Below are 230686 nucleotides of genomic sequence, written 5' to 3'. Positions count from 1 at the left end.
TGGCTTTCTTACTGGCTTCTGCCCCCATGGTAGCAGCGGTTTCATCTGCTCCAATAATACGTCGCTCTTTTATCCCGGTACGGTCAGTGATCCATTCGTCACTGGTGTCCACCATTTGCTCTAAATCTGCGTTTGTACGCACGTCGCTGGGATAATAGCTACCTGTTCCTATAAAGCGTGAATATTTGCTCAAAGCTGCTCCAACAATACCGTTTCTATCTTTGTCTTTATCTTTTCAGGTAAATGCATCTTTGCTTCTTTCATTGCTTGCACGATGGCGTAATAAAAGGCGTCTTTTTGTGCATTTCCGTGACTCTTGATAACAATGCCGCGCAATCCTATCAGACTCGCACCGTTATACTGGTCGGGGTTCACGCTGTTATAGATAGATTTCAGTAATGGGAAGGCAATTTTTGCCAATAATCGGGTATAAAAGTTCTTCTGTGACTGGCGTTTTACTTCGTTTATCACTAACTTAGCCAGCCCTTCGCTCGATTTAAGCGCTACATTTCCAGTAAAACCGTCTGTTACCACTACATCGGCATGATCGGTGAAAATGTCGTCGCCTTCTACATAACCAATATAGTTTATGCCTGGCGCATCTTTAAAAAGCTGGTCGGCAGATTTTACCTGTGCGTTACCTTTAATATCTTCTTCGCCTACGTTCAATAAGGCAACCCGTGGCGATGCTATGCCCGCCACCTCTTGCGCAAGCACTGAGCCCATAACGCCGTATTGGAAAAGAATTTCAGGCGTACAGTTCACGTTTGCGCCTAAATCTAAAAGAAATACGTTATGGTGCCCTGTTGTAGGCATCATATTAATGAGTGCGGGCCTATCAATGCCTGATAAGGTTTTAAGCAAATAGAATGATAAGGTAAGCAGTGCACCGGTATTACCTGCGCTTACGCACGCGTTTGCCTCGCCACTTTCGACAAGTTCAATAACGCGACGCATAGAAGAATCTTTTTTGTTTCGTAGCGCTGACGTTGGCGCTTCGCCCATCTCAACGACTTGTGAGCAATGCACAATAGTAACGCGGTTGCGTTCAGCGTTGGTAAGGGGCTGTATACCTGCTTTGATGGTATCTTCATCACCGCATAACGTGAAGTGCACGTCTGGGTGAAGTTGAATAGCCTTTACGGCTGCGGGAAGGATAACAGGGGGACCATGATCGCCCCCCATGATATCTAACGCGATGGTTAGTTTAGACAAAATGTAGTCGCCGTATTACGCGCCGATTACTTTCTTGCCTTTGTAATAACCGTCAGCGGTCACGTGGTGACGACGGTGAGTTTCGCCCGACGTTGAATCGACAGACAAAGTCGCGCCTGTCAATGCATCGTGTGAGCGACGCATACCGCGCTTAGAACGCGTTTTACGATTTTGTTGTACTGCCATAACTTACTCCTGGTCTCGCTTAAGTTCTTTCAAAACCGCGAAAGGGTTTTGTCGCTCTTGTTCCGGTTCAATCTTTCCAAACGACATATCGTCTTGCTTCACTGTACACTCCGACTCTGCATGAAGGGGCACAATTGGCAAAGATAACAGTAGCTCGTCTTCAAAAATTTGAAGCAGATTAACTTCTCCGTGGTCGTTGACCTCTACCGGTTCGTAAGCCTCGGGAATGATGTCATCGCTTTCCTGTTCGTCTCCCTGCACTGGAGTAAAACAGAATTCCGCTACCACGGGATAATCGAGTTCACCATTACACCTTTGACAGATAAGTGTTACCTGCGTGGCTAAATGGCCGTGAAAGACAGTAAGACCCTGCGCGTCTTTTTCGAACTGTACTTCTGCGTCCACATAGTCATTGCATCGGACAACTGCTTCACTCAATCGTTCCATATCTTTAGACGCAATCACGCCCCGGTAATCGGAACGTTTCATGGCGCTTTTAGTCGGTTCAACCGAATGAGGGAGTTTCACTTTCTGCATAGGGCGCGCATGATATAGGGTCAACCCCTTCCTGTCAAAGCAAAATTGCGTTTTAACCTACAATAAAACGCTGTATGTGGTGCGCAGTGATAATGTAACATTGTACTACTAACTGAAAGTACGCAACATATTGATTTTATGAAAGGAGTAATTGTGGCCTCCCTTGTTCTTGCCTCATCATCGCAATACCGAAAAATGTTGCTCGCCAACATTGGTATTCAGGTAGACACCCACGCACCAGATATTGACGAAACGCCCTTTGCGAACGAAAGCCCTACTGCATTGAGTTTACGTTTAGCCGAACAAAAGGCGCACAAGGTTGCCGCTGAATTAGAAAAGGTAAATAACGACACCATTATTATAGGTAGTGATCAAGTAGCTTTGGTCCAAACCGATGCGGGCCCGCATCTACTTGGCAAGCCTGGCACGTTTGAAAATGCAGTAAACCAGCTAATGGCATGCCAAGGTAAGCAAGTGTCATTTTATACTGCACTTTGCCTTCACCAACCTAGCGCTAGTAAAACGATAACACAGGTAGATGAAACACGCGTTTTCTTTCGCCATAACAGTGAAGCTGCCATTCGCGCCTATGTAGATAAAGAACAACCACTCGATTGCGCCGGCAGTTTTAAAAGCGAAGGTTTGGGTGTATTACTGTTCGATAAAATAGAAAGCCGCGACCCTAACAGTTTAATCGGTCTTCCGATAATGCTGCTAAATGAATTACTGGGCGCACACTTCGATGTGGATTTATTAGCAATGGCTGCACAGTAAGCCACTAATTCTGCAAGAGCAGCGCTATCAAAGCAGTTCTATAAAAACAGCGCTATTTAAGTAGCGCTGTTTCTAGTTCACTTATAGAGTGCACAAGCGCCACAGGTAACAACGCTTCTAAATGAACCTGCGCATGCACACCGTATGACACCCCTATTCTATCCATACCAATCGTTTTCGCCATTTGCATGTCGTAGGTTGTGTCGCCAATCATCACTGCATCTTCTATTTTTACACTAAGTTCATCAAGTAACTGTAGGAGCATGTCGGGCGAAGGCTTTGATTCTGCCTCATCGGCGGTACGTGACGCACTAAAGAAAGGTCCCGTCCCTGTTTGTGCCCACGCTCGATCAAGACCGCGGCGCGCTTTACCTGTCGCAACGGCCAAAGTGCATCCCGCTTCTTTCAAATTGCTAAGTAACTGTTCAACGCCATCAAACAAAGGACACGGCGTTGTATCTCGAGTGACAAATGCCTCTTTATAGGCGGCGACTAAACGTTCGGCTAACTCATCGTCTTTGATATTAAAAAGCTGTTTAATGGCAGGCTTTAAACTTATACCAATAATGTGACCTACTTCATCGTAGGTAGGAACAGGCATATCACACTGCTTTGCAGCAAGCTGCATGCAGCTAACAATTTTTGCCGCCGAATCCATGAGCGTGCCATCCCAATCGAAGATAACTAGTTTGTACTTAGGCAGTGTTTTATCTAACGAAATGAAAGGCTGTGTTTCCACAGCCTGTTTTTTTGAATGCATAACTTACAGCGCTTTAAGTGTATTTGAGAGTGTGTCGTCTAATGGCGCGGTAAATGTTACGCGCTCTTCAGTCGCTGGGTGCAGCAATGAAATACTGCGCGCGTGAAGGAACAGTCTGTTCAGCCCTTTTTGGCGCATTGCCGCGTCGAAATCCGCATCACCGTATTTTGGGTCACAAGCAATAGGATGACCCGCATGCAAACAGTGAACGCGAATTTGGTGGGTTCTACCTGTAATAGGCGACGCTTCAACCAAGGTTGCACCCGCGTATTCCTCTAATATGCGATAGCGAGTTTCTGACGGTTTGCCATCGTCGCTTACACTTACCATGCGCTCACCCGATTGCAGCACATTTTTACGAAGCGCCGCTTTAACTTTAAATCGGGTTTTAGGCCACTCACCTGCAACTAGCGCATTATATCGCTTGTCCATTTTACCGGTGCGAAGCTGCTCATGCATGTGGCGAAGGGCAGAACGTTTTTTAGCAATTAAAATGCAGCCTGATGTGTCACGGTCTAGTCGGTGTACCAATTCCATAAATTTGGCATCGGGACGCAAGGCTCTTAAGCCTTCGATTAAACCAAAACTCAAGCCACTTCCTCCGTGAACAGCCATTCCCGATGGCTTGTTGATAACAAGTATACGGTCGTCCTCGAAAAGGATATGCGACTCTAATGATGCAATTTTATCGAGCTTTGGCGATGGCGCAGGCGCACCTTCCGACACGCGAACCGGTGGAATTCTGATTAAATCGTCGGCTTGTAACTTATATTCAGGCTTAACACGACCTTTATTCACCCGCACTTCACCTTTGCGTAAAATGCGATAAATCATGCTTTTCGGCACACCTTTTAGCTGGGTGCGCAAAAAATTATCGATACGTTGACCAGCCAAGTCGGCTTCAACCGTTACAAAACGTACTTTTTGGGGAGCTTCTTCTTTCATAGAAGCATTATACCCTATTGCAAAGTGCCCAACATACTGAAAGTTACGTTTTACTAAATAATTATTATATCAGCGCTTAGCTAGGACTTAGAAAACCCACCTTTGCGCATACTTTTTATCCAAAGCGCATGTTTTCTGTATTTAACATCTCAATTTATGGGATTTATTCATTCGCTTTCCTTGCTAAAATTTGACTTTTAGTGCGATAATTATCGATGTTTTTAACACGATTAAATTCACGTAAAAAGAAAGGTGTGGAACAGGCATTTCGTTGCCGCACTTTAACAATGTGAAACACAGCGTTATAAAAACAACAACAAGACCGAAAATCAGCACGCATCTGAGTGTGTTGTTTTAACTTGTAAACGATAAAAGCATGGTTTGAGCGTCGGTGACATCAGCAATGATAAGTGTTCGATGAAATAACACATTCATACCGACCCCGCGAGAGAGGCAACGACTACACTGCCGTAAAAAGCGAGGCCATGCTTGCGAACATAAAATAAGTTTGCCGTTTAGCTAACAGAATTAAATGACAATTGAGTGGCAAAAATGATGCCGCTTGAAAAAATGAAATGAGTAATAAGGGCTAGTCGCTCCCGACATCCTTAAAGCAGTGTGAACATGAATGCATCTGTACGATTATACGTGTCAATTCACGATCGTATGGGTTTGCGCTTAAGATAATGGCGCTTGTTTATTCGCGTGAGTGTTTGCCCACCAGGGATAATGCGACGTTACAACAAGGTCCCCGTCCAGCCGTGAGGTTGCGCGGTGAGGGTTTGCACATGTCACTTTAATTTTGTGTCTTAACGGCTGTACGAAAACAGAGTTAGATACAATGAAAAGAATGTTAATTAATGCAACTCAGCAAGAAGAGTTGCGCGTTGCTCTTGTCGATGGGCAACGGTTGTATGATTTAGATATAGAAAGTCCAGGACACGAGCAGAAAAAAGCGAACATCTACAAGGGTAAAATCACCCGTGTCGAACCTAGCTTAGAAGCTGCTTTTGTTGACTACGGCGCAGAGCGTCATGGTTTCCTACCCCTCAAAGAAATTGCCCGCACTTACTTCCCTAAAGGTTACAAATTCGAAGGCCGCCCAAACATCAAAGATGTGATCAAAGAAGGCCAAGAAGTTATTGTTCAAATTGACAAAGAAGAACGCGGTCAAAAAGGCGCTGCATTAACTACATTTTTATCGCTTGCCGGTAGTTACCTTGTGCTTATGCCAAACAACCCGCGCGCAGGCGGAATCTCACGCAGAATCGAAGGCGATGAGCGCACAGAACTTAAAGAGTCACTAAGCAAATTAGACCTTCCTGACGGTATGGGTTTGATTGTTCGTACTGCGGGCGTTGGTAAATCTTACGAAGAACTAGAGTGGGATTTAAAAGTACTGCTCACCCATTGGGAAGCCATTTCAAGCGTTGCTGAAGAGCGTGAAGCGCCTTTCCTAATTCACCAAGAAAGTAACGTAATCGTGCGTGCTATTCGTGACTACCTACGTCGCGATATTGGCGAAATCCTTATTGATAAAACCAGCATTTACGAGCAAGCATTGCAGCACATTCAACTTGTGCGTCCAGACTTTGCCAGTCGCGTAAAGCTTTATCGCGGTGAAGTACCGTTATTTAGCCATTACCAGATCGAAAGCCAAATTGAGTCTGCATTCCAGCGTGAAGTTCGCCTTCCTTCTGGCGGTTCAATTGTTATCGACCCTACAGAAGCACTCACTTCAATTGATATCAACTCTGCCCGTGCCACAAAGGGTGGAGACATTGAAGAGACAGCGCTTAACACAAACTTAGAAGCGGCAGACGAGATTGCCCGTCAATTGCGCCTTCGCGATTTGGGTGGTCTGGTTGTTATTGATTTCATCGATATGACGCCAGTACGTCATCAACGTGAAGTTGAAAACCGCATGAAAGACGCAGTGAGAAGCGACAGAGCACGAGTACAACTAGGTCGTATTTCTCGTTTTGGCCTTCTTGAGATGTCCCGTCAGCGCTTACGCCCGTCTTTAGGTGAGTCTGCACACCACGTGTGCCCTCGCTGTTCTGGTCACGGTACCATTCGCGGCACGGAATCATTGGCTCTGTCTATTCTTCGCATTTTGGAAGAAGAGAGCATTAAAGAAAATACAGGCCAAATTGAAGCACAGTTGCCTGTTCCAGTTGCGACGTATTTACTTAACGAAAAACGTAAGTCTATTCAGCTTCTAGAAAAGCGCCACGGTGTTGACTTGCTACTTATTCCTAATGCGAACCTAGATACACCGCACTACCAGGTATTACGCAGACGTCCAGATGACGTTATATCTGAAGCGAGTTACGACGTAGAGTTAATGCCTGCGGTAGAAGCTGAGACGGAAACAACGACTTCTGCACCGGTTAAGCGCGAAGAGCCAGCACTGAAAGGCCTTGTTGCACCAACGGCTGCACCTGTAGTTGCGCCAAAAGAAGAAACAGCAAAGAAAGCCGACGATGTGCCTTCACTATTTGCCCGATTTGGCAAATGGATTAGTGATTTATTCGGTAGCGAAAGCGAAGAAGAAACCAATAAAGACAAGAAGCCACAGTCTGGTAATAAAAATAGAAACAACCGCAGCCGCAATAATGACGACCGTCGCCGCAAGCCGCGCAACAAGAACAATCGTCGTGGCAATCAGTCTCAAGGTAAAGACCAGAACCGCGATGGTGAGCAACAGGATAATCGCAAACCGCGCGGCGAACAACAACGAGACCAGCGTCAAGATCAAGATGATAAGCGCAATAACAAAGGTCGTAAGCCTCGTAAGGCACAGCAACCACGCGATGAGCAACAAAAGCCTAAGCACGAAAAGCAAGATGGCGAGCAGCAAGAGAACCAAGCGCAGAAGAAGCGTGAAGTTGCTGAACGCAGAAAACGTCGTGACAAGCGCCGCAGCGTCCGTGTGAAGAAAGATGACAACGGGGCAACTACTGTTGAACAAAACGAAGCCCAGGCTGCGCCAGTAGTTAAAGAAGCGCCATCGCAGCACAAAGCTAAAGCTGACGCCAAGCCTAAAGCGCCGAAAGCAGAGTCACCGGTTGAAAACACTGCTGAACAGAAGAAGGATGAGCAAAAGCCAGCAGTCAAAGCCGCGCAAAAGCCAGCGGATAAACCTGCTGAAGCGAAGCCAGTATCGGATGCTGTTAAGGGTGAAGATGACTCATCAGCGGTAACTAGTGATGCCGTTGACGGCACTGATGCAAATACCGACGCTAACAGTGAAGAGCATGGTCAAAAACGTGAAGGCCGTGGCCGTTCACGCCGCTCTCCACGTCACGTTCGTGCGGCTGGTCAACGTCGTAAGAAAGAGTCGCAGCAAGTTGACGATTCAGACACGCAAGCTAAACAGCCTGGTGAGTTGTCACCGCAGCAGCCAGAAGCAGAAGTTGAAGCGACAGCTAAGACAGATGCACCTGTTGTCGAAGAAACACAAGCAAAAGAGCCTGGGCAACTAGCGCCAGCTGAAGAGCAACCTGTTTCTAAGCAAGAGAAAGCAAAACTTGACGTTGAAGCCGTTCAGGACGAACTTCAGTTTGATGCAGAGCCTTCAGCGGGTAAAGAACCTTCAGCGGATGCAGAGCCTGTAGCGAACGATAAACCTTCGGAAGCTGTAGACTCAACTGATGAAGTAACGTCAGCAGACGATAACGCGACAACTGAAGCTAAACCGGCTAAAGAAGCTCAAACTTCAGTGCAAGAAAGCAACGTTGAAGTAACAGCTCCGACAGCACAAGCGGAACCGGCAGTTGAAGCTAAAACAACGCAAGCTGATACGGCGTCAGAAGCTAAAGACGAAGCAACGGCATCGCCAGAGCAAGTTGAAATAAACTTGGCTGACGCACCTGTAGTTGCAGAACCAGAAGCACAGCTGCAAGAAGCGAAAGCAGATACGCCAGCGGCTAAAGAAGAAGCTGAACCAACAGCAGCGCCTTCTTCGAGCCTAGCAGCGAGTGGCAAAGGAAAGCGTGGTGCATCGCACCCTATGGCATTGCCTGCAGCAGTAAACGACGCATTTGTTGATGTAGCGCTTACCGCTAAAGCTGACGACACACGACCTGCACTCGCAGTATCGGGTAAAACTGCAGCGATGTCGCACGTAACGTCACGTGCATCAGCAGTAACAACGCTTCCTCAGTCGGTAGATGACGTTACCGAAGTAGCAGCAGTGGCTGAATAATTTTCAGTCGCTAGTGCGCTACTAGCTAATTGACGTAAAAGCCGCTTTCGAGCGGCTTTTTTGTTTGTTAGTGTACGTTTAACATCGAGTCCGAGTTGAGAATAAAATGTCAGATACGGTAAACCAGCAGTATATAGATTGGTTAAGCCAAGTGTGTAACGCGCATGTATTAGACACACAAATGATTCAACCTCTTTGGAGTGGCTACGGAGCGTGCTTTCGTGCCACTTTGGGCTATCCTAATAATACTTTTTCAAAGAATCACGACGAGAGAAGCCCTTTCCAAGAAAGCCAGTATCACCAAGCTCAACAAAACCCACTTGGCGCGCAACAAGTTGGAGACGAAGCAGCACTAAAAGTAGTCGTGAAATGCGCCACTCCGCCACACAGGCTTTCACACCCTAAAGGCTGGAATGGTGAAGCTAGCCACAACCGTAAGTGCCAATCTTTTAAGGTAGAGAACTGTTTTTATAGCGACGTTCAAGTCCAAACTGATGCGTCGTGCCGTACAGCTAAATGCTTAGGGCACAGCCAACAGGGCGAAGCCTCCCTTCTTGTTATGGAAGACTTAGCACACAGCGGCTATTCTCGCACGGCCTCTTCACTTACCGCTGAGCAATGCATCACTGTTCTAAAATGGCTTGCCAACTTTCATGCACGCTTTGTCAATAAGAGAGATGAATTTGATAGCCGAAGTTTACAATTATGGCCTGAAGGCACTTATTGGCACTTGGCAACCCGTGAAGATGAGTTCAACGCCATGTCGGATGGATTACTAAAGCAACATGCTGTCGATATATCTACCACGTTAGGCAACGCTCACTATCACACTTTGGTGCACGGCGATGCTAAAGTGGCTAACTTTTGTTTTACCGAAGATTTTTCTGACTGTGCAGCTGTCGACTTTCAGTACGTGGGTTATGGCGCAGGCATAAAGGACGTGGCGTATTTTTTGGGCAGTGCCCTATCAACCCAAACCCACATGAAACATCGTGATGCATTGCTCGATAACTACTTTCAAGCGCTCGAAGATGCGCTACACACTCGATTGGCTAACAATGATAGTTCGGCTTGTTTCAAGCGTGCTGATATTGCGCTTATCATTGCTGAATGGAAGTACCTGTACCCCTTCGCCTGCGCTGACTTTTATCGGTTCTTAGCGGGTTGGAGCCCCGAACACTGGAAAATAGATGAAGAGCTCCAATATCAAACAGATATTGCCTTGTCTATTCTTGAGCGCACGGCTTAAACGATTGCGTTTTCATAGTGATCACGACTTTTATGAACGTACTTTTTTTCTCTCTCGCGCCCTTTTTTACGTTCTATTTCTACACCAATTCAGACGACATGTCGCTGGTAGCCCATCTGCTCTGACTTACTATTTTATTGCCGTGAAACTGCACCATTAAATTACATTTAGCGTATATAGTGACAAATAATCATAACGCTGCTGCCAATGTACAAACGTAAACTCTACCTTTTTGGGCTACTTTCCACTTTTATTCTGTTGATTGCTTTAGCCAGTGCAGCCATATCTGCGCATTTAACGCGCACTAACTTAGCGCAAGCTCAACTCGCTCAATCCCTGCTGTCAGAGCACCAGCAGTTATCAAGTATTTCCTACAGGCTTTTCAAACAGCTAACCGATGAGCTAATTTTTGGCAAGAATGCGAACCAAGCGAAAGTGAGAAACAAGCAACAACAAATAGAAAACTCGTTGAACCGTATAAAATCTCTGGAACTTGCTCAACGCGAAGCACTAGGGCTTGAGGCAACACTAGGAAGTGTTGAAGATACCGATGAACTTGAAGCGCTGATTCAAGGCATTGTGGAAGAGTTTAGAGCTATTGCGCTAAGTAATGACAGTACTCCACTTAATCAACAGCAGCGCCTTCAAACATTACTTGAAGTAACTATCGACAACCAGTTTAGGGAGGCCATCAACTCTGCAGTAAACCGCCAAACAGGCGTTGTATCGCGCATTAACGCTAGCATCGAAACGCTAAACAGCAGCATTGTGTGGTTTACTATCAGTTTAGGCCTTATCACCTGTCCTTTCATTCTGCTGGGTTGTTATTGGCTATTCAATGCCCTGTATCAGCCGCTTACAGTTATTCGCACGGGTACCGATGCCATTGCCTCGGGAAACTACCACTATCGATTGCCTGAAACCCTGGATAGCGAATTTACTGACTTGGTCAAAGCACTAAATTCGATGATAGCGCGACTACAAGAACACGAAGACCAGGCTGATGCCCATCGTAAGCACTTAGAGTTTGAAGTGGAGAGCCGAACCCGGGCTTTAAAAGAAGCCAACAATAAACTCACTCAGCTGGACGCAAAGCGCCGACAATTTATGGCTGATGTAAGTCACGAATTGCGCACGCCGTTAACCATTATTCGTGGCGAAGCGCAGGTAACCCTTAGGCAGTCTGCGGCTAGCAACGAGATTTATAAAGAAACGCTAGAAACCATACTTGAGCAAGCCGTGAACTTAAGTAAGTTGGTTGATGATTTGCTGCTGCTAGCGCGTGCCGAGATGCACGAATTTACTGTAGATCTGGTTAAATCTGACTTACATAACCTGCTTACACAAAATATGACGTTATGGCAAAAGCTCACAAAGCCAAGAGACTTAGATCTTAAATGGCTTGCCAATAATGAGGTCCAAGTGCTCATCGACAAAGACAGAATTGTGCAGGTACTGACCATCCTTATCGAAAACGCGCACAAATATTCTTATCCCGATACGCCCATTGTGCTGCGCGTTGAGAGCGAAGGCCCGAATATCAACGTATCGGTCATTGATAGCGGTGAAGGCATTTCTTCAAGTGATTTGCAGCACGTTTTTGAACGCTTCGTTAGGTTAAAGCGCAAAGGCAATGGAATGGGGCTAGGTTTGTCTATCGCTAAAGCGATAGCAGAAGCCCACCACGGTACATTGAGTGCGCATTCCACATTAGGTAAAGGCTCGCAGTTCACGTTGACGCTGCCAGTTTTACAAGACCACGCGACTAGGGCCTGATGACCGTTGCTGTACATTTTTGCAGCGGTCAACAGGCCCCCAATAACAACCGTTAAGTAACTTCGAACGACTAGGATCATAACAACAATGAAAATTCTTATTGCTGATGACGAAGCCCCCTTGCTACGCTTTCTATCACGAGGCTTAAGCGCTGAAGGTTTTGAGTGCATCGAAGAGTCGGCATTACACAACTTAGTCACGCGCATTCGTCATGAAGCCCCTGCTATTATTGTACTTGATCGCATGTTTGGTGATGAAGATAGCGTAGAGCTGCTGCCCGCAATTAAGTCGCTTCCCCATGCCCCTATGGTTTTGTTGCTAACCGCGGTGGACGAAGTACGCGAGCGCGTGAATGGTTTAAAACAAGGCGCGGATGACTATTTGTGCAAGCCATTTGACTTTGACGAACTACTTGCGCGCATAACGGCCTTAAGCCGAAGAGTGACGAATACACCGGTTACCCAATTAGGCCTCACCATCGGACCGTTAAACATCGATGACGAGTCACGTATTGCGACATTGTCTGGGGAAGAGATTTCACTCACCAAACTAGAATACGACATGCTCTACTACTTCGCAGAAAATGCTGAAAAAGTGCTGTCTCGAGAACGCATATTAAGTCGAGTATGGCGAAGTCACAGCGATCCGCAAACTAATGTTGTTGATGTGTATATCAGTAGGCTGCGACAAAAGCTTCACAGCAGTGATGCCATATTTATTGAAACTCTGAGAGGCAACGGCTATCGGTTGACCACCAGAAAATAGTCGTTTCGTCTCATTAGCTATTGCATTCATGTGTTATCCCGCCTAATTTGAACACTCGTTCAGATTTTATAAAGGATAATTATGGCTCGCTCACCTTCTTCATTACTCTCAAGGCTATGTTGCGCAACCGCTGTAGGCATTAGTCTATTGTCATCACCAGTCTTCGCTCAGACAGACACCAGAGGTGCCGCGCAGCCTGATAAGAATACAGCAATGTCTGCACGGGAATTGCGAGCACCAAAGGTTATCTTTTTCGATGTTAATGAGACCTTACTTGACCTCACCGCCATGCGCAGCTCGGTAGGCGAAGCCTTGGGCGGTCGAGATGATTTGTTGCCACTGTGGTTCTCTACTATGCTGCATCATTCACTGGTTGATTCAACGACTGGCCGCTTTCATACCTTTGGAGAAATTGGCGTTGCCTCCTTGCTGATGGTGGCTGAAATTGAAGGTATTGAATTGACCAAAGCGCAAGCGAAAACGGCAATTGTCACGCCATTGCGAAGCCTACCACCCCATCCTGACGTGCGCGATGGCTTACAGGCACTTAAAAACAAGGGTTATAAACTAGTAAGCCTTACCAACTCGTCTAATCAAGGCGTATATACTCAATTTAAGAATGCTGATCTTTTGTCTTATTTCGACGAGCGGCTAAGTGTAGAAGACATTAACTTATATAAGCCCGATACACGCACGTATGAATGGGCTATTGAAAAAACGGGTATAGCAGCAGAAGACGCTATGTTAGTGGCGGCCCACGGTTGGGATATTGCTGGTGCTAAACAGGCAGGCTGGCAAGCCGCGTTCATTGCACGCCCCGGTAAGGTACTTTACCCGTTAGCAATAGCGCCTGACACGGTGGTAAGCGGACTAGATGAATTAGTCTCCCAATTACCCGATGCCAAATAAGCGTTAGGGTTGATGGTATCTAGGTGCACATAAAAGCACAGCCTATCGGTTGGCACGGGTAAACATAATTATTAGGTTAAACGCCTGGGCCATAAAAGGTCATGCCAACCAATATTTCGAGCTAGGCACTGAGCTACGCTGTTGCCGTGCCTGCTCTTTTCATATCGATGTGAGGAATATCGTCTTCCAAGTACATAGTCGAGGTGACTTCAAACCCAAAACCTTCATAAAACCGTTTTAAATACTCTTGCGCGCCAATTTCAATATCACAGCCTGGCCATAACGCCTCACAATGATCAATGGCTTCACGCATAAGTGCTCTGCCCGCCCCTTTACCTCTGAAAGCTTCGCTGGTAGCTACTCGACCGATACTCACCGATGGATAACTAACCCCTTCGCCAAGTAATCGTGCACACGCTACCAATTTGTTATCTTGAAACCCCATTAAATGATGAGTTTTTGGATGGCGGTCTTTTTCGTCAAGCTCCGGATAGGCACAGTTTTGCTCAACGACAAAAACATCGACACGCAGCTTGAGCAAGTCGAAGAGTTGATGATTCGTCAGTTCATTAAATGTAAGTGATTGCCAGGAAACCATGTTGCCTCGATGATTTTTTATTATTAACGTTTGAGTAGCGCCTTTAACAGATCCTGTTAAAGTTATAGATGTCAAAATACAAATTTTAAGATGCCAATTTTAAAATGCTAACTTTAAAATCTCTGCGACGATAACGATTGGTTTAGTGTAACGCAACCCATTTTACTCACAACTTATGCTACAGCCTGAGCACCACACGCGTAGGTCAAGATACTCTGGATTATTCAGGCTCTAGGGTTAAGATACTCGTTGTTCGCCAACCCTGCCTTGACATAGTCAATGAACATTTTAACCTTAGTAAGGTTCTTACGCCCTTCAACACTTACCACCTGTATAGGCAACTTTTTGTCTTCCACATCTTCTAACAAACTTACCAAATCACCACTTCTAAGTGCTTCTGCAACCTGATAGGACATCAACCGAACAACCCCAACGCCTGCAATGGCGGCGTTAATAGCCGCTCTGTTTTGGTTGGATTGAAAACGAGGTGTGAGCTTAATGGCAATAGGTCTGCCGTTTTTGTGATACGTCCATACCGCTGGCTCGTTAAAGCGCGTCGGATAAAGCACACTATGCCGTTTTAAATCTTCTGGCTTTTTTATGGCCGGGCTACTCGCCAAGTAGCTAGGCGCCGCACAGGTTACACGCCGTACGTATCCTACCGTAACACCGTAAAGCGAAGAGTCTTTCGGGTTACCTATACGTATTGCTACATCCATATTGCTATCAATTAGATTCACCACATCGTCGTGAAAATGCCCGTTAACCCTAATGTCGGGATAGTCCTTAAGAAATTGGGATATTATTGGCGTTACATAACGTTCGCCGAACAAAATGGGTGCCGTGATGTTAAGCTCACCTCTGGGCACCAAGTCAATGCCAGACACAGCAGCTTCACTTTGCTCAATATCTGCCAGTATACGTGAAACATGAATAAGGTAATGTTCACCAACCTCACTCAACTTCACTTGCCGCGTTGTGCGATGAAAAAGTCGAGTATTTAACTGTGCCTCTAAATGTGCAATACACCGAGTAACCGCAGGCGCTGACATCGACATCGCGTCTGCAGCTCCTACAAAGCTTCCCGACTTAGCAGCCTCTGCAAACACTCTCATGCACAAAAGCTTGTCCATATTATTTCACTCAATGAAATTATAAATTTCAAAAATAGCTAATTATTAAATAAAAGGAAAGTTCTAGTATCGCTATCAGCTTTTACACGTTTTCGTTCAGGTTAACGTTTTTACACTACAGCCCAATGCCTACAGGAGTTATTTATGAGACCACCGCTTCCCCCCTTTTCACCTGAAACCGCAGCGCAAAAAGTGCGCCTTGCTGAAGACGCATGGAACACCAAAGATGCGGTAAAAGTTGCAGGTGCTTATACCTTTGACTGCCTTTGGCGCAACCGAGCAGAATTTATTGAAGGACGTGCTCAAATAGTGAGTTTTTTGACGAGAAAGTGGAACAAAGAGCTCAACTATAAATTAGTAAAAGAGCTATGGGCATTCAACGCAAACCGCATAGCAGTGCGCTTTGCATACGAGTACAAGGACGATTCTGGTCAATGGTATAGAGCTTACGGTAATGAAAATTGGCAGTTCAACCTTGATGGCCTAATGGAAAAACGTATTGCCAGTATCAACGAACATCCTATTTCAGAAAGTGACCGAAAGTTCACGTGGGATGGTGAACGACGCCCTGACGATTTTCCCACTCTGTCCGAGCTTGAGCTGTAAACAATGTTGATAATAACACCCAACTAACCATTTCTATTGAGAGGATGAATTTATGACAAATCCAACAAGCAATACATTGCCAAAAAGCCCTATTGTTTTGATTCAAAACCCTAAATCTGGCCACTGCCACAAGGTTTCATTGTTTATGGCACTGAATGCCATCCCTTTCACAACCGTTGAGCCTGACATGGCCAAAGGCGAGCACAAGAGTGAACGCTTCAGCTCACTTAACGTGTTTAAACAAGTCCCCGTGATAACAGACGGTGATATCACTTTGGCTGACTCCAATGCCATTCTGGTTTATTTGATCCACGCATACGCAGACAGTGACTATTGGCTCGGAAAAGACGCCAAAGAAAAAGCGCTAATTCAACGCTGGCTATCAGTCTCAGCGGGTGAACTTGCTAAAGGGCCGGCCGCCGCGCGATTAGAATACGTATTTGGAGCAACTATTCATGTGCCCACAGTACTAGCCACCAGCGAGACGTTACTTGCAAACATGGAGGCTCATCTAGAAAACACGGTAAGTGCTTTTTTGGTTGGCGAACACGTTACCGCAGCAGACATCGCTATGTATTCGTATATAGCTCATGCCCCTGAAGGAGGAATATCGTTGTCCAAGTTTCCTCTTATCAATGCCTGGATAAATGCGGTTGAGAGTCTGGATAATTTTGTCCCAATGCCAGCGTCTGACATCGCACCAGCGCGCAATACCAGTCAGCATAGTTAATTGAGGTCGTTATGTCTCTACCTAAGCTATCATCCTTGAACCCAGCGTTTCATCAAGGCGAAATTGCACTGCAAAAAAAGCTGGAAATTGACAGGGAAATCGGTGAGCGAACGAATGGTTTTATCCGTAGCTTTATGCCAGAACAACACAGGCAGTTCTTTACATCCAGTCCGTTCACTGTTTTCGCCTTGGTAGACGAAAAAGGCCACCCTGTAGCCACGCCTGTTTGGGGAGAAGGAGATTTCATAGAAAGTCCCTCTGCTACCCGATTGCGCTTTAGCCTACCAGTAGAAGTTTGGAATATGATGCAACACTCGTTAAATCTCGACGCGACTTCAGGCAGCAAAATTGGAATCGTCGGCATTGAATACGCTACAAGGCGAAGAAATCGGTTGAACGGTACGATAAGTCACGCAACTAATGAAAACCTTACGGTATTGGTAGATCAAAGTTTCGGTAACTGCCCCCAATACATTCACAAACGAACCACAGTCAAAAAACAACGTGCCGTTCAGACTGCCCCAATGAAAAACACAGTAGGTGCCGGTGATTCTACATTTTTTACTTCAACATCGAATGTGCTCACCCCAAGCGCACGCTCGCTAATATCAAGGGCTGAAACGTTTTTTATTGCCTCACGACATAAATCTTTAGGCCATGCAGCGAATGAAGGGCTAGACGTTTCTCACAGGGGGGGCAAAGCAGGCTTTGTTAAAGTGGAAGGGAATTCGTTAATCTTTCCCGATTTTAGCGGTAATAAATTCTTTAATACCTTGGGCAACATCCTACTAGACCCACGCGTCGGTCTGTGTTTTTGGGATAATGAAACAGGTGACCTTCTGTTTATTAAAGCAAAGGCGAGTATCGAATCCCTCGAATCGAATATAACCGCGTTTGAAGGTGCAGAGCGCTTTGTGTCTCTTTCGGTATTCTCGGTAACACATATTTCGGGTGCGTATCCCTACTCCCATGAGATCACAGACATGTCCCCCTATGCACTAAAGACAGGCGACTGGAAATAAGCGGTTAATTGATGAACCCTATCATCTAGTTAGCGTAATCAATTGGAATACCGTAACCAGAATGGTTACGCTGTTTAGACAAAAAGTCTTGGTTAGGTTTTGTAGACAAGGGCAAATGCCCGCGTAGACACAGGGGCAGAACATGAGTGATAAGCGTAACATCAAAACGTACAACAAACCCGCTGGCGGATGGGGGGCACTAAAGAGTGTAACCCAGAGCTGGATCCAAAGCGAAAAGCCACTTAAGAATCTACGAGCCATGCTCAAGACGAACCAAGACAAAGGCTTTGACTGCCCAGGCTGTGCGTGGGGTGAATCACCAGAAAGTGGTTTAGTGAAGTTTTGTGAAAATGGTGCTAAAGCAGTGAACTGGGAGTCTACCGGTCGCTATGTTGACCCAACATTTTTCTCTAAGTATTCGGTCGGCTCACTGAAAAAGCACACCGACTACTGGCTTGAGTCACAAGGGAGACTCACCCACCCTATGCGCTACAATGCTCAAGCAGGCCATTACGAACCAGTATCATGGGACGATGCCTTCGCACTTATTGCCAAACACTTGAAGGGTTTACATTCCCCTCATCAGGCGGAGTTTTATACCTCCGGGCGGGCGAGTAATGAAGCCGCCTATTTATATCAGTTATTCGTGCGCGCATTTGGCACAAATAATTTTCCCGATTGTTCAAATATGTGCCACGAAGCGTCGGGGCAAGGTATGAAACCTACGATAGGCGTGGGCAAAGGCACAGTTACGTTCAATGATTTTGCAAAAGCAGACACCATTTTTGTTATCGGCCAAAATCCGGGAACTAACCACCCTCGCATGCTAGAACCTCTTCGTGAAGCAGTACGAAGAGGGGCGCAAGTGGTATGCTTCAACCCGTTAAAAGAGCGTGGCCTTGAACGATTTCAAAACCCGCAGCATCCCGTTGAAATGCTTACCAATGGCTCTGAGCCAACCAATACCGCCTATTTCAGGCCTGCTCTTGGTGGTGACATGGCGGTTATGCGCGGCATCGCTAAATGGCTGTTAACTTGGGAGCAAGAAGCCAAAGCGAACAATGCTCCTCCCGTATTCGACCACGACTTTATTAACGCACATACCAATGGAATGGACGACTATTTGAGTTCCGTTGAAGCGACGAGCTGGGAGCATATTGAAGCGCAGAGCGGTTTATCAAAAGACGAAATACGTCACGCGGCAACCATGTACAGACGTGGAGAACGGGTGATCATGTGCTGGGCAATGGGGATCACCCAACACAAGCACTCAGTAGCTACGGTTCAGGAAATAGTGAACGTACAACTACTACGAGGAAACGTGGGCAAGCCTGGTGCAGGGCTTTCTCCCGTTCGTGGCCACAGCAATGTGCAGGGGGATAGAACTGTGGGTATTAACGAAGTACCCCCCAAAGCATTGCTTGACGCACTAGAGAACAAGTTTAACTTCGCCGTTCCACGAGAAAGAGGTCACAATACGATTCAAGCTATCCAGGCTATGGAAAGTGGTGAATCCAAAGTTTTCATCGGCTTAGGCGGTAATTTCGCCCAGGCGACGCCAGATACGCCGCGTACTCACGCTGCGCTGTCACAATGCGACTTAACCGTTCATATCGCCACCAAATTAAATCGTTCTCACCTAACCACAGGTAAAGACGCGCTTATATTACCCTGCTTGGGACGTACTGAAATTGACATGCAGGCTAGCGGGCAACAAGGCGTGACTGTGGAAGATACATTTTCTATGGTCCATATTTCTTATGGCCAACTTCCGCCAAGCTCGCCCGAACTTCGCTCTGAACCCGCTATTATTGCTGGTATCGCGAAGGCGACGTTAGGCAACACGCCGGTAGACTGGGACTTCTTAATAAGCGATTACGACAATATTCGTGAGCTCATTGCCGACACCATAGACGGTTTTAAAGACTTTAACACCAAACTCGCTCAACCAGGTGGTTTTCATTTAGGTAATGCAGCAGGTGAGAGACGCTGGTTAACACCATCGGGCAAAGCCGAGTTTGCTGCTAACGCCCTGCCTGATTCACTGTTAAATGCTGACCTCGTTGCGAAAGGTGAAGAGCCGGACCTCATTTTACAAACACTGCGCTCTCATGATCAGTACAACACAACTATTTATGGTATGGATGACCGCTACAGAAACGTGTTTGGCGCGCGGGACGTTCTGTTTGTCAATGAACGTGACATTAAGAAGCTGGGTTTTAACGATGGCGATAAAGTCGACATTACGTCAATGTGGAACGACGGCAAAACACGCCAAGTTAAACAGTTTATGTTGGTGGCTTACGACATCCCGCAAGGTCAAGCAGCAGCATATTACCCCGAAACCAATCCGTTAGTACCACTAGAAAGTTACGGTGATGGCACGTTCACACCAACATCGAAATTTATCGCGATCAAACTTTCGAAATCTGAATCAGATGGCCGAATAGCAGTCTCTGCGGTGTAGGCTTTTCGTTGCTTATCCGGTACTTATCAGTACAGGCCCTTTGTTTCTAACTGGCTCGCTGCGCACTACTTTTCTTGCGGTGCGTAAGCTCTTGGAGGGTCATACTTAGGTACATGGATCAGGGTGAGACCATAACGGCTTGCCCACTTTACTGATAAGGCTGTAGGAGCAGATAGCGTCACTACCAAAGGTAATTTAGCTCTTATCGCTTTTTGAACCAACTCTAAACTGCAGCGGCTTGTGAGCACAACAATACCTTCAGGTTGAAAGAGTTTTTTGGTGGTGATAGCACCAATTAATTTATCAAAAGCATTATGCCTTCCTATATCTTCTCGGCATGCCAGCACATTGCGCTTAGCATCAATGTAGAGCGCTCCATGCACCGCACCGCTCTGCTGAGCTAATGCTTGCGCATTAGATATAAGGCTTCGCAATCCTTTAAACCAGCTCACATCAGGCAAAGGCGATACATCAATAGACGTCAATTGAGGCAAAGCGTTGTCTAATGCCTCAACACCGCAGAGCCCACAGCCCGACGCCCCCGCCAATTGCCGTTTATTTTCCTTTAACTTCCAGAACGCCTGATTGGCAATTTCAACTTCCGCATTGATGTGTTCTTTGTGATGCGTCAATTCAATACCGTAAAGCTGGCGGGGATGTTCAATAATGTCGTTACTTAAACTGAAGCCCACAATGAAATCTTCAATGTCGTTTGGGGTTATCAGCATTACGGCATAATTAATACCGTTATAACTAATGCTTAAAGCGACTTCTTCGGCAAGGGCAAACTTTTGAATATAGGGTGTGGCATCTAAAACTAATGCGTGTTGTTCAGTGTTACTTTTCATGTGGCCAATCACCTGGAGTATTCACATTCAACCACTCTACGCCATCTTCATTGGACATATTTGCGAGACGCTTTTTGTTATCGCTTTCATCTTTACGCGCTATTTTTTTGAGGTCGCCTTCTTTAAGAGAAACTGCATTGAGAATTTCTAAAAATCCTACCACTCGTCTTTTACTTTGCTCAACTAGATAGTTGGCTAAGAGGGCTTTGGTGTCCTGAGTAACGGGTAAATAGAAAGGCAAAAAGCGTTTTTCCACATAACATGCCTTTTCAGCCTCTCGCCCTCGCGAAACTAATATTCTCAAAAGCTCGGGCGTCATCTGCGGCATGTCAACGGGAAGAACAAGTAGTTCACAAGGATTGCCATTGTGATTATCAGATTGAGATAGTGCGTCTAAAACAGCATGTACTCCGCTAAGCGGACCTGCATCTTCAATTCTGTCATTCAAAAAGCCTGGCGCGTTGCGGCTAATTAACACTTTATCACAACTCGCAGACTGTAAAAGTAACGAAGCATTATCGATGAGAGTACGGCCCTTATAACGCATAAGTGCTTTATCTTGCCCCATTCTGCGCGATTGACCACCCGCAAGCACTAAACCGATGAGTGTCGTATTCACTTTACTCACTGCATATGCCCCCTTTATTGAAAATCTCCTCATATCCTTTTAAAAACTCAAAGCATTGCTTGGCAATGGGAGAGCTGGGTTCGCCTTTTCGCATGATAAGCCCTAGAGGCGAAATGGTTTTACCATCGTCAACAGTAACATAGGCGAGCCCTAAATCATCATTGGCCTTTGCGACGTTCGTTGGAAGGATCGTACAACACATCCCCTTTTTCACTGCTTGCAGTAAACAATGAACCGAGTCTGATTCAATAACAGGCTCATTGTTCACGCCCACATTTGCCATGTTTAACGTGATTGACTGCCTAAAGTGCATTGAAGGTGTTAATAACCCAAGTGGCAGTGATGAAAGAGACTGCCAGCTTAGGGTATCTTGCTCAAAGCAGTAATGATTAGGGTGATACAGCAACACCATTGGTGTAGCTTTAAACGGCAAAATATGGAAGTGTTGCGCGCTCATGCCTTCAAGGTAACAAAGACCCAGGTCAAGCTCGTTACGGTGTAGCGCGTTAACGATATACTCACTGCTATGTGTTTGTAAGGAAAACTGTAGTGCACTGTGCTGTTTTGAGAGGGTGTCAATAATGTCGATAGGATCGACACTCGCTAGAGGAACGGCACCAATCCGAAGTCGGCCAACTAAGGCACCTTTGCACGATGCAGCTTCCGCTTGTAATCCGTCACACGCCGCTAAGATATTCCTTGCCCATGCCAAAATTCTTTCACCTTCCGGCGTAAAGCCTTGGAATCTGTGGTTGCGAGCCACCAACTGAATGCCAAGCTCATCTTCTAAATTATGAAGACGTGAAGAAAGCGTGGGTTGTGTAACATTGCACGACTTAGCCGCTTTACCGAAGTGCTGCGTCTCATCTAACGCGACCAGAAACCGGAGCTGACGAATATCCAAAGACCAATACCTTAATCATGATAGATAGCTTCTATCATGATTCTACCAATGGAATTCTTGACTTGTAAGTACATTAAACGCATGTTTTTAGAATAAGCCAAAAATCCCAAAAATATGTGCACATACTGATTGATAAAAACTATCACTCAAGATTATTCGCCCAGCATAGATTTAGCATTTTGTTCTGCGCAAGCGCTTCGACGCTGCTAGACCGACATCGCCTGAAAAATTTGTAGACGACGTGTACTAGCGCCTGTTGACCTTTGATGATGCCTTCTTACAACAAGTCCCATTGAAAATAGAAATAGCCATACCGTTGCGGCTTCACTTACTGCATGAGTAACCGTAGTCAAATAGCCAATATCAGCAAACGACGCTACAGTGGTATCACTTAACGAAATTGGATATGGCCCCAAATACCCTGTCATTAAATCTGATGAACCACCAGGCCAAGGTTCGTCCCAGTGACTGTTGGCAGTGCCGGCTCCTCCCCCCAGTTCTACAGGAATAAATGTGGCGTTTTCAACAAACTCGCGGCGATAAATTTCCAAAGCGTACTCTCCGGTGTAACGCCCTGAACCGCTGACGTAGTTAGATTGGCTGCCCGCAATAAAAAAGTCGGTCGTCCACAATGTTCCAAATCCAATTACATGGGCCATCTCGTGTACGATGACATCAAAAAGCGTACCGCGACTTTCTAAGCTAGCAAGGTCTGCCGTATCAAAACGCATGCGGCCTTTATTTGCATAAACAAAAGTGCTGTCTGGTAGCTGAGTGATACCCGTTGGGCCAGCACTACCCAATATGCCACCCACACCATCAAGTGCAACGCCACTCGCATCTATAACAATATTGTGATTAAACTCGCTTTGAACGCCTATTAGGTAAGACTCCCAATAAGCGATTGCATCATCAAAAGCGCTGGATTGTGAAGGTGTTAAACCACCAAGATCGTTAATAGAAATTTTGAATAGTCCTGCATTTGCTGAAAAAGACACACACAACGACACCACAACACTGAAGAACCACTTAATTGAGACACCCATGGCACCCCTCCAAAACTAAGAAAAAACGTTCGATGCAAATAAAATGAGTAACGTAGGCCTGTTTATCTTTGCTGTATTTCAAAGCTCAACAGGGTAAGGACTAAAAAAACTATAGTAGAGAAAACCGTAAGTAGTTATGAGAAAGATTGCTTGTTAACGGCAAAAGTAAAAATTACTAAAGATCAACGTGTTGAATTTTTTAACAGAGAATGCTTAACGGTAAGTCGTTCGCCATTGGCACAATGACGTATTGGGAGTGGGAGAATTATTGAAACTTTTTTACGTCGACTTTCCCGCTTACCACGCTCTGTGATACAGAGCGCGGCTGCGAGAATGAATTAGAGGGCCTACCAGGTTAAATCATCTGGAATTTCATAATCGGCGTACCAATCATCTTCTTCTTCATCTTTACCGTCGGCTCCGCTCTTATCTAAATCAGCACGGTAAATAACTGAAGCCTCGTCGCGCTGCGCAATTTTGTCAGCAACGGGGGCTGGTACTAGTTCATAAGCGTCATCTAGCAATACAACAGCCAAACGACCTTTTGTCACTTGCTTGTGCATCTCTTCACTCACATACAGACGCTTTACTACGTTGTCGTGTGTAAAGTTAAGTAAGGTTTCGCCATTGCGCGGTTGTTTGTTTACCGTAATAAGCTGCCTTACCTGCGCAATAATTGAGCGCTTCTCTCGCTCCTGCTGTTGAAGCTGGTTTAGCTCGCGTGAGCGCGCTTTTTTCTCTTCAGCTGCTTGTTGAGCAGCAATAGTCGCTTCATCAACGACAGGTTGTTTTTGCTTATTCTTTTGCTTTTGTTTTTTGCGTTTATCTGCACGCGCTTGCTTTGCAGACGCTTTATCGGCCAAACCGGCTTTCAGTAGTTGGTCTTGTAAGGAGGCCATAATTACTCTCTGTTACTCTTTTTCTATTGATACGCTTTGCAGACGCTTACCGTCTTTTAACTACGTAACAAGCCCGAGCAATGTCGGGCTTGTGAATTTCAATTAAAGGTCTATTTTTACCTTTTCCGAATTAAAGGCGTTACTTCTTCTTGGCTTTAGTCGCTGGCTTTTTAGCGGCTTGCTCCTGCCATTTGCCATTGTCGTACCACGCAGACCATCCTGTTGCTTTACCGTTGTCATTCTCAGACATCACGTATTGCTGTTTGGTCTTCCTGCTGTATCGAACTATTGCAGGGTTACCATCAGGGTCTGTTTGTGGCGCATCAGCAAGATAATAGAATTTCGGCGAAATTCTATCTCTAAAGCGAGCAAGTTCTTCCACTTTCGGCGCACGAGTTTCACGCGACTTTGGAAAGTTATGCGCCGCTAAGAAAATTCCCGAAGCGCCATCACGTAGCATAAAGTGCGCGTCAGACTTTTCACACGGAAGCTCAGGTAAATCTACCGGATCTTCTTTTGGCGGCGCAGCTTCACCGTTTCTAAGTAGCTTACGAGTATTCTTACACTCTTCGTTGGTGCAGCCGAAGTATTTACCAAATCGACCGTTTTTAAGCTCCATATCGCTGCCACATTTATCACACTCAATAATGGGGCCGTCATAGCCTTTTATCTTGAATGTGCCTGTTTCAACTAAGGTGCCATCACATGTTGGCGTGTTACCACACACATGAAGTTTACGGGTTTCGTCAACCAAGTAACTGTCCATCGCCGTGCCGCACTTAGGACAACGCTTTTTAGAACGAAGCGCTTCTGTTTCGAGCTCTTCTTCATCGTCCACTTTCACGACTTCGTCACCAGGCGTTAAATTCATGGTGTTTGTGCAGCGCTCTTTCGGCGGTAAATTGTAGCCTGAACAGCCCAAGAATACGCCAGTTGACGCGGTTCTCACGTTCATTTCACGGCCGCATTTATCGCACTCAACACCTGCAGGCACTGCCTGATTCAAGCGCATACCGCCCTCTTCAGGGTCTTTCTCAGCGTTTAACAGTTTTCCGTAGAAGCCGCTGTAAAAGTCGTTGAGCACGTCCTTCCAATCTTTCTTGCCTTCAGCAATATCATCAAGATGCTGCTCCATGTTGGCAGTAAAGTCATAGCTCATTAAATCGTCAAAGTTTTCCATCAGACGATCGTTTACGATTTCGCCCATTTTCTCGGCATAAAAACGCTTGTTCTCTAAGCGCACATAGCCGCGATCTTGAATCGTCGAAATAATACTGGCGTAGGTCGATGGACGACCAATACCGCGTTTTTCAAGCTCTTTTACCAACGAAGCTTCATTAAATCGCGCTACAGGCTTGGTGAAGTGCTGTTTAGGATCAAGCGCTTTTAAGTCAAGCACATCGCCTTTTTGTACATCAGGCAACATGAGCTCTTCTTCGCCTTTTTTACGAAGCTGAGGTTGAACGCGAGTCCAGCCATCGAACTTAAGTACGCGGCCCTTCGCCGTCAGCTCGTAATCACCCGCCGCCACTTTAATAGTGGTTGCATCGTACTTAGCTGGAGTCATTTGACAGGCCACAAACTGGCGCCAAATAAGCTCATAAAGACGCTGTGCATCGCGTTCCATATCGCCTAAACTTGCAGCACTTATGCTCACGTTTGAAGGACGGATCGCTTCGTGCGCCTCTTGCGCACCTTCTTTACTGCCGTAGCGATTTGGCGAATCAGGCAGGTACTTGTCACCAAAATTATCTGAAATGTACGCACGAGCACTGTCCAACGCCTCTTGGCTTAAATTGGTTGAATCCGTACGCATATAGGTGATGTAGCCCGCCTCATAAAGGCGCTGTGCCATCATCATGGTTTTCTTAACACCAAAGCCCAATCGAGTACTTGCCGCTTGTTGTAGCGTTGAGGTAATAAATGGTGCAGAAGGACGACTTTGCGTAGGCTTTGACTCGCGGCTTTCTACCGTGTAGTTAGCCCCTTCTAAGTCAGCAAGCGCTTTATCAGTTTCGGCCTTGTTTTTAGGCTTAAACGCATTGCCCTGGTGCTTTGCTACTAGCATGCGCAGTGCCGCTTTTTGCTGGCTAGTTAAATCTGCGTGTACGTCCCAAAACTCTTCAGGTACAAACGCTTTAATTTCTCGCTCACGCTCTACAACAAGTCTAACCGCTACCGATTGAACTCGCCCTGCTGAGAGGCCTCGCGCAATTTTTTTCCACAGAAGTGGCGATACCATGAAGCCTACAACACGGTCTAGGAATCGACGAGCCTGCTGGGCGTTGACGCGAGAGATATTTAGTTCGCCCGGATCTGAGAACGCATCTTGAATCGCGTTTTTAGTAATTTCGTTAAACACCACTCGCTGGTAAGTTTTGTCTTTTTTACCTAGCAGCTCTTGTAAATGCCATGCAATCGCTTCCCCTTCGCGGTCCAAATCGGTCGCGAGATAGATAGTGTCAGCATCTTTAGCAAGCTTTTTAAGTTCGTTAACGACTTTCTCTTTACCCTGCAGCACTTGATAGTGGGCTTTCCAGTCTTTCTCTGGATCCACACCCATTCTGTCTACAAGCTTCAAATATTCGTGACGGCGAAGATATTCTTGACGCTCTTCTTCGCTTAAAGTTTTGAGTTCTTTAGCCGTTTTTTTAGGCTCTACTTTGCCTAAAGCCTTCGTCGGAAGATCTCGCACGTGGCCAACCGAACTTTTTACGATAAAATTTTTACCGAGATATTTATTTATCGTTTTCGCTTTGGCTGGTGACTCGACTATGACCAGTGATTTTGCCATATAATTGAACTAAACCTATTGATTTTTAATGACTATTTACGTCAAATTCTGAAAATTGGAGCAACCTTGCACTATATATAGGGTACTCGCTCTTTTTTAACATATATCTACAAAGTGAATGGAAAACAAGATCTTCTTCATACTTATTCTTTCCTTTGCTTTAAACACGCGCAAAAACTGTGCAATAAATAAACAGCGCGATTGGCATTGGCCTTAAAAGCCGTATAATGCCAGCCATTCCAACCTAGCCTGACAACATGTTCAGGTGTGAAGAAGTGCATCGTTTGCCCCTGTAAAAGAACGAAAGCGTTGCCGCTGCTATTGAATTAATCGCAGTGCGTATGGAAAAGTAACATATAGGGTCAAGCGCCAAAACTCCAAGAATGAGGGAAAGTATGAAGCAGTTTGAAGTTAACTTTGATGGTCTTGTAGGACCTACCCATAACTATGCCGGTTTGTCGTTTGGCAATGTCGCTTCCCTGAACAACGCAAACGCAAAGAGCAGTCCAAAACAAGCTGCAAAGCAAGGCTTAGCCAAAGCAAAGGCGTTGGCCGATATGGGAATGGTTCAAGGTGTGTTGGCCCCACAAGAGCGTCCTGACATCGCCGCACTGCGCCGTTTAGGCTTTACAGGCTCTGATGCTCGCGTGCTAGAAAGCGCTGCAAAGCAATCTCGCGAGATTTTCCTTGCTTGTTGTTCTGCCAGTAGCATGTGGACTGCAAATGCCGCCACTGTGTCTCCTAGTGCCGATACTGCCGATGGTCGCGTTCACTTTACCCCTGCAAACTTAACCAACAAGTTCCATCGTTCACTAGAGCCTCAGGTTACAGGCAATATCCTGCGTGGTACATTTGCCAATGAAAAGCACTTTGCTCATCACCAGCACCTGCCAGATAACGAGCATTTTGGTGACGAAGGTGCAGCCAACCACACGCGACTTTGCAGCAACTACGGTCAGGCAGGCGTAGAGTTGTTTGTTTATGGTCGTCATGCATTTGATACCAGCAAACCAGCACCGAAAAAATATCCGGCTCGCCAAACGCTAGAAGCATGCCAAGCAGTAGCTCGCTTACACGGTCTAGACGACGATGGCGTAGTTTACATGCAGCAAAACCCAGACGTCATCGACCAGGGCGTATTTCACAACGATGTGATCGCTGTTGGTAACCAAAATGTGTTGTTTTTCCACGAGCAAGCGTTTTATCAAAAAGACGCAGGATTTAAAGAGCTTCAAGCTAAATTCGGTAGCGAACCGCTTCACTTTATCGAAGTGCCGACCGCTGAAGTCTCTGTACAAGACGCAGTAAAAACCTACTTGTTCAATACGCAAATTATAACGCTTCCAAGTGGTGATATGACCATCATCGCGCCAACTGAGTGTGAGGAAAATGAAGCCGTTAAGCGCTATTTAGACAAGCTGGTAACTCTGGGTACGCCCATTAAGTCGGTTAATTATTTTGATGTAAAACAAAGCATGCGTAATGGCGGTGGTCCGGCATGTTTGCGTTTGCGCGTTGCGATGAATGACCAAGAACTTGCCGCAGTTAATCAAAATACGTTAATCAACGATACACAGTTCGCTCGCCTAAACGCTTGGGTCGACAAGCACTATCGCGATGAATTAGGTGAAGATGACTTGCGCGATCCGCAGCTTCTCATTGAATCTCGTACTGCGCTTGATGAGCTTACACAAATCCTTAAAATTGGTTCGGTTTACCCATTCCAACAGGCATAAGTTAAAGCTGATTAAAATTAAGCGAAAAAGAAAGCCGGCTATAAGCCGGCTTTTTTTATTTGTTAAGTATGAACTCTTTATGGTGTGACCAGCGTACACTGATCAGTTACGCCGAATGGATTAGCCGGCGGTGACGCCCCTTCATCCGTCACATCGTCAGCAGAAATACTCAGCGTGTAACGCATTTTCGCACTTGCTTCACTGCCTGTAGACTGCCCAAACACTGAAATGACAGCGTCATACCAGATTGCATAGCTGCGAGGATAACGGTATTCCAATTCCGCGTAGCCATTCTCATCTGTCACCGCTGCACCGTTGGCAAACGCGATGGTCCCAATTAATCCAGGAGTTAACATACCGTCTTCATTGGTATCTTCATCTCTTGGCGTTGTATCCAAAATACCGTTGTCGTTAACGTCTTCGGTTTCACAGTTTTGATTTACTATTGCAACCCATTGAGAAGCATCATCGTCGAATACCCAAAAGCCGGTTCTATACTCACCGCCATTTACGTATTTTACCGGCGCAACTGACGCAGTCAGGTTGACGCCACTAACGGGCTGACCTGCAGAATCTGATACAAACACACCAAAGCGCTTTAGGTAAGAAGTCGATGTGGCTTCTTCAAGCTCATTACCCGTTCCTAGCGAGATATCAAAAGCACGTGCGCCCACTGTTAACACAACCTCGTCGTCAATGGCTGGGTCGTCAGCAACAAACGCAGTAACCACTACCGCGTCTTGAGTCGATACCGAGCCTGAAGTAAAGACGGTGGTCGCTATCCCCTTGCTGTCGGTGGTTGCCTGAGAAGGTGATACAAATCCGGTCGATACGTCAGATACAGAGAAGTTAACTACACTGTTTTTCACTAAGTTTCCATCAACGTCGCGAACAACCGCACTGATGGTACTGGTTTGACCGTCAGGGCCAATGATATCAGGTGATGCATCGGCAATCAGTGTGTGAGGTGTGGTAGCAATAAACTCAATCTGAGTGAGTGCTGAAACCAACACATTCCCACTTCCGTCACTCGCTGATGCAGTGATTGAAGAGATACCAGCATTATTCGCACTGATATCAATACTCGCTTGCCCTTCTGCATCGGTCACTACAGTTGCGTTGCCCGCAATAACACCACGTGACGCGCTAAAGGTAACATTCTGACCTACCACAGGCGTGTTGTCTTGACGCCACTGGACCGTAATAGTTTGAGTCTGCCCTAGCGGCACTTCCTCTGTAGGCAAGTTGACAAAGTTAAATTCGTCTTGCTGAACTTGCACCGTAAAGCTTGTCTCAGCGTTAAGTGCTGCCGCAGTGATAGTATCTTCGCCAGACGTTGATGCAGTGTAAGACACTGTCGCTTGTCCGTTTGCACCCGTATTAACAGTCGTGCTGCTAAGCGTTCCGTTAACCGCACTTAGCACTATGTCTTGGTTGAGAATTGATGTTCCGTCAGAGTCCTGAACACGAATTGTATAATCTACGCTGTCGTTCAAAATAACAGACGATGCACCGTTGATGGTGACTTCTGTACCAGCAATGGTAATTTCAACTGTTTGCGTAAGGCTGCCTGCACCTGCTGTAATGGTGACGGTGCGGTTTGACGCATCGTTTTGAGACGTTAATATTGCGCGCGCTGTACCATCTGCGGCGGTTTCTGGTTGAGTTAATTGAAGTTCAACCCCATCGCCTGATGCGGCAGAGAAACTTACTTCTACCCCTTCCATCAGCACACTTTGTTCATTTTTGACCAGTGCTATCAACTCAACTTCATCACTACCGCTTGAGGCGAGCTGAATGCTGTTAGCATAAAGCTCCAGTGACGCGGGCTCTTCACTTACCGTTGTACTACCCGTAGAGCTGAATGTAGTTGAATCCGCTTCACCCGTTGACAAAGTAGCCGTTACTTCACCATCCCCTGATGCGCTTCCCACCGACATACCGATCGACGCTACGCCTTCAGCATTAGTCAGTGCAGTGGCAGTATCGTTAGAAAACGTCGCTAAATCATCATTGCTCAATGAGAAAGTTAGGAGCAAATCGGCTTGAGGCTCACCCTCAGAATTGGTCACGGTTGCCAGTGCAACCAATGCGTTGCTAGAAGATAAGCTGTTGTCTGCTTCCCCAGCTGCATTTTGTAGGGCTAGCGATACACTTATTGTGGTTGGGTCGGTGCTTGTCACCGCTGTGGCTGAAAACGTAGTAGTTCCCGTTTCGCCGCTACCGAGCGCAGCGGTAATTTCGCCATCTCCAGAAGCCGTGCTGGCATTAAGACGTAATCGGGCTACACCATTTGAATTTGTACGCGCCGTTCCCGTGTCGTTGCCAAACTCGGCTAGTTGTTCGTTGCTTAGCGTAAAGGTTAGTAACGCGTCTGCATGCGGATTGCCATCTTGATCTGACACGGTCGCAACAACAAACAGACTATTGTCTTCAGAAAGGCTGTTGTCGCTTGCTCCACTTTCATTTTCCAGTGTTAAAGCGATTGAATAGGTTGGTGATGTGGTACCGCCGTCTCCGCTTCCGTTGTCCGTGTTATCTCGAGAGACTGATGAACCGCCCCCACCACATGCTGTTAGCATAAATAATGCGCTAATTAGGCTTAGCGTTTTCGCTAATGTCGACATAATTCGTTCCTGAACCTCTTTTATTGACAATTGCGTCGTTTTTTATGTTTAAAAATCAACTGAATCTGGCACACTACGAAAGATTAAAAATATAAAAATGCACAGGGAACATTAATGTCTTCATCTGCACATAAATATAGTTTAACCGCCCGCATCTTTATCGGCATGGCTGCCGGTATCTTGACTGGTGTCTTTCTCCAATTATTGTTTGATGATAGCGGAGATTTTACTTTTTCGATATTCGGTTTAGAGTTCTCAACGTATAACATTCTTGTAGAAGGTATATTTTCCACTCTCGGCCAAATATTTATTGCCAGCTTAAAAATGCTTGTGGTTCCTCTTGTGTTTGTTTCCTTAATTTGCGGAACCAGCACACTGTCTGACCCTAGTAAATTGGGAAGACTTGGCGCAAAGTCAGTCGGACTCTATGTTGTCACAACCGCCATTGCCATAACACTAGCCATGAGTATAGCTTTAGTGGTGTCTCCGGGTGATGGGCTAAATCTAACAACAGAAACTACCTTCCAAGCGAAAGAGGCCCCTAGCCTGTCTGACGTTATCGTTAACATGTTCCCAAGCAACCCAATTAACTCAATGGCACAGGGCAACATGCTACAGATCATTGTGTTTGCCGTACTGTTTGGTATAGCTATGGCGATGACAGGTGATGCGGGCAAGCGTCTTACCGCTATCTTTGAAGATATTAATACGGTAATCATGCGTCTTGTAACCATCATCATGAACTTAGCGCCATACGGCGTGTACGTGTTGATGGCGAAACTCTTCTCCACTATTGGTGGCGAAACAATTCTGAGCCTGGCGAAATATTTCTTCTTAGTATTTGGCGTGTTAATCCTTCACGGCCTGGTAACCTACTCAGTGCTGCTAAAAGCTTTATCGGGATTAAACCCTGTTATCTTGATGAAGAAAATGCGTGACGCTGCGCTATTCGCATTTAGTACCTCAAGCAGTAGCGCTACCTTGCCCGTCACAATGGAAACGGCGAAAAACAAGCTTGGCGTAGGTAACTCGGTATCGTCGTTCACCCTGCCGCTAGGCGCAACAATTAACATGGACGGCACGGCCATAATGCAAGGTGTTGCCACGGTCTTTATTGCCCAGGTTTACGCTGTCGATTTAAGCCTTGGCGACTATATGATGGTAGTACTTACCGCCACCCTTGCTTCTATCGGAACCGCTGGTGTGCCAGGTGTGGGCCTTATCATGCTAGCTATGGTATTGCAGCAAGTGAACCTACCGGTTGAAGGGATCGCACTTATTATCGGTGTAGACAGACTGCTGGATATGACACGCACTGCGGTAAACATTACAGGCGACTGTATGGTGTCGTGCATTGTAGCTAAAAGCGAAGGAGCATTGGACGAAAGCATTTATAACGATCCTAAAGCCGGTTTGAAGCAGGAAGATGTGGACTTCGAACATTTTGAAAAAAATAAATAACGACTACAAAAGCTTCTTTAGCTCGATTTACATATGAGTTTACAGAAGCAGTCGCATACTAAAAAAGGCCAGCATCAATTGCTGGCCTTTTTAGTTAGTTGCGTGCTCCGTTATACCAATCCGCATAGATAATTGCCCACTCAGAAGGCGCTGGCAAGCTTCCTAGCAAAGCGTGGGAATGCAGGAATGGCTGTTCCCTTTCAAATTCCCAGAATGAAGCTAGGAAGCTTGCCAGACCTTCCCGAAGGGCGAGTTTAAAATGTCCGTACTCTTTGTTGTGTCACCTTGATGTAGAACCACTATACCTGCGGTAACACGCCGCGATTACGAACATTTTAACTCTCGCTGAGTGGGTAATGATCTATGCTGACTGGTATTACTTACCCTATTGAGCTTAAAGTTAGTGAAGCGCTGATGAAGGTGATACTTTGGCTGCCTTTTGCGCCGGGTAAATAGTAGCGCCCACACTCAAGAACATAGCAACAACCACGGTTACAACAACGTCTTGCCAATGTAGATCAGATGGTAGGAAATCGATGAAATATATATCGCCTGATAGAATTTCTATGCCTATCGCCACCTCAATAAAGCGAACAATCTCAGAGAGGTTAGGTGCTACCAGTAGCGCTAAAACCACACCTACAGTAATGCCTATAACGCCATTGATAACGCCCTGCAACACAAAGGTATTGCGAATTAAACGATCCGTCGCTCCCATGGTTTTTAATATTGCGATGGCAGCCTGTTTGTCTCTAACTGCCATAACCAGTGATGACACAATGTTAAAACAAGCAACGGCAATGACTAGCGTCAAGGCGATATACACCACAGCTCTAACTAGCTGAATATCGTTATATAAATGGCCCTGGGTAAGTGTCCAGTCAGACATGTAAACACCCTGAGGGTAGCTGTAACCTATATCTCGCATCGTGTCGTAAGCTGAAAATGGGTCGATAAGTGTAAACTGAATTCCTTGTGACTTAGATGAAATACCAATAGCTTCAGACGCTGTTTCCAAGTGCATTAAACCCAGTTGGTTATCGAGTTCGCCGCCAACAGATAGCACTCCAGAAATAGAAAGCGTAATTGAACGTGGGGCTTTGAAGGTTAGATCCTGTGTTGTTTGGGGAATGAGTATTTGAACAATGTCACCAATATTGAGGTCCATGGAAGCGAAAATACCCTTTCCTACAATGAGACCATTTTTCTGCGTCGAAAAACGTTGCCAATCCTCACTTGTGACTCTTTCAGCATATTTGTCTCTAACACTGTTAACCGGAATACCAGTAACGCTAATTGCCTTCAACTCCCCCTTTGACTGCAACATTCCGGTTATCCCTGTGTATGGCGTGACAGAGGCAATACGGCTATCTTGAGACAAACGATAGAGCTGCGCGTCTAAATTTTCTATCCCGCTTTCGCTCTTGCTATATAATTCACCATGAGGAACCACACTCAAAATACGACTTGTAAGCTCTTTTTCAAACCCGTTCATTACGCTCAGCAACACAATTAGTACAAAGCAACCAAGGGCAATCCCAATGGTGGATGACATAGAAATAAAAGAGATGAAACGCTGTTCTGAACGTTTTTTTCTGAAGCGTTGGGCCAATTCAAAGGCGAGCATCTTGGTTCTCCTTGAATAACGTATCGCTCGCTAATCTGCCGTCCTTTATCTTCAGTACCCTGTCCATTTTCCCCGCCAAGGTAATATCATGGGTAACGACAACAAACGCTGTCCCTTTTTTATCACTTAAGCTAGTAAGCAGTTTATAAATTTGCTCACCCGTCGAGTCATCAAGATTTCCTGTAGGTTCGTCGGCCAGTACCACTGATGGCTCGGTAACTAAAGCTCGTGCTATTGCCACACGCTGTCGTTCACCGCCTGACATGGTTGATGGTAAATGGTCGACGCGGTGAGAAAGCCCAACTTCATCTAACATTTCACGAGCCTTGCCGTGGGCCAATTTGGTCGAGAGCCCTCTAATTCTTAGCGGCATTGCTACATTTTCTAACGCTGTGAATTCACCGAGTAAATGATGAAATTGATAGATAAAGCCCATTTCGTCATTGCGAAGCTTTGCTAATGCATTTCCAGATAATTGACCGAGTGATTTTCCATTGAATTCGACTTCACCGCTAGAAGGTTTATCTAACCCTCCAAGAATATGTAAAAGGGTGCTTTTACCTGAGCCGGAGCTACCTAAAATAGCAACATGTTCGCCAGCTTTTATTGAAAGAGAGACATCGTGTAAAACGGGGGTAGCATTACTGCCATCTTGATAGGTTTTATTAATATTGCGGCAAATTAGCACGTCCTGCATGCGAGTATTCTTCTTTAATTTCCAGACGGTGAATGGTAGCGTTAAACACTACCAACACCAACTGAAAAATAACAGCGCTAAAACGTAAATATCAATCTGTATTATTGCGTGCCTTGAACGCTTTTGGCCAGTGCATCCGCAGACTGTGGCTTGCCAAATAACCACCCTTGACCAAAGCCTATGGTTAATCCTTTCAGTTCATTGCATTGATCAATGTTTTCAACCCCTTCTGCAATCAAATCAACATTAAGTCCTTCGGCAATACTCACAATGTGAGGGATGAGTGATGAACAAATGCTGTTATCTTCCATATCCATAACAAAGCTGCGGTCAATTTTAAGGTAATCACAGTTTAGCGTTTTAAGCTGGCTTAAATTTGAATAACCCACTCCAAAGTCGTCAATTGCAAATAAGAAGCCTTTACTCTTCAGTGACTTAATATGCTTCACCGCACTATGAGTGGCGATTTGCTCATCTTCAGTGATCTCTAAAACTAACTTGAAGTTCTTTACGTTCATATCTAGTACAAAGTCTAGGTCCAAACAACCTTCGCGGGTAAAATCGAAGGGGAATAGATTAAACGATACCTTAAAGCCTTCGGGGATCTCTGGATTTTCGTTGAGCTCTCTCATGGCGGTGGTAATCATATCAACCGTAAATTCCCAGGTCATATCCTGCTCTTTTACCTGAGGAATAAATTCGTCAGGGTAAATCGGCCCAAATTCATCCTCAAATCGACTCAATACTTCGCACCCAATGACCTTTCCCGATTCCAAGTTTACAAAAGGTTGGTACAAGCAATAGAACTTATGTTCTTTTAGCCCTTTACTGACGCGAGACTCAAGTGAACGTCGTCGTCTTAAATAGTTAAAGGTAAGCATATGCGTCAACGCTGCTGTCATTAGCATAGCAAACACAAACAACACCAGCTTGCCCATGTGCAAATCTAATACGCGACCGTGATCAGATTTCACTTTTAGGCAGGTATGATTGTAGCGTTCATCACACTGGATAAATTGTAAGGAAAAATAGCCAGTGCGTGCGTCCATGTCATCTTGGCTGAGGGTAGAACCGACAAGGCTAGGATTACCTGCCATATGATAAAACTGATCGCCATTGTAGAACAGCTGCCAATCTTGAGTGTAGCTGTAACCAATTACACTATCCATATCCAATACTGCGTTGTAACGTCCGCGCTGTACTATAGTACCGGTAGCTTGTTTATCGAAAAGCTGAAGAGGAGTATTTATCCAAAAAGCGTCGCCAAGCTGAGTATAAAAATCAGGCTTAACCTCTTTCATGGGCTCTTCTAGAATGCCCAAATAAGTACTGCACAATAGCTCGTTATTTTGATAAAAACCTATCTCTTTTACAAATCGAGAGCGAAACAAGGTTTTTCGCATTTCCGCTAAGTTATCCATTTCACAGGTTTGATACGGAAGCGCATTTAGGTAATCGAGCGTGATCTCAGCATCTCTAAATACTACGCGCACATTATCTAGTATTTCTGTAGCGCGACTCTCTTCTTGTTCTCGAATAAACACAAACATAACGATAGCAAGTAATAGGGTCACACCCACTACGCTTAGCAATGACACCCCAATTGCTTTTAAATTATCAGCAAGAAAGTACTGTTTTTGGTCGCTTTTATTCATAATTTCCGTGTTTTTTTAGCGTGAACGACCTAACTTTAGTACAAATTAAAAAAAAGACACTACGACTTTAGGGCATGTTACTGTTTGTTGGGTGTTTTTTTACTTTATAGAAGACTATTAATCGAAGAGGAATAATGTTTCTAGTGTCACATTGTGCAATTGGGAAATGGAGCAATTTCTTGAATGGCTAACTGACAAGAGGGTAAGAATAAATAAAGTGCGATTGCGAGAACAGCAATTTTAACGACAGAGTAAAAAGAGAACTTTTTGAATGTCCCCAGAAGGGGGAATTATCTAAGAAGAAAAGCTTATCATTAATGGCGGAGCGGACGGGACTCGAACCCGCGACCCCCGGCGTGACAGGCCGGTATTCTAACCAACTGAACTACCGCTCCGCATAATGGGAAGCGCGCTTTATTCGATTAATGGCGGAGCGGACGGGACTCGAACCCGCGACCCCCGGCGTGACAGGCCGGTATTCTAACCAACTGAACTACCGCTCCACATAATCGAGATTGCGCTGTATAACTAAATGGCGGAGCGGACGGGACTCGAACCCGCGACCCCCGGCGTGACAGGCCGGTATTCTAACCAACTGAACTACCGCTCCGAAGACCTTTTAGTTATACCATTGAAAGAGTGGCGGAGCGGACGGGACTCGAACCCGCGACCCCCGGCGTGACAGGCCGGTATTCTAACCAACTGAACTACCGCTCCACATCTTCAATGTTATCAGTGAGTTGACTTGGCTGTTGTTGCCCTGTCCCCTGACTGCGGCGCAGATAATACGTATTCCCCTATGTGGAGTCAACGCTTTTTATTAATAAAATTGTCATCTGCGGTTTGTTTGCCTGTTAAATAGGCATTATGTCGAAATAAAATTCAAACTGAACAAATTAGCGACGCCTTAAACTGAAGCGCTGGTCTCCCTGCTATTCCTTTTCAGCTTTTTCACGCTTTTTGAATAGCCCTAACAGTTTTTTAAACCCCTTAGGTTCAGATTCCATAGTAAGGTCAGCATCGGTGGTTTCTCCCGATGGCTTTGCAGTACTATTTGCTTGCTTAGGCGCAGACGCCTTTTTTCGCATAATAATAATTACAGCAGCAGCGATTACTCCGATGAGCACTATAGACCCATTTACGGCCACCAGAATGAGGGTTAGCGTGCCATCAACGATAGGATCTTTTCCATTGATTAAAGGGTCTTCAACCTCAGGCTCGGCTGGTCCCTCTGCCACAAAACTATATTCAGGGACATCTAATATAAAATCGCGCCCATCCATTGTCGTGCCGTAAGCAGTGAGTTTTACCCTAAAAATTCCTTCTTCGTAGGCGACAATTAAGTGCTCTCGAGGATCCACACCGCCTTCTGTTAGCGAAAAATTCTGCATATCGGAATTAGGAAACTTCACTTTGCCATCGACTAGCAGTGACTCGATGTCGACTAATTCACGGTCTACATCAATGATAATTTTATGATAGCCCTCTCCGCCTCCATCCATTTCAACATCAATAGACACGGGATTTTCATGTAAGACGATAAGTTCGCCTATTTGCTCGCGGGTGTACATTGGTGTGCTTACGCGAAAAATAGGCTTCCATTCACCAGCCGGTATTTTCAAGTTGAACTGGCCAGTAAAAACGCCATCTCCTGGTCGCTCATCCATCCCTCGCCCATCGTCTTTAAATGTCGCTATGCGCTGGTCATTTGTACCAAAGTTGCCGTAGTTAGGGTTATTGGTACTCTTAAACTCAATTTCTAAGTCAACGACATCTCTGAACTGTTTGTTTTCTATAGGCTTGCCGTTGTTGGTTAAATAGGCTGTGGATTTAAGTATTTCGCCTGCAAACAGCACATTCGGTAACGGCTCAGCATGAAGTTCAACATTAGACAAAACCATTACACGGCTTTGCGGTAATACTTGACCTACAGCTTGCCAAGGCCCAGGCACAGGATCTTTGATGGTGATCATGTCAAAGGTATCAGCGTCGTACCACTGCACCTTTTCTTCGTCGACGCGCCCTTGAAATAGCTTTGAACCATCGGGTCTAACCAGCACTACAGGGGCAGAACCGTACTCCCTAAAGAAAACCATGGTGATTTCTTTAACGTTATAGTCAACGCGAAAGCGGTTTTGTAACAGTTGAATGGAGTTGGTGTATTCATCACCAAGTTCTGTAAGAGGAGATGTATCTATTGTTGCGTTGCTTGATTGAGCGTTTTGTACAGCGCTATCAGCAAGCTGCCTTGCAGCGTCGCGCTCGTCTTCTTGCGACTGAGCGCCAGCGCTTAAGTGTATAAACAATGATAAAAAAATTACCCAATAAAACCACACTCTCACGCTACGCTGCTCCTGCATTGTTTGGCTATTTTAGTTCTGTTTGATTATGTTCTGCTAAGACACCTCTTCAGGTTGAGGGCGCCATAAGCATTTGCCTCCTGCCTTTTCAACAATATCCAGGCGAGCCTCATGCTGTGTTATCTCATCGGCGGTAGCTTTAATAACCTTTAATTTATTTGCACTTCGCTGAATCCTGCGAATTGCCGTGGAGTCTGCGTCGCTGCCCGAACTAGATGCCAATTTTAGCTTAGTTTGCCCACCGGTCATCAACAGGTAAACATCTGCCAGGATTTCCGCATCCAGCAAAGCGCCGTGCAGGGTACGATGACTATTGTCTATACCATAACGCTTACACAATGCATCGAGGTTGTTCTTTTGGCCTGGGTGCATTTGGCGAGCAAGAGTAAGTGTATCTAGAACATCGCAAATTTGGTTAGTAATAACGCCTTTGGTAGACGCTTCCATGCCAAACTCGTGATCCATAAACCCAACGTCGAAGGGCGCGTTGTGAATGACTAACTGTGCCCCTTTGATAAAGCTCACAAACTCCTGAGCCACTTGAGAAAAGGTAGGCTTGTCGGCAAGAAATTCATTGGTTATACCGTGGACTTCAATTGCCTCTTGTTCAATGTGACGGCCCGGATTGATGTAAACGTGAAAGTGATTCCCCGTCAATCGGCGGTTAACAACTTCAACACACCCTATTTCGATAATGCGGTGGCCTTCTTTGGGGTCAATACCTGTGGTTTCAGTATCGAGAACAATTTGGCGCATGGAACCTCTACTATAATTACACTTTCATTTTTTGATAGTATATCAACCCCTTCGCAATCCGCTAAGGGAAAAGACAATATAAATTAAGCCAGTTAAATCAAAGGAAACGCTGTGGCTCAAAAGACCATTCATATATACACCGACGGCTCGTGCTTAGGCAACCCTGGACCGGGCGGGTACGGAGCTGTACTGATTTACAAGCAGCATAGAAAAGAGTTGAGCGACGGCTTTGCCCACACAACTAATAACCGTATGGAACTATTAGCCCCTATCGAAGCGCTTAATAGTTTAAACGAACCGTGCAACGTTGAATTAACTACCGACAGCCAGTACGTAAAAAACGGTATTAATCAGTGGATCCATAACTGGCGCAAGAACGGTTGGCGCACGGCAGATAAAAAACCCGTCAAGAACGCAGATTTGTGGAAGCGACTAGATGAAGCGGTAAAAAAGCATCAGGTAAACTGGCATTGGGTAAAAGGCCATTCGGGGCACCCTGAAAATGAGCGCTGTGACGACCTGGCCCGCAATGCGGCAGAAGCCAATCCAACGAAACCCGACGAAGGCTTCGTTGGCAATTAGATAAGCTTACTGCAAAGCTCATTTACCAAGAAAGAACCAACTTGCCCTGCGTATCGTTGTTTTCCAAACGCACGTGGGGTTCGCCGATATCTTCAATGCTATAGTGAGTATCGATATTTACCCTAAGCTCTTTATTCTCAAAAGCGGGCAAGCATACGGTAGTAAAGTCACGAATTAGATCAGCTTTATAATCGTCGCTTCGATTTCTAAGTGTCGTGCCAATAATGGACGCCCTTTTACCTAACAGCATAGCCATATCGAGGTTATCAGCATATCTCCCTGCCAGCATCGCTAAGTAAACCACTTTTCCATCTTGCTTCAGTATTTTAAGGTTACGGTTGAGGTAGTCGCCACCTACCATATCAAGCACCATATCAACCCCTTCAGGCCAGACTTTTTTAAGCACATCATCAAACTGTTGCTGCTTATAATTGATAAGATGCTCTGCGCCATTGCTTTCACACAACGAAAGCTTATCTTGACTTGAAGCCGTTACCGCACTGTGTACGCCCCAATATCGACAAAGTTGCGTGGCAGCCAGCCCTACACCGCTTGCACCGCCATGAATTAACGCCCGTTCAGCCGGCTTTACATGCGCGATTGTGCGCAAACACTGAAATGCCGTAAGAAACACTTCGGCCAAACCCGCGGCTTCAAAAAACGGCATGCCTTTGGGAATGGGCATTAAATGGGCTGGATTAACGATCACTTCAGTGGCATAGCCGCCACCTGCAACCAAACCAAATACTTCGTCACCTTCTTTAAATGCAGTAACGTCACTGGCAACCTCTGACACCACGCCAGCTACCTCTAATCCAAGAATATCGCTCTCGCCTGGTGGAGGTGGGTAATTCCCCTGGCGTTGCAAGGTATCCGCACGATTCACCCCAAACGCTTTTACGTCAACTTTTACTTTCCCTGGTGCTAGCGACAGCCCTTCACATTCCTTTACAACAAGTTCGCTTGGGCCGCATCCTTTTTCAAAATCGACATATCGCATAATTTACATCCAATCCTAGTCTTAAATTTTAATCGTAATTTGGCTACGTACTTTTATATCAAACAGTTTGGGTTTGTTTTGTGTTTATACCAGTCCGGATAGAGCATTTTAACTCTCGCTGAGTGGGTAATTATCTATGCAGATTGGTATTATTAACACAGAACTTACGAAATTGCGTATAATCGCGACCATTCTCATAAGCGAGTAAAATCGCTTAACTCTGTTTCACATTTATTAAATTAGTACGAGAGCCTTCATGTCAGCACAGGTCATATTACAGCCATCCAGAGACAAATCACTTCGCCGCAAACACCCTTGGGTATTCGAAAGCGCTGTGGCTGAACTAAAGGGCCGCGCGCGAGTTGGCGATACGGTAGACGTATTTGACTCTGAAGGCGACTGGTTAGGGCGAGGCGCTTACTCTCCAAATTCAAAAATTCGCGTTCGTATGTGGACATTTAAAAAAGACGAAAGCATTGATAACGGATTTTTCCTACGACGTTTAGAAACTGCACTAGCCCTTCGCAAACGCTTGTTTGACCCAAACAAAACCAACGCGTTTCGCTGGATAGCGTCTGAAAGTGATGGCCTTCCAGGGATCACTATAGACCTATACGACAACGTTGCAGTACTTCAGCTTTTGAGCGCGGGCGGCGAAAAACACAGAGATAAGATAGTGTGGGCAATTACTAAGCTAATGCCTAATGTACACATATACGAGCGAAGCGACGTGGATGTGCGCAAGAAAGAAGGCTTAGAGCCTGTAACTGGTGTACTGCATGGTGAACCACCTATGCAAGTTACAGTAAAAGAAAACGGCATCAACATAGTGGTTGATATCGAGAACGGCCATAAAACCGGTTTTTACCTTGATCAGCGAGACAGTCGCGCGGCGGCTGCACACTACGCGAAAGATGCCGACGTACTCAACTGTTTTAGCTACACAGGTACGTTTTCTTGCTACGCACTTGCTGGCGGTGCTAAATCAGTGACCAACGTTGATGTATCTCAGCCTGCTCTTGATTTGGCTAAGCACCATGTAGCCATCAATGGTTTAGACGAAAACAAAGCCAATTACGTAAACCAAGACGTGTTTAAGGCACTCAGGGAGTATCACGAGCAGGGCAAACAGTTTGATATGGTGATACTCGACCCGCCAAAGTTTGTCGACAGCAAGGCAACATTAAACCGTGCTGCCCGCGGCTATAAAGATATCAATATGTACGGCATACATGCTGTTAAATCTGGTGGACTGCTGCTTACATTTAGTTGCTCTGGCCTTATGCCGGCAGATTTATTCCAGAAAGTTGTGGCAGATGCTGCACTTGATGCAGGTCGTACTATCAAAATTATCGCAAGGCTTAATCAAGCCTCAGATCATCCTATCATTGGCAGCTATCCAGAAGGCTATTACTTGAAAGGTCTAGTGTGTGAAGTCACCGACGACTAGCGATTAAAAAAGCGCCCTTGTTGATGTATAGGGCGCTTAACGAAATCAATTGAGCTAACATTACGTTGTGCGAAAAGCTTACGAAGGTAAATCCATCCCCCTAAGATGCAAAGGTTATCTCATTGTTAGAAAAGCGACTTGATAACTGTTGTGAACTGTCATCTGATTGTTCCTTTACAACACCCTCTTTTTCTTCAACTTTCTTCCACACCATCTCGTGAAAATAAAACGCCACGGTATTAATGGCTGGCTCAACCAACGCTACAGCACCGCCTACTACCACACTTCCTGTCAGTAAGTAGGCAACCGTAAAGGCCACTGAAAAGTGCATCACTGCAAAGGTCATCGTCTTTTTCATAGTCATCGCTCTCTCAAAATATTAAATCAGTTTGCTTTCGCATTAATGAGAATTATTAGCAATTAAGACTGAGAGTTAAAATAGAAAAAACTGAACGGCCTATTCGGTTTAGTATATGAAAGCTGAAAGACTGTTTTCAAACCACAACGGGCTGGTCAACATAGGAGTGTAAAGAAAGAAGCAACACCGCGAGGATGTCATTGCTGTAGACCCTGACGCTTTGTGCTTTTTAGTTAGACACGAAAAGGCGAAGCTTTTACCCCGCCCTAACACATTAGATTAGACTATTTCATCTGAGAAATTTCGACGCCTATAATACAGCTTGACTCGGATTCAGGTTCACAGCGCACAACAGTCGCTAATGCTGCCAAAGATGGGATTTGCGAACTAGATGACTCTATTGCAACACTCACTTGTGTACCCACCTCAATTGAGGGTTCATCGACTTCCAAAGACATACCTGTAGCACTGATATCTCTACACATTGCCTGCATGGTGCGGCTCGACTCATCATCAGTAATTTGCAACTGACAAGGCGAATTTACCATCATCCTGAAAAAATTTCGCTTATCGTCGTATCCCAACATGTCTACTTCTCCTGATTTTTAGCGTTACGCTGACGACTACATCTGATGTTATAGGGCGATGCCGGTAACTTGTCAATCGAACTGTATAATATTTATTCAACAATTATTAAAAGTGTACTTTGGTCTAATTTCGACTACCTTCCCACTTAAATCAACGACTCAGCCGTTTCTGCCCGCTGTTTTGTTTGCGATAACAAATATGTGCCCTCATGCCCTAGCCTAGCTCATTGATGCTACCTTACACCTAACGCCCTTTTTTAAAAGTCAGCAAGGTGCAAAGTAATACGCTTAGCCGAAATCGGGTAAGCCGTCCCAAGCTGCTGCGCAAACAACGAAACCCGTAATTCTTCTATCATCCAGCGCACATCATTAAGAGCTTGAGGTACTTTACCTTTGGGGTATTTGCTGCACGCCTTTTCCCATTCTTTAATCGACTTTTCTACCGTGACCTGATGCATTCTGTCTTTGTTGGGATCAATGGGGAGCTTCTCTAGCCGACGAGCTAAACCTTTAATGTAACGATTCCAATCATCTAATCTGCTCTCGCCAATTTCAGAAACAAAACCAGGAAAAACTAACGATGCCAAGTGGGCTTTACAGTCACCTAGGGCGTTTATCATCGTCAGCGGTACATTACCTTTCATTTGCTTTTGGCACTGGTGCGCAAGGGTAAGCCCCTGCTCCACTTGCGTGGCAATTTCTAACACCCTGTCATTAATGTTTGCACGAGCAATCTCTAAACAGGCTTCAAAATCGGCCTTGCTGCGAATGCCGGTGTTATTGGTTTTGCAGTAATCACTGACGATGGCGTCGATACCCGCAAAAATACAATCATCAATTAGCGCTTTCACTTGTCCAAATGGATTGAAATACAAACCCAGTTTGGCTTTATTGGGTAATTTGCTTTGCAAATAATTAAGGGGCGACGGCATCGCGTTTTTAATCAAGACATTCACGCCTTGCTTATGCAGCACTTGGGCTTTATCCGCTTCTTCAATTAGCGCAATATCTACCTTATCGCCCTTTTGTACCAGAGCCGGGAACGCCTGAACTTCAAACCCGCCAACTTTCTGCACAAAGGTTTCTGGCAAGCTTTCGAAATCCCATTGTTCTATGTTATTTCGCTCTAACTCCGGAGTTGCGGCTTTCTCAAAGGTTTGCTTCACCTGCCCTGCACACTGCTGTTTAAGCGCGTGCAGGTCGTCACCTTTGGCAATATCATCACCGTAGTCATTAACTACCGCGAAGTGCATTTTTAAATGCTTATCAAGCTGTTCTAAATTCCACTCTTCGCTTTCAATAATAACGCCTGTCATTTTGCGTAACTTATCGGTTACAGCTTCAAGCAAAGGCACCGGACGGTTGTTCTTATCTGTTTCACAGATATCAGCAAGGCATGCTTCAGCAAAGTTTGGCGCAGGCACAAAGTTACGACGCAAGCGTTTTGGCAAGGTTTTAATTAACCCCACAATAAGGTCGTGCCTTAGTCCCGGCACCAGCCAATCAAAACCTACGTTATCAACTTGATTAAGCACAGGCAGCGGGATGACAACAGTTACGCCATCGTCTTCAGCGTTAGGTTCGAAGTTATAGCGAAGCGGCAGCGTAATATTGCCTTGGCGCCATACATCAGGAAATGCGTTTGCTACCGATTGCCCAGGCTGCTGACGATATACGTCTTCTTCTTTAAACGTTAAACTGTCGTTGCTTCCGTGTTGCTTAAACCACTTCTTAAACGCCGCATCATTATTGGCTTCAACCGGAATGCGCTTGGCGTAAAAGCTTACCAGTTCTTCATCATCGACTATCAAATCGCGACGACGGGTCTTTTGTTCAAACTCGTCAGCCTGCTCAAGCAGCGCCTGATTTTCCTGTAAGAAGCTGTAATTGAGCTTAGTATTGCCCTCGACTAACGCTTCGCGGATAAATAGCTCGTGGCAAATTGGCGGGTCGATAAGGCTATAAACCTTCGCACGCTTCATCACTATTGGTAGCCCGAACAAGGTTACTTTTTCAAAGGCAATCACCGCACCGCGCTTTTTAGACCAGTGTGGCTCTGAATAGCTTCTTTGCACAACATGCTCGGCCAAAGGCTCTACCCATGCTGGGTCAATTTTTGCCACCATACGAGCAAATAGCTTAGAGGTTTCTACAAGCTCAGCTGCCATTACCCATTTTGGCTGAGACTTTGATAGCCCTGAACCCGGGAAAATAAGAAAGCGCGAATTACGCGAGCCCATATACTCGCGCTCTTTATCTTTAAAGCCCATGTGAGACAGCAAGCCGCTGGCGATGGCTTGGTGAATAGCCTGATAGTCGGCTTCTTGCTTTGAGATGCCAAAGCCCAGCTCAGCAATAGATTTTTTGAGCTGGCTAACAATGTCCTGCCACTCACGCATACGTAAATAGTTGATGAAATTTTGCTTACACCATTTGCGCAATTGGTTTTGGCTGAGTGCGTTTTGTTGCTCTCTAAACGCCACCCACAAGTTGTAAAGACTGATAAAGTCAGAATCTTTATCGTGGTATTCGCTGTGCTTCTCGTCTGCTTGTTGGCGTTTTTCCTGTGGGCGCTCGCGCGGGTCTTGAATTGAAAGTCCCGCTGCAATCACCATGACTTCGCTTAGCGCATTAGTGCGTTCGGCTTCAATCACCATGCGTGCATAGCGAGGGTCGATAGGCAAACGTGCTACTTGACGACCTAACGGAGTAAGCTGCATCTTGCCGCTTTGCTTGGTTTTCCGGTTATCTTTGCCTTTCGCAATAGCTTGAATTTCTTCAAGTAAACGGAAACCGTCGTTGATATTGCGGTTATCAGGCGGCTGAACAAATGGAAACGCAGCGATGTCGCCTAACCCTAAAGCAAGCATTTGCAAAATAACCGACGCTAAGTTGGTTCGTAGGATCTCTGGGTCGGTAAATTCTGGGCGGCCTAAATAGTCATCTTCACTATAAAGACGAATACAAATACCGTCAGACACACGGCCGCATCGCCCCGCACGCTGATTCGCTGACGCTTGAGAGATGGGCTCAATAGGTAAACGCTGTACTTTACTTCTAGCGCTGTAGCGTGAAATACGGGCAAAGCCCGGGTCAATGACGTATTTAATGCCAGGCACCGTAAGCGAGGTCTCTGCCACGTTGGTGGCAAGTACAATGCGTCTGCCGCTGTGAGACTGAAATATGCGGTTTTGCTCTGCCGCCGACAACCTCGCATACAGCGGAACAATTTCAGTGTTGCGATAATGCTGTTTGCTCAAAGCATCTTGGGTGTCGCGTATCTCGCGCTCCCCGCTTAAGAACACTAAGATATCGCCCGGTGCTTCACGCATTAGCTCGTCGACAGCATTTACGATGGCGTCGCTTTGATCAATATCGTCATCACTGTCTTCTGGCGCGTGGTAGCGAATTTCTACCGGATAGGTACGTCCGCTCACTTCGATAATAGGCGCATTATTAAAATGCTTAGAGAATCGCTCTGGGTCGATAGTAGCTGATGTTATGATGAGTTTTAAATCAGGGCGCTTATCTAAAAGCTGACGCAAATAGCCTAACAAAAAGTCGATATTAAGGCTTCGCTCGTGGGCTTCATCGATGATGATAGTATCGTATTGATTTAAAAAGCGGTCTTGCTGCATTTCAGCTAGCAGCATACCGTCGGTCATAAGCTTAACGTAGCTTCGCTCGCTTACCTGATCGCTAAAGCGAATTTTAAAACCCACCTTGTCGCCAAGCGGCGTGTTGAGCTCTTCGGCTATACGGGTGGCTACACTTCGCGCCGCTAATCGTCTTGGCTGGGTGTGGGCTATCATGCCATTTACACCGCGACCTAACTCTAAGCATATCTTAGGTAGCTGCGTAGTTTTACCCGACCCAGTCTCACCCGCAACGATAACCACTTGGTTATTCGCAATCGCTTCTTTAATGTCTTCTTTTTTATCGCTAACCGGCAGCGGTGGGTATTCAACTTTGGGTAGGTTGTTCTTACGCCATTTGCGTTTTTCTATTGATGCATCGATGTCGCCTTCAAGTTTTTCAAACTGCGCTTTTAAGCTTTCTTCGCTAACCGCGCTGTTACGTTTTGAAACTTTGGGATTAACAGCTTTTTTCTCCGCGCCTTTTCCTTCAACACCAGATTTATCATTCACTTTTTGTGCAAGCTGTGTAATGCGGCGCTTCAAGCGAAATTTATCTGCGCTCAGACAATCATCTAGTTTGTTGTAAAGAGGTTTTATAGCAAATGGTGAAGACAAAGTGACATCCTAAAGCGTGTTTCTAATCATCAATAAAATTTGGGCGGTGATCCTAGAAGATACCGCCCTAAAAAGCCAGTGTGTTAAGCGTTACGAGAATTTAAGCGCTTTGGGTTAATTCATCGTCTTGCGGCGTTTTAAAACGGGGAAAACCGAACCAAATGGCCGCCACACCAAACACGAAAATCAGCATGGGATACCAGCAGTACGGTGTAATAGCTAACGGTGAAATACCTACTACGGCCGCGGCACTTAAAAGCTGCGCACCGTAAGGGACTAAACCTTGGAAACTGCACGAAAAGATATCCAAAAGTGATGCGGTACGACGAGGGTCAACACCGTATTTTTCATTTAAGTCTTTAGCAATTGGACCTGCGGTAACAATCGCAATAGTGTTGTTCGCCGTTGTAATGTCCAAAAAGCTAACCAAACCAGCAATACTGAACTCAGCGCCTTTCTTTGACGTGACCTTACGAGTTAAGCGCTCGATTAACCAGGTTATACCGCCGTTAGCGTGCATAAGTGCCACAATGCCGCCTATGGTTATGGCGATCATCGCTAAGTCTTGCATCCAGCCCATCCCTTTTTGGATGCTCTGCATCATTGAAAGTGGCGTAAAGCTTCCTTGTAGCAAGCCTACTACGCAGGCACTGGCAATACCCACTGCAAGTACGCTAATGACGTTAAACCCTGTTAGCGCAAAAGCAATAATGCACAAGTAAGGCACTATGCGCCAAAAATCGTAGCTGCCGCCTTCAACGATGCCAGAAGTATCAACATCTACCATAAGCAGCAACGCCATGGTGACAATGCACGCCGGCACAGCAACCATTAAGTTTGCCTTGAACTTGTCTTTTAGCTGCACGCCTTGCGTACGGGTTGCCGCAATGGTGGTGTCTGAGACAAACGAGAGGTTATCACCAAACATTGCGCCCCCCACTACAATACCCAGCGCCATTTCCACCGGCAGCCCTAAACTTGTGGCAAGACCTGCACCTATGGGCGAGAGCGCGGTAATGGTGCCCATGGACGTGCCCATTGAAAATGATATGAAACAGCAAATCAAAAACAGACCTGGCAATATAAGTGCAGAAGGCACAAATTGAAGTGCCATATTCACCGTGGCATCCCGAGCGCCAATATCTATAGTCACCGCATAAAACGCACCGGCTAACAGGAAAATAAGCACCAAAAGAATAATGTTTTTATCGCCACCGCCTTTGCAAAAGGTTTGTACTTTTTCAGAGAAGCTGACCTTTTTCCCTTTCGGGTTTAAACATAGCCCATAGCCAGCGCTGATAAAAAACGCAACCAAAATAGGCATCGCAGTGATGTCGTTTGTAGTAATGCCGGTTACCACAACAAGGATCACAAAAAGCAAAATAGGCGTTAAACCTAGCGGGTTGGGTGCGATAGAATTTGGTGCAATGTCTTTATTTTCGTGCACAGAAAACTCTCTTTTTGGGTTTTATTGCCTGCTAGCAACAGTTTAAAGGCTACGCGGAAAAGCCACCTGCCGGTTGCGAATGCGTAAGAAAAAGCTTCAACGAAACCATATTTTGACGGTCTTGAACGGTGAAAAGCTAAAGCAGCAAAGGATAAAAGGTTTTTAAAGCATTGAAAAGAAATTTACTTTCCAATAATTAACTCATCTGTACTGTGCCAGACGCTACGATTAGATTTCGAGTTATTACAGGAGTGAAGCTACAACCATTTAGCCGTAGAACGCGACTGCCGCCTAGCTATTTTTCATAGCTGTGTTGCATAAATGTTTGGCATAAGTGTGTGGCATAGCTCTGTTACGTAGAAATATGGACAGGCGCTATCAGTCATTCACGTTAAATTCTAAGCTCGCTAGGGGTTTTACCTGTAAGCCGTTTTACCGTTCGTCGAAAGTTAGGTAAATCGTTAATGCCCATTGCATTGGCCGCCGTCTCGTTACTCACTTTGTGCACCGAAAGAAGTAAAAGTGCATGATTGCGCTGTACTTCCTCGCAGAGCGCGCGATAGCTAGTGCCGTACTCTTTTAGTTTCCGCTTTAGCGTAGCCACACTGACGTTTAAGGTTTCCGCTAATTCAGGTAATCCGATATTTGCTGCCTGTGTGTTGGAGGATGCACAAACATAACGCCTCACAAAATCAGGCAAAGACAAGCGGTTTTGCAATTCAATAGAAGCCCCTTCTTTTGTTTGCGTTGCGCTATTACTAACGACACCTTCCAGAGAAACATGTGATTCAGCAGAACAATCCGACTGAGCTGTTAGCTCCAAAGGTTGGCGTAATACGTCTTTCTCAATGCAAATACTGTTAAAAGCGCGATTAAACGATAACTTAAGCCCAAGGTGGGTTTCGTAATCAGCAATATTTCTTGGTCGACTCTCGGTAAAAGAGAAAGATAAACGAATTCGCTTATTCGCTATACTTTTCATAAGTGCAACAACGCTTGCGAATGCCACTTCAATAGAGAACTGAAGCTGTTTGCTGCTTACCCCTGTAAACTGAGGCACTAACATTATTTGGTCTGCGTTTTCAAAACGCTGAAACTGACAGAGCGGTAGGCTACACCACCGGTATGTTTGGCGTTGAGTCAGCTGTAAAAGTAGCTGCTCTACATTTTCACATGCTTTGAGCGCATCAAGTGGACTAGATAGCCACTGCGAGGCGAAAGCTCCCCCCAGCAAAAAACTAACGTCGCCGCCTCTCGCCTGGCTTTGAACATTCACTAACAGCGATGAATATTGATTTATGCTTAATAGTGATTGGTGTTGCAACGCATCTTCAAAAATTCCTGTACCGCGCAAGAGCTTATTTTTATTCGCGCCACGAGAGAGCGCCACATTAAGAGCTGCCCTCACTAACCAATACCCAACTATTACTTTATCTTGGCTAGACATCACTACATGAGCACTACCAGCACTATCGATGACACCCATGTCCAGCTCATTAGCGTCATCTTTTACAGTGACACCCATGTTAAGCATATCAGCATCGCTTTTTACAGAGACACCCATGCCAAGCGCTTTAGCATCATCTTTTAGAGAGACACCCACCCCAGAAAGACGAGTTGAATGACGGTACTCAGCACCCGCAATTGCTGCTTCGTCCTCAGAGTCTCGTAGTGCGTTTAGTCTTGGTAACATTAAATCCATAAGTTACTCGTTGCAGGCATCTTCATTCATCTTCACCGGTTACCCCTACCAATTACTATCGCCAAATACACTGACCAAACCGGCCTAATTACGCTGCGCTACCATGGGCACGCTCAAGTTCTAAGAGCATGGTGTTAAGCACTGTCGCAAGGCGTTGGTTAGGTAACAAAGTCACTTGAGTACTGCGAGCGGTGGTGTAAATAGCGTTTGCATTTTGGCTGTGTCTAAACGCAAGGTGCTGAATGCTCACTTTGATACCGTTGAGGATAACGTCAGCCTGCATGGGCGAGACGTCAGGTATCAGAATAGCAAACCTATCGCCGGCATAGCGGCACGCTAAATCTTGCTGACGCAAATTCATAATCACCAATTGCGCAATATCGTGCAGATACCTATCGCCTTCTGTATACCCATGTTTTTGGTTGAACAAAGAGAAGTTATTGATATCGATAATGGCGATGACAGCTGACTTGCCAGACTGCTGTAATTTATTAATTTGTGTTTTCCAATACTCTGCGCGGTAAAGCTGAGTGATGGGGTCGATAGCATCGTGATCGCGAAAGTCCCATTCTCTGCGTCGTAATTGCAAGTTTAACGCGCGCTGCTCTAGGTGCCACTGATACAGTGCCGCGGTCATTACTACCATACCCACAGCCGCAGGATAAGACTCAATCATGCTAAGCCAATAAGCCTCTTCAGGATAATGAAAAAACTCATCCAAAAAATCTAAACTAACTGAAAATAGAAAGAAGCCGAGCCCTACCGTGAGAAGGCTCGTTACTTTACCTGGGGGACGGCTGGCAAGCGCAGCTAGCATCCACGCCAAAGTTAAAAAAGCAATGCTTCCCTCTCCCACAATATCGAGGCCTGATATCACGGTGCTTTCTTTTGCATTGCCAAACATAAAAGCTAAACAAACCGCTAACGCCACTACGCAAAATGTAAATGCTAGCCAAAGCTTGTGATGCCTAAATTGTGTTGAATTTGTAAAGGTAAACATAGTGCTCTCTTTGGGAATCTCTTGAATTGGATACATCACGCGTTAGTCCGGCCAGCGCCAGCGTTTATAACAAAACGAGAGTCTTGCCCAAATCTGATGAAACTGTCGAGGGTCAGTTTGGCTCAGCAATGTGACATCTTGATGGCAGCGAACTTTAGGAGCATAAAAAAAGACACACAAACCAAACAAAATCAGTAATTTAAGCAAGGGTCAATTTAGCTCAGCCAATTGCAAATAGGCAACAATTACCGATTGTGTACCGCTTGTTCCATCAAATCGTCATATAACTGTCATGCAGGATTCTTAGGGTACCCATTCACTTACTTAGCACTTATTCAAAACGCCTTTTTACTGCTTAATTAATTGGAAAATAAATGAAAATTAAAACCGCGTACTCTTCTCTAACACTTGCCTGCATAGCGGCAATGGGCCTTAGCGTCGCTACACCTGCTTCAGCTGCTGATGGCGTAATTATCGGTTCAGTAAAAGACGCCGCACAGACGCGCAGCTATACCGGTGCTCAAATTAAGCTTAAAGAATTAGGACTAGTTACTGAAGCAGGCACAGACGGTACATTTCGGTTTCCCTCTATTCCAGAGGGTACTTACACGCTAGAAATTTCTTATCTTGGTGAGGAAACGGTTACGCAAGCGATAAAAGTGACAGACAACGGCATTGCGCGCGCAGCCGTGGAGTTTGGCAGCGGCGATACCATCGATGAGATCTTGGTGCGCGGTCAACGAAGCGGTCAGGCAAGTGCCATAAACCAGCAGCGAACGTCAGATCGTATTTCGTCTATTGTATCCGCAGATGCCATTGGACAATTTCCAGACCAAAATGCTGCTGAGTCGTTACAGCGTTTACCTGGCTTGTCGATTGAGCGAGATCAGGGTGAAGGTCGTTTCGTCGGCATACGCGGTATCGACCCCAACTTGAATAACGTAACCATTAACGGCTTGAATATTCCCTCGCCTGAATCAGGCGTACGTTCAGTAGCCCTTGACGTTATTCCCTCTGAACTCATCCAAACGTTAGAGGTGTCTAAATCGGTAACGCCCGACATGGACGGAGACGCCATTGGTGGTTCAGTCGCGGTGAAAAGCGTGAGTGCGTTTGATAAGGCTCGTGATACCGCGAGCATTACCGTGCAAGCCAGTCAAAATGATTTACGCGATGAAACCAGTCCAAAGCTTTCTGGTACGTTTACCAAGAAGCTTTCCCCTGAATGGGGGGTGGCTGGCGCCATTTCCTACTTTGACCGAGATTTTGGTTCAGACAATGTTGAAAGTAACGGTGACGATGAGCTTGAGCAACGTCACTACACGATCACTCGCGAACGTTTGGGGAGTGCGTTAAATATCGATTTTCGTCCTGACTTCAACAACCAATACTTTCTTCGCACACTTTACAGTGAGTTTTCTGACGACGAATACCGTCAAGGTAATATATTCACGTTCGATGGCGAAGACTCAGAAATAGAAAGAGAAAGTAAAGACCGCTTTGAAAGTCAGAGTATTTTTACTGTGGCGTTAGGTGGTGAACACCAACTAGATACCTGGAAAGCAAACTGGCAGCTTGGTTATGCAAAGTCTGATGAAGACGAGCCAGATGCACTGTATTACGTATTCAAAACCGAAAATGACAGTATCGACGCAGACTTAAATACTATGCGCCCAACCGTGTCACAAAACGCTGATGCCATGGACTTATCAACCTATGAAGTCGATGAGATCAGCTTTGAAGATAACTACACGAAAGATACCGAAACCAGTATTAAATTCGACGCCGCCCGCCCCATCAACCTTGGTGGCTATATCGGTGAGTTAAAAATTGGCTCGAAATACCGAAGCCGAGAAAAAGACCGCGACAGCAGCATCGCTATTTTTGATGGAGAATTCGACGACCTAGACGCTTCGCAATTCGGAGCTGCCAGTCCAGACTACTCTCTTGATGACTTTGGGCCTGGGCTTAATCGAAGTGAAATGCGTAGCTACTTTAACGAAAACCGCGAGAGCTTGGAATTAGACAGCCTAAATTCTGAAGTAGAGTCTCGTGGCGCGACCTATGTGAATGAAGAGGATATTTTTGCCGCTTACATCATGGGCAGCGTAGATATAAATAAACTTCATTTGGTAGCAGGTGTACGCTATGAACGTACTGACTTTTCTACATCGGGTATGCGAGTAGAGCTTGTAGAAAACGAAGAAACCGACGTGGAAGAAGTGGTAAATACGCCATGGGAAGCGGAGCGCGACTACGATCATTGGTTACCCAGTGTAAATGCCAGATACACTGTTTCCGACAAACTTCAGCTTCGCGCTGCCTACACCCAGACTATTTCAAGACCAAAATTTGAAGATGTAGCGGCATTTCAAATCATCGAGAGTAAAACGGAAGAAAATGATGGCGTATTTGTGACCGAACGAGAGGCGGAAGTTGGCAACCCTGACCTTCAGCCTTACGAAGCACAAAACGTTGATTTGTCGATTGAATACTATCCAGGTGACATTGGTGTAGTTTCAGCAGGGCTGTTCTACAAGAATATCGATAACTTCGTTGTGTACGCTGATGTTGCAGGTACAACCGGTTGGGAAGGTTTTGAAGAGGTCATACAGCCAATTAACGGCGACTCTGCCGATTTAACCGGCTTAGAACTTTCTTGGGTGAAAGCTTTCAATAACGGTTTTATTGTTTCCGCCAATGCTACTTTTACCGACTCTGAAGCGACTACCTTCTTAGATGGCGAAAAATTTGAAACCCAGTTACCAAATCAATCAGACCGTATTGGCAACATCACCATTGGGTACGAAGCGAATGACTTCAGTGTACGTCTAGCCACCACCTATAAAAGCGACAATTTCGAAGAGATTGATGGTGACATGCTCAGATTTGAAGACGACCACGTACAGGTTGATTTCATGGCGCGCTACTACATCAACGACAGCATGCAGGTGTATTTCAACGGCATCAACTTAGGTGACGAACCTTTCTACAACTATTTCGATACGCGCAACCAAAACGCGCAGTATGAAGAATACGGCCGCACGTTCGAACTTGGCTTTACTTGGCAGCTTAACTAGGCAGGTATATCGAAAGTTAATTATCGGGTTTGAAGGCCGTAGGTAATTTGGCCTTCGAACTTGCTCTTAATAATCCGTAAGCCATGTTTTAGTCGATGCGCCATGCATGGTTTGATCTCAGTAAGTTTCAGGACAATAACAACAATGACCAATCAGCGTCACACCAAAACAGTTTTTAAAACCACATTTACCACAGCGGCACTTTCAAGCGCACTTTTGACGTTGTTCGGTTGCGCAGCCTCTCACGATTCTAATACCAGCGCAGATACCAGTGCAAATATCAAGTTAGCGCACAGCGAAAGCCAGCTAGTAAAAGCAGAAAGCCAAGGCATCGCATTACCGCTAACAAAGCTAAAAAATGGTTTAGGCCTAACTCTGCACTACCAAACGCACGTCGACCATTCTAACACCAAAAGCGCTTACAAAGACGCTTACAAAGACACCCATACTAACAAAACTAGCAAGGACGCCCGCGCCAACAACAAACATAAAGCTTACGATGACACCCACGCTATCAACATTAATGTTAACGAACATAAGGGTATTTCACTAAGCAACTCTGAAGGAAAAAAACACTTCATTGCGGGACATTACACCTTAGCAAATGCTGAAGTTGTGGAGTCTAATTCAAAACAATGGGTGTCTTTAGTAGTGTTCAATAACAACACCCAGTACATAGAGGTGTATCGCATTAACGCCGCGTCTCTTGAGGTTGGTCAACCGCAAACCCAGTTGACCAATGGTTCTGAAGCCATTTGTGCTACAACATCAAGCGCTGGCGAACTGCAAATTGTTAATATCGATGCGACAGGCACACTGAATCAGTATGAATTTCATGACGGGCGCTTTTTATCGCTTAGAGACTTTGCGATAGGTCCAGGCATTAAAAGTTGCGCGATAAATGCCAATACCGAAACGCTATACCTTGCTGACGAAATTGCCGGTGTGTGGCAATTAGACACCGATATTGAAAGTGAGCTAGCAAAAAACCTTATTTTTCACGATCAAGATGTTGCCATTGAAGGTGTAGCCACCCTATCTTCAACGACGGTAGATGGCGTGGATATCGCTGCCTGGGTGAGTCCGGATGCCAGCGGGGTATGGCTTAAAACGCCATGTCTTACGCAATTTGTCTCGCTAATGAATACTGCGAACGAAAGTAACTCAGCAGATCGCCAGTTGAAAGCAACCAACAAGTCTACTTTTATTCAGCCTGAATTTGTTCACCTGTTGTTAAGTGAAGAAGGCACACACATTTCTTTTGTTGTTGACGATGACGAATCAGGCGACATGTTTACTGCCGAACTTCCCTCAAAACTAAGCGCAGCTTTACTTCATCGACAATGCGGCACCGATTTTAAAGCTACCTCGCCAAAAGAAAATCACATGGAGAAGGCATATACAAATAACAGCGCATCCCAACATGCAAACCTCACTATCAAGGTTAAACCCGATGTTGAAACTGACCCAGTGGAAAATCATGGCGACGCTGCTGACGACCCAGCCATTTGGGTCAACTCGCACAGCGCTTCACAAAGCCGCATAATCGGCACCGACAAAAAAGGCGCATTAAATAGCTATGACTTAGCCGGCAAGCTAGTGCAAAGCCTTCCTGTTGGCAGAGTGAATAACGTTGATGTGGGATACAAGGTATCTGTGGCAGAAACCAAAGCTCAGCAAAGCGATACGCCACTAATCGATATCGCAGTGGCATCAAACCGGTCGAATAACAGTTTGTCTGTCTTTGAAATAGATAAACGCGGTCATATGACTCAACTCGGCCACATAAGCACTACACTCAATGATATATACGGCATGTGTCTGTTTGTGTCAGGCGGAATAGCTCATGTATTTGCTAACGACACCAGTGGTCGCTTCGAACGATATAGCGTGTCTATCGCCCCAGACAAAACTATTGATGGACACTTAACACAGTCCTTTTCACTGCCCTCACAGCCAGAAGGATGTGTAGTGGATACTAAAACAAGCACGGCATACTTAGGTGAGGAAGGTGCTGGGATTTGGGCCTTGGATATTACTTCAAACAGCAATCAGCCTCAGTTCATCGCTGAGATAGAAGCCCCGGTAGAAGCTGATGTAGAAGGTTTGGCTCTGTTTAATGTAGATGCACAAACTTACCTAATCGCATCTAGTCAGGGTAATAACAGCTATGCTATCTATCACGTACACACTGAAAACCCTGAAGTCTTGAAACTTATGGGTCTTGTTCAAATTACGGCAGATAAAGCCACGCAAATTGACGGCGTGTCGGAAACAGATGGGCTTGATGTAACCAACGCTAACTTGGGAGGAAGGTTCGCCGAAGGGCTTTGGGTAGTACAAGATGGAAGAAACGTCATGCCTAGCGAGACCCAAAACTTTAAGCTAGTTGCTGGTGCCTCACTTAAAGATGCGATCAGAAAATTAGCGAGCGCCAAGCGTGAACGCCACTCAGACATGTAACGGATAATTCGAAAAGTAAATAAAAAGAAGGCGTTAAGCAAGTTAACGCCTCGTTTCTGGTATATGTTAAATGCATGGCGCCGCACTAGCTTCAAGCCGTTCTAACCCAGCGCCGCATCTTCATTCATTACGCTACCTGCAGCGCTAAACCCTACCAAGCTAAATAAAAGTGCGTTATCCCAAACAATGTCTAACCCGCGCGCTGGTATCCATCATTCAATTGAACATCAATAGCCCGTAGCACGGCCGTTCGATTAATTGAGCCTAACAGTACCCCATCATCATCAACAATGGGGTAAACTCTCGGCTTTTCCTTTAACAGTAATTGCGCTAATTCTATTACCGACATATAAGGTTTGATAGAAATTACAGGGGTTTTCATGATTTCCCCTACTCTACAAATTTGTTCGCGATAGTAGCTTGACGCGATCATTTGAGCGATACAGTCTTGCTCAGACAAAAAGCCCACCACTCTACCTTTGCTATCGAGTACCGGACCACCACTCTGCCCACTGGCTAACAGCACTTCGACGGCCTGCGCAACGGGCATATCGACATTAAGCTTCACTGGGTGAGTATTCATATAATCACTGACTTGCAACGATTCCATTTTCAATTCTCCAGCCGTGGCGCCTAATGTGACCGATACTGCGACTTAATTGGCGTTACGGCACTTCAATTATTTTTAACCACATGTGAAAGCAATTTTCCCCCACACTTTAAGATTAGACGTTTCGTTGCATACAAGCCAGCACATTTAACATTAAACTAACAAATATTTTTTGGCAGTTAGTCTTTGTAAATTGCCACTTTCACTTTACCATTTATGTCAACGCTAGCGCGGTACATACCCGCAGAATTGAACGGCATAGCGACGTTACCTTTAGCGTCAATAGCAATCACACCGCCATCGCCACCGGCTTTAACTAGTACGTCGTTAACTACAGTGTTCGCAGCGTCGTTTAACGTTAAACCCTGGTACTTCATTCGCGCACAAATATCTGCTGCCACGTTGTATCGAATAAAATATTCACCATGTCCTGTAGCCGATACCGCGCAGCTTTCATTGTCGGCATAGGTACCCGCTCCTATAACAGGCGAGTCTCCAATACGTCCATACCGTTTAGCCGTCATTCCGCCAGTGGATGTTCCCGCGACAATATTGCCCTCTTGGTCCAATACTACGGCTCCAACAGTGCCAAAGCGCTCATTGCCTTGCTGCGAACCGTAACCACTCGAGACTTGCTGCATACGTGCTTTCGCTTTATCTAAAGCCTGCTTGCGAAACTCGGTATCAAAAACAGTGTTGTCTACCTGTTCAAGGCCGTTTTCTTTTGCGTAATCTTCAGCGCCTCTCCCAGAAAGCATAACGTGTGGAGATTCATTCATTACCAATAACGCAGCCTCTATTGGGCTTCTTATTGTTTTCACCCCCGCAACAGCACCTGCATTTTTACTGCCGCCGTGCATTATCGACGCATCAAGCTCGTGCTCACCGTCGAAGGTATATACCGCACCGATGCCAGCATTAAATAACGGCGAGCTTTCAAGAATTTTGATGGTTTCTACTACCGCCACTTCACCTTTTTCGCCTTTCTGCAACAAGGCGTAGCCATGCTGCACCGCTTGGGTTAATACTCTTTTGTAGTCCGCTTCTTTTTCTGGCGTCATCGATGATTTTAAAATGGTTCCTGCACCGCCATGAATAGCGATAGCTACGGGTGTTTTTCCTAATTGTTTGGAATCATCCGCTAATGCTGGAACACTCGTAATGGCAAACGATGCAGCAAGCGCGCCTATTGCATACAGTGCATGTCGAACTTTATTCGGCTGGCGAAAAATACGAGATGGGTTCAAAAGCTTTACTCCTAATAGCTACGTTTTACGTGCGCGCATAATCTGTGAGATGGTTTGAGTACAGATTTCTAGAATCAATTCAACGCGCTCTGTTGATGCGATTTTTACGCGACCTTAGACGTAAGATGACACAATTAGCTTAGGTAGGCTAGGCTACCTCGAGGATCTCTAAGAAAGTATTAAGATCATCGGTGATGGAAGGGAGTAGCGCTTCAGCGTCTTCCCACTTTTTCGCCTTTGACAATTCCCATAAGCTCTCAAAGTCTCGTTGTAACTGTACGGCACCAATATCTGCAGACATACCTTTGAGCTTCAATGAAAGCACCTGAACCTTTTCGAAGTCTCGACTATCAACAGCCTGCTGAAGTAATTTAAGCTTGTCAGGCGCGCTTCTGGAATACAGGTCGCAGACACGAGAAAATAGCGCTTTATCGCCCATTATCCGAGCAATGGCATCGTCTTTTTCCCAACATCCATCAAGCTCCTCTGAATTGTTTTCATCAACTTGAGTTTTACTGACGTTATCAATTTCAGCCTCCTTCTCCGAGCCCTCGCGAGCGGCGATATCATTAGCTATTTTCGCATTCTGTAACGTGGGGGCTATTTCTACTTCAGACTCTTTACTTGACTGAGCCTCTGTTCTTGAATGCGATAGCGTGTCGCAGTCCATTTCTTTTGAGATGGCACTCAACAAACTGTCAACCAGTGGAGGTTCGCTGACAGTGATTCCGGTACCTGACCTCGTATCAGTATCGTTAAGCTCTGCACTTGCTAATGCCGTTATTTGATGTACTAACCATTGTTTCACTTTAGGAATAAGTACATCGGCCATGACAGGCTTTGTCGCAAAGTCGTCCATACCTGCCTCTAAACATTTCTCTTTTTCGCCGAGCATGGCATTGGCTGTCATGGCAATTATAGGCACATCTTTGTGCATCGCTCCTGCCTTACCTTCTCGTATGGCTCGGGTAGCGTCATAACCATTCATATTAGGCATCTGACAATCCATCAATATGCTGTGAATTCTGCGGCCTTTGCTTTCACATTTCGTCAAGAACGCCACAACTTCCTCACCATCGCTGCAGGTAAACAATTTAACAGGTAAACTTTCCAGCACTCCCTTCGCCACCTCGCGATTGATCATATTGTCATCAACTATCAATAAGTTGGCATTATCAATAGACAATTGCTGCTCAGTATCGTCTGCTGCCTCTTCACCGTCTGAGATGTCCTCAGCTTTCCCTTTACCCGATGAGATATCTGACTGGTTTAATGTATATCCCGACAGCGCAGCGTCTAACCCTTGTTGGACAATTGCAAAACTCGACCTGAATAATGGCTTTGGCAAGTAAAGCGGCACAAGGTGATTGAAGTGGAAAGGTGTCCCTTCTAGTTTTTGAAGAATATAAACCACAGGTAACGAACCAGCGTCTTTAGTGGCAGCTTGTGCCTGCCATATATCATCTAGCTCACGAATGAGTGAACTGGCCTCATCCACAATAATGGCATTAAATTGCGTCCAAGGTACTGTTCCTAACTCAGAATGCTTACCTATTACTTGCGGCTCTGCACCGACGTGTAAGGCTAAACAACAGATGTTTTCCTCTAAAGGTGGATAACTTGCAGAAACACCGATTGTGATCCCGTTAAGCAGCATACTTTCGTTTTCCACCGCCATTTTATGCTCGAACGCGCTGTCGTACGTTGTTTCAGGAAGAGTAACGAAAAATGAGAAGGTACTGCCTATGTCCACTTCAGAGTTGAACGTAATGTCTCCTCCCATAAGCTGGCTCAATTGCTTGCAGATAGACAAGCCAAGTCCGGTACCTCCGTATTGGGTAGCAACAGATGCATCAGCCTGCGTAAACGCGGTAAACAGTTTGGGCTGATTTTCTTGAGCTATCCCTACGCCCGTGTCACATACGCTGAAATGAAGCTGTTGTGTCCCCGCATCTACATCACTTAACGATGCTTGTAGCTTTATATGCCCTTCTTCAGTGAATTTAATAGCATTGTTCAATAAATTACTAAGAATTTGGTTGATTCTGTGTGGATCTGAGTTTATTTCCACGGGGGGAAGACCTGTTGTGTCAACAAGAAGCTGTAGTCCTTTAGAAGCTGCTTTAACGGTAAAGACCTTGGCGATAGACTCGATAAGTGCAAGCGGGTCAAAATATTGATTATTAATATCAAGCTTGCCCGCTTCAATTTTAGACAAGTCGAGAACGTCGTTAATCAGCACGCTGAGATTGTTGCAGCTAATTTCCATCATGGAAACAAGCTGTTCAGCTTTCTCATTAAGGGGCTGACGCTTAAGTAGCGCCAACGAGCCAACTACCCCGTTTAACGGTGTTCTCATTTCATGGCTAATATTGGAAATAAAAGAGCTTTTAACACTGCTCGCTTTTCGCGCCTCTTGCGTCGCTTCAACAAGTTCTTTCGTCCTGCTTACCACTTTTTCTTCAAGCTTCAGGTTTACCCTTTCTATCGCGTCTTTTGCCTTGCGTTCGTCGGTCACATCTCTAATTACAACAGCAACGCCTGAAAACTGTGACTGTTCACCCCAAATGGTAGATGCGGTTATAAGTAGCGTGTGCTCTTCTTTTTCGTCATCGGTGTAAGGGGTTGTAAAGGTACTTTGCTTTCCGCCTTTGGTGAGAACCGATTCAAGCCCTAATAGAGAAAGCTCCTCAAATGACGAATAGTGATGATTTAAAATAAGCTGGCTTGGGATCCCAAAAAGTGACTCGGCTGCCATATTCCAACTTTTCACCACGCCAGCAGAATCTACGCTAAAAATCGCATCTTTAGATATAGCGATAATAGCAACGGACTCACCGCGCACCTTAGCCAGCTCAATGTTTTTACTGTTACTTCGGTGTACGAAGAGTAAAACGCTTACAAAAATTAGCGTAACTACCCCAATTACACTGTAAACGCTAATCCTCTTCTCATTGATAAGGGCTGCCACTTCTGACTGAGACAATGCCGTATGAAGAAAAAACGGGGCGGTTTGCTGATTTCCGTTTATCGTAAAAGCACGAGTGACCGTATACAAAGATGAGTTTGTCTGTGCGGTCTGTTTAATTTTAGCCCTGCCTATTTTCGAAGGGCTTTCGAACTCGCTCGCCCAATTCACCATAGGATTTAAATCTCTGGAGAAGGACTTATCACTGTCTGGATGACTGACAAAAAAGCCTTCACTGTCGGTAACAAATAGCAATTGATTGCCGACAAGCGTTTGTTCCATTTGCGACAGTAGAAACTGGGCGTTTACATTCATGATTATAAAACCATAACGCTCACCAGAGCTGCTGAAGATTGGAAGAGAAAGGCGAATAACGCTTTTATAAGGAAACTCGAGCTTCCCATATTCACGATTCAAATTGATTTCTGAAATATAAAACTCGCCCTTATTGCGCTTAACACTCTCTATGAAGTAACTTCTCGCTGCTTTAGGTTGTAAATCGTTGTCCTTAACTACTAAAACACTTCCCCCGTTTCTTTCCACCCGAATAAACTCATTTCCATCCTCATTGGCTTGAATGATCCTTAATTGATCGACTTCTTCGTTATTTTCGATAAAAGCAACGAAAATCGTTTTTAGTCGCTGCTTCCACTGTTCCAACGTCGTACCGTCTTTGGGGTCTAGATTTTCATTTTCAGTCGCGCGGACGATGCCGCTTATAGGTGGTGTCTGATGTAGAAAGTTAAGCGCATTGATATACTTTCTCACCTGAGAGTTTGCAGCATTTTCAGCACTGGCGGCACTCTCTTCTAATGCCGTGAAAGTTTGAGATTCAGCCGTCGCTTTGATATTACTTTCGAACAAACCAACAACAAGTACAACAAGCACTGTTGCAAGTACTAACGCTAAGCCTAAAGTACTCTTAGCTTCACTGATGGATGAACTGGATTTAAGGAACGACAAACAGGCAATATCCGTATAAATTTTGATAACTTAAAGCTAGTCATCATTTTGTTAATGCGCAAGTTTCGCGTGATACATCAAAACGCAAAATACTCAAAAAAAGACAATGATTAACGCGTTTTTTTAAGTCTTGCCGATGGCGAACAAGTAAATCACTGTTCATATTAACGCCAGCATTTGGTATTCAATTTCTCGCGGTGTACACTGCCATCAATATTTCTCTAACATCGCAATAGTGGTTATGCACACACCTACATTTTTGTGGCACGATTTTGAAACCTTTGGCACCAGCCCACAAAAAGATCTCCCCTGCCAATTCGCTGCAGTAAGAACTGATATGGATTTAAATGTGATTGGTAAACCCATAAATATCATGAGCGCCATTGCGAATGATTATTTACCACATCCAGAAGCGTGTTTGGTGACCGGCATAACACCGCAGCAAACCATTCGCGACGGTTCTAACGAAGCTGACTTCGCCGCGCGAATTTATCAGGAAATGTCGACGCCAAATACCTGTAGTGTGGGCTTTAATAGTATCCGATTCGACGATGAAGTCTCCCGCTACCTGTTTTATAGAAACTTTTACGACCCATATTCACGTGAATGGCGAAATGGCAATAGCCGTTGGGATATAATCGATTTAGCGCGAGCGTGCTATGCACTGAGACCCGATGGTATTAATTGGCCACGCCGAGAAGATGGTGCACCAAGCTTTAAACTTGAGGCGTTAACTGCAGCTAATAATATTGGCCACGAAAACGCTCACGATGCTTTGAGTGACGTCTACGCCACAATAGCCCTTGCTAAACTGATAAAAGAAAAGCAGCCTCGCCTTTTCGATTATGCGTTGTCGTTACGCAGTAAACACACGGTGATGCAGCAAATCGATCTCACTAAACCATCGGTATTGCTTCATATCTCGTCTAAACTCCCTGCCTCTCAAGGCTGTTGCACTTGGGTTATGCCTGTGGCTAAGCACCCAACCAACAGCAATGCATTTATCGCTATTGATTTATCGCATGACATTGACAGTTTAATGAATGACACACCAGAAGAGATAAGACAGGCGCTTTATGCCCCGTCAGATACATTTGACGATCCGTTAGAAAGACCAGGACTTAAGCTCATTCACGTCAACCGCTCGCCGTTTATTACCACAGCTAAAGCAATGACAGAAGACAATGCCGCCCGACTAGGACTGGATCGAGAGCGCTGCTTAGACAATTACAAAGTACTTGCCAGTATGCCCGAGCTCGCCACTAAAATCGTAGATGTCTATGACGACGACATTCAAAGTGGTGAACTGGATATAGATCATGCACTATATAGTGGTGGGTTTCTTAATGACGAAGACAGAAGGTGGTGTGAGCGTGTAATTGAAGCACAGCCCGATGATTTAGCCACTCTGAGTGAAAAAACACAGCACGAAGGGCTCAGAAAGCAGCTATTTCGATACCGCGCTAGAAATTATCCTAATACGCTGACCGCAGATGAAATGACCAGGTGGCAGCATCATCGCCAAGCTCGCTTGACTGATTCAGCTTTTCACGGCTCAATCACATTAGAAAACTATATGATGCGGTTAGAATCACTGGCGCATGAACACAGCGACAATCCTGAGAAGCAGGCCATTTTACGCGCACTTTACCAATATGCCGAAAACCTTTGACGGGCGTTTTAGAACGCCTTAAATTAGTAGATGAAAAAAATAGACAGGCCGAGAAAAAGTCAACGTCAAGTAATCGATAGATGCCGCCGATAAAAAGAATACACGTGCGCAAGGGAATAAAGAAGTTATGAATGGCGTAACAATAAGCTTCGACAAATCAAGAACCTACATTAACTTACAGTTGAATCCTTCTGATTTCACGTCAGAAGTTGATAGTAGGGAAATAAGAAAGCAACTAGAGAGCGGTGAAACTAAGCGGCTGTATGTTTCTGAAAAAGCGTTAAAGTCGGCCTGTGATACAGCTAATCATTATTTTAAGACGGGTGATAGCACTGTTGTTCAGGAACGCATTGGCGAGCGCAAAAATGCTGAAATTGAATTTCGCATTCCCGAGGATGGGATGCAGGCGAACCTTGTGCTGACCACACCCTATGGCGGTAAACTTCCCTCATTAAGTACCGTTAAATCTCTAGCAGTAAAAAACAGAATCATTCGTGGCTTAAGCACCAAAACCATTGAATCTATGCTTACCCAAGCAAGGCAGTCTCCTCCAGGCACAGTACTAGAGCAAATTGTCGCGAAAGGCCTACCAGCTAGAAATGGCAAAAACTCAAAATTTATTCCCCTGGTACCAAACGCACTTGAAAGGGTGTTAAAACCCCAGACGGGTGATGGCGAGCGCGTGGACATGCGTAATTTAGGCGAAGTAATTTGCGTTAAAGTGAACACGCCTGTGCTGAGAAGAACCGAGCCAACTCAGGGCCGTTCTGGCTTCGATATCAAAGGGAATAAAATTCCAGCCGTTGCGGGCGAATGGGTTAACTTTAAAATGGGCAGCGGCACCGTGGTGTCCGACAGCGACGCCAATTTATTAATGTCTGCAATTTCTGGTATGCCGAAATACCGAGACCAGATAATGAACATTGACGATACCTTCATTTGTAGCGGCGTGAACGTTGGCTCTGGGCACGTGAATTACGAAGGTGCAGTATTGGTAAACGGCGATGTTACAGAGAAAATGCAAATCAAGGCCGCTGGTGATGTAACCATTAACGGCTTTGTGGAGTCGGCGTATATCGAGTCTGGCGGCGACATCATCATTACCGAAGGCGCGATGGGTAAAGTTAACGATACCCAAGGTGAATTCCAATGCCAACTAGTCGCAGCCGGCAGTATCCACGTTCAACACGGTCAAGGCATTGATATTCAATGTAGCGGTAATATTACTGTTGGTCGTCAGTTGGCGTATAGCCGCCTGCGTTGCGGCGGCGCAGTCATAGTTGGACAAATTGATAAGCCCATGGGAAACCTATTTGCTTGTGACATTATCAGCCAAGATCGCGTTGAAGCTGGCACTTTAGGCGCTGTATCTGGCAGTACGTTGAAAGTTGATTTTAGCCCGGGCTTTAACCAATTGTTAGAGCGCAAAGACTCTTTAGATGAATTGTTGAAGCAAATTCGCGAAAACAATCTTAAACACAAAGAAAAGATTAACCTTATTCAAGGTAAGAAAGTACCTAAAGAGCTTCAACGTAAAGTAGCTGAAGCGTTAGAGCTTTTTAACAATGAGAGCGCATTGCTGGAGTGGCTTGAAAACAAAGCCAACGACGTCAAAGCGGCAAAAGAAAACTACCAGTCTGATATAAAACTTATCGCAAACAAACGTCTTTATCCCGGAGTATCGGCGAAGCTTAATAACCGTAACTGGCGTTCTGAGCGAGAATACGACAGGGCGCAAATTCGTTACGATTCGCACCAATGGCACTACGACCCTTTAATTTGACCTAACTAGTTCACTGAAGTTACTGTGCTACAGTTACGTTGCCATACCCTTGGCGCTTTGACTGGTACAGTGCCTTCATGGTGCGTTCAAACCACTCTGTGAATTCCTCAGACTCCCTGAGCTCAGATAAACCCATGGCCGTTTTAAAGCTCTCGACAAGCGAGTGATGGGTAGAAATGCAGTCTAACAATCTGTCTGCAAGATTTTTAGCTGCTTTTAACTCGGTTTGAGGGCACAAGATAATGAACTGTTCACCGCTAAAACGCGAAACAACATCGACTTCTCGAACGGTATTTAGACAATTCGTTGCCACGGCTTTTAGCGCCTCTTCTTTAGCCGAGGGCTCAATTGAATCTCTGTCATCGCTTACAGGGGTTAGTTCGATAACAATTAACGAAGCCGTAGTGTGAAATCGATGGAAACGTGAGATTTCTTCTTCCGCACGCTGGATCATATGATTGCGGTTATATAGCCCCGTTACCGTGTCGTGAGCAGACAAGAAAGCAAGGGTCTTGTTCTTTTCTAACAAGGTTGCTTGTAACGCACCTATTTCCTCGTTTTTCTGGTTAATAATACGCTTGTAGCCGCTAACGTTTCTATTTCTAAAAGTAAAAAGCAAGAAAACTAAAATGACAATTGCGGTGCTCAAAACCATAACGACATAGTTACGACTATAGCGAACTTGGACATTATTCCACTGCTTATAAATTTCTACCTTTCGCGTTTCTGGGATACGCTCAATGGCAAAGTTAAGCTTGTCCACCAGGTGGCCATAGGTTTTGTTCACACCAAAAGCTAATGAGTCGAAGGGCTCGGCGTAACCAACAATATTGAGGTCTTTCAGCTTCAAATTATTGATGTGCATATTCACGCTCATTAATGAGCCCACCATTACATCAAACTCATCATTCGCCAGCTGCTTTAGCCCTTCTTCTTCAGACTGAATAAGCTTTAAACGTAACCCCGGATAGTGACGTGAAATATATTCAACTTGGCGATAACCCTGAACAATCCCTACTACTCGATTTCCCACTCCAGCATAGCCTTGTATCATTGGCATTCCAGACTTAGCCACCAGCACATTGGGCGCTTCAAAATACGGCACACTAAAGTCGAGGAACTGCTTTCGATAGTCGGAAGTATTTAGCATGGGGATAACTTGGCACTTCCCCTGCTGAACGTACTCTAGGCTCTGTTGCCAGCTCTCAGTGGGCACTAGGGTAAACGTTAACTCAGATATTTCAGCAATAAGCTGCATATATTGGGCAGAAATCCCCACATGGATGCCGTTTCTGATTGCTTCGTAAGGCGCCCAGTTAGGATCTATACAGTACGTTACATTATTAGATTGTTCAGATGCCGCCTTTTGACCAGCTTCTGCTTGTAGGAGCGCGCTAAAACAACTCGCTCCTACAAACAACATGGTACAAAGCAGATATTTTCTTATTTTTTTCAACTGCACACCCAAAACATGTGAAGATATCGATGACAACCGCGAAGTATTAAGCGTAAATTCAAAAATTGCAATTATTTAGCTGATAATCTCGCTTTTCAGCTAGGTAACGCTCTGTCTTTGCTGAAACTCATCGTTTTCATAGCGCATTTCATTCATAATTTCGGTAAGGCTTGCCACCGCTTTTTCAATATCGACGAAGCTTAAATACAGAGGCGCAAAGCCTATTCGCAGAATATTTGGTGCACGGAAATCTGCAATCACCCCCTCAGCGATCCAAGCTTGGCAAATGGCGTAAGCGTGGTCGTGCGCGAAAGCAAGCTGACTACCTCGATTATCGATGCTGGGGCTTACAATGGAAAATTTGTCCAGAAGGCCTGCGCGCTTGGCTTCAGCAATGAAAAATGCCTGTAGCTTTTTGGATTTTTCATCAATAGCTTTAAGTGATACATCTTCAAATACGTCTAATGCCGCATCTAAAATGCTCATTCCAACAATTCCTGGCGTACCGCACAAGTTTTGCTTCACGGAATTGTCGCCAGCGTAATCAGGAGAAAATGAGAAAGGCGAGCTATGCCCCATCCAACCAGACAAAGGTTGTTGATACTGTGCTTGATGTCGTTTAGCGACATAGATAAACGCTGGCGCGCCAGGGCCGCCATTTAGATATTTGTAGGTACAGCCGACTGCAAAGTCCACATTACATGCGTCTAGGCTGACAGGAAATGCTCCAGCACTGTGCGCTAAATCCCACAAAGTTAAAATGCCCTTTTGGTGGGCTTGCTCGGTAATGATTTGCATATCGAGTTTATTGCCACTTCTGAAATTTACCTGTGTCAGCATCAGTACGGCAATATCATCAGTTAGCTGTGATCCAATACATGCTTCGTCAACATAGCGAATACTGTAATCGCTGCCTAGTAAGTCAAGCAGGCCTTGCACCATGTATATGTCGGTAGGAAAATTATCGCGGGTAGTCGCTATTACCTTGCGACTTGGCTGCATTTTTAACGCCGCGCTTAATACTTTAAACAGATTAATAGAAATGGAGTCACAACAAATAACTTGGCCACTTTTAGCGCCAATCAAGCCGCCAATCTTATCACCCACTATTTGAGGTAGATGGATCCACTGATGCTTGTTCCAGCTTGTAATGAGCCCCTTTCCCCACTGTTCACTGACAACTTCGTCAGCTCGCTGTTTAGCTGCCTTAGGCAGAGGCCCTAGCGAATTGCCGTCTAAATAGACCGTATTAGCGGGAAGCGAAAACGCCTGCGCCTTGTCACGGAGTGGATCTTTAATATCAAGTTGTTCAGCTGAAAAAACCTTATTCATCATGTTCACTAATAACCTCAAGTAAAGCATCAAAGGATGTTGATTCAGGGTGAAGCCAATCGAAATGGCCACCATTTTTGATTATTTTTTGGTTGGTTCCAGATAATACAGCGTGGCGCGCTGGCACAATACTATCAGCATCGCCTTGGAGTAGTGTAATTGGCAAACTGCCATGGGTTGGGCTTGGTGTCGCCCTTTGATACGCGGTTGGAACATCTTCAGGCGTTCCATTCATGAATTTCGCTGTAGCCGACTGGCAGCTGTTATGGCCCATGGCATAGGACTGGATGTCCGTAATTGCCGCTAACCCGATAATCCGTTTTATGTTTGCGCGCGATAAGTTCAAGGATGACGAAGAAAGGCGTTGCGCAGCAAGCAAAGCTAAGTGCCCACCAGCAGAATGCCCCGCAATGTAAATGTTAGTGTAGCGCCCTTCGTTCTCTATTCGTTTTAAGGCTGTACTTATTGCTTGTGTCACGTCGTCTAAACTACCGGGCCAGCCACCGCCTTCATCACCTACGCGCCGATACTCTGTTACGTAGACACCCATCCCAAGCTCTGCTAAAGCATGGTACATCCCTTTCGCATGTTCGTAACCGTAGGCATTAAGCCAACACCCACCGTGAATAAATATTAACGCTTTATCAGCATACTTTTCGTTCGTAGACGAACGTCCATGCCAAGTATAAATCGTTTGTAATGGGTCATCGCCGTAGCTGAATTGTTCATCAGCTTCGCTTGTTGGCAAGACACCCAACGCTGAATAAGGTACCTGGCTTATTTTCTTGGGGTAGATAGCTGACGATTCACTGTTGGCATGGGCACTGTTGGCATGGGTGTCATCCGAAGTCTTTTTTTCTTCGTTAGTGTGGGTGTCTTCCGAAACAGCGTTGTTAGAAACATCAACGGTTGATTGAGTTTCGTGAAGCGCAGACAGAGTTAAGTCATCGTGGGTGTCTTCATTACTCGATAAAGAACGTGATTCCTCGTAGTGAGTGCCATTGTTACCGTGGGTGTCTGTGTAAGTCGAGTTTACTGAAAACGATGAGTCAGCTTGGACTTTCGCAACAAGCGTTAAAGTGGATAGCGCAACCGCAAGGGTTATAGAATTGATAACGTTAGTCACTGTCTTCATGCTTTTGTATTTTTCTTTATATTGAACCACAGAGCGAAATCAATGTGATTAGGCTCCGTGATTAAATATTTTACATATTAGCCATCTATAACGGCTTAGAGCATTTCAACGGCAAGCGCTACACCCTCACCACCACCAATACATAAAGATGCGATACCTTTGCGACCACCGCGTTGCTTAAGCGCGTGAATTAGTGTTACCAAAATGCGTGCACCAGAGGCTCCAATTGGGTGACCCAATGCACAAGCGCCGCCTTTTACGTTTACTTTACTTTCATCTAGTCCAAGCTTCTTGACAGCCAACATGGTTACCATGGCGAAGGCTTCGTTAATTTCGAAAAGATCGACTTCTTCTTTCGTCCAACCTGCCTTATCCAGCACTTTTTCCATAGCGCCAACAGGCGCAACGGTGAAGTTTTCAGGTTCAATAGAATTTGTAGCGTGAGCAACCACGCGCGCAAGCGGTGCTAGACCAAGTTCATTTGCTTTGCTTTCGCTCATTACAACCAGTGCCGCTGCACCGTCAGAGATTGAGCTTGAGTTAGCAGCCGTGACCGTACCGTCTTTTTTGAAAGCCGGTCTTAGTGTTGGAATTTTTTCTGGGCGAGCGGAACCTGGGCCTTCATCGGTATCAACAACAGTATCGCCCTTACGAGAAGAAACTGTAACGGGTACTATTTCATCGACGAAAGTTCCGCTGTTTATTGCTTCATGTGCCTTGGAAAGCGAGCTTAGAGCAAACTCATCCATTTCACCGCGAGAAATATTTTCTTCATCAGCAGTATCCTGTGCGAAGCAGCCCATTGCTTTGCCGTCATAGGCATTTTCCAGACCGTCTAACATCATATGGTCAAGCACTTGACCATGACCCATACGATATCCAGTTCTAGCTTTAGGCAACATATATGGCGCATTACTCATGCTTTCCATTCCGCCTGCCACGACTGCTGTCGCACTGCCTGCTTTAATTAAGTCGTGGGCCATCATTACCGCTTTTAAGCCCGACCCGCATACTTTGTTGATAGTTGTCACACCTGCACTTAGCGGAAGCCCCGCCCCCAGTGACGCTTGTCTCGCCGGAGATTGACCAAGACCAGCAGGTAATACACACCCCATGATGACTTCATCAATTACAGAGACATCCATCTCTTCACAGGCTGCTTTAATCGCAACTTCTCCAAGTTTGGTCGCAGCAAGCGAAGACAAATTACCGTTGAAACCACCCATTGGTGTGCGCTTAGCCGCGACAATAACTACTGATTCGTTACTCATAACCGTGCCCTTAAAATTCATTAAAATTATAGAGTTAAGTGAAGAAAGCTACGTAGATGTATACAAAAGTAAACACCCCTAACAGCTACAACGTCTTGCCTTCACCATGAAAAATTGACGTTAGCAAAATGTTACTTTACCTTAACGTAAAATGTAATTAACGTTAACGTAAACCTGTACTAAGTATGTGTCAACCAAACACTACGTTTTAATATAGCGGTATATAAAACCATCTACCTTAAAACGATAGTGCTATTGCAATGACACCCAACCTACTACAGAGAATTTAATTACAAAGACACCCACGTCAAAACAAGGGTGTTAAACAGCGCTGAAATACAAGGTACGTGTAATGAGCAAGTACGACGACGAAACAACATATGCAATAGGCGAACTCGCTCGAGAGTTTGACATTACTCCTCGTTCAATTCGTTTTTACGAAGAACAAGGCCTAATGTCACCGTCAAGAACGGGACAAAATCGCGTTTATCTGAACAAAGATAGAGTGCGCTTAAAGCTGATCTTGCGAGGAAAACGACTAGGATTTTCCCTTGCTGAAGTCAAAACACTGTTCGACATGTACGACACCAACCCCAATTCGGCTATTCAGTTAGAAGCCATGCTCGAAATGACTGAACAGAAAAGAGCGGTGCTTAAACAGCAGCTAGAAGACATCCAGATGTTAATGACTGAACTGGATGATGTTGAAGCACGTTGCCGTGAAGAACTAGCAGAACTCAAACGAGGAAATATCGCATGAACACCTCCTACCCTACTTTAAATTTTGGACTTGGCGAAGACATCGAGATGTTACGTGATCAGGTCTATCAATTTGCACAAAATGAGATTGCTCCTCTTGCTGAACAAGCAGACGCAGACAACCAATTCCCAAACCAATTGTGGACAAAACTTGGTGATATGGGCCTATTGGGTGTTACTGTTTCAGAGCAATATGGTGGCTCTGATATGGGCTACCTTGCGCATACTATCGCAATGGAAGAAGTTAGCCGCGCGTCAGGTGGTATCGGTTTGAGCTATGGCGCGCATTCGAACCTTTGTGTTAACCAGATCTTTAAAAACGGTAATGATGCCCAGCGTGAAAAGTATCTGCCTAAGTTAGTAAGCGGTGAACATATTGGTGCACTGGCAATGAGTGAACCCAATGCAGGTTCAGACGTTGTTAGTATGAAGTTAAAAGCTGAAAAACGCGGCGACAAATACATTCTAAACGGCAACAAGATGTGGATCACAAACGGTCCTGATGCACATACATTTGTTATCTACGCGAAAACCGACCCTAACGCAGGGCCAAGAGGGATCACAGCGTTTATCGTAGAGCGCGATTTCCCTGGCTTTAGCCGCGCACAGAAACTCGACAAACTAGGTATGCGCTCTTCTAATACCTGTGAATTAGTTTTCGAAGATTGCGAAGTACCAGCTGAGAACATTCTTGGCAAAGAAGGCGAAGGTGTTCGCGTACTTATGAGTGGCCTAGATTACGAGCGCCTTGTTTTATCAGGCGGCCCGCTTGGCATTATGCAGTCGTGCATGGATATCGTAGTACCTTACATTCACGACCGTCAGCAGTTTGGTCAATCAATTGGTCAATTCCAGCTAGTACAAGGCAAAGTAGCTGACATGTACACGCAAATGAATGCCGCACGCGCGTATGTCTACACCGTTGCACAATCATGCGATCGCGGTGAAACAACGCGAAAAGATGCTGCTGGCGCTATTCTTTACTCAGCGGAACTGGCAACCAAAATGGCATTAGATGCCATTCAGCTACTTGGTGGTAATGGCTACATCAACGAATACCCGACTGGACGCTTATTACGTGATGCCAAGCTTTATGAAATTGGCGCAGGAACGTCTGAAATTCGCCGAATGCTTATAGGCCGCGAGCTATTTAACGAATCGAAGTAATACGGAGTTCTGGGTGGAAACAAACTTCGTTTGAAACAGGGAAGCTTAGGTATTCCCTGTGTCATAGAAATTAGGAAGACACCCACCCTACTCTATTTAAAGTAGATTTAGAAACGCTGAACTTTATTAATAGGCTAATGAATTGCAAAGACACCCAGCGCAGCGAAAGCGCTTAGCATGGGTGTCTTGCTAATCACCTTGCTAACTAGTGGCTAACGCGACAGCCGTCGCCTAGGCCCAACACAAGGAGGGGTTATGCCCGTTCTTCGCTCAAGTATAAATACTAAATCCGAAACATTTATCGCAAATGCTGAACACATGCAGGCTCAGGTAAATGATCTCCTCGAAAAAATCGAACAAATTTGCCAAGGTGGCGGTGAAAAAGCGGCGGAGCGCCACGTGTCTCGAGGAAAACTTCTACCTCGCGACCGAATCAACGCACTGATTGACCCAGACACGCCCTTTCTGGAAATAGGCCAACTGGCAGCATGGGAAGTCTATGAAGACTATGTACCTTGTGCCGGAGTCGTTGCCGGTATCGGTATTGTTGCAGGTATGGAGTGTATGATTGTAGCTAACGATGCTACTGTAAAAGGCGGGACGTACTACCCCCTTACCGTGAAAAAGCACCTTCGCGCTCAGACTATCGCAGAGCAAAATAACCTACCTTGTATTTACTTAGTGGATTCAGGTGGCGCTAACTTACCCCGTCAAGATGATGTATTCCCAGACAGAGAGCACTTTGGCCGCATCTTTTTTAATCAAGCGAATATGTCTGCTAAGAATATTCCTCAAATTGCGGTAGTAATGGGTTCCTGTACAGCTGGTGGTGCTTATGTTCCCGCCATGGCTGATGAAAGCATTATCGTTAAAGAACAAGCGACTATTTTTCTGGGCGGACCACCGCTTGTTAAAGCTGCAACAGGTGAAGTGGTTACCGCAGAAGAGCTTGGCGGTGGTGACGTTCATACTCGAATTTCGGGCGTTGCCGACCATCTCGCCAACAACGACCACCACGCACTCTCACTAGCGCGTAATGCTGTCTCCAGACTAAACAGAAAGAAGCCAGAATGCCTAGACGTGGCCGAGGTAAAACCTCCACGCTACGACACCAAAGAAATTTACGGCATTGTGCCTGCTGATAGTCGTCAGACATACGATGTAAGAGAAATCATTGCGCGTGTTGTGGATGACTCAGACTTTGATGAGTTCAAACCGCTTTACGGCACAACCTTGGTTTGTGGTTTTGCGCGCATTTTCGGTTTCCCTGTAGGCATTGTGGCTAACAACGGCATACTTTTCGGTGAAAGCGCGCTTAAAGGTGCTCATTTTGTCGAACTATGCGCCATGCGAAAAATCCCTCTCGTATTTTTGCAAAACATCACAGGCTTTATGGTCGGTAAGCAATACGAGCATGGCGGTATCGCAAAACACGGCGCAAAAATGGTAACCGCCGTTGCATGTGCGAATGTGCCAAAGCTCACAGTGCTTATCGGCGGAAGTTTCGGTGCAGGTAACTACGGCATGTGCGGCAGAGCCTATGACCCACGCTTCCTTTTCATGTGGCCAAACGCTCGAATTTCTGTAATGGGTGGTGAACAAGCTGCTGGCGTTCTCGCTCAAGTTAAGCGCGACCAAAAAGAGCGCTCAGGCGAATCATGGTCTGCAGAAGAAGAAAAGGCATTTAAACAACCTGTTATCGATACGTACGAAAAACAAGGACATCCATACTATGCGTCTGCAAGGCTTTGGGATGATGGCGTTATTGACCCAGCGGATACTCGATTAGTGCTTGGCCTATCGCTTTCAGCGGCGCTTAACAAGCCTATCGAAGACACCCAATTTGGCATATTTAGAATGTAGGAGTGCTGGTAATGGAACAATCAGTTATTTACAGCGTAGATGAAAGAAACATTGCCACTGTTACTTTAAACAGAGCTGAAAAACACAATGCCTTTGACGACGAAATGATAAACGAGCTTACTCGCGTTTTTAAAAAAGCGGGTGAAGATAAAAGCGTTAGGGCACTAATCCTAAGAGCTGAAGGCAAAAGTTTCAGTGCCGGGGCCGATCTTAACTGGATGAAAAAAATGGCCAGTTATACCGAAGCACAAAATGAAAGTGATGCACTTGCATTAGCAACCATGCTACAGACGCTTTATAAAATGCCGAAGCCCACAATAGCGAGAGTACAAGGCGCTGCTTTTGGCGGCGCTGTTGGTTTAATTGCATGTTGCGATATTGCTATTGGAAGCAAGCTAAGTAAATTTTGCTTAAGTGAAGTTAAAATTGGCCTTATTCCAGCAACTATCAGCCCTTACGTTGTGGAAGCAATGGGCGCACGAGTATGCCGACGCTACTTCCAGACCGCTGAAGTATTTTCTGCGCGCAGAGCAAGACGACTTGGACTTTTGAGCGAATCAGTAACAGAAGACGAACTCGATAGCACTATCGACAATATTTTATCAAACATACTGAAAAACGGCCCCCAAGCAGTGGCGAAAGCAAAAGACTTAGTGCAATGGGTGTCTACGCAAGAGATTAACGATGCCCTTCTCACACAGACGAGCAAACTTATCGCACAAGTTAGGACATCTGAAGAAGGTCAAGAAGGTTTGTCAGCCTTTTTAGAAAAGCGCAGTGCTTCATGGGTGGAGGTTAAGAATGATAAATAAATTACTAATTGCAAACCGTGGTGAAATTGCATGCCGCGTTATAAAGACAGCCAACGCTCAAGGTATAAAGACGGTAGCCGTTTACTCTGACGCCGACAAAAATGCCCTTCATGTACAAATGGCTGATGAAGCTGTTTATCTAGGGCCATCTCCGTCGAAGGAAAGTTATTTACGAGGCGAGTTGATCATTGAAAAAGCAAAGGAGCTTGGTGTAGACGCTATCCACCCAGGCTACGGCTTTCTCTCAGAAAATGCTGAGTTTGCGAATCTATGCGCCAAAAACAATATTATCTTTGTAGGCCCACCAGCATCTGCAATTGAAGCGATGGGATCTAAGTCAGCCGCTAAACACATTATGGAAAAAGCAGGTGTTCCTTTAGTTCCAGGCTATCACGGCGACGATCAAAGTGAAGCGGTATTGAAAGGCGCTGCCGATGATATGGGCTACCCAGTCCTATTAAAAGCCGCTGCTGGCGGTGGCGGTAAAGGTATGCGCCAAGTTTGGAGTGAAAAAGAGTTTTCTCAAGCATTAAACGCAGCCAAACGTGAATCTATGGCGAGCTTTGGTGACGACCACATGCTGGTTGAAAAGTACCTGACGCGCCCTCGCCATGTTGAAATTCAAGTTTTCTGTGACACTCATGGCAACGGCGTATACCTTTTTGAACGTGATTGTTCAGTTCAACGCCGACACCAAAAGATTATTGAAGAAGCCCCTGCCCCCAATATGTCTCAGTCAGTGAGAGAAAAAATGGGTGAAGCGGCGATACTCGCGGCGAAAGCCATTAACTACGTAGGTGCGGGAACGGTTGAGTTTTTACTTGATGAAGACGATTCATTTTACTTCATGGAAATGAATACACGCTTGCAAGTAGAGCATCCTGTGACAGAAATGATCACCCGTGAGGATTTGGTTCACTGGCAATTAACTATTGCCGAAGGAAAGCCCCTTCCTAAACAACAAAATGAACTCACCTTAACAGGACACGCATTCGAAGCGCGCATTTATGCTGAAGATCCAAACAACGAGTTTCTACCTTCTACCGGCACGCTGCGCCTGTTACGCACACCAAAAGAAAATGACGTAGTTCGCGTTGACACAGGTGTCGTTGAAGGTGATGAGGTAAGCGTTTTTTACGACCCAATGATTGCCAAGCTTGTGGTTTGGGGAGAGAACCGTGAGATAGCGCTCAAACGCCTAATTAGTGCATTGGGTGACTACTATATTGACGGTGTAAGCACAAACATCGACTTCTTAAAGCGTGTCGCTACACACCCTGCGTTCGTTGCCGCTGAGCTTACAACTACGTTTGTGGAGAAACACCATGATTCGTTGTTTAGCGCGACAAGTGAGGATGCAGCTAGCGATGACACCCAAGTAAACATTCCTGTGATGGCATTGCTTTCACTTTTAAATAGAAAAGTTTCTAGAAGCGATAAAACCCCATCTGTGTGGTCAACCGCCGGTGCGTGGCGCGCTAACGCAAATCATACAGAAACTCTCACCTTGCTTTGCAACCAAGAAGAAGTGCATGTTGGGGTCAGACACCAGCGTCACGGAACTGAAGATGCTTGGGAGCTAACTGTTGGAGACAATTCCTATAACGTTAAAGGCAAGCTGGTAGATAGTGCTTTGCAAGCAACGATTAATGGATATAAATCAACATTTACTTTTTCAGATAATGATGGCGTGTTTACACTCTTCAACAAAGACACCCATGCTAAGTTCAGCCTAATCTCAGCATCTCTTGGTGATGATAACGATGATAACGGCGACGCTAATTTCAGTGCCCCGATGAACGGAACCATAGTGGCGCATTTGGTCGAAAAGGGTGTGTTGGTCAAAAAAGGCGAGCCTATACTTGTTATGGAAGCGATGAAAATGGAGCACAGCATCATTGCCCCGCACGATGGTGCAGTGGAAGAATTCTTTTTCAATCCCGGTGAACTAGTTGACGGTGGCGCAACACTGTTGGCGTTCTCCACTAAAGAAGCTGCCGAGGTTTGATGTGATGTTTCCTAAAGAAGTGAGTATTGTTGAAGTAGGTCCTCGGGATGGCCTTCAGAATGAAAAGCTGGCCTTAAGCGCCGAACAAAAGATTGAACTTATTCAACTTCTTTCTAAAACTGGCCTTAACCGTATCGAAGCAGGAAGCTTTGTATCACCCAAATGGGTGCCCCAAATGGCAAACTCGGATGCGGTTTTTAAGGCGCTTAGCCCCGAAGACAAGATTCATTATTCTGCATTGACACCCAACCTTAAGGGCTTGGAAGCAGCCATTGAAGCGGGTGCGAAAGAGGTTGCAGTATTCGGTGCTGCCTCTGAATCCTTTTCACAAAAGAACATTAACTGCTCTATAAGCGAGAGCTTAAAGCGTTTCGAGGCTGTGTTTGACCTGGCAAGCGAAAACAAAATCAAAGTGAGGGGCTACGTTTCGTGCGTAATGGGGTGTCCTTATGAAGGTAAAATTTCACCTAGTGCCGTTACACAGGTGAGTAAGGAACTTATTGACATGGGGTGTTACGAAGTATCCCTTGGCGATACTATCGGCGTAGGTACACCAATGTCTACAAAACTTCTATTAGATGACGTCTTAAATGAGGTTGATGTCAGCAAAGTTGCCGCCCATTTCCATGATACTTATGGACAAGCGCTAGTGAATTTATACACTGCCCTTGGATATGGCATCTCTTCCATTGATTCAGCTGTTGCAGGACTTGGAGGCTGCCCGTATGCCAAAGGCGCAAGTGGGAATGTTGCAACGGAAGACGTCCTATATATGTTGAACGGTATGGGTATATCAACAGGTATAGACATGACGAAATTGTTAAAAGCGTCTTCTTACATTTCAGAACTTTTAGGCCGCTCTCCCGTGTCGAAAGCAGCTAATGCGCTTCTAGCGAAATAAAAAACTGATGGGGGATGCGGTAATACGCTCCCTCTAAGAAAGACACCCACCCTAATTGTGAAGTTTCACTTAAAATCACCGTTTATGTAATGGGTGTCTTTATAAGTTTATAGGCACAAACTCATAAATACATTCTTTCACGCTCAGCAAGTTAGCTTTGCATTGGATGTCTCTTCAAATATTCATTACTTTTCAGCGAAAAGTCTTACGTTGGGTGTCTCTTCTAAAACAAAACAAGTCCATCGGTCAGGTCACAACTGAATATTCACAATGCTAAGGTCACACAATGACTAATTACCTTGCATTTATCTAACATGGCTCAAAGCAGAAAATCCCTCATTAGTTTAAAAGACACACCCTACTATCATTGTATATCTCGCTGCGTGCGCCGTAGCTACTTATGCGGGTACGACCGAAACAATAGAGTTAGTTACGAGCATCGAAAATCGTGGGTAGAACAACGGCTGTTATTTTTGAGCCGGGTATTCGCGATAGATATTTGTGCTTACGCTGTTATGAGTAACCATGTCCATATCGTTTTATGCGTGAATAAAGAGGCAGCGCTCTCATGGTCATTACAAACTGTGTTACATCAATGGCATAAAATGCACAAAGGAACCGTACTCACTCAAAAGTTTATGAAGGGCGAAATCTTGAGCGAAAGTGAGTATGAGACAGTTAAAAGTACTGCTGATGTGTACAGAAAAAGGCTCTACGACATAAGCTGGTTTATGAGAAATTTAAACGAGTATATTGCGAGAAAAGCAAACGAAGAGGACGATTGTACTGGCAGATTTTGGGAAGGTCGCTTCCGTTCACAAGCATTGCTAACAGAAAAAGCTCTACTGTCATGTATGGCATATGTTGACTTAAACCCTATACGCGCAAAGGTCGCAACGGACTTACAAGACTCATATCACACAAGCATTAATAAAAGATTGAACACGAGTATTTCACAAAAAAAGACAATAAAAGGGTTAATGCCATTAAAAAGCCACCAACGATGTAGAAACACTCGCGGCTTAGATTTAACGTTGAATGACTATTGCGATCTTCTTAACCAGTCAATCGAACTGTTGCGCGACACCGATTCGACAGCCGCTCAAACGAGACCCATTCAACATGTAAAACCTCTTGGTGTATGCCAACATCATTGGCATCACATTATCAGTGATTTCGAAAACGTGTTTTCAGTCGCGGCAGGAGACGGTTCATCTATGCGGAAGTTCCAAGCAAATACCAAAAGAAAACGAATGGCCAAAATATCTTCGGCAGCGATATGCTTTGACTAAACCATTCTACTTCTCGTCAGGTAAGATAACAGTAGTGATAATTGCCAGTAACAGCATACCCGCCATAATATAAACCACTGAAAAGGTTAAAACAGGGGTTAATGCAGCGTAAAGTGCACCAAATGCTAATAAAATCATACCTATAGCCGTGTTTGAGAAGCCAACCAGCTCTGTTCTTTCATGGCCTTCTTTAACATCTAAACTATATGTTTTCCGTCCGGTTCTTACGCCAGCATGGGATACCGATAACAAGAAAAACAACAGTGCAGAGGTTACAATCGACGTCGTTTGCAACGTAAGCAAACCGATGCATGAAATTATTGCGAGTAACCCTGAAATTTGAAGGGTTAACTTTGCGCTTTTGTCTGCAATCTTGCCCCAAATTATTGATGATAGAAGAGCAGCAGTTGCTTCGGCTCCTATATAAATTGGAAGCAGCTCTTTTACATCTCCATTTTTTTCTATCATAAAATAAGGCGCAACCAAGGCTGAGTGAACGAAAAGCCCTCTTACCAAAATGAATTTGTAAACCGTGGCGTCGAAGTCAATACTAAACGCTTTCTCCTCTTTATCACCCACATCTACCGTCGTTTTAACAGGCCATACACATATAAGGGTCAAAACAAATGATAAAAGACTTCCGCACAAGACTATCAGCAGTACGTTCGAAGAAAGAGAGCCGTCGTAAATTGCCAAAGGTATAGCGATAACAAGGGTCACCATGCCTGAAACGGTAGATGCAATTCCGATTAGATTACCCCGCTCACCTTTCTTAGCTACGTCAGCCTCCATATCTTTCACGGTAAGAGAGCAGGCAGAGCGACCCAGGCTCAGGAAGACAAGGGAAATAAGTATCAAGGTACCCGCCAAGCCCCCTGAAAATGAGATGACCGCGAGCAGCATACAGGAAACTGAAAGCGTTTGTGTGAGCATACCGACACGCCAAACCAAGTGCCGCTTAGTATGTTTTCGAAGATAAATGCTAATAAGTACTTGAGGCAGAAGCGCGCCCGACTCTCTAATTGGAACCAGCCAGCCTATCATCCAAACTGGTGCGCCAATGCTAATAAGAAGTGCGGTCAAGGTTGTTTTAGCAGAGATCAGAAGGTCGGCTAGTTTATTAAGCGAAAGGCCTGTAATAAGTAAATTTTTTTGTTTCATGGAAGGTAAGCATGCACCGCAATTCGATTGAACATATACGGTGCACTTATTCAGTCAGATCAGAAAGTTATATGCCCTACCCAGCATTTTCAGCGAGTATTTTAAGATTTTCTAGGCCCATTTCGAAATCCGGACCAATCATGCTGTCCATCATCAAAGCAAAATATTTGTTTATAGGGTTATTGTCTACCGAGCCTTCATCTCTCCAGGTTACAAGAGAACCATTTTCTGTGGGCTCAATTTCTACGACGCCCGATGAACCCATGTCAAAATCGGGAAAATATAATCGGTACATCACACGTCTGTTATGCTCTAGTTGCGTAATCTCCATTTCTCCATTTCCCTCGGTTTCACTTAACCACTCGGAACGCATCCCAATAGCCCTATCAGGCCCTGAATAATCAAGTTTCATATCAGGGTCACGCTTGAACCATACGCCCCATTTCTTCCACTCTTTCAAATCAACGACATAGGGATATATTTCTGATGGCTGAGCATCAATATTAATTGTTCTTTCAACGCTGTAATCTTTAGGAATAAAAAAGCTTGTTGCGACAAATAATACGATAACAACACCTACGACCATTAAGAGTTTTTTTAACGCTCCCATCTGAGACTCCATAAAAGAATTGACCCTTCAAATATAACATTTAATTAACATTTGTCACTTAAAGATCTTTCTTGCTCATTTTACTGTTAGATAGACACCCATTCCGTCATGTTTAACGCAGTTGAAAGCAAATTTATACTCAAAATAACTATTATGAGCCTTCTCTTTCGCGTTACCGAGAAAGGACACTCAGCAATAAAACCTTATGATGCATGAAGTAACCACTTCGTTTATCGAGCAAAGTGTAGACTAACTTTCTACAGTTTAAAAATGGGTGTCTACACAGTGACTTGCTTTGATCGAGGGTCTTTTCTGGATGCGCATGATGAAATTGAATTGTGTGTCTCGCTAACTTTTTCATCGTCAAATTTACTAAGTAACTAACTCATAGTAGCGATGGGTGTCATGCTAATACTTTAATTCTAGAAGCCTATTCCAGCTTAATAATAAGAGATAAGGGTGGGTGTCTCTGTAAGGGCGAGAGCCCCCCAACCTACAATTTTTTAAAAACATTTACCATTTCATCACAAAGCATGAAAATCGCGCTGTCATTCTAAATTATCTTGTGTAATATGGATTTAGGTTATCAAGAAAGCCTGTTCAATCAGGCCTATCATGCATAGCGCAGTCAATCGCAACACTTCGTTTTCTTTTTATATTTCTATCGATACACAGTTGTCGCTTTATTACAGGAGTTTATAGGAAATGGCAGATCAAAGTTCTCGTTACATCAGTAACCTTACTCGCGATACATATGCGCTCATCCTCGCGGGTGGTAAAGGTTCTAGACTACACGAGCTCACTAATTGGCGAGCCAAACCGGCACTTTATTTCGGCGGTAAATTTAGAATTATCGATTTCCCGCTATCAAATTGTGTTAATTCAGGTATCCGTCGAATAGGCGTGGTTACCCAATACAAGTCGCATTCTCTTATTCGTCACTTGGTTCGCGGTTGGGGTCATTTCAAAAAAGAACTTGGCGAATCTGTAGAAATCCTACCCGCTTCTCAACGTTTCTCCGACAGTTGGTATGAAGGAACCGCAGACGCGGTCTTCCAAAACATAGATATCATTCGTGATGAGCTTCCAAAATATGTCATGATCCTTTCAGGCGACCACATCTACCGTATGGACTACGGTGATATGTTGGCCAAGCACAAAGAGTCTGGTGCAAAAATGACGGTTTCATGTATGTCAGTGCCCTTGGAAGAAGCCGCGGGTGCGTTTGGCGTTATGTCGGTTGATGAAAACTATCGTATTAACGGATTTGAAGAGAAGCCAGCTAACCCGACTCCACTTCCAAATGACCCAACGCGCTGCTTAGCATCTATGGGCAATTACGTGTTTGATACAGAGTTTTTATTCGAGCAATTACGTGTTGATGCTGAAAATATGGGCTCGCAGCGAGATTTCGGTAAAGACATCATTCCATCAATCATCGCCGACCACCCTGTATACGCTTATCCTTTTGAGAAAAGTGGCGGAGACAACGCCTATTGGCGCGATGTAGGTACTATCGATTCATTTTGGGAAGCCAATATGGAAATGGTTGCTCCTGTACCTCAATTGAACCTGTACGATAGAAAATGGCCCATATGGACATACCAAGAGCAACTGCCACCAGCAAAATTTGTTTGGGAAGACCACGACAGACGTGGAGAAGCGATTAACTCCGTAGTTTCTGGGGGTTGTATAATTTCAGGCTCTACACTTCGTTCATCTATTTGCTTTTCCAATGTACGCGTACATTCCTATGGCCTTATTGAAGACGCCGTAATTCTTCCTGATGTGGAAATTAAACGCCATTGCAAGCTGAAAAAGGTGATTATCGATCGAGGTTGTGTCATTCCTGAAGGAACTACAATTGGTTACGATCACGAGCAAGACAAGGCACGTGGGTTCCGCGTATCTGAAAAAGGCGTGGTACTGGTGACGCGAGAAATGTTAGGTCAACCCGTGGGTGGACTAAGCAAGCCTAGAAAGCACGACTAACTCATTTATCCTAATGTTATGGCGAGATTGATTTTGGCGTTAAAACGCTTAAATCAATCTCCGTAATATTTAATTCGCCTCATTACTCCACTGCGTTAAAGTACGCTCAATAAAGCTCGCTACCTGCTCAGGGTGTTCTAGTGGAAACATATGGCCACCATCGAGCACGCTATGCTCAATAGCATTATGCTTCAGAAGCCGCGAGTACATTTCTGGCTTACACACGTTACTTTTGCTTCCAGTCGCCAATACGGCCGGACACTTAAGCTTTCCTTTATATTTACCCAAATTGTGCGGAACATTGCGAAACAAATCTGCTTCTACTTCTGCACGAAATGTGAGTGAAATATTGTCCCCCTTCAAGGCGGTTACAGATTTCACATAGTCGCGCACGCATCGTTTATCCATATCCCTAAACAATGCTTTGCTGTGAAAGTACGCCACCATATCAGTATTGCTTGGCCAACTGGTATTGCGTGTTTGCGCGAGTTTCGCTGGCGTTAGCTTGTTAATTAACGGCGTGTGTTTCGCGAATTTAAAAAAGTAACTTAACGGGCCGACAACAAGTGGCGGATCGAATAAAATAATGCCTCTGAACAGCTCTGGCGCTTCGCAAGCCGCCATGTAGGTAATTACAGCACCAAATGAATGCCCAATACCATACACGCCTCGCGGATCCTTGTTCTCTTTTTTTATATGCTTGATAAGTTCTTGAACTTGATTGCGCCAGTTACCATTCACAGGAAGCTGAGGATCGTGTCCGAAGCGCTCAACATGAAGACGGTGAAAGTGATCAGGTAACGCTGAAAACATCGCATTATAACTACCTGCCGGAAATCCATTTGCATGGGCAAAATGAAAACTCAACTCTGACGATGTCACCAATACACTCCTTTATACTTAAACAACAAAGGGGCTTTAAATCAGCCCCTTAGCATGAAAGTTCGATAATACTATAAGCCTCTGGCTTCTGCCATTTCCCAATCTTTTACAATCTTCGTGCTCGTCCATAAGAACACGGCAATAGAAAGCGCGTAAGGAACTACTAAGTAGATGAGTGCCTGTCTCAATGCCTCCGTCTCGCCTAAAGATGGCACCAATGCTTGGCTAATAATACCCGTCAGCGTTGGGCCACCGCCCAGAGCAATGATGTTCAATACAAAGAAGAACAACGCTGTCGACATAGCTCTTACGTTTATTGGAGCTAGTGTCTGTGCCATCGCAAAACTTGGGCCTAGGTATGAACCACTGGTGAATAACAACAGCGCCATGAGCCCTACTGATAACCACAAATCTTGCACCTGTAACGATGCATAAAATGCCGGCACACCAATAATAAGTGCGATAGCGGGCAATAACGCATAAGCTTTTTTATTGTGCTTACCCCATCTATCAGCAATATAGCCTCCTAGCCATACACCGAGCGCATAGGCGGTGCCATTGATAATGCCAAAAACGATTAGCAACTGTGTAATATCTAAACCCGCAAAGGCGCGAACGTAGTAATCAATTACCCATGTCGATATGGCATAGTTACCGAATGATCCAAAGGAAATACCCAGTGCCATTCCCCACCACGTCGGAATTTTCAATAGCATCTTGAGGGACGACTTTACACTCGGCTTATTCGCATCATCTGCGCTTGGTAAAGAGACCGTTCTGGCAGGTTCCTTGACCGTGAGCTTAAGCAAAATAGCCAGTAACACCCCTGGAATACCCACGCTGTACATTACCGTTCGCCAGTCGGCAGAACCGCCCTGTAAAAAGAACGCTGATGCAAAAAACGCAAGCATGACGCCAAAAGGAATACCTAAAGAGTATATTGCGAGCGCGCCCGCGCGTTTTTCTTTAGGGAATAAGTCAGAAATAATACTGTGGGACGGTGGACTACCACCCGCTTCACCAATGCCGACACCAATACGTGCTATGGCAAGCTGCATGTAATTGGCAGCTAACCCAGATGCAGCGGTAAATCCACTCCAAAGCGTTAGAGAGATCGCAATGATATTAACGCGGCTGTATCTGTCGGCAAGCCATGCAATTGGGATCCCCATCACGGTATAAAGTAGCGCAAAGTAGATGCCTTTAAGCCACCCAAGTTGGGCGTCATCTAACCCCAAATCGGCTTTGATAAAAGGAGATAAAATCCCAATGATTTGCCTGTCTATAAAGTTAAAGGCATACACCAAGGTTAATATGAATAGAACGTAATTCCGGTAACTTCTAGATGCTCCTGCTTCTGCAGCGGGAATACCTTCAACGTGAGTATGGGCCATAACAGTCCTTTTGAGTGACAATAGCTCAGTCTATGCATTAGGCAAAAAAATAAACAACTAATTGTTACTTATTTGTTAACATAACGAAAATTTCTAACTGAGGCTTTTCGTTCTATAGCGCTTAAGGTACGATGACAAACACTTAACTCATCAGACCAGACAAGCAAATATGACAGTAGATGAATTGCTCAATATTCCTCAATTATCTCAAACTTCGGAAAACACATGGAAAGTTGATGGACTAGTTATTCCTCAGACGTGGGGACAGGGACGAACTGCGTTTGGAGGAATTTCTGCCGGTATGCTTTACACCGCAGTAAAGCAGCAAGTCACTGATAACCGCGTGCTGCGCTCTTTTACCACTAACTTTGTTGGTCCCCTATCTCTTGAAATGCCTTTTTCTATCGAAGTAACGCTACTTAGAACAGGGAAAAATGTCTCTCAGTTCACTGCTCATGCTATTCAAGACGGCAAAAGCTGTGTTTTTTCGCAAGCCTGTTTTGGTGTTGCGCGTCAGTCAGGTATTCAAGTTGAGAATACAGATACACACGACATGCCTCAGCCGAATAAAGCAAAGTTCATCCCGCAAATACCTAAAGTTACGCCTAAATTCTTACGCTATTTTGATTTGGCAATTGAAGATGGCGGCATTCCATTTACGCGCAGAAAAACCAGCCATTATCACGGCTTTATGCGCTTCAAGCAGCCCCCCGAAGCCATCACTGATGCACATATCATTACTATGATCGACGCATGGCCACCTACACTTTTACAAATGATGAAGCTTCCGGCACCAGCCAGTACAGTAAGTTGGAACTTGGAATTTATCCATCCTCACAAGCCGGTAAGCCCGACAGACTGGTTTGCTTATAAAGCTCACACAAGACAAGCTGCAGATGGTTATGGCCATACTGAAGCGACGATTTGGGATAAGGATAATGAAGTGATTGCCATCAGTAGGCAAACCGTAGCGATTTTCGACTGATCGCTACGGCATTTCGAAAAGCACGTTGAAAACGTTACGTTAATACAGCATAAACGCGTTAGGGTTAAACAGGGAAATTACCGAAATACACTGCAGGTTGGTTATATCTAGCGCGTCTTCTAAATCTTCGCGATTAAGCGACAATGCCTCATGCAATTCTGGCTTTAAGTTGTGATAACTCGGGTAGATCTCAGGGTTAACGTTATCGAGTGCCAACACATACGAGAGTTGTAGAATCTTCTCATCTGTAGAAGCAGACTCCTCCTCTTCTTTGTGGATACTGGCAATTGGCGTATAAATAGAGCTTGGAATATCCCACTTTTCAATTAATCTTGCCGATAATTCCGCATACGTGAACCCTAGCACTCCAAATTGAAGTTCAGCAGGACTTACTCTGGTGTTGAATGCCTGACAACGGGTTGCCGACTCAGGCAAAACCGAAACGGTTACCAGCTCGCCTATGTTGTGAAGCAGCCCCGAAACAAAGAGTCGCTCAGGCTCACGAATATTGCGCATATCCGCAAAGTACTTTGCCAGAAGACCGCACGAAACACTTTGCTCCCAAAACTTGTCGAGATCGATACGTTGACCGTCTACATCACTGAATGCTTGGCTTACGCCATAAGCCAGTGCCAAGTCGTAAGTGGAGCGGGTCCCCACTACCTGGATGGCTCTTGTGACGGTGTCTATTTTATTAGGAAAACGATAGAGCGCTGAGTTTGCTACTCTTAGCAATTGCGTTGCCAATGACGGATCGAAAGCAATAATATCGCCGATGTCGTCAATGCTTGAAGCTTCATCATCCATACAAGCTTTAAGTCGAGTTACCGAATCAGGTAAAACAAAGAGGTTTTCCGCTTTCGAAACTAATTCATCTAAATTCATTCGTGCACTCTCTTTCATGCCGCCTTTGTCAATATAGCGTTGAAGGCACCTCCATTCGCCTTGTGTCCATTAAGGTATAGGCACAAAAATGTAGTTGGTCAATAAGTATCAACTAGTAAAAAAGTATGATTTCTTTACTAATCATTAAGTTAACCTGAATCCTTCATAAGCCGTGATACCGCGGGGCTCATTTTCAATTTGAAAATCTTGCTTTACGCTGAACATCAACAATCCACGCAACGCCGCTGATACGCACTACACTCGTGTATTCAGCGCATCTCTGGAAGGCCTGTATTATAGCTTTTTGCCCCTTTTTACATACAAATAATTCTAATACACAGAAAAACTTAGGGTAATTACCTATAAGAATTAGTTTTTCTAAGGAACACTTGCTTTTGTAATGACCAATTCAAATTTATGGTAGTATTTGCATACTATTCACTATGCCCTTGATGGCATAATTCTTAAAGCAAAAGTTGTAATCCATCCATGTTAAATGTCGTTGTTATCGGTTATGTGTGGCCTGAGCCAAATTCTTCGGCCGCGGGCCAAAATATGTTAGCTATTATTAAGCGTTGCTTATCTGCCGATTTCAATGTGACATTTCTGACCGCTGCCACCGATAGCGACCATAAAGAAGACCTTACAGCATTAGGCATTGATGTGCATTCTGTGGCATTGAATTGTAGTTCTTTTAATAGCCAAATAGCGGATATAAAGCCTGACGTTGTTATATTCGACCGCTACATGACAGAAGAGCAATTTTCTTGGCGAGTAAAAGAAGCGTGCCCAGATGCACTTCGAGTTTTAAACACTGAAGATTTGCACAGCCTGCGTCAGGCTAGGCACGAAGCGGTAAAACAGGACAATGATGCTCGCCTTGCTCAGTTAAACAGCGAATTGGCGCAAAGAGAAGTTGCAGCAATACTAAGAAGCGACCTTACATTAGTAATTTCAAAACGAGAAATGGCGCTTTTGACGGAACATTACGGTGTACCTAGAGCGCAGCTCCAATACCACCCTCTTGTTGTAGGAAAAACGCCCCTCGTCACGCTTCCTTTTGAGGAAAGAGCGCACTTTGTTCATATTGGAAACTTTCGCCATGCGCCTAATTGGGACGCGGTCCTGCAACTTAAGCAAAGCATATGGCCTGAGATAAGAAAAGCGCTACCCAAAGCAGAATTGCACATATACGGCGCTTACCCGCCTAAAAAGGCCACCCAACTGCACAATGAAAAACAAGGCTTTTTGGTAAAAGGTTGGGCCGAAAATGTGGAGTCTATAATGTTGAGTGCAAAGGCGCTGATCGCTCCTTTACGATTTGGCGCAGGCATTAAAGGCAAACTAATTGATGCGATGCGCTGCGCTACTCCTAGTATCACCACGTGGATAGGCGCAGAAGGTATCACCTCAACCGGTTCAATCACTGCTAATAGCAATATACAGGAAATCGATGATCCAAAGCAGCTAGCGCAATGGCCTGGTGCGCTTTGTAGCGCGAATACAACTGACGCAGCGGTTATTCAAGACTACGTCAGACAAGCTGTGGCACTTCACAATGATAAGTCTACGTGGGATAGCGCTAGTAACTTAACGGCGACAATACTTAGCTCATTTGAAAGCGAACAGCCAGAAGTGCCGTTAATTGAAAGAATCATTGGTTTAAAACAGTCGCTTAACACGCATAGAAACGGTTTATTTATGCAAAGCTTGTTGTGGCATCAAACACTGACAGCGAGCAAGTACATGAGCCAGTGGATTGAAGCAAAAAACAAATAACGGCAGCCACTAGTTTAGCGGCTAGATGCTCTTTAATTTAGCTATTACAGATTTAATCCCGTTTCCACGGGACTGACTTAAGTAGCGTTCCAGCTGACAGCGAGACAAATATCTCTCAAAGTCGAATTCACTGCGCTGCTGCGGGGTTAACTCGTTTGCTTTTTCTAACAATACTGCAAGCACGCCGCGAATCACTTTGCTAGGCGAGTAAGCCATCAAACTGCCTTGTTCGTCAGAAGTGGCGAGCCATACCGGGCTTTCACACCCTTCTACTTCTGTTTCAGCCAAACGTTTTTCCGCTGGAAGCGGGACAAGCGATTTACCCGCAAGCATCAGTGTACGAGTAAAATCGTCCCACCCTTTCGCGTTAGCCAAAGATGAAGCCAGAGGAAGCAAAGTTTCGAGAGAACTCATGATCTCTATACCTTGCTTAATTTCCGCTAAGCTCTGAGGCTAAGTCATCTGCAGTCATAACTAGGTTTTCAACATCACTCGTGGTGGGGAACATTACTAGCTCAACGCCATTCTTATCAAGGCCTGGCAACCAAGTTTGCATAAACTCATCGAGCGTAATATTCACGCATTGGCCTTCAATTTCGTTTATATCTACAAACTTTTGAGCTAAATCGTGATGCGGGAATACTGGTAGCTGAACGCTTTCACCACCTTCAAACATCACAAAACCTTCACTACCTTGCACCATCCAAATTTCATTTGCTTTTGCAATATAGCTCACTACAAGCTCTTGTCGGTCTTCTGCACTTAGCTTCATCGCTTGCTCGATAACCGCATCACTCAATTTGTCTGCAACTGTTTCTGGAAACACGTTATTTCACCTATCTCAAATTTTGCGGCAAGTATACCTGCCCCAGTAATAGGCGCAATGCAATAAGCGTTAAAAAAGCCCCCTCGGCTAACACACTTACAAAGACACCCATCCATAGCTCTTCTTCATCATCAAAAACATTATTAAGAAGACACCCAAGTTTACCCCTAAATTTACGGGAATCATCTCCCGACTTTCACTCAATCAGCCATTACATTATTAACATTGACATTTTTCGCCCGTTACGAAGACACCCATGATAAAGTTAGAGCAAATCATCCAACGCTGTGAAAGCTTAAACGCAAAGACCTTTACCTCATGCGCAATCTATTTACTGCTCTTAAGCAAGACACCCATGCCAACCACGCTATCTTGGAAAATACCTTTCCCTTCTCGATGTACCACAAAGATAGTGAGTTTAACCATGAGGCCTATCTTGCCATCCTTAACATCATGAGGGTGTTTCACCAAACAACAGCAGAAACCGTAAAACAGGCTGCACTCCAGACCCCTTCCCTTAGCCGCATCGCGTCAATGCTCAATAGCGAAGTTGTTCTACTAGCGCTTAATAATGACACCCACGCGTTGTCGTCCGCAACACTGTCTGCTCAACAACGTTACAATGACACCCATGCCAAGCTCGAACCTACTACAAGAGTAAAAAACAAAGATGAGCCAGTCTTAAACGCCCAGGCTATCGCACAGTTAATTCCTTGCTCTAATTCAACCACCAGCCAGGCTATCGCAGCCATCTATGTATGGTTGGGCTCATCAATGGGCGCCAACATTATTGTTAGGCGGTTAGAAGCCATGACGTTAGATATTCCTACCGAGTATTATCAAGCGATGGCAGGATGTGCCAAAGCATGGGTGTCTTTCAAACAAGAAGTAGAAACACTCTTACCCGAGCTCGGCCTAGATAATGAAAGCTTTGTTAAGAACGCTGTGCAAGACGCAAATGCTTGGTTTGAGTTTTTGATTTCACTCGGCAAACGCACGGCACCAAATGCCACTCCCTACCATGAGGCAAGCGTGTGATTAATGGATGACTAAATTTATGCTAATGACGAGCTTTTATACACAGCGATTTCACCATTAGCTATAAATAAACTTAATCTAGCCAATCGACTGAATGCATTAATATAGTGGCAAAACGTCGTTAAGCGGCCGTGCAGTTTCTGGTAAACTCTAGCCAAATTCGAAGCAACCACTAAAAAAGCATGAAAGTAATCTCATTTAATATAAACGGTATTCGCGCTCGTCTACATCAACTTCAGGCGGTTATCGACGCACACCAACCCGATATTATTGGCTTACAGGAAATTAAAGTTCACAACGAACAGTTTCCGGTAGAAGCCGTTGAGGCCATGGGCTATCACGTTTATTTCCACGGACAAAAGAGCCATTACGGCGTTGCTTTTTTGGCGAAGAAAGAGCCGCTTTCTGTGTCAATGGGTTTCCCAACAGATGACGAAGACGCCCAACGTCGCATGATTATTTTAAAAACCACCGATGATGCTGGCGAGCCCGTTACCGTTCTAAATGGTTACTTCCCTCAGGGCGAAAACGAAAAGCATGAAACCAAGTACCCAGCTAAGCGTAAGTTCTACAAAGACTTAATGACTTATTTAGATGATAACCACACACCAGATGACAACGTAATTGTTATGGGCGATGTCAACATCTCTCATACAGACTTGGACATTGGCATTGGTGAAGATAACCGCAAACGTTGGCTGAAAACTGGAAAATGCAGCTTCTTGCCGGAAGAGCGTGAGTGGTTGAACACAGTAATTGACTGGGGCTTTGAAGATAGTTTTCGAACACTCAACCCAGAGACAAACGACAAGTTTTCATGGTTCGATTACCGCTCAAAAGGATTCAACGATAATCGTGGCCTTCGCATAGATTTGATTTTGGCAACAAAACCGCTTCATGCAAAACTACATGACGCCGGTATTGATTATGAGCTGAGAGGCATCGAAAAGCCGTCTGATCATGCGCCTATTTGGGCTGAGTATAAAGGGTAAACAGTACTAAATACTGCTCCCCGCCATTAACTAAGGAGTAAAAGTGAGTTCACTACAACTGCTAGCATTGCTGATTTACGGTGTATTATTACTCGGTGCGGTCAGGCATGTGGACTTTACTCATTTTGCGAGTAACAAGCAGCAGCAACACCTTATTTTTGGTACTGCTGCTTCGCTTTTCGTTCTCTGGTTGTTTAAAGCAGGCATCTTCGAGGGCCTAGATGTTCATTTTCTAGGCCTTTCAGTTTTGACATTAATGCTCGGCTTTAGAAACGCTATTATTGCATCGTTTATCGCGCTATTAGGCGCAAACGCAGTCGGCTACGGAAGTTGGGAAAACTTTGGCGTTAACGGGCTACTCGGCACCGTTGTACCTATTGGCATAACCTATCTATTTTATATGCTTTCTTTTCACCGTATCCCTCGACAACTTTTCGTGTACATTTTTGTTTGTGCCTTTTTCCCTGCCGCTCTTTCTATTGCATTAAAGACGCTAACGCTCGGCGCATTTTATTACATTGAAGGTACATATACTTGGGACATCATTTTTGACAACTACGTTTTGCTTATACCACTTTTGGTCTTTCCTGAAGCTCTGTTAAACGGTATGGCGATAACGCTTTTAGTGATCTACCAGCCAACGTGGGTTTATACCTTTCACGACAAGTTTTACCTCGATAATTAAGTTCTCTTCAACACAATTACTGTAACTCGTGTAACTCTTCAACTAATGTTTAATAAGCTTTTCCTAATTTCAATCTATTATTAAAGAGTATGGTTGAGTGGTAAAGGCCGAATGTATATACAAACATTTTCGTTGGAGTGTAACGACGCATCTAGTATGGCGTCCGAAATGGATAGGTTATTTAGTGAAAATAAACCTTCTCTCGTTATTGGCTACGGTAATGCCGACTTACCCTTTAACGAGCTTCAACATGGCCTTAGCGCGTTTACCGCGCCTTATTTCATTTCCAGCTCTTGTTTAGGAGCGCTACTTTGCGACGGCAGTACCGTTGACGCGGGGTGCCAGTTAGCGCTTTTTTGTGTGAATGACGATGGTGGAGCCTACGGCGTTGGAAGTGCAGACGCCTCCTGCTACAGCGCCTTTGAAGCTGGCGCCATCGCGTTACAAAATGCGCTAAACAATGCGGGAAGACCTTATGAAAGCCCAGCGTTAATTTGGTGTGCGTTGCCGCCAGGAGAAGAAGAAAGAATACTTGAAGGTTTCGCCAGCATTGTAGGGACTCAAGTTCCTATTTTTGGTGGTTCAATGGCAGACAACACGGTTTCAGGCGACTGGACAACCGTTACAAAAGATGCGTGCGGACCACACACTGTGGTAGTTGCAGTTATGTATCCCTCTACTCCATTAGGGGTGAGTTATAGCTCAGGATACAAGCCAACCGATACCCTATTTAAAGCAACGAAAGCGAAAGGACGCCAACTACAACAGCTTAACAATAGCGGTGCAAGTACCGTTTATAACAAAGCGACCAATAACCTTATCGCTCAACAGCTATATGGCGGTCAAATTTTAGGACTAACATCGTCAGCACCGCTAGGCAGACCAGTAGAATTAGACAACGGTGCGGTGAATTACCTTCTGTGCCACCCCGATTCTGTCGATGAAAGTGGTGCACTACATGTTTTTTCAGAAGTAGAAGAAGGTGAAGAGTTGGTGTTGATGGAAGGTAGCATTTCTAGCCTTACGTCTCGCGCAGAGCGGGTGATAAACAATGCGGTTATGTTGCTACCCGAAAACAGAAAGCCTGTTGGCGTACTAATGATTTACTGCGCAGGATGTCGCTTGATGGTTGGAGACGAAATTAATTTCATGCTGAATTCGCTGCAAGAAAAATTTCCAGCATTACCTATTTGCGGCCCGTTTACTTTTGGCGAGCAAGGGCGCTTTTTAGATGGCAAGAACAGACACGGCAACCTTATGATATCAGCGGTAGTGTTCTCTCAATGAATAAAGATTACGAAAATGTTTTAGAAGATCTAGCGCTAGTTTACCGCCTTAAACAGCAGGCTGAGGCACATAAGAAGGAAAGCGATGCTTTGCTAGAAGGCACTCGTGTATTACTTACCGCAGAGGACGAACAAGACCTTTATAAAAAAATGTTTAGTGTGTTCAAGGGACTGTATAATTATCAAGTTTGCTTTGTTCTTGAGAATGAAAGCGCTGGCAAAATGAGGTGCATTAACAGCACCCATCCACCGCTACTTAACACCGTATGGCAAATCGATGACACACTCTCCCGTGCGGTTAAAAGTGAGCCTATAGCATTATTCAACATTAAGCAGCAAGCGACGTGGCAACGCCACCTATCTTTGTTCGACACGCCCGTCACCTCTGTACTTTATTGTCCATTTAAAGTACATCAGCAACACGCAGTTATTGTGTTTTGCCATCAAGCACTGGGTTATTACACCCAAGAATTTGTCGATATGGCTAACAGATACCGTACCTTTACAGAGCAAATGGCCATGGGGATGCAGGCTAAGTTAATGGCGCTTGAAACGGTGAGGTTGAAAGAAGAAAAAGCCATTGTAGAAAAAAGCCTTATCGATTCAGAAAAAATGGCATCGCTAGGTTTACTTGCCGCTGGTGTTGCCCATGAAATTAATAACCCTGTTGCTTTCATTAATAGCAACATTCACTTTTTACGGAACGTGCTGCCTGCGCTATCGCAAATGCAAGACATCGTCTTACAATTGGCGGCTAGCGCAACCGACGATGAGAGGCTGAAGGTAGCTGAAGCTGCGAAACAGTGGAAGGTTGAAAATAAGATTGATTCATTAAGCGACGAAATTGCAGATATTTGCAGCGAATCAGAGGAAGGCCTAAATAGGGTTACAGACATTATCACCAGTCTTCGCTCTTTTTCCCACGATGCAGATATTCCCGATGATGAAACCGTAAACGTGAACGACTGCATAGCTCATGCCTTGCGATTAGTAAACAGTGAATTGAAGCACCGAATAAAGATTCAACAGCACCTAAGCGATGTGCCTTTAATTAAGGGAAAAACAGGAAAATTAAACCAAGTATTAGTCAATTTATTCGTAAATGCTGCGCAAGCGATGGAAGATGGGGATAAATTAACTATTTCTTCGTTTGAAGAAAAAGATCACACCGTCATAACGGTAAAAGATACGGGCTGCGGTATAGAAAAGCATGCCCTTCAAAAGCTCTTTGAACCGTTTTACACCACCAAACCAACCGGCAAAGGCACTGGATTAGGACTTTATATCTCGTTCTCCATCGTTGAAGCGATGGGGGGAACCATTAGCGTAGAAAGTGAAGTAAACGTGGGCACCACATTTACCCTATCTTTTCCAGCGAAGTTGGAAGATAAAAAAACCGCACAAGAGTGCGGTTTAGATACGTTTAACAGCAACTCCTAGTCGCTTATATCAAGCATTTACTCACTACTTTTTGAACAAAATGTCCATAACGTCAGCCAGCTCGCCTTTGCCTTCACGAATTTCTTCTTCCGACAATCCCGCAATTTCGTGAGGGAAAACCAGCCATTCATCACTTTCGTTAACGTAATAATCTGGCACGATGTCTGTCGTGTTGTTTTGCGGTTTGTACCACGGACATGCAATGCGAATATCTTTAGGCATGTTCAAGCGCATTAGTTTATTAATTTGCTTAATAAGTGCATCTACACTGCGGCCTGAATCGAAAACATCATCAACAATCAACAACTTGTCATCAGCATTCGCGTTTTCTACCAAGTAGTGTAATCCGTGCACACGGATCTCTTTCGATTGTTTGTTTATTCCATAGTAAGACGATGTACGTACTGCGATATGGTCGGTTGATGTATTCTTAAATTCAAAGAATTCTTGAACCGCGATACCAATGGGAGCACCACCACGCCAGATACCAATAATAAAGTCAGGGCGAAAGCCGTCTTCATACACCTTTGCCGCTAGGCGAAAGGAATCCTGTAGAAGCGATTGCGAGGTGATAAAATTCTTGTTCATGACGTCTCACTGGGCAAAATTTAAAAGACCGCGAGTATAGTGAATTTTGCACTAACTTGCACGGTAAATTCAGCGATTTATTCGTTTTGGAGCGCTTGCGACGGTGCAATTTTCATCGCTTTGCGCGCTGGATAAACGCTGGCTAAAACACACAGTAGCAAAGACAGCAAAGCAATGCCTGCAATTTGTACAACGTCCATTTCAATTGGCAGCCCTCTACCGTCTGCCGCTAAGGCTAACGGCGACCCGATAAGGTCCAAAATGTTATTTAATTGGAGCGTAATCACTACGCCTAATACTAGACCAATGCCAGCGCCTTTGATGCCGTTAAACAAGCCGTTTAACACAAAAATCCACATTACTGAACTGGGTAACATACCTTGAGTTTGGAGTACTGCGATATCGCCTTGTTTTTCCGTTACCACCATTACCAGTGCCGAAACGATATTAAATGCCGCTACCGCGATAATAAGCAGCAACATGAGCGTCATCATGTTCTTCTCCATCTTGACGGCATCAAATAGCGGCCCCTGACGCTCACGCCAAGTCTTCATATTATTTACAGAGACACCCACCCTATCGGTGAGCGCGTTAACAACTGCTTGGTAGTTAAAAGCGTCATTTAAAAAGAGTCGAAGCGATTGTTCGCTACCTTTAGGATCTCGCATTAAGCGGTTCACATCCTTAAGGTTCATATACATCACTTTGTCATCCATCTGCGAGCCCATATCGAAGACACCCACCACGGTTACAAGCCGTTGACTTGGCATTCTTCCAAAAGGTGTATACACACTTGCGCCTGCCACCATAACCCGCAATCTGTCTCCAACCCGCGCTTCAAGTTTAATGGCAAGTGAGCGCCCAATAATGGCAGCAAAACTCCCCTCAGTTAAATCGCTAAATCGCCCCTGCTCCATGTGGTTTGCTACCAAAGTGTGCTCAATCATTACTTCAGGTTGAACACCGTGAACCTGAACACCACGCAAGTCCGAGCGAGACTGCACTACTGCTTCAGCTTCCCTGTAAGCCATAGTGGCAACAACGCCTTCGATGGGTGTCTCGCTAATTTCTTTTAAAGTCACTGTCTGCGTTTTTTCTGCAGTTTGCGTGGGTGTCTCTGTAATTGCGTTTTCGTTGGATGTCCTGCTAGGGTTCTCGCTTATGATGGGTGTCTTTGTAACTTCAATATGAGGGACAATGCCTAATATGCGCTGTTTTAGTTGACCTTCTAGGCCGTTCATAACAGACACAACGATAATGAGCGCCATCAACCCCAGTGCAATACCGGCCACTGAAAATCGATTAATAAATGAAACAAAACTGGTTTGGCTTGCTTTGTTAGACTTGGCATAACGATAAGCAATGAATGCAGAAAGAGGATAAAACATAGCGCCTTGCTTTTCAGTAATACGGTAATCTGCCTTATGTTTAGCTATGCTTAATGAATGAGAAATTCAGATAAGTAGCCCAAAGACGAGATGACGGGTTAACCCCAAAATAGTAAAGTGGGTATACTACGTGTGATCGGTATACTACTTATAAGTTACTAACTGCACAAGAATTAGTGGCAGAGGAATGATGTGAGCGAACTTAGCCTAGAACAAAAAAAAGCCCAATTCGATGAATATTTTTCAATCGCACATCGCATAAACGCCAATATGCGCCCGTTAGGTGAAGACGAAGTAGTGCCTGATGAAGAAAACTTAGAGGAGTCGATGCCGTATGCATTTCGCATTGCCAGCGAAATGGCCGCTATTGAAGCGCAAGCAATTCGTCCGCTTCGCAACTTAAGTGACCACGCTGAGTCGCTGGCTGACTACTTAAACCATCAGTCTCGAAAAATTGACTTGATGATGTCGTTCGTTTTGCACCAGCAAGACGAGCCAGAGTTTCGCTTCAAAACCGTAAAGCTCGGTGGTGGCGGTGTGGTCATCGAGTCAAAAGAAGCATTGGATGTGGGCGCCAAAGCGGAACTTAAACTTTTCTTGGATGCCGAAGCTGCAGCAATATTTTGTTTTGGCGAAGTAATTACTTGCGAGCAAGTAGAAGACCGTTACCATATCGCCTTTATTTTTAACACCATTCGAGAGCAAGACCAGGAGCTTTTAGTTCGCGCTAGCTTGCATATTCAAACGCAACAGCTAAGAAAGCGGGCAAAAGAAAAAAAAGCGGGATCTGAATAGACCCTAACATCAGTATATAAGCCGTAAAACTCATCTTGCACTTAAAAAACAGGACGTCATGACAGCCACTTTATTATCGCTTCCATTACCTGCGCCTAAAAAAGAAGCCTCATCACAAGATCACAAACACTGGGGCCAACTTCAAGGCAGCAGTGCCGCACTATGTATCAGCCAAGCACTCAGCCAATACAAAGGCCCTATTGTACTGATTACCGCCGATACTCCGTCGGCAATGAAGCTCGAAAAAGAAATAGCCTTCTTCCTAAGCGATAATGCAAAGCAGACACCTATTACCTTGTTCCCAGATTGGGAAACACTGCCCTACGATTCGTTTTCGCCCCATCAAGACATTGTTTCTCAGCGATTAGAAACCCTGTTCCGCTTTACACAGCAAGGCGAAGGCATATTCATAGTGCCTGTTAACACGTTAATGCAGCGTTTAGCCCCTACCGATTATTTAGCAAAGTATTTGCTTATGCTAAATAAGGGCGACACCTTAGATAGAGATCAGTTCAGACGCAATCTCGAGCAAGCCGGCTACCTGCATGTTAATCAGGTAATGAGCCACAGCGAATTCTCGGTGCGCGGCAGCATCATCGACCTTTTTCCGATGGGAAGCGACCAGCCATTTCGAATAGACTTGTTTGATGACGAAATCGACTCCATTCGCTATTTCGATACTGAAACCCAGCGCTCTGGCGAGGCTGTTAACGAAATTCGCTTGCTTCCAGCACGAGAATTCCCCACAGACAAAGAGGCAATCACGCTTTTCCGCCAGCAGTTTTTAGAAAAGTTCGACGCAAACAATGCATCTGAAAGCGTATTTTCTCAGGTAAGCAAGGGCACCATGCCGAGCGGTGTGGAATATTATCTTCCCCTCTTCTTTGAAAAAACCGCCACGCTTTTTGACTATCTTCACCCTAAAAGCCTGCTATTACTTCACGGTGATGTGCAAGACGCCAGCGAATTTTTCTGGGCCGACGTACAAGAACGTTACGAGCAGTATCGTTATAACTTAGCACGTCCACTGCTTGCACCAGACGAGCTATTTTTACCTATAAATGAGCTATTTGGTGCCATAAAACAGTGGCCTCGTGCATCTCTTTCCAGCAAGGTACTTGAAGAAAAATCAGGTACTAGCAACCTACAGTGTGAAAAGCTTGACGACATCGCGATTAACTCGCAGAAAAAAGTACCTGCTGAAAGACTCATTAAAACGGTAAATCAAGCCACTGACAACGGGGCTAAGGTACTGTTTTGTGCTGAGACCCAAGGTCGCCGAGAGGGTTTGCTAACCGTACTCGCAAAAGCAGGCATCAAACCAAAGATTGTTGATAGCTTTAGCGATTTTATCGCAAGTCACGACAACATTGGCATTACCGTGGGTATGGTTGACAACAGTTTCCGCTGGCAAACCCAGGAAGGCGAACTGTTATTTATTACCGAAACCGAACTATTAGGCCAGAAAGTAAGTCAGCGCCGTCTTCGCGATAAACGCACCGCCACCGACGAAAGCGCCATTATCCGTAATCTTGCCGAACTTTCTATTGGTCAGCCTGTGGTGCACCTCGATCACGGTGTTGGCCGCTATTTGGGTCTTCAAACGTTGGACGCGGGCGGCGTAGCAACTGAATATTTGTGCATCGAGTATGCTAAGCAATCTAAGCTTTACGTGCCTGTGGCCTCGCTTCACTTAATTTCACGCTACACCGGTGGCGACGCCGACAGCGCGCCAGTAAGCGCCTTGGGCTCAGACGCATGGACAAAAGCCAAGCAAAAAGCCGCCGAAAAAGTTCGTGACGTGGCCGCCGAGCTATTAGATGTGTATGCCCGCCGCGCAGCTAAGCCAGGTTTTGCGTATAAAATTAACTGGGACGACTACCAAGCCTTCTCAGACAGCTTCCCCTTTGAAGAAACACCCGACCAAGCCCAAGCTATCGCTGCGGTTATGCACGACATGGGCAGCCCATCGGCTATGGATCGCCTCGTGTGCGGTGACGTAGGTTTCGGTAAAACCGAAGTTGCGATGCGCGCGGCCTTCCTTGCAGCTAATGCTGGTAAACAGGTTGCTATTTTGGTGCCCACTACCCTACTGGCTCAGCAGCATTACGAGAACTTCAAAGACCGTTTCGCGGCATGGCCGTTTGAAATTGAAGTGATGAGCCGTTTTGTAAGCGGTAAAGCGCAAAAATCTGTGGTTGAGCGGATCGGCGAAGGCAAAGTAGATATCGTAGTAGGCACACATAAACTGCTGTCTAGCGATATTAAATATAAAGACTTAGGCCTTGTGATCATCGACGAAGAACATCGCTTTGGCGTGCGTCAAAAAGAGAAACTTAAGTCCTTACGTGCCGATGTAGATATCTTAACGTTAACCGCTACGCCTATTCCTCGTACGCTTAACATGGCGTTATCAGGCATGCGCGACTTATCGATTATTGCCACAGCCCCGGCCCGTCGTTTATCAATTAAGACCTTTGTGCAGCAGCGTAATAAAGCCGTTATTCGCGAAGCCATTATGCGTGAGATACTGCGCGGTGGTCAGGTTTACTTCCTTCACAACGAAGTGGATAGCATTGCGCGAACGGCCGAAGAAATCGCTGAAATCGTTCCTGAAGCCCGTATTGCAGTGGGTCACGGCCAAATGCGCGAGCGTGAACTTGAAGGCGTAATGAGCGACTTCTACCACCAGCGCTACAACGTACTTGTGTGTACTACCATCATTGAAACAGGTATCGACGTACCAAGTGCGAATACCATTATTATGGATAGAGCCGACCATTTAGGTTTAGCGCAGCTGCACCAGCTTCGTGGTCGTGTGGGTCGCTCGCATCATCAAGCGTACGCCTACTTATTAACGCCTCATCCAAAGCGCATGACCAAAGATGCAGTAAAACGTTTAGAAGCAATATCGCAGCTTGAAGATTTAGGTGCAGGTTTTGCGCTTGCTACCCACGATTTAGAAATTCGTGGTGCCGGTGAGCTGCTAGGCGACGATCAATCGGGGCAAATAGCGAGTATTGGTTTCAGTTTGTATATGGATATGCTCGATAAAGCCGTTAACGCGCTTAAAGAAGGCCGAGAGCCATCATTAGACGACGCGACCTCGGGCCATACCGAAGTTGAACTGCGTATTCCAGCCCTATTGCCTGAAGACTATATTGCCGACGTTAACACTCGCCTATCGCTATACAAACGTCTGGCCAGCTGTACGTCCCAAGACGACATTGATGAATTCCAGGTAGAATGTATTGACCGCTTTGGTCTATTGCCAGAGCCAGCTAAAAACTTAATAGAAGTGGCTGAAATTAAACTAAAAGCCCAAGCGTTAGGCATTCTAAAAGTAGACTTGTCGGCCCAAGGCGGTACCATAGAGTTTAAAGAAACCACGAAGGTTAACCCAGGCTATATTATTAGTTTGGTGCAAACCAAACCAAACACCTTTAAGTTTGAAGGAAGCCAAAAACTGCGTTTGGTGAAAAAGACCGAAACAGCTAAAGAGCGCATCGCGTTTATTAGCGATATTATTGCCGATTTTGCAAAGGAGTCGCGGTAACATGAAGTTATCTCGCTGGTGCCCGTTAGTTGCATCAATAAGCGCCGTTCTCTTAACGACAATTTCAACTGCAGCTAACGCCAATGACAACTGGTGGTTCGATGTGGAAGTTATTGCGTTTAAGCGCAACGTGGCACTAACTGAGTTAGAAGAGCAGTTTTCTTTGGCTGACAACTTGTCAGCCCCTCGCGCTCAGGCAGACATCATCAGCGATATCATCTCGCCTGATATAAGCTATCTAAAACAAGGGTTAGCCGTTTGCGGCGCTGATACCTCGGTTAAGTGGCCTAGCAACGGACTTTTGAGCGTGCCCGCAAAAGATGTAGATTTTTTGTCGCTGCCTAAAGATAACAGTGCGCAGTACGGTGACATGTCTTCTAGCCCCTACTCTGAAGAAATGGGCTATGGATATAATGAAACATCTGGTTTAACAGCCAATGAGCCATCTCCTACACCAGACTTAGCGAGTCAGGCACAAAGCGAAACCATTACTGGCGATGAGTATGGCGCTTCTTATTCTTCAACAGACTCCGACTATAGCGATAGCCTTGACTACTCAAATGAGGGGTTCATCACTGACGACGTCACACCCGCTCCTGATGCTGCAACCATCGCCAGCTATTGGACGTATTTCTTCGGCGTAAAAGATTCCTCACCTGTCACGGTGCCTGTATTTAAGTACTGTGAAGAAGCGAAGCCATGGCTTAGCGCTGAGGTAACCACTGCACTGAACGTTGTTGTTCCAGGCGACGACGAACTAAACTCAGGCGTTTCGATAAGCGAGAGCAAGTCTAGAAGCAGCGCGCTTCAACCTGTAATCGTATGGAAGGTGAATCAGCCGGATAATAGGCTACCCGCTCCAGCAAGTTTACCTATTATCATTGAAGGACACGACTGGCCGCTTGCGTCAAAAGCGCATCTGCTTACCAGTAATCAGCAAGCACTGTCTTCAATTTCTCGCCAAATACGTTCTAATCGCGAGCTAGAGCGTTTGTTTCACGCAACCTGGCGTCAGCCAGTTATGTTTGGTAAGAACAAAGCTTTCAACGTGCGTCTTTATGGTGGGCAAAACTACGCGCAGCAGTTTGACTTGAACGGTGATATGCGAGCTCCAAAACACGTTGATAATGTAAACAATGAAACTGACGATTCCGCTCCAGAGTTTGGTTACGGCTCCACCGCCGCTCTTACTGATAATGATGCTTATAAAAACACATCGAGCACAGACGAAAACAGCCTAAGTGGTGTAAGTACTGCTTTTGAAGCTGATAAAACTGCAGCGCATGGCACTGATCAATTTCTTGCTGTTTCAGATATTTTTGCCGATTTGGACCGCCGTTTGTCAAACCCACAGGCTATAGAGTATGGCGCATTTAAAGCGCTTGATACGCCGATTATTGTAGAGCAAGGTGAAGATGACACTACCGACGCTTCGTTAAGAACCCCCATTTGGGAAATTGACGGCACTATCAAAGTATTTCTTAAATATATCAACCGCGTACCTTACCTTCATGTAGATGGCGAGATGTTTTATCGCCAGCCGGTACCAATGAGCTACTTCAGCACTGAAGATGACAGCACTGGTAATGCTGCTAAGCCCCGTCAGGCGACATCAACAGAGTACAAACTGGTTTCAGTTCCGTTAGCTGAACAAAGACGTGTAATCAGTACGCAACTGCATTATTTCGACCACCCGCTGTTTGGTTTTGTAGTACAAATTCGTCGCTACAACCGCCCTGACGTTAGCGAGTGATTTGAGTAAACGCTTACTGTAAGTACTTTGGTTTTAAAAACAAAAAATAATATTTGCGATTGATAGAGAGATTTAGGTTTTTATGAAGATTTACACTCGCACTGGTGATAAGGGCAGCACACAAATTTACGCTGACAAAGCCGTACGTGTAGATAAGGATGATTTAGTAGTACAAAGCTACGGTGATATGGACGAACTCAATAGCCATATCGGACTACTAGCAGCGCATGTTACTGACAAACATAAGCCAATGCTCCAAGACATTCAGCGCAACCTGTTTCAAGCTGGCTTTGCTATTTCAGCAAGCTCAACGCTGACGCAAACTGATATTGAGAACCTAGAAAGCCTTATAGACAATATTACCCGTCAAATGCCGCCTAATACGTCGTTTGTACTGCCTGGCGGAAGTAAGGCTTCTGCGCAAGCTCATGTTTGTCGTGCTGTGTGCCGGCGAGCTGAACGTGCTGTCATTAGCCTATCTAAACATTATGACGTGCCAGAAGTGGTACATGCTTATTTAAATCGCTTAAGCGATTTTCTCTTCACTTTTGCACGATTTATAAACATAGAAGCTGGCGTAGACGAAGTACCAGTTTAAGCGGCCGGCATTAAAATCAGAAAACGAAAAACGGTAGTTATAAAAACTACCGTTCGCTTAAGCGCTTCACCAGCTCAACCCCACTGTCGTATTTATCTTTTAGCCCTGCAGGCATGACACGGTCATAAAGTGCCATAACGCGCTCTTGCTTTTGTAAATCGTTGTTAGACAGGTTAGCAAAGCGCGTTTCCAATCCATCAAGGATAGTCTCAGCCCCTTGCGGATTGTTGCAGGCAAGTACCATGTCGCAACCTGCTTCTAGCGCTGCCTCAGCACGCTCAACGTAACTTCCTGCGACACTTGCGCCGTGCATGGACAAATCATCAGAGAATACTGCACCGCCAAAGCCTAGATCCTGTTTAAGTATATCCTGCAGCCATTTAGTTGAAAAACCCGCAGGCTTATCGCATACCTGATTGTAAATAACATGGGCAGGCATAACGCCATCAAGCAGCGCACGCTCGATGAAGCGTTCAAATACCACCATATCGGTACTGCGTATTTCATCAAATTCGCGTTCGTCGACTGGTAACGCTATATGAGAGTCTGGCGCTACACTGCCATGCCCAGGAAAGTGCTTTCCAATAGCCGGCATATTTACAGCCTTTAAACCTTGGATTAGATGAGCGGCAAGGCGAATAACGTCGTCAGCATTGTCTGAGAATGCCCTGTCACCAACAACTTGCGATACACCATTTATATCAAGCACCGGGGCAAAGCTAAAATCGATATCTAAAGTTTTAAGTTCATAAGCCAATACTAATCCACACGCTTTTGCATATGCTGCACTTTCATCTTGATGCTCTGACTGCCTTAAAATATCGCCCATTGCTGGTATGGCAGTAAAGCCTTCACGAAAACGCTGAACGCGGCCGCCTTCATGATCAACGGCAATCAACACCGGCTGCTTCGCAAAGCGTCTTATATCTTGAACCAGCGCCGAAAGCTGACGCTTGTCGTGATAGTTACGGCTAAATAAAATTACGCCTCCCACCACCGGGTGTGCTAATTTTTCCTTTTCTTCAGGCAAAAGTTCTTCAGCCTGACAGTCCAACATTAGTGGTCCCACAGCACCGCCTTAGTATGTGTCATAAAACATCACTTCAAATTTGCAATTTCTGTAGTTAGGATAGAGAAAAATAGGGAGTTTTACACGTGATAAATTGGTTCAAGTGGTTGGTTTTAAGTGTTTTAACATTACTTTTGTTAACAGCATTAGGCTTGTATACATCGCTTCGTCTTAGTTTACCTGCGCTTGACGGAAACAGTGCCACTTATCACGTGAATGCACCTACTGAGCTAAGCCGTGACGAACTAGGCCATGCTATTATCAATGCTAACGATATTTTCGACGCAGCCTATGCACTAGGTTTTGCCCATGCTCAAGATCGTTTCTTTCAAATGGATTTACAACGCCGTGCCGCATCGGGCAGTTTGTCACAATGGGTGGGGGACATTGCCCTAGATGTTGATAAAAAAGCCCGCTTTCATCAATTTGAGAAACGAGCAAAAGTCGTATTCGATAACCTCCCCTCAAAACAACAAGAACTACTCGTACGCTACGCTCACGGCGTAAATGACGCATTGTCTGAGTATGCGTTGCCACCCTTTGAATACCTAGCTGCAGGCGTTGATATAAAACAATGGCGCCCCACCGACAGTATTCTTGTGATTTACAGTATGTATTTGGATTTACAAGGTAGCCAAGTAGAACTTGATTTAGCAAGAGAGGCATTGCTTTCAACATTTGGGAATGATTTATACAGCTTCATTACTCAGCCGAGTAATTATCAGGCAGCGCTTGATGCCAGCGAGATACCACTGCTTGAAGCACCTATTCCTGACTACCCTGCATCGCTACGCCCAATTACTCATTCACCAGAAGATAGTAACGACGAGAGCCTTGAGCGAGATCCTGAGGACGAATCTGCCCAGAAGCTAAACGATAACGACAATACGGCTATCGCCCGTGCACAATACAACGGTACTGAGCTTCCTGATATCGGTAGCAACAACTGGGCGGTAACCGGGAGTCACACCACGTCAGGCGCAGGCCTTTTAGCGAACGACATGCATTTAGGATTGCGGGTTCCCATCATCTGGTATCGCGCCCAGCTAAACTATCAAGAATCAGGCAGCGATGTGCAAGTAACCGGGGTTTCCCTGCCGGGCATTCCTGGCATAGTTGTAGGCACCAACGGCCATATCGCCTGGGGTTTTACCAATGCAAATTTAGACAATGTAGATTGGATTGAGTTAGACGAAACAACGCCCACAAGCACGGTAACAGAGCGTATTCCTTTACCTGACGATGAACATACATTTGAGTTTGAAGTAAGTTCGTATGGGCCAGTAAAAGAACTTAATGGCAAGCGCTATGCACTAAATTGGGTAGCGCATCATCCGTTTGCCGCCAATTTGAACATTACAAATTTCGGCACCGCCAAAAATATTCAAACAGCAATAAAGATAGGCCAACGCATTGCTATCCCCACGCAAAACCTGGTAATTGTGGATGAAGACGGCAACGCTGTATGGCTTCCTGGTGGCGCGGTGATGGAAAGGCAACAGGCTTCATTCACCGCTATACCAGAGCAAGAAGCAGTGAACATAACACCAAAGCGTGCACTAAAGCTTCCCATGGTTTTAAACCCCGATATGGGAAGAATATGGACTGCGAATGCCAGAGTAATTTCAGCTGATGACTTCAAAATCTGGGGCGACGGTGGTTATGCGCTAGGTGCACGCGGGCAACAAATAAGAGACCGCTTATTTGAAAAGGACACCTTTACGGAGACTGATTTTTACGCCATTCAGTTAGATAATCACGCCCGCTTTCTTATTCCTTGGCAGCACCTTTTATATGGGCTGCTCAACATGCAAGATATCGAATTTAAGCCAGACCTTGCGTATCTAAACACTTGGGACGAATGCGCATGTGAAGATTCGGTTGGCTACACCCTGGTAAAATATTTTAGGCAAGAAGTAGTACAAACCCTTTTTGGAGGCGTGCTTTCAACATTAGACCAACAAGGTGTAAACAGTCGTACACTGTTACGTGGCATTGAACCAGCTGTGTGGCAACTTATTCATAGTCAGCCTGAATCTTGGCTGCCTGCCAATATTGAAAGTTTTGACGAGCTACTTGTAGACGCTTACAGGCGCGCCAAACACAAGTTATTAGACAAGTATTCACCGGTAGAAGCTAATATGGAAACATTAGCTTGGGGCAAAGTGAACGCACTGTCTGTGAAACATCCATTTGCTGATCAAATTCCGCTAGTTGGTAACATGTTAAACATGCAGCTAGTGGAGGGGTTTGGTGATACATACATGCCCGCCGTACAGGCACCTAGCTTCGGCGCCTCTGAGCGATTTTTTGTCAGCCCTGGCCATCTAGAAGATGCCATTTTAACGCTACCTGGCGGACAATCTGGACACCCGCTTTCAGAATTTTACGCGTCTGGATTTAACGACTACGCAACGCACGCTGCTACACCGTTACTCCCCAATGAGCCCATATACAGCCGAACATTTTATAGAAAAGAGGTTGAATGACACCTGCAATCACACTACTTACCAAAAAACGTATCGCGCACACGGTATTAAAGTATGACCACGACGCAAATGCGGCATCTTACGGGCTAGAAGCGGTTGAGAAGCTAAACCTTGACGCGGATACCGTTTTTAAAACTTTGGTAGTGAGTACAGATAACAACAAGCTTGCCGTGGCCGTGGTCCCTGTAAACACCAAACTTAGCGAAAAGAAAATGGCCAAAGCGTTAGGTGTTAAAAAGGTAGAAATGGCGCAAGCAAATGCAGTAATGGTTGCAACAGGCTACGTACTTGGTGGTGTAAGCCCATTAGGGCAGAAAAAGCGGTTAGCGAGCGTCATTCATAAAAGCGCTGAAAATCTGCAAACTATTCATGTAAGCGCCGGAAAACGAGGTTTAGAAGTGGCCCTCGCCCCATCTGATCTAGCTACGCTAACAAATGCTAAGTTTGCAGATATTTCAGTAGATTGAACAAAGATTGAGATAGTGCGTTACTTGGCTACTTACTAGCCTGGGCTAACCATTGCTCACGCGCTTCTTTTAGCGCGGCTTCATCAGGCTGCTCGCTTCCTGAAATAGCTACAGCAATTTGTTGAATGATCGTATCACGCTTTTCAATCAGTGCATCAGTGCGGGGAAACAAGTCTTTGGCTTCCGGATATTGCTCTTTAAGCGTTTCTACCTCTTCCAACGCATAATAGCGCGCTTCAAACGCTTCGTTGTACAGCTGGCGTTTAGCATTGAATACAACGTAATCCTTCGCAGTTTCGGAATTAAGATAATCCATATCTTCAGATGACAGGTTAGCAGCTTGCCCTACCTCACGGGCTTGTGCCATCCAAGAATCTACGACTTCGAGATTTTCATCTTTCACGGCCTGCTTAACCCCTTCCTGCAAATCGCTTGCGTGAAGAATTTCCATTACCGTAATAAGCGGAACTTGGGCTGCGTCTTGGTCTCGTTTGTCTGCATCCAGCGACAGATAAGCAAACCATGAAAACGTAGTAGCAATAATAATAGCAAGAACGACAAGTGCTTTCTTCACACTTTCCTCCAAAGAAATTGCATATGAAAACCAGTGCGACGGCACTGTATAAAAGAAGCAATACAAAAAGAGCGAGAGACCCCGCTCTTTTTCAGTATTGTAACGACCTAAAGATTATTGGTCGACAGGTGCAGAGTTTTCAACTCGGCTTTTCAATTTTTGGCCCGGGCGGAATGTAACCACACGACGTGCTTTAATTGGAATGTCTTCACCGGTTTTTGGATTGCGGCCAGGACGTTCATTTTTATCACGCAGGTCAAAGTTGCCAAAACCTGACAGTTTTACTTGCTCACCAGATTCCAGAGCGCCTTTAATCTCTTCGAAAAAAAGCTCTACCAGATCCTTCGCATCACGCTTGTTAATGCCTAGTTTCTCGAATAGGTGTTCAGCCATCTCGGCTTTGGTCAATGCCATAGTTTACTCTCTTAACGCGGCCCCAAACTCAGATTCCAGACCTTTAACCACAGTATCCACAGCTTGCTGAATTTCAGCTTCTTCCAAGGTTTTATCCGGATCTTGTAAATGAAGTGACAAAGCAAGGCTCTTATAGCCAGGCTCAATTCCCTTGCCTTTGTATTCATCGAACAAGTTTAGAGCAACTAGTTGATTTACGCCAATTTTTTCTATGTAAGAAAGTACATTTCCTACACGCACTTCATCTTTAACCGTAATAGCAATATCACGGCGGTTCGATGGGAAGCGCGATACCGGTACTGCTGACGGTAATTTGCGGTCTGTAATGGCATCTACCACTAGCTCAAACACAAATACACGTCCGTTTACACCGAGCAATTTTGTAAATTGCGGATGTATAGCACCAATATAGCCAACTTCTTCATCATTAAGCAAAATTTTTGCAGTCATACCAGGGTGCAGCGCACTGTGCTGCCCTGTTACGAATTGAAACTCGCCTGATTTACCAGTAAGTGCCAATAACGCTTCTACATCTGCTTTTGCATCGAAGAAATCAACTGGGCTGTCGCCCAAGTCCCAATGCTCTTCGTTACGACGCCCTGCTACTACACCACCAATTACTTGCTGTTGCAATACACCATTTGGCGCATCTTGTTGAGGAATAAAGCGTAATCCGGTTTCAAACATGCGAACACGTTGTTGTTGACGCTTCTGATTATAAGCAGTAGCACCAACTAATCCCGGCCATAAACTTACACGCATTACCGACATATCAGACGAAATAGGATGTGGTAAAACCATGCCCTTTACGTCTGGGAACAAGGCGTTTTGAATTTTGGGGTCAACAAACGAATAAGTAATCGCTTCGTTGTAGCCACGGCTTAGCAGCAATGACTTCATTGTATTCAGAGGCAGCTTAGCTTCTTGCGAAGGTAACATTGCCAAGGTTGCTTTTGGCGCAACGTTTGGAATATTGTTGTAGCCGTAAACACGCGCAATTTCTTCAATCAAATCTTCTTCAATTGAAATGTCGAAACGATAGCTTGGCGCAACTGCTTCCCAGCCTGCTTCGGTTTGCGTTACGTCTAAACCAAGGCGGTTTAGCATTTCGGTTACTTTTGCATCGTCAATGCTAATACCAAGCACGCGAGACAAACGTTCGCGACGAAGTGTAACCGTTGCCTGCTTAGGTAACTTGTCTTCTGCTACCGCTTCAACCACAGGGCCCGCTTCACCACCACAAATTTCAAGTACTAGTGCTGTAGCACGCTCCATCGCTTTACGCTGAAGCTGTGGGTCTACACCTCGCTCATAGCGATGCGACGCATCGGTGTGTAAACCGTACTGACGGGCACGGCCCATAATCGCATCGCGACTAAAGAAAGCACTTTCAAGCAAGATGTCTTGAGTGTCAGCCGTTACTCCAGAGTGAAGACCGCCGAAGATACCCGCCATTGCGAGCGCTTTATTGTCATCAGCAATCACCAAGGTGTTGCTTTGTAGCTTCGCTTCGGTTTCGTCAAGTAGTGTGAGCGTTTCGCCTTCATTAGCCATACGCACGTTAATGTTGCCTTCAATGCTAGCAAGATTAAACGCGTGCATTGGCTGGCCAAGCTCTAGCAATACAAAGTTAGTAACATCTACAATGGGGTCGATGCTGCGAATGCCGCAGCGACGCAGCTTTTCAACTAACCATAGTGGCGATGCAGCTTTAACGTTAACGCCCTTAACCACACGACCTAAATAACGCGGGCATGCGTCATCAGCGCTTAGCGTAATTGATAATTTATCATCAATAGTTGCCTCTACCGCTGCTACTTCAGGTTCGCAAACGTCAAGATTATTTAATACGCCAACTTCACGGGCAATGCCGCGAATACCCAAGCAGTCTGCACGGTTTGGTGTCAGGTCTACTTCGATTGCGTTGTCATCAAGACCAAGATAATCGCGAATGTCTGTGCCAATAGGTGCATCAGCTGGAAGCTCGATAATACCATCGTGGTCGTCGCTAATACCTAGCTCAGAGAAGCTACATAGCATACCGAATGACGGCTCGCCGCGAAGCTTTGCTTTTTTAATTTTAAAATCGCCTGGCAATACAGCGCCAACAACAGCAACTGCTACTTTAATGCCCTGACGGCAGTTAGGCGCACCACAAACGATATCAAGTAGCTCATCGCCACCCACGTTTATTTTAGTTACGCGCAGTTTGTCGGCGTTAGGATGCTGACCGCACTCAACCACTTCACCTACTAGCACGCCTTTAAAATCGCCTGCTACTGGCTCAACACCGTCTACTTCAAGGCCAGCCATGCTCAACTGTTCAGACAGCTCATGTGCCGACAGCGACGGGTTAACCCACTCTCTTAACCATTTTTCACTGAATTTCATGTGTACTCTCTGCCTTAGTTGAACTGCTTAAGGAAACGAAGATCGTTTTCAAAGAACGCGCGCAAGTCGTTAACACCGTAACGAAGCATAGTTAAGCGCTCTACGCCCATGCCAAAGGCAAAACCTGTGTACTCTTCTGGGTCAATACCCACAGCTTTAAGTACATTTGGGTGCACCATGCCGCAGCCCAATACTTCAAGCCACTGACCGTTTTTACCCATTACGTCTACTTCAGCTGACGGCTCAGTAAACGGGAAATAAGACGGACGGAAGCGAATTTCTAGTGACTCTTCAAAGAAGTGATGTAAGAAGTCATGCAAAATACCTTTAAGGTCGGTAAAGCTAACGTTCTTATCAACCATCAAACCTTCCACTTGGTGGAACATCGGCGTGTGTGTTTGATCGTAGTCGTTACGATACACACGTCCTGGCGAGATAATACGCAATGGTGGCTTTTCCGCTTCCATAGTACGAATTTGAACACCAGAGGTTTGCGTACGAAGCATCATGTCTGGGTTGAAATAAAAGGTATCGTGGTCGGCACGCGCTGGGTGATTCGCTGGAATATTCAGCGCGTCGAAGTTGTGAAAACCATCTTCAATTTCAGGGCCAGTCTTAACTGCAAAGCCAAGCTCACCAAAGAAAGATTCGATACGTGCAATCGTGCGGCTAACCGGGTGTAAGTTTCCTGGCTTTTCTGTGCGACCAGGCAAAGTTACATCTACTGCTTCTTCTGCTAGCTTTTTGTTTAGCTCTTCAGTGCGTAAAAACTCACCTTTTGCAGAAATAGCTTGCTGAATAACCTGCTTAGCTTGGTTAATCTTTTGGCCAGCGGCAGGACGTTCTTCGTTAGATAACTTTCCAAGCCCTTTAAGTAAGTCGGTAAGTTTACCTTTCTTACCCATGAATTCGACCCTAACTTGGTCTAATGTGGCTGCATCTTGTGCAGCGTCAATCTGGCTTTGTGCCTGATTGATAATAGCGTCAAGCTCCATGTTTTCCTCAATTTACATGATGACTGCATGGCCAAAGCATAGGAAGAATTATTCTGTGCGCTAAGGCTTGCCTGAAATAAAAGCGGTAGTTTACACGAGTGACTGACATTACCGCTACCCTATATAGCTGATAATGGCGAAATTTTGGAAAACAAAGTACTTTAGCGAACAAAGCAATAAAATTTAATACACTTTATATTTCAATTCCGCTTGTGCACATCGAAATAGATAACTAGACTTTAGTTATCGGTTTTCGAAGACTGTGCGTGACATTCGTCGTATCTCAGCAGTTCTTTAAATAAGCAACTCGAATTTAAATCGTTCCTAGATATCTTCATCCATAAAAAAGGAATTTCTAATGAAAGTCCAAATTGTTTTTTCTACACTATCGAAGGTTTTTTTTGCTATATCTATCTTAGCTTTATTCTGCTCTTGTAGTAACTTCACGCAACAAGCTAAGAATAAAAAAAGTGAACAATTGGGCGAAACGATTCTAACTGCATTAGAAAACCACTCTGATTTAAGCGAATCACAAATAGCGGACATTATTTCTGATATCGCAAAGTCAAATAGTACGAGCAATCTTTCAACAGCTCAAATAAATACATCTATAGTACTTTTTAATGAAGGCCTCCTCTCTTCGGTTGGTAATGGAAACTTCGAGCGGCTGTCGCGCTTGAATAAAGAAAATCAAACGGTTAAAAGCCAAAAAGTTCAAACATTATTCACCCTTTTCCCAGAATACGCTAAATCTATAGCGTCGAATCTTATAAAATACAGCGTTTATAAAGAGGATGAATTACTCGAAGTTGCGTTAAGCAGTAATTTAGATCCATCAATCATGCTTCAAGCTGCTGCAGCTGGAAATTCACCTGATATATTGAGAATTGGCTGGGGGGGCAGCGGCGCTTTTAGCAGTATCGTTGAATATAACGGTGAGATCTATGCATCATCTGACGTTACTGGTGTTTGGAGACACAAACGCCCTCATTGGTATCCCGTTGTTGAAGGGCTCACCAATTACAATATCACAGGCCTTCTTGTTCACAACAATACTCTTCTTGCTGCCACAAAAAAGCAGATACTAAAGCTCGGAGAGAACAATGTTTGGTCGCCTATAGGTTTAGCGATAAATACATACCGAAATACTACGCTTCAACTTTATTCAACTTCAGCAAATGGTACTACCTGCTTTGCAGCACTTGAGGCAAGGCTAGGCTGTATAGATGAGCAAGGCAGTGTATCGAGGAAACATCTTTCGTTAAGCAAGTTAAAAGGTGTTTACTTCAGTGAAGAAGATAACAACTACATCTATGGTTTTAACGATAATAAACTTTACAGAATAGATATATTTGATGGTAGCCATACTCTTGAATATACGTTTTCCAAAAACATTTTACGTATAGCAAAATTAAGTAACGACTCAGAGCCTTTAGTGTTCACTCAAAACGGCATCTACGAATTAGGCTCTTTTGCCAACATCAATATAGAGCTAAATAACAAAAGCATTGTGAACGTTTTAATAGACTCGAGCCCAACTGGTAAGCACTTTGTAGCACTCGGGGGACAGTGGAACGCTACTATTCATGAACTAACTACAGAGCCCTCTGGTTTGTCCATAGGCTCGAAGGTTAATATTGTCTACGACAGGTCACTGCCCTATAGACAATGGCGGAAATCAATGACTAAACCAATTGGTATGCCGCACAATGTAAAAGGCAAAATATGGTTTGGCGATTATTGGGGAATATACGCGTATGATATCAATTCTAATCAGTTTTATGAGAAATCATATGATGCTAGCAATTTTGTAGGCACCGATATTCATATAGCCAACAATACTCTATATATAACCGCTATGGACAACGGCCTAATATCAATGCCGTTAGATAGGCCGAATAAATTCACGCCCATTTTTCCACGAAAATCATCAGACTGGTTGTTAGCTGGCCATGCATGGTCTGTTGACAGTAACGCAGAAGGTGTTTTTGCCACACTCTCGCCTTGGAACTTGTCGCAAGACTATCTACTATCAGCTGATACAGATGACAAGTTTAGAAATGTTCAAAAAATTGACGATTCAAATGCACGACGTGATACAACTACATTTTGGGGGCAAAGCTACTCAAGAAGACTTGTACTTGAAGATGATATTTTTGTATATAAAGACGGTGCCGATAACGGCGGACTATACAAATTAAATTACTCACCACGCGATGACAATAGTGACATTCAAGAAAGTTCTAGCCAAAAGCTTTTTTCTTCAGGAAAAAACCGTGTCTATCGTGCATTTACAAAATATCAGGATTCGCTGGTCTCTTTTCAAATAGATGAGCAAAAGCAGTTGTACTTTCATAATATAAACACTGGGGAACTAACTAAAACAGTCGATGCGCCAGACGGGCTATGGGCATTCAATTTAGAAGTTATAGACAACTCACTTTATTTATTAGGCTCACTAGGTGGTGCTGTTATATATCGATTTAATAGCATTGATGAAACGCTCACGGAAATAGTAAAAGTGCCGTCTGCTTCAGCTTTTCTAACAATCAAAAATGCTCCAGATCACTCGATCACTTTAGCAGGTGCAATTGACTGGAGCGCAGAGCCAAACGGGAAAGTTTTACTACAACATGATAATGAAAATGAGTGGATTGATATAACTTGTATAATGCCGAACCAAAGCGGGGCGGTCGATATTGAGTTCACAGAAGATGGTGAGTACGTGTACATTCTTCAGCAGGTTAGCTCGGTAGTTAGAATAGAGGTTTCAAAGCTACAGAGTTACAAAGGGTGCGCAAACTAACATATTTTAAAAGTTGAGTTTTGATATAAAAATAGTCGTTGAGCTTAATGACGAAAAACACTTTCCACCACGTAAAGTAGTTCGATTATGCTAAAAGATAATAGTAAGATATTCAGTACATGAATATCTGTGTAATGAGATGCTATCTAATGAAATGTATTGCAGAAAAAATTAGCCCTACACAAGCAGAAGAGCAAGCATTAAAAGCAGTAGGTCACGAGCTAAAAAACGATAGTGTTAGCGTGATTTCGTTTATTAATGCCCACGCCTATACAATGGCCAATAATAACAGTAAGTTTAGAGATTGTTTACTAGACGCTAGCATACTGTTCAGAGATGGTATTGGCGCAAAAATACTATTAAAAAAATACGGCAAGCCCGTTGGCTATAACGCTAACGGTACCGATTTAATACCGTTAATCCTAGACCGTTTCAAAGGGAAGTCAGTATGTTTTATCGGAACAGAGTCTCCTTACATAGAGCAAGCCTCATCGAGCTATAAATCAAACGGTCACAATGTTAAAGCTTTTATAGATGGCTTTCAAAGTAACGAAAAAATGTTTGAGTTTGTAGAGGCACATCAACCCGAAATATTAATACTGGGCATGGGTATGCCGAAACAAGAGTACTTTTCAGCATTCCTACAGCACAACTATGAAAAGCCATTGGTTGTAGTGAACGGCGGCGCCATATTTGACTTCATTGCAAATCGTTTTACGCGCGCCCCCTCTATTTTTAGAAAACTTAATTTGGAATGGCTTTATCGTTTAATGAATGAGCCAATTAGATTATTTAATAGATATGCTATAGGTATACCGAAGTTTTTCTGGATATTACGGAAAAATATGAAACAAGAAAGATTAGGTTGATATCAACCTAATCATTCATTGTCCCGCTTCGTTCTCACCCAGTTTTTTTCACGATTTGAAACAAAAGTGCGATAAACACTAAATTTGCTTAGAACAAAAGGAATCAGCCCTTTTAGTTGTGCTGGTGGTAATATTTTTTTCCCATATTTAAACCATACGCAGGCAATTGCTAAAGCAAAAATAGAGATACACAGCCCTATGACTGCAGACCAATAAAAACCGTCGAAAATTGCGGCGATAAACGAGACAACTAATGTAAGAATTGTGAGTATTATCCACATAATAGTTGGGGGAATTGCTGCATCTAATGCCTGAAAAAACAACTTGAAGTTTAGCTGTTTCAAGCCTTGCAGCATCATACTTGGCATTTTCTTTACAACAGATAGATGGCCATGTTCCCAACGCTTTCGTTGGTTTTCGAGCCCTTCATTATTCTCAGGAAATTCACTCGTCACTAAAGCACGGGGAACAAAAGTCACTTCTTCCCCCCCTCGCACTATGTGCAAACCTAGCTCAAGGTCTTCAACGATACTGGAAGATGCTAAAGAGTATTTATTTAAGACTGTCTTTGGAAAAGACATACCAGAACCTTGAAGGTGACAGCTGATTCCTAGCCTTTTTTGGCCTAATGGTCTCACCCAATTCTTTATCAGCCAGGTAAACTCACTGATATTGAGCTTTATGTTGTCTTTATTCGGCGATCTCATTAAATAAAGGGCCTGCGCGACGCAATTTTTAGTTTGTGACACCGTTAGTAACGTATGTAAACTACCTTCACCAAACAAGCAATCAGCATCCATAACAACAACGGTAGCAAACTCAATATCATTTTTGGTTAAGTAATCGACCCCGTATTGCAATGCATGACCCTTACCTACTAATTCTAAATTAGTGCGTTCGATGCAGATAGCTCCAGCATCTCGACTAACAGCAGCCGTACTATCTGAACAATTATCTGCGACAACCAATATCACGTCGCCTTCTTTGACCTCTTTTCTTGCAGACATTATTGTCTTTGCAATACCTAATTCCTCATTATGTGCCGGAATTAGCACCACGCATGGAAGAGTATTGTTCCTGTTGTTTACTTCAACCGAGTTACTGTTTCGAAGACCTAGAAATAGCTGTAAAGAAAGAAAGGCTGATACAAAAGCCACGATAAAGAAAACAATATCTAGTAGGATCATTTATTCTTTTGCTCCAACCAGCACAGCTAACTTTTCAGCTTCTGTCGTTATATTATGTTCTTTCTTCACCGCTTCGAAAGCTCTTTTTCGAACTGCATCTAACTCACTTTGACTCAATTTGGTAAACGCCACTAATGCGTCTTCGAGTGAAGCAACGGAACCAGGAAACACCAAAAAGCCTGTGACCTTATCGACTACAAGCTCTGGTATACCTGCAATAGCCGTACTAATAACAGGCACACCTGTAGCCATAGCCTCCATAATAGCCACGGGTAAACCTTCGGCAAAACTAGGTAACAGCATTGCGTCACTTTTACTGAGTAACTCTTTAATTTCGATGCTATCAACCCAACCCGTTATGGTTACATTTTCTTGCAGATTGTGCTGCTTAATGAAAGACTCTATTTCTGCTCGCATTTCGCCATCACCAGCTAAAGTAAGGTGTGCTTTAAAGCCAGCATTAATAAAGCGAGAAAATGCTTCTAATAAAAGTAATTGCCCTTTTTGCTCACATAAGCGACCAATGCATAAAAAACGGTATTCGTCCCCTTCCCTATTCGAGTTTAAAGTTTGCTCATTAAAGAAGTTATCCTCAAGACCGCAGTGGACAATCCCTACTTTTTGCCAGTCTTCACAATCAGCCCAGCGGAAAAGCTGCGATTTACAATAATTAGTTATCGCTATCACTCTGCTCGCGTATTTTATTTTTTGGTTTAGGTTAAGTGTTAAAGGTTTGTCAAACTCTTCAGGTCCATGAACGGTAAAGCTGTAAGGTACGCCACTAATAATGCTTGTGTACATGGCTACTTCCGCCGGATTAGTACCAAAGTGCGCGTGTATGTGATCTACGTCACTTTCTTTGCAGACTTTCGCAACGTTGCAGCTTTCCACCAAATAAATTAAATGAATTAGCAAGCTCTGCTTCGATGCAGAATGCATTTTAAATAACACCTTTAAAGCTTTAAGAAAGCTCTTTGGATTTTCTATAATTGCACTAAAAACGTGCTTTAATAATTCAAATTTGGGTTGTTTCAACACGTAGTGCGTTTTTTCATACTCTGTGAAATCAACTTTGCTCATGTCGTTCGGATCATCAGAACGCATAGCAACCCTTAAAATTTCTATACCATTCTCTTCATGCGACATTATTTCTCGTCTAATGAAGGTATGGCTTACTTTAGGGTACTGGTTAATAAGATAAAGAATCTTCATTTAAGTAAAGTCCTTTTAACGACTTGAGCGACCTTTCTAAAATGACCACCCTTGAATATTTTAAAAAGTTCGGAAATCCTGATATCGATCTGAGGGTAACCGCTATACATAGTAGCTAACAAATGAGACTCTTCTGAGCGCGTTAATGGCTGAAGTTTATTCATCAATCGATTGAATGCAAAACGAATCTTGTTAGCAGGTTTGCCAGTTATTCTTTCGCCTTCGTGGTTCTGAATTTGGATATAAGAACGAGTGTTTACATTTAAGATATCTCCGTAATGATTAGATAACCGCAACCAAGTATCCCAGTCTTGTAGTGCTGGCATCTGTTCATCGAAGCCACCTACCGCTTTCAAATAAGAAGTTTTGGTGAACACTTGGTTACCAACTACATTACCTTTTCTCAACTTCTGGTAAGTAGCTACTTTGGTATCATAACACGCTACTGGACCACTAATTCTATGCTCTACAACACTATCAAACAGCGCAGAGAATACTTTTTTATTTACTGTATATTCTTGCCATTTCTTAATAAATGTTTCTATTCGCCATGGTTCAAAGTAATCGTCGTCATCTAATCCAGATATAAATTCTCCTTTAGCCATTGAAATTGCTTTATTTCGACCGTAACACGCTCCTTTCGATTTGCCGGTTGTATTGAGAATTGCGGTTAAAATACCTTGCTCATGCATTTCCGTTAGGTACTCTTGACTGCCGTCCGTTGAGCCATCATCAGCTACGATAAGTTCAATTGGAGAGTGGGTTTGATTCAAAACTGAATTAATCGCCCGCTCTAAAAGCTTTCTACGATTATAGGTTGTGATATACACAGTAACTAACAAGTTTTATCCTTAATTCATGTTTTATAATTGTGCAAACTTCTACTCCATATCTTAACAGAGCTTACACAGAGTATTGCAGAAGTTTAACCGCCATCTACTTCTAATGGGGCGAAATAGCTTGATGTTAAAACAACAAATTTATCGAGCAAATACCATGCCTCTAATAACGACTAAAAGTTACTTGGAGTTGAAGCTAGAATAGGATAAAACGATATCGAACGTGACTTTCGCTGACCAGACTACTTCAGCTTGTTCTAATTTACCCTCGACACCGATCAAAAAAAGCCCGCACTAACTTAGTGCAGGCTTTAGTGTTGGTCATCGGCCCCCCGGTTGGAAGCCTCAAACATAACTATCTTTTTCTTCTAAAAAGAAGGAAACCGAATGCAGATAGCATTAATGCACTAGTCATCGGAGCTGAGACTTGAGTGATATTCGACGTATCTGGTGCACCGCTTATACTTAAATTCGTAGGGGTATCAATAGTTTCAAATAACACAGAGCTTACGCCTTGCTCGTCAAAAGTATAGAACACTAAATTATCAATACCAGATAATGCATTGAACACGATATCAATAGACCAAAAAGGGTCGCTCAAACCGCTGAATATAAGACCGTCTGTTTTATCTGCTGCATAGTTAAATAAAACATTAGTACCTGTTGGCATCTCAGCAGAATCGTCTGCAAACGTGACTGCGCCAACCGTGCCAGAGATGTCAAAGTCTGCACTGCCAGCATCGCCACCGAGCCCACCGAAAATTAGAAACAAAGCGGTGTCGGTAGCTGTTTCTGCCATAAATGCCACAACTGAGTTTGCTCGCTCCAAACCAGTATTCGCAGACCAAGTGTTGCCGTTATCGAAATTATAAAACTCTTCAAACGTTGTAGACAATTGCAAAGCATCGGCCTCAAAACCATCTACTGTTATTAGACTAGCAGAAGCCATTGAAGAAGAAAGCAACAATAAACTACCAACTAGAAATTTCATTTTTTTCATTTTTTAATACCTTAATGAAAGTTGTTATTTTGTTCCACCTAACCCTCGTCAAGCAAAATAAATGCCGGATTTTATTCATTCTTTTTATCTTTGTACAACAACGGGTTACATCTCAGACCTAAAGCTTTGCTAATCAAGTGACTTTGTAAAATTAAAAATGTAAAATTTCCTGACAGACAATGGTACTATGATAATCCCTCGCACTGAGCAATTGTTAGTTTTCACTCAATTTATCGGATATAAAAACGGACTCGTCTTCATTGAGAAGCGAACAGTTTCTTTTAGCTAATTTCAAAACTCTTTGTGGCCAGTCTATCTCACTCCATCTAGCTTGCATTTCACTTGGCGTTGGAATTTTAGATTGCCCACTAAAAGAGCTTCCTCCGCCTTGTGTACTCATTTGCGGAGTAGCGTCAAACTTCAGTTCAAACTTTTTGAGAAAGCGTTGCCTGTAGGAATTTTTATTAACTAACCAGTCATCGAATGACCAACAACAATAGCCAGTACCTTCACTTTGACTGTATATCCAATTCAACTTCGAGAAAAAGGGCTCATCTATAGCCATGTCACCACGATCTTTACCTTTCTGAGCTTGGTCAATAGCCCTTTTAAGCCTTGAAGCTACTAAATTAAGAGTGCTGCGTTTAATGACCACCGTTGTTGCCTTATGTGGAAAATAAGGGTCATATTTTCCACGCGGAACATAATCTTCGATTGAAATGATCACATTGCTAGCGTTTGAGATTGCTTGTTTCGATTCAAAAATTAATTTTAAAAAAAACTTTAGTCCATAAAAATTAGCTTCATTGAAAAAAATCGATTTCTCACTTTCAGATACAGATACGCGATCGCCTTTCAACTCTTCAAAAGAAGTTTCGGTTTCTTCGAGTGCATTTAATAACCAGTTAATAAAGGCATGATTACCGCTCCTGCGCATTCCGCAAACAACAAACACTTTTTTGTTTTTGAATTTCCAAGAAACTAGCATGTGTGCTAGTCGCAAAAATAGAACATGAATACTATTCGCAATAAATCGTTTAGAAGTCAATTTCTTCATAAGCTATATGACCTTTCCATTGAATTAGCACTAATCTTACAATGAGAATTTACATATTATGCCACCCATTTTTTATACACAACAGGTGGTAGATAATTCAGTAAACTATTCTGAAATTACCATCGCTGTATCAAATCTTGATACTGGTAATACGACCTCTTTTTTTTAACTATAAAAAATCCAGATACAATAACATACATCAACGCACGCAGTGAGTCCGCTTTCTCCTTACATATTGTCGTATATAAATTCTTCTTAGTGGAATAAAGGCTCTATGTTTTGGGTAGCAATATAAATTTAATGTGTGGAATTTCCGACAGCTATCGTATCATCTTGAATTTTCTATCTGCTCGAATGCTCAAAAAGCACTCAATGTCATTGGCTCATCTATTAAGCAGAAGTAACTTTCTACCAAAACCGCATCTTAGCTTTAAACTCAGTAGAAACGGCATACTAGGCGAAAGAGTAAAGTACATTACAGATAAAGAACTTAAAGGCACTCTATTTATCTGGCAGGGCCCCTTAAATATTCTAACAATCCTTCTTTAAACCTATCCGCTTTTTCGGCGTTGTAATAATCTGTTGTTTTTAAATGCTACAAAGCCCAAAGAAAGGACTAAATTACTTTCTATAACCCTTTTGAAAAATAGTGGTAACGTTAAACTTAACAAAAACGCCACTGTAGCCTTAATGATAGTGAGAACAATGTCCTCATTTTCAAAACTTAATCTTCTATACACAGAGTTATCAATAATACTATGAAATAGTAGAATGTATAAACTTGCAGATCCTAACTTAGAAGGAATGTAGCTAAGCCATGGGCGCATATTTATTATTACAGAAATAGTCAATATCAAATAAATACCACATAAAGCAGCTATCATAGCAAGAAAGGGACTTGTAAAAATACGTGCGTTTAACGAGATATTAGCATTTGTAAATTCACTAATGAAAATAAACAGTAAAAAGCATATAAACGCAAAACAAATATTAGTACTAAATGTGACTATGTATCTTTTAAAAAGCGCCCCTGCTAAAAAAAACGATGATGTCAAAAAGAGGATATCAGCACTAAATGGTAACCCAGGAACAACGAAACTTACGCCGAAAAATGTAAACTCTTTTTCCATGAACATATCAATAGAAACACTACCTAAGACAACAAGCGAAATTATTACAATGAATTGTAGATAAGTTGATAGTTCTTGATAGTACAAACTCTTATGTAAGACGTAGCAAAAAAAGTACACTAAAAACAAGTGAGGTAAAAACCAAAGTGGGACCCAAGACCACCCTAAAGATCGTTCTAGTGTTAAACCGTTACCGTAAGCCACGTAGGCTATGTTGCGTAATAGACTTCCATCATTCAATAAAAAATAGCTACAAAGTAAAGCAATAGTTAAGACAGTAGCGTACGGTTTAAGCAGTGAATCAGCTTTTTGTAGAATAAAAATAGTTGGTTTCAATGAAGTTGAAAAAAAAAGACCTGACAAAAAGAAAAACAATGGCATTCTCACTAACGATAAAGGCTCTGTAATAAAATAAATATAAGGCGCCAATTGACTATGAAGCAATACTACCAGTGTTATAGATATTCCTTTTGCTATATCTATATGTTTAGCTCTATCCGTTCCCATAGTTACAACTTTTAATTTTTTAAAATTTGTCCGATTGTGATTTACGATGCTTGCCTAAATAATAAAGTCTCGTGCACAAAACGTAAATCCTACATAAATCAGAATTAGCGTTTTATTTTATTAAAGGAAATAGTGCGAATAAGTTTCCTAATAAACGCTTTTAGAAACATTAAGCCTCCACTTAAAGATTTAAGCTTTACAACTGACATGAAATACTTCTTTAACCCTTTTGTTTTGCTACTTTCGTAAATTTCATTGCAATAACGAATAATATAGATATCGTGAGATAGCTTCATTTCATTTAATACATTTGGGGTATAATTAAAACGCGTATAACATGATGAGAGCTCAATGTTGTTTCTAAGAGCAGCACAATGGCTCCAAAAATGGAGCTTGAGGTCACCAGATAAATTATTTCCGTGACTTTGTTTAATCACTAAAGGTTCGTTGACAGCAAAAATAGCACCATGCTGCGAGTACCTCAATATAAAATCAAAATCTTCCGAGTGATTGAGTCTTACATTAAAGCCACCAATTTTTAACGCTATTTCACGATTAAAAATTATGGTTGAAGCGGTACCGACAAAGTTTCTCCTTAAAAAGGACAACTGGAAATTTTCTTTCGAAAAGTTATTTACCGTACAAACACTAATATCGCTATACCCTGAAAATGCCCTACAATTCTCAATTTCATTGTCCAAATAATAATCGGAAAAAAGGAAAGCGTCGTAGTTCTCGCACTTTTCATAATACAAAAGCTGCATTTCTATTTTTTCACTTGCCCAAATATCATCAACATCGAGAAATGCGACTAGGTCACCCGAGCTCTTTTGGAGACCTAAATTCCTTGCTGCCGAAACACCTGAATTACATTGCTTGAAAACCTTTATTGGGACTGGAGAAGTTTTACTAATAGCTAGCGATATTGCATAGCTACTATCTCTTGAGCCGTCATCCACTACTATTATTTCGTCGACTTGGCGTGTTTGTCGTAAAATAGAGGTAATAGCGTCATTCAAAAAATCTTCACCGTTGTATACGGGTATGACGACACTCACTGAAATACTCATTCCTTTCCCCATCGTTTCCATTGTATAACTTTTTGAATATTCAACTTAGTAAATTCCTTAGTTAAGAACCTTTTCTCAAAACGCTACCTCTTTTCGTTCCATATTTTTGTTTCAAGCAATAAAATACTACTAACGCCAAACCTCCTTGCATTAGGACAAAAATTGCTACGTTAATATTCTTGTCAGCAACATCTATTTTAGAAGAAAGCCAATAAAGAGAACATAATGCCGTTCCAGTTATTAATACGGGCACTAACAAATTTGCATAATAATAATACAATCTCACTTTAATAACTTTGCTCATTATAAATGGCTGAAATAGCCCCCTAGAAAAAACGAGACTTATAGTCATAGCATACCCAGCTCCCAAAACTCCAAAATATTCAACTAAAGGGTATATTATCGCTAATAAAGTTATAATTTCTAACAAACATAAAACCATCAGTGTTTTATTTTTATCATTGGAAATTAGAAATGAAACGCATGGGCCCTGAACCGTTGCAACGCAGAAACCAATAGCTACCAGCTTCACAACCTCTGAAGTAAATTGAGGAACCTCGCCAAGCCAAGTAATAAGAAACCAATCGCCAACTAAAATTATGTTAAAAAATATAACAGCGGATAACGTTGTAGCACAGATTATACTTATAAAAAACTTACTTATTATAGAGTCGCTTGTCTCATTTGAGATACTACTAAAATATGGAGTCAACAAATAATTAAGAGAAATAGACGCTTGCACATAAACCTCCATCAATCTACCAGCTATTCTAAGCGGGACAATCGCTACCACACCCAAAACAAAACCACTAACAATAATTAATGCATTTTGACGCACGTAATCGTTAACGCTTAGAAAAAAAAGTTTACAACCTCTCTCAGCCACATATGCAAAAGACCTCATAGAGCACATGCTGATGTCTAGATCTTCCAACAGTCCTGATTTTACAGACAGCAAGAAGAGTAGCAATAATTCTAAAAGTGAAGTCATTGCAAAAATAAAAGCAACGACAACAACTGAAGAATCAAATTGTAATGAACCAATAACTAATACGCTTCGAAGAATGTTAATAAAAAGGCGAACACTATTTAAGCGGCCAACTTGAAAGCTACCAGTGAGATAAGCATGAAATACACCGGTTAGGTAAAGAAAAAGAAAATTGCAGCCTATGAGAAGTAAAACTAGAGTAAAAGCTTCTGTGCCTTCAAACTTCAAGCTGTCGTGTTCAACACTGACAGCAACAGCTACTAAAGCAAAGAAAAAAACGGTAAAAATGAGGGCCATAACAACAATAGCCGTAGAGAAGTACGAGACGTTTTTGCTATCACCATTTCTCAAAACAGGTACGAGCTTTGAAACTATAGAACCGAGCCCAAACTCAAAAAGTTTAACATGAGCTAAAATTGCGAATAGTAGGGACCAAGTGCCGAAGTCTGCCTCACCAAAATGTAATAGCATTTCACGAAAGACAATAAGCCCAAGGAGAATCTGCACTATAACATTTAACAAATTATATAGCGCACCTGTTACTAAAACTTTTAACATTTATACCTGCTTTTATCTTTTTCAGCCGATCCAGCTAATTACGTTGTTCTTTCAATTGCATTTGTTTTCGTATTACGTAGCGACCACTTTATACGAATGGAAAACCTTGATTTCATCTAAATAAAATTAAAGAGTTAACTTTATGTAAAAGATTGTTTTCTCTGTAGGACATTTTCTGAATTAATTAACAATGCTAAATTCAAAAATATCTCTAACAGTAATCGTAGTCTTTAATAATGGCAAGTCATTATATTTCTATTTTAGGAAGCTTTTTCAATGATTAGATTTTAACCTAATTTCTCACAGAATTTTAATTTTCTTTCAGTTGGAGAGGAAGTCATCTTCATTTTGGTTTAAAAACGCAGATAGATAATGAGCGTAGCTATCGTCGTTAGCCGAAGTATCCCTACCCTTTACCTTCCAATTAAGCTTAAATATTTTGGTTTCTAAAGTTATTTTCTCAAACTCAACTGGATCAAATTTTTTGTCAAAATTTTTCTGTAAAAAGTAAACATCAGGGTTATTTTTGGCTATAGAGTCTACGTCGACTGATACTCTAGGAATATTTTCATAGGCAATATCAACTAAATAGTCCATCAGAAAATAGTCGACTAAACTATCATATTTACTGTAGTAGCGTTTAAACGCATCTGACAAGAACATGAACAAAGGGTGTGCCTTTTCAGCTCCAATACAAGAGATTGACCACCTACCATTGGACACAAAACGAGTCTGTGTACCGTGTTTTAAGGTAAAGAAGCGTGAGTTCAACTCGTTTTCTAGGTCAGAAGTGATAAACATAGTAGCGTCTAACCATAAACCTCCATAGGTTTTAAGCAGTTCCACTCGCAATACATCAGAAAACTGCTGTATAGGTATAATACCTTCTTTAAATTTCTTTTCGATTACGGGGTGAATTTTCACGAAGTCTTGATAGTTATTTTTATCCACAAAAATAACTTTTCTTTCACGACAATTCATTTCAATTGATTTGAAACAGTGTAAACAAACATCAGGTAATCTATCTTCTCCGTCCCACCAAAAGTACCAAATAGTCGGATTTTCAACAATTTCATTTTGCTGCAGATTATTGTAGTTATCAAAATTAAAATCTAATGAAGAAACTAGTTTATTTTTAATCGCCGTGTGCTTCTTAACTTCTAATACGGATTTTGCATTAGAAGTTTCGCTTACTCTATTACTAATAAATTTCCAGAAAAACACAGGGAGCCCAAAATGCTGTATTCTCCTTAAGATATTCCTAATCACTTTTCATTATCCGTTTCACAAAAATATAAGACAAACTTTTTTAATTCTAACAGTTGTCATCCAAAAAATTACGATTTATTTATCCAATCAATATGGCTAGTAATCTTTTTTTTGACGCGCTTCTCCAACATCGCACAAGTAGCACCTAAAAGTAGCCACAAATACCAACAGTAAGAAAGGTAAAACAAAATATTGTCCGAGTAACAAACAACCATATATGAAGATATTAAAGCCAAAAGCACACTATTCCCTTTGGGGTCTTTCGCAAAGCTTTTTAAATGCTTAAGCAATATTCCAACTAAAAGCACAAGGTAAAAGAATAGCCCCACGAAGCCCATATCAAATGCTATCTGAACATATGCATTATGTGCATCAAACCCATGACTTTCTTCCATCGTGAAGAAATCTAAAAAGTAGTAAGCGAACGTGTTATAACCGTGTCCAAAGAAAATCTTGTTCTGTATGAATTCCCAAGACGAGAGCCATACCACCTTTCTCCATGCATAAGAGTTTAGTTTTTCTCCACCCGAATCCGTCATTTGAGAGTCAGATGCTAAGTCCGCAATTCGGTCTTGGACAAATGGCAAAAACAATGCCAAAACACCGATGCAGCACATCAAGACAACATATTTCCTTTCATACAAGACACCGTATATAAAAAATATGGCGAAAAATGCGACCCATGCGCTGCGCGTCTGCGTGGCAATCAAGCAAATTGCACTTAAAGGTATAAGGGCAGTGCATAACCGGATAAATCTTTTCGAGAAAAAGACTGTGTTGGATTTAATGCTATAAAAAGATACTGCCGCAATTAACACTAGGTAGAATGCATAAATATTTGGGTGACTAAAGGTGCCGTGAAGCCTGAAACCATGCCTTGTCGTACTGGTTTCTGGAAAAGCAAATTGAACAATGGATACTGCGAACGGTATAGAACTCGAGTAAATGATTAATTTTATTATCGATTCAAGATCTTCCCTAGACCGCACGAATGTGTAGGCTAAAGAAAAAATTGCAAAATAGGTAAGAACAGAAACAAATGAGCGAAATGAAGTGACTGGAATAGGTGAAATAACAATAGAAATTAACCCTACCACGAGGAATCCAGCCCAAAGTTTTAGAACGCTTGCCGGTATAGAACCTCTGTTTTGCAGCAGGCCACCAAAAAAGAAGACAATAACCGCAAGATTAAGCAGCGCACCGAAACTGATACCGCCAAAATCCGTCATTTTCAATATAGGATCAAGTGATGCTCTTGTAAGCAATAGCAAGTAGATGACGGGTGAAAATATGTAAAGTGGGCTTTTACGAATGATCATTAGTGAGCACTGTTTTTGATAGTTCCATAGCAGCGTTGATAAACAACTCCATTTTAGCGGTTGCAAAATACAAGTTATGCGAGCGGGATGCAAAACTTTTTGCAAGTTTCGAGCCGTAAGCAAGTTTTAAGCAGTTGAAGCGCTTTCTTATGAAAGTTTATGTAGAGAACTCACCTGTAGTACGCTGTGCAAAAAACATTAGCATTCACCTTTCTGATTGGACGAAGCGCTTCAATTTGGCAGTTTTTGTGTATTTTCAATGCACTTCTTTTTGCTTATCAGTATTATTAACTACAAGAACGTAAAATATAATAAAGTTTTGCACATTATTGAGGCATTTTTATTAAAGCTAGTGTTTATCAAATTCATGCATTTATTCATTTGAAAGGGCTTCATGTATCCCTTGCGTTTGTATGCGCGCTATTTGCCTTATATTTGCTATTTGCACCGGTATTGGTTGCTCAGCAAAGCACAGTATTCACTGAACAAGTTTATTTAAGGATAAGATCTACTTACGGTTCTGAGGCTAGCGAAAACGTTGCTAAATGGCGACAACTGGTTAATGAACTACAAAGTGAAGACCTAGACGAAAAGCTTTACGAAATAAATCGATTTTTTAACCGTTTTGATTTTGTAGACGACCTTGTTCACTGGCAGCAAAAAGATTATTGGGCAACGCCAATTGAATTTATTTCAACCGGTGCCGGCGATTGTGAAGACTACACGATTGCCAAATATTTCTCTTTAATTGAGCTTGGTATTCCAGAACAACAGTTGCGACTAATGTATGTGACTGCGTTAGAATTGCGCCAACCTCACATGGTATTAGCGTATTATGAAACCCCAACCTCTATTCCACTTGTTTTGGATAATATAAACAGGCGTATTTTGCCTGCCAATAAAAGAAGAGATTTGTCGCCTATTTATAGCTTTAACGGTAACGGACTGTGGGCTGCTAAAGCTATGGGCACTGGCCGCAAACTTAGGGGAAGCGGCCCAATGAAAATGTGGGACGACATGGTAGAGCGGCTAGACCGCGTTATGTACGGAGATAAACAAGAATAATGAGACTATCTACCCAATTAAGTTCAAGCTTACTCGTTTTTTTAATACTGGTTTTTGCTGGTTCTTTCATAATAAACGTTAAGCTAACCAGAGAATATGTAAACGAGCAGCTTGCTACCCACGCGCAAGATACCGCAACTTCATTAGGGCTTTCTGTTACGCCCTATTTGGGTGACGCTAACGGCCTGATTGTGGCCGAGACCATGGTAAATGCTATTTTCGACAGAGGGTTCTATCAGTATATTACCATTACTGACATGGAGGGGAACCTACTGATTGAAAGACGTAACCCAGATACTGTCGATACGGTTCCAACCTGGTTTACTGATATTGTAGAAGTTACTCCCCCCGTTGAAAAAACAGAATTAAATGATGGTTGGACGATGGCGGGTGAACTCGCGGTTCAAAGTCACCCAGGCCTTGCCAATGAAACTTTATGGGAAAGCGTAAAACAAAGTGCGTTTATGTTCTTTGCTGCTTTTGTTTTTGCCTATATTGCGTTGCTTTTTATTATTACTGCAATTACAAAACCGCTTCGCATTGTAGTAAACAAAATTGAAGATATTCAAAACCAAAAGTTTTCCCACATTAACTACAAACCGTTTACCAAAGAACTTTCTTTTATAACCCAGGCAGTAAACAGGCTTACTACTTCTGTTGAAGTTATGTTTAAAGAACTAACACAAAAAGCCGAACAGTTCAGAATTCAAGCTTTTGAAGACAGCCTTACTGGTGTGCAAAACAGAAACGCTTTCACACGCCATATGAATGCGCTACTTAGCAAAACTGCCACCTCGGATGAAGGCTATGTCATTTTAATACGCCTTGCACAACTAAACGCTATTAACATGACCTTAGGCGCTCAAGATGGCGATAAGTATGTTACTGGTGTAGCTGAAGAGCTTAAAAATTTCTCATCTAGCATTCAAGAAACATCATTTTTGTTTAGGATATCGGGCGCTGATTTTGTATTGGTGACAGAGTCGATGACTAAGCAAGATTGCGAAGCCCACATAAACGTACTCTGTAGTACCCTAGCACCTTGCAACCCACTTAAAGATGGCAGTAAAGCAGTATGGATTGGTGCTGCGCAGTTTAATGATGAACAGTCTTTTTCTGAAATTATGGAAAATGCCGACAGCGCACTGATGGCTGCGACCAAACAACCTCACGGCTGGCAGTTCGCTTCTGAGCTTTCTCATATTCACAGTAACACAGCGTGGAAAGAGCGATTAAACCAAATTTTAGATCAGCAATACGCCGATATACTTATTCAGCCTGTAATGAACGTTGACCAGAACACGCCCGCTTATTTCGAGGCCTTCGCACGATTTAAAGACAAAGATACTGGCAACCCTATCCCTATGTCGCAATTAATTCCGGCGTCAGAGCGCTTGAACTTAATTCCAGAGGTAGATAAGTTGGTGGTAAGCTTAGTTCTTAATAAACTGGCAAAAGATAAAAGGAATGTTGCAATTAACATCGCAAATGCATCTTTAGCCAGTGGATCGTTTAGGCAATGGCTGTTAGGTTTGCTGAACCAAAATGAAGCGCTGTGCACTTATTTGGTCTTTGAATTAGAAGATTCAGCGTTAATTCACCACAAGAACGATGTAATATCATTTTGTAAAGCGCTAGTTAATTTAGGCTGCAAGATTACGGTTGAACATTTTGGAGACAATCTTGCATCATTAGTTGGGTTAAGGGCTATTCAGCCTCATTTTGTAAAAATTTCCGGCAAACTTACGAAAGATGTTCACTCAGACAAAGATAGTCAGTTATTTGTAAGTAGTTTATTAAGCATTGCTCGCGGGTTAAGCATTAGCATTATTGCTGAACTTGTCGAGAACGAAGCCGAGTCGATTGCACTATCGCAACTACATGTTTCGTATCAGCAGGGCTTTTACTTTGCCAAACCTTCGTTATGGCAGGATTAGTAAGCCTAAAATGAATAGATGTATAACAAAAACGAGATCTTATGCGTTCACTTGTTGTACAATAAAGCCATATGGTGTTAGCAAGAAGCTAACCCGACGTTTTTAATCTAAGGATAAGTTATGCGTAGCAACATTATTTTATCTGTGCTCTTTTGCGTGTTGATTGCTTTTTCAACGGCATCTTTTGCTCAAGAAGGCAGCGTACCCGGTTTGCAAGTTAGAAACCTTTTAGTTACTGAAATTGAAGAGGGTGCATCGGTTGAGCAAGCTGCAAGTGAAGTAAGCCAGACAGTACTTGACGAAGCATTGTTTTTTGATGCGGCGGGTATGGCTTATTTAGGCGGAAATCAAAGTGCTTTTGAATCACTTGTAGGCCTTTTGAATGATAACGCCACGGGGTTTGAGCTTGCTATAGCAGGTTTTACGGCGTTTCCTGAACAGGCTGTGCAGGTTGTTACCATTGCTATATTAATGTTTCCAGAAGACGCTAACGAAATCTACAACATAGCCCTTCAAATGCAGGTTATTAGCGAAGAAGACGCATTATTAGCGGTTATTAATGCTGGCGTAGACCCTAGCACGTTAACAGCAACTGCTGCAGGTGCTGCAGGTAATACGTTTTCTCCGCTAGGTGTAGGTACTGGTGCTGCAGGCGCAGGCGGTGGCGACACAACCATTTCAGCTAACTAGGTTGCTTTAATTTATATTTAAATTCTACGTTAGTTAGTTGTAATTGCTTATGTTTAATTTTCAGAAAACCGAAAAGTTTCTTTTCGGTTTTCTTTTGTTTACCTTGTTCTGGCTGCCTTTGTCACTAGGAGCCAACCGCCCATGGGCATGGGCATTAATGCAAATGTCGTTTTTCTTTATTGGCGGCGTTTTATTACTCATTAACAACTCTTTACTTTCAAAGCTATACGCACAATACAAACTGATGGTAGTTGTATGGTTATTATTTTTGACGTGGCAACTTATCAATATAGTCCCTTTGCCCTTTTCTTTGGTTGAGGCTCTACGCCCCGAACGCGTTAATTTTTTACTCAATGAAAATGGTCAGGGCATGGAAAGTATAAGTTCGCAATGGCTTCCTCTAAGCTTTGATGTGGGCCAAAGCGACGTAATATTCTTTAAATCCCTCGCCTATTCTTTCTTGTTTTTTATAACGCTGACTTTGGTTAATACTGGCAAGCGACTTAGATACATACTGATAGTGATAAGTGCTGCTGGCGTATTTCAGGCTATATATGGTTCGTTAGAAGTATTGTCTGGCTTACAGTATAGCTTGGTGTTTAAGTTACCTGTTTCGCATATCGCAACGGGAAGCTTTGTGTATAAGAACCACTACGCTAATTTTCTTTTGCTATGTTTAAGCGCTGCCATAGGTTACATGATAGCGAGTTTACGTGTTCGAAGCGGTTCTAGCCCTAGAGAGCGATTACGTAGAATAGTGCGTTTTTGGTTAAGCAATAAAGTGCTGTTTCGTATTGGTATTATTATTATGGTTATCGCGTTAGTTATGTCTCGCTCTAGAATGGGTAACAGCGCCTTTTTCATAGCGATGACTGTTACCGCCACACTAGGCTTAATTTACTTTAAACCGCGCCAAAAAAGCTATGTAGTGCTATTTATCAGTATGCTGGTAATCGACATTCTTATTGTTAGTAGCCTTTTTGGACTTAAGCAGGTTCAGCAACGTTTAGAGCAAACAAACCTAACTCAAGAAAGCAGGGATGAAGTTGTTACTGATGCCCTACCCCTTCTTTCGCAATATGGAATTATCGGTACAGGCGGAGGCACCTTTTATACGGTATACCCTCAGGTACAAAGTGAATCTATTCAGCACTTTTACGATCATGCTCACAATGAATACCTTCAGTTTGCTATTGAGTTTGGCGTTGTAGGTGCAGCCATTATAGCCGTGCTTGTATTGCTGTGCGCAAAAAGCGCCTTAAGCGCAATACGACACCGAAGACATCCGCTGCCAAGGGGAGCAGCCTTTGCAACTGTTATGGCAGTTATAGGGATGGCATTACACAGTACGGTAGACTTTCCTCTACAAGCACCAGCAAATACCGCTATATTTATTATACTGTTAGCGCTAGGTGCGTTAAGCCGCGATATACCTATGGGAAGACAAGACAAATAACCAACATTAGTTTTATAACACAAGGGGATTTGTGTGGTATTAAAGATAAAGCGACCGATAAAAGAAGAGCCAAACGTTCAACATATGCTGGAACGTATGCCTAAAAATGTTGCCGATTCTTTTACTGACGACCAACTGTTTCACTTAAACACAGCTCTTGCCGGTCGACGATGGGGCAGCCACAAGGTAGATGTAAGAGGTACTATTGGTTTACTGAGAAGCCGATATTATTTTGTTTTACTGGCAGGACGAGATAAGCGCGACCTATCGCGAACCGAAAGCCGCATAGGCAAACTGGTGATGGCAGCCGTTATTGCTTTATTCTTATGCATATCTTTAGTGTTGGGCTTAGTGCTGTTGTATATTTTAAAGAGCTGGTTGGGTATAAACCTTTTTGAAGGGTTTTCTTTAGGCCTTTGGGATTGGTTGAAAGGAAATACTTAAAAGTTCAGCTCCTAGTTTTGTGAACAATTTAATAAGCCTGTACTTACAGCAAACGTAGATGGTCCAAGCCAACGGCACGCGGGTTCATTAAGATTATTTTCACTTATAAGCTTGAGAATTAATTTTCTACTCAATGGGTTCTTTATACCTAAATCTAAGTGGTGTCTTAGTCGTTTTATAATTTTAGCGTAATGCACTGACCTGTTCATATACATTGTAATACCGAACTTTGCTATGAACCTATGCACTATAGCGTCTTGTGGCCCAACGCTAACCGCGTTATCTAAATACTGATAAAACTGGCTATCTAGCTCGCCAAGCTTCCACTTTACAGAGGCTAACCCTATCCAGCCCCCACTCCAGTTAGGTCTTAGTTTTAAGCTTTTTCTATAGCTAAGCATCGCACTGTGAAGTTCGTTAGGTCCATTATTCGCTTTGGTTGCTGCTTCTAAGTCACTCGCTACGACCGTACTGAAATGTAACCATTCGAAAAGCTGCCCTTGCAATTGATAATAAAGCGCATTGTTTGGTGCTTTATCAATCACCTCTTCAATCTTTGTAAGAGCTTTTTCAACGTCTTTTTCAGAAACTGAAGAAGGAGCGCTATTCCAACCATCCAAACTATTTTTAACGCTATAATAGGTGTTGCTAACAAAAAACTGATTTGCGCTTCCCAAAAAGCTAAATAAAGCTATGGAAGCAATTAAAAAAGTAAGCGCATGATGCCATTTAAGCTTTTCCTTCCAATGTGCGAACGTAATGTCAACTTGCATGCTTTTTCTCCCGCGCTGTTATTACACTAGGAGTTTCCAGAAAAGTTTTTTTTGCATACGTATAATCATAACTCGCGACTACTTCATAGGCAGCTTCCATATCATTGGGTCGTCTGACTAAATCGTGAGTGTCTGACGCCACTACATGAAATGCCCTTTCCTCTAATAACCTAAATGCAAACTCTTCTACTTTATCACCAAAGCGACCGACGAAAGCTCCCGCTGTTGCTTGAAACAAACACCCTTGTTTTTGAAGCCAGTTAAATTTGTGATTTTCGGCAATTAGTTCTCTATTGCGCTCTGGGTGAGCAATTAGTGGCTGAATATTATTGCGCAATAGCCATTTTATTAGCACATCAAGACCTTGTGGGATATGGCTGTGTGGCATTTCAAGAAGGAGTACGTTCTTGCCATCGTATGTACCTAAGAAAGGTAATTCACCTCTTTTGTACCATATAGGAATTAACTCATTTACACGAACTTCAGCCGCAAATGAGAGAGAAAGAGGAATTGACTCTCTTTTAACGTGCTTACTAAAAGAGAGAAAGGCGGCTTCTATTGAGCTCAGAGAGTTGTCAAAATACCCCATATGTATATGAGGAGTGCATACCATATGGCTTATACCACAACTTGCTGCCTGCTGAGCCATTTCAAGGGCAATGTCTAAAGTCCTGGCACCATCATCGATGCCAGGAAGAATGTGACTATGAAGATCTATCAATAATTTTTTTAGCTGCTTTTCTGACTGGTATATCCGTATTGGTCATAAAAGCCGGCGTACCTTTGTGCTACATCTGATTTGCGCAAGTTTACTTGATTCAGTACCACCCCATCAAGACGGTGGCCCACTTGCAGGAATCGCGATAAGCCATTATTGATTACTTTGTCACTTGTACTGTCAGCCCTAACAACGTAAATAACAGAGTCACAGGAGTTTGCTACGATCATAGAGTCGCTTACAGCCTGTGTAGGTGCCGTATCTACCACCACATACTTATACTCAGACTTAAGCTTAGTAATAAGCTCGTCAAAGCCTTTGTCTGCTAATAGCTCTTGCGGATTTGAAGGGATAGTTCCTGCAGAGAGAATATCAATATTTGATTCTTCATCTCGAACCAAACATTCCTCAAAACTATGCGACTTCAATACAAGATTCGCTACACCAGGTTGATAACTAGGAATATTAAACTGTTTGCCTATGCTTGGTCGACGTAAATCAGCATCAATTAATATAGTCTTATCTAGCTGACCCAAAGCAAAAGCTAAGTTAATAGATACAGTGGTCTTCCCCTCTTTGGGAACACTTGATGTAACCAAAATTGCCTGGTTTTCTTTTTCAATGTTCAACAAAGAAAGACTTGTTCGAAGCGTTCTAACCGCTTCGGCAAATTGATGTTTCTTACCATCAAAAAACGTACGAATAGGTAAGTCTGTCTTTTTCTTGTGGGCAAGCCAAGGGATTAAGCCAAGCATACGCTGCCCTAACTTCTTCTCTACATCGTCTACAGACCGAATGCCACTATTAAGCGTTTCCATAACAATGGCAAGCGCGATACCAAAACTTAAACTCAGCACAAAAGCTGCTGCAATAAATAGCTTTTTATTGGGTTTAGAAGGCGTATAGCTCGGTAACGCACTGTCGAGAACCCGAGCGTTGGCCGATTCTAGGCCACCAAGCTCATCAGTTTCTTTTAGTCGAGTAAAAAATGAATCGTAAAGCTGCTGGTTAATATCTACTTCTCGCTCTAGAGCCTTGCGTTTATTATCCAGTTCAGCCAGTGACCTGAACGCAGCTTTAGACGTTTCGACTTCTTTCTGAAGTTGAGCCACTTTTTGTTTCGAAGATTCATACTGAGTCGTGATACTGCTTATTAAATCGGTAATTTGAGTATTTAGCGTATCTCTAATTGCTGTCAATTCAGCATTGGCCGCTATCATTTTAGGATGCTTCGGACCATAGACCTTACTTAACTCACTGACTCTTGTTAATGCTTTACCTTCATCTCTTCTAACGTCCCTTACAGCAGGGTGATTCAAGACTTCAGGTATTCTGGCCACATCTTCAATAGCTTTACTATCTTTGATTTGGTTAAAAATGACACTGTTTAACTTAAGCTCTACTTCCGCTTCAGAAAGCTGAATATTGAGCCTTTCTAGTTCGTCTGACGCAAGACCGACTACACCATCAATATTCACAACCTGATTAGTTTCATAAAACCTTACAAGATTGCGCTCAGCAACATCTAACTTAGTTTTCAAACCATCAATACTGTCAGTAAGAAATGATGTAGCCTTAGCTGTCATATCTAGCTTAGCTTGAAGGTAGTTTTCGATATAAACTTCTGCAATAGTGTTTGCAATAAGCGCAGATAAGGTAGGCTTTTCAGTAGTTACGGATATTCTAACTAACTGAGTACCTTTTAATAACGATACATCTGTAGCACTCATAAGTAGGTGAGTGGCTTTTCGCTTTAACTTAGCGACTTTTTGCTCTTCAGTTAGTTCTACTTTTTCTTTTTGAGGTAGAAATGGAAACATCTCAGCCAAGTCAGAAACGAACGATGTTTCATTTTCCTCGGGCATAAAATCAGCGTTGTCATACAAGGAGAGGCTTTCGACGGTTTTTTCAGCAATTTGACGCGACTTCAATACTTCAAACTGCGTTGCCATATAGTCTTTGCTTTTAGTGTCTATCCCGTATACTTCTTCAATAGACACCACGTTAGCCTTTTCTGCCTCTATTAGCAGAGTTGTAGAAGATGTGTAAAGGGGCGTCATCTTCATTACTAAGATAGCGACTAACACTGTAAAGGCGATAGCCAGAAGTAATATTCTTAAGCTGTAACGTTTAATAATTCCCAGATAGTGCCCTAAGTCAATGAGCTCGTTATTATCTGTATCTTCCGTAATTTTTACTGCCATTTAGTTAGCTCACAAAATAGTTATACTTTAAAAGAAACGCTGGTTTACAGTTACGATATCACCCGGTTGGATCATATCTGTAACCGAGACACTAAATTCAAACTGCTGTCCGTCAGTCTCTCGCACTATTGTTATCTTATCTTTGTTTGCACGTTCAGTATAACCACCAGCAAGCGCCGCTGCTTTGTTAACAGATAGACCTGGTTGGTATGGATAACCGCCGGGGCGTTTTACTTCACCGTCTATAAAAAACGGGCGATACTCAACTATTGAAACGGAAACGGACGGGTTTACTAAGTAATCTCCTAATAAGCCTTCATAAATAAGACTCTCAACTTCAGCAGCGGTCATACCAACTAGCTTTAGTTCCCCAAGAAATGGATAGTTAATCGTGCCAACATCGGGCAAGCGAATTTCCATCGAAAGATCATCTTGCCCGAAAACGCTTATGTTTATTCTGTCGCCAGAGCCAAGCTGGTACTGACTCATACTTAAGTTCCCTTCTTGAGCCCAAGCACAAACACTCCAAAATATGGCTAGAGTAAGGAAAGATATTTTTTTTATATTGCTTATCACAATGTAACCTCAGCTGACACACCGACCACACTTTGGTCGAAATTGATTGCTTCTCTATTACTGTCTCTGTCTTCAATTCTGTAAAACAGTGAAAAGCTTAACCACCTTCTAGCTTCATAATTCAAAGACGCTGCGTAAATAGACAATTTGTCATCTCGATTGGTAAAGTCTTCATCATCAACAATATATTCATTGTTTTCTCTTGCGTACCGCAAGCTACTACTTAAGCGTTCAAGCCATTGGTGTGTCCAAGATAATCTGTAGTTTCTACCGCGGATTAAACTACCCTCACCATTAGTTTCATTAGTATCTGCGGAGGTAGAGAAGTTTACAGTTGAGTATGTAAGTGGTTGCCACTCGATACCTACTTCCCAATCGGTTCCATAAAAATTATCCCGGCTGCTTGCCGCAAAATCTTTTTCTTTATACCCGATTTTTGCATAACCAGAAGTTGCGGCTGTGTTTTCCCACGCAATACCAACCAAAAGACGGTTCTCATTACTCTCTAGAGAGTTTTCAAGCAGATTGTTATCGTAACGTATAAATGAGCGTGTGAAATCGAACACTAATTCAGTAGAGGGGGCAATTTGATAATTGAACTCGGCCCCAATTCTATTGGTCGCCCTGTCTCTAATAAGGTACGCGAATTCATTACGGTCGTAATCTAAAGTGGTTCTGTCTGCTTTAAACACTACTTCACCAGCTGAACTTAAACTTCCGTATGTATATTCAGCGCCGTAGTACATACTTTTATAAGTATCAGGTGTGGTTAAGTCACTCCCGCCACCTAATGAAAACCCCGTACCTCGGTCCTCATGCCCGTCTTCGTATCTTAAAATTGCATTGATTGCATGACGACTGTTTAACTCATAATCGGTAAGTGCTTCAACGAAATGGTCAGTATAGTCATCTGCACTACTTGAAAAGAAAGTACCGCGCTCCAACCGATAACCAAATTGCACCGGGTTTCCGTCAACCTCTGTGGCTGCAATAATTTCAGGTGATAGAATTGAGCGCCAGCTATATATTTTTGCTTGCCCGTCGGTTGCACGAGCAACGTTGTCTACGTAGCTCATGGAAGTGTTAAGAGTAGGTATAATGTCAAATTGCCCTGCTTCAATCCTTCCTTGTTGTTGAGCTGCTACAGAATTGGCAACGCAAATAGCAACCAACGATAGCAATAGCTTGTTCTGATATTTCATTTCCTTTCCCTACTTTCACTTTGCTATTCAAAATAGCTTAGATTTACCTAAATGTTTTTCTAAATAGTATTCAAGCCCAATAAGACACCATAGAGCACTTTTCCCTACCATCGGCATATGGGCGACAATATATTTTTCGCTAAAACGCTTATATAATATTCGATGTAAGGAAGAAGTTTAACTTCTATCTAATTGATTTAGCTTCACCCCAGACATAGCTAGATTCATGCCATAAAAAAACACGCTAGCATCAAATTGTTTCAACTTTATTTTTAATACCAAGTTTCACAGCACTTTGAAGTAATACTAATGATACCAACATTCAAAATACCATAAAGCTTATTTTGTAATAAAATTACAACAGAGGTAATATATACTAATGCTTAATCATATAGTCATAGGTTTGTTCCGCTATTAGAGGCATCATTTCTTTACTGATCCGACTGTATGTAGGCATATACTTTTCTTTTGTAGGCACATTCTTTGCTACAGGAACTATGCTGTTTATCAGTTTGTAACTTTTAGATGCCGTTTGTAGCTAGAACTGGTGAAATTAAAGTAAGCAATTTAACACCTTTTACCTTATCGATTTAGAGACTTTCTCAATGGACAATCAAGCAGAATCTAATAAAGTTCTAAAATCACACCCTGTTGATTCTAACGCCAGTGACGGCCTTGCAGTGCGAAATAAGAGTGGCTTTTCAACACTTTACCGACTTATAGACTTATCATTGGTAACACTACTCTATTACTCGTGCGCCGCATACTTCGAGTCTATTATCGACCCTACTAGTCTGATTCTTTTATTCGTCAACGTGATTTGTTTTCAAATATCCGCTGAAGGTGTTGAGCTTTATCGCTCGTGGCGCGGTCATCGCACACCTGAAATGCTAAGAGCTGCTGCAATAACGTGGGCTCTAAGTATTCTAGGTACCTTAACGATAGGTTACTTTTTTGTTCAAAACATTAATACCCCTCCCCTTGTGGTCTTAGCTTGGTTTGCGACATCGTTTGTCGGCCTGATTGCTTGGCGTTTTGTAATGCGTAAATTCCTATTTCATATAAGAAAAAGCGGAATGAATTCTAGGCGTTCAATTGTTATTGGCGCAACGCACCTTGGAGCAAATGTTGCACTTCAGATACAGCAAAATGAACACCTTGGAATTCGATTTAACGGTTTGTTTGATGATAGAGATACGAGTAGACTTCCTCATGAAATGCAAAATACCGTATTAGGAAACATCGAGCAGGCCATAGAAATGGCTAAACGAAATGAAGTTGATTACATATATATTGCACTGCCTATGAGCGCAGAAAACAGAATCCGCTCAATTTTAGAGCAATGCAGTGACACCACTGCGAACGTTTATGTGGTACCAAACTTCTTTATGTACAATCTTTTGAACGCTCGTTGGCAAACGGTTGGCAACGTGCAGGCGCTTAGTGTTTATGACACACCATTTCAAGGCGCCAGTGATATATTAAAACGTTTTGAAGATATTGTTTTAAGCTCTTTAATATTGATGATGATATCAATACCTATGCTTTGTATTGCTGCAGCAGTAAAGCTTACTTCTAAAGGTCCCGTAATTTTCAAACAAAAGCGTTACGGGTTAGATGGTAAACAAATTACGGTTTACAAATTCCGGTCTATGACTACCCAAGATAATGGTGCAGTTATTAAACAAGCTACTAAAAACGACGCGCGTTTAACCAAGATTGGTGGTTTCTTAAGAAGAACTTCTTTGGATGAACTTCCGCAGTTTATCAATGTTCTACAAGGCCGTATGTCAATCGTTGGACCTAGGCCACACGCGGTCGCTCACAACGAGCAATATCGAAAAATAATCACAGGTTACATGTTACGCCATAAAGTTAAGCCTGGAATAACTGGTTGGGCCCAGGTTAATGGTTTGCGTGGCGAAACCGAAACAGTTAACAAAATGGTTCAGCGTGTAGAATACGACCTAGATTACATTCATAGGTGGTCTGTGTGGTTTGATATCAAAATAGTGTTCATGACAGTTTTCAATGGTTTTAAAAATAAGAATGCTTATTGATAATACTCACAAAGGTTATACAAAAGCGGCAATTTGCCGCTTTTTTTGTGCCCGTAAATATGATTTTTCACCACGCACGCAACCTCTGAATTGAAACTACGATAACAGGTAGCCCACGCGAGATAAGAAAATCTTTTAACAGGCCTGGCCGGCGTTGCTTGTTGGGAAACGCGCTATCGCCTCAGCAATCGTTAACTTATCGGTATGGGTCGTTGCAATTTACTTAATTGCTATGCCCTTGCACTTGGCGATTATTCGCACTTTCTTTCATATAAGATCCTATATAGAATTTTTGCTATACTGCGCCGCTCTATTTCTTAACCTTAAAAGTCATAAAATTGAGATTATTTATTTCCCTAATTCGCAACGCACTTGGTGGCTTTATCGCCTTGCTTGATTTAATTACTCGTGGCACAAAAATCAAACGATTGCCACATAAACAACAGCAAGTCGAAAACGCCGTACAAGGATTAACACTTTATCAATTTTTTGCATGCCCTTTTTGTATTAAAACACGCCGTGCTATGTATAAAATGAATTTACCTATTCGTAAACACAGCATATCGAGTGGGTCTCCGTATCGTGATGAATTAGCACAAGGCGGAGGAAAAGTGAAAGCCCCTTGCCTACGCATACAAACTCCTGAAGAGGACATTTGGCTGTACGAGTCTTCAGAAATTATTAAGTATTTGCAGCAACGCTTTCAGTAAGTTATTCATATTAGCTGCTTAAAGGCGTGCAAAGTCAGCAACAAGTAAACACCATAAATAGAGTGATTTATCTTTACCCCAAATACGAAAAAAGGCGAGCATCCTGCTCGCCTTTTTCCGAAAGAACTTAAACTTAATTAGTTAATAATTAAGCTAATGCGCCTTTAGCCGCTTCGACTAGTGCGCTGAAAGCTGCTTTGTCATGTACTGCGATGTCGGCAAGGATCTTACGATCGATTTCAACAGAGGCTTTCTTCAAACCGTTAATGAAACGGCTGTATGACATACCATTTTGACGAGCAGCAGCGTTAATACGTGCAATCCATAGTTGACGGAATTGACGCTTGCGCTGACGACGGTCACGGTAAGCATATTGACCAGCTTTAGTTACAGCTTGTACCGCTACGCGATATACACGTGAACGTGCGCCGTAATAACCTTTTGCCTGCTTGAGGACTTTTTTGTGACGAGCACGTGCGATAGTGCCGCGTTTTACTCTAGCCATTAATCAGTCTCCTAAGTCTTATACGTAAGGCAACATGCGCTGAACCAATTTGGTATCAGAGTCATGAACCAGTTTTTTGCCACGAAGGTGACGTTTACGCTTAGAGCTCTTCTTAGTCAGAATGTGACGTAAGTGAGACTGTTTGCTTTTAAAGCGGCCAGAACCCGTTTTCTTAAAACGTTTGGCGGCACCGCTTACAGTTTTCATTTTAGGCATTGCTAAAACTCCGCATTGTTTAATATCGGTATTTTTCGTGTTGCAGTCACTTCATACCGGTTAATGTTTAGCAGCAAGGTGTTTAAGGGTGCAGATTCCTTAAAACTTTAGACCGTTACTACTTCTTATTTGGGGCTAGCACCATGATCATCTGACGGCCTTCCACACGGCGTGGGAAAGACTCGCATGTAGCGATATCTTCTAAATCGGTTTTAACGCGGTTTAGTAGATCGATACCGATGTCTTGGTGCGCCATTTCACGACCGCGGAAGCGGATCGTAACTTTGGCTTTATCACCACCTTCAAGAAAGCGACGCAGGTTGCGCAGTTTGACCTGGTAATCGCCTTCATCAGTGCCAGGGCGAAATTTAATCTCCTTGACCTGAATTTGCTTCTGTTTTTTCTTCTGCTCTTTTTGAGCTTTACTTTTTTCGAAGAGGAATTTGCCATAGTCCATAACTTTACAGACTGGCGGCTCGGCATTCGGACTGATTTCTACTAGATCTAGGCCCGCGTCTTCTGCGTTACGAGTAGCTTCTGCTAGAGAAACCACACCAACCTGTTCACCGTCTTTGCCAATTAATCTTACTTCTCTGGCTTTAATCTCATCGTTAATGCGGGCTTTGTCGCCCTGAGCCTTGTTGTTAGCGCCTTTAATGTGCTATTCCTCCAAACATTTAATTCTTTTGTCTGCTTTTGGGAGGTCGGTTGACCCAAAGTAAAACCAAAAGCAGACACCTTAATTGTGCATTATACACAATTTGCTCAACTACTTAATCGTCTTTTCAACAACTTCTTGTTGAGCCATGGCAATAAAGTCTTCCAGGCGCATTTTGCCTAGGTCGTCACCGCGACGAGAGCGTACTGCTACTTCGCCCGCTTCCATTTCTTTATCGCCCACAACTAGCATATACGGAATACGCTTCAAAGTGTGCTCGCGGATTTTAAAGCCGATCTTCTCATTTCGCAAGTCAGACTTTGCTCTAAAACCTAATTCTTGCAGTTTTTTTACACAATCTGAGGCATATTCAGCTTGTTTGTCGGTAATATTCATTACCACTACCTGCTGAGGTGCCAACCAGAGTGGGAAGAAACCTGCAAATTCTTCGGTCAATATTCCAATGAAGCGTTCTAGTGAACCCAAAATAGCGCGGTGAATCATAACCGGCACTTTGCGTTCGCCATCTTCTGCTACATAAGTAGAGCCCAAGCGACCTGGCATTGAGAAATCTAGCTGTACGGTTCCGCACTGCCATGCACGGTCTAAGCAATCGTGCAGTGTAAACTCAATTTTCGGCCCGTAGAACGCACCTTCTCCAGGCTGATAATCGAACTCGATGTCATTAGCTTTAAGTGCATCTGCAAGCGCAGCTTCTGATTTATCCCAAATCTCGTCAGCACCTACGCGCTTTTCTGGGCGAGTAGACAGCTTAACTTTGATATTTTCGAAACCAAACGCAGCGTATGTCTCGTACACCATCTTAATACAGCCACTCACCTCTTCTAGGATCTGTTCTTCAGTACAGAAAATGTGAGCATCGTCTTGCGTAAAGCCACGAACACGCATTAGACCGTGTAGTGCGCCCGATGGTTCGTTACGGTGACAGCAGCCAAACTCAGCCATACGAAGAGGCAGGTCGCGGTACGATTTCAAACCTTGGTTGAAAATCTGTACGTGTCCTGGGCAGTTCATTGGCTTAACGGCATATTCACGCTTTTCAGATTCAGTCGTAAACATGTTTTCAGCGTACTTGTCCCAGTGACCTGATTTTTCCCAAAGCGAGCGGTCCATCATTAATGGGCCTTTAACTTCGTCATAATCGTATTCACGAAGCTTCTTACGCACGTAGCTTTCTAGCTCGGTGTAAATTGACCAACCGTCGTTGTGCCAAAACACCATACCCGGCGCTTCTTCTTGCCAATGGAAAAGGTTAAGTGCTTTACCAATTTTACGGTGGTCGCGCTTTTCAGCTTCTTCTAAGCGCTGTAGGTAAGATTTAAGCTGCTTCTTATCTGCCCACGCAGTACCGTAAATACGCTGAAGCATTTTGTTGTCGCTATCGCCACGCCAGTAAGCACCTGCCACTTTCATCAGTTTGAAGTGATGGCAGAACTTCATGTTTGGCACGTGAGGGCCACGACACATATCTGTGTATTCTTCGTGGTGATACAGTGCTGGACGGTCGTCCTTGCTGATGTTCTCATCAAGAATTTCCATTTTGTAGCTTTCACCGCGCGCTTCAAATGCATCGCGTGCTTCTTGCCAGCTCACTTTGTTCTTAACCACGTCGTAATTAGTTTTAGCCAGTTCAAGCATACGCTTTTCTAGTTTAGCTAAATCTTCCTGGGTTAGGCTTTCTTCCATATCAACATCGTAGTAGAAACCGTTGTCGATAACAGGGCCGATAGCCATTTTGGTGTTAGGCCAAAGTTGTTTGATAGCGTGACCTAACAAGTGCGCGCAACTGTGACGAAGAATTTCTAAACCTTCATCGTCTTTTGCAGTAATAATTTGAAGTTGTGCGTCCGCGTCAATCATATCAACGGCGTCAACTAACTCACCGTTTACTTTTCCTGCAATGGTTGCTTTGGCTAAACCAGGGCCAATATCATTTGCAACATCTAGTACAGAAACAGCGTTATCGAAAGCGCGTTGGCTTCCATCAGGAAGGGTAATTACAGGCATTTTAATTCCTTTACAGTGGTGACGCCTACTCTGCGCCACATGCATATTTTTGAAAATTTAATCGTGCTTTATAGCACTCGAAACTTGCTTTATTTGAAGCGACTAAAGTACAGCATAAAAATACAGCGCATTGGTACTGCAAAACTGTATACGCGTCGAACTTACTGAGTTTTCTCAGTATTAAAGCAAGTTGTGGATTATAACCAGTGTAGGGGCAACTTCAATATCGAAAAGCCTTTATTGGCTAATTTGTGAAGGTTTGATTTCGTTTAGGAAGATTTTGAGTAGGAATTTATGCATTTCACCGTTTTTATCCCATACTTTAGTGTAAGGCGATAAAGGTTGCTGGACTGGCTCTTCGCTGGTGTTCTCGTGTGCCTTAGGAAAGTAGTCACTCAACACTCCAATCGCCTTGAAAAAAGCATTAAAACAAGCAGAGCGTGCAATATGTGGCATTTTATCAGCGAGCATATTTCAGATGAAACCCAGCAGTTTTTTAGCTGCCAAAAAGCCGAACGAGTAAGTGGCGGAGATACACACGAAAGTTACATCATAAAAGATACGACCCATCGTTACTTTGTTAAAACCCGCAAATATGATGATACTCAGCAATTATCTCATGAAGCCGAAGGACTAGCGGCCATCGCTAGCACGCAAACCATTGCTACCCCACGAGTCATTTGCCATGGAATTACAGCCAATGAAACGCCTAATATGGAATATTTGGTACTTTCTCACGTTCGATTTATTGAACCCACTGATAATGACTATTTCATTTTAGGACAGCAACTCGCTGCTCTTCATGCGGTTAACGCCTACACCAGCTATGGATGGCCGCATGACAATTACATTGGTGCCAGTGTACAAACCAATGGAAGAATGGCGTCTTGGGCTGACTTTTTTGCAGAAAAACGGATTGGTAGTATGCTAGAACGCTTGGCATCAATTGGTACATGGAAAAGCGAAGATGGCAATATAGACGATATTATTACTCGAATAAGACATCTCTTGAGCTTACATCAACCCCACCCTTCACTACTTCATGGCGACTTGTGGGCTGGCAATGCAGGCTTTAATAAAAAAGGACCGGTGTTATTTGACCCCGCTGTGTATGTTGGCGATGCGGAAACCGACCTTGCCATGGCCGAATTGTTTGGTGGCTTTCCCCAATCATTCTTTGAGGGTTACCATCAACACACCCCAATTGAAAAAAATTACCGATTAAGAAAACCAATTTACCAGCTTTACCATATTTTAAATCACGGGTTATTATTCGGCGCGCATTACATTACGCAAGCCAAACAAATAATAGATGACATTTACACGCATTGATGTGACAAACAAATTCGCTTGCATTTGTTGCCCATCAGCCGCTTTACCTGCGGATTAAGAAAGAAAGCACCGCAAACTGTAAATAGATATAAGTCGATTTAAAATAGAGAGTAGCTTTTATTATGACAAACTCAGGCCCTGTAGCACTCATTACAGGGGCAGCAAAGCGAATTGGCGCCGCCATGGCGTGTCAGCTTCATAGCGAAGGCTATCGCGTTATTATCCATTATGGGCATTCTAAAGACGAGGCACTTGCACTGGCTGAAAAGCTAAATAGTCAGCGGGAGGACTCTGCTACCTGTCTCCAAGCCAACCTTTGTAATTCAGACGAAGTAAGTGCACTTGGGCAACGAGCGTTAGACATTTGGGGTCAGATAAACGTTTTAGTAAATAATGCTTCTAGTTTTTACCCCACTCCGGTGGGCGAAATTTCAGAAGACGACTGGGTATCTCTGATAGGCAGTAACGTGAAGGGGCCATTGTTTTTGTCACAAGCATTGGCACCAGCATTAGCGGTAAGTAAAGGCTGCATTATCAATATGGTCGACATGCATATCGACCGCCCACTCCCCAAACACAGTGTTTACCTCATTGCTAAATCCGGTCTTGCCTCACTAACCCAATCGTTAGCTATAGACTTAGCCCCCAACGTTCGCGTAAATGGTATTGCGCCAGGGGCAATTTTGTGGCCAGAACGGGAAATGGACGAGGACGAAAAAGACAAACTGATATCGAGTATTCCACTGGGTGAACTAGGTACACCAAATGACATTGCTAAAACATTGTCGTTCTTGGCATCGGCCCCTTACATCACTGGACAAATCATTTATGTCGATGGCGGGCGCGGACTTCATACTGGTGCCTCCGCGTGAATATTTCCCAAGTGAAACCATGGCACCCAAAAGTTTCGCAACTAAGAAACGCTTGCCGCGCTGGTGTCATCAGCGTTGCCATGTTTGCGTTGCTAGGCTGTTTTGGCGGTAGTACCGTAAAGCAAAGCATTAACGATTACGCCGCACGACTCTCGCGTGTACTCGATACGCCCCTCCCCGATTCGTTTAACGATAAGATTACCACCCCGCTTCCCAAACTTGCTGACTCCGCCACGCTTAAACACGCTATTGAGGGCGTGAGTATAAACCTGCGTGAGTTTTATGCGCTGCAAGATTGTGAGTTAGGCACAGTGGTTGCCGAACGCAATACGTCGCTAGGAAAAAGTCAGCTGCCATCACAGCGGCTTGTTTATGAGAGCAAGCTGCTTGATGTACTCAAAAGCTGTGAAGCAGCGCTCACGAAAGAAAACGAGTCTAACCAGAGAAACGCGGCACTGGCAGCAACCATCGCATCGTGGCGTGAACAAAAGATACAAGACTACAGTAAAACGTGGGCAAACCTAGTCCAAGGGAGCCAAGAATTGCGTCTGGCGCTTAATACACCTGAACGTCTTTTCTCAGTTGAAAATAATAGAGATGCACTTTCTAGCGTAAACGCGCTTTATTACATCAACAGCTTAAGTAACAAAGAATTGCTCTTGAGCGATATGTATTCTTCCAATACAGCATCGAGCGATACAGAAACAGAGGCTACGAATGAAAATAATAGTGAGAGTATTATTGAGAGCAGCGAGCTTGAACAACAGTTAAAAATTATACGTTCAGCCAGGTTACCCGCTACACTTTGGCATACACAACAAACCTTAACGCAAAACCTCTCATTGCTTACGAATATGCTTGAAACCGAGCTTGATGCTGTAAGCTGCCCAGAAGGCCGCGCCAGCGACAAAGCAAAAATATTGCGTAATGTATTCTATCTTTTCTTTATTGAGGAAATACAACCTGTAGGAAGTTTGGTAAATCAATACCATTACAAACTAGCGCCATTATGGGAAGACTGGCTTGCGCAGCCGTCGCTGCACGAGGAATTCAAACACTACATCAGGCAACAGTCACAAGACGGATTCAATCAATACAGCAGCGTCATGAAAGCGCATGTCAACTTATGGCAAGGATTCCTTGGTAGATGTAATCTATCGCCCGTCGCGCCTGTTTAATAGCGCGACGAGCAAATCCACCAGCCCAGCTTTTGCTGAACATCTCCTCACCTCTGGCCAGCTTTGCCGAAGCACGTTCAATATGTTCGGTTCCCTTCTAGATTTGAAAAGAGGGCAAATGACACATTCCAATAATCCTTCACATAACAAATGTTAAAGAATATTTTCTCCTGCCTCAGGGTCTCTCGAATTCCGAGCCTGCTCTCGTATTTCATGAGCTTCGGAAGACACATCATCATTAATTTTCGAGTCTTGTGGGCGCGAATTTCCAGCCCCTTTAGCACTTGACCTTTCGTTTCGATTTTCTGTGGCCTCTCCACTATTTTGTTCACTATCAAAACTTTTTACGTTCTTTTGTTCTGTCGTACTTTCACTTAACTCATTTGCTACGTTTTCTGAAGGGTTAGCGCTTGAAGCGCCTTTTTCGGAAGCATGATAAATATGCATACCCTCAGGGAAAATGCGCTCTCTCGCATCATCAGGCATACTGATATTCGCCTCTAAGAAGGCCTGAGTGATTTTACGCATCAGCACCGACGCCATTTTTAGTACACTCGTTTTCTCTACATCCACCCAAAAATAAACCTTGATGTTGTAGGTCGAGGGGCCTAATTCATCGATAAGAATTTGCGGTTCAGGGTCGATTAACACGTTGTCTTGTGCTGACGTAATTTCTTGCGCCATCTGCTGAGCGTGTTGTATATCAGCATCGTAGCCAACGCCAATAACAAACTGACCACGCATTAGCGGGTTGGCCGTAAGGTTTTTGATTATCCCTTTGTAAATAGTCGCGTTAGGTATTTGAATATGGTTGCCGTCAAAATCCACCAGTGTAGTCGCACGTGCCGTAACTTTCTGAATGATGCCGGTGAAATCGTTGATTTGTACGATATCCCCTATTCTAAAGGGGCGTTGAATAGTAAGCAGTAGGCTTGAAATAAAGTTCTCGGCGATGTCGCGAAAGGCGAAACCAAGAATAAGCCCCACCACACCTGTACCACTCACCACCGCGATTGCAAATCCGGTGAGCCCAGCTAAGAACAAAAATAGATAAATACCGAGTAAAATTAAGACTAAACTGACACTTCTTTGAATGACTGAGCGCAGCAGTGGAGATGTGGTCGTACGGGTTAACGGTTTAACTAAAACCTTGGCAATATGCGGCGCTAAAAGGATAAACGCCGCCATGATAACTAAGCCTAGTGCCAACCCCGGTAATCGATAAACAAAGTTCTCCCAAAGCTGAGAGAGTAGCGACTGTGCACTTGATAAACTGCTTATTGCGCCACCTTCGTCACTTTGTTGAAGCAAAGTTTGTATAAAAGGTTCGCTGTCGGTTTGCGAGAAAGAAAGCCCCGCTCGATTATTTAAAATAGAGGGTTGTAATATTTGTTGCGCACTGAACATCACCTCACTCCTTGGCGTTCATGTGTTTCGGTTTTTAATATAAATAACTACGACGCGATAACTAAATAAGATCCCAGCCCGATGGTAAATAAAAAACTGCCCCATATAGCGTGTTCTATAACCACCACGGGCGTCGAGTTAGTTTGCATATACCTATAACCGAAAATGCCACCGCCAATCCAAGAAATGACTACAGCAATCCAGTTACCGTACACTAAGTGGGCTAAACCAAATAAAAAAGTACTTAAGGCCCACCTTGCATATTTCGAAGGCAGTATTCGCTTGTAACGGTGAAAAAAGTACGTTCGAAAAATGATCTCTTGCGGGATGACCGACACTAACGGATAAATCAATAATGTAGCTATCCACATCCATGGCTGGTTCATAGGCCAATGTAGGAACAATTCCGGTTTAAAAAAGTAAACTACCAGCGCCAGTAAGCTCGCCCAAGGCAAAAATAACCTTAGCGTAATTTTTAAATGCGTTCGATAGTCTTCCCAATGCCACAATTTAATGCGTTTAAATTGCTTATCTGCTAACAAGATAGCTAAGCAACAAAGTCCCATAACACCTAAAATAGGCATGAGATAATTTGCAAAATGCTTTATCCAGTAGAGAACGGCAAAGGGAATCACCACAAAGAGCAAGATCAATTCAGACCACAGCTTTGCCACAACTCACCTCTTTCTCTCGATCATGCTAGGTTCGCTGATCGATTCCCCAAACGTTTTTACTAACTAGAATCGATGCTAAACCAACAAGATAATTACCAACCGATGACACTTTTATGAATTTTTACGGTTTATGTCTATGAAAGTGTAGTGCCAATTTGCAAAGCATGAGTGATTAATTAAGTGCTACTTTAGCCCTATGCTTCACTACGCATTCGTAACTCTCTATATAGATAAGGTTTTTTAAGAGCAGTGGAAACTTGTAAGCGTTTTTTAGTAATGAGCAACAACGCTTATTATAGTGATCTACTTCAATAATCGGCTTCGAAAAACCTATTTTAAAGTACGTGAACGCGTTGAACTCAGGTAGTGTTTGTATATCGCACAAAAGTCGTGAAATAATTGCATAAGATGTATAAGGCGATACCAATGACAAAAAATAGCCCTAGCGACGTTTTACAGCAAATTGAAAACCACTATGCCTCTTTGTCCCCTTCGGGCAAGGCTATTGCGCATTATATTCAGCAGAATCCTATCGCAGTATTAAGTCAATCTACGTCTTTAATTGCAGAAAAAACGGGGACGTCAAAGGCCACAGTCAGTCGCTTCTTTCGCCAGCTGGGTTTTGACTCGCATCAGCAAGCTAAAGAGGCGCTTGTTCAGCTACGTGAGCAAGGCGTGCCTGTTGTAAGCCCTTCAAGTGGCGTACTTCAGCATGAGAATGATAGTAAGAATTTGGCCAATACATTTGAAAGCACTTCCTCAGAGGCGTTGACAGATATTGCTAAATTGCTGGCATCAGCAGGCCAGGTCACCTTGATTGGTTTTAGAAACGCCTACCCCATTGCACTTCATTTTAGGCAGCAGCTCAAACAAATTCGTGCGTCGGTCCGTGTGCTTCCCCAGCCCGGTCAAACACTTAGTGAAGATATTATCGACCTAACCGAAAATGATCTTGTCGTACTTTTTGGTTTTCGTCGTAGAACCCGACAATTCAAGTTTGTTTTAAATAGCATTAAACACTGTAAAACCGTATTAATTACCGATCCAACGGGCCAAGGATATCGTCACGATGTCGACCACCTGCTGGTTACCCACATTGGCAGTGACTCGCCTTTTGATAGTTACGCGGCTCCAATGAGCCTGGTTGCATCACTGTGTAACCTTACCTACGAAGTATTAGGAAGCCAGGCCGCAGACCGCGTCGACGCTATTACTGACATCTACATTCAAATGGATGAACTAGAAAGTCCAAAGCGTTAACACTTCCCACAGAACACTTTTTAAGCAATACTATAAAGAGAGCGGATAGCAGAGAATTGTTATTTTGCAAGCGTAAAGGGAACTAAAGCGCTTAAAAATGGGTATAAGTATTAATTCACAACGCTTATTTTGGGTTTTAATGCATAAAAACGTACCTGTTAATTTAATTTCACTGCTAAAAGCGTGTGGTTGGAGTTGATATGGATAAAACGCAAGTAGTCATGGAAGAAGCTAACGGTGTGCTAGACTTTTGGTTTGGAGAACTCTCCCCAGAGCAATGGTTTAAGGAAGATGCAGCACTAGATAAAACGATCACTTCGCGATTTTCAAAATTGCGCGCAGCAGCCATAAAGGGCGAGTTGTGGCCTTGGCGAGCGACGGCTACCGGTCGTCTTGCCGAAATAATTCTTCTCGATCAATTCTCGCGAAATATTCATCGCAATGACAAAGATGCATTCAGTGCAGACAGCATTGCTTTGGTTCTTGCGCAAGAAGCGGTAAGTGTTGAAGCCGACAAGGTACTTACACCGCAGCAGCGCGCGTTTCTGTATATGCCGTTTATGCATAGTGAATCACTCGCAATCCACGACGTCGCATTGGAACTATTTTCACAAGAAGGCCTTGAAAGAGAATTCACCTTTGAAAAGCGCCATCAACAGATTATTGAAATGTTTGGCCGCTACCCCCACCGCAACCGAATTTTAGGGCGCGAGTCGACACCAGAAGAAGTTGCATACCTGAAGCAAAACCCCCAAGGTTTCTAGAAACTTATCTAGTTTTTTATCAATTTACTCAGCGCTTTACCAATTATGTAACTCACAGAAAATAATGTACGTACTAAAATGTCCAATGAAGTAACGTTCGTTTCTCTTGACTTTTCAATGAAACAGTTGTTTCATTAATCTAAAGACGAATAAAGAAACAATAACGAATAAGTAACGCGCTGTGAGCTCTCCTTTTGTACTGAAGCCCTGTGATGCCAAGTTCACACAGGCAATTAAAAACCTAGAAATCGCATTCAGTCTTGACGGTAGTGTTAAAGATGACGCATTTTCGGCGTCAGGAAAAGCGCTGAATCAGGCAAAAAGTCAAAGTAAATTGCCGCTTAGCGGACTAGGTCTGGCAGTAAAAGATTTGTTTCACATTGAAGGATTACCAACCGCAGCAGGAAATCCTGATTGGTTAGCCACACACGCGATTCCGAAAAACACAAATCGTTGCGTAGCAAAGATGCTTCAAGCGGGTGCCGCGTTCAAAGGCAAATCCATCACTGATGAGCTTGCCTACAGTTTACACGGGCAGAATAAGCACTACGAAACACTGGTAAACCCAGTGGCACCAGTTCATATACCTGGTGGTTCTTCGTCAGGTTCAGCGGTGGCCGTTAGCGCGCACCTTGCCGACATAGGGCTTGGCACCGACACCGGCGGCTCTATTCGCGTACCGTCTAGCTATCAAGGGTTATGGGGGCTTCGCACCACGCACGGCGTTGTGGCCTGCGACAATATGGTGGCACTTGCTCCGTCGTTTGATACCGTGGGCTGGATGACACGCGACCTAAACACGCTGACTAGAGTTGCCAATGTCTGCATAGATAGCGCAACACAAAGTGAAATATCAGGTTCGCCTCGATTTGGCATAGCAGCGCATTTATTTGAGCAGGCCGCTCACAAATCGCTGTGCAAAACATGGCTTGCAGCGCTGGCAGATAACAACGACTGTATTGTTTTGTCAGAGACACAGCTAGATTTAAAAACCTTACAAACTGCCGCTACCTTTCGTACCTTACAGGGCAATGAAATATGGCAGCAACATGGCGAATGGATTGAATACACTCAACCCGATATCGCCAAAGATATAATGTTGCGCTTGAATTGGTGTAAAACCATAACAACGCAAGAAGTAGAACAAGCTAAAGCGCAACAATCTGTGGTAATCAATCATTTAAACACGCTGTTTGAAGAAATAGATGTATTGATTATTCCCACGACACCCGGTGTAGCACCTCGATGTGATGCCGATGAAACAACGCTGGCAAATGATAGAAACGCTCTGCTCGCACTCACGGCGATAGCTGGGCTTGCAGGATTACCCCAACTTCATTTGCCGTTGTTTACCCTACACAACGCCCCATGCGGATTATCGCTAGTGGGCAAAAAAGGCAACGATCTTGCACTTCTCGCGTTAGCAAAAAAGCTAACCACTCGCTAAACGTGTAAAGCGCGCCTGTTTTTTTAAGTTGCACTTAAAAAAAGCATTAGCGCCCTATCGCATTCAAGTTGAAACTAGAAAGCGGAAGTAAGACCTAAGCGCCCGTCATTTTGCCTGATTTGGGCTTAAACTGACTGCGCGGTTGCCGAGTTTTTGAAGGAATTAAAAATGAGTGAAAAACCAAATATAGCGTTTACTGCCCCTCACTTTGCGGCATCGCAAGTGGGCTTAAACATATTAGAAAAAGGCGGCACCGCTATTGAAGCTATGGTAGCTGCTGCAGCATCTATCGCGGTTGAATACCCGCACATGAATGGCATGGGCGGTGATGGATTTTGGCTAATCAGTGAACCTGGTAAAAAGCCGATTGGCATTGATGCATCTGGCGTAGCAGCAAAGGGCGCGACACCTTCTTTCTACGAGGGTAGCGATGCCATACCTAGCCGAGGCGGAAAGTCAGCATTAACCATGGCAGGCGCAGTTGCTGGTTGGCAAGCCGCGCTTGAATTAAGTCACAAATGGCAAAGCGGTTTACCGTTAAGCACATTGTTCGATACGGCGATTAGTCAAGCTAACTGGGGGATTGAAGTTACCCAGAGCTTGGTGGATGCCAGCAACAAAACCTTTGAAGAGCTAAGTGCGGATGAAAATTTCGCTCAGTTTTTGATTAAGGGGAAAGCCCTTAAAAAAGGTAAAATTTTAAAGCTAACAAAGCTCTCTGAAACTTTGAAGCATTTAGCAGAAAAAGGGTTAGATGATTTTTATCACGGTGAGTTAGCTTCACAGCTGGCTGAAGACTTAGAAGCCGCCGGCTCCCCTATTCGTCTTGAAGATTTTAACAATTACAAAGCGACAATTGTTGAGCCATTGTCAGTGTCCACCAGCAAAGGCAAGCTTTATAACTTGCCGGCGCCCACACAAGGTGTGGCGTCGCTCATTATTTTAGCCTTGTACGACAAAGTTCAGCATTTAGGCAGCACCGATGCTGACATGGTGCATTTACTTATTGAATGCACGAAACAAGCCTTCATTGCGCGTAACGCGAACGTAACCGACCCATCTCGTACGCCTGTTAGTCTTCAAAGCCTGTTAAGTGACGATGTGCTTGATGAAATGGTGAAGAACATCTCATTAGATAAAGCACTTCCTTGGCCCCATGAAGCCAAGCACGGCGATACTATTTGGATGGGTTGCTGCGATTCTGAAGGCCGAATGGTGAGCTACATACAGTCACTTTACTGGGAGTTCGGCTCGGGCGTAGTGAGCCCGCAAACAGGCATTGTTTGGAACAACCGTGGCACTTCGTTTTCACTCGATCCAAACAGTAACCAATATTTGACCCCAGGCTTGAAACCATTTCACACACTTAACCCCGCTTTCGCTGAGCTTGTTGACGGTCGACGCATGAGTTACGGCACCATGGGTGGTGAAGGTCAGCCTCAAACCCAAGCGGCGCTGTTTGCTCGTCATGTCTACCACGGCCAACCTATCGCCAAAGCTATTTCCCTCGGCCGTTGGCTACTTGGTAGAACCTGGGGCGATCAGAGTCACAACTTAAAAGCAGAGCGTGACTTAGTTGAGTACGTAGGTGAGAGCTTACTGGCACGGGGCCACGATATGGTGACGGTAGATCCTTGCAACGAACTCATGGGTCATGCTGGTGCAATCATTCGCGACACAGAAGGTACAGTGAGTGGCGCAAGCGACCCAAGAAGTGACGGCAAAGCCTACTTTGGACATCGCTAGTTTATTCGCAGTGGCTAAGACGCAGCACTGACAAATAGTTAAACCAACAAACGTTAAAGAGAAAGAAATCACATGCAGTTTTTAATGGATAACCTAACGGTTATATTATCGCTTGCGGGAACAGGCGTGTTCGCAGGCATACTAGCAGGAATGCTTGGCGTAGGTGGAGGCATTGTTATTGTGCCGGTACTGTTTTTCTTGTTCCAAGCCCTTGGTGTGTCCCCTGAGAGCGCAATGGTAATAGCCACGGCCACGTCATTGGCAACCATCGTCCCTACTTCAGTAAGCTCTATTCGTGCTCATCACAGTAAGGGCAATGTAGACTTTGCGTTGCTAAAAGCGTGGGCAGTGTTCATTTTAATTGGCGTGCTTGCCGGAAGCTATGCGGTGACGGCTGTTAACCCGACGTTCCTTACCTTACTGTTTGGCATTATTGCAACCTTGTCTGCCATTAATATGCTTATTGGCAAGAAAGACGCGCTATTTAAAGGGCTACCGGGCCGCGCGGGTCAGTCGATTATGGCAACCTGCATTGGCCTATTTAGTTCTATGGTAGGCATTGGTGGCGGTACGTTAACCGTGCCGACTCTCACATTTTGTAACTACCCAGCACACAAAGCGGTGGGTACCGCTGCTGCAGTCGGTTTAATTATTTCGCTTCCAGCGGCACTCACGCTGCTATTTGTTGGTACCACTCCTGTTGATGCGCCCTTCGCTACGTACGGCTATGTAAACTTGCTGGGGTTTGTCTGCATCGTTCCGCTCACCGTGTTATTTGCGCCTGTCGGTGCAAGCATAGCCAATAAGCTAGACGCTGGCTTACTTAAGAAAATCTTCGCCGTTGTTCTCATCATCACTGGCTTGCGCATGCTAGCGCAAGTGCTTATCTAGGAGTGCCCACATGTCTAAAGAAGCTTCTAACAGAACGTTTGCTCCACTATCCCCGCCGCCTCGCTTGCTAATGGGCCCGGGCCCAATTAACTGCTACCCCCGTGTGTTAAGCGCCATGTCTACCCAGTTAGTAGGTCAATATGACCCTGTAATGACTGGCTACATGAACGAGGTGATGCAACTTTACCGCGATGTTTTCAATACGAAAAACCAGCAAACTTTTTTGGTTGACGGTACGTCGCGCGCTGGAATTGAAGCTGTATTGGTGTCGGCAATAGAGCCAGGCGATAAAGTCCTCGTGCCTATCTTCGGGCGTTTTGGGCATTTGCTTGCTGAAATTGCAGAGCGCGCCGACGCTGAAGTTCACACCATTGAAGTGCCGTGGGGCGAAGTGTTTACGCCTGAACAGATTGAAAAGGCGATAAAAGACGTAAAACCAAAACTGCTTGCCATTGTTCAAGGGGATACGTCCACCACCATGCTGCAACCGCTTGCAGAAATTGGCGCGATTTGTGAAGCAAACGATGTGTTGTTTTACTGCGATGCAACAGCTTCAGTAGGTGGGAACCCGCTAGACGTTGATGCGTGGAAATTAGATGCGGTGTCAGTTGGCCTGCAAAAGTGCTTAGGAGGCCCATCAGGCAGTGCTCCTATTACACTAAGCGACAAGTTTGTTAAAACCGTGCGTACCCGTCACCACGTTGAAGCCGGCATTCGCGATGCTCACCATGAATCCGCGCGTGGCCCTAAAATTCGTTCTAACTACTTCGACTTGCCCATGATCATGGATTATTGGGGCGAGGAGCGACTAAATCACCACACCGAAGCGGCCAGTATGCTCTATTGTGCCCGTGAATGCGCGCGCCTGCATTTAGAAGAAGGCCAGGAGAACGTGATTTCTCGTCACAAAGTAGCGGGCGACGCGATGCTAGCCGGTATTCAGGCCATGGGACTTGAGCCCTTCGGCGATCTGAAACACAAAATGTACAACGTTGTAGGTGTTCATATTCCCGAGGGTGTTCATGGCGAAGAGGTACGCGAAACCTTACTTCTGCGTTTTAACATTGAAATAGGCACTAGTTTTGGTCCGCTAAAAGGAAAAATTTGGCGCATTGGCACTATGGGCTATAACGCCAGAGAAGATGCCGTGTTACATACCCTCCAGTCCCTTGAAACTGTGCTTCGTATGCAAGGGTTTGCGCTACCTGCTGGTAAAGGTGTAGATGCTGCGCTTAGCGTTTATGCTAAGGCTAAAGCGGCGGGAGTCACCAATGGGTGAATTCGCAGAATTTGCTGAATTGGCTACGCAAGTCATGGCAAGGTGCGAAACATTAGGCACCTTAAGCCAGGACCCAGCCTGTTTAGACAGGCGCTATTTGACCGAACAACACAAGCTTGCAAATCAACTCGCCTCAGGGTGGATGATTGAAGCAGGAATGACCACCTGGCAAGACGCCGTTGGCAATATATGGGGGCGCTATACATCAAGCGTGCCCAACGCACCGCGATTAATTCTAGGTAGCCACCTCGACACTGTGCCTAACGGCGGAAAGTACGACGGCATGCTAGGCGTGGTCGCCGCTATTTCGCTGGTCGCTATGTTTGACGGCACGCAAACCAAGTTCCCTTTTCATATCGATATTGTGGGTTTTTGTGATGAAGAAGGCACGCGATTTGGCACCACCCTTTTAGGAAGCCGCGCGCTCACCGGTAAGTGGCAAGAGCAATGGCGTCATTTAAAAGATGAAAATGGCGTGAACTTAGAGCAAGCCATGGCGAACTTCGGCCTTAATTTCGATGCAGTAAACAGTGCCGCTATTTCCCGTACTGACATTTTGGGCTACATAGAGCTTCACATTGAACAAGGCCCTGTTTTAGAACAAAAAAATCTGCCTGTTGGCGTTGTCAGTGCTATTGCAGGTGCAAAACGTTTTAATTTTTCAGTAGAAGGCATGGCGGGTCACGCTGGCACTGTGCCAATGTCTATGCGACGAGATGCATTGTGCGCAAGTGCAGAGATGTTATTGGCTGTAGAGAGCATAAGCTTGCAGCGTCCGGGCGTTGTAGCCACGGTAGGTAAAATTGAAAATGCGCCAAACGGTGTTAACGTCATTTCTGGTCGCACACGTTTTTCTCTCGATATCAGAAGCGAAGATGATGAATTGCGAGATTCTGTATTGGCAGAAATATTGCAAAAGTTTGATGCCATTGCGCATGCAAGACAAATAACGCTAACACGGGAGCAAACCCACAGCGCACCTGCGGTGCATTGCGATAGCCAGCTAAAAGAAGCACTCGTTCGGGGGGTAGAAGAAAGCGGAATTAAGCCAAGAGTCCTTGCCTCGGGTGCAGGTCATGACGCTATGGCCATTGCAGATATTTGCCCTGTGGCCATGTTGTTTACACGTTGTAAGGGCGGAATAAGTCACCACCCTGCAGAATCTATTACTATTGATGACGTGGCCGCAAGTTTGTCAGTACTTTATAAAACCATTAGCAAGCTCAAGCATACGTAGTGGTCAAATCAGTAAAGTTTCAATGAAGGGTTAGTAATGAAAATAACAAGGATTTACAACGATGAAGCAGGCAAAAGTCATTTTGGCGAAGTGGAGATTGCGCTAAAAGACGGCGGTCCCATCGGCATGCTTTCAGAAAAATTTGGAGCCGATAAGATCATTTTTCGCGAAACGCCTGCAGATTATGATTTTAAGTGGCATCCAGCGCCGGCGCGACAACTCCTTTTCATAATTAAAGGGCGTGCTGAATTTACGGTGTCTAACGGTGAACGCCACGTGTTTGGAGCAGGTGACGTACTATTGCTAGAAGACACAGAAGGCGAAGGCCATTGTTCCCGCGCAATGTACAATGAAGTACGCCACTCAATTTTTGTGACGTTAGATGAAGGCGTAGTCCTTTAAAACGACCGTTCGCACTGCTCTGAAAAAATGCGCTAATTTAGCGCATTTTTTTGTTTAGGCACCAAAATGGGGCTTACGAATTGCCTAATTATTTGATCCTGACCCAAATCCACATAAAAAACACTTTAAAACAACAACTTAAAAACACATTACCAAGCAGACCAACTGGTCAATATCTTGCAACCACAGAGCAACTATTGCTAAGAAAAATTGCTCATGTCATTTGTTGTACGAACCCTGTTCATTTTGTCTTTATCCTTTGTTGGTCTTTATTCCGCCGCAAGCCCCTTTCCTACTGAAGAAGACGCAAACAGTTGGTTTAAGCAATATACTCAGTCATTGACCGATTCACAGACCTATCAACTACTTAAACAGTTTCCAAAAGGCGGTGACTTGCACCATCACTTATCAGGCTCGGCGTACGGCAAATGGTGGTATGAGCTAGCAACTAATCAAGCACTAAACGGCGGCTATCAGTACTTCACTAAGATAAATCATAGCGAGTGTGACTCGGCGCCGTTGTTTCATACTATTTCTAACACTACCCACTCTAAACTAACGAAATGTAAGCAAAAGCAATATAAAGCGCTGAATGCCCTAAGTAACAAAGAACAAGAAGCGTTTATCCATAGTGTTGAACTTGATAAGCCAGAAGAAGGTCGAGAGGAGTTTTTTGAGTTTCACTGGCAGCGTTTAAGCGAGCTTACTCAAAACCCCTATATTACAGCGCAGGTTCTGCTTAGAAACATGCAGCTGTATCAACAAGAAAATGTGCGCTATTTAGAAACGCAAATGAACGTTAGGTTTATGAATCGCGCAGATGGGAGCCGCTTTCCCCCTGCTGAAGCGCTCAAAGTTATTACAGACATGCTCGATAGCGAACCAGCGAAAGCTACTGGTGTCACCGTTCGTTTTCAATATGCCTTGGTTCGTTTTACTGACAACATTGAAGCTCAACTAGACTGGATCTTCAAATTCGTAGACGCCAATAGAAAATGGTATGTAGGGATAAATTTGGTTGGCAGGGAGGACGATCCCCGAGGTCAACCCACGCGCTTTTTAGCGCCCATAACGAGACTTAGAGCTCAATATCCAGCCATTCGCCTCTCCTTTCATGCAGGTGAATCTGAGCATGCAGATACCAATATTCGCGACACCTTATTGTTAGGCGCAGAGCGAATAGGCCATGGTATTAATCTGCTAAAAGATCCTTCAACGTATTTGCTCATGCGCCATAACCGCTATTTGATTGAAACCAATTTAATTTCAAACCTAAAGTTAGAATACATCGATGATTTGAGCGCTCATCCCTTTCCTCAACTTTTAAGAACCGGTGTACCCACTGCACTTTCAACCGACGACCGAGGGATGTGGGATGCCACACTCACAGATGAATATTACCTGGCATTTACCCAGTTCAATCTAAGCTGGAGTGAGCTAGTTACATTGAGTCAAAACAGTATCAAGTACAGCTTTTTACAAGACGAGAAAAAAGAGCAACTACTTACTGAGTTAAACCGAGATCTAACACAGTTTTTAGCCTTAATAGCGGAAAACGCTAACCAAATACCTTCTGCAAACAGCAAAGTACAACCTCTAAACAGCAACGTGGAACGCTACAGTGATTTCATCTGCGAGTTTGCCGCCTCGGTCTGCGCCAATGAAGGAAATAACAAGGAAATAACAAGGAAATAACCATGTCTTCAAATCACAGCGAACTACTTTACGATTTACATGATAGTCCGGCATTTCTTCCTTCACTTACCGCGGCATTTCAGCATTTACTTGCAAGCTTTGTCGGTGTCATTACGCCGACTCTTATTGTTACATCAACACTGGGCCTTACTGAATACACGCCTTATCTTATCAGTATGGCCTTGTTTGTAAGCGGCTTAGGCACGGCAATTCAAACAAAGCGTATAGGCCCGGTAGGCAGTGGATTGGTAGCCATCCAAGGTACCAGTTTTGCGTTTATTAGTGCGTTGATACTGGCAGGAAATCAGGTCAAGGCGGATGGAGGAACACCCGAAGATGTCTTGTCTTTGTTGTTTGGATTAACTATGGCGGGTGCCATGGTCGAAGTGGTGTTTAGTCTATTTGTACATAAGCTCAAACGTATCATTACACCATTAACGACAGGAATTGTAATAACCGCTATTGGGCTAAGCTTGATAAACGTAGGCATGACTGATCTTGCAGGCGGCTTTCACGCGGCTGACTTCGCCAGCACAGAAAACTTAGCCGTCGGCCTTGGCGTGTTGCTCATCATTGTTTTCTTGAACGCCTCAACAAATCATTGGCTGCGTTTAAGCGCCATCTTTATTGGTATGGCAATTGGTGCAACCTATGTTGGCATTACAAAAGGATTAGATTTCAGCGGCCTTGCTTCGCTTTCTGTCATAGCGATCCCCACCCCTTTTGCCTTTGGCATTGCATTTGATATCACTCTCTTTTTACCTATCGCGCTCATCTATTTGTTTAGTGCAATAGAAACGGCTGGCGACTTAACCGCAAATAGCCTTTTCTGTAAGCAGCCTGTGAGCGGTCCGATTTATCTTGCAAGGGTGAAAGGCGGGATTTTGGGCGACGGCGTAAATTCGTTACTTGCTGGCATGTTCAACACCTTTCCAAATACTACATTTGGCCAGAATAACGGGGTTATCCAATTAACCGGCATCGCCAGCCGAAAGGTCGGCTTTTTTGTTGCAGCGCTATTCGTTGTTATTGGGTTCTTCCCCATTGTAGGTGGTGTGCTGCAGGCTATTCCCAAACCAGTTCTTGGCGGTGCTACTCTGGTTATGTTTGCCATGGTGGCCGTGGGCGGTTTAAAGCTATTAGCCAGCTACGCACTTGATAGGCGCAGTAGTTTGGTGACAGCGTGTGCGCTAGGTATGGCGATTGGTGTAATGATGGTACCAGAAGCCCTTTCTGAATTGCCTTCATGGCTTGAAAATATCTTACTTTCCCCAGTAACCTCGGCCGGCCTTACCGCCGTCATCCTTGATTTAACCTTACCTGGAAAAAAGCCCCTTGCTTCCCCACACGCTAGTGCACAAAAAATTGAAAGCAGCACTGGCGTTGCTCAGGACAACCCTGCTTACGAGCCTATTCACAACCCAAAGCCAGAAGGTAACCGTAGGGCGCCGAAAGCACTCAATGAAAAAGCCGTTGTAAACCATGAGGTTGTTAAGCACTCAGCTCACTCGACACACATTTTAAGTATAGACGGACAACCGGGCGTAACCTCTGCTCTTTTTAGTGCAAAAGCTCGCTAAAAATCACCTTATAAGTGCATGCATTTATGCGATTGAGTTTATTTACATAAAAATAACAATATAAGAACAACATTATATATTTTTATCCCTATAATTCAGCAACTTAAGAGAAGGTTAAAAGTTGACCAACTGGACAAGTAGTTGGCACTCATCCTGCTAACTCTCTTGCCAATAACAAAACGCATATAAAAATGCGTGAATAGAGCCCTAAAAAGGGGCAACTAAAAATAACGAGGAAACCATGAAAAACACTACATTCAATTTATCTCCTCTAGCAAAAGCTTTTGCAATGACTACCGCGGTCGCGCTATCGTCGCAAGCTTTTGCTCAAGAAGAGACAGAGGTTAAAGAAAAAGACGTTGAAAAAATTCAGGTAACAGGATCCCTTGGGAGCCTTCCTGGCCAAGACGTTGAGTCAGTTTTTGGCTTTGGCAAATCTATTCTCGAAACGCCTCGCTCAGCGTCCACGATTTCTCAAGAGCAAATGGAGCGCTTCAACGTTTCAGACATTGATGAACTCGTCGCATTCGCACCAGGTACATTCACACAGTCGTTCTTCGGTGTTGCAGGCTCTCTGGATGTGCGGGGCACGCCCGGGGAAACTTACTTCCGCGGTGTTAAGCGCTTAGACAACCCAGGTAACTACCCTACGCCTATTGGCGCGTCCAGCCGAATTGACATCGTTCGTGGTCCGGCATCACCTATTTACGGCCCATCTAAAATTGGTGGTTATCTGAACTTTAATCCCAAGTCAGCTCGTGCGTCATCGGGGCAGTATTTAGATGCACCGACGGGCGCGTTGTCTTATACAACGGGGTCGTGGAACAAAAGCATTTTAACTGCAGAAGTTGGCGGACCGACTAGTGTTGCCGGTAAAGAAATGGGCTACTACATATACGGTGAGCTAGAAAACTCTGACAGTTACTACGACAATACCCAGACTGATCAAACCGTACTTCAAGCATCATTTAATATCGATATTACCGATAACCTTCGTTTCGAATTTGGTGGTATGTACCACGACTACGATGGTAACCAAGTGGCCGGCTGGAACCGATTAACTCAGGAGTTAGTTGACGACGGAACCTATATTACAGGTACGGCTCAACCATTAGATACGGACGGCGACGGTCAAATCAGTCACGAAGAATATGCTGAAGTCGCCGACTTGATTTCACCGTTTATTTTCACGCCAGCTGTCCCATTAGATTCGGTTACAGGCGACTTTTTCGATCCTCTAATGGCATTACAAAACCCAGGTACTACGACCTTAAGTGGTAGCCAAACTTTGGTAGCACCTGATGACCAACTTGGTAACGAAGCCATAACGCTTTACTTCGACACCATTTACTACACGGATAATTGGGAAATTCGCAACCAGCTTTTCTATGATGCATACGACAACATAAACGAAAATGCTTATGGCTTCTCACAATTCCATGACAGCTGGGTTATAGAAGACAAACTAATTTTTGCGACAGAATATGAGAACGACGGACTATTAGCGCAATTTCAATTTTCTCCATCTGTACGCTATACCGACTTTGAGCACGGCGATGACTTTACTTACGAGTTCTTTAATCGTCGCGACCTAACCATGCCGTCTTCAGCGCTCGATCGCCGCCTTTTGTCTACCCGCTCGGGTAAAAACTACGACAACTATGACGTAGGTAATTACTTAGACTTAGGCATTGCTGCAATGACCGATTTAACTTGGGACTGGGGTTTAAACTTAGTACTAGGTTTACGATACGACACTATTGATATTGAAAGCACATCGCGCACGGATTTACTTCTGGGTGCTACTGGAGATGAAACACCAGTTTATGCTGAAGAAACCGTAGATGGATGGTCTTGGAACGCTAGTATTTCATATGAATTTGAATTTGGCCTTATTCCTTATATCACTGCAGCAGAGCAAGCTACCCTTGTTGCAGGCCAGGGCGCCGAGATTGGTGTTGGCCAACTTAATCAACCTGGTGGTGGCGGTGCATTCGACACCTCTGAGCTGATGGAATACGGTATTAAAGGTTCTCTCGTTGACGATACACTCTATTTTGCCCTTTCATTCTTTGAGCAAGAGCGTACCGACTTCAATACTCAGAATACGGTCACCAACAACACAACCAATAACGAAGGCACCGAATTTGAACTTCGTTGGGTAGTCAATGAGAACCTTGTTGTTTCTGCTGGCTATACAAATATAGAAGTTATCAACTTAACTGCACTTGCCAATGGAAACCAATTTGGGTTCTTAGGTGCTGACGATTTAGTTGCTCTTGATGATCCTTCGTTAATTTTTGGCGGGAACGTAGTAGGTCTTAACCTTGTTGGTGAAGGAGAAACAAACTCTGACGGACGAAAGGCCGGTATTCCTGAAAATATTTACACGCTGACAGCAACCTATGACTTCCAAAATGGTTATGCTGCCAACGTGAGTATTGTGGATGTGGATGAGGTCGCGTCTGGCTACTCAGCTGCAGTGACACTTCCAGCCTACACGTTAGTCAATGCTGGCTTGTCATATCAGGCGGAAGATTGGTCGTTAAACTTAACCGTTAAAAACTTAACTGACGAGCGTTATTTCCGCTCTAACTTCCCTGATCTATTTGGTAGTCAAATTGTACTACCTGAACTACCGCGTCACTGGAATGCTAAATTTACTTACTCATTCTAAGTTCGCATACTCTTTGAGCGTGGTCGTGCTTCATGTGTAGATTGAACGTTCAACACACGCTCTCAGGCCTGTAAGTTTTTTCGATAAGAAGCCCAGTTTGATTATGCTGGGCTCTTTTTTAGGAGTACTAAATGCACCTTTCTTTTTATCCACTGCTTAAACAAAAACGGTCTGCTTTTTTCAACGCTTTATTTATATTGGCTATGTTTTTGGGTTTCTGTAGCAGTAGTTATTCTGCCAGTGTTAAAGCCAATGACGCTAAGCCGCCAATGAAAGTGAAGGTTGTTGTGGTAAGTATGTTCGAAATTGGCAACGACGAAGGCGACGCGCCTGGTGAATTTCAATTGTGGAAGGCTCGCCAGAAACTCACAACCCAATACCCTTTGCCTCATGGCTTTCACGATATTTACGCCAATCCTGATACAGGTGTAATCGGTATGGTTACGGGAATGGGCATTGCGCGCGCTTCAGCAGCAATAATGGCACTAGGTCTTGATCCTCGCTTTGATTTATCCCAAGCCTATTGGTTGGTCGCAGGGATCGCGGGAGTCGACCCAGCGGATAACACCATTGGAAGTGCAATTTGGACCGATTACGTAGTCGATGGCGACCTAGCACATCAAATTGACGCTAGAGAAATTCCGTCTCAGTGGAGTACGGGTTATTTCCCCCTCTTTACTCATGCGCCTTTTGAAAACGCTGACGCTGTAGACGTAAACAACAGCCCAAATGGCGAGGTGTACGCGCTGAACTTACCGTTAGCAAAGTGGGCCTATTCGTTGACAAAAGACACCAAGCTTTTAAACAACGAAGCGATGGATGCATTGAGAGCCAAGTACACCAACTCAGCTAATGCGAGGGCACTTCCCAATATATCTATGGGTGCGCATTTATCTGCTTCTACCTTTTGGCATGGCGAAAAACTAAATACGTGGGCAAACGATTGGGTGGCATACTGGACGCAGGGCAAAGGAAATTTTGTTACCTCGGGCATGGAAGACTCAGCAACACTTCAAAGCTTGAGCTACTTGGACAATGCAGGGTTAGTCAACAAAGATCGCTTACTTATTCTTAGAACGGCGAGCAATTTTACCATGCAGCCACCATCGTTGAGCGCTGCGGAGAACCTAAAGTTAGAGAGTTCTGGCGATGGATATGCAGCAATGGGAGCCGCTATAGAAGCCGCCTATAATGTCGGTTCGCAGGTTACAGACTATATTGTAACGCATTGGGAAACCGTAAAAGATACGCCCCCTTCAGCGGAATAAACGCACTTTAACCTCTACGCTGTCACTGATTTAGCATTTAGTGCATGGCGCACCTGAAGGGTAACGTCATTTTGTACCACGGGCTTGGCAAGAAAATCGGCCATGCCCGCATTGCTACAATTAGTTTTATCTTCAGGTGTAGTATTTGCCGTTACAGCCACAATACGGCCGTGCTTGGGCAATAAGTTTTCTTGGACAATAATCTTAGTCGCACTTACCCCATCGAGCACTGGCATAGCGCAATCCATAAATATAATGTCGTATTTTTTAGCTCGGGCCATTTGAACGGCTATTTCGCCATTTTCGGCTTCATCTGGAAGGTAATTAAACTTCTCTAGCATGGATGCAAGCACGAAACGGTTTATATCGTTGTCATCAACAACCAAAACGTTAAGAGGAACGCTAAGCAAGTCTGAAGAGAGGACAACGTCACTCTGCTTTTCTTTATCTAAAACTGCCATTTCTACAGGTATAGCAATATCGAAACAGGAGCCTTTCCCTGCGCTTGACCGCACTTCAAGCTCGCCATCCATTTTGCCAACAAGTTGATTGACGATAGACAACCCTAAACCGTTTCCATTTAACTCTTCAGAGGCACTGGCGGTGTCGTTTTGAAATGGTCTAAAAATACGTGACAATATTTCATCACTCATGCCCACACCAGTGTCTTCAATTGACGCAAGTAAGATAGGCACATCGCCTTGGTGCTTTAACGTAACTTGCACCGAAATATACCCTTTCGGCGTAAATTTAACCGCGTTCGATAGTAAATTTGTAATGACTTGACTGATTCGGGCGGCATCTCCGTGAACATAAGTGTTTTCGTCAAAAGACAGCACCGCGTAAAGCCTTACGCCTTTCTCTGCACATTTTGTTTTAAATACATCTAGGATATCCTCAATTAACGAACGCGCACAAAAATCGCTATATTTTAGTGAGAATTCGCCGTTAATGATGGAGGTGTAATCCAAAACATCGTTTATAAGAGACAATAAGCGGTCTGCGCTATGAAGCGCCACATCCGCTTTGCGCATTCGCACATTTTCTTTATTTTCGAACTTGAGCGCCTGCAGCATGCCGGTAATGCCATTAAGCGGCGTCTTTAATTCGTGGCTTATGCGGGATAACAACATGCCACGTTCTTTAGACGCAGCTTCGGCTTCTCTTCTTCTCTCATCCAATTCGAGTCTAAGTTGCACCGACTTGTTTACGTTTTGGCAAGTCCCAAACAAACGAATACACTTTCCGTGCTTCATCTCAGCCATGCCGTGGGTTTCTATCCAAACCGAATTACCTTTGGCGGAGACAAGTTCAAGCGTTGCACTCCACGGTTCACCCGTAGCGACCGTGTGGGAGACAATGCGGTTTATCTCATCTCTATCAAACCCCTCTTTGTAGAAGTTGATAGCTGTTTCTAATGTGGGTACAAAGTCTTCTGAGACTTCGTGAATAAGCCGAGTTTGTGAAGACCAGCTAAGTGCATTAGTGGTCAAATCAACTTCCCATGTGCCTATGTTCGCTACACTTTGTAACTTTTCGTACAACGTGTTTTGATTGGTCTCTGCTTTTTCGAGATGAAACTTATCCAACATCACGCTCAGGCAATCGTCTAACAGCGACAGCTTGTCGAGGTTTACCGACTGTTCCGGGCACGCATTAATAAAGACTAAGCAGACTTGGCTTCCATCTAGGGTATGAACACGGCCTCGAATGTATTTTTCGGCATTAAAATAAGTAGAAAACCATTGTTTAAATGCAGTAGAACACTTAGCGCTGTTTACAGGGAAACAGTTGTCTACAGGCACACAGGTAGAGAAAGAAGGGACCGACTTAAAGTTGGGTGCATACGCCGACGAAGCTTTAACCAATATATTAACTGTCTCTTCGTCCAGCTGTAAAAGTAAACCTTGAAACACGCCAAACGAATCGCAGCCTCGCTGTACCAAACTGGTTAGCGATGCCTTCAACTGGTGTTCCAGTTTCACATTCAAACTCGATTGTTCGTCAAAATAAACCATGGTTCGCTACCCAAGCGTAAAGACCACAAGATTCTTGCCGCCTTGCTCGATTCGTGCACAGCGGCCCCGCATTTATAATGATAGCTTGGGATTTGAATACGGGATATTAAACAATAGGCTAGAAATTCTATTTTTATGATGGGATATTGGGCGGTGGCCTCAGCCCTTGGCTTGGTTTCGCCCTAATTCTTTTGCTTCAAACAGTGAAATGTCAGCGTCTTCTATAAGCGCAGCCACATCGTCTTCAACCACATCCGTAGCTTTCCAAACTGCAAAGCCTGCACTTATTGATACGCGATTTTCTATCCCTTTACCATGTGGAATTCTTGCATTGGCGATAGCCTCAACAAGCTGATGTGCCACTAGCTTTGTGCCCTGATGGTCGATATAGGGGAGGACGACTAAAAACTCTTCGCCGCCAAAGCGAATAACGGCATCTTTCGGCCGTTTAACCGTGTCCGATACAATTTGCGCCACTTTTTGAAGACAAATATCGCCTTCGAGATGCCCGTACGTATCGTTGAAAAGCTTAAAATAATCGATGTCGATCATTATTGCTCCAACCGTACCTTTGTCTCTCGCAACTTGTTTAATGAGTAACGGAATTTCGTTGGTTAAGTACATACGATTGTACAAACCCGTTAGCTGATCGTGAAATGTCATCATTTCAAGGAATTCGGTGCGAAGCTTATTTTGCAGATGTGTTTTGATGCGATGCGTTAACGTAGAAGCGTTAACCGGTTTCATGACAAAGTCTGACGCCCCTACTTCCCAGCACGCATTTTCACTCTCAATATCCATTGTAGATGTAACGAAAATGACGGGGATATGATTCGTTTCAGGCGAGGCTTTTAAAGCGGTACAAACATCTAACCCACTAATGTCTGGCATGTTCATGTCAAGCAGGACTAGGTCAGGAAGGTTTGCCTCGCAGTAGGATATGGCTTCTTCTCCTGACTCGGCTGTAGCACAGGTAAACACCGACTCTAGGATGGATTCAAGCAGCATACGACTCATCGGCTCATCGTCCACAATAAGTACGTTACACTCTGCGTAGGGTTTTATTTCTTTTCGATTCATCGGGTACTTTTATTATTACTACACCAAGGTGACCATTCTCGCTTCCGTTGTTTCTGCTTTTACAATATCAAAGTAATAACAACGCTTTACGCAAGTCTAACACCTTACATCCAAATTTGTATCGAAAAGTCAGCTAGTTTGCTTCCAAGTAGGTATGGTTCGAAAGACAAGGTTATAAAGAAGGTCTATCGATAGCGTTCTGCACGCCGTCTAGTGAACCTCACGCAACTTGGCAATCATCGATGAACTTTGTGAAGAAATCCGCCATCCCCATAGGGCGACACATAAAATACCCCTGCCCTAAGTGACATCCAAGTGCTTTGAGCGCGGCAAAATGAGATTGGGTCTCTATCCCTTCGGCAACAATGGTTAACTCTAAGCTTAATGCTAAATGCACTATTGCCGTTACGATGTCATGTGCCTGCTGTTCTTTATCCATATCAATAACGAAAGAGCGATCTATCTTAAGCACATTCAATGGAAACTGACGCAAATAAGAGAGACTTGAATAGCCCGTACCAAAATCATCCAACGCAATAGTAACGCCCAATGAAGCCAAGTCGTTCAGGATATCTCGGGTTTGCTCAAAGTCATGCATTAGGGCTGATTCTGTTACCTCCAACTCTATAGACGACGCAGCGATACCCGCTTCGTTGATAATTTCAGCAACTTCTTTTGCGAAGCCTGGGTTTGAAAGCTGTTTAGCAGCTACGTTGACCGCCACTTTGAAGTCTTGCCCCAATTCGTTGCATCTAGCGACAAACTCACAGCTTTTTTGCAACACTTGCTTACCTAACTGATGTATTAGCCCAGTCTCTTCTGCCAGCGGGATAAATTCATCGGGTCCAATAACTTTTCCATTTTCGTCGAACATTCTGACTAAGCTTTCCGCACTTAATACTGCGCTATCGTCAAAGTTATATTTTGGCTGTAGGTAAATGGCGAGACTGTCGTTCTCGATAGCATTTCTAAGCTTTATCTCCATCTCCACACGATGATGCATGGCATGCTGCAGGTCTTTTGAAAAGAAACTGAAAGTGTCTTTGCCTTTTGATTTAGAGCGGTACATGGCTGAGTCTGCATGGCGCATCATCTCTTCCGCATTAACAGCATCTTGGGGATAAAGGCTAATTCCAATGCTTAAGCTAAGTTGATGGGCCTTACCGTCTATATCAATGGGCTCTCTGCCCGCCTGCAAACACGCCATAGCAATACTGTCTGCACTGTAGCCCGAACCAATTTCAGTAAGTAAGCAGGCAAACTCATCGCCACCCACGCGGGCGAGCGTAGCGCTTTCTCCAACAACCTTTGCAAGGCGCTTTGCAATAGACGCAATAATATAGTCGCCGACTTGATGCCCCAGGCTGTCATTGAGGTACTTGAAATTGTCGATATCGATTAACAGTAACGCTATGCTTTGCTTAGAGGTAAAACAACGAGTGATAGCCTGAACAACTCTATCGTGCAGCAGAACTCGGTTTGGCAAGCCCGTGAGCTGATCATGATTGGTTAAATGTGTCATCTTCACTGCCATTTCAATGGCTTCTGACACATCTTGGAAAACGATAACCGCGCCAGAAAGCTGGCCATCCTCATCAATAATCGGTGACGCTGTATCTTCTACCCTGAATACTTGATTGTGTCGGCTTACCAGCGTGGCGTTATAAGACATAGCTACCGGACGCATCACTTCTAGTGCGTAAAGAGCGGGGTTTAAAAGACGCTCATTTGTCGAGGCATCTCTTAAATTCATAACCTCATCGATAGGTTTGCCAAGGGCTTCCGTTTCACTATAACCGGTTAACCTTTGCGCTACCGGGTTAATAAACGTTACATCCCCTGCTGCGTTAATTGAAATAACGCCGTCAGCTATAGATTTGAGAGTAATAGCAAGCTGCTTTTTCTCTGCTTCTAATTCGTGATTAACACGAGCAAGCTTCGTTTTTTGGTCCTGAATAGTGAGATGATTTCTAACTCGCATCTGGCACAACCCAATATCAATGGGCTTGGATATAAAGTCTATGGCACCTAACGACAATGCCACATGTTCATTTTCTGGATCGCTATGGGAAGTGACAAAGATTACTGGAATAGCTGCCGTTTCTGGACACGCTTTTAACTGCTTGCAGACCTCAAAGCCAGATAGCTCAGGCATGCTTATATCTAGAACAACCAAATCAGGAAGTTGTGCTTTTATCACCGAAAACGCATTCGCGCTTTGCGAGACCGTAACAACCTTTGCTAGAGATTCTACTGCACTTTCTAATAACAAGAGTGTTGTTGGTTCATCGTCAATGATGACTACTTTCTGTGTCTCATTATCCATGAGAAATTCCACACCATGTAACAAATATCAGAATAAGTATCGCCCGAGATACTTAAAAAAAAATTAGTCTTTAGTCTAGGTTTTGCCGGTTTATGAACCGCACTATGCTAAGCGGCTGAACTTGCTGTTTTTTGTTTAGAACATTTATTGTACACTGGCTTAACGCTTCAATTACGGTGGCACATATGGACACATCTAACTCAAACGATACGCCCACTCGAGAACAATTATGGAACCGCGATGCCGCAATAAGCAGGCTGGGTGGAAATGAGGGGTTATTGAACCGTATTGTTGAAATGTTCCTCGCGCAAATAGAACAAAAACAACAAGCACTTAAAAGTGCAGCGACCGCATTGGATGTTGAAGCTGTTAGATTCAACAGTCATGCTATGAAAGGTGTGTCGGGCGATGTAGGTGCCGATGCCATTCGGGAAAAGGCATCATCTATTGAAAACAAAGCCAAGCAAGACGATTTAAGCGAAATCGTTCAAGACATCACAGAATTAGACAATTTGATTAAGCAAACTATTGCAGTCATGCAATCGTAAAATCACATTAGCTTCTCGCATTAATCGCCAGAAGCTAACTCGACTATCTTCCACTCCTCGCCTTGCTAGGGCCTGTTGACCTTTGTTGTACATTTTTGCAGCGGTCTGTGTGCCATCTAGACAAGGCGAATGTTTGACGGTTTAGTGGTTCTAAATCGAGAACATTCAACGCAGTATAGATGGCACAAAGGCGCTGCCCGAAGGGGTCGTTATGGAAGCCTTTTACTCTTTGTCACAGTCCTTTAACTTAGCCCGCTAGGCTTGCAGGACTGTTTCGCGATTAAAAGGCTTCCATTTAGACCAAAATTCGTACACCAAAAGTCAACAGGCCCTAGGCTGAAAGAACCTTTTCAACAAGCTGGTTTTTCTGCTCCTGCGGCAAAAAACTTGCCTTAAAGCTATTTGCTACCAACGTACGAATTGTTTTTTCGTCAATACCCAGAGACTGGTGCAACGCTTCAAAATTGTCATTTAGGAAGCCACCAAAATACGTAGGATCATCAGAGTTAACCGTGACCAGAAGCCCAGCATCAAGAAGCTGGACAATATTGTGGTCTTTCATATCATTTATCACACACAGCTTGAGGTTACTTAACGGACAAACAGTGAGTGGAATTTGTCTTTCTTTCAAGAGATCCATAAGCGCCTCGTCTTCTTGGCAGCGCACACCGTGATCAATACGATCAACGTCCAATAGCTCGATGGCTTCCCAAATGTAAGATGCCGGTCCTTCTTCTCCAGCATGGGCGACAATTTTAAATCCCAGCGCTTTGGCTTTTTTGAAAACACGTTCGAACTTTGATGGGGGATGCCCAAGTTCGGAACTGTCTAACCCTACCGCCGTAATGTGCTCGTAGTAGGGCTCTGCTGCAGAAAGCGTATCGAAAGCAGCATCTTCAGGCAAATGGCGAAGAAAAGACATGATTAAATAGCTACTGATACCGTATTCATCTTTTGCTTTTTCCATCGCCTTCAAAAAGCCTGGCATGAAAATATCGAAACCTATGTCACGCTCTGTATGGGTTTGCGGATCAAACATAATTTCTGTGTGGACGATATTGTCCTCATGACACCGCGTTAAGTATTCCCACATTAAAGCAAAGAAATCATCCTCATCGCGAAGCACGCCCGCCCCTGCATAATATAAGTCAAGGAAGCTTTGTAGATCTTCAAAGTTATACGCCGCTTCTATCTCTTCCACGCTAGCATAAGGAAGTGATACACTGTGCTTTTCAGCTAGGCGCCACATAAGTTCAGGCGTTAAGCTACCTTCTATATGCAGATGCAGTTCGGCCTTTGGAATGTTTTTAATTATTGATGACAGCGACATGGCCCCTCACTTATTTGCACCACAACAATGCAATGGCATTTAATTGGTGCGTAATAGTTTATCTTTAATGCTATCTGTAAACGAGTTCTATTGCTCATTTAGGTTTTGTTTGCGGTTTTTTTGACTTCATCTATGTTGATTACTAACCGTTTGGCTGGCTTTGTGCTGCCTGGCTAGTGACCTTGAGTCACGCAATGATTAATTAATCATTGTACTGAAAAGTAAGTTAGCACAAAACACACCAACAAGTTGACTAATTGGTCAGTTTATTGCTTTCAACGCACAAAACACACAATGAAATACTAACAGAGAACTCTTGATGTCCAACAACGTAATCGAACGGCTATTTAAGCTGCAGGAACACGGAACAACAGTAAGAACAGAGATCATTGCAGGACTTACTACGTTCGCAGCCATGTCTTATATACTCGTGGTGAACCCAGGTATTCTTGGGTTAAGTGGCATGCCCGTAGAGGGCCTAATTACAGTGACAGCAATAGCGGCGTGTATTGGCACTTTAATGATGGCGCTAATGACTAACTACCCTATTGCGTTGGCACCAGGTATGGGCTTGAACGCCTTTTTCGCGTTTACCATTTGTCTTGGTCGTGAAATTCCATGGGAAGCAGCGCTTGGTATTGTTTTCTGGAACGGCATTCTCTTTTTACTCCTTTCTCTCACCGGAGTTCGAACCAAAATAGCCGAGTCTATACCTCCTTCTCTCAAAATCGGCGTGCAGTGTGGCATAGGTTTGTTCATTGCCTTTATCGGCCTTAAAAATGCGGGGCTGATTGTTGATAATCCTGCAACCTTCGTACAGCTTGGCGACCTTTCTGAGCCAGCAGTAATGTTAGCGCTCATCGGCATTATCTTTACTATCGTTCTTATGGTGAAACGCGTTACTGGCGCTATCTTAATCTCTATCGTAACACTCACCTTAATTGGTGCTTTTATCCCCACTGAAAACGGTACCTTAACTGCAACGCCTTCTGCTGTAGTTGGCATGCCAGAATCTATTTCAAACACCTTTATGGCAATGGACTTTTGGTACCCAATCGATCACCTTGCTGAAACGTGGGACCTCATTTTCGCACTTATGTTTGTGAACATGTTCGATACCATTGGCACCTTAATCGGCGTATCTCGAAAAGCCAATCTACTTACTCCCGAAGGCAAGCTACCGAAAATTGGCTCAGCAATGACAGCCGATGCATCAGCGAGTATTGCTGGCGCATTAGTGGGTACATCTCCAGTAACTAGCTATGTGGAGTCCGCTACGGGCGTATCGGCGGGCGGCAGAACCGGGCTTACCGCAGTAGTGGTTTCTGTCTGCTTCTTACTCTCGCTATTTTTAACACCGCTAATGAAAGTTATCCCGCTAATGGCCACTACGCCAGCGCTATTGATGGTAGGTATTTTAATGATGGAATCGATTCGACAGGTTGATTTCGACGACTTAGGTGCGTTAGCCACTGCTTCTGTTGCACTTATCGCCATGCCGCTCACATTCAGTATTAGCGAAGGCATTGCCCTTGGTTTTATTACTTATGTTGGCATTAAGGTAGGTACGGGAAAATTTAAAGAAGTAACACCGCTCACTTATGCACTGGCGATTGTTTTCTTATTACGATACTTATTGGATTTAAAATAATTCAACGGCGCTTATTGCGTGCCTGTAAGTTAACGCTTTAGATACAAAAAAGGTGGCTTTCAACGCCACCTTTCTTATTAAACTAAGCAAGTGAAAAAGATATACGTTTACTTCAATCCATCGTAAGTGAAAGTAACGGCTTTATCACCCATAAATACAATTTTAACGTGCTTACTGTCTTCATTGCCCCATGTACATGCCATGGTACCCATTGTTTTTCCGCAGTTGTCAGCTGAACCCAGAATTGCTTCAACTTCGTCCTGAGACATACCCATTTCTAATTTATCGTAGTTTTCTTTAGTCAGCTTTGAGCATGCTGTCAGCGCTAGCGCCCCAAGGGCAATAATGGCTAGTTTTGTTTTCATGGTTTTGTCCTTTATTAAGTGAAGGCGATAGCGCTCCATTTGTTTCACTTTCGTCTCTTCACTTTACTGTACTTCAAATATAGTAGGCGTACTGTAAACGCTACGTACGCGGCTTGTCACCACCATCTTTAGGATGAAGCTCCAACCAGTGACGGGCAATTTGCTCTCGTGTCGCTAGCCATACTTTATCATGAGATTTAACGTACTCGATAAAGCGCTTAAGTGCGGCGAGTCGAGCGGGCCGTCCTATTATGCGATTATGAAGGCCGATAGATAGCATCTTAGGCGCTTCTTCTCCTTCTTCATACAACACGTCAAACGCATCTTTTAAGTAGGTGAAAAACTGTTCCCCACTGTTGAAGCCCTGAGGCGTGGCAAAGCGCATATCATTGGTGTCTAATGTGTACGGCACCATTAATAACGGCTTGCTGTAATGGCAGTCGTAGTAAGGTAAGTCGTCAGCATATGAATCGGCGCAATATAAGATATCGTCGCGCTCTGCAATCAACTTCAGCGTATTCGGACTCGTTCTTCCTGTATACCAACCTACAGGTTTACTGCCCGTTAACTGCTCATGAAGAATAATCGCCTCATCAATTTGTTTACGCTCTTGCTCTTCGTCCATGTCTTGATAATGCACCCAGCGCATGGCGTGGCTGGCGATTTCCCAACCTGAATCCATCATGGCTTTTACGGCGTCAGGGTGTCGTTGCATAGCCATAGTGACGCCAAACACAGTAACAGGAATGTCGTATTTATTAAGCAAACGGTGTAAACGCCAAAACCCTGCACGACTGCCGTATTCGTAAATAGACTCCATGCTGAGGTGGCGATCTTTATACGCTTGTGCGCCGATAATTTCCGATAGGAATATTTCCGACGCCTCGTCACCATGAAGCACGCAATTTTCGCCACCTTCCTCGTAATTTAATACGAACTGAATCGCGATTTTTGCGTCGCCCGGCCACTTAGCGTGAGGTACATGTTGACCGTAACCAACCAGATCACGAGGGTAAACAGACTCTGTCATGCTACACCTCGAAGTTTTCTGGCACAGATAACCCACAGCCACCGAGCACGAGTTTTACCACTTGTTTTGTAGCGTCTTCAAAATCTGATTTTGTCATCTTTTTACCGCGTAGACGGGTTATTTGCGCAGAGAAGTCAGCATAGTGCTGGGTACTCGCCCAGATTGTGTAAAGCAAGTATTCACCTTCAACAGGTGGCAGTTTGCCGGCCTTTACCCATCCATCAATAACCGCAAGTCGCCCTTTCATCCAAAGCGCATGCTCTTCATCAAAGTAGCCACTTAAGTTTTGTGCACCATTGATAATTTCCATCGCAAAGATCTTAGAGGCCATTGGATGCGTTCGCGACACTTCCATTTTCTCGGCGATATAATTGGCGAGTACCTCGGCTGGGTCGTCTTCTACTGTGGCTTTATCAAAACGTGAGTTCCACAGCGAGAGGGTTTCTTCTAGTACCGCTACGTAGAGCTCTTGTTTTGTTTTGAAATAATACAAAACGTTAGTCTTAGGAAGTCCTGCTTCATCAGCAATTTTTTGTACTGCTGTGCCTTTGAAGCCAAACTGTGCAAAACATTTTTCAGCGGCTTGGAGTATTTTTCTTCTGTTCATAGCGCCAACGCCAGCGTCAGCACTTTTTACCTTCATCATTATTATTAAAATTCCTTTGCAATCTACTTTGCAAGCGCACGGGCAGTATAAATGCTGCATGCCTTTTCGATAGGTTAGCATTTATTGCCGACGAGTTGCTATGCTCTTATAGATCATACATACCCTATGCAGGGAGTGTTAACCATACTAAAACACGAATTACGCGAATAGTTCAAAACCTTGCACGAATCTTGCCTTAATCTTTATTAACAAATCGACGTAGTGCTTAGCAAAAGAAAAATAGAAAGGTATCACTTCTTTTTTTCCAATCAAATTTGCGCAAAATCATGGCCTTTTAGAACTCGGCCTTTTTTTATAAGCAATAAATTGACCAAATGGTCTACTTTTATTGAAAAAATACAGCTATATTAATGAATACAAGAATGAATAGAACAAGAAGGTGTGAGTATGATTCGCTTTCTAATAAATAACGATGTCGTTGAATTAAATGAAGCGCGGGCCGACCTCACCCTTCTACAATTTATTCGCGAACATCGCAAAAAAACAGGCACAAAAGAAGGCTGTGCAGCAGGAGACTGCGGTGCATGTACCGTAGTACTTGTGGAACCAGCCTCTTCAAATAGCGCTGCAGAACTTAATTATCGAACAGTGAATAGCTGCATCACGCTAATGAGTGCAGTTCATGGGAAGCAGCTTTTATTTGTTGAGCATTTGAACGATGGTAAACACTTACACCCCGTACAGCAGGCGTTAGTTGATCACCATGGTTCTCAGTGTGGCTTTTGCACACCTGGTTTTATCATGTCGATGTTTGCCTTATATCACAGCAATTCAAAACCAAATCGCGACGATGTGCTGCACGCCTTATCAGGCAACTTGTGTCGCTGTACAGGCTACCGCCCTATTATCGATGCTACGATGGCGGTGTGCGAACAAACACCTGATGATCAATTCACTGCACGCCAAGCTGCCACCCTTTCTACATTGCTGTCATTATCTGGTGAGAAACCCACTGGTACGGGCAATATCCATACGCCAACGTCTCGCGAAGAACTGAAGACTCTGATTCAAGCGCATCCAACTGCACAGCTAGTCGCTGGCAGCACGGATTTAAGCCTTCAGTTCACGCAACAGCTAAAAGATGTAGAAACGCTTATCAGTGTGACGCATATTGATGCACTAAAACAATGCACCAAAAGCGAGCATTCTCTTATTCTTGGTGCAGCTGTACCGCTAAATGATGCGGCACCTTTATTACTAAATGCATTTCCGCAAGTGGCTGAGCTTGTTACCCGATTTGCCTCGTTGCCTATCCGCAATCAGGCTACCATTGGCGGTAACGTGGCTAACGCTTCCCCTATTGGTGATATGCCACCGTTACTACTCGCGTTGAATGCCATACTGCATTTAGATAACGGCGAGAGCGTTCGTATGATCCCAATTAGCACATTCTTCACAGGCTATCGCGAGACCATGCTGGCGAAAGATGAATGGATAAGTGCAATAGAAATACCATTGAAACAGCCCAATCAAGCATTAGCTGCATATAAGATATCGAAACGATTTGAAGATGATATTTCTGCAGTATGCGCCGTATTTAATGTCACACTCGACAACGGCAAGGTAGAAGCCATTAGCAGTGGCTTTGGTGGTGTAGCAGCAGTTCCGTCAACCTGCAATGCGTTAGAAAACGTTTTGAAAGGTAAGCAGTTCGCTAGCAACGAATGTTTAACGTTGGGCAAACAAGTCTTATTCGATGCATTTTCACCTATCGATGATGTGCGCGCTACAGCCCAATACCGTAAAACTGTTTTAGCTAACCTGTGGCATCGCTTCTGGTTAGAGAACCAAACAGCAAACCAAATTGAAACACGGGTGGTGCAGCATGCGTAAGTTAATTGATGCCCCTAATCCACTGCAACAAAACGACAAGCAAAGTGTCGTTCACGTATCTAAAAAGCACGAGAGCGCAACACGCCAAGTACAGGGCAGCGCCAACTATGTTGACGATGTTATTGAACCTCAAGACACTCTTTATGCTGCAGTTGGTGTAAGCCAATGCGCAAAAGGTACGATTAACTCGATAAATCTTGACGCTGTTCGCCAAAGTGAAGGCGTTGTAGATGTGGTTACGATTGACGACGTGCCTGGCCATAAAGATATTGGACCTGTATTCGAAGGCGATCCGTTACTTGCTAATGGCGAAATCAAATTCTTCGGTCAGCCTGTATTTGCAGTACTTGCCACTTCGATAAACCTTGCCCGACAAGCTGCGCTAAAAGGGAAAGTAGAGGTGAGTGAAGCCAAACCTATACTTAGTGCCGAAGCTGCCCACCAGCAGCAAACGTTTGTGCGTCCCCTACATCGGTTTGGCCAACACACTGACCGCGTTGAAAGTACATTTGAAAAAGCGATCCACCAAGCACATGGCACGCTTAGTATTGGTGGACAGGAACATATGTACTTAGAAGGACAAGTGAGCCTTGCGATCCCTGATGAAGAAGATCGCATGAAAATCTATACGTCTAGTCAACATCCCAGTGAGGTACAAAAACTCGTTGCCGAAGTGCTAGATGTAAAATTGCACAGTGTAATGGTAGACATGCGACGTATGGGCGGCGGCTTTGGCGGAAAAGAAACGCAAGCCGCGCAATGGGCCTGTATAGCGGCTTTACTGGCATCGCGCAATCAATGTGCGGTTAAGCTTCGCTTACCACGCTTCACCGATATGCATGTTACTGGCAAACGTCACCCGTTCGAAAACGAGTTCGACGTGGCCTTTGACGAGACAGGTAAAATTGAAGCCACCCGCATGACAATCAATGGTATTTGTGGGCACTCGCCTGATTTATCTGACGCCATTGTCGATAGAGCTATGTTCCATGCGGACAACGGTTATTTCTTAGGTGATAGCGACATTGTTGGCCACAGATTGCAAACCAATATGGTATCGCACACCGCTTATCGAGGTTTTGGCGGACCGCAAGGTATGATTATGGCTGAAGCCATGATTGATAAAATTGCCCGTGCTATTGGCAGCGACCCCCTATCGGTAAGAAAACGTAATTTATACGGCCCCACGACAGGTAGTTTTACCCCCTACGGAATGAAGGTAGAACATAACCTTCTGCCCGATATGATTGCCGAGCTAGAAGAAACCGCTCAGTATTGGCAGCGCCGTGAAGCTATTGCAGCGTTTAACCGCGAAAGCCCGGTGATTAAGAAAGGTTTAGCGCTAACGCCTGTTAAGTTTGGCATTTCATTTACCGCGAAGCATTTAAACCAAGCTGGCGCTTTAGTGCACATTTATACTGATGGCAGTATTCAGGTGAACCATGGTGGTACTGAAATGGGCCAAGGGCTTCACACCAAAATAGGCCAAATTGCAGCCAATGAATTTGGACTAGATTTGGATATGATTGAAGTCACTGCCACACGCACTGACAAAGTACCTAACACTTCACCAACAGCTGCTTCAAGCGGCACTGACTTAAACGGAAAAGCCGTACAAAATGCGTGTATTACGCTAAAAGCCCGTTTGGCCGAGTGCTTTGCCAAAAGCTTAGGTCTAGAGGACCGCGCTGGCGACGTGCTATTCATTAATGAGCACGTGGTATTGGATGAGCACAAAATTACCTTTACCGAGCTTGTGCAGCAAGCGTATTTTGCTCGTGTATCCTTGTCTTCAAGCGGTTTCTACAAAACCCCAAAATTACAGTATAACCGCGACACCGGTGAAGGCCGTCCGTTTTTCTATTTTGCCTATGGCGTCTCAATGAGCGAAGTCTCTGTCGATACACTTACCGGTGAATATACGGTAGATAAAGTTAACGTACTCCACGATGTTGGCAACAGCCTTAACCCTGCCATTGATATTGGCCAAATAGAAGGCGCGTTTATTCAAGGTCTGGGTTGGCTTACCACAGAAGACCTTAAATGGAATGAAGCGGGTAAGCTGATAAGTGAAAATATGGCGACCTATAAAATTCCAGCTATTGGCGATACGCCAAAAGAGTTTAATGTGAAGCTGTTTGGTAGAAAGAACGCTGAAGACAGCATTTACCACTCAAAAGCGGTTGGCGAGCCACCATTTATGCTGGCTATTTCAGTGTGGTGCGCCCTTAAAGACGCCATATCTAGCCTATCTGGCTACACAGTTGATCCGCAACTAGATACACCAGCCACACCAGAACGGGTGTTAAATGCAGTAAGTGCTATGCAGCATTCTTCCAGTCGAGGCGGTGTTTTATGACACTCACTGCAGCAAAGTCATCTCGCGCGCCCCAATCATTTCGTGCAACAAACTGGTATGAGGGAATAGCCGAATGCCAAGCGCGTAATGAAGGCTATGTGCTTGTGACTGTGGTTGGCACTGCAGGCTCTACACCTCGTGAACCTGGGAGTAAAATGGTAGTTACCGCTTCACAGAGCATCGATACCATTGGCGGAGGGCACCTTGAGTTTGATGCCATTGCCCGCGCACGAAAGTACCTTGCAAAAGGCGAAGCATGCACTGAACTTCACAGCTACCCGTTAAGCAGTTCTTTAGGACAGTGCTGCGGCGGCGCGGTAAAGGTGCTATTTGACGTGTGTAACGTTCATCAGCAGCACATCGCCATTTTTGGTGCAGGCCATGTTGCAAAAGCACTGGTGCCTATTTTGGCTCAATTGCCTGTACGCATCTCGTGGATAGACAGTCGCGAGGAACTGTTTCCATCGTCTTTGCCAGCCAACGTGCACAAAGTCGTGGAAGAAACACCAGAGAGCGAAGTTAGACACCTTGATGAGAACAGTTGGCTGATTATACTCACCCACGATCATCAATTGGATTATCGCATTACAGAGCAGGCGTTAAAGCAACCTTCCCTCCCCTTTGTTGGGTTAATTGGTTCAGACACCAAAGCAAAGCGCTTTATTACCAAGCTGACTCAACGTGGGTTTGACGACAACGCGCTGGCAAGGCTATTTACGCCAATAGGTAACCGAGATATCCCTGGCAAGCAACCAATTGAAGTTGCCGTTTCTATATCTGCGCAAATTATCGAGCGTCTTCATGTAAAAGAAGTAACGGCAGGCAACAGTAACAAATACAGTGAGAAACCCGTTACAGCTTTTCACAAAGAAAAGGACACCACCAGTGACACTTAAAGAATTAAATACGCTAAGCGCTGAAGAGGCGTCTTCTTGGTTTGAGCAATGCTGCGCGGCGAAAACCTGGATTTATCAAATGGTAAAAGCACGCCCCTACAACGACAAGGACGCACTTGTTAATCAAGCGAAGAGCGCGTGGGCCAAATGCTGTGATGACGACTACCTTGAAGCTTTTACGGCACACCCCATGATTGGTGACGTTGATTCGTTGCGCAAAAAGTTTGCAAATACTAAAGCCATTGCTGCGGGCGAGCAGTCGGGTACAGCCAGCGCGTCCGAAGCCGTTTTACACCAGTTAAAAGAAGCCAATCACGCCTATTTAGACAAGCACGGGTTTATCTTTATTATTTGTGCCACCGGTCTTTCTGCGCAGACTATGTTAGAAGCATTACAAGCTAGGCTACCCAATACCACAAAGCAAGAGATTACCAATGCTGCTGCAGAGCAAATAAAGATAACCCTATTGCGTATTAACAAAGCGCTGGATTAACCCCCGTATTTTCAAAAAAATGGTCAATACGCATTGAATAGTTTTAAGGAAAACAGTATGAATACGCTTTCTAGCCACGTACTCGACACTACATTAGGTAAGCCAGCACAAGGCATTGCCCTTACACTTACACTACCTGACGGTAGCACCCTTTCGGGTGAAACGGATAATGACGGGCGTTTTAACAACTGGGGCGTTGAAGACGGTTTTGCCGCAGGCGTTTATACCCTGCGCTTTCACTGCAAGCCTTACCTTGTAGAAACGCATGGCAAAAGTTTCTACCCACACATTGATATTACATTTGAACTTGATGAGAATGGCGGCCATTATCATGTGCCACTTCTAATCTCTCCATTCGGTTTCAGCAGCTACAGGGGCAGCTAACAAACATGCAGCTTTTTCGTGCAAGCATTGCGCACTTTCCTAACCAAACTACACAGTTCGATAATGACATCGCTATATTCAAAGACGGTGGTTTGTTAGTAGACAATAAAGAAATAAAAGACATTGGCACATTTGAAGAGATAGCAAAGCGCTACCCGGCTGCCACTGTGACAGATTTTTCAGGCAAGTGGATTTTGCCAGGTTTAATAGACAGCCACCTGCATTATCCGCAAACACAGAGCATAGCTCATTATGGCGAGCAGCTGTTGAGCTGGCTTGAAAACTATACGTTTCCCACAGAAATGCAGTTTGCTGACAGTGAACACGCTAAAACCATTGCTAATGTATTTTTACGCCAATTGCTAAAGAACGGTACTACCACAGGTTTTGTTTTTACTACGGTTCATAAAAGCAGTAGCCACGCATTATTTAGTGCAGCAAGCGAAATTGATATGGCAATTGTGGCCGGTAAAGTATGTATGGACAGGAATTGCCCTAGTGCGCTTAATGACTGCGCCGACACAGCACAAGCTGACAGTGCACAATTAATTGAAACTTGGCATAACAAGGGCCGCAACCGCTATGCGCTAACGCCCCGTTTTGCGCCAACCAGTACTGAAGCGCAGCTTGCTGCATTAGGGGAACTTGCCAAGCAGTATCCCGACGTTTTCATTCAAACACACTTGTCTGAGAACTTAGACGAGATTGCATGGGTGAAGAGCTTATTCCCTAAAGCGGACGGCTACTTAGATGTATATGACACCTACAGCCTTGTGCGTGAACGTGCGGTGTTTGGCCATGGCATTCACCTTACGCCTAACGAATGGGCACGCTTAGGCGAAAGCGGCGCAACGGTGGCCTTCTGTCCGACATCTAACCTGTTTTTAGGAAGTGGCCTTTTTGATATGACCGCAGCGCGTGCTAACAAGGTCCATGTGGCCATGGCCACCGATGTGGGTGCAGGCACTACGTTTAACATGTTTAAAACCTACGGCGATGCATACAAGGTTAGTCAATTGCGCAGCGAGCCCATCAGCCCGTTAGAAGGCTTTTATCTTATGACCCAAGGCGCGGCCGTAGCTCATGCGCTTGATCATGAAATAGGCAACTTAAACCCAGGCACCACCGCTGACTTTATCGTTGTTGAGCCTAGGTTTGACGAATTGACACAATTGAGAATAAAAGAAGACGCGGACTTTGACGATGTGTTTTTTGCCTTGAGTATTTTAGGTGATGACCGCGCTATCGACCAAACGTGGATAAGCGGCACCTGCCGCTATAAAAAAGAACATCATTAATAACAGGCTGCTGTAGGGCCTTTGGGCCCTAAATAAGGAGAACAATAATGCCGTGGCTAGATTGGATAAGTTTATTTGTACGTTGGTTCCACGTTGTAGCGGGTGTAGCGTGGATTGGCGCGTCGTTTTACTTCATTTGGTTGGATAACAATCTACGCACGCCACCTAAATGGAAGCAGGATAAAGGTATCAAAGGCGACTTATGGGCTATTCACGGTGGCGGCTTTTATGAGGTCGCAAAATACGCCTATGGCCCAGAGAAAATGCCAGAAACACTGCACTGGTTTAAGTGGGAAGCCTATACCACGTGGTTATCGGGCTTCGCACTACTCATAATTGTTTATTACTTTGGTGCTAGCGCTTATCTTATCGACCCTTCGGTAAACGCCATGTCACCGACCACGGCAATATCTTTAGGTTTAGGGTTAATCTTTGGCGGACTAGGCTTATACGAATTTGCTTGTCGCAGCCCATTGGCAAAATATCCACTTGCCTTCGGTATTGGATTAGTCGCGCTTGTTTGTATTGTCAGCTACCTGTCTACCCAGTGGTTTAGCGGTCGCGGTGCCTATATTCACGTTGGTGCGCTTATTGGCACTATCATGGCAGGGAATGTCTTTTTCAACATCATGCCGAACCAGCGCAAAATGGTAGCAGCTGTAGCCGATAAGAAAGATATTGATCCTACTTGGGGTGCGAGCGCTAAATTGCGTTCGGTACACAATAACTACTTTACGCTGCCTCTGCTGTTTATCATGATTTCAAATCATTACCCCATGACGTATCAACACCCGCAAAATTGGCTGGTACTCATTGCGATAATGGCCGCTGCCGCTTGGATACGTCATTTCTTTAACTTGCGTCATGTAGGCACCACTAAACCTGGTATTTTAGTGTCTGGCGCAGTCGCCATGCTAGCAATCGCCCTATGGGTGTCATGGCCACAGTCGCCATCACATACATCGAATGAAGGACATGAAGATGTGAGCCTTGTCGATGAAGTAGGTAAAAAAGTAACGGCTAACAATGCAGTCGCCCAAGCGAGTTCTGAAGTAAGCAATGAGCGCGTAGTAAGCTTAATTACAACCCATTGTGTGGGTTGCCACTCGCGCACGCCAACCGACGATATCTTTAAAGTCGCGCCTTTAGGCGTAGTATTAGATACATGGGAAGATATTGAAAGGTTTGCGCCACAAGTGGTTCGAAGAACCACTGTGACCAAAGATATGCCATTTTTAAACAAGACAAAAATGACAGACGAAGAGCGTCAGGAAATAGCGCGCTGGTTCGCTCAAAGACAAAAATAGAATGGCGAAAGCGATGTAGATATCGAGTCTCAGGAATAGCTGTCTACATCGCTTTATCAATCGCGGTTAAAACTTGCTGATAACGCTTTTTTCCGTACATTACCTCATCGGCCTTATCTAGCCACTCCTGCACGGTTTCAATCCCTTCGCTCCACTCAACCCAGCCAACACTGAAGCCAATTGGTACTACCTTATTGCCATCTACATTAACTTCAAAGTCGCTTTGGGCAACCCTATTAAAAAAAGCTTCCGTTTCCTTTTCACCCGTGCCATAGAGCAAGATGACAAATTCATCTCCTCCAATACGACCGAATCTATCACTATCACGAAGCAAACCACTCATTCTTTCAGAGAACTCAACAAGCGCCTTGTCTCCTACCTTGTGACCGTATTTATCGTTAATTTCTTTGAATTTGTTTAAGTCTATATAAACAAGCGTTGACGTTTGTTGGCCACGATCCATACGAGAAATTTCGTCACTTAACTGGCTAAATATCTCTCTCCTATTGGCAAGTCCAGTGAGCGAGTCGGTTTTCGACAGGTGCTCTAATTTAGTGACGGCGCTCATCAGAGCTTGCTGCTGTGTTTTCTCTCTTGTTATATCGTCGGCCGTACCTAAAATAAGCGACTGCATTTCACGGTCGTCAAATATCAAGCTTCCGCGATCGTGAAGGTACTTCACTTCGCCTTTCGAGTCGTATATACGATATTGAATATCCCAATTCTGCAAAGGGCGTTGACTGAACAGTTTTAACACCCGTGCTTTATCATCTTCATGTACATGATCAATAAAGCTCATAGGGTTACAGTAAAGTTCGTACTCGTTGCGACCGAATATGTTTAAATAGCCATCGTTAACGTATTGCAGTTTAGACAAGTCTGGCGTCGCCACCCATATAAACGTTCTATCAGAAAATGCGCTAACAATTTTGCTAAACAAGGCATCAACTTGAAAGAGCTCAGACTGGATGCGCTTTTTCTCGTCGATATCTTCCACAATAGAAATAAAATAGTCTGGGTTGCCGCGCTGATCTCTTACTAAAGACACTGTTAACTTCGCCCAAACTTGCTCGCCATCGCGCCTTACATATCGCTTTTCAATCGCATAGTCATCGATATCACCTGCCATCAGGCGCTCTAAGTAACTTAGATCTTCATCAAGATAATCTGGCGCAGTTAATTCTTGAAAGGTTAACGTCGTTAGTTCTTCATCAGAATATCCTAAAAAATCACACAGTCGCTTATTTACACGTATAAAGCTTCCATCCACGCTTACGTGAGCGAGCCCAACAGGACAAAAGTGAAAAGTTTTTTCAAACATAGGGCATCGCCCCGTTCGGTAATTGCATTCCGTCGCCTCAAGAGGTGGCACTCAAAGGATAATGAGCACCCTTTTATACTTTAGTATAAGTCATTATAGATTAACTTTTTTCATTCGCTAAAAAATGCATCTAAGAAAAAGGCTTAGATAGCGTCTAACTGCGACATAGCGGTAAAAGGCATTTGATGGTGGAGATTGCTTTTCACCTGAAAAAAGTTGCTAGTCAGCTTTAAACGCTAACCATTACTCCGTTAGTTGCCTATGTTAGCGTTTTTTCTCAATAGGACAGTAAAATGATCGAGTTTTCAGTCGTAATCTATTCTCAACCAAACCAACAAGATGCACTTTTAGACGCATTGTTACCCTTGGTTAAATCAAGCCGAAAAGAAGTCGGCGCAGTGATGTATGACCTACATGCAAGTGAAGAGGGTGTGTTTGTTATTACGGAGAAATGGCAATCTCAGGATGCCCTTGATGCTCATGAAGCTACTGAACACTTTGTTGGTTTCCAAGAAAAAGCCGGAGAGCTTGTTGAAAAAGTACTTCGATTACCGCTAGTGTCGGTCTAGCGCTTTATAAAGCAAATGCGGTGAGATAAATGCTCACCGCTAGCGGTATTTAATCATTCGTGTGGTTTTCAGACCAGACTCTTAGCTGTTCAAGAATATCTAGCGCTGAGCGCCCAAACTCGGTGAGACTATAAGCAACCGCAATTGGACGAGAGTCGATAACGTTGCGGATCACCATACCGTTGTTTTCCAGCTCTTTAAGGCGCTGATCGACCATCTTCCGGCTGGCGCCGCCAAGCATTCTACACAGGTCGTTAAATCTAACAGGCTCATCTTTGAGATGATAAATAATAGAACCCGTCCACTTTCCACCAATTAGGCGCATTCCACGCTCTATAGCACAAGGCTCTGTACAAGTATTTAGAACGGTTTTTCTACCCTTAGCGTCTGTTTTTATTTCACTTTCCATCTATTTTCCTAAAAAAGCCACCTAGTTACTAAAAGTATACTAATTGTTTGTTTGAACAAGGTAACTAAAATAGACCACATAAGCAAGTTTGGCCTCTAGTATACCTTTAGTTAATTAGTCTAACTCCAATTCGAAAGGTTCATTCGGGCGTCTATGGAGTGAGCGGTTATTAAAGGGAGAGCCAACGCGGCCAGATTTTAATAATTCCAATTAAAACAGGCAAAACAGACCGTTCAAACCAAGTACAGCGCCTTGGCGAGAGCATATTAAACATTAACTTCACGGTGACACAAACCATGATTGAATTTACGTTAAATGGAAAAAGAGTGCAGACAGATGCTGCATCAGATACGCCTCTCGTTTGGGTAATACGCGATGAATTTGGACTAAAAGGTACCAAGTTTGGGTGCGGTGTAGCGATGTGTGGCGCATGCACGGTACATATTGATGGTAACGCTATTCGCTCTTGCTCCTATCCCGTTTCGTTAGCTAAAGATAAGAACGTAAACACTATTGAAAGCTTCAACAACGCGCATCCGCTGCAATCTGCTTGGGTAGAAGAGCAGGTTCCTCAGTGTGGCTATTGCCAGTCTGGCCAAATCATGCAAGCAGCGACATTGCTAGATAGAAATCCAAACCCGAGCGACCAAGATATTGTTAATCACATGAGCACCAATTATTGCCGCTGTATGGCTTACGCGCGCATAAAAAAGGCGATTAAGCGCGCTGCAACGTCTTCTGTTCAATACTTTGATCCAACCGCTTCATCAGAAGGGGAAAACGCATGAGCATGAAAAATATCTCTCAAGAAAAGAAAGACATGATCAACTTATCTCGCCGGTCTTTTATGGTGGGATCAGTGAAAACGTCTTTATTCATGGCATTTGGTGCTGCCGCTATTCCACCCCTGCTGTCGGCGAAAGAAAGTATTGAAGCCAAACAGTTTTCTCCAAATATTTGGTTTGAAATGGATACAGATGGCAACGTTACCGTCAACATAGCCAAAGCGGAAATGGGTCAGCATATCGGCACGCCAATCGCTAGAATCTTGGCTGATGAGCTTGAGTGCGACTGGGAGAAAGTGTCTATAGTGCACGTTGATACAGACCCGAAATGGGGCTACATGGTAACAGGCGGCTCTTGGTCAATTTTCCATACTTACAAGCCAATGTCTCAGGCGGGCGCCGCTGGCCGCATGGTGTTAATTGATGCAGGTGCGAAGCTACTTGGCGTGCCTGCCGATAGTTGTAAGGCAGAAAAAGGCTTTGTTATCTCAGGTAACAAAAAAATTAGCTACGGCGATATCGTAGCGAATGGCAAAGTAGACAAAACATTCAGTGCAGATGAGCTTGCTGAATTGCCAATTAAACCGGGTAAAAAACGCCACCTTATCGGTGTTAACGCAGACTACAAAGCACTCGACATCCCGCCTAAAACTAACGGTACTGCGGTATACGGCATTGATGTGGAAGTGGAAAACATGCTTTATGCACGCCCCATTCTGCCTCCGACTCGTTATGGCAGTACAGTAACAAATGTCGACGACAGTAAGGCTAAGAGTCTACCAGGATATAAAGGTTATAAAGTGCTTACCGATCCGAGCGGTACTATCGAAGGTTGGGTTACTGTATTGGCTACAGACTACCCTACTGCGATAAAAGCTGTTGATTTGGTGAAAGTTAGCTACAACGCCGGTAAAACCGCTAATGTTTCTGAAGCTGATATACAAAAAGAAGGCGAAAGAATTGTACGCGATCGTAAGGAAGGCACCGTTTTTGTAGACGAAGGAAATATAGAGCTGGCGCAAACAAAAGCGGCACAAACCATTGAAGCTTTATACACCACAGCGACTGCCAATCATTTCCAGCTAGAACCACTTAACGCCATTGCTGAATTTAAAGGTGGTAAATGGCATATACATACGGGTAACCAGTGGCAGAGCCTAACACTTCCTACTGTAGCTAAAGCCGCAGAGGTCCCAGAAAGTGATGTGGTCCTTCACCAGTATTATCTTGGCGGTGGCTTTGGGCGACGCCTTTTTGGTGATTGGGTTGTTCCAGCTTTGCTTACAGCTAAAGCTGCTGGCCAGCCAGTCAAACTGGTATTCATGCGCCCGGATGATACATTATTTGATCAACCCCGCTCTGCCTCTACTTCACTGTTTAATGCGTCGTTCGATGAAAATAATCAGTTTTTAGGCATGGAGCATGCGCTAGCGGCAGGCTGGCCAACACTAAAAATGGCACCAGGATTTCTAGCACCAGGAGTAAACGGTGAAGGAAAAGTCGATATGTTCTCGGCATCTGGCGCCGACCATTGGTACACCATGTCTCACCATCGCGCCCGTGCGGTTAACAATAAGGTAGCACAAGATACATTTACGCCAGGTTGGCTGCGTTCGGTAGGTCAAGGTTGGATTGTATGGGGCTTAGAATCATTTATTGACGAAGTGGCAGTGAAAGCCAACAAAGACCCCGTCGACTTCAGACTTGCTATGTTAGATGGTAAAGGTAAACAAGGGGGCAAAGCGCCTGAAAGTGTCGGCGGTGCCACACGACTTGCCAATACGCTTGAAATTCTTAAGAAAAAGACGGCGAATGTTAAACTTGGTGCTGATGAAGGCATTGGCTATAGCGTAAGTGCAGGTCAAGAACGCACTATGCCAGCTTGGCTCGCGACTGCAGCTCATGTTCACGTTAATAAGCGCACTGGAAAGATAACGGTTAAGAAGTTATGGGTTGTGTCTGATGCTGGTATTGTTATTCATCCAGATGGCGCGATGGCACAACTTGAAGGTTCACTGCTGTGGGGACTGAGCTTGGCACTGTTTGAACATAACGAAGTGAAAAACGGTCAGGTTTCAAAAACAAACTTACATACCTACCTTCCTCTACGTATGAACGATGTCCCAGAGATGGATATTGAACTTGTTGAAAGTGAGGAGTTTCCAGTAGGACTGGGTGAACCAGGCGTTATTGGTGTCGCGCCGGCTATCGGCAATGCCGTGTACCAAGCCATTGGTGTACGGCTACGTCATTTGCCCATGCTTGCTCAACACGTTACCGCAGCATTAAAAGCATAAGGGCAGTATGATGAAAATGATAACAGTCCTATTAATTGGTGCTCTCTCATCATTCGTCCTGAGTGGGTGTATTGCAAATAAAAATGACGATAGCGACCATAATAATTTGACCGCTAGCACTTCAAAAGCAGCTAACTCAACACCTGCTTTTGAAGCTTATCAGCAAGATCCTAACCCAACGACAGCATTTAACTACTTGTTCGATGTAGCAACACATCCACGGTGTGTGAACTGTCACGGTGTTATTGAAGATGGCGCTCACCGACCGACAGTGGGCGACAACAGCGTCCCCCACCCTATGAACATTACCTCTGTGAATAACTTGAAAATGGCGGTGCAAGATGGAAAGTTTGTTCAGGTTGGCGAAACGCACCCCGTAAACTGCCGCGGATGTCACCAAGATGAAAATGCGCGTGAACCCGGCAGGCCGCCTGGTGCAGCAAACGACCTTATGCCAGGTTTCGTGTGGCACATGCCGCCTCCTACCATGATTATTGGTAGCGACATGACACCCTCAAAATTATGCAACAATTGGTTAAACCCACGTTTGAACTCTTTTCTTGCTCAACGTGGGGGAAGAGATGACATGAAAACGTTTAAAAAAGAATTTGAGCATCATGTCAGTGATGATCCATTAGTGAGATGGGCATGGAACCCCGGCCCAGGCAGAACACCTGCTCCTGGGACACATGCACAGTTTGCTAAGGCAATGTCGGTTTGGATTAACGGCGGCGCACCTTGCCCGACAGAAAGTTAAGTTAAAAAAGTCTTTGCCAAAAATGAACAGCCCGCGTTTTAAGCGGGCTGTTTAACGAACGAACTAAGGCACAACTTGTTTAGGCGAGATTAGAAATGGTAGTGAGCACTTAATACAAACGATTCTGAACCAGGGTTCGTGTCCCCTAGCCCGCCGTTAGAAATGTGGCCAATTTCAGCTTCTAGCGAAAATGATTCAGAAAAATTGTAGAGTCCGGAAAGTGATGAATAGAATTCAATGGTGTCGCCTAAATTTTCAGATTCATCAACAATGCCCGCGTGAAAGGCAACGCGTACTGAAAAGTCATTGTATTTGTAGACGTCTTTTGCCAACCCCGCAGCGAAATAGTGTTGGCCTTGATCTGCGTTTACCAAGAGAACTGTTGGTCGAATTCCGTAAAATGATTCGAGCGGTTTGTGAACATAAGCCACATGCAATGCGTAACGGTCTGCGTCATCAAACAAGTTCCATACCGCAGCCCCAGCTTTAAGCTCACTTCCTTGCGGCAGGGCTTGAGTAGAAAGAGAAACAAGGGGAGAAAGTAAAGATAATGCAAGTGCGAGTGTTTTTACTGGTGTTTTCATGTTTATACTGTTCTAAGCAAAAGTTAAAAATAGTGTTCCGTCGACGCTTCTATTCGAAGCTGTTTTTATACGTGAGTACATAATGGTAATCAGGTTACTTTTTTCAACCTAATAAATATTGGTAACCTTATAACTTTGAGGAAAAACACATTCTTATTTGCTCTAAACGTACAGATTGAATTAATGAATAACCTAGGGTCTTTTGACCTTTGCCGTGTTTTGCACATCAAAAATCAACGGCTCCTTATAGCTCAACGAGAGCTGGCTGTAGCACTGAGTAGAAATGTATGACTGACGAGAACATCATTGAAAGCAATGTAGAGAGCACCAAGAAAAGTAAGAAAGTACTGGTTCTCTTTGCCCACCCCGCGCAAACCCGTTCAGAAGTAAATGTGCCGCTTTTTCACGAAGCAAAAATGAATAAACACGTTACTGCTGTTGACTTGTATGCAGAGTATCCAGATTTCAATATTGATATTGAGCGGGAGCAGCAGCGTTTAGTTGACCACGATGTCGTTGTTTTTCTGTTTCCACTTTACTGGTATTCCACACCTTCAATCTTAAAAGAATGGCAAGATTTAGTGTTGGAATATGGTTTTGCCTATGGGCATGAAGGCACTGCACTTAAAGATAAATTATTTCTTTGCGCATTAAGTGCAGGCGGTAAGGAAGAAGCCTATCAAACTGATGGCTTTAATCATTACACCATCAGGCAACTGCTCCAGCCTTTAGAGCAAATGGCTCAGATCACGCACATGACCTACATTGCTCCTTTTGCGATCTTTGGCTCTCGTACTGCGCAAGAAGAGCATCGCGTTGCTGAACATAGAGGTAAGTGGACAACCTTGCTAAACAAATTGACCACTAACACCCTGAATCTAGAAAAAGCAAAGCACATCGAGAATCTCGCAGACCTTTGTACGTCGCAAGGAGAGTAACGTGACTGGCTATTTCTTATATGCATTTATCTATTTGGTCGCCGCCGTAATTGCAGTGCCCATTGCGAAGCGTCTTGGATTAGGGTCTGTACTAGGCTATTTAATAGCCGGGCTAGTGATTGGCCCGATATTCGGCCTTGTTGGTGACGAAACTGTTGCCATTCAACATTTTGCTGAATTCGGTGTAGTCATGATGCTGTTTTTGGTTGGGCTAGAACTAGAGCCTCGCTCGCTGTGGGCGATGAAGTCAAAACTAATGGGATTGGGCGGCCTTCAGCTAGCGTTAACCACCGCCCTTATCACAGGCGTAGCCATATTGCTTGATCAGCCTTTTAGTATTGCCCTTACAATAGGCCTTATATTCGCCCTCTCTTCAACCGCCATTGTCTTACAAACGTTGCAAGAAAAAGGGCTGCAAAAAACAGAAGGTGGTAAAAGCGCTTTTTCTGTGTTGTTGTTTCAAGATATCGCGGTTATTCCCATGCTTGCGCTTATCCCCCTCCTTGCCATACCCGAACTGGTCGAAGCAGGAAATGCACATGGCGGCGATACAGGGTCACACGATAGCTTTAATTTAGTTGACGGGCTTGCCCCTTGGGCTTCAGGTCTTGTGATCATTAGCTCAATTGCCTTTTTAACCATTGGAGGACACTACTTAAGTCGCCCCTTATTTAAGTTTGTTGCTGCGTCGGGTTTACGGGAAATTTTTACCGCCACAGCGCTCATGCTCATTATAGGAATTGCAGCACTAATGGGACTTGTAGGTCTGTCTCCCGCCCTTGGTGCATTCTTGGCCGGTGTAGTTTTGGCAAACAGTGAATTCAGGCATGAACTTGAAGCTAATATCGAGCCGTTTAAAGGCTTATTGTTAGGCCTCTTTTTCATAACGGTAGGCGCAGGCATTAACTTTTCCGTACTTAGTGAGAGCCCGATGCTAATAGCAGGGCTAACCGTAGCTGTTATGCTTGTGAAAGCCATTGTGCTGTTTATCATCGCCTTAATTTTTAAAATAAAAGGCACTAACAAATGGCTATTCACATTAAGCCTTGCTCAGGCGGGTGAATTTGGCTTTGTGCTATTAAGTTTTGCCTCGCAAAACTATGTGCTTCCCAGCGACATTATTTCTGTTCTCTCGCTTGTTGTTGCCATTTCAATGTTCCTAACACCAGGACTTTTTATTCTTTTCGACAAGGCCATCATTCCTCGCTACAAAAACGCGAAATCACAGCGAGCTGAAGATGAAATTGACGAGAAAGGCACCGTCGTTATTGCTGGAATTGGGCGCTTTGGACAAATCATTAACCGTCTTTTAGTGGCCAACGATGTAAATACCGTTGTGCTTGATATTCGCTCTGAGCAAATAGACCTTATCAGACGGATTGGCACCAAAGCCTATTTTGGCGATGCATCTAAACCAGACATTTTGCATACTGCTGGCGCCCATGAAGCATCGCTATTAGTTATTGCTATAGACGATAAAGAAACCGCTGCCGAAATGGTGAAATACGCCAAGCACGCATTTCCTAACATTAAAGTGCTTGCGCGTGCCTTTGATCGCGGTCATGGGTATCGCTTGCGCCAGTTGGGTGCAGATTTTGTGGTATCAGAAACGTACCACAGCGCTCTTGAAATGGGCGCAGAGGCACTTCGCTCACTCAATATTCACCCTTTCCAAGTTGAACGGCAAAAAATGGCGTATAAAAATATTGAGGCTCAGCAAAACGATGTGCTGTATCACGCGTGGGCGGATGAGGCCAGCGGAGAACGAGTAGACAATAATTATCTGAAACTCTTTATTGAACTTGAGTCGCTAATCGAAAATGCGCTAAAAGCAGATTTACACGACAAGCATTCGAAAATGCGTGGCTGGACGCCACCACCGAAAGGCTATGCTGAAAACCTCTCGCCCGATGAGAAACCTGATTAGGGTGAATTGTGAGCTAGCCGGCGGTATTTCGAGAGGGTAATTGTCTGATAGTGACCGGACACCCACGAATATTTATGGGTGGTAGCATACTATCGCCTTGTAAAAATAAACAAAAAGCTGATCGAAAAGGGAAAAAAGCGCTATAACCTGTATGTATATCAAACTTGTCGTATATTGGCTTTTTATCTTTCACGTTCAGAAGTTAACACGCGCCTTGTACAAGATAACCCATTGCCTTAGTGGGAATAAAAAGTGGTCTATTTAAATGGAGAGTTACCATGTTGTCTGAAAAAAGTCTCTTTCACAGCTTAGCCCTGCGCACTGTGATGGTATTTACTGCACTAGCTGGATTAAGTGCGTGTGAAGAAGCCCCCACGCCTCCCAAAGCAGTCTCATCAACACCGGTAACGCTTTATAAAGTGCAGCACTCAGACGAAACCATTGCTAAATTCCCGGGGCAAGTGGAAGCGGCTGAATATTCAAACCTTTCGTTTCGCATCGGCGGCAAACTCCAAGAACTCAAAGTAAAAGCTGGTGAAGAAGTTAAAGAGAACCAGCTTATCGCTAGACTTGATGATAGAGACGCGAAAGCACAGTTAGCCACCGCTCAGTCTCAGTTTGACGTGTCATCGGCTATGTTTGAACGTATGGAGGCTTCCGTTGAAAAAGGCGCGGTAAGCCGCTCTACTTTTGATGAAGCGAAAGCCAATTTTTTAGCCGCTAAAGCCAGTCTGACCAACGCACAGGACCAGCTAAGCTATACGGAGCTTCGCGCACCGTTTGCGGGGCTTATTGCGTCTGTTCCTGTTGAAAATTACCAAGTCATTGTACCGCAGCAGACCATTGCCGAGCTTCATATGCCGGGCGCAATCGACGTTACGTTTCAATTGCCAGAACAAAAAATGCGTATGATTGATCGCTCACGAGCCCGTGAAAATCGTACATCTGAAATGGCATGGGTGAGCTTTTCAGGTATGCCAGATAAGCGTTACGCGGCCATGTATAAGGACCACGAAAGCACCACGCGACAAGGCGAGCTTAGCTATGAGGTAACAATTACTCTGCCAGAACCAGACGACATCAATGTTCTAGCGGGCATGAGCGCCACCGTATTACTTGATATGTCGAAACTCATTGAGTCTAACGCAAAGCTTTGGCTAGTACCTTTTGGTGCGGTGGTTACCGACAATGCAGATCCAGACAAAGCGATTGTATGGCGTTTTAAACCCAGTGATAGCGACGCGACGAAGGGCACCGTAGAAGCAGTAGAAGTGATGATTACGCGCGGTATTTCCAACGGTCTGTTAGTTGAAGGCCCGCTAAACGACGATGATAAAATCGTTGCTGCTGGAGCTCATCTTGTAAAAGAAGGCCAAGCTGTTACGGAGTGGACGAAAGAAGGGGGCCTATAAGCCATGGTCGAGTATTTTTTTCGTCAAAAAGTAATTAGCTGGATGGTCGCCATCATCTTGGGTGTTGGCGGCATTGTGACTTTTCTTGGCTTAGGTCAGCTAGAGTTTCCCGAATTCACCATTAGAAATGCTCTGGTTATTACTCAATACCCAGGGGCAACGCCTGAGCAAGTTGAGGAAGAAGTTACGCTGCAGCTTGAAAAGGCGATTCAGCGTATACCCAACGTAAAACGAATCAGCTCAGTAAACATGGTTGGGCTATCGCAAATTACTGTTGAGCTTAAAAGTAGTGTTCAGGCCAAGGACCTAGAGCAATACTGGGACAACTTGCGCCGTAAAGTGGGCGATGCACAAGCATCGCTGCCACCTGGCACCAGCACCTCGATTGTGAATGATGACTTTGGTGACGTTTTTGGCCTGCTGCTTACTCTTAAAAGCGAAGACTACTCCCTTAAGCAAATGGAAGACTTTGCAGATTTAATGCAGCGAGAGATTCAGCTTGTTGACGGTGTAAAAAAGGTGTCGATTGCCGGTACCGTTAATGAACAGATTATTGTGTCGTTAGATCACGATAAAATGAAAACCCTTAATGTTTCTGCAGAATCCATTGCTGGCCTTTTAACCGCGCAAAATGTAGTGGGCAACGCGGGTTCGATTAAGGTTCAGGGCAAGCGCCTGTCCATACAGCCCACTGGCGAATTTGATAACCTAGAGGCGTTAGGTCAGGTGGTAATTGGCTCACCGGCAAGCGGCCTTATTCGCTTAACAGATATCGCGACTATTGAGCGCAAGCTTAACGATACACCTTCAATCCTTTATCACAGTTCTGGCACGCCGGCTCTGTCAATTGGTGTGTCGTTCGCGTCGGCGGTAAATGTAGTTGATGTAGGTAAACGACTTGATAGCAAAATAGCCGAGCTAGAGCAGCGTATGCCCCTAGGTATGACGCTGGATACCGTTTACAACCAGCCCACAGTGGTCGACGATTCTGTAACTGGCTTTCTTATTAACCTTGTTGAAGCCGTGGCCATCGTTATTTTCGTGCTGCTACTTTTCATGGGCTGGCGCAGTGGCGTTCTGATGGGGCTCATTCTTGTGCTTACCATTCTTGGCACTTTTATATTGATGTCGGTAAAAGGCATTGAGTTGCAAAAAATCTCCTTGGGTGCGCTTATTATTGCTCTTGGCATGTTGGTCGACAACGCCATCGTGGTAACCGAAGGCATGTTGATTGGTGTGAGAAAAGGACAAACCAAGCTTCAGGCGGCAAAAGACGTGGTATCGCAAAATGGGTTGCCGCTGCTTGGCGCGACTGTGATTGCCATTACCGCTTTTGCGCCAATTGGTCTATCGCCAGATGCCACAGGTGAATTCGTCGGCTCCCTCTTCTGGGTACTTTGCTTTTCGCTTTTCTTAAGTTGGATCACCGCACTTACCATTACCCCCTTCTTTTTCGACTTACTGTTTAAAACTGAAAAAGAGCGCGGAGCTAATGACGAAGATGACGACCCATATAAGGGCATTATTTTTACGGTATACAAGCGTGTGCTTACTGCTGCTATCAATCATCGTTACGTGACAATTGTACTGGTACTTGTTGCATTAGTAGGCAGCATGGCGTCAGGTAAATTCGTAAAAAATGCATTTTTCCCAGATTCATCCACACCGCTGTTTTTCGTCGATTTATGGTTGCCTGAAGGTAGCGACATCTTAACCACCGAGCAGTCTATTCGTCGCTTAGAAGACAACGTGTTAGGCATGGAGAATATCGCCAACGTAACAAGCGTTATTGGCGGTGGAGCACAGCGCCTTACCCTCACCTATGCGCCAGAAGACAGATACGCCAGTTATGGTCAGCTTATCGTTGAAACTGATACGGTTGAGTCTCGTGATGCTCGTATGCGAGAAATTATCGAGCTGGTGCGAGAAGACTTCCCTAATGTGCAATACAAGGTAAAAGCACTTCAAGTAGGCCCTTCTGCAAAAGCGGCAATTGAAGCGAGAATTTACGGACCAGAGCCTGAAGTTTTGCGTGAGATTAGCAGCGACATTGAAGCCATATTTCAAGCAGAGAAAACCATGGACAGCGTTCGCTTGTCGTGGAGCAACAAAGTCCCATTTGTTGAACCTGTGTTTCTGGAAGAACAAGCCAGGCGTATCGGCGTAACGCGAGATGCCGTTCACACCGCATTTTTACTGAACAATGAAGGTGAGACTGTGGGCCTTTACCGCGAAGGTAGCGATTTAATACCTATTGTCATGCGCAACGATCCAAACCAGCGCTATGACATAGATAACCTCGCCTCACTCAACGTATGGAGCCAAGAACAAGGTAAATATATAAGCATGGCTGATGTTATCAGCAATGTGGATGTATCGCTTGATAACCCTATCATCAAACGCCGCAACCGGGTGCGGATGCTGGCGGTTTATGCAGAGCCCATGCCTTTATCCGGTGAGACAGCTGCGAGCGTGCAAGCTAAAGTTCGCCCTCTTGTAGAAGAGCTTCAACTGCCTGATGGCTACCACATTGAATGGGGCGGCGAATATGAGACCTCAACAGACGCACAAAGCGCCCTATTTGCAAGTATGCCTATTGGTATATTAGGTATGTTCATTATCACCGTTTTGCTGTTTGGCAAGCTTCGTCAGGCGTTAGCGATATGGGGCGTAATTCCACTCACCACTATCGGCATTATTGGCGGGTTGGTGCTAGTTGGTGCACCCTTTACGTTCATGGCGCTGCTCGGCAGCTTAAGCCTTATTGGTATGGTGCTTAAAAACGGGATCGTATTAATGGAAGAAATAAACGTACAGGCAAAGGGTAACAGTGGCGCATTCGATGCCGTAGTAGCCGCGTCAGTATCTCGTGTACGTCCCGTTTCAATGGCAGCCATCACCACCATACTGGGTATGATCCCGCTGTTTTCTGATGCGTTCTTCGCGTCAATGGCAGTTGTTATTGTATTTGGTCTGACCGTTGCCACCGTACTTACACTGCTTATATTGCCTGTGCTGCACTGTACGTTCCATGGTATAAAGTCAGAATAAAAAGTACGCACAACAAATTCGATTAGTTGTGCGCTAGTTCGTGTAGGTAGCACAAAAACGGTGCGAACCTAATATTGTTAACAGCCAGCATGAGGAGAGTCTACTCATGCTGGCTGCATACTATCGCTTAGCTGCAATCTATCCTTCTCAACAAAAACTACACCCGACAGTTTACTTTCAACAAAATTAGTTTATTATGGGTAAACTACACTGTGCAGTATACTTTTTTTGTTTAAGGTGAGAGCATGCCCGTTTTTAATCGCACACGCTTTCTTGTTGGAGTTTTATTTATGACATCTTTCTGTGGTTCTTCAAACACCCTTGCTGCGAGCGCGCCGCAACCTGAAAAATTCACTAATACTCATATTGAATATAAAACGACGTGGCGAGACATGTGGAAAGTCACCAAAGCGTATTTTCGTGACAATAGAGATGCTGCAACGCCAACGTTTGACATACCCGTGTCGGCACTTACACCACAAATGCTTGACGCAGTTGCAGAAGACAGCGTGATAAAGCTGGGCCACTCTACTACCCTATTGAAACTTGCCAAACGTTATATCTTGATCGATCCGGTCTTTAGTGAACGTGCTTCTCCCGTCCAATGGATGGGGCCCAAGCGTTTCCACCAAGCGCCAATTTCACTGGAAGACTTGCCTAAATTAGATGCCGTTATCATAAGTCATGACCATTACGACCATTTAGATAAAGGCAGTATTGAAATACTAAAAAACAAAGTCGACGTGTTTATTACACCGCTAAAAGTTGGCAATCATTTACGTGACTGGGGTGTGGATGCAAATAAAGTTGTTGAGCTAAATTGGTGGCAAAATACAAAAGTGAGCGACATTGAAATAGTGGCCACACCGTCTCAGCATTTCTCAGGGCGAGGTTTATTTGATAGAGACGAAACTCTTTGGGCAAGTTGGGTTATCAAATCTGCAAATACCAACATCTTTTACAGCGGTGACTCGGGCTATTTTGACGGATTTAAAGCTATTGGTGAAAAGTACGGTCCGTTTGATTTATCGATGATTGAAACCGGCGCATACAACGAGCTATGGTCTGACATTCACATGCTGCCTGAAGAGAGCTTGCAAGCCCATATTGATATTCAAGCGAGTGTCATGATGCCTGTGCACAACAGTACCTTTGATTTAGCACTACATAATTGGAATGAGCCTTTAATAAAAATCACAGACCTTGCTGGTACTAAGGGTGTTCCCACCAGTATTCCTATCTTTGGCGAAGTTGTTCCGGTTAAGGGTGCAGGCGAAGCTCCGAACAAAACCTGGTGGTTAGACGAAAGGTGAGTAGCTAATAAACAGCGCTTGCTTCATTATTCTGGGCTCTTAATTGCTCGCTTAACTCTATGTTTTGCAGTACATTTATTATTCGCCGCTTAGGCACTATTGGCGGGTATAACAAAAGCCTCAATCAAAGTGATAGCACTCGATTTGGTTGAGGCGAATAATAAATTTCTCAGTTAAAGGAGCTAACTGCTAGCAATGAAGCTGTCTAGTCAAATTAATTTGGGCGTTTTTGCCCTTATGCTTTTAGCATTTACGGTGTTGTCGAGTATTGAGCTAAGCGAAATAAAATCTCGCACTTCAGTGTCAATCGAGCAAGAAGCTGAAGAAGCACGGCTGCGTTACGAAACAACCGTCTTACAAACCTCTGCCTTGTCGTCTCAGTCGAAGCAATCAGTGATTGATGCCATGCTTCGTCAAATGGTATTGCAGCCGTTTTTATCTGCAGCCAAAGTCATTGATGTCGAAGGAAATGTGTTTGCGAAGTACGAGCGCTCGCCTAACACTATTGTTCCTAATTGGTACTTACAGCTGGACTCCGCACCTGCCGTTAACAAGAAAATTCCTTTTTCGAACAATGATGGTTATTTGTTAGTTACGTCAGACACGTCTTATATTTACACTGAAATCACCGCTATTCTCATCAAAAATGCTATTATCTTTTGTGGGCTATTTTTCGCCCTCGCGCTATATATCGTCACGGTAACCAAATTTGCTAGGCGCCCCATTGCCAACACCATTAAGAAGCTTAATGAGATAAATAGCCACGACTTCACCCCCTCGCAGGTAAATGCGTTTACAACAGATTACCGCCAACTTACCAGCACAGTGAACACCCTAACCACGTCGTTAGCATCAAAATTTAATGACATTGCTCAGCAATCTGAGCGATTCAAAACAGAAGCCAATAAAGATACATTGACGAAGTTGTCGAACCGCAGTGCATTCGAGCGACACACTCGCGCGCTGTTGTCTGACACGTCTAATTTCCAGGAAAAAGAGCTTATTCTCATCAGGCTCGCTCAACTTACCACTATAAATACTAAGTTGGGCATGTTAGCTGGTGACAATTATGTAAAATCTATCGCGGACTTTCTTGTGCATGAGGCGAAGCACAATTGCAAAAGTGGCTTTGTATTTCGGTTATCAGGCGGAGATTTCGCCTTGATAAGTGAAATTATGGGGCGGGACGAACGGGATTTGATGTTAGAAAATATGTCGAAGCAGTTTACAAACGCCACGCCACTTCGAGATGGAAGCAAAGCAACGTGGATGGGCGTTACACGTTTTTCTAGCCAAATGTCGTTACAGCAGGTAATGGAAAGTGCTGACAGTGCGTTGATGGCGGCAATGAAAACGCAAAAAGGATGGCAGTTTTCTTCAGAAGTGTCTCAGGTTCATAGCAATACAAAATGGCGTGAGCGCCTCAATTACATCGTGTCACAGCAATATGCCGATATTCTAATTCAACCCGTGATGAATGTAGAGCGAAACGCACCAGCATATTACGAAACGTTTGCTCGATTTAAAGACAAAGACACCAATGATGTTATACCCATGGCGCAACTTATCCCCGCATCAGAGCGATTGGACCTTATTCCTCAAGTCGATAAGTTGGTAGCAGGCATCGTGTTTAAAAAGCTAACGGTAACGTCTCATCAGGTTGCTATAAATATTAGTAACGCCTCAATTGCCAACGGCGAGTTTAGAAAATGGTTAATTGAAGAGCTTCGAACCCGGGAAACGCTATGCCCAAGACTTATTTTTGAAGTCGAAGATGCAGCGCTTATTCACCATCGAGAAGTAGCCGAGAACTTTTGCCGTCAACTCATACAGCTGGGCTGTAGAATTACCATAGAACACTTTGGCGATAACTTTGCCTCGCTTGCGGGTTTAAGGGCAATTCAGCCTCAATTCGTTAAGCTTTCGGGACGGCTAACCCAGGGAATTCATACCAACAAAGATAATCAGTTATTTGTCTCTAGCCTTATCAATATTGCGAAAGGCCTTAATATCCACGTTATTGCGGAAATGGTAGAAAACGAGGCTGAGTCTGTTGCACTGAGCAAACTAGACGTTGAACACCAACAAGGCTATTACTTTTCTAAACCCTCACTTTGGACAATGTACTAAGTGTAAGCTCGCTGGTCTGAGGCACTGAACGTCAGGATAAGTATTGACGCTTTATGTGAGACCCCGCGCTTTATACGAATTTATTGTGCGTCGATTCGATGAAACGTTTAAGGCGGTGTTGTGAAAATCTCTTTCATATACACCTCCTTTGAACCGCATTTACTGTTCGTTAAGCAGCTTTACAATGGCGTCAGAGCTAATGGGTTTTGAATACAGAAAGCCTTGCACATATTCAACGTTAAGAGACTTGCAGTAGTTCGATTGATTTTGAGTTTCCACGCCTTCAACAACAATGTTTAAATCGAGTTTGTGACCAACATTCACGATAGCCTCCATTAACGCGCTATCGTAGGCATTTTCCGGTGCACCTCTTAAAAATGAACGATCTATTTTTAAGTGGCTAACGGGAAACTGTTTTAAATAACTAAGCGAAGAATAACCCGTACCAAAGTCGTCAATCGATATTTCAACGCCCTGGTCGCGTTGCGCTCTCAAATTCTCTAAAATCGTATTGTCAGACTTAATAAGCACATTTTCGGTAAGCTCTAACCCAATATCTTTAGGCAGTAAACCGTGCCGCTCTCGACACTCCCTTAGGCGTTCGAAATAAGCATTCTGCTCTAACTCTTTTCCTGAAACATTGATATCAACGCGAATATTAATGCCCTGCTCTTTCCATAACTGTGCCTGTTTGCACGCCTTTTCTAACACCCAATTTCCAATGTGAACAATTAACTCACTGCGCTCAGCGATGGGGATGAAGATATTGGGTGGAACAGCCCTATCCTCATCTTTAGGACGCCACCTTAACAGCGCTTCACACGATGCCACTTTTCCAGTGAGCAAATCGATTTGAGGTTGATACAAGAGTTCAAACTCGTCGTTAACCAAAGACTCATGGAGATAGGCTGCGATACTTCGCTGTTGTCGAACTTTCTGACTTAAAGCGTGGGTGAAAAAATGAAAACGGTTTCGGCCTTCAGCTTTCGCCTGATACATTGCGACGTCTGCATTTTTCAGAAGATCATCAATCTCACTTCCGTCTTTAGGGTACATACTAATACCGATACTTGAAGTGATATGCACGTTTTCAGTGCTAAGCGCGAAGCTCTGCCTGAAACACTCAGTAAGTTTCTTAGCAATGTCAGCACTTTCATTTTCAGAGGTCACTTGTGTGGCGACAAAAACAAATTCGTCTCCACCGAACCGAGCCAGTAAGCCTTGTTCGCTCAGACAATCTGACAGCCGCTTAGAAACAGAGCGCAGTAATTCATCACCCCAGGTATGCCCAAGCGTGTCATTAACTTCTTTAAACATATCTAAGTCAATGAAAAACAAAGCGAAGCCAGACTCATTGCGCGATGCATCCTCGATGGACGACGTCAAAAACTGCTCTAACAGGCGTCGATTAGGCAACTCGGTTAACAAATCTGTGGATGCCATTCGCTCAAGTTCTTGCCTGATGTTGTGCTGCTCACTCAGGTCAATATCCACACAATACATTTCGGGTGAATCTGTGCCTTCTTTCAGCATGACGTGAGATGAGAAAACATGGATAGGCTCGCCACTTTTCTTCTCAAGCACGAGTTCGTCTGAAGGAATTGCCTCACCGTAATCTATCCATCGCTGATGTAACTTTATCACTTCACTTTTCATGAACGAGGGAATGATGAGATCTTCAAGTTTTTGACCTAGTGCTTCGCACTCACGAAAGCCATACATGTCTTCACTTGATTTATTCCAGTAGATGACTTTTCGGTGCTTGTCATAACCTTGCACCGATACCTTTGGCAAGGCACTAATAAGCTGAAGGAACCGCCTTTCAGCCGAACCATGCTGTTCAAATAACGGGGGCTCTTGGTATTTCTGTAAGCTCATCGTACTCCCGCGAGTGCTAAATTGTTAGATAGCAAAGATATAAAAATGGCCACCATTCTTTTAGTGTAGTCCAAATCACACAGACCACCCGACATTAAAAAGTTAAATTGCTCGTGAATATCGCTGAATAGAGAAAAGGGTAGCAGTGCGTGTTACGCAGAACTTGGGTAAATAAAAGATGAAATTAAATCGTAAGATGGTGCGTCTACCCTGATTCGAACAGGGGACCTCTACCATGTCAAGGTAGCGCTCTAACCAACTGAGCTATAGACGCATATAGAATTTTGTTGCACCTGATAGGTGGGCGAATGCCAAGCAACGGCGCGTATAATACTTAGCACGAGCGTTGCCTGCAAGGAAAACTTATCAAATGACGATTCAAGTGACTAATTTGACAGCAATTAGCCATTTTCTTCAACAATTGCGATTAACTTAAATCATTTTAAATGGAAGCGGCTTGATAACGTCCACTAAGGATCCATCGTTAACAGCACGCATAAAATATTCACCCAACCTGTCGGTTTCTTTCAATACTGTTTGCCAATACTTGATGCGCGTTTTTGCATCGAGTACTTCAAAATCTTTCCTATCGGGGATTTTGCTATAAGGCAAATTAGCAACAAACGATGCCGAAGGCACTAGCATTACAACGTTATCGTAGCTTGACCGATGAGGCACCCTGCCCTTCAAGCCCTTATCGAACCAGCCTGGAATGGGCTTGTCGTAAAAATGCGGATATAACACTAAGCCATCGTCTGGCCCAAAGGACAAATCGAAGTGGTAGTCAATAATACCGCCATCTCGATACATTCCAGCTGGCGCACCTTCAATTTGCTGTACGCCCTCAATAACCACAGGAATAGAACCCGATGCTAGCAGCGCGGTATGAATATTTCCGTGGGTTAACGTGTGGTACTGAGTAGGCAGTTGATACGGGTCTTTTATCGCAAATTCAGTATTCGGGGTAGAGAACACATAGCGTGTATATAAACGTGAAAGGTGTCGTCGGTTCACTGTATTGGCCGCTGCACTCATCGCCAAGCCCGAAAGTTGCCTAAACTTACTTTCAAAACGAGTAGCACCTAAACATTTAGCAACGATCAGGTGCGCTTTAAAGCGGGAGTTAGACAGCACTTCTTGTTTACCTGCTTCATCCACCATTTCTTTCAGCAAGTCTTCGGCTTTAGCCGTAATTTCTCTAGGCGTAGGCTTGTCGCTGCTATAAGTTGTTGTTGAATAGGAAGCAGCCAAACGATTTATGGCAGCTAGGGGATCGTTTTGTACAGCGCAAATGATACGAAACGCACCCGCTGATGAACCAATTACATGTATTTGATGCTCAACGTTGGCAAACCATTCGGGAAACAGTACGCGATCTAGACCAGCCAAAGAAAACCATTTCGGGCCGCCAGAAGCCCCCAGAAAATAGCTAAATAACTCAGGCGTAAACCCGTTTTTCATTATGGATTCACGTGCTTTTTTACCTGCGTATATTTCTAAGGGTGCCACTCAATGTCCTCACTGTGCGCCAAATAGAAGCGCTGTATAAAGCGCTTGATAAATATTTAAGGGGAAGCAACATGACTAATAAATCCAATAACTTCCCCATTTGATTAGTTCGGGGGAATTTAACAGTTAAAGGCGCGAAAGTAACCTTTATAGCAATGCCTTCACATCTGCTCAGACCAGACTTTTCAACGACTTCACCCGAATCTTAAGGCGTTAGTGCATCTATCACTTTTACAAATATTCGATACTCATCTTCAGTGATATTTTCCAAACGCTTATTTTGCCAAGCCACAATTTTAGGCAACAGCGCCCGATAGATTCGTTCTCCTTCCACTGACAATGAAATTAATGTGGCCCGTTTATCTCGCTTGCTCACACGCTTAACGATAGCATCTCGCTTAACCAATCGCTCCAGCGCTCGCGAAACCTGCACTTTATCTAGTCGTGTTGCAATAGCGATTTCTTTTGCCGTTAGCAGTGATTTTGGCGAGCTTTCATTTCGGCCGCCTAATGTGGCCAAGATTCGCCACTCTGGTTTAGTAAGTTTATATTCTGCATATTCTTTTGAGAGCGATTCACTTAAATCGCTCGCAAGCATGGCTACCTTGTAGGCAAGCATATCTTCTAGCTGCATGTTTTAAGCCCTTTTCACTGTATTACTCTTGCTATTTTTACTTCTGCGACCGCCCTGAAAGCCATGGTTGTTTTTCATTTACCTTAGGCGTTACTTATACCCACAGTGTCGCTACCATCGGTCGAGCGTTCAGGCGCGTTCAACATTAACCCAGGTAACTTTCACAGCTAATATCGTGCATTAAAAAACACACAATACGTGTAACCTTGTAATGGGCATCACATAAAAGGTGTAAAGCTAGCGTACCAAATGACGTTGGTTCTATTCCCTCTACTCGCCCATCGCCATTGATTTACATTTCATTTACCTCTAGCCTAAATCACATAGTTTCATTTGTAACTACTTTATTTTGCATTCATCTGTACAGCCACATCGATGGCCGCCTGTGGGAGGGTTTATGGATAATTTGTCGTATTTAACGGGTTTTAATAACGAGCACGAGACAGAGGCGCTGCCGGGTGCCCTTCCTAAAGGCCAGTTCAGCCCACAAAAAGTGAATTATAAGCTTTACGCTGAACAGTTTAGCAGTACAGCATTTACTGCCCCACGAGCAGAAAACCGCCGCAGCTGGACATATCGTTTACGCCCCTCTATTGCTATGGGCGACTTTGAAAAAATTGATAACGGCCTGGTGAAAACAGCACCTGAGTCTGATGTCCATTGCCCTCCGAATGTACTTAGGTGGGATCCTGTTCCCTTACCAGACAAAGACGTTGATTTTGTAGACTCGCTTGTAACCATCGCCACTAACGGTGACGCTAAAGCCCAAGTAGGTATGGGCATTCACTGCTACAGTGCCAGTGCTAATATGCAAAATCGTGTTTTCTACTCATCAGACGGAGAAATGCTTATTGTCCCTCAGCTAGGTGACATGCTGATCACCACCGAGTTTGGTAGGCTCAACCTGTCTGTAGGTGAAATTGCCGTTATTCCTCGTGGCGTTCGATTTTCGGTTAACCCTATAAATGGGCCAATTCGCGGATATATATGCGAAAACTACGGTCATCCTTTTGTGCTGCCAGAGCGCGGCCCGGTAGGCGCGAATGGCTATGCGAACCAGCGTGATTTTTGCTATCCCACGGCCTGGTTTGAAGATAATGAGACGCCTCACACTTTGGTAAACAAGTTCTGTGGAAATTTGTTCGAAGCAAAACTCGATCACTCTCCCTTTGATGTGGTGGCTTGGGTAGGTAACTCTGCCCCTTATAAATATGATTTGTCCCGTTTCAACGTTATGAACACCGTAAGTTTTGACCACCCGGATCCGTCGATATTTACCGTGCTTACCTCACCATCTGAGCTGGAAGGTACGGCGAACGTTGACTTCGTTATTTTCCCTCCAAGGTGGATGGTTGCTGAAAATACTTTTCGCCCGCCATATTACCACAGAAATATTATGAGCGAGTTTATGGGGCTAATTGAGGGGATGTACGACGCCAAAGAACACGGCTTTGTGCCCGGCGGCATGAGCCTTCACAACTGTATGACTCCCCATGGCCCAGAAGCTGAAGTATTTGAAAAAGCCTCGAACGCCGAGCTTTCACCGCAGCGTTATGAAAACACGCTGGCGTTTATGTTTGAATCTCGCTATGCCATTGCGCCAACGGAGTTCGCTTTAAACAGTGATATTCGACAACGAGATTATTTGGCGTGCTGGAAAGGCCTTAAAAAGTACTACGATGGTGAAAAATAAGCGCCCTGGGATTAGTAACGTTACGCGTACTGATACCTAAACGAGCAATTGTACTGATTTTTGAACACTACCGACAAGCATCACCTTTGCTTAATAGCATTTATTTTCAAACAGTTAGGGGAAGTTAGCTTTCCCTAACACAGCATCTCATTCACGGGTGAAAACAAAACGTTACAGCTTTGCTTTCCATGCCCAAAATCCCTGAACTCGACACCTATTGCTTGCTTTTTCACTGCGACCTTACAATCAGGTAACAATTATAAAATGTGATTTACGTTGAGGATGTATCGCTATGGCTGATTTGTTTGAAAACCCTATTGGTTTAGACGGGTTTGAATTTTTAGAGTTCACTGCGCCTAAAAAGGGCATGTTGGAACCCATTTTTGAAGCTATGGGCTTTACCCTTGTTGCTCGCCACAAATCAAAAGACGTGGAATTATGGCGTCAAGGCGACATCAATTTATTAAGTAACTACGAAAAGAAATGTCATGCAGCCTATTATGCCGAAGAACACGGTCCATCAGCGTGCGGTATGGCATTCCGCGTTAAAGATTCACAGCACGCATATAAAGAAGTGCTTGCCCGCGGTGCTCAGCCTATGGATACCCATACCGGTCCAATGGAACTGAAACTTCCTGCTATTAAAGGTATTGGCGGTGCGATGCTTTACCTTATCGACCGTTATGAAGGTGAAAATACCATTTACGACATCGACTTCAATTGGATTGAAGGCGTTGATCGCCATCCTGAAGGATGTGGCTTCCATACGCTCGATCACCTCACCCATAATGTGTACCGCGGCCGCATGAATTTCTGGGCAGGGTTCTACGAAAAGCTATTCAACTTTAAAGAAATTCGCTATTTCGATATTAAAGGTGAATACACAGGTCTATTATCGAAAGCAATGACGGCGCCAGACGGTAAAATTCGCATACCGCTAAATGAAGAGGCGGTTGGCGGTGGTGGCCAGATTGAAGAGTTTTTAATGAAGTACAATGGTGAAGGTATTCAGCATATCGCTTTCGCTTGTGACGACCTAGTGGCGTGTTTAGACAAGCTTAAAGCGAAAGGCATGAAGTTTATGACGCCTCCACCAAACACTTATTACGATATGCTTGAAGAACGTCTTCCTGGGCACGGCGAAAACGTAGATGAGCTACAAAAGCGCGGTATTCTATTGGACGGCACAACGGAAAATGGTGAGCCTCGCCTACTGCTTCAGATATTTTCTGAAACCGTTTTCGGCCCAGTATTCTTTGAATTTATCCAACGCAAACAAGATGAAGGTTTCGGCGAGGGTAACTTCAAGGCACTATTTGAGTCGATTGAACGCGATCAGGTAAATCGCGGCGTACTAAACAAGTAAGTAGATAGCTAAGACAATACTAGGGCAGCAAGTCTCATCACTTGCTGCCTTTTTCATATAGCGCGCACGCAGCGCCGCTTGGGTCAATAATGACACAAAAGCTGTCTTTGCCGTGATGACGTATATCACCCGCCTGTTTTCCACCTTTGGAAGTAACTTCTTTCAACGCTGCATCTAGATTTTCTACGGTAAAGTAATTAATCCATCCGCTTGGGTACTGCGCGTTTTCACCCCGCTTATGACAAATGCCGCCCACAGGTGTGCCGTCGGCCTTCATCATGACATAATCATTGTAGCCACCCATATCTATGGGTTCTTTCTTCCATCCCATCACCGCTTCATAAAAGCTGACAAGTTCGTCTGCGTTTTCTACCGTAATATCGCACCATGAAGAATCTGACATTGTCTCTCCCTCTGTTTTTTGTTTAGGGCGGTTGTTTTGTTAGGGCTCTCTTTATAGTTGAGGCATTTTTTCTAGTCAGCGCTCTTGTTCTGGTTAGAGATCAAATACCTAGTAAGCTACATAACTGATAAGCGCAATGCCCCATTGCTTCAATAAGCAAAACCCAGGACTAAATTAACTACTAACAGTAATACTTTACCGAATATTTGTTAACTAATAGATCATTTTAATGTACTGATGTTTTAAAGGTAAAAAGGCTAGAGTCTATTGACCTTTGCTGTACATCAAAGATCAACATGGCCAAAAGAGTTCGATCATTTGAATCTCGCGTTTTAGTAATACGCAAATTTCTGAAAAAAGCCATGGTTGTCAAGCTAAGAAATTGCAAAATTACAAAACATTTTTTATTTTAGTTGTAGACATGGCCTGTGGAAAATGCTTGTAAAATTGAGAATGTTATCCACTGAACATTGTTTGTACAGTTTATTTATCCTTTTAAATACATGCACTTACAACAAAGCCCCAAACTACTCAACAAACTTATCCACAGATTAAGTGGATAACACGTAGCACTTAATCACAGTTAGTGGTTTAATGTGAATATCTTCGAAGTTATCTTTTTTTCGGTTTCTCATGCCCAAACAAACACTTTTAGTCAGAGAATCTTTGTTTACCATTCACAGCTTGGATCCTGAAACCAATATCCCCGCATCTGTACTTAATAGCCCTCTTTTTTTCTTAGGTAAAACAGAAGATGAACTATCTATTGTTGTGCCTGACTCGGTAGACGTACCGTCACTAGATAGTGATGAAGGCTGGCGTGCACTTGAACTGTTAGGGCCTTTGCACTTGTCCATGGTAGGGATCATGGCCCAAATCGGCCAAGTGTTAGCATCTGCAAAAGTGGCTATATTTGTGGTATCAACCTTCGACACTGACTTCTTTTTAGTAAAAGACAATAAACTAAAAGATGCCATTAGTGCGCTTAAGAAAGCTGGCTATTCGGTAAGTGAGGACGTTTAATACTGTGAATGCTAAGCAACTACAATACGCACCAGACAGTTTTACCAAGCAGTTTGTAACTTTAAGCCCGTTTTCAGGACAAGTGGTTTCACTCTCACACGTTGACGATCCCTACTATAAAAGTGGCCTTATGGGGCCTGGTGCAGCAATAAGCTCAACGTCAAATACTGTCGTATCGCCTTTCGCTGGTAAAGTATTAACTGTTTCCCCGCTAGATTATGCAATTGACATACAGTCTAGCGCGGGCCTTAAATGCAAGATTAAATATGGTGGCGATACTAGTCATTTGCATGGCGCACAATTCGCCTGTTCTTTGAAGCGGGGCGATGAAATAAGACTTAAACAAGTACTTTTTACCGTGAATGCTGCATGGCTGAAGCAGCGCGGTGTTAGCAATACCTGTTCAATGACGTTGCTTAATGCAAATGCGCTTATAGGCGTAGTGCCTACGCATCAAAAGTTTGTCGAAGCGGGCGAAGATACGTTGTTGACACTTTACCTCTAAGGCCTGTTGACCTAAATGTAAAACAGGCTTTCAGCCCTGAATGATGTGCTATTAAAAATCATCGCAAGTGAGTTTATCAACGTATCAACAGCTTGTATGATGTAGCACATTGAAAAACAAAAATGTACAGGCGCACTGTTTTCGGGCTATTACGGTTTTCTATTTTCTCTAGCTCTTCGAAACAACGCCACATAATGGCACTGTTCTAACCAGCGTCTTTCATTTACAAACAACAAAGTAGTACGGAATAAATCACCATGAGCACAATCCTTTATGGGATCCCAAACTGTGACACCATTAAAAAAGCAAAAAAATGGTTAGCAGACAACGATATCGCTTTCACATTTCACGATTACCGCAAGGACGGGATAGATAACGACTTTCTTGTACGCGCCGAGTCTGAGCTTGGCTGGGAAGCAATGCTCAACAAACGCGGCACGACTTTTCGCCAGCTAGAAGAGCAAGAGAAAGCGAATCTAGATAAAGATAAAGCACTGGCCCTGCTAGAGCTTCATCCTGCCATGGTTAAACGCCCTATCCTTGTTCATGACAACGCGTTTTATATTGGCTTCAAACCCGCGCAGTATGAGGAAATATTTTGTTAAACGACTCTGTTATTGAAATTGCTAAACAATTAATAAACCGCCGTTCTGTAACGCCAGAAGACGCAGGTTGCCAAGAAGCCATGGGCGAGTTTTTAGGTGCTTTAGGGTTTAATAATGAAACCATGGTATTTGAAGACACGACGAACCTTTGGTCTCGCAGAGGTAAAGAAGGCCCGGTATTTTGTTTCGCAGGCCACACTGATGTAGTGCCTAGTGGCCCTGAGTCAGCATGGAAAACACCGCCATTTACCGCGACAGAAGTTGACGGCTATCTACATGGGCGCGGCGCAGCTGACATGAAAGGCAGTCTTGCCGCTATGCTAGTAGCCACCCGCGAGTTTGTGAACAAATACCCTGATCACAAGGGAAGTATTGCGTACCTTATTACTAGCGACGAAGAAGGCCCTTTTATAAACGGTACCACCCGCGTTATTGATACCCTTGAAGCCCGCAATGAAAAAATTGATTGGTGTATTGTTGGCGAACCCTCTTCAACCGACGAAGTAGGCGATATTGTTAAGAATGGCCGTAGAGGTTCATTAACGGGTGATTTAGTAGTAAAAGGTGTCCAAGGCCATGTCGCCTACCCTCATTTAGCTAAAAACCCTGTTCACAGTGCAATGGCGGCCCTTGACGAGCTAGCTAAATCTCATTGGGATAACGGTAACGACTTTTTCCCTCCCACCAGCTTCCAGATATCAAACATTCACGCGGGTACAGGTGCGGGCAATGTGATCCCGGGCGAGATGCACGTTTGCTTCAACTTCCGTTTTTCAACGGAAGTAACCGACCAAATTCTCATTGAGAGAGTCACGGCAATTTTGGAAGCCCACGAACTGGAGTACGAGATTAAATGGACGTTTAACGGTCAACCCTTTTTGACCGATACGGGTGCCCTGTTAGAAGCCACTCAAGGTGCAATAGCGGCGGTTAAAGGAACACCTACCGTGCTGTCTACTGCTGGCGGTACATCAGATGGTCGCTTTATCGCGCCAACAGGTGCACAAGTGATAGAGCTAGGCCCGGTGAATGCCACTATTCACAAAATTGACGAGTGCGTGAAAATGTCTGATCTTGAACAGCTTGCTGATATGTACTTCGGTATCTTAGAACGCTTGCTGGCTCAATAGCCGCTATTGATGGTTATGAATCAAGTGCCAGAAAAAGCGTGGTTAGGCCAGCACAACGACTATCTCGTTGATGCTGGCAACGGCCATAGACTGCATCGCGACGTGATATCGCCGTTTCTTGCCATGCAAGATGCTGCGCAAAAAGACGGTATAGACTTACAGTTGGTCAGTAGCTTTCGAGATTTCGACAGGCAAACTGCCATTTTTAACCGCAAATGGGCAGGTCAAGCACAGCTTCTTGATACCAACGGTGATGAACTGCCATTCGAGGCACTAAGCGATAATGAAAAGCTACATGCTATTTTGACATGGTCAGCACTTCCCGGCGGCAGTCGCCACCATTGGGGCACTGACATCGATGTGTACGACAGAGCTGCCGTGCATAACTGGGGGGGCAAGTTTAATCTTGTCGAAAGCGAATACCTTTCTGGCGGACCGTGCCATGCCCTTTCATGTTGGCTAGCTGACAATATGGAACAGTTTGGCTTTTATCGTCCTTTTTCGGTTAATACGGGTGGCGTCGCAGTAGAGCCATGGCATTTAAGCTTTCGAAACACAGCGTGTGCTTTCGAAAATGCCAGGCACTTAGATGGCTTTACGAAAGCCATCGAACAAAGCGATATAGAAGGCAAAACATGTATTTTGCCACAGCTACCTAGCTTGTATAATCGCTATGTATTGAACAAAGGGCTGTAGCCTACGGAATTTTTATGAGTATTACCTGGGTCATCATCATTATTGTTTTAGTATTGGGCGTTGTGATTGGGAATATCACGCTGCTTAAATACAGTGCTAGATTTAAATTTCCGACACCTTCTAAACCTTATGATGATAGTGGCGACGATTCGAACAAAGACAGTGAAAGCGCGAATACATCCGTTAAAGACCAAGATAAAGACAGCAACACCCCAATGAAATAACCCTATTCTGATAGCGTCAATCGCGGCATTTTAATCGAAGCCTAAGTAAAGCTTTTATAATTAGAGGCTTTTATAATTAGAAGCTTTTACCCATTGTTTATGCCGACGCGGGCAATTGAGTATTAGGGCTCTTAATTATTCATTCACAAATCACTTTTCACATTTAAACACACTCTAAGAGGTTCTAGACGTGTCTAAAAAACAATCCTTACTGGGCAATATCGGCGTACAAGTTGTCATTGCTATGATTATTGGCACCGCTGTTGGCGCCTTTATGGGTGAAAGCGCTGAAATGTTCGCACCACTAGGTGCCATTTTTATCAACCTAATAAAAATGCTGGTCATTCCACTGGTGGCAGTAGCGCTTATCTCTGGCGCTGCGGGGCTTGGCAACAGCACTAATGCAGGAAAAGTGGGGCTATCTACCCTTGCTTATTTTGGGTTAACGTCAGCACTTGCCGTAACACTGGCCCTCATTATGGGTGAAGTGTTTAAGCCAGGAATAGGTATCGACGTTTCTGCGGTAGAAGGTATGTTCTCTGGTGAATACGCCTCTAAAGGTGAGCTACCTTCATTTTGGGCTACCGTTACGGGTATGATCCCCACTAACGTATTTGCCTCGTTAACCAACGCGAACATTCTTCAAATTCTGGTGTTTTGCTTGTTCTTTGGCCTCGCCCTTTCTAAACAGCCTAAAAAGAGCCGCGAGCCTATTTTAAATGGCGTGAACACTATCGTTGATGCCATGGTGTGGATGATCAACTGTGTGATGAAAATCGCGCCTATCGGCGTATTTGGTTTAATGGCAGAGGCCGTAGGAACATTTGGTTTTGCCGCGCTCATGGTGGTATTCAAACTCTTCTTGGTATTTACTGCGGCAATTTTAGTATTTGGTTTTGTGGTTTACCCCCTTTTGGTACAGCTATTTACAAAAACGTCGGCTAAATCATTTCTCGTGGCTATGAAAAAGCCTCAGGCGGTAGCTCTTTCGACCGCGTCATCCATGGCGACACTGCCGGTTACTATGAATACAGTAGAGAATGAGCTAGGTGTAAGAAACGCAACGGCATCTTTTGTACTGCCGTTAGGCGCCACCATCAACATGAGCGGAAATGCCATTTATTATGGCTTGGTAGCGGTGTTTTTTGCGCAGCTTTTCAATATAGATTTATCAATAGGTGCATATGTTGCCATCATCCTAACCTCTACCCTTGGCGCGGTTGGTCAAGCGGGCGTTCCTGGGCCATCATTCTTGGTCGTTGCGGTGTTGCTTGCTGCCGGCATTCCCATTGAAGGTTTACCCCTGCTATTTGCCTTGGACAGAATTTTCGACATGATCCGCACTGCGCTAAATATTACGGGTGATGCAGCATGCGCAGTTATCGTAGATACGATTGCCATTGATGCTGATGCTATTGAACAGCCAATAGAAAATACGGCCAAGTAAAGCTGCGTTTTACAGCAAAAGAAAAAGGTGGCCTTTGCCACCTTTTTAGTCTTGTTAGCAACGCGAACAATACGCTACTTTGATTGTGTAGCACCCTTGTTTTTCACATACTTTTCAAGCCACTGATCTTGTTCCCAAAGCGTGTGCAAAACACTTTCCTTGGCACGATATCCATGACTCTCCTTAGGCAACATAACTAAACGTGTCACCGCACCTAAGCCTTTAAGCGCGTTAAAATAACGCTCACTTTGCATTGGGTATGTACCGGAATTATTATCAGCCTCACCATGAATAAGTAAAAGCGGGGTCTTCATTTTTTCAGCATGCATAAATGGCGACATGGTGTAATACACCTCTGGTGCATCCCAGTAATGGCGCTCCTCCGACTGAAAACCAAATGGTGTGAGTGTGCGGTTGTAAGCACCAGAACGTGCAATTCCTGCGGCAAATAAGTCAGAGTGCGACAACAGGTTTGCCACCATAAACGCACCATAACTATGCCCGCCCACTGCAACACGCGCTGGGTCAATAATTCCTTTTTGGTTAAGTGCATCTATCGCCGCTTTTGCATTAGCAACGAGCTGAGGCCTAAAGGTATCATTTGGCTCTTCATCACCCTCTCCTACGATAGGAAATGAAGCATCGTCCAATACAACGTAGCCCTTGGTAACCCAATAAATAGGTGAACCGTACCACGGGTAAATGAATCGATTGGGGTTTTGCGTGTTTTGACCTGCGCTTGACTTGTCCTTAAATTCTTCTGGATAAGCCCATAAGATCATAGGGTAGCGCTTGCCTTGCTCATAGTCTGTTGGCAAATACAAAGTGCCCGTTAAGTCCAATCCATCATTACGCTTGTACGTAATCACTTCTTTTTTTACGTTTTGAATGCTTTCAAACGGGTTTTCAAAGTGTGTTAATTGCGTCAACGTATTGTTTTTTAAATTGCGGAAATAGTAATTAGGGTAGTCACGCGTAGACTCAATTCTTACCAACAAGCGATCGTTTTTAATATTGAAATCACGCAAGTCCTCAAATTTGTCTGTGTACGCGCTTTTATATACGCGCTTTGTTTCCAAGGTTTCTAAATCTAACTTATCCAAGAATGGGAACTGTCCTTCAGGTGTAAACCCATCCCCTAACAAAAACGCATTATTTCCTTCTACTGCTAGCACATCTTTAAAATAGCCATTTTTACGGGTAACAAAGTTGCCAGGGTCGCTGTATTTATCTTGATAGCTTCTGTTTGAAATAATTTGCGCAGACTGACTTTGGTCTGGGCTAAACAAGTACGTTTTAATATTGCGCGTATTCCACCAATAATCCATGGCGATGGCAACGCTATCATTATTCCAAATGAAGCGGTAGAACCTGTCTTCTGTTTTAAGAATTTGCTCTGCTTCACCGTTAAACGGTGCTTCCAGCTGCATAAGTTTATCGCGGTGCGTCACCTCGACTTCTGGGTCGCCCCCATCAAGCGCTTCGGCATACACAATCGTGTTGGGTTTGTCGTTGCGCCATTGAACATCGCGAGGCCCCGTTCGAACAGCCATAAAACCTTGTGGTAGGTCTTCAATAAGCGGAACGTCTACGAGCGTTTTTACTAGCTTGCCTTTTTTATCGTATAAGTTAATGCTGTGCCCAAAGCGCTGATAGGTCACTAAATAAGAAAATGGCGCTTTATATTCCTCGACCATCACATAGTCGCCGGCGGGAGAAACGCTAACATCGCCATACATACCTGATGCAAGCCAAGGTGAAGCCTTGCCTTTTAGTGGAACCTTATAAATTTCAGACCGCGCTAGTTGCTCAAAATTAAACTCGTCGTTTTTGTTTTTGAGTAAGTCTTGGTAGGTGCGGTTTTGTGCTTTTTTGCCGTCACTTACTGAAATCGTTGGGCCGCTTGGCACGGCAACACTGGTATCGATTAACGCTTTTCTGTCTTTCGGTACGACTTTAGCCAAAAGAGAACGACTATCCGCATTCCAGTTCAACGTATCGCTCATATTTGCATTGATAGGTTTGTCAAAGACCTTTCTGGCGGTTGCTGCTTCAATATCAAGCACCCAAAGTTCAACGCCTTTCTTTGCTGTATGAGTAAATGCCATGTAGCGCTGGTTAGGGGACCAAGTAAAATTGGTTAACCGAGGCGCTTCTGGCATACCTTTAATAGTAAGGCTATCGTTACTACCTACCCGCTGAACCTGAAGATTGTTGTAATATGTTACGCGGCTTCCAATGTTAGTAGAAGGGTCAATTCTTAGCCCTGCTAAACGAAGCTCTTCTTTCGATAAGTCTTCTATCGACTTATAGTTGTCGCGAAACAACAGCACCATATTCTGTTGTGCATCGTCTACCAGTGTCGCTGGAGCTAGCGTAACGTCAACCAAATCGAGAATTTCTTTAGACGGCTTTTGATATTTCAGTGCGTCCTGCGCAAATAGCTGACAGGAGCATGCGGCGAGTAGGACAAACATCCATTTTCTTAGCATTACATTTCCTTAGTTTGAACTTTTGAGGGTAGATAGGAACGAAAAAGCGAGGTATTGCCGTCGTTATGAACAACTGGCGAAAACCTCGCTTCGATCAAGTAGGTAATTGCATACTTTGAGGTGTGCGAGCTTTTTGATTTTATAAGGGGGTTGTTTTCACAGCGGTACCGCTAATGCTCACCATAAGCATACTGCCTTTATCGCCAATCACTTGATAGTCTAAGTCGATGCCAACCACAGCATTTGCGCCCATGCTTCTGGCCTCGTGCTCAAGCTCAGTAAACGCTAACTTACGTGCGGTGGTTAACTCTTCTTCATACGACCCAGAACGACCACCCACGATGTCGCGAATAGAAGCGAAAAGATCTTTAAATACGTTTGCGCCCATCACGGCCTCGCCCACAACAATACCGTAATAAGCTTCAATTTTATGCCCTTCAAGCGTTGGGGTAGTTGAAACAATCATGCGTAACTCCTTTTAATGTGAACTGTTTATTTGTCGCTATTAAGGGCGTGCGCCCTCTAGCTGTTGTCTTCAAACCACTGCTTAACGGACTGAACAAGTGCCTGAGCATCGTTAGTGTTATATGCCACTGCTGGCTGGTTGCCCCACACCGGTTTTGGCCACGCACAATCATTTTCAAAACGTGCGACGTGATGAACATGAAGCTGCCTTACCACATTGCCTAGTGCTGCCACATTAAGTTTAAGTGGTGAAAACAAGGCCTGCATGGCTTTTGATGCCAATGCAGACTCTTTGAGTAAAGTAATCTGCTCTTCTTCAGACAAATCGATAATTTCCGCAATATCATTTTTCATTGGCACTAAAATGAGCCACGGAAACTGACTATCATTCATCAACAGTACACGACACAGCGAAAGATCACAGACAAAAAATGTATCATTGTGTAAACGGCTATCAAGTTTAAACATCTAGCTTATCCAACGTAGTAGGCACTACGGTTAACAAGGCGCGTTGCCCAATGGCCACTTTTGCATTCGGGAAAACAATGGCTTCGCCGTCCTGCTCTGCTATGTACTCTTTACCCGGTTCAGAAGCCAATACCGTGCCTTTAGGGTAGTCAGTGAAGTTTGGCGTATCGTCATCGAAATGAAGCGTAAACTGTTCTTCGTTTCGGTTTATAACTTGGTTCACGCGATAAATATCAAGGTCACCCATCTCAACCGTAGGCGCGTACTTGGTTTGAGTAATTAGCTGCGTTATCGCTTGTTTCGCATCTTCAAATCGACGCATATCGTTTTGCCCAAATGGACGCACTTTGCCAAGTTCAACCGTAAACGCGTGCGCGTTGTATCGATATGACGAGAAATAGCTAAAGGTGGTTGTCGAACTTTCCGACAGCAATATGGTTTTCACGCCACACGCTGCGAGAAATGCCAACTGCCCTTTGCTGTGTATTCTGTCATGAAGATAAGGATATACCGCAAACTTTTCATTTTTTGAGGCGCGAATTGCTGTGTGTAGGTCGTAGTGATATCGGGTGCCCTCACCCGCTTCAAAGAAAGACGCCACAGCATCTTCGAGCTGTTTAGCACGAACGCGCTCTGCGTTCACTAAACCTTCGCCCTTCGAGTGTGCACCGCTAAACAAGCGGTTCATGTTCTCTTCAACGAAACGCTCTGCAATATCCATCGCTGGCAGGTTGCCAAATAAGAACAAAACATCATGTGCCAGCGTTATGTTCCCTGTAAGGATCCCCTTAACCAAATCATCACAGATTTCGATAGGTGCGGTTTCATTTCCGTGCACACCACACGATAAAACAATGCGTTTATTAGGCTTAGAGGTTGGCTGTACTGAAAAACTGATAATGCCAGGTGCGGTAATATCGACGAGCGTACCATTAGCTAATGTAAATTGATGAGAGCGTTCAAATAATGCGGAATTACGGCGAGAAAGTGTTAAAAATTGGCCGCTTTCGATAAGTTCTTGCATAAGTATGAGCTTTGTCTACGTTGTCTAATCTCGAATGCTTCCAGTGTACCCAGACAGGCCTTCAAAATCACGTTATCTCACTGTTTAATTCCCAGTAGCTGTAAGCATTGAACAACGGAACTACAGATTGCCGCACTTTCAGATACTACGCTTGAGCGCGTCTAGGCGAGTTGCCGATAATTATCTCTTGTTGGGTAAGCTGTACGAAATCAACGAATGGAATGGCGCGAGAGAATAGGTATCCCTGCCCTTGTGTAACCCCTATTTCTCTGAGTATGTGAAGCTGCTCTACGGTTTCTATGCCCTCGGCGACTACACAGCACTCTTTTGCATGCCCTATCACTTTCGCCGCTTCGATAATGGCGCGATTAACAGGGTGAGCTTCAAGTTCCATCACAAAGGACTTATCGATTTTCAGCGCATCCAAATCCAGATCTCGAATATAAGCAAGATTTGAATACCCTTTACCAAAATCATCTACAGAAATAGATACGCCTAAGCTTCGCAGCTCATCTAACTGCTTTTTCACCATTAATGAATTAGACAGTGCCACGTCCTCGGTAAGCTCCAACTCGATTAACGAAAGCGGCATTGAATACGTACGACTCAGCATCGTCAGGGTTGGAACTAACTGGTTGTCGTATAACTGTGTAGGAGAAATATTCACAGACAGCATTAAAGACCGCTTCATTAGGTCCAATTCCGAGAGCGCCCTAAAGGCTTGCTCAAGCGTCCAGTAGCCCAGTTCGCTCATCATATTATACGACTCGGCCGCTTCGATTAGCGGACCTGGAAATAAGACGCCATCAAGAGGGTGATTCCAGCGAAGTAAACACTCAGCCCCCACTACTTCTAGCGTTGTCAGATCGACTTTTGGTTGATAGTAAAGCTCGAGTTCATTTTGTGCTAATGCACGTTTTAAATCTGCTTTTAGCGCCAAACTTCTGCCCGTGTCGGTTTTGTCTGACTTAGTCAACGCGAAGTAATTTTCGTATTTGTTTTCTTTTGCTTGTTTTAAAGCCGTTTCCGCTCGGGAAACAAAGGAAGTGATATCAAAGTCATTCTTAATACTGCACACCACACCTACGTTAAAGTCTGCAATAAAAGCCGTACCATCATAATGCATAGGCGTTTTGAAATGCTCGACTAAGCGTTCGAACATTTGTCGCATTACGGTTTCATTACTTTCATTAGGAAAAACGATGCCAAAAACATCACCACTGATACGGCCAATCGATACCGCAGTTCCAAATAGGAGTTGGATGCGGTTGGCTATTTCAAGTAAAAAGCGATCGCCTACATGAATGCCCAGACTGGTTGTCACATCAGAAAAACGTACTACATCGACCAGCATCAATGAAATAGAAGCACTGCGAGATGCTTGCTTCGAAATGCTATCGATAAACGCATAGCGATTGGGAATGGTTGCCAGTGATGTGTGTTGGCTCATGATGTTTTCCTTGAGCTTTACGCTTCGAGGTACTAAAAACAACTAGTTATATAAAACCATGGCGCTACGAAAGGCGCAACGACAGTAACGTATTATTTTGTATACCGTCTTATACTTTTGTACAACATTAGCCTAGTATTGGACAAAAAACATGGCTGTAGTACTTATTTCTGGTGACGTTAAGAACAAACTGTGCCGTATTTTGAACCCAATACGAAACAATGAAGAAGTATTTAGAGGGTAATAAAAAACCCGGCGAGTGTACCACTGCCGGGCTATTTCTTTGCGGTTCTGCGATTAGCTTTCAATCTTACACGGTGAAAGTTTCCAAACGCGTTCTACGTAGTCACGAATTGAACGATCTGAGGTAAATTTACCCATCTTCGCTGTATTGATGATGGCCATTTCTGCCCAACGCTCTTTGTCGCGGTATGCAGCATCAACTGCAATTTGTGCATCAGAATAAGCACGGAAATCTGCAAGCACCATGTACGGGTCACCGTTATCAAGTAAGCTTTGCTTAATTGACACCAATGCACCTGGTTTACCTGGCGTAAAGTAATCCGTTTCTAACCAATCCAGCACAGCTTTAATTTCTGGATCTTTATAGTAGTAGTCATGTGGGTTATAGCCATTCGCTTTAAGCTCGTTCACTTCTTCTACTGTAAGTCCGAAGATAAAGATGTTGTCATCGCCCACTTCTTCAGCAATTTCAACGTTTGCACCATCAAGTGTACCAATAGTTACCGCACCGTTCAGCGCAAGCTTCATATTACCGGTTCCTGATGCCTCTTTACCTGCCGTACTGATTTGCTCAGATACGTCTGCCGCTGGAATCATTTTTTCAGCGAGTGATACACGGTAGTTTGGTAAGAATGCTACTTTAATCTTGTTATTTACGCGTGGATCGTTGTTGATCTTATCCGCTACCTTGTTAATTGCGAAGATAATATCTTTCGCAAGCTTGTAGCCCGGTGCCGCTTTAGCACCAAACACAAATACACGCGGGTGCATATCGTAGTCTGGGTTTTCTAGAATACGACGGTATAGCGCCATAATATTCAGAAGCGCTAAGTGTTGACGCTTATACTCGTGCAAACGCTTAATCTGCACATCGAAAATGGCGTTAACGTCTACTTCTATATCAAGTGACTTGCGAATTTCCTCTGCTAGCAACTCTTTGTTCTCAAGCTTCACTTTCATGAACTGCTTCTGGAACGTTTTATTGCTCGCAAATTTAGCTAACCCTTGCAGTTTGTCTAAGTCGCGCGGCCAGTCTTCACCAATCTTTTTATCGATTAGCTTAGACAGCGCTGGGTTACACGCTTTCAACCAGCGGCGTGGTGTAATACCGTTGGTTACGTTAGTTAGCTTACCTGGATACAGTTCATCGAACTCTGGGAACAGAGACGACTTAACAAGACGAGAGTGCATTTCTGCCACACCGTTAACGGCAAATGAACCGATTACCGACAGGTGGCCCATACGAACCATCTTCTCGTTACCTTCTTCAATGATTGAAAGCTTAGCTTTCATGGCATTGTCGCCAGGCCACTTCTTATCAACCTCTGCCATAAAGCGGTGGTTAATTTCATAAATGATTTCTAGATGACGAGGAAGGATCTTCTCAATCATGCGCGCTGGCCACTTTTCAAGTGCCTCTGGTAGCAAGGTGTGGTTGGTATATGCAAATACTTTTGTACAAATGCCCCACGCTTCATCCCAGCCAAGCTCTGCGCGGTCAACAAGAATGCGCATTAGCTCTGGTATAGAAATAGCTGGGTGCGTGTCGTTTAACTGAATAACAACCTGATCGGCGAAACGGCTCCAATCGTCACCATGAGCACGCTTGTAACGACGGATAATGTCTTTAAGCGAGCACGAGCAGAAGAAGTACTGCTGAATAAGACGCAGCTCTTTACCCGCTTCGGTCTCATCGTTTGGATAAAGTACTTTTGAAATCGTTTCAGCTGATACATTTTCACGCTGTGCATCAACATAACCACCAGCATTGAATACGTCCCAATTGAAGTAGTCAGACGCTTCTGACTGCCACAACCGCAGTACGTTTACGGTTTTACCTTCGTAGCCTACAACCGGAATGTCCCACGGCACACCTTTAACAATTGAACCAGGGTGCCATTCTTTTAGCACTCGTCCGTTGTCGCCATATTTAGTCTCTACATAGCCGTAAAGCGATACTTCTTGAATAGATTCTGGACGGCAAATCTCCCATGGATTACCGTAGTCACGCCAGCTGTCTGGACGCTCAATTTGCGCACCACTCTTAATTTCCTGACGGAACAAGCCGTGCTCGTAGTGAATACCATAACCTATTGCAGGTAATTCCATTGTCGCCAGTGAGTCGATGAAGCAAGCCGCTAGTCGGCCAAGGCCACCATTACCTAGCGCCATATCAGGCTCTTCTTCAAGAATGTCTGAAATTTCAACACCTAGCTCTTTCAACGCGCCACTAGCCACATCGAATAAGCCAAAGTTTTGCAGGTTGTTTGAAAGCAAACGGCCCATTAGGAATTCAGCAGAAAAGTAATGAACGGCGCGGGTGTCGTTCAGGTAATGACTTTTCTGGGTTTTGCGCAACCCTTCAAGTACTTGTTCTTGAATTGCAGCGCACGTTGCTTTCCACCAAGCGTGATTGTTTGCTTTGTTTTCGTCGGTGCCTAGCGTGCAGTGTAAGTGTTTAATAACCGCTGCTTTGAATGCAGCCTTATCGATCACTGGAGAGGGTTGCGTCTTGGTCGCTTTTGCGTTCATTTTGCGTCTCACTCTTAAGTAGAAGCGGTGTTTACACACCGAAAACGTAATTTAATTACAGAATAACTTCAGAATATGACAGCAATATAGCAGCGCTTAAACGATTATGTTGTAATAATTTTGTTAAAATAACAAAAAATCGCATGAATTCGTATGCATTCATGCGATTCTTAACATTAAGTTTACAAAAAGGAATTTAAAGTGATTTATTTTTGTACTTATTTAATTATTTTTCCGACTAAGGCTTCGGCTTCAGCAATTAGATCCTGTAAGTGGCTTTCACCGTTAAAGCTTTCCGCATAGATTTTATAAATTTGTTCGGTGCCAGAAGGACGCGCTGCGAACCAGCCATTTTCTGTCGATACTTTAACGCCACCAATTGCCGCGTTATTACCTGGCGCATGGGTTTGAACGGCAGTGATAGGCTCGCCCGCCAACGTATCGCTAGTGACGACAGATGCATCCATCGCCGAAAGCTTTTGCTTTTGTTCAAGGGTTGCTGCTACGTCAACACGGCTGTAAACCGGCGCTGCAAATTTTTCCGTTAGCGCTTTGTAGTGCTCGCCAGGATCTTTGCCTGTGATGGCTAGGATTTCAGCTGCCAGCAAACAAAGAATAAAACCGTCTTTGTCTGTCGCCCAGGTGCTTCCATTGCGTTCAAGGAAAATTCCACCAGCACTTTCTTCACCCGCAAAACCAATGGTACTGTTTGATAAACCATCAACAAACCATTTAAAGCCTACCGGCATTTCAGCTAAAGGTTTACCTAAACTGTTGGCTACGCGGTCAATCATACTGCTAGACACCAGTGTTTTACCGATATTTAAATCGCTAGGCCATTCTGGACGGTGGGTATAAAGGTAGTTAATAGCCACGGCCAAATAATGGTTTGGGTTCATTAGGCCCGCACTTTTGCACACAATACCGTGACGATCGAAGTCAGGATCATTGCCCCAAGCTAAGTCAAAGTTATCTTTCAGCTCGATAAGCCCTGCCATCGCATAGGCAGACGAACAATCCATACGGAGCTTACCGTCTTTGTCACGGCGCATAAAACCAAACTGTGGGTCAACCGCGTCGTTAACAACGGTAATGTCCAAGCCATATTTATCTGCAATTCGCGACCAATAACCTATGCCTGCACCACCTAATGGGTCAGTACCTAACTTCAAGTTAGCTTTTGCAATCGCTTCCATGTCGATAACGCTTGCAAGGTCTTCAATATAAGGTTCCATGAAGTCTTCTTCACGAACCAATTTGCGCGCGGTAGCTTGACGAATATCAATGCGCTTAACATTTTTATTGCCATCTGCAATTAATTCATTGGCGCGTTCTTGAATTTGTTTGGTTACATCACTATCGGCAGGCCCACCGTGAGGCGGGTTGTACTTAAATCCACCGTCTGAAGGAGGGTTATGAGAAGGCGTAATGACGATACCATCTGCTTTGTCGGTGTTACCTGCGCGATTGTAGCGAATAATAGTACGTGAAATAACAGGTGTCGGCGTATAGCCCATGCTTTCATTGTCTGCGCGCTGCACGACAACATTGACACCGTTTGCACACAAAACTTCGATAGCGGTAATCATGGCAGGCTCAGATAACGCGTGGGTATCTTTACCAACGAACAGCGGACCGTCGATACCTTCTTGTTTACGATACTCTACCAATGCTTGGCAAATTGCACTGATGTGGGTATCGGTAAACGTAGCGTTGGAAGCTGTACCTCTGTGACCTGACGTGCCAAAAGAGACCGCTTGACCCGGGTCATTCATATCCGGTTTATAGCTGTAATACTGGCTCACTAACTGCGCTACGTTAATGAGTTGCTCTTTTGCTGCATGCTGTCCAGCCTGCGGATGTAATGCCATGAAAAAAATCCTTATTTAGAAGTTTCGTTGTTCTATACCTTGGCTTGCTATTTACCTTCTGAAGAGAAACGCGCAATCACGGTTTCAATAACATCGGGTTGATAGCCTAAGTTACGCAAAACTTGTTCCAGCATATTCGTTTTCTTGGCAGTATTGTTATTTGTTACCACCCAGAACGGGCTATCAGGGATAGCTTTAGGATTAGTACTGCTGCCGTTTTCCAACAATGCCGCCTTACTTGTCGCAAAGTACGTACGGTTTTTACCTTTTATACTTTCAACACGAGTAAAGTTTTCTGCATTAAGCTTGTGCGCTGCACTTAAAACAAACAGGAATTGATCAACGCGCTTGGTAAATGTGCCTAATGCATCTTTTGACACCGCTTCAAGAATGTCTCTTTTCGAGTGAGCTTCTGTTGCTGGCGTTACTGAAGAAACTTCCGAAACCTTTTTAGCTGCCCTTGAGTTCGCAGGCGCTTTTGCTGCCGTTGCTTTAGCTGAAGCTTTCTTCGCTGCAGCCTTTGGCTCTGCTTTAACTGCTGAACTGGCTGTCGCTTTAGTAGGCGCTTTGGTTTGTACTTTAGTCGCTTCTTGAGTTTCAACTTCGGGTGTTGACTCACTTGCGTTATCTGCGGTTTCTACAACGTCTGTACTTTTTGGTTCGCTTGTTTTTACAGATGTAGATGAAGCCCCACCATGCTGGACACCGTGGGACACGGCACCGTCTTCAGGCAAAAGTAAACGTCTTAAAATTTGTGATGCACTCTCACCAATATGCTTCGTTTGGCTGGCGATGAAGGCATATAAATCGTCATCTATTTCAATGCTTTTCATAACTACTTCCTTTTTAAGAGGCACCATTATAGACAACACAGATAAACTACGCAGCACTTAATAACAGATGTTTTGCGGGAATCTATGCTAATAAGATAAGAAAGTGACGTTTTACTGCTTCCCAACCCGTCGTATTTGCTGTCGATAAAGTCCATGTAAGCCGTTTTTACTTTTTCAAAAATAGACGTCGCCTTAACAACATTAAGAACATAGGAGAAACAACGCAACGAACCATCAAGTCG

The 230686-nt window shown here is 44.2% G+C and carries 183 protein-coding genes and 5 tRNA genes (1 of these 188 cut by a window edge); 91 read left to right on the top strand and 97 right to left on the bottom strand.

The window, feature by feature from the left end; genetic code table 11:
• The 4 genes in view from AWH61_RS05595 to yceD are tightly spaced (at most 15 nt apart) and all read right to left on the bottom strand, a layout consistent with a single transcriptional unit that may run on beyond the window.
• A protein-coding gene (locus tag AWH61_RS05595) for a beta-ketoacyl-ACP synthase III (RefSeq protein WP_075176427.1) crosses the window boundary here: on the bottom strand, positions 1 to 193 show its beginning. Its footprint begins 773 nt before the window's first position; 193 of the gene's 966 nt are visible here — the first part of the coding sequence; the start codon lies at positions 191 to 193; its stop codon lies off the left edge, out of view.
• Positions 190 to 1215: a phosphate acyltransferase PlsX gene (plsX, locus tag AWH61_RS05590; RefSeq protein WP_014976325.1), complete on the bottom strand. Its 1026-nt coding sequence runs from the start codon at positions 1213 to 1215 to the stop codon at positions 190 to 192. Before plsX ends, AWH61_RS05595 begins: the two co-directional genes overlap by 4 nt.
• Positions 1216 to 1230: 15 nt before the next feature.
• Positions 1231 to 1401 carry a 50S ribosomal protein L32 gene (gene rpmF, locus AWH61_RS05585; RefSeq protein ID WP_012518206.1) on the bottom strand — a complete coding sequence of 57 codons (171 nt, stop codon included), beginning with the start codon at positions 1399 to 1401 and terminating at the stop codon, positions 1231 to 1233.
• A 3-nt stretch (positions 1402 to 1404) separates the two neighbouring features.
• On the bottom strand, positions 1405 to 1938 hold the full coding sequence (yceD, locus tag AWH61_RS05580; RefSeq protein ID WP_075176426.1) for a 23S rRNA accumulation protein YceD: 534 nt from the start codon (positions 1936 to 1938) through the stop codon (positions 1405 to 1407).
• 153 nt (positions 1939 to 2091) lie between these two features.
• Between yceD and AWH61_RS05575 the strand changes: the two genes are divergently transcribed.
• Entirely contained in the window at positions 2092 to 2712 is a 621-nt protein-coding gene (locus AWH61_RS05575; protein ID WP_075176425.1) for a Maf family protein, read from the top strand.
• 52 nt (positions 2713 to 2764) lie between these two features.
• On the opposite strand, the gene AWH61_RS05570 is transcribed toward AWH61_RS05575, so the two are convergent.
• Both AWH61_RS05570 and rluC read right to left on the bottom strand, forming a co-directional pair.
• Positions 2765 to 3472 (bottom strand): HAD family hydrolase, encoded by a 708-nt coding sequence (locus AWH61_RS05570; RefSeq protein ID WP_075176424.1) that lies wholly within the window; start codon positions 3470 to 3472, stop codon positions 2765 to 2767.
• A gap of 3 nt (positions 3473 to 3475) precedes the next feature.
• Positions 3476 to 4417 (bottom strand): 23S rRNA pseudouridine(955/2504/2580) synthase RluC, encoded by a 942-nt coding sequence (gene rluC / locus AWH61_RS05565; RefSeq protein ID WP_014949207.1) that lies wholly within the window; start codon positions 4415 to 4417, stop codon positions 3476 to 3478.
• Positions 4418 to 5258: 841 nt separating this feature from the next.
• Here rluC and rne point away from each other — a divergent pair.
• The 5 genes from rne to AWH61_RS05540 all read left to right on the top strand — a co-directional run bounded on the left by rne (position 5259) and on the right by AWH61_RS05540 (position 13326).
• On the top strand, positions 5259 to 8627 hold the full coding sequence (rne, locus tag AWH61_RS05560) for a ribonuclease E (protein ID WP_075176423.1): 3369 nt from the start codon (positions 5259 to 5261) through the stop codon (positions 8625 to 8627).
• Positions 8628 to 8733: 106 nt separating this feature from the next.
• Positions 8734 to 9876, top strand: a complete 1143-nt coding sequence (locus AWH61_RS05555) for an oxidoreductase family protein (protein ID WP_075176422.1) — start codon at positions 8734 to 8736, stop codon at positions 9874 to 9876.
• Positions 9877 to 10083: 207 nt separating this feature from the next.
• Positions 10084 to 11652 carry a sensor histidine kinase gene (locus AWH61_RS05550; protein ID WP_075176421.1) on the top strand — a complete coding sequence of 523 codons (1569 nt, stop codon included), beginning with the start codon at positions 10084 to 10086 and terminating at the stop codon, positions 11650 to 11652.
• A gap of 87 nt (positions 11653 to 11739) precedes the next feature.
• Complete coding sequence (locus tag AWH61_RS05545; RefSeq protein ID WP_075176420.1) at positions 11740 to 12417, top strand: response regulator transcription factor; 678 nt, start codon at positions 11740 to 11742, stop codon at positions 12415 to 12417.
• Between the two features lie 81 nt (positions 12418 to 12498).
• Complete coding sequence (locus AWH61_RS05540) at positions 12499 to 13326, top strand: haloacid dehalogenase type II (RefSeq protein ID WP_075176419.1); 828 nt, start codon at positions 12499 to 12501, stop codon at positions 13324 to 13326.
• A gap of 133 nt (positions 13327 to 13459) precedes the next feature.
• Here AWH61_RS05540 and AWH61_RS05535 read toward each other — a convergent pair whose 3' ends face one another.
• Positions 13460 to 13924 carry a GNAT family N-acetyltransferase gene (locus tag AWH61_RS05535; protein WP_075176418.1) on the bottom strand — a complete coding sequence of 155 codons (465 nt, stop codon included), beginning with the start codon at positions 13922 to 13924 and terminating at the stop codon, positions 13460 to 13462.
• Between the two features lie 224 nt (positions 13925 to 14148).
• Complete coding sequence (locus AWH61_RS05530) at positions 14149 to 15039, bottom strand: LysR family transcriptional regulator (protein ID WP_048818577.1); 891 nt, start codon at positions 15037 to 15039, stop codon at positions 14149 to 14151.
• A 162-nt stretch (positions 15040 to 15201) separates the two neighbouring features.
• Here AWH61_RS05530 and AWH61_RS05525 point away from each other — a divergent pair, with 162 nt between their 5' ends.
• From AWH61_RS05525 to AWH61_RS05510, 4 genes are all read left to right on the top strand, one after another.
• Positions 15202 to 15663, top strand: a complete 462-nt coding sequence (locus tag AWH61_RS05525) for a nuclear transport factor 2 family protein (protein ID WP_075176417.1) — start codon at positions 15202 to 15204, stop codon at positions 15661 to 15663.
• 52 nt (positions 15664 to 15715) lie between these two features.
• Positions 15716 to 16393, top strand: coding sequence for a glutathione S-transferase family protein (locus AWH61_RS05520; protein ID WP_075176416.1), 678 nt, complete (start codon positions 15716 to 15718; stop codon positions 16391 to 16393).
• An 11-nt stretch (positions 16394 to 16404) separates the two neighbouring features.
• On the top strand, positions 16405 to 17415 hold the full coding sequence (locus AWH61_RS05515) for a pyridoxamine 5'-phosphate oxidase family protein (protein WP_075176415.1): 1011 nt from the start codon (positions 16405 to 16407) through the stop codon (positions 17413 to 17415).
• A gap of 142 nt (positions 17416 to 17557) precedes the next feature.
• A complete protein-coding gene (locus AWH61_RS05510) occupies positions 17558 to 19882 on the top strand; it encodes an FdhF/YdeP family oxidoreductase (RefSeq protein ID WP_075176414.1) in 2325 nt (774 codons plus the stop codon).
• A 65-nt stretch (positions 19883 to 19947) separates the two neighbouring features.
• Here the strand turns inward: AWH61_RS05510 and fdhD are convergent, their stop codons facing one another.
• The 6 genes from fdhD to topA form a co-directional block, all read right to left on the bottom strand.
• On the bottom strand, positions 19948 to 20730 hold the full coding sequence (gene fdhD, locus AWH61_RS05505; protein WP_075176413.1) for a formate dehydrogenase accessory sulfurtransferase FdhD: 783 nt from the start codon (positions 20728 to 20730) through the stop codon (positions 19948 to 19950).
• Positions 20720 to 21358: a molybdenum cofactor guanylyltransferase gene (gene mobA / locus AWH61_RS05500; protein WP_075176412.1), complete on the bottom strand. Its 639-nt coding sequence runs from the start codon at positions 21356 to 21358 to the stop codon at positions 20720 to 20722. Before mobA ends, fdhD begins: the two co-directional genes overlap by 11 nt.
• A complete protein-coding gene (locus AWH61_RS05495) occupies positions 21351 to 22262 on the bottom strand; it encodes a LysR family transcriptional regulator (protein WP_014976308.1) in 912 nt (303 codons plus the stop codon). The genes mobA and AWH61_RS05495 overlap by 8 nt, the downstream gene beginning before the upstream one ends.
• A 206-nt stretch (positions 22263 to 22468) precedes the next feature.
• Positions 22469 to 23308: a leishmanolysin-related zinc metalloendopeptidase gene (locus AWH61_RS05490; RefSeq protein WP_075176411.1), complete on the bottom strand. Its 840-nt coding sequence runs from the start codon at positions 23306 to 23308 to the stop codon at positions 22469 to 22471.
• Positions 23309 to 23655: 347 nt separating this feature from the next.
• On the bottom strand, positions 23656 to 24207 hold the full coding sequence (locus AWH61_RS05485; protein WP_014976306.1) for a DUF2058 domain-containing protein: 552 nt from the start codon (positions 24205 to 24207) through the stop codon (positions 23656 to 23658).
• A 139-nt stretch (positions 24208 to 24346) separates the two neighbouring features.
• A complete protein-coding gene (gene topA / locus AWH61_RS05480; RefSeq protein WP_075176410.1) occupies positions 24347 to 27001 on the bottom strand; it encodes a type I DNA topoisomerase in 2655 nt (884 codons plus the stop codon).
• A 395-nt stretch (positions 27002 to 27396) separates the two neighbouring features.
• Between topA and astB the strand changes: the two genes are divergently transcribed.
• Positions 27397 to 28737, top strand: coding sequence for an N-succinylarginine dihydrolase (gene astB / locus AWH61_RS05475; protein WP_014976304.1), 1341 nt, complete (start codon positions 27397 to 27399; stop codon positions 28735 to 28737).
• A gap of 77 nt (positions 28738 to 28814) precedes the next feature.
• On the opposite strand, the gene AWH61_RS05470 is transcribed toward astB, so the two are convergent.
• The gene (locus tag AWH61_RS05470; RefSeq protein WP_075176409.1) at positions 28815 to 31364 is read right to left on the bottom strand and encodes a beta strand repeat-containing protein; all 2550 of its coding nucleotides are present in this window, start codon (positions 31362 to 31364) and stop codon (positions 28815 to 28817) included.
• A 114-nt stretch (positions 31365 to 31478) separates the two neighbouring features.
• On the opposite strand from AWH61_RS05470, the gene AWH61_RS05465 reads away from it, so the two are divergent.
• Positions 31479 to 32825: a dicarboxylate/amino acid:cation symporter gene (locus AWH61_RS05465; RefSeq protein ID WP_075176408.1), complete on the top strand. Its 1347-nt coding sequence runs from the start codon at positions 31479 to 31481 to the stop codon at positions 32823 to 32825.
• A 400-nt stretch (positions 32826 to 33225) separates the two neighbouring features.
• Here AWH61_RS05465 and AWH61_RS05460 read toward each other — a convergent pair whose 3' ends face one another.
• The 9 genes from AWH61_RS05460 to dnaQ all read right to left on the bottom strand — a co-directional run bounded on the left by AWH61_RS05460 (position 33226) and on the right by dnaQ (position 39920).
• Positions 33226 to 34452 (bottom strand): lipoprotein-releasing ABC transporter permease subunit, encoded by a 1227-nt coding sequence (locus AWH61_RS05460; RefSeq protein WP_075176407.1) that lies wholly within the window; start codon positions 34450 to 34452, stop codon positions 33226 to 33228.
• A complete protein-coding gene (lolD, locus tag AWH61_RS05455) occupies positions 34439 to 35149 on the bottom strand; it encodes a lipoprotein-releasing ABC transporter ATP-binding protein LolD (protein WP_039227046.1) in 711 nt (236 codons plus the stop codon). Before lolD ends, AWH61_RS05460 begins: the two co-directional genes overlap by 14 nt.
• Positions 35150 to 35250: 101 nt before the next feature.
• On the bottom strand, positions 35251 to 36804 hold the full coding sequence (locus tag AWH61_RS05450; RefSeq protein ID WP_075176406.1) for an EAL domain-containing protein: 1554 nt from the start codon (positions 36802 to 36804) through the stop codon (positions 35251 to 35253).
• 318 nt (positions 36805 to 37122) lie between these two features.
• A tRNA-Asp gene (locus AWH61_RS05445) sits at positions 37123 to 37199 on the bottom strand.
• A 31-nt stretch (positions 37200 to 37230) separates the two neighbouring features.
• Positions 37231 to 37307: transfer RNA gene (locus AWH61_RS05440), tRNA-Asp, on the bottom strand.
• Positions 37308 to 37337: 30 nt separating this feature from the next.
• Positions 37338 to 37414, bottom strand: a tRNA-Asp gene (locus tag AWH61_RS05435).
• A gap of 30 nt (positions 37415 to 37444) precedes the next feature.
• Positions 37445 to 37521, bottom strand: a tRNA-Asp gene (locus AWH61_RS05430).
• 215 nt (positions 37522 to 37736) lie between these two features.
• On the bottom strand, positions 37737 to 39146 hold the full coding sequence (locus AWH61_RS05425; RefSeq protein WP_075176662.1) for a TIGR03503 family protein: 1410 nt from the start codon (positions 39144 to 39146) through the stop codon (positions 37737 to 37739).
• A 54-nt stretch (positions 39147 to 39200) separates the two neighbouring features.
• Positions 39201 to 39920 carry a DNA polymerase III subunit epsilon gene (dnaQ, locus tag AWH61_RS05420; protein WP_075176405.1) on the bottom strand — a complete coding sequence of 240 codons (720 nt, stop codon included), beginning with the start codon at positions 39918 to 39920 and terminating at the stop codon, positions 39201 to 39203.
• Between the two features lie 111 nt (positions 39921 to 40031).
• Between dnaQ and rnhA the strand changes: the two genes are divergently transcribed.
• Positions 40032 to 40502, top strand: a complete 471-nt coding sequence (gene rnhA, locus AWH61_RS05415; protein WP_014979088.1) for a ribonuclease HI — start codon at positions 40032 to 40034, stop codon at positions 40500 to 40502.
• Positions 40503 to 40524: 22 nt separating this feature from the next.
• On the opposite strand, the gene AWH61_RS05410 is transcribed toward rnhA, so the two are convergent.
• Complete coding sequence (locus tag AWH61_RS05410) at positions 40525 to 41502, bottom strand: NAD(P)H-quinone oxidoreductase (protein ID WP_075176404.1); 978 nt, start codon at positions 41500 to 41502, stop codon at positions 40525 to 40527.
• A 256-nt stretch (positions 41503 to 41758) separates the two neighbouring features.
• Between AWH61_RS05410 and AWH61_RS05405 the strand changes: the two genes are divergently transcribed.
• Positions 41759 to 42952 carry a class I SAM-dependent rRNA methyltransferase gene (locus tag AWH61_RS05405; RefSeq protein WP_014949179.1) on the top strand — a complete coding sequence of 398 codons (1194 nt, stop codon included), beginning with the start codon at positions 41759 to 41761 and terminating at the stop codon, positions 42950 to 42952.
• A 100-nt stretch (positions 42953 to 43052) separates the two neighbouring features.
• On the opposite strand, the gene AWH61_RS05400 is transcribed toward AWH61_RS05405, so the two are convergent.
• The 6 genes from AWH61_RS05400 to AWH61_RS05375 form a co-directional block, all read right to left on the bottom strand.
• A complete protein-coding gene (locus AWH61_RS05400) occupies positions 43053 to 43310 on the bottom strand; it encodes a DUF2061 domain-containing protein (RefSeq protein ID WP_014976293.1) in 258 nt (85 codons plus the stop codon).
• Positions 43311 to 43594: 284 nt separating this feature from the next.
• On the bottom strand, positions 43595 to 43897 hold the full coding sequence (locus tag AWH61_RS05395; RefSeq protein ID WP_014949177.1) for a PilZ domain-containing protein: 303 nt from the start codon (positions 43895 to 43897) through the stop codon (positions 43595 to 43597).
• Positions 43898 to 44154: 257 nt separating this feature from the next.
• A complete protein-coding gene (gene hrpA, locus AWH61_RS05390; protein ID WP_075176403.1) occupies positions 44155 to 48150 on the bottom strand; it encodes an ATP-dependent RNA helicase HrpA in 3996 nt (1331 codons plus the stop codon).
• Positions 48151 to 48250: 100 nt separating this feature from the next.
• A complete protein-coding gene (locus AWH61_RS05385; RefSeq protein WP_014949175.1) occupies positions 48251 to 49597 on the bottom strand; it encodes a Na+/H+ antiporter NhaC family protein in 1347 nt (448 codons plus the stop codon).
• A gap of 391 nt (positions 49598 to 49988) precedes the next feature.
• Positions 49989 to 51299, bottom strand: a complete 1311-nt coding sequence (locus AWH61_RS05380; protein WP_075176402.1) for an AraC family transcriptional regulator — start codon at positions 51297 to 51299, stop codon at positions 49989 to 49991.
• A gap of 88 nt (positions 51300 to 51387) precedes the next feature.
• On the bottom strand, positions 51388 to 52299 hold the full coding sequence (locus tag AWH61_RS05375) for a diguanylate cyclase domain-containing protein (RefSeq protein ID WP_075176401.1): 912 nt from the start codon (positions 52297 to 52299) through the stop codon (positions 51388 to 51390).
• A gap of 374 nt (positions 52300 to 52673) precedes the next feature.
• Between AWH61_RS05375 and AWH61_RS05370 the strand changes: the two genes are divergently transcribed.
• Complete coding sequence (locus AWH61_RS05370) at positions 52674 to 55379, top strand: TonB-dependent receptor (protein WP_075176400.1); 2706 nt, start codon at positions 52674 to 52676, stop codon at positions 55377 to 55379.
• A 144-nt stretch (positions 55380 to 55523) separates the two neighbouring features.
• Entirely contained in the window at positions 55524 to 57842 is a 2319-nt protein-coding gene (locus tag AWH61_RS05365; RefSeq protein ID WP_075176399.1) for a phytase, read from the top strand.
• A 190-nt stretch (positions 57843 to 58032) separates the two neighbouring features.
• Here the strand turns inward: AWH61_RS05365 and AWH61_RS05360 are convergent, their stop codons facing one another.
• The 3 genes from AWH61_RS05360 to AWH61_RS05350 all read right to left on the bottom strand — a co-directional run bounded on the left by AWH61_RS05360 (position 58033) and on the right by AWH61_RS05350 (position 63630).
• The gene (locus AWH61_RS05360; protein ID WP_014949170.1) at positions 58033 to 58452 is read right to left on the bottom strand and encodes a CBS domain-containing protein; all 420 of its coding nucleotides are present in this window, start codon (positions 58450 to 58452) and stop codon (positions 58033 to 58035) included.
• Positions 58453 to 58631: 179 nt separating this feature from the next.
• Entirely contained in the window at positions 58632 to 59699 is a 1068-nt protein-coding gene (locus tag AWH61_RS05355; protein WP_075176398.1) for an isoaspartyl peptidase/L-asparaginase family protein, read from the bottom strand.
• Between the two features lie 148 nt (positions 59700 to 59847).
• Positions 59848 to 63630 carry an ATP-binding protein gene (locus AWH61_RS05350; RefSeq protein WP_075176397.1) on the bottom strand — a complete coding sequence of 1261 codons (3783 nt, stop codon included), beginning with the start codon at positions 63628 to 63630 and terminating at the stop codon, positions 59848 to 59850.
• Positions 63631 to 63871: 241 nt separating this feature from the next.
• Here AWH61_RS05350 and sbcB point away from each other — a divergent pair, with 241 nt between their 5' ends.
• Both sbcB and AWH61_RS05340 read left to right on the top strand, forming a co-directional pair.
• Positions 63872 to 65302, top strand: a complete 1431-nt coding sequence (gene sbcB, locus AWH61_RS05345) for an exodeoxyribonuclease I (protein ID WP_075176396.1) — start codon at positions 63872 to 63874, stop codon at positions 65300 to 65302.
• 127 nt (positions 65303 to 65429) lie between these two features.
• Entirely contained in the window at positions 65430 to 67085 is a 1656-nt protein-coding gene (locus AWH61_RS05340; protein WP_014976276.1) for a FapA family protein, read from the top strand.
• Between the two features lie 19 nt (positions 67086 to 67104).
• Here the strand turns inward: AWH61_RS05340 and AWH61_RS05335 are convergent, their stop codons facing one another.
• The 4 genes from AWH61_RS05335 to AWH61_RS05320 all read right to left on the bottom strand — a co-directional run bounded on the left by AWH61_RS05335 (position 67105) and on the right by AWH61_RS05320 (position 72279).
• Positions 67105 to 68508, bottom strand: coding sequence for a diguanylate cyclase (locus tag AWH61_RS05335; RefSeq protein WP_075176395.1), 1404 nt, complete (start codon positions 68506 to 68508; stop codon positions 67105 to 67107).
• A gap of 132 nt (positions 68509 to 68640) precedes the next feature.
• Positions 68641 to 69876 carry a kynureninase gene (gene kynU, locus AWH61_RS05330; RefSeq protein WP_083605860.1) on the bottom strand — a complete coding sequence of 412 codons (1236 nt, stop codon included), beginning with the start codon at positions 69874 to 69876 and terminating at the stop codon, positions 68641 to 68643.
• Positions 69866 to 71008: an alpha/beta hydrolase family protein gene (locus tag AWH61_RS05325; RefSeq protein WP_075176393.1), complete on the bottom strand. Its 1143-nt coding sequence runs from the start codon at positions 71006 to 71008 to the stop codon at positions 69866 to 69868. The genes kynU and AWH61_RS05325 overlap by 11 nt, the downstream gene beginning before the upstream one ends.
• Before the next feature lie 95 nt (positions 71009 to 71103).
• Entirely contained in the window at positions 71104 to 72279 is a 1176-nt protein-coding gene (locus tag AWH61_RS05320) for a thiolase family protein (protein ID WP_075176392.1), read from the bottom strand.
• 352 nt (positions 72280 to 72631) lie between these two features.
• Between AWH61_RS05320 and AWH61_RS05315 the strand changes: the two genes are divergently transcribed.
• From AWH61_RS05315 to AWH61_RS05285, 7 genes are all read left to right on the top strand, one after another.
• Entirely contained in the window at positions 72632 to 73039 is a 408-nt protein-coding gene (locus AWH61_RS05315; RefSeq protein ID WP_014949161.1) for a MerR family transcriptional regulator, read from the top strand.
• Positions 73036 to 74205 (top strand): isovaleryl-CoA dehydrogenase, encoded by a 1170-nt coding sequence (locus AWH61_RS05310; RefSeq protein ID WP_014949160.1) that lies wholly within the window; start codon positions 73036 to 73038, stop codon positions 74203 to 74205. The genes AWH61_RS05315 and AWH61_RS05310 overlap by 4 nt, the downstream gene beginning before the upstream one ends.
• Positions 74206 to 74460: 255 nt before the next feature.
• On the top strand, positions 74461 to 76068 hold the full coding sequence (locus AWH61_RS05305; RefSeq protein WP_075176391.1) for a carboxyl transferase domain-containing protein: 1608 nt from the start codon (positions 74461 to 74463) through the stop codon (positions 76066 to 76068).
• Positions 76069 to 76079: 11 nt separating this feature from the next.
• Complete coding sequence (locus AWH61_RS05300) at positions 76080 to 76880, top strand: enoyl-CoA hydratase/isomerase family protein (RefSeq protein ID WP_039227072.1); 801 nt, start codon at positions 76080 to 76082, stop codon at positions 76878 to 76880.
• Complete coding sequence (locus AWH61_RS05295) at positions 76870 to 78888, top strand: acetyl/propionyl/methylcrotonyl-CoA carboxylase subunit alpha (protein ID WP_075176390.1); 2019 nt, start codon at positions 76870 to 76872, stop codon at positions 78886 to 78888. Before AWH61_RS05300 ends, AWH61_RS05295 begins: the two co-directional genes overlap by 11 nt.
• A gap of 4 nt (positions 78889 to 78892) precedes the next feature.
• Entirely contained in the window at positions 78893 to 79789 is an 897-nt protein-coding gene (locus AWH61_RS05290; RefSeq protein WP_083605858.1) for a hydroxymethylglutaryl-CoA lyase, read from the top strand.
• A 314-nt stretch (positions 79790 to 80103) separates the two neighbouring features.
• Positions 80104 to 81081 (top strand): transposase, encoded by a 978-nt coding sequence (locus AWH61_RS05285; RefSeq protein ID WP_075176388.1) that lies wholly within the window; start codon positions 80104 to 80106, stop codon positions 81079 to 81081.
• 6 nt (positions 81082 to 81087) lie between these two features.
• On the opposite strand, the gene AWH61_RS05280 is transcribed toward AWH61_RS05285, so the two are convergent.
• Both AWH61_RS05280 and AWH61_RS05275 read right to left on the bottom strand, forming a co-directional pair.
• Positions 81088 to 82242 carry an MFS transporter gene (locus AWH61_RS05280; RefSeq protein WP_075176387.1) on the bottom strand — a complete coding sequence of 385 codons (1155 nt, stop codon included), beginning with the start codon at positions 82240 to 82242 and terminating at the stop codon, positions 81088 to 81090.
• Between the two features lie 76 nt (positions 82243 to 82318).
• Positions 82319 to 82852, bottom strand: coding sequence for an SRPBCC family protein (locus AWH61_RS05275; protein ID WP_014976267.1), 534 nt, complete (start codon positions 82850 to 82852; stop codon positions 82319 to 82321).
• Positions 82853 to 83557: 705 nt separating this feature from the next.
• On the opposite strand from AWH61_RS05275, the gene glgC reads away from it, so the two are divergent.
• On the top strand, positions 83558 to 84844 hold the full coding sequence (gene glgC / locus AWH61_RS05270; protein ID WP_014976266.1) for a glucose-1-phosphate adenylyltransferase: 1287 nt from the start codon (positions 83558 to 83560) through the stop codon (positions 84842 to 84844).
• A 69-nt stretch (positions 84845 to 84913) separates the two neighbouring features.
• Here glgC and AWH61_RS05265 read toward each other — a convergent pair whose 3' ends face one another.
• Positions 84914 to 85726: an alpha/beta fold hydrolase gene (locus tag AWH61_RS05265; protein ID WP_014976265.1), complete on the bottom strand. Its 813-nt coding sequence runs from the start codon at positions 85724 to 85726 to the stop codon at positions 84914 to 84916.
• 71 nt (positions 85727 to 85797) lie between these two features.
• Complete coding sequence (locus AWH61_RS05260) at positions 85798 to 87120, bottom strand: spinster family MFS transporter (protein ID WP_014949150.1); 1323 nt, start codon at positions 87118 to 87120, stop codon at positions 85798 to 85800.
• A gap of 169 nt (positions 87121 to 87289) precedes the next feature.
• Between AWH61_RS05260 and AWH61_RS05255 the strand changes: the two genes are divergently transcribed.
• Entirely contained in the window at positions 87290 to 88105 is an 816-nt protein-coding gene (locus AWH61_RS05255) for an acyl-CoA thioesterase (protein WP_075176386.1), read from the top strand.
• A 39-nt stretch (positions 88106 to 88144) separates the two neighbouring features.
• On the opposite strand, the gene AWH61_RS05250 is transcribed toward AWH61_RS05255, so the two are convergent.
• The gene (locus tag AWH61_RS05250) at positions 88145 to 88990 is read right to left on the bottom strand and encodes an HDOD domain-containing protein (protein WP_014976262.1); all 846 of its coding nucleotides are present in this window, start codon (positions 88988 to 88990) and stop codon (positions 88145 to 88147) included.
• Between the two features lie 489 nt (positions 88991 to 89479).
• Here AWH61_RS05250 and AWH61_RS05245 point away from each other — a divergent pair, with 489 nt between their 5' ends.
• Positions 89480 to 90769: a glycosyltransferase gene (locus AWH61_RS05245; RefSeq protein ID WP_075176385.1), complete on the top strand. Its 1290-nt coding sequence runs from the start codon at positions 89480 to 89482 to the stop codon at positions 90767 to 90769.
• A gap of 21 nt (positions 90770 to 90790) precedes the next feature.
• Here AWH61_RS05245 and AWH61_RS05240 read toward each other — a convergent pair whose 3' ends face one another.
• Both AWH61_RS05240 and AWH61_RS05235 read right to left on the bottom strand, forming a co-directional pair.
• The gene (locus AWH61_RS05240) at positions 90791 to 91183 is read right to left on the bottom strand and encodes a SufE family protein (protein WP_075176384.1); all 393 of its coding nucleotides are present in this window, start codon (positions 91181 to 91183) and stop codon (positions 90791 to 90793) included.
• A gap of 16 nt (positions 91184 to 91199) precedes the next feature.
• Positions 91200 to 91595, bottom strand: coding sequence for a DUF2750 domain-containing protein (locus AWH61_RS05235; RefSeq protein WP_039227089.1), 396 nt, complete (start codon positions 91593 to 91595; stop codon positions 91200 to 91202).
• Between the two features lie 318 nt (positions 91596 to 91913).
• On the opposite strand from AWH61_RS05235, the gene AWH61_RS05230 reads away from it, so the two are divergent.
• From AWH61_RS05230 to AWH61_RS05210, 5 genes are all read left to right on the top strand, one after another.
• Positions 91914 to 92633, top strand: coding sequence for a heme oxygenase-like domain-containing protein (locus AWH61_RS05230; RefSeq protein ID WP_075176383.1), 720 nt, complete (start codon positions 91914 to 91916; stop codon positions 92631 to 92633).
• A 182-nt stretch (positions 92634 to 92815) separates the two neighbouring features.
• The gene (gene xthA, locus AWH61_RS05225; RefSeq protein WP_014949143.1) at positions 92816 to 93625 is read left to right on the top strand and encodes an exodeoxyribonuclease III; all 810 of its coding nucleotides are present in this window, start codon (positions 92816 to 92818) and stop codon (positions 93623 to 93625) included.
• A 43-nt stretch (positions 93626 to 93668) separates the two neighbouring features.
• Entirely contained in the window at positions 93669 to 94310 is a 642-nt protein-coding gene (locus AWH61_RS05220; protein WP_014949142.1) for an energy-coupling factor ABC transporter permease, read from the top strand.
• Between the two features lie 111 nt (positions 94311 to 94421).
• The gene (locus tag AWH61_RS05215) at positions 94422 to 95597 is read left to right on the top strand and encodes an FIST signal transduction protein (RefSeq protein WP_075176661.1); all 1176 of its coding nucleotides are present in this window, start codon (positions 94422 to 94424) and stop codon (positions 95595 to 95597) included.
• Positions 95594 to 97036, top strand: a complete 1443-nt coding sequence (locus AWH61_RS05210) for a sensor histidine kinase (RefSeq protein ID WP_075176382.1) — start codon at positions 95594 to 95596, stop codon at positions 97034 to 97036. Before AWH61_RS05215 ends, AWH61_RS05210 begins: the two co-directional genes overlap by 4 nt.
• 24 nt (positions 97037 to 97060) lie before the next feature.
• On the opposite strand, the gene AWH61_RS05205 is transcribed toward AWH61_RS05210, so the two are convergent.
• Positions 97061 to 97624, bottom strand: coding sequence for a phosphoribosyltransferase (locus tag AWH61_RS05205; protein WP_014949139.1), 564 nt, complete (start codon positions 97622 to 97624; stop codon positions 97061 to 97063).
• A 77-nt stretch (positions 97625 to 97701) separates the two neighbouring features.
• Entirely contained in the window at positions 97702 to 99012 is a 1311-nt protein-coding gene (locus AWH61_RS05200) for a lipoprotein-releasing ABC transporter permease subunit (protein ID WP_075176381.1), read from the bottom strand.
• Positions 99013 to 99204: 192 nt separating this feature from the next.
• On the opposite strand from AWH61_RS05200, the gene AWH61_RS05195 reads away from it, so the two are divergent.
• The 4 genes from AWH61_RS05195 (at position 99205) to AWH61_RS05180 (ending at position 105714) form a co-directional block, all read left to right on the top strand.
• Entirely contained in the window at positions 99205 to 99807 is a 603-nt protein-coding gene (locus AWH61_RS05195; RefSeq protein ID WP_014976255.1) for a PilZ domain-containing protein, read from the top strand.
• 58 nt (positions 99808 to 99865) lie between these two features.
• Positions 99866 to 103363: a transcription-repair coupling factor gene (mfd, locus tag AWH61_RS05190; RefSeq protein ID WP_075176380.1), complete on the top strand. Its 3498-nt coding sequence runs from the start codon at positions 99866 to 99868 to the stop codon at positions 103361 to 103363.
• Between the two features lies 1 nt (position 103364).
• On the top strand, positions 103365 to 105116 hold the full coding sequence (locus AWH61_RS05185; RefSeq protein ID WP_075176379.1) for a CsiV family protein: 1752 nt from the start codon (positions 103365 to 103367) through the stop codon (positions 105114 to 105116).
• An 82-nt stretch (positions 105117 to 105198) separates the two neighbouring features.
• Positions 105199 to 105714: a cob(I)yrinic acid a,c-diamide adenosyltransferase gene (locus tag AWH61_RS05180; protein ID WP_049586488.1), complete on the top strand. Its 516-nt coding sequence runs from the start codon at positions 105199 to 105201 to the stop codon at positions 105712 to 105714.
• A 46-nt stretch (positions 105715 to 105760) separates the two neighbouring features.
• On the opposite strand, the gene nagZ is transcribed toward AWH61_RS05180, so the two are convergent.
• Complete coding sequence (nagZ, locus tag AWH61_RS05175; RefSeq protein ID WP_075176378.1) at positions 105761 to 106771, bottom strand: beta-N-acetylhexosaminidase; 1011 nt, start codon at positions 106769 to 106771, stop codon at positions 105761 to 105763.
• Positions 106772 to 106869: 98 nt separating this feature from the next.
• Here nagZ and AWH61_RS05170 point away from each other — a divergent pair, with 98 nt between their 5' ends.
• Together AWH61_RS05170 and ybaK are read left to right on the top strand one after the other, a co-directional pair.
• Entirely contained in the window at positions 106870 to 109272 is a 2403-nt protein-coding gene (locus AWH61_RS05170) for a penicillin acylase family protein (protein WP_075176377.1), read from the top strand.
• Positions 109269 to 109739 (top strand): Cys-tRNA(Pro) deacylase, encoded by a 471-nt coding sequence (gene ybaK / locus AWH61_RS05165; protein WP_075176376.1) that lies wholly within the window; start codon positions 109269 to 109271, stop codon positions 109737 to 109739. The genes AWH61_RS05170 and ybaK overlap by 4 nt, the downstream gene beginning before the upstream one ends.
• A gap of 28 nt (positions 109740 to 109767) precedes the next feature.
• On the opposite strand, the gene AWH61_RS05160 is transcribed toward ybaK, so the two are convergent.
• The 4 genes from AWH61_RS05160 to pheS all read right to left on the bottom strand — a co-directional run bounded on the left by AWH61_RS05160 (position 109768) and on the right by pheS (position 114113).
• Positions 109768 to 110313, bottom strand: a complete 546-nt coding sequence (locus AWH61_RS05160; RefSeq protein WP_075176375.1) for a hypothetical protein — start codon at positions 110311 to 110313, stop codon at positions 109768 to 109770.
• A 114-nt stretch (positions 110314 to 110427) separates the two neighbouring features.
• On the bottom strand, positions 110428 to 110727 hold the full coding sequence (gene ihfA, locus AWH61_RS05155; protein ID WP_014949129.1) for an integration host factor subunit alpha: 300 nt from the start codon (positions 110725 to 110727) through the stop codon (positions 110428 to 110430).
• Positions 110728 to 110730: 3 nt separating this feature from the next.
• Positions 110731 to 113118 (bottom strand): phenylalanine--tRNA ligase subunit beta, encoded by a 2388-nt coding sequence (gene pheT, locus AWH61_RS05150; protein ID WP_075176374.1) that lies wholly within the window; start codon positions 113116 to 113118, stop codon positions 110731 to 110733.
• A 14-nt stretch (positions 113119 to 113132) separates the two neighbouring features.
• Positions 113133 to 114113, bottom strand: a complete 981-nt coding sequence (gene pheS / locus AWH61_RS05145) for a phenylalanine--tRNA ligase subunit alpha (RefSeq protein WP_075176373.1) — start codon at positions 114111 to 114113, stop codon at positions 113133 to 113135.
• Between the two features lie 358 nt (positions 114114 to 114471).
• Here pheS and AWH61_RS05140 point away from each other — a divergent pair, with 358 nt between their 5' ends.
• Both AWH61_RS05140 and AWH61_RS05135 read left to right on the top strand, forming a co-directional pair.
• Entirely contained in the window at positions 114472 to 116919 is a 2448-nt protein-coding gene (locus AWH61_RS05140) for a hypothetical protein (protein ID WP_075176372.1), read from the top strand.
• Positions 116920 to 117068: 149 nt separating this feature from the next.
• Positions 117069 to 117788 carry a WecB/TagA/CpsF family glycosyltransferase gene (locus AWH61_RS05135; protein WP_075176371.1) on the top strand — a complete coding sequence of 240 codons (720 nt, stop codon included), beginning with the start codon at positions 117069 to 117071 and terminating at the stop codon, positions 117786 to 117788.
• 11 nt (positions 117789 to 117799) lie between these two features.
• Here AWH61_RS05135 and AWH61_RS05130 read toward each other — a convergent pair whose 3' ends face one another.
• From AWH61_RS05130 to AWH61_RS05085, 10 genes are all read right to left on the bottom strand, one after another.
• Positions 117800 to 118975, bottom strand: coding sequence for a glycosyltransferase family 2 protein (locus AWH61_RS05130; RefSeq protein WP_075176370.1), 1176 nt, complete (start codon positions 118973 to 118975; stop codon positions 117800 to 117802).
• Positions 118976 to 120187, bottom strand: coding sequence for a glycosyltransferase family 4 protein (locus AWH61_RS05125; protein WP_075176369.1), 1212 nt, complete (start codon positions 120185 to 120187; stop codon positions 118976 to 118978).
• A complete protein-coding gene (locus AWH61_RS05120) occupies positions 120184 to 121029 on the bottom strand; it encodes a glycosyltransferase (RefSeq protein WP_075176368.1) in 846 nt (281 codons plus the stop codon). The genes AWH61_RS05125 and AWH61_RS05120 overlap by 4 nt, the downstream gene beginning before the upstream one ends.
• 352 nt (positions 121030 to 121381) lie before the next feature.
• Positions 121382 to 122026, bottom strand: a complete 645-nt coding sequence (locus AWH61_RS05115; protein ID WP_075176367.1) for a hypothetical protein — start codon at positions 122024 to 122026, stop codon at positions 121382 to 121384.
• Between the two features lie 214 nt (positions 122027 to 122240).
• Positions 122241 to 123083: a hypothetical protein gene (locus AWH61_RS05110; protein ID WP_075176366.1), complete on the bottom strand. Its 843-nt coding sequence runs from the start codon at positions 123081 to 123083 to the stop codon at positions 122241 to 122243.
• 551 nt (positions 123084 to 123634) lie between these two features.
• Complete coding sequence (locus AWH61_RS05105; protein ID WP_075176365.1) at positions 123635 to 124720, bottom strand: acyltransferase family protein; 1086 nt, start codon at positions 124718 to 124720, stop codon at positions 123635 to 123637.
• Positions 124721 to 124824: 104 nt separating this feature from the next.
• Positions 124825 to 125811 (bottom strand): glycosyltransferase family 2 protein, encoded by a 987-nt coding sequence (locus tag AWH61_RS05100; protein WP_075176364.1) that lies wholly within the window; start codon positions 125809 to 125811, stop codon positions 124825 to 124827.
• A gap of 40 nt (positions 125812 to 125851) precedes the next feature.
• Positions 125852 to 127336 carry a lipopolysaccharide biosynthesis protein gene (locus AWH61_RS05095; protein WP_075176363.1) on the bottom strand — a complete coding sequence of 495 codons (1485 nt, stop codon included), beginning with the start codon at positions 127334 to 127336 and terminating at the stop codon, positions 125852 to 125854.
• 321 nt (positions 127337 to 127657) lie between these two features.
• Complete coding sequence (locus tag AWH61_RS05090; RefSeq protein WP_075176362.1) at positions 127658 to 128560, bottom strand: capsular polysaccharide synthesis protein; 903 nt, start codon at positions 128558 to 128560, stop codon at positions 127658 to 127660.
• A 113-nt stretch (positions 128561 to 128673) separates the two neighbouring features.
• Positions 128674 to 129924, bottom strand: coding sequence for an O-antigen ligase family protein (locus AWH61_RS05085; RefSeq protein WP_075176361.1), 1251 nt, complete (start codon positions 129922 to 129924; stop codon positions 128674 to 128676).
• A 435-nt stretch (positions 129925 to 130359) separates the two neighbouring features.
• On the opposite strand from AWH61_RS05085, the gene AWH61_RS05080 reads away from it, so the two are divergent.
• From AWH61_RS05080 to AWH61_RS05060, 5 genes are all read left to right on the top strand, one after another.
• The gene (locus AWH61_RS05080) at positions 130360 to 130989 is read left to right on the top strand and encodes a transglutaminase-like cysteine peptidase (RefSeq protein WP_075176660.1); all 630 of its coding nucleotides are present in this window, start codon (positions 130360 to 130362) and stop codon (positions 130987 to 130989) included.
• Positions 130989 to 132926: a bifunctional diguanylate cyclase/phosphodiesterase gene (locus tag AWH61_RS05075; RefSeq protein WP_075176360.1), complete on the top strand. Its 1938-nt coding sequence runs from the start codon at positions 130989 to 130991 to the stop codon at positions 132924 to 132926. Before AWH61_RS05080 ends, AWH61_RS05075 begins: the two co-directional genes overlap by 1 nt.
• A gap of 120 nt (positions 132927 to 133046) precedes the next feature.
• Entirely contained in the window at positions 133047 to 133616 is a 570-nt protein-coding gene (locus AWH61_RS05070) for a hypothetical protein (protein ID WP_075176359.1), read from the top strand.
• A 49-nt stretch (positions 133617 to 133665) separates the two neighbouring features.
• Positions 133666 to 135072, top strand: a complete 1407-nt coding sequence (locus AWH61_RS05065) for an O-antigen ligase family protein (protein WP_075176358.1) — start codon at positions 133666 to 133668, stop codon at positions 135070 to 135072.
• A 33-nt stretch (positions 135073 to 135105) separates the two neighbouring features.
• On the top strand, positions 135106 to 135516 hold the full coding sequence (locus tag AWH61_RS05060; RefSeq protein ID WP_075176357.1) for a 3-phosphoshikimate 1-carboxyvinyltransferase: 411 nt from the start codon (positions 135106 to 135108) through the stop codon (positions 135514 to 135516).
• An 11-nt stretch (positions 135517 to 135527) separates the two neighbouring features.
• Here the strand turns inward: AWH61_RS05060 and AWH61_RS05055 are convergent, their stop codons facing one another.
• The 5 genes from AWH61_RS05055 to AWH61_RS05035 all read right to left on the bottom strand — a co-directional run bounded on the left by AWH61_RS05055 (position 135528) and on the right by AWH61_RS05035 (position 140989).
• Positions 135528 to 136289: a VpsP family polysaccharide biosynthesis protein gene (locus AWH61_RS05055; protein WP_075176356.1), complete on the bottom strand. Its 762-nt coding sequence runs from the start codon at positions 136287 to 136289 to the stop codon at positions 135528 to 135530.
• Positions 136279 to 137010 carry a tyrosine-protein phosphatase gene (locus AWH61_RS05050; protein ID WP_075176355.1) on the bottom strand — a complete coding sequence of 244 codons (732 nt, stop codon included), beginning with the start codon at positions 137008 to 137010 and terminating at the stop codon, positions 136279 to 136281. Before AWH61_RS05050 ends, AWH61_RS05055 begins: the two co-directional genes overlap by 11 nt.
• 8 nt (positions 137011 to 137018) lie before the next feature.
• On the bottom strand, positions 137019 to 139211 hold the full coding sequence (locus tag AWH61_RS05045; protein WP_075176354.1) for a GumC family protein: 2193 nt from the start codon (positions 139209 to 139211) through the stop codon (positions 137019 to 137021).
• A gap of 27 nt (positions 139212 to 139238) precedes the next feature.
• On the bottom strand, positions 139239 to 139700 hold the full coding sequence (locus AWH61_RS05040; RefSeq protein WP_080597427.1) for a polysaccharide biosynthesis/export family protein: 462 nt from the start codon (positions 139698 to 139700) through the stop codon (positions 139239 to 139241).
• An 83-nt stretch (positions 139701 to 139783) separates the two neighbouring features.
• Positions 139784 to 140989, bottom strand: coding sequence for an outer membrane beta-barrel protein (locus tag AWH61_RS05035; protein ID WP_075176353.1), 1206 nt, complete (start codon positions 140987 to 140989; stop codon positions 139784 to 139786).
• Between the two features lie 605 nt (positions 140990 to 141594).
• Here AWH61_RS05035 and AWH61_RS05030 point away from each other — a divergent pair.
• Positions 141595 to 143049, top strand: coding sequence for an undecaprenyl-phosphate glucose phosphotransferase (locus tag AWH61_RS05030; protein ID WP_075176352.1), 1455 nt, complete (start codon positions 141595 to 141597; stop codon positions 143047 to 143049).
• A gap of 338 nt (positions 143050 to 143387) precedes the next feature.
• Positions 143388 to 143759: a glutathione S-transferase N-terminal domain-containing protein gene (locus AWH61_RS05025; protein WP_075176351.1), complete on the top strand. Its 372-nt coding sequence runs from the start codon at positions 143388 to 143390 to the stop codon at positions 143757 to 143759.
• Between the two features lie 148 nt (positions 143760 to 143907).
• Here the strand turns inward: AWH61_RS05025 and rplT are convergent, their stop codons facing one another.
• The 5 genes from rplT to AWH61_RS20100 all read right to left on the bottom strand — a co-directional run bounded on the left by rplT (position 143908) and on the right by AWH61_RS20100 (position 147568).
• Positions 143908 to 144264 (bottom strand): 50S ribosomal protein L20, encoded by a 357-nt coding sequence (rplT, locus tag AWH61_RS05020; protein WP_012518092.1) that lies wholly within the window; start codon positions 144262 to 144264, stop codon positions 143908 to 143910.
• Between the two features lie 18 nt (positions 144265 to 144282).
• Positions 144283 to 144480, bottom strand: coding sequence for a 50S ribosomal protein L35 (rpmI, locus tag AWH61_RS05015; protein WP_012518091.1), 198 nt, complete (start codon positions 144478 to 144480; stop codon positions 144283 to 144285).
• A 118-nt stretch (positions 144481 to 144598) separates the two neighbouring features.
• Complete coding sequence (gene infC, locus AWH61_RS05010; protein ID WP_075176350.1) at positions 144599 to 145138, bottom strand: translation initiation factor IF-3; 540 nt, start codon at positions 145136 to 145138, stop codon at positions 144599 to 144601.
• 111 nt (positions 145139 to 145249) lie between these two features.
• Entirely contained in the window at positions 145250 to 147166 is a 1917-nt protein-coding gene (thrS, locus tag AWH61_RS05005; protein WP_014976220.1) for a threonine--tRNA ligase, read from the bottom strand.
• A 237-nt stretch (positions 147167 to 147403) separates the two neighbouring features.
• On the bottom strand, positions 147404 to 147568 hold the full coding sequence (locus AWH61_RS20100; protein WP_158511553.1) for a hypothetical protein: 165 nt from the start codon (positions 147566 to 147568) through the stop codon (positions 147404 to 147406).
• A 45-nt stretch (positions 147569 to 147613) separates the two neighbouring features.
• On the opposite strand from AWH61_RS20100, the gene AWH61_RS05000 reads away from it, so the two are divergent.
• The 3 genes from AWH61_RS05000 (at position 147614) to AWH61_RS04990 (ending at position 150548) form a co-directional block, all read left to right on the top strand.
• Complete coding sequence (locus tag AWH61_RS05000; protein ID WP_075176349.1) at positions 147614 to 148498, top strand: fructosamine kinase family protein; 885 nt, start codon at positions 147614 to 147616, stop codon at positions 148496 to 148498.
• Positions 148499 to 148620: 122 nt separating this feature from the next.
• Positions 148621 to 149370: a pteridine reductase gene (locus tag AWH61_RS04995; RefSeq protein WP_075176348.1), complete on the top strand. Its 750-nt coding sequence runs from the start codon at positions 148621 to 148623 to the stop codon at positions 149368 to 149370.
• Positions 149367 to 150548 carry a DUF3080 family protein gene (locus AWH61_RS04990; RefSeq protein ID WP_075176347.1) on the top strand — a complete coding sequence of 394 codons (1182 nt, stop codon included), beginning with the start codon at positions 149367 to 149369 and terminating at the stop codon, positions 150546 to 150548. Before AWH61_RS04995 ends, AWH61_RS04990 begins: the two co-directional genes overlap by 4 nt.
• A gap of 153 nt (positions 150549 to 150701) precedes the next feature.
• On the opposite strand, the gene AWH61_RS04985 is transcribed toward AWH61_RS04990, so the two are convergent.
• Positions 150702 to 151955: a mechanosensitive ion channel family protein gene (locus tag AWH61_RS04985; protein WP_075176346.1), complete on the bottom strand. Its 1254-nt coding sequence runs from the start codon at positions 151953 to 151955 to the stop codon at positions 150702 to 150704.
• A gap of 47 nt (positions 151956 to 152002) precedes the next feature.
• A complete protein-coding gene (locus tag AWH61_RS04980; protein WP_075176345.1) occupies positions 152003 to 152629 on the bottom strand; it encodes a CPBP family intramembrane glutamic endopeptidase in 627 nt (208 codons plus the stop codon).
• Positions 152630 to 153055: 426 nt separating this feature from the next.
• Between AWH61_RS04980 and AWH61_RS04975 the strand changes: the two genes are divergently transcribed.
• The 12 genes from AWH61_RS04975 (at position 153056) to AWH61_RS04920 (ending at position 168875) form a co-directional block, all read left to right on the top strand.
• Entirely contained in the window at positions 153056 to 153889 is an 834-nt protein-coding gene (locus AWH61_RS04975) for a MurR/RpiR family transcriptional regulator (protein ID WP_039227167.1), read from the top strand.
• A gap of 200 nt (positions 153890 to 154089) precedes the next feature.
• Entirely contained in the window at positions 154090 to 154653 is a 564-nt protein-coding gene (locus AWH61_RS04970) for a DUF924 family protein (RefSeq protein ID WP_039230097.1), read from the top strand.
• 181 nt (positions 154654 to 154834) lie between these two features.
• The gene (locus AWH61_RS04965; RefSeq protein ID WP_075176344.1) at positions 154835 to 156100 is read left to right on the top strand and encodes an amidase; all 1266 of its coding nucleotides are present in this window, start codon (positions 154835 to 154837) and stop codon (positions 156098 to 156100) included.
• 168 nt (positions 156101 to 156268) lie between these two features.
• The gene (locus tag AWH61_RS04960) at positions 156269 to 157846 is read left to right on the top strand and encodes a gamma-glutamyltransferase family protein (protein WP_039227171.1); all 1578 of its coding nucleotides are present in this window, start codon (positions 156269 to 156271) and stop codon (positions 157844 to 157846) included.
• Positions 157847 to 157918: 72 nt separating this feature from the next.
• A complete protein-coding gene (locus AWH61_RS04955; RefSeq protein ID WP_014949089.1) occupies positions 157919 to 158737 on the top strand; it encodes a sulfite exporter TauE/SafE family protein in 819 nt (272 codons plus the stop codon).
• A gap of 10 nt (positions 158738 to 158747) precedes the next feature.
• A complete protein-coding gene (locus tag AWH61_RS04950) occupies positions 158748 to 160016 on the top strand; it encodes a pyridoxal-phosphate-dependent aminotransferase family protein (protein WP_075176343.1) in 1269 nt (422 codons plus the stop codon).
• Entirely contained in the window at positions 160009 to 161253 is a 1245-nt protein-coding gene (locus AWH61_RS04945) for an allantoate amidohydrolase (RefSeq protein ID WP_075176342.1), read from the top strand. Before AWH61_RS04950 ends, AWH61_RS04945 begins: the two co-directional genes overlap by 8 nt.
• A gap of 36 nt (positions 161254 to 161289) precedes the next feature.
• Complete coding sequence (locus AWH61_RS04940) at positions 161290 to 161655, top strand: AraC family ligand binding domain-containing protein (RefSeq protein ID WP_014976207.1); 366 nt, start codon at positions 161290 to 161292, stop codon at positions 161653 to 161655.
• 216 nt (positions 161656 to 161871) lie between these two features.
• Positions 161872 to 163350, top strand: a complete 1479-nt coding sequence (locus AWH61_RS04935; RefSeq protein WP_075176341.1) for an adenosine deaminase family protein — start codon at positions 161872 to 161874, stop codon at positions 163348 to 163350.
• 2 nt (positions 163351 to 163352) lie between these two features.
• Complete coding sequence (locus tag AWH61_RS04930; protein ID WP_075176340.1) at positions 163353 to 164930, top strand: uracil-xanthine permease family protein; 1578 nt, start codon at positions 163353 to 163355, stop codon at positions 164928 to 164930.
• Positions 164931 to 165171: 241 nt separating this feature from the next.
• A complete protein-coding gene (locus AWH61_RS04925; protein ID WP_014949083.1) occupies positions 165172 to 167607 on the top strand; it encodes a TonB-dependent siderophore receptor in 2436 nt (811 codons plus the stop codon).
• A 131-nt stretch (positions 167608 to 167738) separates the two neighbouring features.
• On the top strand, positions 167739 to 168875 hold the full coding sequence (locus tag AWH61_RS04920; protein WP_075176339.1) for a purine nucleoside permease: 1137 nt from the start codon (positions 167739 to 167741) through the stop codon (positions 168873 to 168875).
• 14 nt (positions 168876 to 168889) lie between these two features.
• Here AWH61_RS04920 and AWH61_RS04915 read toward each other — a convergent pair whose 3' ends face one another.
• The 3 genes from AWH61_RS04915 to AWH61_RS04905 form a co-directional block, all read right to left on the bottom strand.
• Positions 168890 to 170893 carry a PAS domain-containing hybrid sensor histidine kinase/response regulator gene (locus tag AWH61_RS04915; protein WP_075176338.1) on the bottom strand — a complete coding sequence of 668 codons (2004 nt, stop codon included), beginning with the start codon at positions 170891 to 170893 and terminating at the stop codon, positions 168890 to 168892.
• A gap of 159 nt (positions 170894 to 171052) precedes the next feature.
• Entirely contained in the window at positions 171053 to 171973 is a 921-nt protein-coding gene (locus AWH61_RS04910; protein ID WP_075176337.1) for a diguanylate cyclase, read from the bottom strand.
• Between the two features lie 220 nt (positions 171974 to 172193).
• Entirely contained in the window at positions 172194 to 174299 is a 2106-nt protein-coding gene (locus tag AWH61_RS04905; RefSeq protein ID WP_075176336.1) for a two-component system response regulator, read from the bottom strand.
• Positions 174300 to 174484: 185 nt separating this feature from the next.
• Here AWH61_RS04905 and AWH61_RS04900 point away from each other — a divergent pair, with 185 nt between their 5' ends.
• Positions 174485 to 174847, top strand: coding sequence for an Hpt domain-containing protein (locus tag AWH61_RS04900; protein ID WP_014949078.1), 363 nt, complete (start codon positions 174485 to 174487; stop codon positions 174845 to 174847).
• A gap of 331 nt (positions 174848 to 175178) precedes the next feature.
• Here AWH61_RS04900 and AWH61_RS04895 read toward each other — a convergent pair whose 3' ends face one another.
• Positions 175179 to 176177, bottom strand: a complete 999-nt coding sequence (locus AWH61_RS04895) for an adenosine deaminase (RefSeq protein WP_014976199.1) — start codon at positions 176175 to 176177, stop codon at positions 175179 to 175181.
• A gap of 319 nt (positions 176178 to 176496) precedes the next feature.
• On the opposite strand from AWH61_RS04895, the gene AWH61_RS04890 reads away from it, so the two are divergent.
• On the top strand, positions 176497 to 177828 hold the full coding sequence (locus AWH61_RS04890; RefSeq protein WP_014949076.1) for an NCS2 family permease: 1332 nt from the start codon (positions 176497 to 176499) through the stop codon (positions 177826 to 177828).
• A 107-nt stretch (positions 177829 to 177935) separates the two neighbouring features.
• On the opposite strand, the gene AWH61_RS04885 is transcribed toward AWH61_RS04890, so the two are convergent.
• The 3 genes from AWH61_RS04885 to AWH61_RS04875 all read right to left on the bottom strand — a co-directional run bounded on the left by AWH61_RS04885 (position 177936) and on the right by AWH61_RS04875 (position 179869).
• On the bottom strand, positions 177936 to 178193 hold the full coding sequence (locus AWH61_RS04885; RefSeq protein ID WP_014949075.1) for a hypothetical protein: 258 nt from the start codon (positions 178191 to 178193) through the stop codon (positions 177936 to 177938).
• Positions 178194 to 178293: 100 nt separating this feature from the next.
• Entirely contained in the window at positions 178294 to 179223 is a 930-nt protein-coding gene (gene puuE, locus AWH61_RS04880; RefSeq protein ID WP_075176335.1) for an allantoinase PuuE, read from the bottom strand.
• 1 nt (position 179224) lies between these two features.
• Positions 179225 to 179869, bottom strand: coding sequence for a TetR/AcrR family transcriptional regulator (locus AWH61_RS04875; RefSeq protein WP_075176334.1), 645 nt, complete (start codon positions 179867 to 179869; stop codon positions 179225 to 179227).
• A 408-nt stretch (positions 179870 to 180277) separates the two neighbouring features.
• On the opposite strand from AWH61_RS04875, the gene xdhA reads away from it, so the two are divergent.
• Genes xdhA through AWH61_RS04840 form a run of 7 tightly spaced genes read left to right on the top strand, consistent with a single transcriptional unit; the run spans position 180278 to position 188460 of the window.
• A complete protein-coding gene (gene xdhA / locus AWH61_RS04870) occupies positions 180278 to 181723 on the top strand; it encodes a xanthine dehydrogenase small subunit (protein ID WP_075176333.1) in 1446 nt (481 codons plus the stop codon).
• Positions 181716 to 184082: a xanthine dehydrogenase molybdopterin binding subunit gene (xdhB, locus tag AWH61_RS04865; protein ID WP_075176332.1), complete on the top strand. Its 2367-nt coding sequence runs from the start codon at positions 181716 to 181718 to the stop codon at positions 184080 to 184082. Before xdhA ends, xdhB begins: the two co-directional genes overlap by 8 nt.
• A complete protein-coding gene (xdhC, locus tag AWH61_RS04860; protein ID WP_075176331.1) occupies positions 184079 to 184978 on the top strand; it encodes a xanthine dehydrogenase accessory protein XdhC in 900 nt (299 codons plus the stop codon). The genes xdhB and xdhC overlap by 4 nt, the downstream gene beginning before the upstream one ends.
• Positions 184968 to 185471, top strand: a complete 504-nt coding sequence (gene uraD / locus AWH61_RS04855; RefSeq protein WP_075176330.1) for a 2-oxo-4-hydroxy-4-carboxy-5-ureidoimidazoline decarboxylase — start codon at positions 184968 to 184970, stop codon at positions 185469 to 185471. The genes xdhC and uraD overlap by 11 nt, the downstream gene beginning before the upstream one ends.
• A gap of 57 nt (positions 185472 to 185528) precedes the next feature.
• Positions 185529 to 185855, top strand: coding sequence for a hydroxyisourate hydrolase (gene uraH, locus AWH61_RS04850; protein ID WP_014976192.1), 327 nt, complete (start codon positions 185529 to 185531; stop codon positions 185853 to 185855).
• A 5-nt stretch (positions 185856 to 185860) separates the two neighbouring features.
• Positions 185861 to 187153 carry a guanine deaminase gene (gene guaD / locus AWH61_RS04845; protein WP_039225686.1) on the top strand — a complete coding sequence of 431 codons (1293 nt, stop codon included), beginning with the start codon at positions 185861 to 185863 and terminating at the stop codon, positions 187151 to 187153.
• Between the two features lie 47 nt (positions 187154 to 187200).
• A complete protein-coding gene (locus AWH61_RS04840) occupies positions 187201 to 188460 on the top strand; it encodes a urate hydroxylase PuuD (protein ID WP_039225684.1) in 1260 nt (419 codons plus the stop codon).
• 43 nt (positions 188461 to 188503) lie between these two features.
• On the opposite strand, the gene AWH61_RS04835 is transcribed toward AWH61_RS04840, so the two are convergent.
• Positions 188504 to 189781 carry a diguanylate cyclase gene (locus AWH61_RS04835; protein WP_075176329.1) on the bottom strand — a complete coding sequence of 426 codons (1278 nt, stop codon included), beginning with the start codon at positions 189779 to 189781 and terminating at the stop codon, positions 188504 to 188506.
• 293 nt (positions 189782 to 190074) lie between these two features.
• Here AWH61_RS04835 and AWH61_RS04830 point away from each other — a divergent pair, with 293 nt between their 5' ends.
• The gene (locus AWH61_RS04830; RefSeq protein ID WP_075176328.1) at positions 190075 to 190350 is read left to right on the top strand and encodes a putative quinol monooxygenase; all 276 of its coding nucleotides are present in this window, start codon (positions 190075 to 190077) and stop codon (positions 190348 to 190350) included.
• A gap of 49 nt (positions 190351 to 190399) precedes the next feature.
• Here the strand turns inward: AWH61_RS04830 and AWH61_RS04825 are convergent, their stop codons facing one another.
• Positions 190400 to 190759 (bottom strand): winged helix-turn-helix transcriptional regulator, encoded by a 360-nt coding sequence (locus AWH61_RS04825; RefSeq protein ID WP_014949063.1) that lies wholly within the window; start codon positions 190757 to 190759, stop codon positions 190400 to 190402.
• Positions 190760 to 191055: 296 nt separating this feature from the next.
• Between AWH61_RS04825 and AWH61_RS04820 the strand changes: the two genes are divergently transcribed.
• Genes AWH61_RS04820 through AWH61_RS04810 form a run of 3 tightly spaced genes read left to right on the top strand, consistent with a single transcriptional unit; the run spans position 191056 to position 194598 of the window.
• Entirely contained in the window at positions 191056 to 191547 is a 492-nt protein-coding gene (locus AWH61_RS04820) for a (2Fe-2S)-binding protein (protein ID WP_014976187.1), read from the top strand.
• Complete coding sequence (locus AWH61_RS04815) at positions 191544 to 193841, top strand: xanthine dehydrogenase family protein molybdopterin-binding subunit (protein ID WP_083605852.1); 2298 nt, start codon at positions 191544 to 191546, stop codon at positions 193839 to 193841. Before AWH61_RS04820 ends, AWH61_RS04815 begins: the two co-directional genes overlap by 4 nt.
• 10 nt (positions 193842 to 193851) lie before the next feature.
• Positions 193852 to 194598 (top strand): hypothetical protein, encoded by a 747-nt coding sequence (locus AWH61_RS04810; RefSeq protein ID WP_249922600.1) that lies wholly within the window; start codon positions 193852 to 193854, stop codon positions 194596 to 194598.
• An 89-nt stretch (positions 194599 to 194687) separates the two neighbouring features.
• Here the strand turns inward: AWH61_RS04810 and AWH61_RS04805 are convergent, their stop codons facing one another.
• Entirely contained in the window at positions 194688 to 195182 is a 495-nt protein-coding gene (locus AWH61_RS04805) for an acyloxyacyl hydrolase (protein WP_014949059.1), read from the bottom strand.
• A 287-nt stretch (positions 195183 to 195469) separates the two neighbouring features.
• Here AWH61_RS04805 and AWH61_RS04800 point away from each other — a divergent pair, with 287 nt between their 5' ends.
• From AWH61_RS04800 to AWH61_RS04775, 6 genes are all read left to right on the top strand, one after another.
• Complete coding sequence (locus tag AWH61_RS04800; RefSeq protein ID WP_075176326.1) at positions 195470 to 196120, top strand: NAD(P)H-dependent oxidoreductase; 651 nt, start codon at positions 195470 to 195472, stop codon at positions 196118 to 196120.
• Between the two features lies 1 nt (position 196121).
• Entirely contained in the window at positions 196122 to 198047 is a 1926-nt protein-coding gene (locus tag AWH61_RS04795) for a monovalent cation:proton antiporter-2 (CPA2) family protein (RefSeq protein WP_075176325.1), read from the top strand.
• A gap of 278 nt (positions 198048 to 198325) precedes the next feature.
• Positions 198326 to 199459: an efflux RND transporter periplasmic adaptor subunit gene (locus AWH61_RS04790; RefSeq protein WP_039225671.1), complete on the top strand. Its 1134-nt coding sequence runs from the start codon at positions 198326 to 198328 to the stop codon at positions 199457 to 199459.
• A 3-nt stretch (positions 199460 to 199462) separates the two neighbouring features.
• On the top strand, positions 199463 to 202510 hold the full coding sequence (locus tag AWH61_RS04785) for an efflux RND transporter permease subunit (RefSeq protein WP_049588794.1): 3048 nt from the start codon (positions 199463 to 199465) through the stop codon (positions 202508 to 202510).
• A gap of 245 nt (positions 202511 to 202755) precedes the next feature.
• Positions 202756 to 203823, top strand: coding sequence for an MBL fold metallo-hydrolase (locus AWH61_RS04780; protein WP_081106076.1), 1068 nt, complete (start codon positions 202756 to 202758; stop codon positions 203821 to 203823).
• 195 nt (positions 203824 to 204018) lie between these two features.
• On the top strand, positions 204019 to 205953 hold the full coding sequence (locus tag AWH61_RS04775; protein WP_075176324.1) for an EAL domain-containing protein: 1935 nt from the start codon (positions 204019 to 204021) through the stop codon (positions 205951 to 205953).
• 159 nt (positions 205954 to 206112) lie between these two features.
• Here AWH61_RS04775 and AWH61_RS04770 read toward each other — a convergent pair whose 3' ends face one another.
• The 4 genes from AWH61_RS04770 to AWH61_RS04755 form a co-directional block, all read right to left on the bottom strand.
• Complete coding sequence (locus AWH61_RS04770; protein WP_075176323.1) at positions 206113 to 207831, bottom strand: sensor domain-containing protein; 1719 nt, start codon at positions 207829 to 207831, stop codon at positions 206113 to 206115.
• Between the two features lie 197 nt (positions 207832 to 208028).
• Positions 208029 to 208105: transfer RNA gene (locus AWH61_RS04765), tRNA-Val, on the bottom strand.
• Between the two features lie 158 nt (positions 208106 to 208263).
• On the bottom strand, positions 208264 to 209340 hold the full coding sequence (locus AWH61_RS04760; protein WP_075176322.1) for a patatin-like phospholipase domain-containing protein: 1077 nt from the start codon (positions 209338 to 209340) through the stop codon (positions 208264 to 208266).
• A 205-nt stretch (positions 209341 to 209545) separates the two neighbouring features.
• Positions 209546 to 209974 carry a MarR family winged helix-turn-helix transcriptional regulator gene (locus AWH61_RS04755; RefSeq protein ID WP_014976177.1) on the bottom strand — a complete coding sequence of 143 codons (429 nt, stop codon included), beginning with the start codon at positions 209972 to 209974 and terminating at the stop codon, positions 209546 to 209548.
• 397 nt (positions 209975 to 210371) lie between these two features.
• Here AWH61_RS04755 and hmgA point away from each other — a divergent pair, with 397 nt between their 5' ends.
• Together hmgA and hppD are read left to right on the top strand one after the other, a co-directional pair.
• Positions 210372 to 211667: a homogentisate 1,2-dioxygenase gene (gene hmgA, locus AWH61_RS04750; protein ID WP_075176321.1), complete on the top strand. Its 1296-nt coding sequence runs from the start codon at positions 210372 to 210374 to the stop codon at positions 211665 to 211667.
• A 292-nt stretch (positions 211668 to 211959) separates the two neighbouring features.
• Positions 211960 to 213033: a 4-hydroxyphenylpyruvate dioxygenase gene (gene hppD / locus AWH61_RS04745; RefSeq protein ID WP_014949049.1), complete on the top strand. Its 1074-nt coding sequence runs from the start codon at positions 211960 to 211962 to the stop codon at positions 213031 to 213033.
• A 37-nt stretch (positions 213034 to 213070) separates the two neighbouring features.
• Here hppD and AWH61_RS04740 read toward each other — a convergent pair whose 3' ends face one another.
• On the bottom strand, positions 213071 to 213436 hold the full coding sequence (locus AWH61_RS04740) for a VOC family protein (RefSeq protein ID WP_075176320.1): 366 nt from the start codon (positions 213434 to 213436) through the stop codon (positions 213071 to 213073).
• Between the two features lie 633 nt (positions 213437 to 214069).
• Between AWH61_RS04740 and AWH61_RS04735 the strand changes: the two genes are divergently transcribed.
• The 7 genes from AWH61_RS04735 (at position 214070) to AWH61_RS04705 (ending at position 219066) form a co-directional block, all read left to right on the top strand.
• Entirely contained in the window at positions 214070 to 214459 is a 390-nt protein-coding gene (locus AWH61_RS04735) for an ACT domain-containing protein (protein ID WP_014949047.1), read from the top strand.
• A gap of 4 nt (positions 214460 to 214463) precedes the next feature.
• The gene (locus AWH61_RS04730; protein WP_075176319.1) at positions 214464 to 214964 is read left to right on the top strand and encodes a PTS sugar transporter subunit IIA; all 501 of its coding nucleotides are present in this window, start codon (positions 214464 to 214466) and stop codon (positions 214962 to 214964) included.
• Between the two features lie 257 nt (positions 214965 to 215221).
• The gene (locus AWH61_RS04725) at positions 215222 to 215569 is read left to right on the top strand and encodes an ArsC family reductase (protein ID WP_014949045.1); all 348 of its coding nucleotides are present in this window, start codon (positions 215222 to 215224) and stop codon (positions 215567 to 215569) included.
• A complete protein-coding gene (gene dapE / locus AWH61_RS04720; RefSeq protein ID WP_075176318.1) occupies positions 215563 to 216699 on the top strand; it encodes a succinyl-diaminopimelate desuccinylase in 1137 nt (378 codons plus the stop codon). The genes AWH61_RS04725 and dapE overlap by 7 nt, the downstream gene beginning before the upstream one ends.
• Positions 216700 to 216708: 9 nt before the next feature.
• Positions 216709 to 217395, top strand: coding sequence for a M15 family metallopeptidase (locus tag AWH61_RS04715; RefSeq protein ID WP_075176317.1), 687 nt, complete (start codon positions 216709 to 216711; stop codon positions 217393 to 217395).
• 14 nt (positions 217396 to 217409) lie between these two features.
• Complete coding sequence (locus tag AWH61_RS04710; RefSeq protein WP_075176316.1) at positions 217410 to 217619, top strand: DUF2897 family protein; 210 nt, start codon at positions 217410 to 217412, stop codon at positions 217617 to 217619.
• A 190-nt stretch (positions 217620 to 217809) separates the two neighbouring features.
• Complete coding sequence (locus AWH61_RS04705; RefSeq protein WP_075176315.1) at positions 217810 to 219066, top strand: dicarboxylate/amino acid:cation symporter; 1257 nt, start codon at positions 217810 to 217812, stop codon at positions 219064 to 219066.
• 74 nt (positions 219067 to 219140) lie between these two features.
• Here AWH61_RS04705 and AWH61_RS04700 read toward each other — a convergent pair whose 3' ends face one another.
• The 8 genes from AWH61_RS04700 to AWH61_RS04665 form a co-directional block, all read right to left on the bottom strand.
• Positions 219141 to 221558 (bottom strand): alpha/beta hydrolase family protein, encoded by a 2418-nt coding sequence (locus AWH61_RS04700; RefSeq protein ID WP_075176314.1) that lies wholly within the window; start codon positions 221556 to 221558, stop codon positions 219141 to 219143.
• 139 nt (positions 221559 to 221697) lie between these two features.
• Positions 221698 to 222024 (bottom strand): heavy metal-binding domain-containing protein, encoded by a 327-nt coding sequence (locus AWH61_RS04695; RefSeq protein ID WP_014949040.1) that lies wholly within the window; start codon positions 222022 to 222024, stop codon positions 221698 to 221700.
• 56 nt (positions 222025 to 222080) lie between these two features.
• Complete coding sequence (locus tag AWH61_RS04690) at positions 222081 to 222491, bottom strand: HIT domain-containing protein (RefSeq protein ID WP_075176313.1); 411 nt, start codon at positions 222489 to 222491, stop codon at positions 222081 to 222083.
• Positions 222484 to 223515: a succinylglutamate desuccinylase gene (astE, locus tag AWH61_RS04685; RefSeq protein WP_075176312.1), complete on the bottom strand. Its 1032-nt coding sequence runs from the start codon at positions 223513 to 223515 to the stop codon at positions 222484 to 222486. Before astE ends, AWH61_RS04690 begins: the two co-directional genes overlap by 8 nt.
• A gap of 145 nt (positions 223516 to 223660) precedes the next feature.
• Positions 223661 to 224965, bottom strand: coding sequence for a putative bifunctional diguanylate cyclase/phosphodiesterase (locus AWH61_RS04680; protein WP_014949037.1), 1305 nt, complete (start codon positions 224963 to 224965; stop codon positions 223661 to 223663).
• Positions 224966 to 225262: 297 nt separating this feature from the next.
• A complete protein-coding gene (locus tag AWH61_RS04675; RefSeq protein WP_014949036.1) occupies positions 225263 to 227740 on the bottom strand; it encodes a glycogen/starch/alpha-glucan phosphorylase in 2478 nt (825 codons plus the stop codon).
• Between the two features lie 218 nt (positions 227741 to 227958).
• Positions 227959 to 229611, bottom strand: coding sequence for a phosphoglucomutase (alpha-D-glucose-1,6-bisphosphate-dependent) (gene pgm / locus AWH61_RS04670; RefSeq protein WP_061485424.1), 1653 nt, complete (start codon positions 229609 to 229611; stop codon positions 227959 to 227961).
• Positions 229612 to 229658: 47 nt separating this feature from the next.
• Positions 229659 to 230444, bottom strand: a complete 786-nt coding sequence (locus AWH61_RS04665) for a replication initiation regulator SeqA (RefSeq protein ID WP_075176311.1) — start codon at positions 230442 to 230444, stop codon at positions 229659 to 229661.
• Positions 230445 to 230686 lie beyond the last annotated feature (242 nt).

This window comes from Alteromonas sp. W12 (genome assembly GCF_001924945.1).
GTDB lineage: Bacteria > Pseudomonadota > Gammaproteobacteria > Enterobacterales > Alteromonadaceae > Alteromonas > Alteromonas macleodii.
The sequence above is the reverse complement of the archived record's forward strand: the minus strand, read 5'-3'. Positions and strand labels throughout refer to the sequence as shown.

Coding starts and splice junctions, on each gene's coding strand:
- AWH61_RS05375 (WP_075176401.1), bottom strand. CDS start 52,299: ATGTTTACCTTTACAAATTCAACACAATTTAGGCATCACAAGCTTTGG.
- AWH61_RS04925 (WP_014949083.1), top strand. CDS start 165,172: ATGAAAAACACTACATTCAATTTATCTCCTCTAGCAAAAGCTTTTGCA.
- AWH61_RS04960 (WP_039227171.1), top strand. CDS start 156,269: ATGAGTGAAAAACCAAATATAGCGTTTACTGCCCCTCACTTTGCGGCA.
- AWH61_RS04695 (WP_014949040.1), bottom strand. CDS start 222,024: ATGATTGTTTCAACTACCCCAACGCTTGAAGGGCATAAAATTGAAGCT.
- AWH61_RS04975 (WP_039227167.1), top strand. CDS start 153,056: ATGACAAAAAATAGCCCTAGCGACGTTTTACAGCAAATTGAAAACCAC.
- AWH61_RS04835 (WP_075176329.1), bottom strand. CDS start 189,781: ATGTTTGAAAAAACTTTTCACTTTTGTCCTGTTGGGCTCGCTCACGTA.
- AWH61_RS05335 (WP_075176395.1), bottom strand. CDS start 68,508: ATGTTGTTTGTAGGAGCGAGTTGTTTTAGCGCGCTCCTACAAGCAGAA.
- AWH61_RS04665 (WP_075176311.1), bottom strand. CDS start 230,444: ATGAAAAGCATTGAAATAGATGACGATTTATATGCCTTCATCGCCAGC.
- AWH61_RS05205 (WP_014949139.1), bottom strand. CDS start 97,624: ATGAACAAGAATTTTATCACCTCGCAATCGCTTCTACAGGATTCCTTT.
- AWH61_RS04710 (WP_075176316.1), top strand. CDS start 217,410: ATGAGTATTACCTGGGTCATCATCATTATTGTTTTAGTATTGGGCGTT.
- AWH61_RS05360 (WP_014949170.1), bottom strand. CDS start 58,452: ATGGAATCGTTGCAAGTCAGTGATTATATGAATACTCACCCAGTGAAG.
- AWH61_RS04890 (WP_014949076.1), top strand. CDS start 176,497: ATGTCCAACAACGTAATCGAACGGCTATTTAAGCTGCAGGAACACGGA.
- ybaK (WP_075176376.1), top strand. CDS start 109,269: ATGACACCTGCAATCACACTACTTACCAAAAAACGTATCGCGCACACG.
- AWH61_RS05305 (WP_075176391.1), top strand. CDS start 74,461: ATGCCCGTTCTTCGCTCAAGTATAAATACTAAATCCGAAACATTTATC.
- AWH61_RS05460 (WP_075176407.1), bottom strand. CDS start 34,452: ATGCTCGCCTTTGAATTGGCCCAACGCTTCAGAAAAAAACGTTCAGAA.
- AWH61_RS04770 (WP_075176323.1), bottom strand. CDS start 207,831: ATGAGCTTACAGAAATACCAAGAGCCCCCGTTATTTGAACAGCATGGT.
- AWH61_RS05410 (WP_075176404.1), bottom strand. CDS start 41,502: ATGCGATATGTCGATTTTGAAAAAGGATGCGGCCCAAGCGAACTTGTT.
- AWH61_RS05280 (WP_075176387.1), bottom strand. CDS start 82,242: ATGAAACAAAAAAATTTACTTATTACAGGCCTTTCGCTTAATAAACTA.
- AWH61_RS04785 (WP_049588794.1), top strand. CDS start 199,463: ATGGTCGAGTATTTTTTTCGTCAAAAAGTAATTAGCTGGATGGTCGCC.
- AWH61_RS05320 (WP_075176392.1), bottom strand. CDS start 72,279: ATGAGTAACGAATCAGTAGTTATTGTCGCGGCTAAGCGCACACCAATG.
- AWH61_RS05035 (WP_075176353.1), bottom strand. CDS start 140,989: ATGAAATATCAGAACAAGCTATTGCTATCGTTGGTTGCTATTTGCGTT.
- AWH61_RS05075 (WP_075176360.1), top strand. CDS start 130,989: ATGAGACTATCTACCCAATTAAGTTCAAGCTTACTCGTTTTTTTAATA.
- pgm (WP_061485424.1), bottom strand. CDS start 229,611: ATGGCATTACATCCGCAGGCTGGACAGCATGCAGCAAAAGAGCAACTC.
- AWH61_RS05040 (WP_080597427.1), bottom strand. CDS start 139,700: ATGAGTCAGTACCAGCTTGGCTCTGGCGACAGAATAAACATAAGCGTT.
- pheS (WP_075176373.1), bottom strand. CDS start 114,113: ATGGAGCTTGACGCTATTATCAATCAGGCACAAAGCCAGATTGACGCT.
- AWH61_RS04715 (WP_075176317.1), top strand. CDS start 216,709: ATGGTTATGAATCAAGTGCCAGAAAAAGCGTGGTTAGGCCAGCACAAC.
- AWH61_RS05380 (WP_075176402.1), bottom strand. CDS start 51,299: ATGGATTTAATGTTACCAAGACTAAACGCACTACGAGACTCTGAGGAC.
- AWH61_RS05545 (WP_075176420.1), top strand. CDS start 11,740: ATGAAAATTCTTATTGCTGATGACGAAGCCCCCTTGCTACGCTTTCTA.
- AWH61_RS05085 (WP_075176361.1), bottom strand. CDS start 129,924: ATGATCATTCGTAAAAGCCCACTTTACATATTTTCACCCGTCATCTAC.
- AWH61_RS05470 (WP_075176409.1), bottom strand. CDS start 31,364: ATGTCGACATTAGCGAAAACGCTAAGCCTAATTAGCGCATTATTTATG.
- AWH61_RS05555 (WP_075176422.1), top strand. CDS start 8,734: ATGTCAGATACGGTAAACCAGCAGTATATAGATTGGTTAAGCCAAGTG.
- AWH61_RS05515 (WP_075176415.1), top strand. CDS start 16,405: ATGTCTCTACCTAAGCTATCATCCTTGAACCCAGCGTTTCATCAAGGC.
- AWH61_RS05095 (WP_075176363.1), bottom strand. CDS start 127,336: ATGTTAAAAGTTTTAGTAACAGGTGCGCTATATAATTTGTTAAATGTT.
- AWH61_RS04885 (WP_014949075.1), bottom strand. CDS start 178,193: ATGAAAACAAAACTAGCCATTATTGCCCTTGGGGCGCTAGCGCTGACA.
- AWH61_RS05250 (WP_014976262.1), bottom strand. CDS start 88,990: ATGAATTTAGATGAATTAGTTTCGAAAGCGGAAAACCTCTTTGTTTTA.
- rpmI (WP_012518091.1), bottom strand. CDS start 144,480: ATGCCTAAAATGAAAACTGTAAGCGGTGCCGCCAAACGTTTTAAGAAA.
- AWH61_RS05315 (WP_014949161.1), top strand. CDS start 72,632: ATGAGCAAGTACGACGACGAAACAACATATGCAATAGGCGAACTCGCT.
- AWH61_RS04815 (WP_083605852.1), top strand. CDS start 191,544: ATGAGCATGAAAAATATCTCTCAAGAAAAGAAAGACATGATCAACTTA.
- xdhB (WP_075176332.1), top strand. CDS start 181,716: ATGCGTAAGTTAATTGATGCCCCTAATCCACTGCAACAAAACGACAAG.
- AWH61_RS05290 (WP_083605858.1), top strand. CDS start 78,893: ATGTTTCCTAAAGAAGTGAGTATTGTTGAAGTAGGTCCTCGGGATGGC.
- AWH61_RS05340 (WP_014976276.1), top strand. CDS start 65,430: ATGAATGGCGTAACAATAAGCTTCGACAAATCAAGAACCTACATTAAC.
- AWH61_RS05115 (WP_075176367.1), bottom strand. CDS start 122,026: ATGAAAAAAATGAAATTTCTAGTTGGTAGTTTATTGTTGCTTTCTTCT.
- pheT (WP_075176374.1), bottom strand. CDS start 113,118: ATGAAATTCAGTGAAAAATGGTTAAGAGAGTGGGTTAACCCGTCGCTG.
- AWH61_RS05180 (WP_049586488.1), top strand. CDS start 105,199: ATGAAGATTTACACTCGCACTGGTGATAAGGGCAGCACACAAATTTAC.
- AWH61_RS05300 (WP_039227072.1), top strand. CDS start 76,080: ATGGAACAATCAGTTATTTACAGCGTAGATGAAAGAAACATTGCCACT.
- AWH61_RS05400 (WP_014976293.1), bottom strand. CDS start 43,310: ATGAAAAAGACGATGACCTTTGCAGTGATGCACTTTTCAGTGGCCTTT.
- AWH61_RS05030 (WP_075176352.1), top strand. CDS start 141,595: ATGGACAATCAAGCAGAATCTAATAAAGTTCTAAAATCACACCCTGTT.
- AWH61_RS05230 (WP_075176383.1), top strand. CDS start 91,914: ATGCGCAATCTATTTACTGCTCTTAAGCAAGACACCCATGCCAACCAC.
- AWH61_RS05540 (WP_075176419.1), top strand. CDS start 12,499: ATGGCTCGCTCACCTTCTTCATTACTCTCAAGGCTATGTTGCGCAACC.
- AWH61_RS05365 (WP_075176399.1), top strand. CDS start 55,524: ATGACCAATCAGCGTCACACCAAAACAGTTTTTAAAACCACATTTACC.
- astE (WP_075176312.1), bottom strand. CDS start 223,515: ATGCAAGAACTTATCGAAAGCGGCCAATTTTTAACACTTTCTCGCCGT.
- AWH61_RS04995 (WP_075176348.1), top strand. CDS start 148,621: ATGACAAACTCAGGCCCTGTAGCACTCATTACAGGGGCAGCAAAGCGA.
- AWH61_RS04690 (WP_075176313.1), bottom strand. CDS start 222,491: ATGTTTAAACTTGATAGCCGTTTACACAATGATACATTTTTTGTCTGT.
- AWH61_RS05240 (WP_075176384.1), bottom strand. CDS start 91,183: ATGAGTTCTCTCGAAACTTTGCTTCCTCTGGCTTCATCTTTGGCTAAC.
- AWH61_RS05535 (WP_075176418.1), bottom strand. CDS start 13,924: ATGGTTTCCTGGCAATCACTTACATTTAATGAACTGACGAATCATCAA.
- AWH61_RS05125 (WP_075176369.1), bottom strand. CDS start 120,187: ATGAAGATTCTTTATCTTATTAACCAGTACCCTAAAGTAAGCCATACC.
- hppD (WP_014949049.1), top strand. CDS start 211,960: ATGGCTGATTTGTTTGAAAACCCTATTGGTTTAGACGGGTTTGAATTT.
- AWH61_RS05550 (WP_075176421.1), top strand. CDS start 10,084: ATGTACAAACGTAAACTCTACCTTTTTGGGCTACTTTCCACTTTTATT.
- AWH61_RS04900 (WP_014949078.1), top strand. CDS start 174,485: ATGGACACATCTAACTCAAACGATACGCCCACTCGAGAACAATTATGG.
- topA (WP_075176410.1), bottom strand. CDS start 27,001: ATGGCAAAATCACTGGTCATAGTCGAGTCACCAGCCAAAGCGAAAACG.
- AWH61_RS05295 (WP_075176390.1), top strand. CDS start 76,870: ATGATAAATAAATTACTAATTGCAAACCGTGGTGAAATTGCATGCCGC.
- rluC (WP_014949207.1), bottom strand. CDS start 4,417: ATGAAAGAAGAAGCTCCCCAAAAAGTACGTTTTGTAACGGTTGAAGCC.
- AWH61_RS04775 (WP_075176324.1), top strand. CDS start 204,019: ATGAAGCTGTCTAGTCAAATTAATTTGGGCGTTTTTGCCCTTATGCTT.
- xdhC (WP_075176331.1), top strand. CDS start 184,079: ATGACACTCACTGCAGCAAAGTCATCTCGCGCGCCCCAATCATTTCGT.
- AWH61_RS05275 (WP_014976267.1), bottom strand. CDS start 82,852: ATGGGAGCGTTAAAAAAACTCTTAATGGTCGTAGGTGTTGTTATCGTA.
- AWH61_RS05310 (WP_014949160.1), top strand. CDS start 73,036: ATGAACACCTCCTACCCTACTTTAAATTTTGGACTTGGCGAAGACATC.
- AWH61_RS05395 (WP_014949177.1), bottom strand. CDS start 43,897: ATGTTGGGATACGACGATAAGCGAAATTTTTTCAGGATGATGGTAAAT.
- AWH61_RS05370 (WP_075176400.1), top strand. CDS start 52,674: ATGAAAATTAAAACCGCGTACTCTTCTCTAACACTTGCCTGCATAGCG.
- AWH61_RS04680 (WP_014949037.1), bottom strand. CDS start 224,965: ATGAGCCAACACACATCACTGGCAACCATTCCCAATCGCTATGCGTTT.
- dnaQ (WP_075176405.1), bottom strand. CDS start 39,920: ATGCGCCAAATTGTTCTCGATACTGAAACCACAGGTATTGACCCCAAA.
- AWH61_RS05065 (WP_075176358.1), top strand. CDS start 133,666: ATGTTTAATTTTCAGAAAACCGAAAAGTTTCTTTTCGGTTTTCTTTTG.
- AWH61_RS05045 (WP_075176354.1), bottom strand. CDS start 139,211: ATGGCAGTAAAAATTACGGAAGATACAGATAATAACGAGCTCATTGAC.
- AWH61_RS05000 (WP_075176349.1), top strand. CDS start 147,614: ATGTGGCATTTTATCAGCGAGCATATTTCAGATGAAACCCAGCAGTTT.
- AWH61_RS05130 (WP_075176370.1), bottom strand. CDS start 118,975: ATGATCCTACTAGATATTGTTTTCTTTATCGTGGCTTTTGTATCAGCC.
- AWH61_RS04955 (WP_014949089.1), top strand. CDS start 157,919: ATGCAGTTTTTAATGGATAACCTAACGGTTATATTATCGCTTGCGGGA.
- thrS (WP_014976220.1), bottom strand. CDS start 147,166: ATGCCTGTAATTACCCTTCCTGATGGAAGCCAACGCGCTTTCGATAAC.
- AWH61_RS05465 (WP_075176408.1), top strand. CDS start 31,479: ATGTCTTCATCTGCACATAAATATAGTTTAACCGCCCGCATCTTTATC.
- AWH61_RS05285 (WP_075176388.1), top strand. CDS start 80,104: ATGGCTCAAAGCAGAAAATCCCTCATTAGTTTAAAAGACACACCCTAC.
- rpmF (WP_012518206.1), bottom strand. CDS start 1,401: ATGGCAGTACAACAAAATCGTAAAACGCGTTCTAAGCGCGGTATGCGT.
- AWH61_RS04830 (WP_075176328.1), top strand. CDS start 190,075: ATGATCGAGTTTTCAGTCGTAATCTATTCTCAACCAAACCAACAAGAT.
- AWH61_RS05200 (WP_075176381.1), bottom strand. CDS start 99,012: ATGTTTTATCCTCTTTCTGCATTCATTGCTTATCGTTATGCCAAGTCT.
- AWH61_RS04700 (WP_075176314.1), bottom strand. CDS start 221,558: ATGCTAAGAAAATGGATGTTTGTCCTACTCGCCGCATGCTCCTGTCAG.
- kynU (WP_083605860.1), bottom strand. CDS start 69,876: ATGATGAATAAGGTTTTTTCAGCTGAACAACTTGATATTAAAGATCCA.
- AWH61_RS04735 (WP_014949047.1), top strand. CDS start 214,070: ATGCCCAAACAAACACTTTTAGTCAGAGAATCTTTGTTTACCATTCAC.
- AWH61_RS04840 (WP_039225684.1), top strand. CDS start 187,201: ATGCCGTGGCTAGATTGGATAAGTTTATTTGTACGTTGGTTCCACGTT.
- AWH61_RS04915 (WP_075176338.1), bottom strand. CDS start 170,893: ATGGTTTATTTTGACGAACAATCGAGTTTGAATGTGAAACTGGAACAC.
- AWH61_RS04805 (WP_014949059.1), bottom strand. CDS start 195,182: ATGAAAACACCAGTAAAAACACTCGCACTTGCATTATCTTTACTTTCT.
- AWH61_RS04895 (WP_014976199.1), bottom strand. CDS start 176,177: ATGTCGCTGTCATCAATAATTAAAAACATTCCAAAGGCCGAACTGCAT.
- sbcB (WP_075176396.1), top strand. CDS start 63,872: ATGCACACACCTACATTTTTGTGGCACGATTTTGAAACCTTTGGCACC.
- AWH61_RS05070 (WP_075176359.1), top strand. CDS start 133,047: ATGCGTAGCAACATTATTTTATCTGTGCTCTTTTGCGTGTTGATTGCT.
- AWH61_RS05110 (WP_075176366.1), bottom strand. CDS start 123,083: ATGAAGAAATTGACTTCTAAACGATTTATTGCGAATAGTATTCATGTT.
- lolD (WP_039227046.1), bottom strand. CDS start 35,149: ATGCAGGACGTGCTAATTTGCCGCAATATTAATAAAACCTATCAAGAT.
- AWH61_RS04780 (WP_081106076.1), top strand. CDS start 202,756: ATGCCCGTTTTTAATCGCACACGCTTTCTTGTTGGAGTTTTATTTATG.
- AWH61_RS04875 (WP_075176334.1), bottom strand. CDS start 179,869: ATGATGAAGGTAAAAAGTGCTGACGCTGGCGTTGGCGCTATGAACAGA.
- hmgA (WP_075176321.1), top strand. CDS start 210,372: ATGGATAATTTGTCGTATTTAACGGGTTTTAATAACGAGCACGAGACA.
- AWH61_RS04725 (WP_014949045.1), top strand. CDS start 215,222: ATGAGCACAATCCTTTATGGGATCCCAAACTGTGACACCATTAAAAAA.
- AWH61_RS05135 (WP_075176371.1), top strand. CDS start 117,069: ATGAAATGTATTGCAGAAAAAATTAGCCCTACACAAGCAGAAGAGCAA.
- xdhA (WP_075176333.1), top strand. CDS start 180,278: ATGATTCGCTTTCTAATAAATAACGATGTCGTTGAATTAAATGAAGCG.
- AWH61_RS04940 (WP_014976207.1), top strand. CDS start 161,290: ATGAAAATAACAAGGATTTACAACGATGAAGCAGGCAAAAGTCATTTT.
- rplT (WP_012518092.1), bottom strand. CDS start 144,264: ATGGCTAGAGTAAAACGCGGCACTATCGCACGTGCTCGTCACAAAAAA.
- AWH61_RS04985 (WP_075176346.1), bottom strand. CDS start 151,955: ATGTTCAGTGCGCAACAAATATTACAACCCTCTATTTTAAATAATCGA.
- astB (WP_014976304.1), top strand. CDS start 27,397: ATGAAGCAGTTTGAAGTTAACTTTGATGGTCTTGTAGGACCTACCCAT.
- AWH61_RS04970 (WP_039230097.1), top strand. CDS start 154,090: ATGGATAAAACGCAAGTAGTCATGGAAGAAGCTAACGGTGTGCTAGAC.
- yceD (WP_075176426.1), bottom strand. CDS start 1,938: ATGCAGAAAGTGAAACTCCCTCATTCGGTTGAACCGACTAAAAGCGCC.
- ihfA (WP_014949129.1), bottom strand. CDS start 110,727: ATGGCATTGACCAAAGCCGAGATGGCTGAACACCTATTCGAGAAACTA.
- AWH61_RS04800 (WP_075176326.1), top strand. CDS start 195,470: ATGACTGACGAGAACATCATTGAAAGCAATGTAGAGAGCACCAAGAAA.
- AWH61_RS05140 (WP_075176372.1), top strand. CDS start 114,472: ATGAAAGTCCAAATTGTTTTTTCTACACTATCGAAGGTTTTTTTTGCT.
- AWH61_RS04935 (WP_075176341.1), top strand. CDS start 161,872: ATGTCATTTGTTGTACGAACCCTGTTCATTTTGTCTTTATCCTTTGTT.
- AWH61_RS04740 (WP_075176320.1), bottom strand. CDS start 213,436: ATGTCAGATTCTTCATGGTGCGATATTACGGTAGAAAACGCAGACGAA.
- AWH61_RS05450 (WP_075176406.1), bottom strand. CDS start 36,804: ATGAATAAAAGCGACCAAAAACAGTACTTTCTTGCTGATAATTTAAAA.
- AWH61_RS04810 (WP_249922600.1), top strand. CDS start 193,852: ATGAAAATGATAACAGTCCTATTAATTGGTGCTCTCTCATCATTCGTC.
- AWH61_RS04905 (WP_075176336.1), bottom strand. CDS start 174,299: ATGGATAATGAGACACAGAAAGTAGTCATCATTGACGATGAACCAACA.
- fdhD (WP_075176413.1), bottom strand. CDS start 20,730: ATGAAAAGTAACACTGAACAACACGCATTAGTTTTAGATGCCACACCC.
- AWH61_RS05105 (WP_075176365.1), bottom strand. CDS start 124,720: ATGGGAACGGATAGAGCTAAACATATAGATATAGCAAAAGGAATATCT.
- AWH61_RS05510 (WP_075176414.1), top strand. CDS start 17,558: ATGAGTGATAAGCGTAACATCAAAACGTACAACAAACCCGCTGGCGGA.
- AWH61_RS04790 (WP_039225671.1), top strand. CDS start 198,326: ATGTTGTCTGAAAAAAGTCTCTTTCACAGCTTAGCCCTGCGCACTGTG.
- AWH61_RS05570 (WP_075176424.1), bottom strand. CDS start 3,472: ATGCATTCAAAAAAACAGGCTGTGGAAACACAGCCTTTCATTTCGTTA.
- AWH61_RS05185 (WP_075176379.1), top strand. CDS start 103,365: ATGAAGTTATCTCGCTGGTGCCCGTTAGTTGCATCAATAAGCGCCGTT.
- AWH61_RS05210 (WP_075176382.1), top strand. CDS start 95,594: ATGAATAAAGATTACGAAAATGTTTTAGAAGATCTAGCGCTAGTTTAC.
- glgC (WP_014976266.1), top strand. CDS start 83,558: ATGGCAGATCAAAGTTCTCGTTACATCAGTAACCTTACTCGCGATACA.
- uraH (WP_014976192.1), top strand. CDS start 185,529: ATGAATACGCTTTCTAGCCACGTACTCGACACTACATTAGGTAAGCCA.
- AWH61_RS05255 (WP_075176386.1), top strand. CDS start 87,290: ATGACAGTAGATGAATTGCTCAATATTCCTCAATTATCTCAAACTTCG.
- AWH61_RS04930 (WP_075176340.1), top strand. CDS start 163,353: ATGTCTTCAAATCACAGCGAACTACTTTACGATTTACATGATAGTCCG.
- AWH61_RS05485 (WP_014976306.1), bottom strand. CDS start 24,207: ATGGCCTCCTTACAAGACCAACTACTGAAAGCCGGTTTGGCCGATAAA.
- guaD (WP_039225686.1), top strand. CDS start 185,861: ATGCAGCTTTTTCGTGCAAGCATTGCGCACTTTCCTAACCAAACTACA.
- mfd (WP_075176380.1), top strand. CDS start 99,866: ATGACAGCCACTTTATTATCGCTTCCATTACCTGCGCCTAAAAAAGAA.
- AWH61_RS05490 (WP_075176411.1), bottom strand. CDS start 23,308: ATGGGTGTCTCAATTAAGTGGTTCTTCAGTGTTGTGGTGTCGTTGTGT.
- AWH61_RS04675 (WP_014949036.1), bottom strand. CDS start 227,740: ATGAACGCAAAAGCGACCAAGACGCAACCCTCTCCAGTGATCGATAAG.
- AWH61_RS04950 (WP_075176343.1), top strand. CDS start 158,748: ATGTCTAAAGAAGCTTCTAACAGAACGTTTGCTCCACTATCCCCGCCG.
- AWH61_RS04910 (WP_075176337.1), bottom strand. CDS start 171,973: ATGAATCGAAAAGAAATAAAACCCTACGCAGAGTGTAACGTACTTATT.
- AWH61_RS05260 (WP_014949150.1), bottom strand. CDS start 87,120: ATGGCCCATACTCACGTTGAAGGTATTCCCGCTGCAGAAGCAGGAGCA.
- AWH61_RS04945 (WP_075176342.1), top strand. CDS start 160,009: ATGGGTGAATTCGCAGAATTTGCTGAATTGGCTACGCAAGTCATGGCA.
- rne (WP_075176423.1), top strand. CDS start 5,259: ATGAAAAGAATGTTAATTAATGCAACTCAGCAAGAAGAGTTGCGCGTT.
- AWH61_RS04755 (WP_014976177.1), bottom strand. CDS start 209,974: ATGCAGCTAGAAGATATGCTTGCCTACAAGGTAGCCATGCTTGCGAGC.
- AWH61_RS04825 (WP_014949063.1), bottom strand. CDS start 190,759: ATGGAAAGTGAAATAAAAACAGACGCTAAGGGTAGAAAAACCGTTCTA.
- AWH61_RS05405 (WP_014949179.1), top strand. CDS start 41,759: ATGTCAGCACAGGTCATATTACAGCCATCCAGAGACAAATCACTTCGC.
- AWH61_RS04920 (WP_075176339.1), top strand. CDS start 167,739: ATGCACCTTTCTTTTTATCCACTGCTTAAACAAAAACGGTCTGCTTTT.
- AWH61_RS05055 (WP_075176356.1), bottom strand. CDS start 136,289: ATGCAAGTTGACATTACGTTCGCACATTGGAAGGAAAAGCTTAAATGG.
- nagZ (WP_075176378.1), bottom strand. CDS start 106,771: ATGTTGGACTGTCAGGCTGAAGAACTTTTGCCTGAAGAAAAGGAAAAA.
- AWH61_RS04820 (WP_014976187.1), top strand. CDS start 191,056: ATGATTGAATTTACGTTAAATGGAAAAAGAGTGCAGACAGATGCTGCA.
- xthA (WP_014949143.1), top strand. CDS start 92,816: ATGAAAGTAATCTCATTTAATATAAACGGTATTCGCGCTCGTCTACAT.
- AWH61_RS05325 (WP_075176393.1), bottom strand. CDS start 71,008: ATGAAGACAGTGACTAACGTTATCAATTCTATAACCCTTGCGGTTGCG.
- AWH61_RS05520 (WP_075176416.1), top strand. CDS start 15,716: ATGACAAATCCAACAAGCAATACATTGCCAAAAAGCCCTATTGTTTTG.
- AWH61_RS05245 (WP_075176385.1), top strand. CDS start 89,480: ATGTTAAATGTCGTTGTTATCGGTTATGTGTGGCCTGAGCCAAATTCT.
- AWH61_RS05100 (WP_075176364.1), bottom strand. CDS start 125,811: ATGGAAACGATGGGGAAAGGAATGAGTATTTCAGTGAGTGTCGTCATA.
- AWH61_RS05525 (WP_075176417.1), top strand. CDS start 15,202: ATGAGACCACCGCTTCCCCCCTTTTCACCTGAAACCGCAGCGCAAAAA.
- puuE (WP_075176335.1), bottom strand. CDS start 179,223: ATGACAGAGTCTGTTTACCCTCGTGATCTGGTTGGTTACGGTCAACAT.
- AWH61_RS05215 (WP_075176661.1), top strand. CDS start 94,422: ATGTATATACAAACATTTTCGTTGGAGTGTAACGACGCATCTAGTATG.
- AWH61_RS05530 (WP_048818577.1), bottom strand. CDS start 15,039: ATGAGAGTGTTTGCAGAGGCTGCTAAGTCGGGAAGCTTTGTAGGAGCT.